Origin of the sequence: Paraburkholderia terricola (assembly GCF_003330825.1) — a bacterium.
In the GTDB taxonomy this organism is placed as follows: domain Bacteria; phylum Pseudomonadota; class Gammaproteobacteria; order Burkholderiales; family Burkholderiaceae; genus Paraburkholderia; species Paraburkholderia terricola.
Window position 1 is genome coordinate 2114124 of record NZ_CP024941.1, and the last position, 230686, is coordinate 2344809.

At 64.0% G+C, this 230686-nt stretch carries 196 protein-coding genes and 4 pseudogenes (2 of these 200 only partly in view); 75 read left to right on the forward strand and 125 right to left on the reverse strand.

Features of this window, described 5'->3' with window-relative positions; translation table 11 throughout:
* The 3 genes from CUJ90_RS32345 to CUJ90_RS09490 all read left to right on the forward strand — a co-directional run.
* A protein-coding gene (locus CUJ90_RS32345) for a hypothetical protein (protein WP_143031968.1) crosses the window boundary here: on the forward strand, positions 1-225 show its 3' portion. Its footprint begins 48 nt before the window's first position; the window shows 225 of its 273 coding nt (coding positions 49-273); its start codon lies off the left edge, out of view; its stop codon occupies positions 223-225.
* The gene (locus CUJ90_RS09485; RefSeq protein WP_114162534.1) at positions 191-1273 is read left to right on the forward strand and encodes a glycosyltransferase family 2 protein; all 1083 of its coding nucleotides are present in this window, start codon (positions 191-193) and stop codon (positions 1271-1273) included. Before CUJ90_RS32345 ends, CUJ90_RS09485 begins: the two co-directional genes overlap by 35 nt.
* 198 nt (positions 1274-1471) lie before the next feature.
* Complete coding sequence (locus CUJ90_RS09490; RefSeq protein ID WP_073431080.1) at positions 1472-1693, forward strand: hypothetical protein; 222 nt, start codon at positions 1472-1474, stop codon at positions 1691-1693.
* A 123-nt stretch (positions 1694-1816) separates the two neighbouring features.
* Here CUJ90_RS09490 and CUJ90_RS09495 read toward each other — a convergent pair whose 3' ends face one another.
* The 12 genes from CUJ90_RS09495 to corA all read right to left on the reverse strand — a co-directional run bounded on the left by CUJ90_RS09495 (position 1817) and on the right by corA (position 20319).
* Positions 1817-3121 carry an MFS family transporter gene (locus CUJ90_RS09495; protein ID WP_114162535.1) on the reverse strand — a complete coding sequence of 435 codons (1305 nt, stop codon included), beginning with the start codon at positions 3119-3121 and terminating at the stop codon, positions 1817-1819.
* 340 nt (positions 3122-3461) lie between these two features.
* On the reverse strand, positions 3462-5174 hold the full coding sequence (locus tag CUJ90_RS09500) for a SpoVR family protein (RefSeq protein ID WP_073431078.1): 1713 nt from the start codon (positions 5172-5174) through the stop codon (positions 3462-3464).
* Positions 5171-6442, reverse strand: coding sequence for a YeaH/YhbH family protein (locus CUJ90_RS09505; RefSeq protein WP_073431077.1), 1272 nt, complete (start codon positions 6440-6442; stop codon positions 5171-5173). Before CUJ90_RS09505 ends, CUJ90_RS09500 begins: the two co-directional genes overlap by 4 nt.
* A 275-nt stretch (positions 6443-6717) precedes the next feature.
* The gene (locus CUJ90_RS09510) at positions 6718-8640 is read right to left on the reverse strand and encodes a PrkA family serine protein kinase (protein WP_073431076.1); all 1923 of its coding nucleotides are present in this window, start codon (positions 8638-8640) and stop codon (positions 6718-6720) included.
* A gap of 887 nt (positions 8641-9527) precedes the next feature.
* Positions 9528-10289 (reverse strand): hydratase, encoded by a 762-nt coding sequence (locus CUJ90_RS09520; protein WP_073431074.1) that lies wholly within the window; start codon positions 10287-10289, stop codon positions 9528-9530.
* Positions 10290-10632: 343 nt separating this feature from the next.
* Positions 10633-12405, reverse strand: coding sequence for a methyl-accepting chemotaxis protein (locus tag CUJ90_RS09525; protein ID WP_114162536.1), 1773 nt, complete (start codon positions 12403-12405; stop codon positions 10633-10635).
* 388 nt (positions 12406-12793) lie between these two features.
* Positions 12794-13723, reverse strand: a complete 930-nt coding sequence (rbsK, locus tag CUJ90_RS09530) for a ribokinase (protein WP_114162537.1) — start codon at positions 13721-13723, stop codon at positions 12794-12796.
* Positions 13724-13774: 51 nt separating this feature from the next.
* Complete coding sequence (locus CUJ90_RS09535; protein WP_073431071.1) at positions 13775-14815, reverse strand: LacI family DNA-binding transcriptional regulator; 1041 nt, start codon at positions 14813-14815, stop codon at positions 13775-13777.
* 169 nt (positions 14816-14984) lie between these two features.
* Entirely contained in the window at positions 14985-16046 is a 1062-nt protein-coding gene (locus CUJ90_RS09540; RefSeq protein ID WP_073431070.1) for an ABC transporter permease, read from the reverse strand.
* The gene (locus tag CUJ90_RS09545; protein WP_114162538.1) at positions 16043-17641 is read right to left on the reverse strand and encodes a sugar ABC transporter ATP-binding protein; all 1599 of its coding nucleotides are present in this window, start codon (positions 17639-17641) and stop codon (positions 16043-16045) included. Before CUJ90_RS09545 ends, CUJ90_RS09540 begins: the two co-directional genes overlap by 4 nt.
* Before the next feature lie 362 nt (positions 17642-18003).
* The gene (locus CUJ90_RS09550) at positions 18004-18966 is read right to left on the reverse strand and encodes a sugar ABC transporter substrate-binding protein (protein ID WP_073431068.1); all 963 of its coding nucleotides are present in this window, start codon (positions 18964-18966) and stop codon (positions 18004-18006) included.
* 375 nt (positions 18967-19341) lie between these two features.
* Entirely contained in the window at positions 19342-20319 is a 978-nt protein-coding gene (gene corA, locus CUJ90_RS09555) for a magnesium/cobalt transporter CorA (RefSeq protein ID WP_073431067.1), read from the reverse strand.
* A gap of 345 nt (positions 20320-20664) precedes the next feature.
* Here corA and cydX point away from each other — a divergent pair, with 345 nt between their 5' ends.
* Both cydX and CUJ90_RS09565 read left to right on the forward strand, forming a co-directional pair.
* On the forward strand, positions 20665-20811 hold the full coding sequence (gene cydX, locus CUJ90_RS09560) for a cytochrome bd-I oxidase subunit CydX (protein WP_114162539.1): 147 nt from the start codon (positions 20665-20667) through the stop codon (positions 20809-20811).
* Positions 20808-21425, forward strand: a complete 618-nt coding sequence (locus CUJ90_RS09565; RefSeq protein WP_114162540.1) for a P-loop nucleotide/nucleoside kinase family protein — start codon at positions 20808-20810, stop codon at positions 21423-21425. The genes cydX and CUJ90_RS09565 overlap by 4 nt, the downstream gene beginning before the upstream one ends.
* Positions 21426-21661: 236 nt before the next feature.
* On the opposite strand, the gene CUJ90_RS09570 is transcribed toward CUJ90_RS09565, so the two are convergent.
* From CUJ90_RS09570 to CUJ90_RS09590, 4 genes are all read right to left on the reverse strand, one after another.
* Positions 21662-22759, reverse strand: a complete 1098-nt coding sequence (locus tag CUJ90_RS09570; protein ID WP_114162541.1) for a saccharopine dehydrogenase family protein — start codon at positions 22757-22759, stop codon at positions 21662-21664.
* Between the two features lie 225 nt (positions 22760-22984).
* Entirely contained in the window at positions 22985-23443 is a 459-nt protein-coding gene (locus tag CUJ90_RS09575; protein ID WP_073431062.1) for an Lrp/AsnC family transcriptional regulator, read from the reverse strand.
* A 241-nt stretch (positions 23444-23684) separates the two neighbouring features.
* Positions 23685-24266, reverse strand: coding sequence for a hypothetical protein (locus tag CUJ90_RS33190; protein ID WP_244219897.1), 582 nt, complete (start codon positions 24264-24266; stop codon positions 23685-23687).
* Between the two features lie 267 nt (positions 24267-24533).
* Positions 24534-25418, reverse strand: coding sequence for a LysR substrate-binding domain-containing protein (locus CUJ90_RS09590; protein ID WP_114162542.1), 885 nt, complete (start codon positions 25416-25418; stop codon positions 24534-24536).
* Between the two features lie 192 nt (positions 25419-25610).
* On the opposite strand from CUJ90_RS09590, the gene CUJ90_RS09595 reads away from it, so the two are divergent.
* Together CUJ90_RS09595 and CUJ90_RS09600 are read left to right on the forward strand one after the other, a co-directional pair.
* The gene (locus CUJ90_RS09595) at positions 25611-26138 is read left to right on the forward strand and encodes a Spy/CpxP family protein refolding chaperone (protein ID WP_114162543.1); all 528 of its coding nucleotides are present in this window, start codon (positions 25611-25613) and stop codon (positions 26136-26138) included.
* A 164-nt stretch (positions 26139-26302) separates the two neighbouring features.
* Positions 26303-26740, forward strand: coding sequence for a PGDYG domain-containing protein (locus tag CUJ90_RS09600; RefSeq protein ID WP_073431056.1), 438 nt, complete (start codon positions 26303-26305; stop codon positions 26738-26740).
* A 19-nt stretch (positions 26741-26759) separates the two neighbouring features.
* Here the strand turns inward: CUJ90_RS09600 and CUJ90_RS09605 are convergent, their stop codons facing one another.
* The 3 genes from CUJ90_RS09605 to CUJ90_RS33725 form a co-directional block, all read right to left on the reverse strand.
* Positions 26760-27125, reverse strand: a complete 366-nt coding sequence (locus tag CUJ90_RS09605) for a DUF3022 domain-containing protein (protein ID WP_114162544.1) — start codon at positions 27123-27125, stop codon at positions 26760-26762.
* 76 nt (positions 27126-27201) lie between these two features.
* Positions 27202-28011 (reverse strand): YhfC family intramembrane metalloprotease, encoded by an 810-nt coding sequence (locus tag CUJ90_RS09610; protein ID WP_114162545.1) that lies wholly within the window; start codon positions 28009-28011, stop codon positions 27202-27204.
* Between the two features lie 137 nt (positions 28012-28148).
* Entirely contained in the window at positions 28149-28427 is a 279-nt protein-coding gene (locus CUJ90_RS33725; RefSeq protein WP_422879700.1) for a substrate-binding domain-containing protein, read from the reverse strand.
* On the opposite strand from CUJ90_RS33725, the pseudogene CUJ90_RS33730 reads away from it, so the two are divergent.
* Positions 28426-28482 (forward strand): annotated as a pseudogene (locus CUJ90_RS33730) (hypothetical protein); the annotation flags it as partial. The gene CUJ90_RS33725 and the pseudogene CUJ90_RS33730 sit on opposite strands and share 2 nt — an antisense overlap.
* A 416-nt stretch (positions 28483-28898) precedes the next feature.
* On the opposite strand, the pseudogene CUJ90_RS33735 reads toward CUJ90_RS33730, so the two are convergent.
* The 6 genes and pseudogenes from CUJ90_RS33735 to CUJ90_RS09640 all read right to left on the reverse strand — a co-directional run.
* Positions 28899-29423 (reverse strand): annotated as a pseudogene (locus CUJ90_RS33735) (LacI family DNA-binding transcriptional regulator); the annotation flags it as partial.
* 11 nt (positions 29424-29434) lie between these two features.
* On the reverse strand, positions 29435-30400 hold the full coding sequence (locus tag CUJ90_RS09620) for a 2-hydroxyacid dehydrogenase (RefSeq protein WP_114162547.1): 966 nt from the start codon (positions 30398-30400) through the stop codon (positions 29435-29437).
* Positions 30401-30404: 4 nt separating this feature from the next.
* Positions 30405-31688 (reverse strand): MFS transporter, encoded by a 1284-nt coding sequence (locus CUJ90_RS09625; RefSeq protein WP_114162548.1) that lies wholly within the window; start codon positions 31686-31688, stop codon positions 30405-30407.
* A gap of 88 nt (positions 31689-31776) precedes the next feature.
* A complete protein-coding gene (locus CUJ90_RS09630; RefSeq protein WP_114162549.1) occupies positions 31777-32775 on the reverse strand; it encodes a sugar kinase in 999 nt (332 codons plus the stop codon).
* Positions 32776-33374: 599 nt separating this feature from the next.
* Positions 33375-34148 carry a sugar phosphate isomerase/epimerase family protein gene (locus CUJ90_RS09635; protein WP_114163508.1) on the reverse strand — a complete coding sequence of 258 codons (774 nt, stop codon included), beginning with the start codon at positions 34146-34148 and terminating at the stop codon, positions 33375-33377.
* A gap of 322 nt (positions 34149-34470) precedes the next feature.
* Positions 34471-35373 (reverse strand): LysR family transcriptional regulator, encoded by a 903-nt coding sequence (locus CUJ90_RS09640; RefSeq protein ID WP_114162550.1) that lies wholly within the window; start codon positions 35371-35373, stop codon positions 34471-34473.
* Positions 35374-35489: 116 nt separating this feature from the next.
* Between CUJ90_RS09640 and CUJ90_RS09645 the strand changes: the two genes are divergently transcribed.
* The 5 genes from CUJ90_RS09645 (at position 35490) to CUJ90_RS09665 (ending at position 41256) form a co-directional block, all read left to right on the forward strand.
* On the forward strand, positions 35490-36569 hold the full coding sequence (locus tag CUJ90_RS09645) for a YeiH family protein (RefSeq protein WP_114162551.1): 1080 nt from the start codon (positions 35490-35492) through the stop codon (positions 36567-36569).
* Between the two features lie 144 nt (positions 36570-36713).
* Positions 36714-37451 (forward strand): glutathione S-transferase, encoded by a 738-nt coding sequence (locus tag CUJ90_RS09650; protein WP_114162552.1) that lies wholly within the window; start codon positions 36714-36716, stop codon positions 37449-37451.
* Between the two features lie 112 nt (positions 37452-37563).
* The gene (locus tag CUJ90_RS09655; protein WP_114162553.1) at positions 37564-39297 is read left to right on the forward strand and encodes a ClcB-like voltage-gated chloride channel protein; all 1734 of its coding nucleotides are present in this window, start codon (positions 37564-37566) and stop codon (positions 39295-39297) included.
* Positions 39298-39424: 127 nt separating this feature from the next.
* Positions 39425-40771, forward strand: coding sequence for a C45 family autoproteolytic acyltransferase/hydrolase (locus tag CUJ90_RS09660; protein ID WP_073431046.1), 1347 nt, complete (start codon positions 39425-39427; stop codon positions 40769-40771).
* A gap of 230 nt (positions 40772-41001) precedes the next feature.
* Positions 41002-41256: a hypothetical protein gene (locus tag CUJ90_RS09665; protein WP_073431045.1), complete on the forward strand. Its 255-nt coding sequence runs from the start codon at positions 41002-41004 to the stop codon at positions 41254-41256.
* A gap of 37 nt (positions 41257-41293) precedes the next feature.
* Here CUJ90_RS09665 and CUJ90_RS32350 read toward each other — a convergent pair whose 3' ends face one another.
* Positions 41294-41509, reverse strand: a complete 216-nt coding sequence (locus CUJ90_RS32350) for a hypothetical protein (RefSeq protein ID WP_152035341.1) — start codon at positions 41507-41509, stop codon at positions 41294-41296.
* Here CUJ90_RS32350 and CUJ90_RS09670 point away from each other — a divergent pair.
* The gene (locus CUJ90_RS09670; protein WP_073431044.1) at positions 41508-41738 is read left to right on the forward strand and encodes a DUF2795 domain-containing protein; all 231 of its coding nucleotides are present in this window, start codon (positions 41508-41510) and stop codon (positions 41736-41738) included. The genes CUJ90_RS32350 and CUJ90_RS09670 overlap by 2 nt on opposite strands.
* 374 nt (positions 41739-42112) lie before the next feature.
* Here CUJ90_RS09670 and CUJ90_RS09675 read toward each other — a convergent pair whose 3' ends face one another.
* Positions 42113-43171 (reverse strand): LysR family transcriptional regulator, encoded by a 1059-nt coding sequence (locus tag CUJ90_RS09675; protein ID WP_114162554.1) that lies wholly within the window; start codon positions 43169-43171, stop codon positions 42113-42115.
* A 256-nt stretch (positions 43172-43427) separates the two neighbouring features.
* Between CUJ90_RS09675 and CUJ90_RS09680 the strand changes: the two genes are divergently transcribed.
* Positions 43428-43640, forward strand: a complete 213-nt coding sequence (locus CUJ90_RS09680) for a hypothetical protein (protein WP_073431042.1) — start codon at positions 43428-43430, stop codon at positions 43638-43640.
* Between the two features lie 53 nt (positions 43641-43693).
* Here the strand turns inward: CUJ90_RS09680 and CUJ90_RS09685 are convergent, their stop codons facing one another.
* Positions 43694-44311 carry a TetR/AcrR family transcriptional regulator gene (locus CUJ90_RS09685; protein WP_073431041.1) on the reverse strand — a complete coding sequence of 206 codons (618 nt, stop codon included), beginning with the start codon at positions 44309-44311 and terminating at the stop codon, positions 43694-43696.
* Between the two features lie 220 nt (positions 44312-44531).
* On the opposite strand from CUJ90_RS09685, the gene CUJ90_RS09690 reads away from it, so the two are divergent.
* From CUJ90_RS09690 to CUJ90_RS09700, 3 genes are read left to right on the forward strand one after another with little or no spacing between them, the layout of a single operon-like run.
* Positions 44532-45686 carry an efflux RND transporter periplasmic adaptor subunit gene (locus tag CUJ90_RS09690; protein WP_114162555.1) on the forward strand — a complete coding sequence of 385 codons (1155 nt, stop codon included), beginning with the start codon at positions 44532-44534 and terminating at the stop codon, positions 45684-45686.
* Complete coding sequence (locus CUJ90_RS09695) at positions 45683-48811, forward strand: efflux RND transporter permease subunit (protein ID WP_114162556.1); 3129 nt, start codon at positions 45683-45685, stop codon at positions 48809-48811. Before CUJ90_RS09690 ends, CUJ90_RS09695 begins: the two co-directional genes overlap by 4 nt.
* Positions 48812-48813: 2 nt before the next feature.
* Complete coding sequence (locus tag CUJ90_RS09700; RefSeq protein ID WP_114162557.1) at positions 48814-50328, forward strand: efflux transporter outer membrane subunit; 1515 nt, start codon at positions 48814-48816, stop codon at positions 50326-50328.
* Here the strand turns inward: CUJ90_RS09700 and CUJ90_RS09705 are convergent.
* Both CUJ90_RS09705 and CUJ90_RS09710 read right to left on the reverse strand, forming a co-directional pair.
* Positions 50322-51200 carry a lipid A biosynthesis lauroyl acyltransferase gene (locus CUJ90_RS09705; RefSeq protein WP_114162558.1) on the reverse strand — a complete coding sequence of 293 codons (879 nt, stop codon included), beginning with the start codon at positions 51198-51200 and terminating at the stop codon, positions 50322-50324. The two genes, CUJ90_RS09700 and CUJ90_RS09705, sit on opposite strands and share 7 nt — an antisense overlap.
* Before the next feature lie 417 nt (positions 51201-51617).
* Positions 51618-54119: a penicillin-binding protein 1A gene (locus CUJ90_RS09710; RefSeq protein WP_114162559.1), complete on the reverse strand. Its 2502-nt coding sequence runs from the start codon at positions 54117-54119 to the stop codon at positions 51618-51620.
* Between the two features lie 518 nt (positions 54120-54637).
* Here CUJ90_RS09710 and CUJ90_RS09715 point away from each other — a divergent pair.
* From CUJ90_RS09715 to CUJ90_RS09725, 3 genes are all read left to right on the forward strand, one after another.
* Positions 54638-55276, forward strand: coding sequence for a hypothetical protein (locus CUJ90_RS09715; protein ID WP_114162560.1), 639 nt, complete (start codon positions 54638-54640; stop codon positions 55274-55276).
* A 440-nt stretch (positions 55277-55716) separates the two neighbouring features.
* The gene (locus tag CUJ90_RS09720) at positions 55717-56397 is read left to right on the forward strand and encodes a PspA/IM30 family protein (protein ID WP_073431034.1); all 681 of its coding nucleotides are present in this window, start codon (positions 55717-55719) and stop codon (positions 56395-56397) included.
* Positions 56398-56462: 65 nt separating this feature from the next.
* Positions 56463-57656 carry a tetratricopeptide repeat protein gene (locus CUJ90_RS09725; RefSeq protein ID WP_114162561.1) on the forward strand — a complete coding sequence of 398 codons (1194 nt, stop codon included), beginning with the start codon at positions 56463-56465 and terminating at the stop codon, positions 57654-57656.
* A gap of 84 nt (positions 57657-57740) precedes the next feature.
* Here the strand turns inward: CUJ90_RS09725 and CUJ90_RS09730 are convergent, their stop codons facing one another.
* The gene (locus tag CUJ90_RS09730) at positions 57741-58406 is read right to left on the reverse strand and encodes a TetR family transcriptional regulator (RefSeq protein WP_114162562.1); all 666 of its coding nucleotides are present in this window, start codon (positions 58404-58406) and stop codon (positions 57741-57743) included.
* A gap of 144 nt (positions 58407-58550) precedes the next feature.
* Here CUJ90_RS09730 and CUJ90_RS09735 point away from each other — a divergent pair, with 144 nt between their 5' ends.
* Together CUJ90_RS09735 and CUJ90_RS09740 are read left to right on the forward strand one after the other, a co-directional pair.
* On the forward strand, positions 58551-60041 hold the full coding sequence (locus CUJ90_RS09735; protein ID WP_114162563.1) for a flavin-containing monooxygenase: 1491 nt from the start codon (positions 58551-58553) through the stop codon (positions 60039-60041).
* A 477-nt stretch (positions 60042-60518) separates the two neighbouring features.
* The gene (locus tag CUJ90_RS09740) at positions 60519-61922 is read left to right on the forward strand and encodes a methyl-accepting chemotaxis protein (protein ID WP_114163509.1); all 1404 of its coding nucleotides are present in this window, start codon (positions 60519-60521) and stop codon (positions 61920-61922) included.
* A 180-nt stretch (positions 61923-62102) separates the two neighbouring features.
* Here CUJ90_RS09740 and CUJ90_RS09745 read toward each other — a convergent pair whose 3' ends face one another.
* Positions 62103-63233 carry an IS481 family transposase gene (locus CUJ90_RS09745; protein WP_114161853.1) on the reverse strand — a complete coding sequence of 377 codons (1131 nt, stop codon included), beginning with the start codon at positions 63231-63233 and terminating at the stop codon, positions 62103-62105.
* 983 nt (positions 63234-64216) lie between these two features.
* Here CUJ90_RS09745 and CUJ90_RS09750 point away from each other — a divergent pair.
* The gene (locus CUJ90_RS09750; protein WP_114161999.1) at positions 64217-65413 is read left to right on the forward strand and encodes an IS4 family transposase; all 1197 of its coding nucleotides are present in this window, start codon (positions 64217-64219) and stop codon (positions 65411-65413) included.
* 128 nt (positions 65414-65541) lie between these two features.
* On the opposite strand, the gene CUJ90_RS09755 is transcribed toward CUJ90_RS09750, so the two are convergent.
* The 4 genes from CUJ90_RS09755 to CUJ90_RS09770 form a co-directional block, all read right to left on the reverse strand.
* A complete protein-coding gene (locus tag CUJ90_RS09755) occupies positions 65542-66357 on the reverse strand; it encodes an ABC transporter permease subunit (protein WP_114162564.1) in 816 nt (271 codons plus the stop codon).
* Positions 66357-67286 carry an ABC transporter permease subunit gene (locus CUJ90_RS09760; protein ID WP_073428100.1) on the reverse strand — a complete coding sequence of 310 codons (930 nt, stop codon included), beginning with the start codon at positions 67284-67286 and terminating at the stop codon, positions 66357-66359. Before CUJ90_RS09760 ends, CUJ90_RS09755 begins: the two co-directional genes overlap by 1 nt.
* Positions 67283-68449, reverse strand: coding sequence for an ABC transporter ATP-binding protein (locus tag CUJ90_RS09765; protein WP_167449651.1), 1167 nt, complete (start codon positions 68447-68449; stop codon positions 67283-67285). The genes CUJ90_RS09760 and CUJ90_RS09765 overlap by 4 nt, the downstream gene beginning before the upstream one ends.
* 92 nt (positions 68450-68541) lie before the next feature.
* Positions 68542-69642 (reverse strand): polyamine ABC transporter substrate-binding protein, encoded by a 1101-nt coding sequence (locus tag CUJ90_RS09770; protein ID WP_114162565.1) that lies wholly within the window; start codon positions 69640-69642, stop codon positions 68542-68544.
* 681 nt (positions 69643-70323) lie between these two features.
* Between CUJ90_RS09770 and CUJ90_RS09775 the strand changes: the two genes are divergently transcribed.
* The 3 genes from CUJ90_RS09775 to CUJ90_RS09785 all read left to right on the forward strand — a co-directional run bounded on the left by CUJ90_RS09775 (position 70324) and on the right by CUJ90_RS09785 (position 73873).
* Positions 70324-71628, forward strand: a complete 1305-nt coding sequence (locus CUJ90_RS09775; RefSeq protein ID WP_114162566.1) for an Nramp family divalent metal transporter — start codon at positions 70324-70326, stop codon at positions 71626-71628.
* A 599-nt stretch (positions 71629-72227) separates the two neighbouring features.
* Complete coding sequence (locus CUJ90_RS09780) at positions 72228-73598, forward strand: phospholipase A (RefSeq protein WP_114162567.1); 1371 nt, start codon at positions 72228-72230, stop codon at positions 73596-73598.
* Positions 73599-73669: 71 nt separating this feature from the next.
* Positions 73670-73873: a DUF1289 domain-containing protein gene (locus CUJ90_RS09785; RefSeq protein WP_073428095.1), complete on the forward strand. Its 204-nt coding sequence runs from the start codon at positions 73670-73672 to the stop codon at positions 73871-73873.
* Positions 73874-73901: 28 nt separating this feature from the next.
* On the opposite strand, the gene CUJ90_RS09790 is transcribed toward CUJ90_RS09785, so the two are convergent.
* The 4 genes from CUJ90_RS09790 to CUJ90_RS09805 form a co-directional block, all read right to left on the reverse strand.
* Complete coding sequence (locus CUJ90_RS09790) at positions 73902-74570, reverse strand: OmpW/AlkL family protein (protein ID WP_114162568.1); 669 nt, start codon at positions 74568-74570, stop codon at positions 73902-73904.
* 70 nt (positions 74571-74640) lie between these two features.
* Positions 74641-75831 (reverse strand): NAD(P)H-dependent flavin oxidoreductase, encoded by a 1191-nt coding sequence (locus tag CUJ90_RS09795; RefSeq protein ID WP_114162569.1) that lies wholly within the window; start codon positions 75829-75831, stop codon positions 74641-74643.
* A gap of 128 nt (positions 75832-75959) precedes the next feature.
* Positions 75960-77384, reverse strand: a complete 1425-nt coding sequence (locus CUJ90_RS09800) for an aldehyde dehydrogenase family protein (protein WP_114162570.1) — start codon at positions 77382-77384, stop codon at positions 75960-75962.
* Between the two features lie 152 nt (positions 77385-77536).
* Positions 77537-79129, reverse strand: a complete 1593-nt coding sequence (locus CUJ90_RS09805; protein WP_073428091.1) for an ABC-F family ATPase — start codon at positions 79127-79129, stop codon at positions 77537-77539.
* A 290-nt stretch (positions 79130-79419) separates the two neighbouring features.
* Here CUJ90_RS09805 and CUJ90_RS09810 point away from each other — a divergent pair, with 290 nt between their 5' ends.
* Positions 79420-79626, forward strand: coding sequence for a dodecin (locus tag CUJ90_RS09810; RefSeq protein ID WP_073428090.1), 207 nt, complete (start codon positions 79420-79422; stop codon positions 79624-79626).
* A 147-nt stretch (positions 79627-79773) separates the two neighbouring features.
* Here CUJ90_RS09810 and CUJ90_RS09815 read toward each other — a convergent pair whose 3' ends face one another.
* The 4 genes from CUJ90_RS09815 to CUJ90_RS09830 all read right to left on the reverse strand — a co-directional run bounded on the left by CUJ90_RS09815 (position 79774) and on the right by CUJ90_RS09830 (position 84709).
* Entirely contained in the window at positions 79774-80880 is a 1107-nt protein-coding gene (locus tag CUJ90_RS09815; RefSeq protein ID WP_073428089.1) for a BMP family ABC transporter substrate-binding protein, read from the reverse strand.
* 68 nt (positions 80881-80948) lie between these two features.
* Positions 80949-81878: an ABC transporter permease gene (locus tag CUJ90_RS09820; RefSeq protein WP_114162571.1), complete on the reverse strand. Its 930-nt coding sequence runs from the start codon at positions 81876-81878 to the stop codon at positions 80949-80951.
* Positions 81879-81956: 78 nt separating this feature from the next.
* Positions 81957-83063 (reverse strand): ABC transporter permease, encoded by a 1107-nt coding sequence (locus CUJ90_RS09825; protein ID WP_114162572.1) that lies wholly within the window; start codon positions 83061-83063, stop codon positions 81957-81959.
* Positions 83064-83107: 44 nt separating this feature from the next.
* On the reverse strand, positions 83108-84709 hold the full coding sequence (locus CUJ90_RS09830; protein WP_114162573.1) for an ABC transporter ATP-binding protein: 1602 nt from the start codon (positions 84707-84709) through the stop codon (positions 83108-83110).
* A gap of 250 nt (positions 84710-84959) precedes the next feature.
* Here CUJ90_RS09830 and CUJ90_RS09835 point away from each other — a divergent pair, with 250 nt between their 5' ends.
* Positions 84960-85892, forward strand: a complete 933-nt coding sequence (locus tag CUJ90_RS09835) for a LysR substrate-binding domain-containing protein (RefSeq protein ID WP_073428085.1) — start codon at positions 84960-84962, stop codon at positions 85890-85892.
* A gap of 71 nt (positions 85893-85963) precedes the next feature.
* Here the strand turns inward: CUJ90_RS09835 and CUJ90_RS09840 are convergent, their stop codons facing one another.
* The gene (locus tag CUJ90_RS09840) at positions 85964-87352 is read right to left on the reverse strand and encodes an 8-oxoguanine deaminase (protein WP_114163511.1); all 1389 of its coding nucleotides are present in this window, start codon (positions 87350-87352) and stop codon (positions 85964-85966) included.
* 537 nt (positions 87353-87889) lie between these two features.
* On the opposite strand from CUJ90_RS09840, the gene uraH reads away from it, so the two are divergent.
* From uraH to CUJ90_RS09860, 4 genes are all read left to right on the forward strand, one after another.
* On the forward strand, positions 87890-88243 hold the full coding sequence (uraH, locus tag CUJ90_RS09845) for a hydroxyisourate hydrolase (RefSeq protein ID WP_114162574.1): 354 nt from the start codon (positions 87890-87892) through the stop codon (positions 88241-88243).
* A gap of 199 nt (positions 88244-88442) precedes the next feature.
* Entirely contained in the window at positions 88443-89636 is a 1194-nt protein-coding gene (locus tag CUJ90_RS09850; protein ID WP_114162575.1) for a urate hydroxylase PuuD, read from the forward strand.
* Positions 89637-89881: 245 nt separating this feature from the next.
* Positions 89882-90148 carry a helix-turn-helix domain-containing protein gene (locus CUJ90_RS09855; protein WP_073428123.1) on the forward strand — a complete coding sequence of 89 codons (267 nt, stop codon included), beginning with the start codon at positions 89882-89884 and terminating at the stop codon, positions 90146-90148.
* Positions 90145-91500 (forward strand): type II toxin-antitoxin system HipA family toxin, encoded by a 1356-nt coding sequence (locus CUJ90_RS09860; protein ID WP_114162576.1) that lies wholly within the window; start codon positions 90145-90147, stop codon positions 91498-91500. Before CUJ90_RS09855 ends, CUJ90_RS09860 begins: the two co-directional genes overlap by 4 nt.
* A 112-nt stretch (positions 91501-91612) precedes the next feature.
* On the opposite strand, the gene CUJ90_RS09865 is transcribed toward CUJ90_RS09860, so the two are convergent.
* From CUJ90_RS09865 to CUJ90_RS09910, 10 genes are all read right to left on the reverse strand, one after another.
* Positions 91613-92125 carry an ureidoglycolate lyase gene (locus CUJ90_RS09865; RefSeq protein WP_073428122.1) on the reverse strand — a complete coding sequence of 171 codons (513 nt, stop codon included), beginning with the start codon at positions 92123-92125 and terminating at the stop codon, positions 91613-91615.
* Positions 92125-93135 (reverse strand): allantoicase, encoded by a 1011-nt coding sequence (gene alc, locus CUJ90_RS09870; protein WP_114162577.1) that lies wholly within the window; start codon positions 93133-93135, stop codon positions 92125-92127. The genes CUJ90_RS09865 and alc overlap by 1 nt, the downstream gene beginning before the upstream one ends.
* A 73-nt stretch (positions 93136-93208) precedes the next feature.
* Positions 93209-93730 carry a 2-oxo-4-hydroxy-4-carboxy-5-ureidoimidazoline decarboxylase gene (uraD, locus tag CUJ90_RS09875; protein WP_114162578.1) on the reverse strand — a complete coding sequence of 174 codons (522 nt, stop codon included), beginning with the start codon at positions 93728-93730 and terminating at the stop codon, positions 93209-93211.
* Positions 93727-94677 (reverse strand): allantoinase PuuE, encoded by a 951-nt coding sequence (puuE, locus tag CUJ90_RS09880; protein ID WP_114162579.1) that lies wholly within the window; start codon positions 94675-94677, stop codon positions 93727-93729. Before puuE ends, uraD begins: the two co-directional genes overlap by 4 nt.
* Positions 94678-94884: 207 nt before the next feature.
* A complete protein-coding gene (locus CUJ90_RS09885) occupies positions 94885-95751 on the reverse strand; it encodes an aspartate/glutamate racemase family protein (RefSeq protein WP_114162580.1) in 867 nt (288 codons plus the stop codon).
* A gap of 27 nt (positions 95752-95778) precedes the next feature.
* Positions 95779-97269 carry an NCS1 family nucleobase:cation symporter-1 gene (locus CUJ90_RS09890; RefSeq protein ID WP_073428076.1) on the reverse strand — a complete coding sequence of 497 codons (1491 nt, stop codon included), beginning with the start codon at positions 97267-97269 and terminating at the stop codon, positions 95779-95781.
* A gap of 314 nt (positions 97270-97583) precedes the next feature.
* The gene (locus CUJ90_RS09895) at positions 97584-98324 is read right to left on the reverse strand and encodes a GntR family transcriptional regulator (RefSeq protein WP_114162581.1); all 741 of its coding nucleotides are present in this window, start codon (positions 98322-98324) and stop codon (positions 97584-97586) included.
* Positions 98325-98566: 242 nt separating this feature from the next.
* Positions 98567-99493, reverse strand: a complete 927-nt coding sequence (ldcA, locus tag CUJ90_RS09900; protein ID WP_114162582.1) for a muramoyltetrapeptide carboxypeptidase — start codon at positions 99491-99493, stop codon at positions 98567-98569.
* A gap of 36 nt (positions 99494-99529) precedes the next feature.
* Positions 99530-100270, reverse strand: coding sequence for a tRNA adenosine(34) deaminase TadA (gene tadA, locus CUJ90_RS09905; RefSeq protein ID WP_114162583.1), 741 nt, complete (start codon positions 100268-100270; stop codon positions 99530-99532).
* Positions 100267-100668: a DnaJ family domain-containing protein gene (locus CUJ90_RS09910; RefSeq protein ID WP_083083787.1), complete on the reverse strand. Its 402-nt coding sequence runs from the start codon at positions 100666-100668 to the stop codon at positions 100267-100269. The genes tadA and CUJ90_RS09910 overlap by 4 nt, the downstream gene beginning before the upstream one ends.
* A 207-nt stretch (positions 100669-100875) precedes the next feature.
* Here CUJ90_RS09910 and CUJ90_RS32355 point away from each other — a divergent pair, with 207 nt between their 5' ends.
* The gene (locus tag CUJ90_RS32355) at positions 100876-101124 is read left to right on the forward strand and encodes a hypothetical protein (protein WP_152035342.1); all 249 of its coding nucleotides are present in this window, start codon (positions 100876-100878) and stop codon (positions 101122-101124) included.
* Between the two features lie 153 nt (positions 101125-101277).
* Here the strand turns inward: CUJ90_RS32355 and CUJ90_RS09915 are convergent, their stop codons facing one another.
* Positions 101278-101880, reverse strand: coding sequence for a 2'-5' RNA ligase family protein (locus CUJ90_RS09915; RefSeq protein WP_114162584.1), 603 nt, complete (start codon positions 101878-101880; stop codon positions 101278-101280).
* A gap of 518 nt (positions 101881-102398) precedes the next feature.
* Between CUJ90_RS09915 and sapR the strand changes: the two genes are divergently transcribed.
* The 7 genes from sapR (at position 102399) to CUJ90_RS09950 (ending at position 109368) form a co-directional block, all read left to right on the forward strand.
* Entirely contained in the window at positions 102399-103346 is a 948-nt protein-coding gene (gene sapR, locus CUJ90_RS09920; RefSeq protein WP_114162585.1) for a sap1 transcriptional regulator SapR, read from the forward strand.
* Between the two features lie 17 nt (positions 103347-103363).
* On the forward strand, positions 103364-103927 hold the full coding sequence (gene ddpX / locus CUJ90_RS09925) for a D-alanyl-D-alanine dipeptidase (RefSeq protein ID WP_114162586.1): 564 nt from the start codon (positions 103364-103366) through the stop codon (positions 103925-103927).
* Positions 103928-103988: 61 nt separating this feature from the next.
* Positions 103989-105593 (forward strand): ABC transporter substrate-binding protein, encoded by a 1605-nt coding sequence (locus tag CUJ90_RS09930; protein ID WP_114162587.1) that lies wholly within the window; start codon positions 103989-103991, stop codon positions 105591-105593.
* 62 nt (positions 105594-105655) lie between these two features.
* Positions 105656-106735: an ABC transporter permease gene (locus CUJ90_RS09935; RefSeq protein WP_114162588.1), complete on the forward strand. Its 1080-nt coding sequence runs from the start codon at positions 105656-105658 to the stop codon at positions 106733-106735.
* A 58-nt stretch (positions 106736-106793) separates the two neighbouring features.
* A complete protein-coding gene (gene nikC / locus CUJ90_RS09940; RefSeq protein WP_073428121.1) occupies positions 106794-107708 on the forward strand; it encodes a nickel transporter permease in 915 nt (304 codons plus the stop codon).
* A gap of 2 nt (positions 107709-107710) precedes the next feature.
* Entirely contained in the window at positions 107711-108589 is an 879-nt protein-coding gene (locus tag CUJ90_RS09945; RefSeq protein WP_114162589.1) for an ABC transporter ATP-binding protein, read from the forward strand.
* On the forward strand, positions 108586-109368 hold the full coding sequence (locus CUJ90_RS09950) for an ABC transporter ATP-binding protein (protein WP_114162590.1): 783 nt from the start codon (positions 108586-108588) through the stop codon (positions 109366-109368). The genes CUJ90_RS09945 and CUJ90_RS09950 overlap by 4 nt, the downstream gene beginning before the upstream one ends.
* 55 nt (positions 109369-109423) lie before the next feature.
* Here CUJ90_RS09950 and CUJ90_RS09955 read toward each other — a convergent pair whose 3' ends face one another.
* From CUJ90_RS09955 to CUJ90_RS10010, 12 genes are all read right to left on the reverse strand, one after another.
* On the reverse strand, positions 109424-110224 hold the full coding sequence (locus CUJ90_RS09955; protein WP_208645212.1) for a DUF2182 domain-containing protein: 801 nt from the start codon (positions 110222-110224) through the stop codon (positions 109424-109426).
* The gene (locus tag CUJ90_RS09960) at positions 110217-110819 is read right to left on the reverse strand and encodes a DUF1326 domain-containing protein (RefSeq protein ID WP_073428063.1); all 603 of its coding nucleotides are present in this window, start codon (positions 110817-110819) and stop codon (positions 110217-110219) included. The genes CUJ90_RS09955 and CUJ90_RS09960 overlap by 8 nt, the downstream gene beginning before the upstream one ends.
* 308 nt (positions 110820-111127) lie before the next feature.
* Entirely contained in the window at positions 111128-111439 is a 312-nt protein-coding gene (locus CUJ90_RS09965) for a hypothetical protein (protein ID WP_114162591.1), read from the reverse strand.
* Positions 111436-111804: a hypothetical protein gene (locus CUJ90_RS09970; protein ID WP_244219898.1), complete on the reverse strand. Its 369-nt coding sequence runs from the start codon at positions 111802-111804 to the stop codon at positions 111436-111438. The genes CUJ90_RS09965 and CUJ90_RS09970 overlap by 4 nt, the downstream gene beginning before the upstream one ends.
* On the reverse strand, positions 111801-113021 hold the full coding sequence (locus CUJ90_RS09975; protein WP_114162593.1) for an NRAMP family divalent metal transporter: 1221 nt from the start codon (positions 113019-113021) through the stop codon (positions 111801-111803). The genes CUJ90_RS09970 and CUJ90_RS09975 overlap by 4 nt, the downstream gene beginning before the upstream one ends.
* 99 nt (positions 113022-113120) lie before the next feature.
* A complete protein-coding gene (locus tag CUJ90_RS09980) occupies positions 113121-114398 on the reverse strand; it encodes an NAD(P)/FAD-dependent oxidoreductase (protein ID WP_114162594.1) in 1278 nt (425 codons plus the stop codon).
* 98 nt (positions 114399-114496) lie between these two features.
* Complete coding sequence (locus CUJ90_RS09985; protein WP_114162595.1) at positions 114497-116068, reverse strand: ABC transporter substrate-binding protein; 1572 nt, start codon at positions 116066-116068, stop codon at positions 114497-114499.
* 201 nt (positions 116069-116269) lie between these two features.
* Positions 116270-118285 carry a hydantoinase B/oxoprolinase family protein gene (locus CUJ90_RS09990; protein ID WP_114162596.1) on the reverse strand — a complete coding sequence of 672 codons (2016 nt, stop codon included), beginning with the start codon at positions 118283-118285 and terminating at the stop codon, positions 116270-116272.
* Positions 118286-118308: 23 nt separating this feature from the next.
* Positions 118309-120348 (reverse strand): hydantoinase/oxoprolinase family protein, encoded by a 2040-nt coding sequence (locus tag CUJ90_RS09995; protein WP_114162597.1) that lies wholly within the window; start codon positions 120346-120348, stop codon positions 118309-118311.
* 43 nt (positions 120349-120391) lie between these two features.
* Positions 120392-121720, reverse strand: coding sequence for an NAD(P)/FAD-dependent oxidoreductase (locus CUJ90_RS10000; RefSeq protein ID WP_277998127.1), 1329 nt, complete (start codon positions 121718-121720; stop codon positions 120392-120394).
* A gap of 113 nt (positions 121721-121833) precedes the next feature.
* Positions 121834-123237: an aminotransferase gene (locus CUJ90_RS10005; protein WP_422879701.1), complete on the reverse strand. Its 1404-nt coding sequence runs from the start codon at positions 123235-123237 to the stop codon at positions 121834-121836.
* A gap of 29 nt (positions 123238-123266) precedes the next feature.
* Positions 123267-124151, reverse strand: coding sequence for an aldo/keto reductase (locus CUJ90_RS10010; RefSeq protein ID WP_114162599.1), 885 nt, complete (start codon positions 124149-124151; stop codon positions 123267-123269).
* Positions 124152-124312: 161 nt separating this feature from the next.
* Here CUJ90_RS10010 and CUJ90_RS10015 point away from each other — a divergent pair, with 161 nt between their 5' ends.
* On the forward strand, positions 124313-125044 hold the full coding sequence (locus CUJ90_RS10015; protein ID WP_114162600.1) for an IclR family transcriptional regulator: 732 nt from the start codon (positions 124313-124315) through the stop codon (positions 125042-125044).
* Positions 125045-125113: 69 nt separating this feature from the next.
* On the opposite strand, the gene scpA is transcribed toward CUJ90_RS10015, so the two are convergent.
* The 10 genes from scpA to CUJ90_RS10065 all read right to left on the reverse strand — a co-directional run bounded on the left by scpA (position 125114) and on the right by CUJ90_RS10065 (position 135103).
* The gene (gene scpA / locus CUJ90_RS10020) at positions 125114-127213 is read right to left on the reverse strand and encodes a methylmalonyl-CoA mutase (RefSeq protein ID WP_114162601.1); all 2100 of its coding nucleotides are present in this window, start codon (positions 127211-127213) and stop codon (positions 125114-125116) included.
* Complete coding sequence (locus CUJ90_RS10025) at positions 127210-128034, reverse strand: Pnap_2097 family protein (RefSeq protein ID WP_114162602.1); 825 nt, start codon at positions 128032-128034, stop codon at positions 127210-127212. The genes scpA and CUJ90_RS10025 overlap by 4 nt, the downstream gene beginning before the upstream one ends.
* A gap of 14 nt (positions 128035-128048) precedes the next feature.
* A complete protein-coding gene (locus CUJ90_RS10030) occupies positions 128049-129353 on the reverse strand; it encodes an MSMEG_0569 family flavin-dependent oxidoreductase (protein ID WP_114162603.1) in 1305 nt (434 codons plus the stop codon).
* A 76-nt stretch (positions 129354-129429) separates the two neighbouring features.
* Complete coding sequence (locus tag CUJ90_RS10035) at positions 129430-129714, reverse strand: MSMEG_0570 family nitrogen starvation response protein (protein WP_073428049.1); 285 nt, start codon at positions 129712-129714, stop codon at positions 129430-129432.
* 25 nt (positions 129715-129739) lie between these two features.
* Positions 129740-130909 (reverse strand): MSMEG_0565 family glycosyltransferase, encoded by a 1170-nt coding sequence (locus tag CUJ90_RS10040; RefSeq protein ID WP_114162604.1) that lies wholly within the window; start codon positions 130907-130909, stop codon positions 129740-129742.
* Positions 130906-131892: a sll0787 family AIR synthase-like protein gene (locus CUJ90_RS10045; RefSeq protein WP_114162605.1), complete on the reverse strand. Its 987-nt coding sequence runs from the start codon at positions 131890-131892 to the stop codon at positions 130906-130908. The genes CUJ90_RS10040 and CUJ90_RS10045 overlap by 4 nt, the downstream gene beginning before the upstream one ends.
* On the reverse strand, positions 131889-132452 hold the full coding sequence (locus tag CUJ90_RS10050; protein ID WP_073428046.1) for an MSMEG_0567/Sll0786 family nitrogen starvation N-acetyltransferase: 564 nt from the start codon (positions 132450-132452) through the stop codon (positions 131889-131891). Before CUJ90_RS10050 ends, CUJ90_RS10045 begins: the two co-directional genes overlap by 4 nt.
* 2 nt (positions 132453-132454) lie before the next feature.
* Complete coding sequence (locus CUJ90_RS10055) at positions 132455-133582, reverse strand: MSMEG_0568 family radical SAM protein (RefSeq protein WP_073428118.1); 1128 nt, start codon at positions 133580-133582, stop codon at positions 132455-132457.
* The gene (locus tag CUJ90_RS10060; RefSeq protein WP_114163514.1) at positions 133563-134600 is read right to left on the reverse strand and encodes a Nit6803 family nitrilase; all 1038 of its coding nucleotides are present in this window, start codon (positions 134598-134600) and stop codon (positions 133563-133565) included. Before CUJ90_RS10060 ends, CUJ90_RS10055 begins: the two co-directional genes overlap by 20 nt.
* Positions 134601-134620: 20 nt before the next feature.
* Entirely contained in the window at positions 134621-135103 is a 483-nt protein-coding gene (locus CUJ90_RS10065; RefSeq protein ID WP_073428045.1) for an MSMEG_0572/Sll0783 family nitrogen starvation response protein, read from the reverse strand.
* 385 nt (positions 135104-135488) lie between these two features.
* Here CUJ90_RS10065 and CUJ90_RS10070 point away from each other — a divergent pair, with 385 nt between their 5' ends.
* The gene (locus CUJ90_RS10070; RefSeq protein ID WP_114162606.1) at positions 135489-136880 is read left to right on the forward strand and encodes an aminotransferase-like domain-containing protein; all 1392 of its coding nucleotides are present in this window, start codon (positions 135489-135491) and stop codon (positions 136878-136880) included.
* A gap of 70 nt (positions 136881-136950) precedes the next feature.
* Here CUJ90_RS10070 and benD read toward each other — a convergent pair whose 3' ends face one another.
* The 5 genes from benD to catA all read right to left on the reverse strand — a co-directional run bounded on the left by benD (position 136951) and on the right by catA (position 141682).
* The gene (gene benD / locus CUJ90_RS10075) at positions 136951-137727 is read right to left on the reverse strand and encodes a benzoate diol dehydrogenase BenD (RefSeq protein WP_114162607.1); all 777 of its coding nucleotides are present in this window, start codon (positions 137725-137727) and stop codon (positions 136951-136953) included.
* Positions 137724-138746 (reverse strand): benzoate 1,2-dioxygenase electron transfer component BenC, encoded by a 1023-nt coding sequence (benC, locus tag CUJ90_RS10080; RefSeq protein ID WP_114162608.1) that lies wholly within the window; start codon positions 138744-138746, stop codon positions 137724-137726. The genes benD and benC overlap by 4 nt, the downstream gene beginning before the upstream one ends.
* Before the next feature lie 43 nt (positions 138747-138789).
* Complete coding sequence (gene benB, locus CUJ90_RS10085) at positions 138790-139278, reverse strand: benzoate 1,2-dioxygenase small subunit (protein WP_114162609.1); 489 nt, start codon at positions 139276-139278, stop codon at positions 138790-138792.
* Positions 139275-140633, reverse strand: a complete 1359-nt coding sequence (locus tag CUJ90_RS10090; protein WP_114162610.1) for a Rieske 2Fe-2S domain-containing protein — start codon at positions 140631-140633, stop codon at positions 139275-139277. Before CUJ90_RS10090 ends, benB begins: the two co-directional genes overlap by 4 nt.
* Positions 140634-140746: 113 nt before the next feature.
* Entirely contained in the window at positions 140747-141682 is a 936-nt protein-coding gene (gene catA, locus CUJ90_RS10095; RefSeq protein WP_114162611.1) for a catechol 1,2-dioxygenase, read from the reverse strand.
* Positions 141683-141857: 175 nt separating this feature from the next.
* Here catA and CUJ90_RS10100 point away from each other — a divergent pair, with 175 nt between their 5' ends.
* The 4 genes from CUJ90_RS10100 (at position 141858) to CUJ90_RS32630 (ending at position 144596) form a co-directional block, all read left to right on the forward strand.
* Positions 141858-142781: a LysR family transcriptional regulator gene (locus tag CUJ90_RS10100; protein WP_114162612.1), complete on the forward strand. Its 924-nt coding sequence runs from the start codon at positions 141858-141860 to the stop codon at positions 142779-142781.
* A gap of 105 nt (positions 142782-142886) precedes the next feature.
* The gene (locus CUJ90_RS10105; RefSeq protein WP_114162613.1) at positions 142887-144014 is read left to right on the forward strand and encodes a muconate/chloromuconate family cycloisomerase; all 1128 of its coding nucleotides are present in this window, start codon (positions 142887-142889) and stop codon (positions 144012-144014) included.
* A gap of 87 nt (positions 144015-144101) precedes the next feature.
* Positions 144102-144380 (forward strand): muconolactone Delta-isomerase, encoded by a 279-nt coding sequence (gene catC, locus CUJ90_RS10110; protein ID WP_114162614.1) that lies wholly within the window; start codon positions 144102-144104, stop codon positions 144378-144380.
* Positions 144381-144401: 21 nt separating this feature from the next.
* A complete protein-coding gene (locus CUJ90_RS32630; protein WP_161553688.1) occupies positions 144402-144596 on the forward strand; it encodes a hypothetical protein in 195 nt (64 codons plus the stop codon).
* 103 nt (positions 144597-144699) lie between these two features.
* On the opposite strand, the gene CUJ90_RS10120 is transcribed toward CUJ90_RS32630, so the two are convergent.
* Positions 144700-145317, reverse strand: a complete 618-nt coding sequence (locus tag CUJ90_RS10120; RefSeq protein ID WP_083083813.1) for a TetR/AcrR family transcriptional regulator — start codon at positions 145315-145317, stop codon at positions 144700-144702.
* 199 nt (positions 145318-145516) lie between these two features.
* The gene (locus tag CUJ90_RS10125) at positions 145517-146977 is read right to left on the reverse strand and encodes an efflux transporter outer membrane subunit (RefSeq protein ID WP_114162615.1); all 1461 of its coding nucleotides are present in this window, start codon (positions 146975-146977) and stop codon (positions 145517-145519) included.
* 94 nt (positions 146978-147071) lie between these two features.
* Here CUJ90_RS10125 and CUJ90_RS10130 point away from each other — a divergent pair, with 94 nt between their 5' ends.
* From CUJ90_RS10130 to CUJ90_RS10140, 3 genes are all read left to right on the forward strand, one after another.
* Positions 147072-147689 (forward strand): TetR/AcrR family transcriptional regulator, encoded by a 618-nt coding sequence (locus CUJ90_RS10130; protein WP_073428033.1) that lies wholly within the window; start codon positions 147072-147074, stop codon positions 147687-147689.
* An 82-nt stretch (positions 147690-147771) separates the two neighbouring features.
* The gene (locus CUJ90_RS10135) at positions 147772-148887 is read left to right on the forward strand and encodes an efflux RND transporter periplasmic adaptor subunit (protein WP_114162616.1); all 1116 of its coding nucleotides are present in this window, start codon (positions 147772-147774) and stop codon (positions 148885-148887) included.
* Positions 148884-152021 (forward strand): efflux RND transporter permease subunit, encoded by a 3138-nt coding sequence (locus CUJ90_RS10140; protein ID WP_114162617.1) that lies wholly within the window; start codon positions 148884-148886, stop codon positions 152019-152021. The genes CUJ90_RS10135 and CUJ90_RS10140 overlap by 4 nt, the downstream gene beginning before the upstream one ends.
* A 53-nt stretch (positions 152022-152074) precedes the next feature.
* Here the strand turns inward: CUJ90_RS10140 and CUJ90_RS10145 are convergent, their stop codons facing one another.
* Complete coding sequence (locus CUJ90_RS10145; protein WP_083083817.1) at positions 152075-153004, reverse strand: LysR family transcriptional regulator; 930 nt, start codon at positions 153002-153004, stop codon at positions 152075-152077.
* 213 nt (positions 153005-153217) lie between these two features.
* Between CUJ90_RS10145 and CUJ90_RS10150 the strand changes: the two genes are divergently transcribed.
* The 6 genes from CUJ90_RS10150 to CUJ90_RS10180 all read left to right on the forward strand — a co-directional run bounded on the left by CUJ90_RS10150 (position 153218) and on the right by CUJ90_RS10180 (position 162017).
* On the forward strand, positions 153218-154627 hold the full coding sequence (locus CUJ90_RS10150; RefSeq protein WP_083083818.1) for an MFS transporter: 1410 nt from the start codon (positions 153218-153220) through the stop codon (positions 154625-154627).
* Positions 154624-155154, forward strand: a complete 531-nt coding sequence (locus tag CUJ90_RS10155; RefSeq protein ID WP_073428028.1) for a GAF domain-containing protein — start codon at positions 154624-154626, stop codon at positions 155152-155154. Before CUJ90_RS10150 ends, CUJ90_RS10155 begins: the two co-directional genes overlap by 4 nt.
* A gap of 12 nt (positions 155155-155166) precedes the next feature.
* Positions 155167-156987 carry a CocE/NonD family hydrolase gene (locus tag CUJ90_RS10160; RefSeq protein WP_114162618.1) on the forward strand — a complete coding sequence of 607 codons (1821 nt, stop codon included), beginning with the start codon at positions 155167-155169 and terminating at the stop codon, positions 156985-156987.
* A 942-nt stretch (positions 156988-157929) separates the two neighbouring features.
* Positions 157930-158598, forward strand: a complete 669-nt coding sequence (locus tag CUJ90_RS10170; RefSeq protein ID WP_114162619.1) for a hypothetical protein — start codon at positions 157930-157932, stop codon at positions 158596-158598.
* Complete coding sequence (locus CUJ90_RS10175) at positions 158599-159612, forward strand: AAA family ATPase (RefSeq protein WP_114162620.1); 1014 nt, start codon at positions 158599-158601, stop codon at positions 159610-159612.
* A 29-nt stretch (positions 159613-159641) separates the two neighbouring features.
* Positions 159642-162017 (forward strand): hypothetical protein, encoded by a 2376-nt coding sequence (locus CUJ90_RS10180; protein ID WP_152035343.1) that lies wholly within the window; start codon positions 159642-159644, stop codon positions 162015-162017.
* Between the two features lie 400 nt (positions 162018-162417).
* Here CUJ90_RS10180 and CUJ90_RS10185 read toward each other — a convergent pair whose 3' ends face one another.
* The 7 genes from CUJ90_RS10185 to CUJ90_RS10215 form a co-directional block, all read right to left on the reverse strand.
* Complete coding sequence (locus CUJ90_RS10185) at positions 162418-163293, reverse strand: LysR family transcriptional regulator (protein ID WP_114162622.1); 876 nt, start codon at positions 163291-163293, stop codon at positions 162418-162420.
* A gap of 122 nt (positions 163294-163415) precedes the next feature.
* Positions 163416-163787 carry a hypothetical protein gene (locus tag CUJ90_RS10190; protein ID WP_114162623.1) on the reverse strand — a complete coding sequence of 124 codons (372 nt, stop codon included), beginning with the start codon at positions 163785-163787 and terminating at the stop codon, positions 163416-163418.
* Between the two features lie 18 nt (positions 163788-163805).
* Entirely contained in the window at positions 163806-164888 is a 1083-nt protein-coding gene (locus CUJ90_RS10195; protein ID WP_114162624.1) for a substrate-binding domain-containing protein, read from the reverse strand.
* Positions 164889-164933: 45 nt separating this feature from the next.
* Positions 164934-166376 carry an LLM class flavin-dependent oxidoreductase gene (locus CUJ90_RS10200; protein WP_167449652.1) on the reverse strand — a complete coding sequence of 481 codons (1443 nt, stop codon included), beginning with the start codon at positions 166374-166376 and terminating at the stop codon, positions 164934-164936.
* Between the two features lie 78 nt (positions 166377-166454).
* Entirely contained in the window at positions 166455-167693 is a 1239-nt protein-coding gene (locus CUJ90_RS10205) for an SfnB family sulfur acquisition oxidoreductase (RefSeq protein WP_114162625.1), read from the reverse strand.
* A 145-nt stretch (positions 167694-167838) separates the two neighbouring features.
* Complete coding sequence (locus CUJ90_RS10210; RefSeq protein ID WP_114162626.1) at positions 167839-168903, reverse strand: ABC transporter permease; 1065 nt, start codon at positions 168901-168903, stop codon at positions 167839-167841.
* Positions 168900-170423: a sugar ABC transporter ATP-binding protein gene (locus CUJ90_RS10215; protein WP_114162627.1), complete on the reverse strand. Its 1524-nt coding sequence runs from the start codon at positions 170421-170423 to the stop codon at positions 168900-168902. Before CUJ90_RS10215 ends, CUJ90_RS10210 begins: the two co-directional genes overlap by 4 nt.
* Before the next feature lie 349 nt (positions 170424-170772).
* Here CUJ90_RS10215 and CUJ90_RS10220 point away from each other — a divergent pair, with 349 nt between their 5' ends.
* Genes CUJ90_RS10220 through CUJ90_RS10230 form a run of 3 tightly spaced genes read left to right on the forward strand, consistent with a single transcriptional unit; the run spans position 170773 to position 173471 of the window.
* Positions 170773-171813, forward strand: coding sequence for an aliphatic sulfonate ABC transporter substrate-binding protein (locus tag CUJ90_RS10220; RefSeq protein WP_114162628.1), 1041 nt, complete (start codon positions 170773-170775; stop codon positions 171811-171813).
* Positions 171814-171819: 6 nt separating this feature from the next.
* Positions 171820-172710 carry an ABC transporter permease gene (locus CUJ90_RS10225; RefSeq protein WP_114162629.1) on the forward strand — a complete coding sequence of 297 codons (891 nt, stop codon included), beginning with the start codon at positions 171820-171822 and terminating at the stop codon, positions 172708-172710.
* A complete protein-coding gene (locus CUJ90_RS10230; protein WP_114163515.1) occupies positions 172710-173471 on the forward strand; it encodes an ABC transporter ATP-binding protein in 762 nt (253 codons plus the stop codon). The genes CUJ90_RS10225 and CUJ90_RS10230 overlap by 1 nt, the downstream gene beginning before the upstream one ends.
* Before the next feature lie 206 nt (positions 173472-173677).
* Here the strand turns inward: CUJ90_RS10230 and CUJ90_RS10235 are convergent, their stop codons facing one another.
* From CUJ90_RS10235 to CUJ90_RS10270, 8 genes are all read right to left on the reverse strand, one after another.
* Positions 173678-175336, reverse strand: coding sequence for an ABC transporter substrate-binding protein (locus tag CUJ90_RS10235; RefSeq protein WP_114162630.1), 1659 nt, complete (start codon positions 175334-175336; stop codon positions 173678-173680).
* Positions 175337-175346: 10 nt separating this feature from the next.
* A complete protein-coding gene (locus CUJ90_RS10240) occupies positions 175347-176279 on the reverse strand; it encodes an ABC transporter substrate-binding protein (protein WP_114162631.1) in 933 nt (310 codons plus the stop codon).
* 21 nt (positions 176280-176300) lie between these two features.
* Positions 176301-178124, reverse strand: coding sequence for an amino acid ABC transporter permease/ATP-binding protein (locus tag CUJ90_RS33595; protein WP_114162632.1), 1824 nt, complete (start codon positions 178122-178124; stop codon positions 176301-176303).
* A 62-nt stretch (positions 178125-178186) separates the two neighbouring features.
* On the reverse strand, positions 178187-179506 hold the full coding sequence (locus CUJ90_RS10250; RefSeq protein ID WP_114163516.1) for an LLM class flavin-dependent oxidoreductase: 1320 nt from the start codon (positions 179504-179506) through the stop codon (positions 178187-178189).
* Positions 179507-179582: 76 nt separating this feature from the next.
* The gene (locus CUJ90_RS10255) at positions 179583-180524 is read right to left on the reverse strand and encodes an ABC transporter substrate-binding protein (RefSeq protein ID WP_114163517.1); all 942 of its coding nucleotides are present in this window, start codon (positions 180522-180524) and stop codon (positions 179583-179585) included.
* A gap of 31 nt (positions 180525-180555) precedes the next feature.
* Positions 180556-181107 (reverse strand): GNAT family N-acetyltransferase, encoded by a 552-nt coding sequence (locus CUJ90_RS10260; protein WP_073428017.1) that lies wholly within the window; start codon positions 181105-181107, stop codon positions 180556-180558.
* A 183-nt stretch (positions 181108-181290) separates the two neighbouring features.
* On the reverse strand, positions 181291-182319 hold the full coding sequence (locus tag CUJ90_RS10265) for a succinylglutamate desuccinylase/aspartoacylase family protein (RefSeq protein WP_114162633.1): 1029 nt from the start codon (positions 182317-182319) through the stop codon (positions 181291-181293).
* A 10-nt stretch (positions 182320-182329) separates the two neighbouring features.
* Positions 182330-183646 carry an NtaA/DmoA family FMN-dependent monooxygenase gene (locus tag CUJ90_RS10270; RefSeq protein WP_244219901.1) on the reverse strand — a complete coding sequence of 439 codons (1317 nt, stop codon included), beginning with the start codon at positions 183644-183646 and terminating at the stop codon, positions 182330-182332.
* A 315-nt stretch (positions 183647-183961) separates the two neighbouring features.
* Between CUJ90_RS10270 and CUJ90_RS10275 the strand changes: the two genes are divergently transcribed.
* From CUJ90_RS10275 to CUJ90_RS10300, 6 genes are all read left to right on the forward strand, one after another.
* On the forward strand, positions 183962-185026 hold the full coding sequence (locus CUJ90_RS10275) for an LLM class flavin-dependent oxidoreductase (RefSeq protein WP_114162634.1): 1065 nt from the start codon (positions 183962-183964) through the stop codon (positions 185024-185026).
* 21 nt (positions 185027-185047) lie between these two features.
* Positions 185048-185620: a GNAT family N-acetyltransferase gene (locus CUJ90_RS10280; protein WP_073428013.1), complete on the forward strand. Its 573-nt coding sequence runs from the start codon at positions 185048-185050 to the stop codon at positions 185618-185620.
* Positions 185621-185682: 62 nt separating this feature from the next.
* Positions 185683-187332 carry an ABC transporter substrate-binding protein gene (locus tag CUJ90_RS10285; RefSeq protein WP_084561371.1) on the forward strand — a complete coding sequence of 550 codons (1650 nt, stop codon included), beginning with the start codon at positions 185683-185685 and terminating at the stop codon, positions 187330-187332.
* Between the two features lie 38 nt (positions 187333-187370).
* Complete coding sequence (locus CUJ90_RS10290) at positions 187371-188411, forward strand: ABC transporter permease (protein ID WP_084561370.1); 1041 nt, start codon at positions 187371-187373, stop codon at positions 188409-188411.
* A gap of 74 nt (positions 188412-188485) precedes the next feature.
* Positions 188486-189292 (forward strand): ABC transporter permease, encoded by an 807-nt coding sequence (locus tag CUJ90_RS10295; RefSeq protein ID WP_244219902.1) that lies wholly within the window; start codon positions 188486-188488, stop codon positions 189290-189292.
* Positions 189289-191034 carry a dipeptide ABC transporter ATP-binding protein gene (locus CUJ90_RS10300; protein WP_114162635.1) on the forward strand — a complete coding sequence of 582 codons (1746 nt, stop codon included), beginning with the start codon at positions 189289-189291 and terminating at the stop codon, positions 191032-191034. Before CUJ90_RS10295 ends, CUJ90_RS10300 begins: the two co-directional genes overlap by 4 nt.
* Before the next feature lie 68 nt (positions 191035-191102).
* On the opposite strand, the gene CUJ90_RS10305 is transcribed toward CUJ90_RS10300, so the two are convergent.
* From CUJ90_RS10305 to CUJ90_RS10320, 4 genes and pseudogenes are all read right to left on the reverse strand, one after another.
* Positions 191103-192293, reverse strand: a complete 1191-nt coding sequence (locus CUJ90_RS10305; protein ID WP_073428011.1) for a porin — start codon at positions 192291-192293, stop codon at positions 191103-191105.
* A gap of 358 nt (positions 192294-192651) precedes the next feature.
* Positions 192652-192763: pseudogene (locus CUJ90_RS33210) on the reverse strand (LysR family transcriptional regulator); the annotation flags it as partial.
* 6 nt (positions 192764-192769) lie between these two features.
* Entirely contained in the window at positions 192770-193942 is a 1173-nt protein-coding gene (locus CUJ90_RS10315) for an MFS transporter (protein ID WP_114162636.1), read from the reverse strand.
* Positions 193939-195132: a serine hydrolase domain-containing protein gene (locus CUJ90_RS10320; RefSeq protein ID WP_114162637.1), complete on the reverse strand. Its 1194-nt coding sequence runs from the start codon at positions 195130-195132 to the stop codon at positions 193939-193941. The genes CUJ90_RS10315 and CUJ90_RS10320 overlap by 4 nt, the downstream gene beginning before the upstream one ends.
* Before the next feature lie 116 nt (positions 195133-195248).
* Between CUJ90_RS10320 and CUJ90_RS10325 the strand changes: the two genes are divergently transcribed.
* A complete protein-coding gene (locus tag CUJ90_RS10325) occupies positions 195249-196151 on the forward strand; it encodes a LysR family transcriptional regulator (protein WP_073428008.1) in 903 nt (300 codons plus the stop codon).
* A 53-nt stretch (positions 196152-196204) separates the two neighbouring features.
* Here the strand turns inward: CUJ90_RS10325 and CUJ90_RS10330 are convergent.
* Both CUJ90_RS10330 and CUJ90_RS10335 read right to left on the reverse strand, forming a co-directional pair.
* Positions 196205-196578: pseudogene (locus tag CUJ90_RS10330) on the reverse strand (FAD-dependent oxidoreductase); the annotation flags it as partial.
* Positions 196579-196618: 40 nt separating this feature from the next.
* The gene (locus CUJ90_RS10335) at positions 196619-197155 is read right to left on the reverse strand and encodes a carboxymuconolactone decarboxylase family protein (RefSeq protein WP_114162638.1); all 537 of its coding nucleotides are present in this window, start codon (positions 197153-197155) and stop codon (positions 196619-196621) included.
* Between the two features lie 130 nt (positions 197156-197285).
* On the opposite strand from CUJ90_RS10335, the gene CUJ90_RS10340 reads away from it, so the two are divergent.
* The 5 genes from CUJ90_RS10340 (at position 197286) to CUJ90_RS10360 (ending at position 206101) form a co-directional block, all read left to right on the forward strand.
* Positions 197286-198266, forward strand: a complete 981-nt coding sequence (locus tag CUJ90_RS10340; protein WP_167449653.1) for a cupin domain-containing protein — start codon at positions 197286-197288, stop codon at positions 198264-198266.
* Positions 198267-198391: 125 nt separating this feature from the next.
* On the forward strand, positions 198392-199936 hold the full coding sequence (locus CUJ90_RS10345; RefSeq protein ID WP_244219903.1) for a hypothetical protein: 1545 nt from the start codon (positions 198392-198394) through the stop codon (positions 199934-199936).
* Positions 199933-200664, forward strand: a complete 732-nt coding sequence (locus CUJ90_RS10350) for a hypothetical protein (protein ID WP_083083839.1) — start codon at positions 199933-199935, stop codon at positions 200662-200664. Before CUJ90_RS10345 ends, CUJ90_RS10350 begins: the two co-directional genes overlap by 4 nt.
* A 2-nt stretch (positions 200665-200666) precedes the next feature.
* Positions 200667-205064: a coiled-coil domain-containing protein gene (locus CUJ90_RS10355; RefSeq protein ID WP_114162639.1), complete on the forward strand. Its 4398-nt coding sequence runs from the start codon at positions 200667-200669 to the stop codon at positions 205062-205064.
* A complete protein-coding gene (locus CUJ90_RS10360) occupies positions 205061-206101 on the forward strand; it encodes a Wadjet anti-phage system protein JetD domain-containing protein (RefSeq protein ID WP_083083841.1) in 1041 nt (346 codons plus the stop codon). The genes CUJ90_RS10355 and CUJ90_RS10360 overlap by 4 nt, the downstream gene beginning before the upstream one ends.
* A 497-nt stretch (positions 206102-206598) precedes the next feature.
* On the opposite strand, the gene CUJ90_RS10365 is transcribed toward CUJ90_RS10360, so the two are convergent.
* Positions 206599-207774, reverse strand: coding sequence for an alpha/beta fold hydrolase (locus tag CUJ90_RS10365; RefSeq protein WP_277998128.1), 1176 nt, complete (start codon positions 207772-207774; stop codon positions 206599-206601).
* 238 nt (positions 207775-208012) lie between these two features.
* Between CUJ90_RS10365 and CUJ90_RS10370 the strand changes: the two genes are divergently transcribed.
* Positions 208013-208303 carry a hypothetical protein gene (locus tag CUJ90_RS10370; RefSeq protein WP_114162640.1) on the forward strand — a complete coding sequence of 97 codons (291 nt, stop codon included), beginning with the start codon at positions 208013-208015 and terminating at the stop codon, positions 208301-208303.
* Positions 208304-208816: 513 nt separating this feature from the next.
* Here the strand turns inward: CUJ90_RS10370 and CUJ90_RS10375 are convergent.
* The 4 genes from CUJ90_RS10375 to guaB form a co-directional block, all read right to left on the reverse strand.
* The gene (locus tag CUJ90_RS10375; RefSeq protein ID WP_083084313.1) at positions 208817-210220 is read right to left on the reverse strand and encodes a GGDEF domain-containing protein; all 1404 of its coding nucleotides are present in this window, start codon (positions 210218-210220) and stop codon (positions 208817-208819) included.
* Positions 210221-210716: 496 nt separating this feature from the next.
* Positions 210717-212300, reverse strand: coding sequence for a glutamine-hydrolyzing GMP synthase (guaA, locus tag CUJ90_RS10380; protein ID WP_073428004.1), 1584 nt, complete (start codon positions 212298-212300; stop codon positions 210717-210719).
* 198 nt (positions 212301-212498) lie between these two features.
* A complete protein-coding gene (locus tag CUJ90_RS10385) occupies positions 212499-213266 on the reverse strand; it encodes a hypothetical protein (protein WP_114162641.1) in 768 nt (255 codons plus the stop codon).
* A 6-nt stretch (positions 213267-213272) separates the two neighbouring features.
* Positions 213273-214733 carry an IMP dehydrogenase gene (guaB, locus tag CUJ90_RS10390; RefSeq protein WP_073428002.1) on the reverse strand — a complete coding sequence of 487 codons (1461 nt, stop codon included), beginning with the start codon at positions 214731-214733 and terminating at the stop codon, positions 213273-213275.
* Between the two features lie 259 nt (positions 214734-214992).
* On the opposite strand from guaB, the gene CUJ90_RS10395 reads away from it, so the two are divergent.
* Entirely contained in the window at positions 214993-215994 is a 1002-nt protein-coding gene (locus CUJ90_RS10395) for a DMT family transporter (protein WP_114162642.1), read from the forward strand.
* Positions 215995-216024: 30 nt separating this feature from the next.
* Here CUJ90_RS10395 and CUJ90_RS10400 read toward each other — a convergent pair whose 3' ends face one another.
* A complete protein-coding gene (locus CUJ90_RS10400) occupies positions 216025-216357 on the reverse strand; it encodes an RnfH family protein (RefSeq protein WP_114162643.1) in 333 nt (110 codons plus the stop codon).
* Positions 216354-216791: a type II toxin-antitoxin system RatA family toxin gene (locus tag CUJ90_RS10405; RefSeq protein ID WP_073427999.1), complete on the reverse strand. Its 438-nt coding sequence runs from the start codon at positions 216789-216791 to the stop codon at positions 216354-216356. Before CUJ90_RS10405 ends, CUJ90_RS10400 begins: the two co-directional genes overlap by 4 nt.
* Positions 216792-216891: 100 nt before the next feature.
* On the opposite strand from CUJ90_RS10405, the gene smpB reads away from it, so the two are divergent.
* Positions 216892-217338 carry an SsrA-binding protein SmpB gene (gene smpB, locus CUJ90_RS10410; protein WP_073427998.1) on the forward strand — a complete coding sequence of 149 codons (447 nt, stop codon included), beginning with the start codon at positions 216892-216894 and terminating at the stop codon, positions 217336-217338.
* A gap of 120 nt (positions 217339-217458) precedes the next feature.
* Here smpB and CUJ90_RS10415 read toward each other — a convergent pair whose 3' ends face one another.
* The 3 genes from CUJ90_RS10415 to ppsA all read right to left on the reverse strand — a co-directional run bounded on the left by CUJ90_RS10415 (position 217459) and on the right by ppsA (position 221476).
* A complete protein-coding gene (locus CUJ90_RS10415) occupies positions 217459-218391 on the reverse strand; it encodes an SPFH domain-containing protein (RefSeq protein WP_073427997.1) in 933 nt (310 codons plus the stop codon).
* A gap of 47 nt (positions 218392-218438) precedes the next feature.
* On the reverse strand, positions 218439-218900 hold the full coding sequence (locus CUJ90_RS10420; protein ID WP_083083846.1) for an NfeD family protein: 462 nt from the start codon (positions 218898-218900) through the stop codon (positions 218439-218441).
* A gap of 170 nt (positions 218901-219070) precedes the next feature.
* Positions 219071-221476 (reverse strand): phosphoenolpyruvate synthase, encoded by a 2406-nt coding sequence (gene ppsA, locus CUJ90_RS10425; protein ID WP_114162644.1) that lies wholly within the window; start codon positions 221474-221476, stop codon positions 219071-219073.
* A gap of 527 nt (positions 221477-222003) precedes the next feature.
* Here ppsA and ppsR point away from each other — a divergent pair.
* Positions 222004-222819: a posphoenolpyruvate synthetase regulatory kinase/phosphorylase PpsR gene (ppsR, locus tag CUJ90_RS10430; protein ID WP_073427994.1), complete on the forward strand. Its 816-nt coding sequence runs from the start codon at positions 222004-222006 to the stop codon at positions 222817-222819.
* A gap of 45 nt (positions 222820-222864) precedes the next feature.
* Here ppsR and CUJ90_RS10435 read toward each other — a convergent pair whose 3' ends face one another.
* The 8 genes from CUJ90_RS10435 to bamA all read right to left on the reverse strand — a co-directional run.
* Complete coding sequence (locus CUJ90_RS10435) at positions 222865-223650, reverse strand: TrmH family RNA methyltransferase (protein ID WP_114162645.1); 786 nt, start codon at positions 223648-223650, stop codon at positions 222865-222867.
* A gap of 68 nt (positions 223651-223718) precedes the next feature.
* Entirely contained in the window at positions 223719-224480 is a 762-nt protein-coding gene (gene rnhB, locus CUJ90_RS10440) for a ribonuclease HII (protein ID WP_083083848.1), read from the reverse strand.
* Positions 224477-225646, reverse strand: a complete 1170-nt coding sequence (gene lpxB, locus CUJ90_RS10445; RefSeq protein ID WP_114162646.1) for a lipid-A-disaccharide synthase — start codon at positions 225644-225646, stop codon at positions 224477-224479. Before lpxB ends, rnhB begins: the two co-directional genes overlap by 4 nt.
* Positions 225647-225649: 3 nt before the next feature.
* Positions 225650-226438, reverse strand: coding sequence for an acyl-ACP--UDP-N-acetylglucosamine O-acyltransferase (lpxA, locus tag CUJ90_RS10450; RefSeq protein WP_073427990.1), 789 nt, complete (start codon positions 226436-226438; stop codon positions 225650-225652).
* 98 nt (positions 226439-226536) lie between these two features.
* Entirely contained in the window at positions 226537-227001 is a 465-nt protein-coding gene (gene fabZ, locus CUJ90_RS10455) for a 3-hydroxyacyl-ACP dehydratase FabZ (protein WP_114162647.1), read from the reverse strand.
* Between the two features lie 184 nt (positions 227002-227185).
* Positions 227186-228298 (reverse strand): UDP-3-O-(3-hydroxymyristoyl)glucosamine N-acyltransferase, encoded by a 1113-nt coding sequence (lpxD, locus tag CUJ90_RS10460; RefSeq protein WP_114162648.1) that lies wholly within the window; start codon positions 228296-228298, stop codon positions 227186-227188.
* 196 nt (positions 228299-228494) lie between these two features.
* A complete protein-coding gene (locus CUJ90_RS10465) occupies positions 228495-229016 on the reverse strand; it encodes an OmpH/Skp family outer membrane protein (protein WP_176035760.1) in 522 nt (173 codons plus the stop codon).
* Between the two features lie 75 nt (positions 229017-229091).
* Positions 229092-230686 carry the 3' portion of an outer membrane protein assembly factor BamA gene (bamA, locus tag CUJ90_RS10470; RefSeq protein ID WP_073427986.1) on the reverse strand. Its footprint extends 718 nt past the window's final position, so 1595 of the gene's 2313 nt are visible here — the last part of the coding sequence; its start codon lies beyond the right edge, outside the window; its stop codon occupies positions 229092-229094.

Genomic DNA, 230686 nt, shown 5'->3' on the forward strand with positions numbered 1-230686 from the left:
GCGGCTTTGCTGCGTTTCAGCGACGAAGCCGCACAAATTTTTCTTTTGAAACCCTTTCAGAAGCCGGACAATTTTTTCCTATTTATTACCGATTATTTTTTTGACGTGATGAACTATTTTTCTGCTTGCAGCGATGTGTGCGTCAAGCAAACCGGCTGCCGCCCCTCAACTGATAACAAAGGCGACGCCCATGTCCATCCCTTCAACCTCCTTCAAGGGCCCTAAAGTTTCGATTTGCCTGCCCACCTGCGAGCGTCCCGAACTGCTCGTGCAGTGTATCGATTCGTGTCTTGCGCAGACCTACGGCAATCTGGAGATTCTGATCGGCGACGATTCGAGGAACGCGCAGACGCAGCAGATGATCGCCGCGCGCTATGGGAAGGAACCGCGCGTGCGCTACACGCTCAATCAGCCGCCGCTCGGCCAGGCGCGCAATGTGGCGAGCCTGTTCGAGCGCGCGAGCGGCGACAAGATCGCGCTGATTCACGACGACGACCTGCTCACCACGGACGGCATCGAGAAACTGGTGTCGCTGTGGAAGCGCCATCCGCGACTGGACGCGGCATTCGGCGATCAGTACGAGGCCGATCACACCGGCTCGATCGACTTGCGGGCCAGCACGCGCCTGAACACCGCGTTTCGACGGACGAAAGAAGCCGAAGGGCTGCAGCCGCTGCCCGGCCGAACCGGTCTGATCCAGATGTTCCCCAACAACGGCTGGATGGCCGACGCCAAACTCGTCAAACGGATCGGCTACAAGGAAGAATACGCGGTGTGCTGCGATTTCGTGTTCGGCACCGAACTCTGTCTCGCGGCGCGTGAGGTGTTTTATCTGCACGATTACGTGTCGGTGTATCGCAAGACGGCAACCTCGATCTCGCACCGCACGCGCGGCACCACGGCCGCCGCGGCGGTGAGCGCCTATGCGTTCGTCAAGGCGTTGAAGCTGCCGCCGCAACTGGAGCCGTCGCGCAAGCTCAGCTTGCGCCGTCTCGCGCCCATCGTCGTCTCGGTCCATGCGAAGAATCGGCTGGCGCCCGGCGGCTTGAAGATCGCGCTCTCCCATCTGTCCGCGTACAGGTATGGGCTCAGTATCCGGCTTTACTACCATCTGCTGATGCTCTCGCGCGCGGCGCTGCGCATACGGCCGCAGGCCGCCGCCGCGGCCACCGTCGCGGCGGTGGCCGCGGTGCCCGGTGTGGCCGCCGGGCAGGCCGCGGCGGTGACGGAGCTCGTCAAGGAACTCGCCGCGGAGCAATCGGAGCCGGTGTGACGCTTCATGGCGCGTGTGCGTATGCGTCTGCATGAGCGGCGGGTTGATTTCATCATTTGCGGAAGCTGGCTAGCGCGTGCGATATGCGCGTTTTCTGCTAAGCATCCGCTGCTTAGCAAACGCGTATTTGTTGCTTGGTCCGGCGCGCCATGCTGATTACGATGAAGTCGAACATCATCCGCCTCAAGGTGAGCCGCCATGTCCGACAGTGCCTGTTTCAAGCCCCGCGTGATCGAACCGGTCGTCGATAATCAGCCCGAGGGACTCGGGCTCGCGGTGGAGTTGTGGCTCGCCCATCCGGTCGACGGCATCGCCGGGCGCGCGGTGCAGATTCACTTGCGCAGCGGCGCGAAGATGGCGCAGGCCGAGGCGCTGCGCGATCTGCTGCATGCGTTCGGCACGGACATCGTGGTGGCTTGAAGCGCGTCCCTGCCCGGCTGCCGCATCGCGCGTTGCGGGCTTCGATAAAAAACGGCGGCCGGGTTGCCCCTGACCGCCGTTGTCAATCAGCGCTCAACCGCGCTGTCCGGGCGTCTTGCACGCTCACGGCTCGTGACGCAAATACCCTTCTTTCGACGGATCGCGCATGCGCAGCGCGACGAGGCCGGCGATCGCGCACAGCGCGGTGACGTACCAGTAGAACATCGACTCGTTGCCCACCGACTTCAGCCACAGCGCGACGTATTCCGCCGAGCCGCCGAAGATCGCGTTGGCCACCGCATACGACAAGCCCACGCCGAGCGCGCGCACTTCCGGCGGGAACATCTCCGCCTTGATCAGACCGCTGATCGACGTGTAGAAGCTGACGATCGCCAGCGCCAGCACGACCAGGCCGAAGGCCGCATACGGGCTCGTCACGTCTTTCAGCGCGTGCAGCAGCGGCACCGTGCCGATGGTCGCGAAGAAGCCGAAGAACAGCATCGAACGGCGCCGGCCGATACGGTCCGACAACGCGCCGAACGCCGGCTGCATGATCATGTAGACGAACAGCGCCGCGGTCATCACGTTGCTGGCCGTCTTGGCGTGCATGCCGGCCGTGTTGACCAGGTACTTCTGCATGTAAGTCGTGAACGTGTAGAAGATCAGCGAGCCGCCCGCCGTGAAGCCGAGCACCGTCATGAACGCGACCCGGTGGATCCACAGGCCGCGCAGCGTGCCGGCTTCCTTGCGTTGACGCGTCGCGGCGCTGGTGGTTTCGTCGAGCGATTTACGCAGGTACAGCGCGACCAACGCCGCCAACGCGCCGATCACGAACGGCACGCGCCAGCCCCACGCCTTCAGTTCCTCGGTGGAGAGCGTCTGTTGCAGGATCACCAGCACCAGCAGCGCGCACAACTGGCCGCCGATCAGCGTGACGTACTGGAACGACGCGAAGAAACCGCGCCGGCCCTTGAGCGCGACTTCACTCATGTAGGTTGCGCTGGTGCCGTATTCGCCGCCCACCGACAAGCCCTGGAACAGCCGCGCGACCAGCAGCAGCGCCGGCGCGAGCGCGCCGATCTGCGCATAGGTGGGCAGCACCGCGATGACGAGCGAGCCGCCGCACATCATGAAGACCGACACCATCATCGCCATGCGGCGGCCGTGCTTGTCGGCGAGTCGGCCGAAGAACCAGCCGCCGATCGGACGCATCAGAAAGCCCGCGGCGAACACGCCGGCCGTATTGAGCAACTGGGTGGTGGTGTTGCCGCTCGGGAAGAACGCGGGCGCGAAATACAGCGCGCAAAACGAATACACGTAAAAGTCGAACCACTCGACGAGATTGCCCGATGAAGCGCCAACAATCGCGAAGATACGGCGTCGTGTGTCGTGAGCCGAGGCCACGGTTTGGTCGGTTAGGTCGGTCATGCTTGTGTCTTTCCTTGTCTTTTGAACGGAGGTCGCGGTCTTGCTGCCGCCTTCACAACGCGCGCTGTGGCATAGCGTGGGTGCCGCGGTGGCACCGGAGCGTCACGGCCGGCACGCGTGCGCGAATTTTACAGAATCGCAAGACAAAGATGGGAGGTTTATGCGCGGGCCGTCAGGGTCGAGACGGCGAGCGAGCCGCCAACCCCTTACGGCGCGAAAGGTTCCAGCGAGAAAAAGCCCCTCTGGGCCTTCACGGACCCAGAGGGGCTTTTTTGACGAGTCAGACGGCTCATCCGGCCGGCGCTTTATGGGCGCACCAAGCGACGCACCAAGCGCCGCATCAAGCCCTCACCGCCGGCGGCACATAGCGGCACTCATAGCGCTTGCGCACCGTGCCGTTTTCATCGACGCTTTCCAGGTACACGTCGAACTGCCACAAGCGCGCCATGTGCTTGAGCACCTCGTCGCTATCCGACGACAGATGCCGGTTGTCGCTCATGAAATGCCGCAGCGTCAGGCTCCGGTCGCCACGCGTATTCACCGCCCACACCTGAATGTTCGGCTCGCGATGATGCATGTCGTACTGCCGCGACAACGCCTGACGCACGTACTGATAGCCGCTTTCGTCATGAATCGCGGAGACTTCGAGCGCGTCGCGCATGTCGTCGTCGAGCACGGAGAAGAGGCGCATTTCGCGGATCAGATGCGGCGACAGATACTGCGCGACGAAACTCTCGTCCTTGAAGTTGCGCATCGCGTAGTGCATGGCGGGCAGCCACGGACTGCCGGCGAGTTCCGGGAACCACTTGCGGTCCTCGTCGGTTGGCGCCTCGCAGATCCGGCGAATGTCGCTCATCATCGAAAAACCGAGCGCATACGGATTGATGCCGCTGTAGTAAGGCTTCGTGACCGGCGGCTGATAGACCACGTTGCTGTGCGAATGGAGAAACTCCATCATGAAGCCGTCTTCCAGCTTGCCCTGGTTGTACATCGTGTTGAGCAGCGTGTAGTGCCAGAACGTCGCCCAGCCTTCGTTCATCACCTGGGTTTGCCGCTGCGGATAGAAATACTGGCCGACCTTGCGCACGATGCGGATCACTTCCCGCTCCCACGGCTCGAGCAGCGGCGCATTCTTCTCCGCGAAATACAGCAGGTTTTCCTGCGGCTCCGGCGGATAGCGCTCCTCGATTTCCTCGGGCAACGGCGTGTGCCGGGTCGGCAAGGTGCGCCAGAGTTCGTTCACCTGCGATTGCAGATACGCCTCGCGCTCGCGGCGCGCGGCGAATTCCTTTTCGAGCGAGAGCTTCTGCGGACGCTTGTAACGGTCCACGCCATAATTCATCAACGCATGGCAGGAATCGAGCAGTTCTTCCACCCGGTCGAGCCCGAAACGCTCCTCGCACTCCGCGATGTAGTTCTTCGCGTAGACGAGGTAATCGATGATCGCGTGCGCGTCCGTCCAGAGCCGGAACAGGTAGTTGCCCTTGAAGAACGAGTTGTGCCCGTAAGCCGCGTGCGCGATGACGAGCGCCTGCATCGTCATCGTGTTCTCTTCCATCAGATACGCGATGCAGGGATTCGAATTGATGACGATCTCGTACGCGAGCCCCATCTGCCCGCGACGGTAGCTTTTTTCGGTGGAGAGAAAGTGTTTGCCGAACGACCAGTGACGGTAGTTCACCGGCATGCCGACGGACGCGTAGGCGTCCATCATCTGTTCGGCGCTGATGAGTTCGAGCTGGATCGGATAGACGTCGAGTTCATATTGCTCGGCGACGCGGGCAATATGCGAGTCGTACTCTTCGATCAATTCGAAGGTCCAATCGGACGGGCACGGCAGAGGCCTTCTATCGGCTACGTTCATACGGACTTCCCTTTGCCCCTCAGTGGGCGTTCCGGTGTGTCCCCGTGCTGCAGCGGTGTCGACTGCTCCGGTGGCGGCGCCTGCCTGATCCGCCCCACCCTCGGCATGCCCCGACTGACGCTGCGGCACGCCTTTTCCACGCTCCGGCTGATAGCCGCGCGCTTCGTTATGCAAATGCTTGGTCGTCATGAGGACGCCACCTGCTTTTCAAACAACTCACGAAAGACCGGATAAATGTCCGCCGCGGTTTCGACCTTCTTCATCGCCATGTGCGGCTGGCTCAGGGCCAGTTGCGCATATTCGAGCCACAGGTTCTGCTCTTCGGGCGTCACCTGAATATACGCAAAATAGCGCACCTTCTCCAGGATGTCATCCGCGAGTATCTTGCGGCACTTCGGCGAGTCGTCGGTCCAGTTGTCGCCGTCCGACGCCTGCGCGCCGTAAATGTTCCATTCGGTGGGCGAATAACGCTCCTCCATCACCTTCTGCATCAGCTCCAGTGCGCTCGACACCACCGTGCCGCCGCTTTCGGTCGAATGGAAGAAGGTGTCTTCGTCGACTTCCTCGGCGCGCGTATGGTGGCGGATGAACACGACCTCGATGCGCTCGTAATTACGCTTGAGGAACAGATACAGCAGGATGAAAAAGCGCTTGGCGAGATCCTTGCGCTGCTCGTCCATGGAACCCGACACATCCATCAGACAAAACATCACGGCCTGGCTGGACGGCGTGGGCTGCTTCACCCGGTTCACATAGCGCAGATCGAACGGGTCGATAAACGGAATGCGCCAGATGCGTCCCTTCAGGTGGTGAATTTCTTCCTCGAGCAGCTTGATCTCGTCGCGGCGGTCGTCGGGGTCGGCCTTCATGACCTCCAGTTGCCGCTCCATCTCGTGCAACTGATTGACGAGCGGCGCACCGAGCGCGATGCGGCGGCCCAGTGCGCTGCGCAGCGAGCGGACGACGTCGATGTTGTTCGGCGTGCCTTCGGCGGCCCAGCCCGCGCGGATGCTTTTCCACGTGGGCACGGCCATCAGATGGGTTTTGACGAGACGCGGCAGTTCGAGGTCGTCGAAGAAGTACTGCATGAATTCTTCGCGGCTCAGTTCGAACACGAAGTCGTCTTGACCCTCGCCTTCGTTGCTGGCCTGATTGCCCCCGCCACCGCCGCCGCCCCCTTGCGGGCGCTGGATCTTGTCGCCGCGGATGTAGTCGGAATTGCCCGGATGCACCATTTCCCGCTTGCCGCCGGGGCCATGCCGGAACGACGGCTCCGCGATGTCCTTGCGGGGAATCGTGATGCTCTGGGTGTTCTGGATGTCCTTGATGCTCCGGTCGCGAACCGCTTCCGAGACGGCGCGACGAATGTAGTTCTTAACGCGACGCAAAAAGCGTTCGCGATTGGCGATGCTTTTGTTCTTGCCTGCTAACCTGCGGTCGATGATTTGATGAAGCACACCGCTCTCCCGTGTCGATCGGAGTTAGCGCTTTAGCGCTTACTCCGATCCCATACACTCGTACGTCGATCGGAGTTAGCGCTTTAGCGCTTACTCCGATCCCATACACTCGTATGTCGATCGGAGTTGGCGCTTCAGCGCTCACCCGGACCCCATGCAACTGTACTAACTTCGGGCGAGGCGCAAGCCGCATGCGCAGCACAGCTATGTCCATGCGGCTCGCGCCTCGCAAGGTGCCCGCGCGGCGGAACCGCGCGGGCGGCACGCAATGCGCATCATGACGACTTGCGCACGCGCAGATACCAGTCACACAGCAAGCGCACCTGCTTCGGCGTATAGCCCTTCGTCACCATGCGATTCACGAAGTCTTCGTGCTTGCGTTGTTCCTCCGCCGAGCCCTTGGCGTTGAACGAGATCACCGGCAACAGTTCCTCCGTGTTCGAGAACATCTTCTTTTCGATCACGACGCGCAGCTTCTCGTAGCTGATCCACGCGGGATTCTTGCCCGCATTGGCAGCACGCGCGCGCAGCACGAAGTTCACGATCTCGTTGCGGAAGTCCTTCGGGTTGCTGATGCCCGCGGGTTTCTCGATCTTCTCCAGTTCGGCGTTCAGCGCCGCACGGTCGAAACTCTCGCCGGTGTCGTGGTCGCGGAACTCCTGATCCTGAATCCAGAAGTCGGCGTACGTCACGTAGCGATCGAAAATATTCTGACCATACTCGGAATACGACTCCAGATACGCGGTCTGAATCTCCTTGCCGATGAATTCGGCGTAGCGCGAGGCCAGCACGTCTTTAATGAACGACAGATACTTCTGCTCGGTTTCCGGCGGGAATTGCTCGCGCTCGATCTGCTGTTCGAGCACGTACATCAAATGCACCGGATTCGCCGCGACTTCGGTGGAATCGAAGTTGAACACCCGCGACAGGATCTTGAACGCGAAGCGGGTCGACACGCCGGTCATCCCTTCGTCCACGCCCGCGAAATCGCGGTACTCCTGATACGACTTGGCCTTCGGATCGGTATCCTTCAGATTCTCGCCGTCGTAGACCTGCATCTTCGAGAAGAGGCTGGAATTCTCCGGCTCCTGCAAACGCGTGAGCACCGACATCTGCGCCATCATCTTCAACGTGCCGGGCGCGCATACCGCACTCGCCAGCGACGAGTTGCGCAGCAGCTTCTCGTAGATCTTCACTTCCTCGCTGTAGCGCAGGCAGTACGGCACCTTCACCACGAAGATCCGGTCGAGCAGTGCTTCGTTGTTGCGGTTGTTGCGGAACGCCTTCCATTCGGACTCGTTCGAGTGGGCCAGGATCACGCCGTCGAAAGGAATCGCGCCGAAGCCTTCCGTGCCCTTGAAGTTGCCTTCCTGGGTCGCGGTGAGCAGCGGATGCAACACCTTGATCGGCGCCTTGAACATTTCGACGAATTCGAGCAGGCCCTGATTCGCGAGACACAGGCCGCCCGAGTAGCTGTATGCGTCGGCGTCGTCTTGCGCGTACTGTTCGAGCTTGCGGATGTCGACCTTGCCGACCAGCGACGAGATGTCCTGATTGTTCTCGTCACCCGGCTCGGTCTTGGCGATGCCGATCTGGCGAAGGATCGACGGATAGCGGCGCACCACGCGGAACTTGCGGATGTCGCCGTTATATTCGTGCAGGCGCTTGACCGCCCACGGGCTCAGAATGCTTTTGAGGTAGCGGCGTGGAATGCCATATTGCTCTTCGAGGATCGGACCGTCCTCGTCGTAATCGAACAGGCCGAGCGGCGACTCGTTGACCGGCGAGCCCTTGATCGCATAGAACGGCACGCGTTCCATGAGCTGCTTCAAACGCTCCGCGATCGACGATTTGCCGCCGCCGACCGGGCCCAGCAGATAGAGAATCTGTTTCTTTTCCTCGAGACCCTGGGCCGAATGCCGGAAGTACGCGACCACCTGCTCGATCACCTCTTCCATCCCGTAGAACTCACGGAACGCTGGGTATACCTTGATCACCTTGTTCGCGAAGATGCGCGACAGGCGCGGATCGTTGCGAGTATCGATCTGTTCCGGTTCCCCGATTGCCGTCAACATGCGTTCGCCAGCCGTGGCGTACGCGGCGGGATTGTCTTTGCAGAGCGCGAGATACTCCTCGAGCGAGAGTTCATCCTCTCGCGTTTTCTCGAAGCGGGTCGCGAAACTGCTGTAGATATCCATGCTACCTCCTCGCCGAAGTCTAGACCGATGTCGTGCGCGGCGCGCTATTCGGAAACGACATCGCTCGAATTCATCCTAAACCCTTTTAAATTTTTTTTCACGAACTACGTTGCGAAAATCGCGCCGTACCCGGCTACCGATATTCATCACTTGGAAACGGTGTATCGACAACCTACAATCTTGCGCGCAGGCCGCAGCAATCGCGAACCGCCGCTGTCGTGACAGCGCTGCCGCCATCTCGCCGCGACACACTCTGTTGCACCGCTGGCCCATGTCACGGCCATGCCCCCATTACACAGGTCACAGGTCGTATCGTTCATCGAACAAACCGGCTGCTGCACCGGACGATCTGTCCGCTCGCACCCGCATCGTCGTGAAAGCACGCACGTCCTACGCGTTTTTCGTGCCCGGCCATTCTCTTCATCAACGCGCGGCGCGGGCATCGGGTCTACACGAAAAAGCGCCTGTTACATGTTCGTGGCGTTGCGCGCATGGCGTGCCTTGCATCGGTGCGCCTTCAAGCGGTTCGTCAAGGCGCGAGCGGTTTTGTTCCGCGTCGTCCGCACCGACGCGAGGTGAATCGCACAGAGCCGCCCACTGATGCTTCAGCCCTCGTAGTAACCGCGTCCGCGATATGGTTAGCCGCCCGTATAACTGGATGACGGCGCAGCGGCAGTCCGCTTCAATAGGTGTATACGCAAGACGCGCGCAAGACGCACACAAGACGGCGGCAAGTCGCACCTTGGAGACGCCGTAAATGTAAAACGGCCACCCCGTGGGCAGCCGTTTGCATGAAGCTTCGTAATGAGCCGTTACAAGACAGTCGTGACAAGCGGGTTGTCACAAGCGCGCTGTAACCCGCGCTGTAACCGGCGGGTGTCGCATGCTCAGGTCAGATCGACCTCGACTTCGCCAAGGCCGTCGATATGGCCGCGCACGATGCCGGGCTTGTCCACATTGTGAGCGTCGACATAGGAACCCGTGGTGAGCGTCCAATCCGGTTCGATGGTGATGCCCATCGCCGCGCAATGGTTGACGAACCACACCAGCAGTTCGCGCGGGTCGCCCGCCGGATTGCCGGTCACTTCCGGCACGAGCGAGCGGCCGTTGAGACTCAGTTCGAGTTCGGGCGACACGAAATCGAAGCCGCGCGCGAGACCCGCGTAAGCCACCGGATGACCGGTGATCAGCGCGCCGTTGTTCTGCGCGTCGGCCAGTTGCGCGAGCGGCGCGACGTTCGGCCATTCGGCAAAGCGGCTATCGACGATTTCGATGGCCGGCAGCACGACGCCGACCTTCGCCAGCACCTCGTCGCGCGCATAGGCCCGCCCGCGCGGCTCGATCGCCTCGGCGAAGCGAAAGGCGATCTCCAGTTCCACCAGCACGCGGAAGAAACCGGCATGCGCGACCCGCGCCGGCGAGGGCAGCACCAGCGACGCCGGAATCGGCGCGCCCGCGGCGGCCCCGCCCGGCGCCTTGGCGCCGATCTTCCACGCACCGGTCGCATCACCGAGGCCCGCGATGACCGCCTGCTGGATCGCGTAGGCGGTGGCCGCGTCGGGCGGCAGGCTGTCGGGCGCGGGCACGTCGATCGGATGATGCTGCCGGCGTGCTTCGACGAGGCGGAGCGCGAGGTCGTGTGGCGTCATGTCGGTCCTTTATGGCTGGCGCGTTGAGCGGTTGGTTGCCGCGTGCCGGTTGGCGTGGACAGGCGTTACAGCGATTAAAGGCAGCGGGCTCGCACGCTTCAGGCAGACGATCCGCGCTGGCCGCGCAGCCGCGAGGAGCAGCAGCCGCGCCCGTCAATGTACCGGATCATGGCGCCCGCCAGGGCGTGAAGTGCGCCGTCGGCCCTACTTAATGCGCAAGCCATGAAAAAAGACCGCCGATGCCTGCGCGATCGCGGTCTTTTCGGGCGATGCGGTCATCCGCCGGGACGCGTTTCGAGTCGTCCCGGCGCCGCGAACGGATGCTCCGACAGAGGGCAAGGGATTAGAAAGTCTCCCAGTCCTGGTCGCCGCCGGCGCTGACGGGCGCCGCGGCTTTGGCCGGCGCTCTCGCGGGCGCTGCTGCGGGCGCCCTCGCAGGTGCCCTCGTGGCGGCGCTTGCGGCCGGAGCCTGCGGCGCGGGCCGCGCCGTGACGTGAGACATCTTGCGGGCCGCGACCGGACGCGCCGGCTTGGCCGCACTTCTCGCCGCCGCGCTCAGGGGCGCCTGGCCGCTTTCGTCCAACTGGAACACCGCGACCGCGGCGCGCAGCTTGCCCGCCTGGTCTTCGAGCGAAGACGCCGCCGCGGCCGCTTCCTCGACCAGCGCGGCATTTTGCTGCGTGACCTCGTCCATCTGCGTGACGGCGCGCGCCACCTGGTCGATGCCGCTGCTCTGCTCTTCCGAGGCCGCCGCGATCTCGCCCATGATGTCGGTCACGCGCTGCACCGCGCCGATGATTTCCGTCATCGTGCGGCCGGCCTGGTCGACCAGCGCCGAGCCGGACTGCACCCGCTCGACCGAAGTGTCGATCAGTTCCTTGATTTCCTTGGCCGCCGCCGACGAGCGCTGCGCGAGGCTGCGCACCTCGCCCGCCACGACCGCGAAACCGCGCCCGTCCTCGCCGGCCCGCGCCGCTTCCACGGCCGCGTTCAGGGCCAGGATGTTGGTCTGGAACGCAATGCCTTCGATGATCGAAATGATGTCCGCGATCTTCGCCGAACTCTGATTGATGTCGCCCATCGTGCCGACCACCTGCCCGACCACCGTGCTGCCGCGATTGGCGATCTCCGACGCATTGGCCGCGAGCGAGCTCGCCTGGCGGGCGTTGTCGGCGTTCTGCTTGACGGTGCCGGTCAGCTCTTCCATGCTCGACGCGGTTTCCTGCAACGCGGACGCCTGCTCCTCGGTGCGCGACGAGAGGTCGAGATTGCCGGCCGCGATCTGACGCGTGGCCGTCGCGATGGACTCGCTGCCGCTGCGCACCGTGCGCACCGTTTCGGTGAGACTGCGCTGCATCTTCGCGATCCCTTCGAGCAGCCGGCCCATTTCATCGCGCGACGTGACGACGACCGGGCGGCGCAGATCGCCGGCGGCGATCGCGTCGAAGTGACCGAGGGCTTCGTCGAGCGGACGGGCGATCGCGCGGCTCAGCACGAGATACGACAAGGCCGCGGCCAGCACGCCGACCAGCAGCGCGCCGGCGCTCACCAGCCGAAACAGGTCGAATTGGCTCTGCGCGGAGTCGTAACCCGCCTTCGCCGATTCGAACTGGAATTTGCGCAAGGCCTCGTCGGCGTTGGCGAGTTCGTTGTACGCCACCTGCAGACGCTTGGCGCTGTCGATCAGCTTGCTCTGATCGCTTGCCGCGACGATCGCGGCAAAGGCGTCCGCCTGCTGATGCAGCGCGTCGCGCTTGCCGACGACGACCTGTGCGAGACGGTCTTCCTCGGCGTCGCGCGGCAGGTCCATGTACTTTTTCCACCACGTGTCGGAGGTGGTGCGCATCAGGCGCGCGCGCTCGAGCGTGGGCGCCGATTCCGGCGTGCCGATCATGAACGCGGCGCGGTCGAGCGCCAGCCGTTCGCGCGCCGCGTACAGCTCCGCATTGCCGATGTCGACCGCGCTCGGCATGGCGTTGGTGAACGTGTCCTTATAGGCGTCGTTCGAACGGCTCATGCCGAACAGACCGAACACGCCGATGGCCACCAGCAGCGCGGCAAGGAATGCCATCGTCAGGCCAATGCGCGCCTTGATCGTGATGCCTTTGTTCAACATGCTTGTTCCTGTGCTTAGCAAATAAGAGAGCGCGTACGCGTGGGGCGTCTGCGTCGAGGCGTCCCTTTTTGGGTGCGGCGCTCTAAGTTTGTTTACGGCACGGAAAACGCATACTTGAAGTATTTATATGGTGTGAAGAAAGACGTTGTAACAAATTCGGCTCAACTTCAACGGCCCGGCAAGCGACGGCGCCGCGCGGATTACACGGCGTTTCGGGCAATGACGGGGTGTGAAAAAGGGGCGCTGAACGAACGCGCCACGGAATGAGCCGGGTTCTGGCGTGAGCCGAGCAGACGAGCCTGATGTGAAGGTCGAGCCCGGGCACCACGGCAGACGCTTTTGCGCGCCGCGCATCGTTGGCCTCGATGCGCGGCGGGCTCGCGGCCAATCAGGCCGAAGCGTCCAGTTCGGCGCGAGTGGGAATCGACGGCTGCGCGCCGGCGCGCGTCACCGAGAGCGCCGCCGCGCGCTGCGCGAAGCGGATCGCCGCATCGACGCTCGCGCCTTGCGCGAGTTGCGCCGCGAAGCCGCCGATGAAGGTATCGCCCGCCGCGGTCGTATCGACGGCTGCCACCCGCGGCGCGTCGTACAGCGTCGCGGCCCCGCCGTCGAGCGTCGCGTGCACGCCGCGCGGACCGAGCGTGACCAGCACGTTGCGCGCGCCGGCCGCGCGCAGCGCGGCGGCGGCCCGCGCCGCGTCCTCGGGCGAGGCGACCGGCAGACCGGTCAGCGTGGCGGCCTCGAGTTCGTTCGGGATCAGGTAGTCGATCAGCGGCAGCCAGTCGGCCGGCAACGGACCGGTGGCGGGCGCCGGATTCAGAATCACCGTCTTGCCCAGCCGCCGCGCCGCGGCAAGCGCCGCGCGCACGGTCGCGGGCGGTGTTTCGAGCTGGCAGATCACCACGTCGGCGGCGGCCAGCACGGCCTCGTGGCGGGCAATCGTTTCAGGCGTGACTTCGCCGTTGCTGCCCGCGACGATCACGATCGCGTTCTGGCTCGCATCGTCGACGACGATCAGCGCCACGCCGGTCGCCTGCGTCCCGGTTTCCAGCGCCGCGCAGTCGATGCCTTCCGCTTCGAGTCCGGCGCGCAGTTGCGCGCCATTGGCGTCCGCGCCGACGCAACCCAGCATCGACACCCGCGCGCCCAGCCGGGCGGCCGCGACCGCCTGGTTGCCGCCCTTGCCACCCGCCACCTGCGCGAACGTGCGGCCCGCGAGCGTCTCGCCGGGATGCGGCAGACGCGGCGCGCGCGCCACCAGATCCATGTTCAGACTACCGACCACCGTCACGCGTGAGCGCGTTTGCTGACTTGCCACTCCCTTCTCCCATAGTGCGGCGAGCTTTCGTGCGCTTCGCCGCCGTTGCGCTCATGCCGCCAGATTGCGTTTGCCCGCGCCCGCCCAGGTCGCGGTGGATTCGCGCACGATCAGCCGCGGCGACACGACGCGCCGGCGGCCGGATGCGCGCGCGGTGCCCGACGGGGTCCCGGCGATGCGTTCGATCAGCGTTTGCGCGGCCATGTCGCCGAGCGCGCGCACCGATTGCCCGACCGTCGACAGCGACGGGTAGGTGAAGCGTCCCAGTTCGATGTCGTCGAAACCGATGATCGAGCAATCGCGCGGCACGCTGATGTTGCGTTCCGCCGCCGCGCGCAGCGCGCCGATGCCCATCATGTCGTTGCCGGCGAAAATCGCCGACGGCTTCACCGTGTCGAACAGTTGCGCCGCCGCGCGATGGCCGCCCATGCCGGAAAAGTCGCTTTCGACGATCGCATCCGGCGGAATCTCGATGCCGCGCTCGGTCATCGCGCGGATGAAGCCGTGTACCCGCATCGCGCTCACCGCGGTCTCGACCGGCCCGGTAATGCAGCCGATCCGCACATGCCCCAGTTCGAGCAGATGGCGGGTGGCGAGATAGCCGCCCTTCTCATGGTCGATCTGCACCAGGTCCGCGTTCAGCCCCTCGATGTTGCGGTCGACGATCACGAGCGGCTCGCGCGCGTCGGCGAGCGCTTGCGCGAGCACCGCGTCGTCGCCGGCGGAGGCCACGATCAGCCCGTCGATGCGCTTTTCCTGCAACACGCGCAGATAGTTGCGCTGCTTGGCCGGGTCGTCGTCGGAATTGCAGAAGAACACGCAGTAGCCGTTGCGCGAGCAGCCGTCCTCGATGCCGCGCGCCAGTTCGGCGAAATACGGGTTCGTGCTGTTCGGCACCACCAGGCCGATCGTCGCCGTCGCCCGCGCCTTGAGCGAGCGGGCCACCGCCGACGGCACGTAGTGAAGCTGACGGATCGCGTGCTCGACCTTCGCGCGCACGTCGGCGGACACGGGCCGCGAGTTGTTCACCACGTGCGATACCGTCGTGAACGACACGCCTGCCACGGCCGCTACATCCTTGATCGTCGCCATAACTGTTGCTCTCCTGCCTGTTTTTTCCGCCGGTCGCGCCATCTGGCGACCCACCGGACGTCTTCATCGAAGACAGACCAAACCCATGAATTCTTACGCTTTACCGCTAACGACACCGTGACTGCTCATGCCGCGTCAATCTGCCGGGCCGCTGCGCGCCGCGAGCGGCTCAGGCGCGCTTGCGGCGGCTGCGATAGGTGTCGAGCACCACCGCCACCACGATCACCGCGCCGGTGATCATCCGCTTGGTCGGCTCGTTCGCGCCGATCTGCGCGAGGCCGGCCGCCAGCACCGAAATGATCAACACGCCAAAAAACGTACTGATGACCGAGCCGCGCCCGCCCATCAGGCTGGTGCCGCCGATCACCACCGCCGCGATCACCTGGAGTTCCACGCCGGCGCCCGCGTTCGGATCGGCCGCTTCCAGACGCGAAATCTGGAACAGCGCGGCCAGGCCCGCGAGCGCGCCCATCAACGCGAACACGATGACCTTGTACGGCCGCGGATCGACTCCGGCGAGCCGCACCGCTTCCTCGTTGGTGCCGATGCCGACCAGATAACGGCCGAATACCGTGCGCGTGAGCACCAGTTGCGCGATCACCATCACGGCCACCGCGATCAGGAACGCCGGCGAGATGCCGAAGGCGATCGGGTTCGACAGAAAATCGAAGGCGTCGCCGATATAGGCGGTGCGCGAATTCGTCATCTGATAGGCCATGCCGCGCGCCGCTTCCAGCACGCCGAGCGAGACGATGAACGACGGAATCCGCCAGCCCACCGTCACCGAACCGGTGATCGTGCCGGTCAGCGCCGCCGCCGCGACGCCTAGCAGCGCCGACGGCAACGGCCCCCAGCCCCACTTCAGCGCGGCCACGCTCACCACCGACCCGCCCAGCGCCAGCACCGAGCCCACCGACAGATCGATCCCGGCGATGATCAGCACGAAGGTCATGCCCACCGACATCACCACCAGATCCGGAATCTGGTTGGCGATCGTGCTGAATGTGTCGTAGGTGAGAAAGTGCGAACTGAGCAGCGAGAACAGCACGATCATCGCCAGCAGCGCGCCGGCCAGACCCAGGTAATTCGAAAAGCCGAGGCGCGTGCCCGCCGGCTTGCCGCTCGCGAGCGGCGCGGACGGGTCGGCCGGCGGCATGGCGTTGTTCGTGCTGTTCGCGTTGGCCGCGCCCTGCTTGCCATTCGGTGCTTCACGCAACGATTGATCGGTCATGACAGACTCCCTGCTTCGTTGGTGTCGGGGACGGCGTGGAGCAACGCTTCGCGGCTGCGGTAGCCGGCGAACGCCGCGGCCAGCAACGCATCCTGCGACCAGCCGTCGCGTTCGAACACACCCGTCATGCTTCCCGCGGACATCACGCCGATCCGGTCGCAGATCAGCATCAGCTCGCGCAGGTCGCTCGACACCACGACGAGCGCGCGCCCTTCCCGAGCCAGCGCGCCCATCAAGCCATAAATATCGAACTTCGCGCCGACGTCGATGCCGCGCGTGGGTTCGTCGAATAACAGCACGCGGCAATCGCGCGCGAGCCAGCGGCCGATCACGACCTTCTGCTGGTTGCCGCCCGACAGTTCGCCGACGATCTGCCCCGGCCCCGAACTGCGAATCCGCATGGCGTCGATCTGCTTTTGCGCGAGCGCGTTCTCACGCCGCGCGTCGACGATGCCATGCCGCGCCACGCTGCCGATATTGCCGAGCGACACGTTGGCCGCGATCGGCTGCGGCAGCAAAAGGCCTTCGCCTTTGCGGTCCTCGGTGATCAGCGCGATGCCGGCGCGCACCGCGTCCGTGGGCGAGGCGATGTGCACGGGCGTGGGCGGCGCGCCCGGTTTCGACGCCAGCGCGACCGTGCCGCCGTCCTTCTGATCGGCGCCGTAAATCAGCCGCATCAGTTCGGTGCGGCCCGCGCCGATCAGCCCGCTAATGCCGAAAATCTCGCCCGCGCGCACCTCGAACGAGACCTCGCGCACCACCTTGCCGCGCGTGAGCTTGTCCACCTTCAGAAGCGGCGCGCCGATATCGCGCACGCCCAGATCGATCCGCTCGCCGAGTTCACGGCCCACCATCCACGTGACGATGTCGTCGCTCGTCAGGTTGGCCATCGCGTCGACATGCACCAGCCGGCCGTCGCGCAGCACCGCGACCCGCTCGGCGACGCGCGCGAGTTCCTCCAGCCGATGCGAGATGTAGACCAGCGCGACGCCGCGCGCCTTCAGGCAGTCGATCTGCTCGAACAGCAGATCGACTTCGCGCGCGGTCAGCATCGCGGTGGGTTCGTCGAGAATCAGCACGCGGCAGTCGTCGATCAGATTGCGGGCGATCTCCACCATCTGCTGATGGCCGATGCCGAGTTCGCCGACGAGCGTATCGGGATCGATCGCGTCGAGGCCGACTTGCGCCATGGCATGGCGCGCGTCCTCGCGCAGCTTGCGGCGGTCGATCCAGCCGAAGCGGAACGCGCCCGCCTGCGGCAAGCGGTTGAGGAACAGGTTTTCGGCCACCGACAGCGTCGGCAGCAGATTGAGTTCCTGCATCACCATGCGCACGCCGAGCGCTTCGGCTTCGGTGCGGCTCGCCGGCGCATACGGCTCGCCGCCGAGGCGCATCGCGCCGGTGGTCGGGTCGACGAGCCCGCCGATGATCTTGGACAGCGTACTCTTGCCCGCGCCGTTCTCGCCGGTCAGCGCCAATACCTCGCCGGCGCGCAACGACAGCGAAACGTCGGCGAGCACCGGTTCGGCATAGGTCTTGCCGATGCCGCTAACGGACAGTACGGCAGGCACGGCGTCGTGGTCGGTTGAATCCATCGCGATCCTGGTTCGGGGCGGCCGGCGCGGTCTCATGCGATTCACTCGAATGAGGCCGCGGCCGATCGCCACGTGTCATGCCGGCCCAATGCGCGGAATGCGCAGGCGCTCACGGCCACGCACCCTCCCGCCGCGCGGCCACCGTCATGACGCTTACCTCTGGCATTAACGGCGGCGCGGCAGGTTTCTTGAGCGTTTATTGAATTGCCGCGGGTTCGTGTCTCGCCCGCATGCATAGGGCATGCGACGGCGTGAGCGCGAACCCCGGAGCCGGGCTCGTTGCGGTGCTTATTGCTGTGCTTATTGCGGTGCTTACTGCGGTGCTTATTGCTGTGCTTATCGCGGTGTTTTCCCGGCGACGCTTACTTCGTCACCAGGTCGCACGGCGTTTCCACCACGCCGGACAACTGCGACTGCTTCTTGTGCTCGGCGATCGCCTTCAACGCCGTATCGATGCCGAACACGGCCTGCTTGGCGGCGTATTGATCGGCGGTGGCGAGCACGCGGCCGTCCTTCAGCATCGGCTTGATCGCGCCGATGTTGTCGTAGCCGACCACCATCACCTTGCCCTGCTTGCCCGCCGCGCGCACCGCCGAGACCGCGCCGATCGCCATGTTGTCGTTGCCGGCGAGCAGCGCCTTCAGGTTCGGGTACTCGTTGAGCATGGCCGAGGCCACCGCATTGCCCTTGTCGATTTCCCATTCGCCCGATTGCACCGAGACGACCTTCGCGCCGACGCTCTGCATCGCGTCCTTGAAACCGGCGGTGCGCTGCTGCGCGTTGGTGGTGGTCGACACGCCTTCGAGAATCCCGACCTCGTCGCCCGCCTTCAGCTTTTTGGCCAGATAGTCGCCGACCTTCTGCGCGCCCTTGCGGTTGTCCGGTCCGACGAACGGCACGTTCAGATCCTTTGACTTGAGCACGTCCGGGTCGAGCCGGTTGTCGATGTTCACGACGATGATGCCCGCGTCGACCGCCTTCTTGACGACCGGCACCAGCGCCTTCGAATCGGCCGGCGCGAGCACGATCGCGTCGACCTTGGACACGATCATCTGCTCGACGATGCGAATCTGGTTCGCCGTATCGGTCTCGTCCTTGATGCCGTTGGTGATCAGGTCGAACTGGCCGGGATTGTGTTTCTGGTAATCCTTCGCACCGTTTTCCATGGTGAGGAAGAACTCGTTGGCGAGCGACTTCATCACCAGCGCCACCTTCGGCTTATGAGCGGGCGCGGTTTGCGCGTAAGCGGCGGAAAACGGCAGCGCGGCGGTAGCGGTGGCGAGAACGGCGGCCGCCAGCAGGCGGCGGCGAATGCGATGGCTCATGCATATCTCCAAGGTTTGTCGGACTCGCGGGCGAGCCGTATTTTTAGTGACGCGCAAACGTTTGCGGGGCCTATTCTCAGCGCAGCCTGGTCGCATTGTCAACGATTCGCGGTGTTGCAGTGCACCGGGGCGCAGAATATGCGGCGGTGCGTGGCGGTCGATCGATTCGACCCGGCGCGTGTGTCGAGCGCGCCGGCAGGCGGCGTGTTGGCAAGGGTCCTCGCGGGGTGCGTACGTGGCTGAATTGCCGCCGGCTGCAAGGTCAGCGGCCAACGGGCCGCCTATGCTGGACTTTTATTGCGCGCGGTGCAAGCGTGAACATGCGCGGCGTCCCGGATGACCCGCGCGTTGCACAGCGGCGCGCTGGACGCCGGATCAGAGCCAGCCGGCTTTGCGGAAACGCCAGTACAGCACGAAATCGACCGTCGCCATGACGGTTAGACAGATGGGATAGCCGTACCGGTAGTGCAATTCGGGCAGATTCTGGAAGTTCATTCCGTAGATGCCGGCGATCATGGTCGGCACCGCGAACAGCGCCGCGAACGAGCCGAGCCGCTTGGTCACCTCGCTCTCCGCGAGCGAAATCATGCCGAGATTGACCTGCACGGCCGTGACGATCATTTCGCGCCGGCCGTCGATGGTGCGCACGATCCGTTCGAGGTGGTCGTAGACATCGCGGAAGTACGCCTGCATGCCTTCGCAAACACTGGGAATACGCCCGCCCGTCAGCTTGCTGATGGCTTCCTGAAGCGGCGCGATATGGTGCTGCAACGTGACGAGGCGCCGCTTCAGCGAGTACAGATCCTGGATGATCGCGCGCGATGCCGCCGAATTGTTGCGATCGAAAATGCGGTCTTCCAGTTGCTCGATCTCGGCGTTCATCGCCTGGACGATCGGGAAATAGCGATCGACGATGTCGTCGACGAGCGCGTACAGCACGAACGCCGAGCCCTTCTTGAGCAGCTTCGGCTCGCGCTCGCAGCGCGCGCGCACGTTCTGAAAGCCGGCGCGCGTGCCGCGGCGCACCGAGAGCACGTAGTTGCGCCCCACGAACACGTCGACCTCGCCGATCACCAGCTCGCCGTCTTCGTCCATTTCGACCGTGTGCATCACCGCGAACAGCGACTCGCCGTACTCCTCGATCTTGGGGAGCTGATGGCCCTTCTGCGCATCCTCGATCGCGAGCTCGTGCAGGCCGAACTCGTGTTTCATCACGGCCAGCTCGCCCGGCCCGGGGTCTTTCAGCGCGACCCAGACGAAGCACTCGGGCCGCGCCACGTAGTCGCTGATGCTATCGATGTCGATGTCAGCCAGCTTCCGGCCGTCCTGATAGGCGGCGCAATTGATCAGCATGTTGGATTACCTTGAAAACGAAACCGGCAGGCGCCGCGGCGCGGTGTAAGCCGAACGTCGGATTCGCATGAACGAATGCGATAGCCGTCATGTTAACGGGCTAACGGGGCGCCGCATCGACCTCATGTATCGAATTGTTATACCCCGGGCGCGATGAATGCGCGCCCCTTGCGTGACGCCGTGTTCTTCTTCATGATCGCTGCAAAGCCCGGTGCCGTGGACGCGAGCGTCACGGCTTCGCCCGCCGCGAACATGATTTGCCCGCACTTCCGCTTCGCTGCACCGGCCATGCGCGACACTCGCCGCCCGCCTCGCCGGATAGACATAACGACCAAGGAGACTGCAATGTGGTACTTCACCTGGATTCTCGGCATCGGCGTGGCATTGGGCTTCGGCATTATCAACGTCATGTGGCTGGAAGCCAACGGCAAGTTCGCGCGCGACCCGCAATCCGCCGGCAGCGCGTCCGGCACCGCCGAGGACACGCCTTGACCCGTCTGGTTTTTTTCTGCGGTCACGCGGGCACCGGCAAGACCACGCTTGCGAAGAAGCTGATCGGTCCGCTGATGAAGGCCACCGCATCGCCCTTCTGCCTGCTCGACAAGGACACGCTCTACGGCAGCTATAGTGCGGCCGCCATGGGCATGCTCACAGGCGATCCGAACGATCGCGACAGTCCGCTGTTTCTGGAGCATCTGCGCGAACCCGAGTATCGCGGCCTGCTCGATACCGCCCGCGACAATCTCGCGCTCGGCATCAGTGCGCTGGTGGTCGGGCCGTTGTCGCGCGAGGTGCGCGAACGGCGCCTGTTCGATCGCGCCTGGCTGGGGGTCGATGCGAACGTCGCGCTGCGGGTCGTATGGGTCCATACGTCGGAAGAGACCGCGCATCAGCGTATCGTCGCGCGCGGCAATCCGAACGACGCCTACAAGCTCGCGCACTGGGACGAGTACCGGCAGCGCCGCTTCGTGCCGAGCGGCGACCTTTGCGAGGACCTGTTGATGTTCGACAATACCGCGCCCGCCGCGGCGGATTACGAGGCGCTGCTGGCGCGGATCGTCGGTGAGCCGCTTGCGGTGTCGGGGATGCCGCCGGTGCCTGTGTAGCGCGGGCCCTGGTCGTAGTGACGGTGTGGATGCGGGTGTCGCGCCGGGCTTGCGCCCGACTTGTTTCCCTACTCGTCCGATATAAAAAACGCCCCGCATGGCGGGGCGTTCGAGTGGTCCTCTGCGGGACCTTTCTGCTTGCTCGTGGCGGACGGTTCGACAACAACCGCGTCGACAACCACGTCGCCGCCCAATCGCACGGCCCCTAGCATCGAGCCTTTCGCAACCGCGCCGCCTTACACCGTCGCCATCGCATCCAGCGAGCGGCCTTCATACAACTGGCCGAAGCGGTTCGCGAGGAACTCGCGCAGCGATACCTGCTCCTGGCGCACAAAGCCGCTTTGCGGCAGCTTCTTCTCGCGAAACAGATCGAGCACCGCGCACATCGCGCCGGCCGTGGTGATCTGAATCGCGCTCATCGGCACGCCGCACACCGTCTTCGCGAAGATCTTGCGCGTGAACACCTCCTGCACCAGTTGACCGTCGCGCATGCCGCTCACGGTGATGAACACCAGCACCACGTCCTGCGCGGTGGCCGGCACCGAACGGCGCAGGATGGTCTTGAGCGTGTCGCGGTCGCTCGACAAACGCAGGTCTTCCAGCAGGAACTGCATCAGGTTGCGGTGGCCCGGATAGCGCACCGACTTGTAGTCGAGCGATTCGACGCGGCCCGACAACGTCTCACACAGCGTGCCCAGGCCGCCGGAGGTGTTGAAGGCTTCGTATTCGGTGCCGTCGAGCGAGAAATGCTCGAGGCCTTCGAGCGGCTGCACCCATTGCGTGCGGCTGTCGCGGATCGCTTCGCACGGCTGGCAGTATTCGTTGATCAGACCGTCGACGCTCCACGTCAGGTTGTACTTCAGCGCATTGGTCGGAAATTCCGGCAGCGCGCCCACGCGCATCTTGACGTCGCGGATTTCCGTGAAGCGGTTCGCCAGTTCATGCGCGGCGATGCCGATGAAGCCCGGCGCGAGACCGCATTGCGGCATGAAGGCGTGCTCGGCGCCGTCGGCGATCGCGCGGATCGCGTGGGTGGCGCGCACGTCCTCGGTCAGGTCGAAGTAATGCACGCCCGCGCCCTTGGCCGCCGAGGCCACGTTCACGGCCAGGTAATAAGGCAGCGCGTTGACGAGCGCATCGAAGCCTTGCATCGCGGCGCGCAGCGCGGCGGCATCGGCGGAATCGACGCGGCGGGTCGGAATGCCCTGGGCGGAAAGCTTGTCGAGCGCGTGCTGGTCGCGGTCGAACGCGACGACATCGTAGTCGCCGGTGTCGCGCAACAGGTGGGCAATGGTGTGACCGATCAAACCTGCGCCAACGATGGCTACTTTCATGCGCTTCTCCAATTTTTTGTGTGCGCTGTCTCAAGCGTGGAAGTGCGCTGCGCGCTACGCGCCGCGCCCGGCGGGCCGAACCCTTGAGACACAGTTTAGGGAGAATCAAAAACAGTTCATACACGCAAAATGCTGCGTTATGACCATAGACTTCGACGTTATGACGACACGGCCAGTCTAAATGTCGAAAACGTATAAAAATGGCGTAAGCGGCGCGCGCTGCGCTCACACCATGCCGCGGTCGATCTTGCGCGCGAGAATGATCGAGGTCGTGGTCCGCACGACGCCTTCCAGCCCGCCGATCTGATCGAGCAGATCGTTGAGGCGATCGGGCGAATCCGCGCGCAGCCACGCGACGTAATCGAACTCGCCGCTCACCGCGCACAGCAACTGCACCTCCGGCATCTTGCCGAGCCGCTTCTGCACCGCCGGCCCGTGCCGCGGCGCGATGATGATGCCGACGTACGCATAGATGCTCGAGTCGAGCACGTCCTGGCCGAGCCGCACGCTATAGCCCGCGATCACGTTGCTGCGTTCGAGCCGCGCGATGCGCGCGATCACGGTGGTGCGTGCCACGCCCAGTTGGCGCGCGAGATTGGCGACGCTCTCGCGCGCATTGGCTTGCAGCAGCGCAACGAGGTTGCGGTCGAGGTCGTCGAGTTGATCGAGGCGCGGAGGTCTCATCGGGAAGAAGGAAGTGGTTGATCGGTGGCCGGATGGATTATCGCGCGTCTTCAATCGCGAGAGGGGCGATGCGGTGACCCGGCACACCTGGTCCCCCGACAGAATTCATACGTCAAGGCCGGTGGTGCGTTTCCGCTGATCTTTGGTCTTACGCCCCACCGCCCCCACCTCAGTCTGGAAAGAAGCAGGCCGGAAGCAAGCGCCATTTCCATAGCCCAGCCCCGCGCGGGGCTTTTTCATGTCAGCCGTTGGCAACCAGTGAGTCCACGAGATCGCGCCCCTCGCGATAGGCCGCATCGAGCGCCTCTGCTTCGGTCGCAAAGACGTCGCCGAGTTCATAAAACTGCTTGCGTTGCCCGGCATGACGCAGATCAGCGCCTGGTCGGCATACATACCCGTTGTAATGGTAGGGGGTGTTTGGCGTCGGGGGCCCGTATGCAAGGATCGGCAGCACCCAGATTTCAAATCCCTTGTAGTCGATTTTTTCCCACATAGACACCTCGAACGTTAGTGTCGCGGTACCGCCGCGCGCGGTTCTTTTCTTCGTATGGCTGCGGCTTTCTGAGTCTAGATCGACTAGATCGTCGACATACGCGAAGGCGGCCGCGTTTATTTGTGGTTGATCTTTGCCAAGCGCTCCATACACTTTACGCATGTCATCGCGTAAAGGAAATGTCATGAAGCCGATCAGGTTGCGCGTGCCGCGGGAGGAAGCAGGGAACCTCCCGGACGATCTCACCGCATGGGCGAGCACCAGTGGAGTCGATCCAGGTCTCACGATATTCAACGAACCGGGGAAGACCACGAACACCAGCTCGACCACGCTGTATCTCGTCCATGTGAACGAAAGCTTCTTCGATCAGTTTCCGGAGTGGCGCATGTACATTGAGCAGTAGCGTGGCAGCGCTTGCGGAGCGCGTTGGATGTAAGCCTCGCAGCTTGGCATGTGCGACGCGTTGGCTCGAACTTGACCGGTGGGCGTTTGCGGTAAACATCGCTGGAGTTCCGATGGTCATGCGCGAATATTACGAAGCGGAATCGTCTGTTGCGTCTGCGACTTCAAAAACGCACTCGCGTGCAGCGCTTTCGCTCACGCGCCGAACCGCTCGATCACGAAATCGATGAAGCTGGTGAGCTTGGGCGTGGCGCGGCGATCGCGCGGATAAAGCAGATGAACCGGCGCGCCTTCAGGCAGATAGTCCTCGAGCACCGACACCAGTTCGCCGCTGGCGATCTCCTTGGCGAGCAACGCCTCCGGCTGCAACACGAGGCCGAAGCCGCGCAACGCGGCAACCTTGAGCGCCTGGCCGTTGTTGGCGCGAAACCGGCCCGCACGCAGCGGCTTGTCGCCGGCGGTTTCGCCGTCTAGCCGCCACGTTCCTTCGCGGCCCCAATGCAGAAAACCGAGGCATTCGTGATGCGCGAGATCGGCCGGCGTGCGCGGCGTGCCGGCGCGCGCCAGATACGCGGGCGACGCGCACGCGCGCATCCGGTAGGGCTTCAACGGTCGCGCGACGAAGCTCGAATCCGGCAGATGACCGATCCGCACCGACGCGTCGAAGCCCTCTTCCACCAGGTCGATCACACGGTTCGACAGATCGAGTTCGAGCGTGACGTCCGGCCACGCGCTCAGATAGTCGGTCATGGCGGGCGCGAAAACCTCGGCGCCGTAAGTGAGCGGCACCGTCACCTTGAGCACGCCGCGCGGCGCGGCCGCCATCGCCTCGGCGAGCGACTCGGCCGCCTTCACGTCGGCGAGAATCCGCCGGCATTGCTCGTAATACTGCCGGCCTATCTCCGTCAGACTTTGCCGGCGCGTGGTGCGCGTGAGCAGCCGCGTCGCCAATCGGGTTTCGAGCGAACGGATGTGCTTGCCCACCATCGCCGACGAAATGTCGAAGCGCTCGGCCGCCGCAGTCAAGCTGCCCGCCTCGACCACGGCGACGAAAATCTCCATGCTGACGAATTTATCCACCCGCTATTTCCTGTTCGTTTCGGTTGTAAGCGTTTGTCGCGCACGAGCCGCATTGTAGGGATATCGTGATACTAATAGCGCCGACGGCGAACCAGGCAGCCGGTCGCCATGCGTCGCCACGGCTCACGCATGCATGGCGGGCCGCTCGCCCTGTACGCCTTGTCCCAATTCGAATAGACATCAGGAGTTTCGATGAAAAAAACACTGGTACTGCTGGCCTCCGCCGTCGCGATGAGCGGCGCATTCGCCCAGGCTTCCGCGCCGGTTCCGGCTTCCCCCGCGGCGAGCGCCGCCGCTTCCTCGCCCGCCGCCAAGGCCGGACACGAGCGCAACGTCGAGGACCGCATCGCCTACCTGCACTCGCAATTGAAGATCACGGCGGCGCAGGAGCCGCAGTGGAACGCCTTCGCCGACGTGATGCGCGGCAACGGCCAGACGATGGGCCAACTGTTCCAGCAGCGCAAGGCGGCCACCAACGTGACGGCGGTCGACGACATGAAGCAATATGCCGCGATCTCGCAAGCGCACGCGGACGGCATGAAGAAGCTGGTCGACGCATTCGACCCGCTGTACAACAGCCTCTCGCCGGAACAGAAGAAGCTGGCCGACGTGACGTTCCATCAGCCGGGCGGCGTCGAGGGTGGTCGGCGTCATCATGGCAAGGGCAAGGTCGGCAAGGTCGCGCCGGCGCCCGCGAGCGACGCGGCGGTCAAGCCGTAAGACTTTGATCGCGCGCAGCGCGGCGTTTGCGCGCTGCGCCGCGATTCATTCACGCCGCCGTCAGCGGCAAAAGAAGCGGGTCTCGAGACGCATCTGGCATGATGCGGGCATGCGCGGCGCCACGTCACGGCGCCGCGGTCAACATCTCTCCACCCATTCGCTTCATGACCGAACTCAAAAACCTCGACCTCAGTCAAGATGCCAACGCTCGCCGTGTCGTCAAGAACGAAACGGTGAGCGTCGAATTCGCCGCCGCCGAAGGCCAATTGATGAGCCTCGAAGGCCCGAACCGCTATGCTCGCGGCGACGCGCTGATCACCGGATCGACCGGCGACCGCTGGGTCGTCTCGCGCGAGCGCTTCGATGCCAAATACCTCCCTGCCGACGCCGCCGTCTCGCATGGCCAACCGGGCCCGTACCGCAACCGCCCCGCCGTCGTCCTCGCCAAACAGATGAACGAAGCGTTCTCGCTCGCCCGCTCGGCGGACGGCGGCGACGTGCTGCACGGCGCGGCCGGCGACTGGATCATGCAGTACGCGCCGGGCGACTACGGCGTCGTCCAGGCCGCGCGCTTCGCGAAGGTCTATCGGCTCGCGGATTGATTCGCTTCAGGCAAAACTGTCAGGCAAACTCGTCGCCCAGATCGACGGTGACGTCGCGCGGCACCGCCTCGCCGTTCGCATACTGCTCTTCGAGCGAGCCGATGCTCGCTTCGACATACGCGCGCAGCACCGCGAAACTGCGGCCGCGCAGCCGCGCCGGCAACGCGCGATAACGCGCCCACGCGGCCGGCGCGATCACCACGCTCATCACGATGCGGCGCGCGGCCGCGCCGAAACGCATCGCCACCCAGTGAATCGCCAGCGTCGGCGTGCCGTCCTCAGCCGCGCGCTGGATGAACTGCGTCTGCTCGGGGAACAGATCGCTGATGACGCGCGCCAATTCCTCGAACTCGGAATTCGCGCAGTCGTATTGGTAAGCTTCCATGAGATGTGCCGAAAGTGGTCTGGAGAGTCCGCGGATATCGCCAAGATGGGCCGACGGTTCAACGCGCCGGCATGGCTCATGCGGGCACCGGCGCACGCCGGAACGTCCTGAACAACAGACCCGCGACGAGCAGCGCCGCGAGCGCATAAATACCGTCCACCGCCGCGAGCGGCACGAGCTGCGCCTGGAACAGCGCGGCGGGCACGTCAACCAGCGCGTGCAGCACGATGGCGAGCGGCAGGATGCCGCGCCAGCCCGCCCGCAAGCCGCGCCACATCAGCACCGACAAGCCGATCTGGAACACCAGCGCGGCCACGCGTTCGAGCGCGAAGATGCCGGCCGTCTGCGGCGTCAGGCTTGCGAGAATCACGTGGATGCGCATCAACGAATCGGCCGGCAGGTTGCTTAGATAGCCGTCCAGTTCGCCACGGTTTTCGAGCACCGCGAACAGAATCCATTGAATCTGCACCAGCACGCCGACGAGCCACGCTTCGGCGCCGCCGTGGCCGAGGCCGTAGGTGAGCGCGGTGCCGTCGCCGGCGGCCGCCGTGGAGGCCGGCTTCGCCGCGGCGCGCTTAAGCAGCAGGCGCATGCCGATGAAGCGTCCCACCTCCTCGCAGATTCCGGCAACGAGCGCGGCGTACACCACGAAGGCGAGCGGATTCGACAGGAAAGTGGCCGTCGCCTCGTTCCGATGCAGCACGTAATCGTTCAGCGCGCGCTCGATCACCATCGCGAAGAGCGCGAACACGGCGATGCCGATGATCGCATCGCGCGGCTTGAGCGCGAGCGGCCGGCGCAGACGACGGTAGATCAGGAACGGTAAAGCGGCGACCAGCAGCGTCGCGACGGCGAGGCTCGACAGGGTAAGCGGTGCAACAACCATGAGTTTCCTTGCGATGACCGGCGCGCACCCGCTGCGCGCCGCAGCCCGAATGATCGCAGATCAGCGCGAAGTCAGCGCGGAGTCAGCGGGAAGTCAGCGGGAAGTCAGCGGGAAGTCAGTGGGAAATCAGCAGGAAATCAGCGCAAGGTCGAGGCGCGGACGATCAATTCGCCCTGCAAAAGGCAGTCGCGCGCACTGGTTTGAACGCCTTCGATGCGCTCGTGCAGGAACTCGACCGCGCGGTAGCCGATCTCGTAGGTGGGCTGGCGGATGGTCGTGACGCCGGTCAATTCGGCCCAATCGGGGTCGTCGATGCAGAGGAGCGCGACGCGTGATTGCCAGGCGGCGCCGTAACGCGCCTTCAGGTGCAATGCGAGGCAGAGCGCGACCGGCGCGTTCGCGGCGAACAGGGCGATGCGTGCGGCGTTGGTTGGGGCGTTGGTTGGGGCGTTGGTTGGGGCGTTGGTTGGGGCGTTGGTTGGGGCGTTGGTTGGGGCGTTGGTTGGGGCGTTGGTTGGGGCGTTGGTCGAGGCATTGCTTGCATCGCCAGCCGCATCGATCGCGCGGTCGAGTTCGGCGAGGCCGCGTTGCACCGCGGCGCTGTCGGCAAGATCGAGCACCAGCGTATGCCCGCGCACGCGACCATTGGCGCCTGCACGACTTACTCCGCTTACTCCGCTTACTCCGCTTACTCCACTTACTCCCGACGCCCCCCAACCGCCCTCCCCTCGACCACCCACCGCACTCGCACTCCACTCCCCCTGCGCGCGCATCACCTCGCGAAACGCCGCCTCGCGCAACTGCCGCGAACTGACCTGCTCGAACGGCTGCACGACGAACCAGATCTCGTCGAAGCCGTTATCCAGCAGATGCCGCGTGCCGAGTTCGGCCGCCGCCCGGTTGTCCAGGCCGACCATATCGGCGACGAGCCCTTCCACCGAACGGTCCACCAGCACCGCCGGAATCCCGCCGCCGCCCACCGGCCGCAGCGTTTCCTCGCGCACGCCGAGCGCGTTGACGATCACGCCTTCCACCCGATAGGTGGTGAGCAGTTGCAGATAGCGCCGCTCCATCTCCACTTCGTTCGCCGCGTGGCAGATCAGCGGCATCAGGCCGAGTGCGTGACAGGCCGCTTCCGCGCCTTGCAGCACCTCGACGGTGTACGGATTGGTCAGGTCGGCGAGCAGCATGCCGATCAACCGGTTGCGGCCACGCTTGAGCCCACGCGCCATCTGGTTCGGCTGATAGTCGAGCCGTTCGATCGCCGCCTCGATGCGCGCGCGCAACTCGGGCGACAACGCGCTCATCTCGCCGTTCAGATAGCGCGAGATGCTGGTCTTGCCGGTGCCGGCTTCGCGCGCGACGTCGGTGATCGTCGCGCGGCGCGGCGTGGCGGGCGGCATCGGGTTCATTGGCGCATGGCTCACCGACGCAAGACTCCGCGATTGACGATGTTGGCGGTGAGCGTGCCGTCGAGCGCAGCGACCAGGTTTTCCGCCGCGTTGCGCGCCATCGCGTGACGCGTCTCGTGAGTCGCCGAGCCGATGTGCGGCAACGCGACCACGTTCGGCATCGTCAGCAAAGGCGAATCGGCCGGCAGCGGTTCGGTCTCGAACACGTCGAGACCCGCGCCGTGAATCGTGGCGTTGCGCAGCGCCTCGATCAGCGCGTTTTCGTCGACGGTCGCGCCGCGCGAAGCGTTGATCAGAATCGCGCTGCGCTTCATCGACCCGAGTTCGGCCGCGCCGATCAGGTGCTTCGTCTCGGGCGTCAAGGGCACTTGCAGGCAGACGAAATCGGCGCTGGCAAGCAGCTCCGCCAACTCGACGCGCCGCGCGCCGTACGCCTGTTCCGCCTGCGGATTCGCGCTGCGGTTCGTGTACAGCACCTTCATGCCGAAGCCGAGCGCCGCGCGCCGCGCGACCGCGCCGCCGATGCGCCCCAGCCCGACGATGCCGAGCGTCTTGCCCTGCACGTCCACGCCGAAATGCGCCGGCCCGATGCTTTGCCGCCACTGCCCGGCCTTGACCCAGTTCGCGAGTTCGACCACCCGGCGCGCCGACGCCAGAATCAGCGAGAACACGGTGTCGGCGGTCGATTCGGTCAGCACGTCCGGCGTGTGCGCGAGCACGATGCCGCGCCGCGTGAGATCGGCGACATCGAACTGGTCGAAGCCCACCGAGATGGTCGACAAGGCCTTCAGCCGGCTCGCGCCTTCGAGCATCGCCGGCGTGATCCTCACGCTGGCGCCGATGCCGCCGTCCGCGTCGCACAACGCGGCAACCAGCGCGTCGTGCCGCGCGGGATCGACCTGCACGACTTGCGCATGCTGTTGCAGATAGGCGAGCACGTCCTCGGGCAACGATTTCCAGGCGACGATCTTCTTCATCAGCTTATTTTCCTTGCAACGGTGTGGCGAGCGTGGGGGCCTTGCTGAGCGGCTGCGGCTTGACGGCCAGCGTCAGGATCACCGCGGCGATCAACGCCACGCTCATGAACGCATACGATGCCGCGGGCGAGCCGGTCGCGCCGTTCAGATAGCCGACCACGTACGAGCCGACGAACGAACCCAGCGCGCCCATGCTGTTGATCAGCGCCATCGCGCCGCCCGCGACGTTCTTCGGCAGCAGTTCCGGCACGATCGCGAAGAACGGGCCGTAAGGCGCGTACATCGCGGCGCCGGCGATCACCAGCAGCGCGTACGACAGCCAGAAGTGCGTGGAGCCGATCGCATACGACGCCGCGAAGGCCACCGCGCCGATCAGCAAAAACGGCCACACGAACACCTTGCGGCGGTTGAGTTTATCGGATGCCCACGAAGCCGCAAGCATCGCGATCGTCGCGGCCAGATACGGCAGCGCGGACAGCCAGCCGGTTTCCACCATGCCGAGCGTCGAGCCGTTCTTCAGGATCGACGGCAGCCACAGCACGAAACCGTACACGCCGATGCTCCAGCAGAAATATTGCGCGCACAGCTTGATCACCGCCGGCGAGCGGAACGCCTCGCCGTAATTGCGCACGGGTTTGATCGCGGCCTGCTCGGCGCGCAGCGTTTCGGCGAGATCGGCCTTCTGTTGCGCCGTGAGCCACGAGACCTGCTGCGGCTTGTCCTGCACGATGAACCACCAGCACACGGCCCATAGAATCGCCGGCACGCCTTCGGCGACGAACATGTGACGCCAGCCGAATGAATGCACCAGATAGCCGGACACCACCGACATCCACAGCACCGTGACCGGATTGCCGAGAATCAGGAAGGTGTTGGCGCGCGAGCGCTCGCGCTTCGTGAACCAGTTGCTGATGAAGATCAGCATCGCCGGCATCACGGCGGCTTCGACCACGCCGAGCATGAAGCGGATCACCATCAGCGAGGGAATGTTGCTGACCATGCCGGTCAGCGCCGCGCAGCCGCCCCACAAAATGAGGCTCCAGAACACGAGCTTCTTGACGCTGCGGCGTTCCGCGTAGATCGCGCCCGGAATCTGGAAGAAGAAATAGCCGAGGAAGAACAGCGCGCCGATCAGCGACGACAGTCCCTTGCTGATGCCCAGGTCCTGGTTGATGCCGGCGGCGGCGGCGAAACCGTAGTTCGCGCGGTCGAGATAAGCGAGGCTGTAGGTGATGAAAACGATCGGCATGATCGTCCACCAACGGCGGATCGCAAGCGATGAAGTCATGGGTGTCTCCTTTGACGGCTTTCCGAAACAATGATGAACGGTTGTCATGCGGCGCCGTGCGGGCGCTCTTGTTGTTATCGAACGGCGTTCACGCGGCGTTGGCGATGCGCGGTGCGGCAGTGAGTTCGAGCGTATCGAGTTCGAGCGCGTCGAGTTCGGCGCGCGTCGGCAGACCCTCGGAATCGCCGATCACCTGGATCGCCAGCGCGCCGATGCGATTGCCGCGCGCCACCGCTTGCGGCAGCGGCTTGCCTTCGAGCAACGCGCTGATCACGCCGACCGCGAAGCCGTCGCCCGCGCCGACCGTGTCCACCACGTTCGCGACGGGTTCACAGGCGATCACGGCGGCATCGTCGGCGCTGCGGAAATACGCGCCTTGCGCGCCGAGCTTGACGATCACGGCGCGCGCGCCGCGGTCGAGATAGAACTTCGCGATGTCCTCGGGCTGCGTGTAGCCGGTCAGGATCTCGCCCTCGCCGATGCCGGGCAGCACCCAGTCGGCCAGGGCCGCGAGCGCGTTCAAGCCTTCGACCATCGCCGCGCGCGAGGGCCACAGCGTCGGACGCAGGTTCGGGTCGAAGGAAATCGTCTTGCCGGCCGCACGCATTTCATGCGCCAGATGGAAGGCGAGTTCGCGCGAACTCGCGGAGATCGCCGGGGCCACGCCCGTCAGATGCAGATGACGGGCGGAGAGTACGTATTGCGCCGCGTAGTCGTCCAGCGACAGGTGGCTCGCCGCCGATCCCTTGCGGAAGTATTCGATCGCGGGATCGCTGCCGTCGTCGGCTTTCGACTTCAGCTGGAAGCCGGTGGGGTAGCGCTCGTCGGTGGTGACGCGGCGTTGGTCGATGCCTTCCTTCGTCAGCGTGTCGCGCACGTACTGGCCGAATGAATCGTGGCCGACGCGGCTCATCCAGCCGACCCTGAAGCCGAGCCGGGCAAGACCGATCGCCACGTTCAGATCGGCGCCCGCGACGCGCTTGGTGAACCGTCCGACGCCCGCGAGCGGGCCGGTTTCGGCGGCCACGAACATGGCCATTGCTTCGCCGTAGGTGATGACGTCGAGTGCTGCGCCTGGGTTGCTCATGCTTCGCTCCTGCGGGTCCTTTGGGTGGTGGGTCGGGGTGGTGCCGGTTTACGGGTTGCGTGTCCTGGTGCGCTTTTTTGCGTGGCCTCTTTGCGTGGCCTCTTTGCGTGGGCCTCTTTGCGTGGGCCTCTTTGCGTGTGCTTCTTTGCGTGTGCTTCTTTGCGTGTGCTTCTTTACGGCGTTGCTTCTTTACGGCGTGTGCTTCTTTACGGCGTTGCTTCTTTACGGCGTGTGCTTCTTTACGGCGTGTGCTTCTTTACGGCGTGTGCTTCTTTACGGCGTGTGCTTCTTTACGGCGTGTGCTTCTTTACGGCGTGTGCTTCTTTACGGCGTGTGCTTCTTTACGGCGTGTGCTTCTTTACGGCGTTTGCTTCTTTACGGCGTTTGCTTCTTTACGGCGTTTGCTTCTTTACGGCGTTTGCTTCTTTACGGCGTTTGCTTCTTTACGGCGTTTGCTTCTTTACGGCGTTTGCCTCTTCACGGCGTGCGCTTCCCCGCACGCGCCTCTTTGACTCCGCTAACACTGCTCACGCCTCGCCGCCTACTTTCCGCCGCGCGTCTTTTTACCTACCGCTGCTCTCTCAGGTCCTGCCTGCCGCTTACGCGGCGGCCAGCCATGCGACGTAGTGCGCCGCGTCCGTATCGATACGGCTCGCATCGAACGGAAATTCGATGCCGCGCGGCACGTGGCGCGGCAGGTTGTCGAGCACCGCGGCGAACTGCGCGTCGCCGGCGGCCGGAGCGGCGGGAAAGCGCCGCGCGCCTTCGCCCACCGCCGTCTTGCAATGGATGTATTCGACGTGCGCCGCGAGCGGCCCGGCCGCGTCGAGCGGCGCGACACCGCGCCATGCCCAGTTGCCGATGTCGAAGGTCATGCCCAGCACGTCCGCATGCCCTTCACGCGCCAACGCGTCGAACAGCCCGACGAATTGCGCGAGCGATCCGCCTTCGGCCAATTGCCCGTTTTCGACGACGAGCCGCACATCCGCACAACGCATATGCTCGGCGATCACCGCGGCATTGGCCTCGGCGGCGAAACCGCCGAGTTGCAACTTGACGAAGCGCGCGCCGAGCGCAATCGCTTCTTCGACGGAGACGCGCAGCGCGTCGGCGTTCAGCTTGCCGTCCGTCGTGTAAAGCGAAGCCGGCGTCGAGTAGACCGACCACAGGCCCAGCTCGGCAATCCGCTTGCCGAGCGCGCGCAACGCGGGCGGCGCCGCGTCGGCCTCGTCGGAAAACAGTTCGCGGCGCACCTCGAAGCCGGCCGCGCCGGCTCGCCCCGTCGCCTCGGCCCATTTCAGATGGCCGCCCGCGCGGACCGCCTCCATGCCGAAAGCGCTTGCCACGATCACCACGTCAACTGCTTCTGTCATGTCGAATCCGCTCGAATTTTGCGTCGTATCAGCGTTTGGAACCGGTTCCAACACCGTTTCGAAAAAAAGCGCCGAGGCGCTTGGACGACCGAATAGTGCGCCGTGGCCGGGGTGACGCACCATAGAGGAAATCCCCAGGGGAAGCGTGGCATGGCAAGTGTGTCGAGCGTGTCTGCTGGCGGCGAGGATGCCCGGAGCCGCCCGCCGGGATCCCACGGTCCGCAGCCTTGGCGCCGGCAACCGGTCCGCCAGTTTCGCGCTGATTCGCGTCACATCGCGCGTCACATCGCGCTTCACATCGCGCGTCACATTGCACGCCACTTCACGCGCCATCCGCGAGACACAGGGCGAGAAACTGTTCGACCACCCGCGACGGCGCGCTCGCATGCGGCACGAGGATCGACAGCCGCCGCGTCAGCGGCTCCGGGCTTAGCGAGAACAGACGCAACGCGCCGTTCTCATGGCGCATCGACATGGCCGAGACAAAGCCGATGCCCATGCCGGCCCGCACCGCCTCCTTCACGCCCTCGACGCCGGCGATTTCCAGGGCGACTCGCATCGGCACGCCCGCGCGCGCGAACGCCCGCTCGACGACCTGCCGCACGCCCGATCCGGCCTCGCGCAAAACCAGCGGATGCGCGCCGAAATCCGCCAGTTCCGCCCGCCTGCTTTCGAGACCCGCGCCGCCCGCCTGCGCCAACGGATGCGAGCGCGGCATGATCGCGACGATCTCATCCTCACGCCAGGCGTGCACCGCGGTGTCGGGCGGCAGATCCGCGCCGACCGGCCCCTCGACCAACGCGATGTCCACCGAGCCGAGCGCGCCGACGATCTCCGTGGTATTGCCGTCCGCGGTATGCAGCGTGACGTCCGGATGGCGGCGATGGAAGTCGGCGATCAGATACGGCAGCAGATAACTCGCCGGCGTGGTGCTCGCGCCGATCCGCAACGTGCCTTGCTCCAGGCCGCGCAAGGCGTCGCGGTACGCGTGCGCTTGCCGCCAGGTATCGCGCAGCCGCGCGGCATAGCTCGCCAGTTGCTCGCCGGCGGGCGTAAGGCGCACCCCGCGGCCGTCGCGCTGGTAAAGCGGTTCGCCGAATTCGTCCTGCAACTGCCGCAATTGCCCGGACACCGCCGGCTGCGACAAATGCAATGCGACAGCCGCGCGACTGATGTTGCGATGCTCGGCGACGACGGCGAAAGTTATAAGCTGGTCGGGGGTCATGAGGATACAAATATCGATTTAGCCGATACTTTACATCCCAAATCACGATTTTTCATATCGTTATATTCAATTTAGGATTAGGGCCATTGAATCAGCCAGCCAATAAGGACTGCGCCATGACCACTGCCCATCTCACCGCTGCAACCACACCGGCCGGATCGTCCACTCGCGGCCTGCTCAACGGCATTCTTTTCGTCGCGCTTTTCGCGGCTGCCGTGACCCACATCGCGTCGATTCCGGCCATCGCCGGATTGGGGCTGAGCCCGCTGATCGTCGGCATCGTGGCGGGCGCCGTTTACGGCAACGCGCTGCGCGACGGCATGCCGGAAAGCTGGGCGGCCGGCATCAACTTTTCGGCGCGCAAGCTTCTGCGCATCGCGGTGGCGTTCTTCGGGCTGCGCGTGAGTCTGCAGGAAATCGCTCAGGTCGGCTTGCCGGGGCTCGCGGAATCGGTGCTGATCGTCGTGAGCACGCTCGTGCTCGGCACGTGGGCCGGCATGAAAATCATGAAACTCGACCGCGACACGGCGTTGCTGACGGCCGCGGGCAGCGCGATCTGCGGCGCGGCCGCCGTGCTCGCCTTCGAGTCGACGCTGCAATCGAAGCCGCACAAGAGCGCGATGGCGGTGGGCAGCGTCGTGCTGTTCGGCACGCTTTCGATGTTCCTCTATCCGGCGCTGTTCAAGGCGGGCTGGCTGCATCTGGACACGGTCGGCGCGGGGCTTTTCTTCGGCGGCACGATTCACGAGGTGGCGCAAGTGGTCGGCGCGGCCAGCAACGTGAGCCCGGAAGCGACGCACATCGCCACCATCGTCAAGATGACTCGCGTGATGCTGCTGGTGCCGGTGCTGCTGATGGTCGGCATGTGGGTGAACCGCACGGCGCGCGGCCCGGCGGCGCACGACGGCAAGCACCATGCCCCGCGCAAGCTGGCGATTCCGTGGTTCGCGCTCGGCTTTCTCGCCTTCGTCGTGATCAACTCGCTGCATGTGCTGCCGGAAACCGCGACCAGCGCGCTCAACACGCTCGACACCTTCGCACTGACGATGGCCATGACCGCGCTCGGCATCGAGACGCGCATCTCGCAGATCCGTCAGGCCGGCCCGCGCGCGCTGACCACCGGTTTCATCCTGTACGTGTGGCTGACCTTGGGCGGACTCGGAATCACATGGACTGTCCAGCACCTGCTCGGCTAAGCCGCCCTCGCCTTCGAACCCACCCCGCCGCGCGCGGGGTTTCGCGCATTCTGGAGAACATCCGGCGCGCTCGCACGGCATACTGGTTGCTCACGTTACCTACTCATGCAACCCGTTCACCGCAACCCGAATGAGGATCGATCGATGAGCCTGGAACTTTACTATTGGGACGGCCTGCAAGGCCGCGGCGAATTCGTGCGGCTCGCGCTGGAAGAAGCCGGCGCCGACTACGTGGAAGTGGCGCGCGGCGAGCCCGCCGAGGGCCTCGGCACGAGCGCGATGATGGCCGTCATGAAGAGCAGGGACGAACCGTATCCGCCCTTCGCGCCGCCGTTTCTGAAGGACGGCGATCTGGTGATTTCGCAGACCGCCAACATCCTGTTCTACCTGGGCCCGCGGCTCAACCTCGCGCCTTCGGTGGAGAGCCTGCGCTACGTCGCCAACGGCCTGCAACTGACGATCGCCGACGTGGTCACCGAGGCGCACGACACGCATCATCCGCTCGCCAGCGCGCTCTATTACGAGGATCAGAAAGACGCGGCCAAGGCGCGCGCGCACGACTTCATCGACAACCGCATTCCGAAGTTCATGAATTATTTCGAGCGCGTGCTGAAGCAGAATCCGGCCGGCGACACCTTCATGGTGGGCGATGCGCTCACCTACGTCGACCTGTCGATGTTCCAGTTGATCGACGGTCTGCTATACGCGTTTCCGCGCGCGCTCAAGCGTTTCGGCGAACACTATCCGCGGCTCGCCGCGCTGCACGACGCCGTGATCGAGCGGCCGAACATCGCCGCGTATCTGCAGTCGGAACGGCGCATCGAGCATAACGAAGCGTGCATCTTCCGGCACTATCCCGAACTCGACAAGGCGGCGGCTTGACCCGCGCCGCTCTTCCCCGCTCACCCGCCGCCGCGCGCCCGCTTTCGAGAGCGGGCGCGCTGCTGTTGCCGTGCGCGTTTTTCCACTCCCTCTCACGCCCTGTCCCGCCGACGTGCTTTCGTTCCTGCTGAAGCTGCGCACCCGCGCCCAAAATCTCTTCCGTCTCTCGGAAGCCCATACGATGCTGGTCTGGTCGGTGGTGGTCGGCGTCGCCGGCGCCTTCGCGACGATCGCTTTTCGCGAGGGCATCGCGCTGCTGCAATTCGCGGTGGCCGGCAAGTCCGGCAGTTTCGTCGAAATGGCGCGCAGCCTGCCGTGGACGGTGCGGATCTGGCTGCCCGCCGCAGGCGGTCTGATCGCCGGTTTCTTTCTGCTGATCGCGCAGCGTCACGCGGACAAATGCAACCACATCGACTACATGGAAGCGGTCGCGATCGGCGACGGCGTGGTGCCGGTGAAGCTGAGCCTGTGGCGCAGCGTGTCGTCGCTGTTCACGATTTCGAGCGGCGGCTCGATCGGCCGCGAAGGACCGATGGTGCAACTGGCGGCGCTCGCCGCATCGCTGATCGGACGCTGGGTGCATTTCGACCCGGCGCGGCTGCGTCTGCTGGTGGCCTGCGGCGCGGCGGCGGGGATCACGTCCGCGTATAACGCGCCGATCGCCGGCGCGTTTTTCGTCACCGAGATCGTGCTCGGCTCGATCGCGATGGAAAGCTTCGGGCCCGTGGTGGTCGCCGCCGTGGTCGCCAACATCACGATGCGCGAATTCGCCGGCTACAAGCCGCCGTACGAGATGCCGGTGTTTCCGCCGGTGACGGGCGTCGAGGTGATGCTGTTCGTCGCGCTCGGCGTGCTGTGCGGCGCGGCCGCGCCGCAGTTTCTGCGGCTGCTCGACGCGTCGAAGGCGGGCTTTCGCAAGCTGCCCTTGCCGCTGCCCGCGCGGCTCGCGCTCGGCGGCCTGGTGGTCGGCATTCTGTCGGTGTGGACGCCCGAGGTCTGGGGCAACGGCTACAGCGTGGTCAACTCGATCCTGCATTCGTCGTGGACGTGGGGCGCACTCGTCGTCGTGCTGCTGTTCAAGCTGATCGCGACGGCGGCCACCGCCGGCTCGGGCGCGATCGGCGGGGTCTTCACGCCGACGCTTTTCGTCGGCGCGGTGGTCGGCTCGCTGTTCGGCCAGGGCATGCACGCGCTGTGGCCGCACGGCACGTCGGCGCCGTTCGCCTACGCGATGGTCGGCATGGGCGCGTTTCTGGCGGGCGCGACCCAGGCGCCGCTGATGGCGATCCTGATGATCTTCGAGATGACGCTCAGCTATCAGGTGGTGTTGCCGCTGATGCTGTCATGCGTGGTCGCGTATTTCGTGTCGCGCGCGATCGGCAAGACCTCGATGTACGAAATCACGCTGCGCCGCAATCAGCAGGAACAGGAACGCATCCGCCTGCGCGCCACGCAGATGCGTGAGCTGATCCGCCCGGCCGAAACCGTCGTGCCGCCGAACGCGACCGTGCACGACATGACGCGCGTGTTCCTCGAATATCCGGTGAAGTATCTGTACGTCGCCAATGAGTCGGGGGCGTTTCTCGGCGTGGTCGCGTTGAAGGACATCACCTCGGATCTGCTCGACAAGCGCGATACCTCCACCAAGACGGCCGCGGATTATCTGCAACCGCATTTCGACGTGCTCACGCCCGACATGCCGCTCGGCGTCGCGTTGCAGCACTTCCTCGCGTTCCAGGGCGAACGGCTGCCGGTGATCGAAAGCGCCGCGCATCCGACGCTCGCGGGCGTGGTCTACAAGACCTCGCTGCTCGACGCTTATTTCCGCATGAATCCGGCTCGCTAGGCAGGCGCCCGCCGTGCAAAGCCCGGCGGATTCCCTACAATAAGAAAGACGCCGCGCCGAAATGCGAGCCGCGCGCGTGACGCCACGACGGGCGCATCGAGACGCCCGACCTTCGATCGGAGCGAAGATGAGCGAACCGTCCCTCGATGCCGTGCGCCGCGACCAGGCGGGCTGGATTTTCCTGCATATCGAAGGCGAGCCCTACGACCGCGGCGAGCAGCACGGCCAGTTGCTCGCCGCCGAAATCCGCAACGCGATCCACACCGCCCGCTATCTCGCGAAGTGGGACACCGGCGAAGACTTCGACACCTTCGTCGACGCGGCGACCTCGCAGTTCGCCAACCAGCTCGACACCGAATTCAGCGACGAAATCCAGGGCATCGCCGACGGCGCGCAGTTGCCGTTCGCCGAAGTGCTGGCGTGGAATGGCTATATGGATCTGCTGCAAAGCTGGTGGCCGACGCACGCGGCGCAGCGGGAGCCGCGCCTTGGCCTCAAGCCGTGGCGCGGACGGCGCGGCCACCACTGCAGCGCGTTCATCGCGACCGGCAAGGCCACCCGCGACGGCCGCATCGTGATGGCGCACAACTCATGGGACCGCTATGCCGCGGGCGACGCGTTCAATGTGGTGTTCGACATCGTGCCGGATCGAGGCAACCGCATTCTGATGCAGGGCTTGCCCGGCTGCATCTCCAGCCTCACCGATTTCTGGATCACCGCCGCCGGGCTGATGGTGACCGAAACCACCATCTCCAACTTCGTCGGCTACAACGCGGCGGGCGCGCCGGAGTTCTATCGCTCGCGGCGCGCATCGCAGTACGCGAACAGCATCGGCGAATGGTGCGAGATGTTCGCGGTCGCCAACAACGGCGGCTACGCGAATAGCTGGTTGCTCGGCGACGTCAAGACCGGCGAGATCGCGCGCTACGAACTGGGGCTGCACTATTCCGGTTTCGAGAGCACGAAGGACGGCTTCTACAGCGGCTATAACACCGCCACCGATCTGAAGATCCGCAATCAGGAATGTCTCGGGGAAGGCGAGGACTATACCGACGTACGCAAGAACGGCGCGCGGCGGCTGCGCTTCATGCAACTCGAGGACATGCATCGCGGCAAGATCGACGTCGAGCTGGCCAAGCAAATGATCGCCGACCATCACGACGTCTATCTCGACCGCAACGACAACCCCTGCTCGCGCACCATCTGCGGGCATCTGGAACTGGACGACGCGCGCTTCGGCGGCAGCGATCACGGACCGTTCAATCCGTGGGGCGCCAACGACGGCAAGGTCGCCGACAGCGAAATGGCGCGCGAGATGGCGTTCAGCGCGCGCTGGGGGCATCCCTGCGGGCGGCCGTTCGACGCCCAGGCGTTCATGAAACGGCATCCGCAATGGAACTGGCTGAACGGCTATATGCGCGACCGGCCGTCGTGGCCGTGGACGCGATTCGAGGTATTGCGTGAGGGAAACTGAACGCGGAACGACCGTCCGCGACAGCCCGGTCCCTTCCTGCCATCATCCGCGCTACGCGACGGCGTTTTTATTGGCGTTCGGGGCGCGTTGCGGAATTTGACCAACTAAGATGGTAAGTACGCGTGGCCGCGAATCGCGGCGTCGCGTGCGGCTGGCGCCCTCCTTTCGACGCGGGGACGGCACAGCGCTTGCTGACTCGTTAGCGCCGCATGAGCTTAGGAGGTCGGGTGATGAAAACCTCGACGCTGTTGATCATGGTGACGCTGTCAGCCTCGTGTTTCGCCGCGCCGGTGCATACCGCGACGGACACCAGCAACGCCGGCATCCTTGCCGAACGCGCCAATGCGGCACCTGTCGCGCCGCCGGCGCCGGATGTCGCCGCCACGGACGACAATCGTCCGGACCGATGGAAACACATCGCCTTGCCCAGGTCACGGCACCTCGGGCGCGGCTTCATCGGACGAAACGAGCGTTTGCAGACTTGATAGGGCTGGTCTGGTTGGCCGAGTTCGGTTCGCGCGTTCAGTCGGCGCTTTCGTTCGGCGCTTTCGTTCGGCCCTGAACCGGTGCGCGCCGACGAGCGCAGGTTCGCGCGACAATGGAGTCCGATGGCGTGATCAAGATGGCTCGGCGAATCGCGGTGACGTCTGAAGAATCGGCGGCCGGACTTGTCCATTGCTTAGCGGCGGCATCATTCCCGTCCAGCAGCACGGCAACAACAACCAGGAGCGCTTGCATGACCGCATCGGCTATTCCCGGCGAATCGATCGATCTTCAGATCGCCGATCTTTTGAGCGAAGTCCAGTTTCCGACCAATAAGGACGCGCTGGTCGACGCCGCGCGCGAAGCCGGCGCGAGCAACGAGGTGCTGTCGATGCTCGACGGCATGCCGGAACAGGATTACGTCGACATTGCGTCGGTCACGCGGCTCCTCGGCAGCAACTACGGACCAGGGCTCGCCGGATAAGCGACGTTGGGCGGGAGCGGCTGCGGGCGCTGACGGCACGGCGCTTGGAGGGGCTTGTATGGCTGCAAGCGCGGTGACTAGCAGCACCGGACTGACCGGCACGGCTAAACGCGCGTTGGCGCACGGCGCACGGCGGACCGGCACGGCCGTAAGCGCTCTGACGAGCGGCTACCGGACTGACTGGCACAGCTAAACGCGCACTGGCGAACGACGCCCGGCGGACCGGCACGGCCGTAAGCGCTCTGACGAGCGGCTACCCGACTGACCGGCACAGCTAAACGCGCACTGACGAACGACGCCCGGCGGACCGCACGGCTAACGCGCCGACGAGCCGCGCCGACTCACACCAACGCCCCGCCATCCCCCCGCCCCCATCAAACCGTCGACGGCGCCGCCACGCCTCGCGCGCGCGAAGCCTTGAGCAACGGCCGCGGCCGCGCCTCTTCTCCCCGCAACGCAGACGCCGGCAGGCCGTCGTCATAATCCGGCGAACCCGCAACCGCACGCCGCGGCGCCAGCATCCGCGAACCGCGCGTGTGCTGCCCTTCCTGCTGGAAATGCTCGACGAGGTGATCGATGAAGGTCCGCACCTTCGCCGGCAAGTGAAAGCGGCTCGGATACGCAATCGCGATTTCGACCGGCGGCAGACGATACTCGCCCAGCAGCGGCACGAGCCGCCCGGACGCCAGATCCCGGCCGATCAGATAGCTCGGCAGAATCGCCACGCCCATGCCCAGCAGCGCGAACTGCCGCAGCATCTCCGTATTGTTCGCGGCGATCGCGTTGGTGGGCCGCACGCGGATTTCGCCGTCCGGCCCGCTGAACACGCGCTCGTCGCCGCCCTGCTCCTGCGGCCGGCTCAAACAGGGATGTTCCAGCAGATGCTCCGGGCGCGTGGGCGTGCCGTGCCGCGCCAGATAGGCCGGCGTCGCGCAGACCGTCATGTGGCCCGTGGTCAGCCGCCGCGTGACGATGCTCGCGCTGCGCATGGGCCGCGCGACCAGAATGCCGACGTCGAAACCCTCTTCGACCAGATCGACGTGACGATCCGCGAGCGTGACGTCCGGCACCACGTCGGGATAGCGCGCCGCGTAGGACTGGACCACCGGCGCGAGACTATGCAGCCCGAACACCACCGGCGCGACGATGCGCAAGGTGCCGACCGGTTCGTGATTGCGCGCCACCACCATCTGCTCGACGCCGTCGAGGTCGTCGAGAATGGAACGCACGCGCTCCAGATAAGCCGCGCCGGACTCGGTCAGCGCGAGCCGCCGCGTGGTGCGATTGATCAGGCGCGTGGCGAGACGCGCTTCCAGGTCGGCGACATGACGGGTGACGACGGCGGTGGAAAGCTCCAGCGCGCCGGCCGCGCGGACGAAACTGCCCAGGTCGGCGACCTTGACGAACACGCGCATCGATTGCAGTTGATTCATGGGACGACTCCTGCCTCGGTAACGCCGGGCCGGCGCGACGCTGCCGCCTCTATCGACCCGTGCGGCAAGGCGCGCGCGGGTTTGCCCAACGAATCGATTGTATCGATCGAGCCTGTCCCAACCCTGACCCGTACATGACAATCCGGTCAGATTTCCGACGCGCTTGCAGCCGCGCTGCGAGGCTCGTCGCGAACCTTGAGATAGGTATAAACCCTTAGATGCTGGTAACATAGCGCCCGAAAGGAAACTAACCGCTATGCCACATCGTTTTCAGCTTTTCGAAAAAATCGCGTTTTCGCTGGTCTGCTGGTCCGCCGCGGCCTGTTCGGCCTTCATCGCCTATGAGCGCTGCCCGGACATCCGGGTCGTCCTGCACGCGAGCAAGGAAGTGCTGCGCTACAGCGGTGAGTATTCGTTCATTTGCGCCACGCCGGTCGCGGACGCTTGCGCGCAATTGCCGACCAACTGATCCGCCTGATCCGCCCGGATTCGTCGCTCATCCCACCACGCGGGCCGCGCGGATCACGCGTCGCGCCCGAACACCACGCGCGCGAAAAATTGCGCCAGCACCGTCTCGGCCATCTCCGCCGACACGTTTTGCGGATCGACCGTGTAGAAGAACTGCACGCCGTCGCATAAGCCCATCAAGCCCACCGCCAACCCCTCCGCGGGCAGCAGGAGCGGCGTACCCACGCGTGCCGAAAACTCGCGGATGTACGCGCCCAGTTGTTCGAGCTTCTCGTGCATGAACGCGTTGAAGCGCAGCCGGAAGCGGCCGTCGCGCACGGCCAGCAGCTTGGCCTCCACCCACAGCAGGAAGCACTTGTTCTCGCGATGCAGATTGCTGTAGTAGCGCAGCACGCGCGCTTCCATTTCCTCGCGCGAGGCCGAGTTTTCGAAGATCGCCTGCAAGCCGGCCTGCATCGTCTCGTGATCGCGCCGCAGTAGTTCGAGAAACAATTCGCTCTTGCTGCGGAAGTTCGAATAGAACGCACCGCGCGTATAGCCCGCTGCCGCCGCAATGTCCTCGACGCTTGCCGCGACGAAGCCTTTCTTCATGAAAATCGCCTGCGCAGCGTCGAGCAGACGCTGACGCGTCTGGTCCTTGCTCTGTTCCCGTGTGAGTCGTTGCCGTTTCATGAGCGCAAGTCTAGCACCGAAAAGAATTTAAATTCATCCTCGCATTCAAATACAGGTGTGTATTAGAATGCGATTCACCATTCGAAGTCCGATGCGCATGCTGTCTGCATAAAACGACCTGCGTGTCCCCGCTGGCGGGCCCCCTGCGGCTTGCCGTGTTCGTTCGCCGTCACCAGTTGGGGTAATTGTGAAGCGTCCCGGTCCTCCCGCATCGTCAGCGATGCGCCAGCAGTCACAGCGGCTTGCCCGTTCCGCGCGTTTGCGCCGCGCAACCTTCGCGCTTGCGCTCACCGGCCTGGTCACGCTGGCCGCGTGCTCGAAAAAAGAAGCGGCCGCGCCCGTGCCGCGCCCGGTGGTCGCCGTGGCCGTGCATGCCGACGGCAAGGCCGCGCCGGCGGCGTCGTTGCCCGGCGAAGTGCAGGCGCGCTATTCGACGCCGCTGTCGTTTCGCGTCGGCGGGAAGATCATCGAGCGGCGCGTGCGCCTCGGCGACGTGGTCAAGACCGGCCAGATCGTCGCCCGGCTCGATCCGGCGGACGCGCAAAAGAGCGCGGCCAGCGCACAGGCGCAGCTCACCGCCGCGCAGCACGCTTTCACGTACGCGAAGCAGCAGCTCGAGCGCGACCAGGCGCAGGCGAAAGAAAACCTGATCGCGCCCGCGCAGCTCGAACAGACCACCAATGCCTACGCGTCCGCCGCCGCGCAGCGCGACCAGGCGGCGCAGCAGGCGGCGTTGTCGAAAGACCAGCTGCAGTACACCGCGCTCGTCGCCGATCACGCCGGCGTCATCACCGCCGAACAGGCCGACACCGGCCAGAACGTGTCCGCGGGTCAGGCCGTCTACAACCTCGCGTGGAGCGGCGACGTCGACGTGGTGTGCGACGTGCCGGAAAGCGCGCTGGCCGCGCTGGCGGTCGGGCAAACCGCCAGGGTCACGCTGGCCGCGCTGCCGGGACGCAGCTTCACCGCGCGGGTGCGCGAACTGTCGCCCGCCGCCGATCCGCAAAGCCGCACTTATCGCGCGAGGCTCACGCTCGAGAACCCCGGCGCCGACGTGCGCCTCGGCATGACCGCCGATATCGCGATCTCCACCTCGCCGGCGAACAGCGCGGCGAATCAAGGCAGTTCCTTCGTCGTGCCGGCTACCGCGCTGTTCCACGACGGCGCCGAACCCGCGGTATGGGTCGTGCGAGCCGCGGACAACGCATTGGAACTGCGCCGCGTCACCGTCACGCGCTACAACGAGCGCACCATCGTGATCGGCGGCGGGCTCAAGGAAGGCGAACGTGTCGTGCTGCAAGGCGTGCATACGGTGAGCGCCGGCGAGAAAGTCCGGCCGATCGCGCCGCTGCATCCCGAGGACTTCGCTTCATGAGCACCACGCAAGAAGAAGGACGCTTCAATCTGTCCGCATGGGCGCTGCGCCACCAGGCGCTGGTGGTCTTCCTGATCGCGCTCTCCACCGCGTTCGGCATCCTCGCCTACACCCGGCTCGCGCAATCCGAAGACCCGCCCTTCACGTTCCGCGTGATGGTGATCCGCACCTTCTGGCCGGGCGCCACCGCGCGCCAGGTGCAGGAGCAGGTGACCGACCGCATCGGCCGCAAGTTGCAGGAAACGCCCGCGATCGATTTCGTGCGCAGCTACTCGCGCCCCGGCGAATCGCTGACGTTCTTTTCGATGAAAGACTCGGCGCCGGTCAAGGACGTGCCCGAAACCTGGTATCAGGTGCGCAAGAAGGTGGGCGATATCGCGGCGACCTTGCCGCAAGGCATTCAAGGGCCGTTTTTCAACGACGAATTCGGCGACGTCTACACCAACATCTACACGCTCGAGGGCGACGGCTTTTCCGCCGCGCAACTGCACGATTACGCGGACCAGTTGCGCACCGTGCTGCTGCGCGTGCCGGGTGTCGCCAAGGTCGATTATTTCGGCGACCCGGATCAGCACATCTACATCGAAATCGCCAACACGCAACTCACGCGTCTCGGCATTTCGCCGCAGCAGCTAGGCCAGGCGATCAACGCGCAGAACAGCGTCTCGCAAGCCGGCACGCTGACCACCGCCGACGACCGCGTGTTCGTGCGCCCCACCGGCCAGTTCAAGGACGTCGCCGCGCTCGCCGACACGCTGATCCGCATCAACAACCGCTCGTTCCGTCTCGGCGACATCGCCACGATCAAGCGCGGCTACGACGATCCCGTCGCCACGCAAATGCGTTCCGGCGGCAAGGCCGTGCTCGGCATCGGCGTGACGATGCAGCCGGGCGGCGACGTGATTCGCCTCGGCAAGGCGCTCGACCAGGAAACGGTCCGGCTGCGCCAGCACCTGCCTGCCGGCTTGCAACTGGCCGAAGTGTCGAGCATGCCGGAGGCGGTCGCGCGCTCCGTCGACGACTTTCTCGAAGCGGTGGCCGAGGCGATCGCGATCGTGCTGGTGGTGAGCCTCATTTCATTGGGCGTGCGCACCGGCATGGTGGTCGTGATCTCGATACCGGTGGTGCTCGCCGTCACCGCGCTGTGCATGTACCTGTTCGACATCGGCCTGCACAAGGTCTCGCTCGGCACGCTGGTGCTGGCGCTGGGCCTGCTCGTGGACGACGCGATCATCGCGGTCGAAATGATGGCGGTGAAGCTCGAACAAGGCTGGAACCGCACGCGCGCGGCGGCTTACGCGTACACCAGCACCGCGTTTCCGATGCTCACCGGCACGCTTGTCACGGTGGCCGGCTTTCTGCCGATCGCATTGGCCAAGTCGAGCACCGGCGAATATACGCGCTCGATTTTCGAGGTGTCGGCGATCGCGCTGATCGCATCGTGGCTCGCGGCGGTCGTGCTGATTCCGCTGCTCGGCTATCACCTGCTGCCCGAGCGCAAGCGCCACGAACACGAAGCGGACGATCACGAGCACGACATCTACGACACGCGCTTCTATACGCGGCTGCGCGGCTGGGTCGGCTGGTGCATCGAGCGGCGCTTCATCGTGCTGACGATCACCGTCGTGCTGTTCATCGTCGCGATGGCGGGCTTCACGCTCGTGCCGCAGCAGTTCTTCCCGAGTTCGGACCGTTCCGAGTTGCTGGTGGACGTGCGCTTGCCCGAGGGCGCGTCGTTCGATGCGACGCTGCGCCAGGCCGAGCGGCTCGAAAAAACGCTCGCGGGCCGGCCGGAAATCGACCATACGGTGAACTTCGTCGGCAGCGGCGCGCCGCGTTTCTATCTGCCGCTCGATCAGCAATTGCAGCAGCCGAACTTCGCGCAGTTCGTGATCACCGCGAAGTCGGTGAAGGATCGCGAGAAGCTCGCGCAGTGGCTCGAACCCGAATTGCGCGACAAATTCCCCGCGATCCGCACGCGCCTGTCGCGGCTCGAGAACGGGCCGCCGGTCGGCTATCCGGTGCAGTTCCGCGTGAGCGGCGACGACATCGCCACGGTGCGCTCGATCGCCGAGCGCGTCGCCGCGACGCTGCGCGCCAATCCCGGCACGCGCGGCGTGCAGTTCGACTGGGACGAACCCGCCGAGCGCTCGGTGCGCTTCGAGGTCGATCAGAAGAAAGCGCGCGAACTCGGCGTGAGCTCGGAGGACATCTCCAGCTTCCTCGCGATGACGCTTTCCGGCTACACGGTCACGCAGTACCGTGAACGCGACAAGCTGATCAGCGTCGATCTGCGCGCACCGAAAGCCGAACGCGTCGATCCCGCGCCACTCGTCACGCTGGCGATGCCGACGCCGAACGGCCCCGTGCCGCTCGGCACGCTCGGCCATCTGCGCAACGATCTCGAATACGGCGTGATCTGGGAACGCGACCGTCAACCGACGATCACCGTGCAGTCCGACGTCGGACCTGGCGCGCAAGGCATCGACGTCACGAACGCCGTCAACAAGGCGCTCGGCCCGATTCGCGCGACGCTGCCGGTCGGCTACCGGATCGAGGTGGGCGGCTCGGTGGAGGAAAGCGCCAAGGGCCAGACGTCGATCAACGCGCAGATGCCGATCATGATCATCGCCGTGCTCACGTTGCTGATGATCCAGTTGCAGAGTTTCTCGCGCGTGCTGATGGTGGTGCTGACCGCGCCGCTCGGTCTGATCGGCGTCGTGTTGACGCTGCTGCTGTTCGGCCAGCCGTTCGGTTTCGTCGCGACGCTCGGCGTGATCGCCATGTTCGGCATCATCATGCGCAACTCGGTGATCCTGGTCGATCAGATCGAGCAGGACATCGCCGCGGGGCATAAGCGCTTCGATGCGATCGTCGGGGCGACGGTACGGCGTTTCCGGCCGATCACGCTGACCGCGGCCGCCGCCGTGCTCGCGCTGATTCCGCTGTTGCGCTCGAACTTCTTCGGTCCGATGGCCACCGCGCTGATGGGCGGCATCACCAGCGCGACCGTCCTTACGCTGTTCTATCTGCCCGCGCTGTACGCCGCCTGGTTCCGAGTGCGCGGCGACGAACGCGAGCCGCAGGCGCCGTCCGCGTCCGGTTCGGCGCATACGGGGAATTGATCATGGCAACTTTCGCAATCTCCCGATACCCGCGCATCGCCGCGCTCGCGGGCGCCGCATGCGCGCTCGCCGCCTGCTCGTTCGGACCGAGCGGCGAGCCGCCCGCGATGCCGCAACCGGCGCATTACGGCGCGCAGGCGCAGCCGACGCAAACGGCGTCCGCGCAAGGCGTCACGCAACAGTTCGTGGTCGGCGCGAAGCCGGTGCCCGAATGGTGGAAGCTGTATCGCTCGGATGCGCTGAACGCGCTGGTCGACGAGGGCTTGCGCAACAGCCCCACGCTCGCCGCCACCGACAAGAGCCTCGCCGCGGCGCGCGAGCAACTGCGCGCGCAGATCGGCAGTTCGATGCTGCCGACCATCGACGCGGGCGGCCAGGTGACCCGCAATCGCGCGCTGGCGATCCCCGAGATCGGCTCGAACACGTTTCTGTACAACATCTTCGTCGGGCAATTGCAGGCGCACTACACGCTCGATCTGTTCGGCGCCGCGCGACTCGCCGACACCGCGCTCGCCGCTCGCGTGAACGTGCAGGCGTACCAGTTCGATGCGGCGCGCCGGGCGCTCGCCGCCAACATCGTCAGCGCCGCGATCACCAGCGCCGCGCTGCGCGCGCAGATCGACACGACCGAACGGCTCGTCACGCTCGCCAACGATCAGGCACGCGATACGCAGCGCCGCTACGTGCTGGGCGCCGTGTCCCACGCGGACCAGTTGAGCGCGCAACAGAGCGCGGCGAGTTTGTCCGCGAGCTTGCCGGGCCTCAAGCAGCAATGGCTGACCACGCGCCATGCGTTGGCGGTGCTGCTCGGCCGCACGCCGGATGCCGCGCCGGACGATCTCGATCTCGCGCAACTGAGCGTGCCCGAACAGGTGCCGGTGGTGGTGCCGTCAGAGTTGTTGCGCACTCGGCCCGACATCCAGGCCGCCGACGCCGCCTTGAAGGCCGCGGCTGCCGAGGTCGGCGTGGCGACGGCGCAGATGTTCCCGAGCATTTCGCTGAGCGCGTCGATGGGACAAGGCGGGTTTAGCTGGCCGGTGGCGCTGTCCGGCGCGGGAGCGATATGGAGCATCGGCGCGTCGCTGTCGCAGCCGCTGTTCCACGGCGGCGCATTGTTTGCGCAGCGCCGCGCCGCGATGGATACCTATGACGCGACGGTCTCGCAATACAAGCAGACCGTGCTGGCCGCGTTCCAGAACGTCGCCGATACGCTCGCCGCGCTCGAGCACGACGCGCAGGCGCTGGAGGCGGCCAATAGCGCCGCGCGTTCGGCCCAGGGCGTGTTCGAGGAGACGTCGGGGCGCTATCGGCTGGGCGCGGTGCCGGTCGCGTCGACACGTTCGAGCGAGCAGCCGTTTCGTAACGCGCAACTCGATGAGATCCGCTACACGAGCGCGCGTTTGACGGATACGGCGGCCTTGTTTCAGGCGATGGGAAATCCGCCGGTCGAGGGCGGAACGGGGACTGCCGCGGCTGCGGCGCCGAATGCCGGCACAGCCACCCGCAACGCTCAGTAAACCCCCGCCTCCCCCGCCGGCCGATTCTTGAATCGCTTATGCACCCAATAATATTGGGCAGGAATCCGCCGGACCTGCGTCTCGAGAAATTCGGTGATCCGCCGTGCGTCGAGTGCGACGTCGTCCGACGGAAAATCGCTTAGCGCATCGAAAATCGTCAGCTTGTAGCCGCGATAGTCCGGCAACACCTCCGTCACGAACGGCACCACGCGCGCATTGCTCGCGCGCGCCATCCGCGAGACGGACGTCAGCGTGCAAGCCGGCACGCCGAAAAACGGCACGAACACGGAGTCGCGCAAACCGAAATCCATGTCGGCCGCCAGCATCACCGGCTTGCCCTCGCGCAACACGCGCAACGCCCGCCGCACGCTATCGCTGCGCGGAATCATCTCCGTGCCGAAGCGGGCGCGCTGGCGCTTCGCCATGGCGTCGAGCAGCAGGTTCGACATCGGCGTGTACAGCGACGCAACCGGATGCCGCGTCGAATACATCATGCAACCCGCTTCGATGCCGACGAAATGGAAGCCGACGAAGATCGTCGGGTGCGCCTGCATATCGGAGAGATCGATCGCGCTTTCCACTTCGACAAGACGCGCGAGCGCGCGCGCATTGCCGAACCATTGCGGCCCGCGCTCGACATAGCTGCGGATCACATGGCAGAAGTGCGCGCGCGCAAGACGTTCGCGCGCCTCGTCGCTCATGTCGGGAAAACATAATTTCAGATTGGTATGCACGACGCGCCGGCGTGTGCTCGGAATCCGGTACAGCAACGCGCCGATACCGGTGCCGATCCGCGCGACGACGCCGTAGGGCAGAAAGGCAAAGGCGCGCAGCAGACCTGTCATCAGACCGATGAGGATTCGACTTTTCACTAGGCGGAGACCCGGTGGATGCTGGATGGCAAACAAGCCGGCCGCAGCAACCTGCTTGTGCTAACGGACGGAGCGGCATGCGCCGCGCGTCAAAACCGGGTCTCGCGCGGCGCGTTCTGAAGATGGACGTCTCGTTCGCGGCGAGACGCAGCGGTGTTGGCGGCCGAAACCGGGCAGGAATCGGCCCAGGAATCGGGCCAGGAATCGGGCGTCCCGATGGGACCCAATGGAAGCACCGCAGGCGTGATTAAAACACACCGCGCAGTGCGGGCACAAAAGCCGCTCGCCGCGCCATCATCGAGGCGCGGGAAAAGCGTTGGCGAAGGGCGGCATTTTCGCAAACGCCCACCCGTTTTCCGACCAGCCCACGCGCGGGGCGGTGCGGGACCGTGCGGCCCGCGCACGCCCGCCACGACCTCAAGGTTTGTTCGTCTCGAACAGATCCATGATCTGCTTCTTCTCGTTCGACGAGACGCTCGGCGGCGGCACCGCCGGCGGCGTCATGCCGGCCGGTCCCACGCCGCCCAGCGCATCGCTCACGCCGGCGGTCGGATTCGCCGAATCGAGGCCGATGCTGGCGACGAAGCCGTTGCCCGGCGTCATATCCGCATAGAACAGCTCACCGTCGACGGTGGTCACGCCGGGCGGCTGCGGCGGCTCGGCTTGCGGCACGCCCCGCAGCGCGCGCTGCATGTACTCGACCCAGATCGGCAGCGCGAGTTGCGCGCCGAATTCGCGGCTGCCGAGCGTCTTCGGCTGGTCGTAACCCATCCACGCCACCGCCACCAGCGATTGCTGATACCCGGCGAACCAGCCGTCCTTGGCGTCGTTGGTCGTGCCCGTCTTGCCCTGCAAGTCCGAACGATGCAGCGCGTTGGTGCCCGCGCCGGTGCCGGCGGTGGCCACCGAATGCAGCAGGCTGTTCATGATGTACGCGTTGCGCGGTTCCAGCGTGCGCGGCGCGTCACGGCCGGCGGTCAGCGGCTGCGCTTTCGAAAGCGGCTCGCCGCGCGCATCGGTCACCTCGTTGATCAGATACGGATTGATCCGGTAGCCGCCGTTCGCGAACACCGAGTACGCGCCCGCCGACTGCAACGGCGTGACGAGGCCCGCGCCGAGCGCCATCGGCAAATACGGCGGCGTCTTGTCGGCGTCGAAACCGAAACGCTGCGTGACGAAGTCTTGCGCGTACTTCGTGCCGATGAACGACAGGATGCGGATCGACACGAGGTTCTTCGACTTCTGCAACGCGAGGCGCAAGGGCATCGGGCCGTCCGGCTGATCGTCGTCCTTCGGCTCCCACGCGTCGCCGCCCGGCGTGCTCGACGGGAAGTACAACGGCGCGTCGTTGATGATCGTGGCCGGTCCCAGCCCCTTGTCGAGCGCCGCCGAATAGATGAACGGCTTGAAGCTCGAACCCGGCTGACGCCACGCCTGCGTGACGTGATTGAACTTGTTCTTGTTGAAGTCGAAGCCGCCCACCAGCGCGCGAATCGCGCCGTCCTGCGGCGTGAGCGAGACCAGCGCGCCTTCCACTTGCGGAAGCTGCGTGATCTGCCAGTTGCCTTTGTCGTCGGCAAGCACGCGCACGATCGAGCCCGGCTTGATCTTCGTGGCCGCGGCCGCGCGCGCGCTCAGCGCGCCGGCTGCGAAGCGCAGACCGTCGCCGCTGATCGTCACCTGGGTGCCGTCCACCAGTTGCGCCTTCACCTGCTTCGGACCCGCGTCCGTCACCACAGCGGCGATGAGCTCGCCGTTGTCGGGGTGATCGGTGAGCGCGTCGTCGATCGTCTGGTCGCGGTCGTCGCCGGGCGCGGGCAGTTGCACGAAGCCTTCGGGTCCGCGATAGCCGTGGCGCCGCTCGTAATCCATCACGCCCTTGCGCACCGCGCGGTAAGCGGCGTCCTGATCGGCGGAATCGATCGTGGTGGTGACGTTCAGGCCGCGCGTATAGGTTTCGTCCTTGTACTGCGCGTACATCATCTGCCGGACCATTTCGGCGATGTACTCGGCGTGCACGCTGTATTCGTTGCCGGGGTTGCGGGTGCGAAGCTCTTCCTTCACGGCCTGGTCGTACTGCTCCCGGCTGATGTACCGCAGTTCGAGCATGCGCCGCAGAATGTATTCCTGACGGATCTTCGCGCGCTTCGGATTGACCACCGGGTTGTACGCGGACGGCGCCTTCGGCAAGCCGGCCAGCATCGCCGCCTCGGCGAGTGTGATGTCTTTCAGATCCTTGCCGAAGTACACGCGCGCGGCCGCCGCGAAACCGTAGGCGCGCTCGCCCAGATAAATCTGGTTCATGTACAGCTCGAGAATCTGATCCTTCGTGAGCGCGCGCTCGATCTTGTAGGCGAGCAGCATTTCGTAAATCTTGCGCGTGTAGGTCTTTTCGCTCGACAGGAAGAAGTTGCGCGCCACCTGCATGGTGATCGTGCTCGCGCCTTGCGAGGCGCCGCCATGCGCGAGGTCGGCGAAACCGGCGCGCAGAATGCCGAGGAAGTCGACGCCGCCGTGCTCGTAGAAGCGATAGTCCTCGATCGCGAGCACCGCCTTCTTCATCTGGTCGGGAATATCCTGGAAGCGCACGAGGCTGCGCCGTTCCTCGCCGAATTCGCCGATCAGCACGTGGTCCGCGGTATAGACGCGCAGCGGCACTTTCGGACGATAGTCGGTCAGCACGTCGAGCGACGGCAGTTGCGGGCCCATCACCACCAGCGCATAGCCGACGATCAACGCGCCCACCACGGCGACGGTCGCGGCCAGACTCGCGAACCAGATCGCGATCGTCGCGCCGACGGAACGGCGGCCCGCCTCGGCGTCGCGCGAGGCGGCGTTGCGTCCTGGAGTGCGATGGTAGGAATCCCGGTCTTCACCAGCCGGAGAGTGGGAGGAATGCGGTCGTTTGATGATTGGCATGACTGGAATAGTGGACGCATGACTGCGCGCCTGACTGCACGCGCTCCTGGCGCATGCATGGATCGTGATCGAGCGACGTGGCTAAAGGCGCATCAATGAGCACAGAGGCGCATCGAGGCCCGAACCCGGCGCGAACCGCCGCGCGGCCTGATACCCCCGGTCGGCCACACGGCGCGCCTGGGACAGTGTCCGGCGCAACGTAACAGCGCATTTTAAAGAAAGCAAGCGGAGTCGAAGCCAGTTTTTTTGTAAGAATTCCCGTCGCGTGACGAGGCGTCTGTAGATTACGGCATTCATACAAATGCCTTGCGTGCCGTGTCGAAGTTATCAACAGAAAATGTTGAAAGGCCTGTGGACAAGCCCGCCCGAAACGCTACAAGCCGTTGATGTCATGGGATTTTCATGTCGCGCCCGTTACGCGTCGGTGCAACTCGTCATATGATGGACCCGGCGCATGCGAACGGCTTATGCCGAATGCACGTCTGTGCCGACCATGCCAACAAGTATGCGAGCCGACCATGAACAAGCCCAGCGAACGCATCGTCGTATTCGTCACTACCGCACAGAAACGCGCGATCAGCGCCACCGCCGCCGAACTCGGCATCAGCGTGAGCGAACTGATGCGGCGCGCGGTACTGAGCTTCGGCGCGACCAGCGAGCAGGTGAAAGCGGCCAGCATCGTCGACCGGCTCAATGCGCCACGCGCGCCGGACGCGCTCGACGCCGCGTTGCAGCGCGTCGCGCACGGCACGCGGCAAGCACGCGCGGCGCTGCCGGCGGCCTTGCAAACGCATGGCGACAGCGAAGCGGGCGCCTCGGCGGAAAACACGGCGGCAAAGCAAACAGGTGCCGCGTCGGCTCGCGATCCGTTGGCGGACAGCCCGTCGGCGGCGGAGCCCACACCGTTGTTGCCGGCGGACGTTTCCGCCGCGCTCGCCGCCGGCGTCGACGAGGAAGCCGCGGCAACCGCCGAAGCGGTGGCGCGTGTCGCCGCGGCAAAAGCGGCGTCCGCGAAACGCTCCGCAACGCCGCAAACGCCGCAGACCGACCCGCAAGCACAGGCCCGCAGCGTGCTCAAGCGTCCACGCATCGACGGCGCTCAGAACGAGGACGATCCACTGAGCGACCCGAGTACGGAAGGCGGACGCTTCGCGTGACGCATAGGCGCGATGCAATCGGCAACGCCTGTTGCGCGAACATCCCGCCCCACGCATGACGACTCGCTATGGACGCCTTGGCGCCACACGTGATGCCCAGGCGAAACCTTCGCGACACCTCGACGACACGTTACCGACACACTTCGCGCGCAAGGTTTGCGCGCCCCTCTCATCGCACCCTTTAAGTCCGTTTTAAGAGACCCCGTGGTGTAATATCCGCGAGCGGCTGGATGACCGGCCGCGCGTTTTAGCGCTGCCCCGGTTCACACGTTCGATCGCTCGATCGAACAATTTACGGCGCCGCTATTGCAATCGGCAAGCGCGCCCCGACCTCCGGTCGGAACGCTGCGCAGCTTCACGCGCGGCGGCGTAAAGTAGCAGAGGCAAGCCGTTGAGCGCGCGGAATTATTCGGCGCTGACATCATTCTTTGGAGGTTTTCATGTCGCTTTTTGACAGCATTTCGCGCACGCTCAAAGGTCTTCTGAACGACGCGGCCGATTCCGTGCAAGACCCGTCGCGCGACTCGCGCCAGATCGTGCGCGAGCTCGACGAGAGCATCGCCAAAGCCGAGAACTCGTTGATCGAGATTCAGGCGCAAGTGGCCACGCAGCAAAGCAAGCGCGACGTTGCCGGCGACAAGGCGAAGAAGTACGAAGACGGCGCGAAGCGCGCGCTGCAATCCGGCGACGAAGCGCTCGCCCGCGAAGCGCTCGGCGCGCAAGCCACGGCCGAAGCCGAACGCGATGCGCTGGCGAAGGAACTGGCCACGCTGGAGCCGTCGGTCGAGCAGTTGAAGAGCCAGATCGACGACATGCGCACCCGCCGTAACGATCTGAACGCGCGCTCGAACATTCTCCAGGCCAAGCAGCAGATCGCTCAGGCCAAGGACGTGGCGGCCACCGCGCTGGGCGGCATCGGCGGCAAGAATCTTTCCGAGGATTTTCAGAAGCTGGAAGACAAGGTCGCGTTGTCGAACGCGCGTTCCGACGCTCGCCTGAATTCGGCCGACGTGAAAAGCGGCAAGGCGCTCGACGACAAGCTCGCCGATCTGAACCGCGGTCCGTCCGTCGAGGACCGCCTCGAAGCGTTGAAGAAGCAGTTGAACACGCCGGCCCAGTAATTGCGTCGGCACTACCGTGTCGAGGTAGTCGTCAAGGAGACGGGCGCATCGCGCCCGGTCCGTCAATGAAAAAATTTCTCGCAACCGCGTTCGCCTCATTGCTGTTCGTGTCGGCCGCGGCGTTTGCCGTGCCGACGGTTCAGCAGATCGAATCCGCCATGGCGCAAGGCAACTGGCAGCAAGCCGATGCCGGCTTGAGCGAAGTGCTGCAGGCGCATCCGAACAATGCCCGCGCGCATTATCTCTACAGCCAGGTGCTCGATCGCGAAGGCCGTCATGCCGACGCGCTCGCCCAGGTTCAGCAGGCAAAAACGCTCGATCCGCAAATCCGCTTTACCGACCCGAGCCGCTTCGCGCAAACCGAAGCGCGCATTCGCAAGAATGCCGAGCGTGCCGGCGGCAACACCACCAGCCGCGCGGCGAACCCGTTCGTGCAGCAGAATGCGCCGGCCGTGCAGCAGCAGCCGGCGATGATCCCGCAAGCGCCGCAACAGCATGGTCCGGGCATCGGCATGTGGATCGGCATCGCCCTGCTGATCGGCGCAATCGCGCTGGTGCTGCGCTGGACGCTGCGGCGCGCCCGCAAACAGGACGACACGCGCGCCGACGACGATCGTCGCGTGCAACTCAAGCGCGCCACGGAAATGCTCAACACCGTGCGCTCGCTCAAGCTCGACGTGAAGCTTTCCACGGTGCAAGGTCACGAGGCGCTCGAGAAGGAAGTCGAAGCGACCGAGGATCAACTGCGCGGCCTGGTCGAAACGCTGTCGAACAGCAAGAACCCGGTGCCGCCGTATCAGCTCGACGAACTCGAGCAGCGCATCGGCAGCATGCGCGCGCGTGCCGACGGCCGGCCCGATCCGTATGCCGCATCGGCATCGGCCCCGGCCGCGCAGCAGTCGCCGTATGCGCAGGAAGCCGAACGCTTCGGCAATCCCCCGCAAGCGCCGTATCCGCAGCAAGGACCGTATCAGCAACAGCCGCCGGTCGTCGTGCAGCAAGGCGGCGGTTTCGGCGGCGGCATGGGCGGTCTGCTGACCGGCGTGCTGCTTGGCGAAGCGCTGAACTCCGGGCGTGAGCGCGTGGTGGAACGCGAGGTGGTCGTCGACGACGAAGCGCGCCGGCGCGGCAACGACGGCGGCAATGGCGGCGGCCTCGATTTCGGCCAGGGGTCGAACGACTGGAACGATAACAGCGGCGGCGGCGTCGATCTGGGCAGCAACGACGATTCCGGCGGGTGGAACGACAACAACACCTAAGCATCGGCCATGCGGCCGTCGCGCCGACCAGGCGTTCATGAAAAACAGGCTCCTTCGCGGAGCCTGTTTTTTTGCGTGAGGTTTTTATCCGCGCATCGGCGCCGCCGCCCTGCCCGGCTCCTGCGCGAGCAGCACCGACCCCGCGAACAGCCTGACAATGAAACGCTCCGCATACGCGATCAGCGCTTGCTGGCGCGCCGCATTCGCGTCGAGGTATTCCGCCGACAGGTGAAACAGTTGCAGCACGATCTGCGTGCAGACTTCGTCGACAGTCTCGCGCGCGAGCGTCGGCATCCATTCCAGTTGCACGACGTCGTCCGCCATTTCCGCCGACACGTCGTGAAGGTTCGCGCGCACCGCTTCACGTAACACCGGCGACGTGCCGTGGTACTCCGCCAGCGCGCTCACGAAGGCCGCGCGGTTTTCCAGCGCGAACGCAAAGAACGCCGCGCATGCGCGGCGCGGCACGCTATGGGCGTCGTCGTGCGCGGCGAGCCAGCGTTCGCGCCGCAGCATGGGCCGCAAGCGGCGACTCACGGATTCGACCGCCTCGCGCGCCAGCTCGTCGAGCGTGTCGAAATGGCGATAGAACGTGTTGGGATTGAGCCCGGCCTCACGCGCCAGTTCGCGCAAGCCCAGACTCGCGAAGCTGCGGCCGCCCGCGGTCAGACGCAAGGCCGCGTCGATCAGCTTGCGCTTGCCGGCAGGCAGTTCATGGTTGGCGGACATCGCTTCAGGCGCGGATTTCATGAGCGTTCAATCAAAGGGCACGGCGCGCGTTAATACGCCGTACTCTAAACGATCTTGACGCGAAGTGTACAGTTGTCTACCCTGCGCGGTATGTCGAAGTAGACAGATGTAGACGCCTGAATTTCGCCTCGCCGGAGACCCGCCTTGACACCTGTTTCATCCGCCTCGCCGGCTTCGCCGCGCATTGCCATTGTCGGAAGCGGCTTTGCGGGCATCGGCATGGCGATCCGTTTGCTGAAGATGGGCATCACGTCGTTCACGATCTACGAGGCCGCGAGCGACATCGGCGGCACCTGGCGCGACAACACCTATCCCGGCGCGGCCTGCGATGTGCCGTCGCATCTGTATTCGTTTTCGTTCGAGCCGAATCCGGCGTGGTCGCATGCGTTCGGCGACCAGGCGGAAATTCTCGCGTACCTGAAGCATTGCGTGCGCAAGTACGGCGTCGCGCATTACGTGCGCTGCAATGCGCGAGTGGCCGCGGCGCGCTTCGATGAAGTGCGTCGGACCTGGCAAGTCGAGATCGACGCGAACGGCGCGCTCGAAAGCATCGAGGCCGATGTGGTGATCGCCGCGAGCGGCCCGCTGTCGCGCCCCGCCCTGCCGCACATCGCCGGACTCGAACGCTTCGAAGGCAAGCTGTTTCATTCGGCGCGCTGGGACCACGCGTATCCGCTCGAAGGCAAACGCGTCGCGGTGATCGGCACCGGCGCGAGCGCGATTCAGTTCGTGCCGCAAATTCAGCCGCGAGTCGCACGGCTCGAATTGTTCCAACGCACCGCGCCGTGGGTCATGCCGAAGCCCAACAAGCCGATCAGTCCGCTCGCGCAGTGGCTGTTCCGGCATCTGCCGTTCACGCAGCGCTTCGTGCGCGGCGCGATTTACTGGCAACTCGAATCGCGCGCGGTCGCCTTCGTGGTCAATCCAAAGTTGATGAAGCTGCCGATGAAATTCGGCCTGAGCTATCTGGAACGACGCGTGAAGGACCCGGCGTTGCGCGCCAGGCTGACGCCGAACTACCGGCTCGGCTGCAAGCGCGTGCTGCTGTCGAGCGATTACTATCGCGCCGTTATTCAGCCGAATGTCGATGTGGTGACGACCGGCATCCGCGAAATCGTCGCGGACGGCATCGTCACGCATGACGGCACGCATCATCGCGCCGATGCGATCATTTGCGGCACCGGCTTTCAGGTCAACGATGTGGGTGCGCCGTTCGACGTCATCGGCATCGAGGGCGCCGACCTCGGCGCGATGTGGCTGCGCGACGGTCCCGAGGCTTACCTCGGCACCAGCATCGCGAACTTCCCGAACTTCTTCATGATCGTCGGCCCGAATACGGGGCTCGGCCATAACTCGATGATCTACATGATCGAGTCGCAAGTGCAATACATCGCCGATTGCCTGCGCGTGCTGCGCCGGCGCAAAGCCCGCACGATGAATTTGCGCCCTGACGTGCAGCGCGATTTCAATGCGCGCCTGCAACGGGAGATGCAGCACTCCGTGTGGGCCAGCGGCTGCCATAGCTGGTATCAGACGAAAACCGGCAAGGTCACCGCGGTGTGGCCGGGGTTCACGTTCAGCTTTCGCAAGCGCACGCGGCGCGTGCGGACGCGCGATTATCGTTTTGCGCCTTGAATGTTGCGCCTGCTAGTTGCTAGTTGCGATGCTGTCGGCCGCTGATAGCTGATCGGCCGCGCGCGTCCGCCTGCTCCACTCTTTGTTGCCGAGTCCGCTTAAATCGTTTGTTCGCGCGCATGACCGCGCGAGATCTCGCACGTCCCTCGCCTGCGTTAGCCCGCCCGCTCAACCGCCCCCGAGCAGGCGCAGCAGCGCCCAGAGAAACTGGCAGAGCATCACGATCAACTGCCAGAGATGATAGAGCTGTTGCCAGCCCGACACGCGCGCGAAGGACTCGATCATGTTCGCCTGCGAAGAAAGGGAGGGAAAGAATGCGTTGCGGGCGGTTCCGCTTGAGCGCACATGATAGCGACTGCGGGATAGGCCGTATCAAGTCTTCCGAAAGCGGGCCGTAAACGCACTGAGAAGGCGCTGCATCCGCGCTGGGTGCGCACGCCAATCGACTGCGCCAACCGCGCCATCAAGGAGACGTACATGACGCGCTTCAGCTTTCGCCGGGCCGCCCGTTCGCAATCGGTCGTCGGCGATATTGCCGCGCAAGCCGGCAAACTGGGCATTGAAATCTGCGACGTATCGGGGCACGTCGAGGAAGTGGCCGCGCGCGTGCAGCACCAGGCGCAGGTGTGCCGCGCGCTGCGCGAGTCCGCTGCGCAGACGCTCGCGGGCAACCATCGCATCGCCGCGGCCGCGCGCGAAATGCGCAACGTATCCACCGAAGCCGCCACCGGCGTGCAGGAGTCGCAGCAGACGCTGGAGGCGTCGCTGGCCGATATCCACGGGCTGGTTGAAGGCGTGACGGTGATCGAAAGCCAGATCGGCGCGCTGCGCAGCGCTCTCGCGCATGTGAGCCGCGTCTCCGAGGAGATTTCTCTGATCGCGCGCCAAACTCATCTGCTGGCGCTGAACGCCGCGATCGAAGCTGCGCGCGCGGGCGAGTCCGGCAAGAGTTTCGCGGTGGTGGCCGCCGAGGTGAAGAACCTGTCGGCGAAAACCGCGCAGGCAACCGGTCAGATCGAGACGACGCTGGCGCAACTCACGCAGCAGACCGAGCAGTTGATCAGCGAAGGTTCGGTGAACACCGCGCGGGCGCACCGGGTGCGCGAAGGCACGCGCAAGATCGGCGAGGTCGTGCACGCGACGGGCGACGCCATCGCGCATCTCAACAACGAAGCCGGACAGATTGCCGCGTTGACCGGCGAGATCGAAACTCAATGCGACGGACTCGAGGCGCAGGTACTCGAAATGGCGAGCGGCGTCGAGGATTCGAGCGAGAACTTCGTGCAGGCGAAGGACCGGCTGGGCAATCTGCTCGGCGTGTCGGAAACGTTGATCGAACTGACCGCCGCAACGGGCGTCGAGACCGCGGATACGCGTTTCATCGAAGCGGTGCAGCAGGCGGCGGCGAAGGTGAGCAAGGTGTTCGAAGCGGCTGTCGCGCGCGGCGAGATATCGATCGAGGATCTGTTCGATCAGCATTACGTGCCCATTGCGGGGAGTAATCCGGCTCAGGTCATGACGCGGTTTACCGCGTTTACCGACCGGGTTTTGCCGGCTATTCAGGAGCCCTTGCTCGAACTGGACCCGCGTGTTGCGTTTTGTGCCGCTATCGACGTGCGTGGTTATCTGCCGACTCACAACCTGAAATTTTCACAGCCGCAGCGCGACGATGTGGTCTGGAATATGGCGAACTGCCGGAACCGGCGCATGTTCAATGACCGCACTGGTCTTGCTGCTGGGTCGCATACCAAGAAGTTTCTGTTGCAGACTTATCGGCGCGATATGGGGGGCGGGGAGTTTGTTTTGATGAAGGATGCTTCCGCGCCCGTTTTTGTGGATGGGCGGCATTGGGGTGGGGTTCGGGTTGGGTATCGGGTTTGAGGTTTTTTTTTGCCTTTGCGGCGGTTGGTTGGGTTGCTTGTGGTGGTGGGCTTTCCTTGCTTTGTTAGTGGTCTATTGGCGTTGCCCCTGTGCGGGGCGGCACCTACTTTTCTTTGCCGGCCGTGTACAGACCGGAGACATGGTTGACGAACGTGCGAGGACATCGTTGACACTTTATGGTCAGCGGTTTTCGCTCCTCAGGTCAAGGGTGAGGATGCGGTGATGGGCAAACCAGAATTCAAATACGCCGTCTTCGCCGTCCTTTGCGCGTGCTGCAACCGGCAGCCGGTAAAGTGCTTTCGAGACCTTCAGGCGCCGTCCTTCAAAGCGTAGCTCGCCATTTGCCTTGACCCGCAGCACCACGTCATCCGGGCCGTACTCCGGCTCGCGCAGGACCGATGGAAACGCCCGCGGGCTCGGCTGGTAACGGCTCATCGGAGTGTCCATGCCGATCGCCTCATGCGGGCGCTCGCAGTTATAGATGGTGCGCCAGCGGTCCAGTTCGCGTTGCACGTGCTGCTGGGTGGCGAAGCTCCGTTCGTTCAGCACTTCGGCCTTCAGCGTGCGGTGAAACCGCTCGTCCTTGCCGTTGGTCTGCGGATGGTAAGGCCGGCTGTAGCTGATGCGGATCCCCAGCCGGATCAGCCAGACGGCCAGTTCGGTGAGCTGCCCCGGGCTGCCCGGTGAACCCCATGGCGAACCGTTATCGGTGTTGATGCGCAACGGCAGGCCGTAGTGGCCGAATGCCTCGCGCAGGCCCGCCTGCACCGTGGCCGTATCGGTTGGCCCACAGGCGCGCAGCAGGATGCTGAAGCGCGAATGGTCGTCGAGCACCGTCAGGGGGCTACAACGCCCCTGCTCGAGGGTATCGAAGTGTCCCTTGAAGTCCATCTGCCAGAGGACGTTGGGCTGCTCGTGCTCAAAGCGCTTCCAGGGTTCACTCATCGCTGAACCGGCCGGCAGGATCAGATTGTGCCGGTGCAGGATGGCTGTCACGGTGCTGGGCTGCGGCACCGCTTCAAAGCCCAGATCCCGCAGGCGCCGGCTGATCTTGCGGCCGCCCCAGCGCGGGTGTGCCTGACGCAGGCGCACCACCTCCTGCTCCATCTCAACGGTGGTCTTTGAGGGACTGCTGGCAGGGCGCCGCGACTGATCCGCCAGCGCGTCCTCGCCACGTCTGAGCCATTTGTAGCCGGTCTGCCGGCTGATGTTAAAGCGCTCGCACAGTTCGGTGACCGTGAGCGTGCGCTGACTGGCCAGATGAACAAATTCCTGTCTGAGGCTCATGGTGTCTCTTGCGTTCCAGGGCATGGTCGGGACCGGGCGTTTTCGTACCCGGAAGTGTCAACCATGTCCTCGCACACCTGTCAGCTATGTCTCCGGTCTGTACACCGGCCGCAAAGAAAAGTAGGCAAAAGAAAGCGGCTCACACCGCTAATTCTTAAGTGGGTTCCCTGGCTTGGAGGGGATCGTGGTGCATCTGGAATCCGTGCTCTCGCGCATTCCGCGCTGGTGACACAGCAGTCATTCTTCCGGCGGCGCTGCGCGCGCCGTCGCAGTGCTTCATTTGAACCGCGGGTAGGTTTCGCGGGAGCCGTACTTTTTCAAACCGTCTGCGCTGCATGCCAGCCGTCGCTTTACGGAACGGGCGAGTTGCTCCGTTCCTCGGTGCGCCATCAGATTACTGGCACCGTCGCGGTGCTTCATGGGAATGGTCCGCTGCGATGGACGCTCGTTGCTGCGCAAAGCCCATTTCGGTAACAACGCGACATTCCCATTTGCGTGCATCGATGCGACCGGCCGTTGGTCATATTTCGCGTAAGTGACCAAGCCGTCATTAGCTCCCCGCACTGCGTGCGTCGAGAATGGGTCTGCCCCGGAAAACAATGGAAATTCTCCCGCCGTGGGAGCCGTCGGCTTCGCCTGGCCCACACGCCGAAACGGAGGGAAGAAGCACCGCGACGGCGCGCGCAGCGCCGCCGGAAAAATGACTGCTGTGTCACCAGTGCGGAATGCGCGAGAGCACCGATTCCAGATGCACCACTGCCCCCTCCAAGCCAGGAGACCCACTTAAGAATTAGCGGTGTGAGCCGCTTTCTTTTGCCTACTTTTCTTTGCGGCCGGCAAAGAAAAGTAGGTGCCGCCCCGCACAGCAATGCTCTCAACTTAAGCCTCAAAGAGCTTGTAAACGAGGCATTGCCCCTGTAAACTTCATCGCATAACTCACTGATAAATCAACGATATGAACTCAAATACCAGCGTCCTCGCGGCTTCTGGCTGAGTTCTCCGATTTCCTGCTCGATCCGGCGCTCGCCGATCGCGTGCGTCGTTCTCCCACTGCCTTTACCCGCAATCGCACACTGACCTTGCCGCGCATGGCCGCGCTGATGATGTCCGGCATGTGCGCCAGTGTGCAGGCCGAACTTGACGCGCTATTCGGCGCACTGGGAAGCAGCGGCGGGCGCACCCGCGCTGTCAGCGCACAGGCCTTCAGCAAGGCGCGACGGGGAGTGTCTGCCGAACTGTTCGAACTGGCCCGCGCCCGCCTGATCTCGCTGGCCCAACCCCATATCGATTCGATGCGCTGGCACGGCCTGAGGCTGGTCGCCGCTGACGGTAGCCGCCTGCGTGTGGGCACGCGTCGCGGCCATGAACTGCGCGCCGATCACTACGCGTTTGCGCTGTTCCTGCCGGGTTCCGAACTGACCCTGCACGCTGCACTTCATCCCGCCGACGGCGGCGAGCGGCAGATGCTGTTCGAAGCCCTCGATGTACTGCAACCGCATACCGACCTGCTGCTGCTCGATCGCGGCTATATCGGCAACGCGATGGTGGCGGCGCTCGCACAGCGCGAAATCCCGTTCTGCATGCGCGTCGATGCGCGTAACTGGAAATGCGTCAGCGCCTTTACCCGCAGCGGTAAAGCCGAGCATGTGGTGACACTGGAAGCGCCCAGCGAACCGGATGCCCGCGCCTATGAACTGGCGCGTACGCCCACGACTGTGCGCCTGATCCGCGACGTCACGCCGGGCGGTCGCGTGCGTGTGCTGATGACCTCGCTGCTCGATGGCGGGCGTTATCCGGCGGCATCGTTCGGCGCGCTCTATCACCAGCGCTGGCGGGTCGAGGAAGCATTCAAACGACTCAAGCACCGGCTGCGGCTGGAAGCCGTCACAGGCCTCGATTACCTGGCGTTACAGCAGGACTTCGGCGCAAAAATCCTCGCCGACAACCTGTGCACACTGCTCAGCGATCTCGATGCGCCGCACGACGACAGACATGCCAGCCGTCCTAACCGGGTGTATGCACTGGGCGCACTCAAGCCCATCCTCGGCGCGTGTCTTCTGCGCATCCAGCGCTGTCTGGACGGCCTCGCCGGTGTGCTGGAAATGATCCACCAGACCCGATGCCGGATACAGCCCTCACGCTCCTATCCAAGACCACCCAGAAAAGCCAAGCCCCACTTCCATCTCGCGTACAAACTCGCTTGATGCAGCGGGGCTTAAGTTGAGAGCATTGCCCCGCACAGGGGCAACGCCAATAGACCACTAACAAAGCAAGGAAAGCCCACCACCACAAGCAACCCAACCAACCGCCGAAAAAGGCAAAAAAAAACCGGCTACCCCACTACAACCCTCTTCCTCTCCGCCCGCTGCATAAAATAATTAACCGCCACAACCCCAACAGTAACCACAGCAATAAACAAAGTAGCCAGCGCATTCATCTCAGGATTCAACCCCAGCCGAACGCGAGAAAAAACCACCAGCGGCAGCGTAGTCGACCCAGGCCCGGACAGGAATGCCGACAAAACCAGATCATCGATCGATAAGGTAAACGACAACAACCACCCCGAAACAAGCGCCTGCGAAATCAGCGGCAACGTAATGGAGAAAAACACCCGCAGCGGCGTCGCCCCGAGATCCAGCGCGGCCTCTTCGAGAGAAGGATGCAACTCCCTCACACGCGACTGCACGATGATCGCCACATACGAAATGCACAGCATCACATGCCCGATCCAGATCGTGAAGATGCCACGCCCCGCCGGCCACCCGAACCACTTCGCCATTTCGATGAACAGCAGCAGCAGCGAAATCCCCTGAATCACCTCGGGAATCACCAGCGGCGCATTGATCATCCCCGTGTACAGCGTAAAACCGCGGAACCGTCCCATTCGCGCCAGCACGAAGCCCGCCCACGTGCCGATGATCACCGACGCAAACGCCGTCAGCAGCGCCACCCGCAACGACAGCCACGCCGCCGCGATCAGTTCTTCATCCTGCAGCAACGCCGCATACCAGCGCGTGGAAAAGCGCGTCCAGACCGTCACGAGTTGCGATTCGTTGAACGAATACACGATCAGACTCACGATCGGCACATACAGAAACAGAAAGCCCAGCCCCAACGCAATGAACTGCAAAACCCGGTTTGGCTTCATCAGCGCCTTTCCTCCATCGCCTTCGCCTGCGCGTACTGGAAAAACGCCATCGGCACCAATAACAGCAACACCATCGCGCACGTCACCGCGGAGGCCATCGGCCAATCGGCATTGTCGAAGAACTCATTCCACATCACGCGGCCGATCATCAGCGTATTCGCGCCGCCGAGCAATTCGGGAATCACGTACTCACCCACCGCCGGAATGAACACCAGCAGACAACCGGCGATGATGCCGTTCTTCGACAGCGGCAAGGTGATCTGCCAGAACGCTTTCCACGGCCTCGCGCCGAGGTCGTAAGCGGCTTCCAGCAAGGTCATGTCCATCTTCACCAGATGCGCGTACAGCGGCATGACGAGAAACGGCAGGTAGGAATACACCATGCCGATATACACCGCGGTATTCGTGTGATACAGCTCGATCGGCGTATGAATCACGCCGATCGACATCAGGAAGTTATTCAGCAAGCCGTTGTTCTTCAGAATGCCGATCCACGCATACACGCGAATCAGAAACGACGTCCAGAACGGCAGCATCACGGCCATCATCAGCAGATTCCGGCTCGCCGGATTCGAGCGCGCGATGTAATACGCCATCGGATAGCCGATCAGCAAACACAGCACCGTCGAAATCGCGGCGACCACCACCGAATTCACATAGGTCGCGAAATAGAGGCTGTCGGTGAGCAGAAACGCGTAATGCGAGAAGTCGAGCGTGATGCGAAGCGCGCCTTCCGCGAAGTTCGTCAACTCCGTGTAGGGCGGAATGCCAAGCTGCAAATCGGCGAAGCTGATCTTCACGACCAGCAGGAACGGCACGAGGAAAAACAGCAGCAGCCAGATGAACGGGCCGGCCACCACCGCGGTGCGGCCGGTCAGATTGAAGCGGCGCACCGGCCAGCTTGCGAAGGCATTGAGCGAGCGCTTCATGACGTCAGCACCACGCCGGCCGATGCGCTCCAGCGCACATACACTTCGTCGCCCCAGGTAGGCGGATCGATTTCCGTCAACGCAAGGCTCGTCACGTTCGCGATCACCGTTTTGCCGGCTTCGAGCTTCACGTGATACAGCGAATAGCCGCCCATGTAAGCGATATTCGTGACGACGCCCTTGCCCCAGTTGTACGCGCCCTCGGGCGGCTTGCGCGTGAGCGCGATGCGCTCGGGCCGCACCGAGATCGTCACCGGCATGCCGAGCGGACCGGTGATGCCGTGATTCACGTACAGCCGGCACGACAGGTCGGGCGTTTCGATGAACACGTGATCGGGCTCGTCCTCGACGGTATGGCCGTCGAACAGATTGGTCGAGCCGATGAACTCCGCCGAAAAACGGCTGTTCGGATACTCGTACACCTCATGCGGCGTGCCGAGCTGCACGATCTCGCCTTCGCTCATCACGGCGAGGCGGCTCGCCATCGTCATCGCCTCTTCCTGATCGTGCGTGACCATGATGCAGGTCACGCCCACCTTGTCGAGAATGTTGACCAGTTCGATCTGCGTGCGCTGACGGATCTGCTTGTCGAGCGCGGACATCGGCTCGTCGAGCAGCAGCAGCTTCGGCCGCTTGACGAGCGATCGCGCGAGCGCCACGCGCTGCTGTTGACCGCCGGAAAGCTGATGCGGCTTGCGCTTCGCGAAGCGGCTCATCTGCACGAGATCGAGCGCGGCCTGCACGCGATCCTTGAGCTCCGCCTTCGGCACGCCTTCCTGCTTCAGACCGAAGGCGACGTTCGTCTCCACGGTCATGTGCGGAAACAGCGCGTACGACTGGAACATCATGTTGACCGGCCGACGGTACGGCGGCAATTGCGCGAGATCCTCGCCGTCGATCAGGATCTTGCCCGAGGTCACGCTTTCGAGGCCGGCCAGCATCCGCAGCAAGGTCGACTTGCCGCACCCGGAACTGCCGAGCAGCGCGAACAGCTCGCCCTTCTTCACCGACAGGTTGACCCCCTTGACCGCCACGGTCTCGCCGAACTTCTTCACGACATCGACGATCTGGACGAAGTTATCGGCTGCGTCGCCCGTAGCCGCGTTAAGGCCCGGCGACGGCGCGGCCGACCCTGCCAGCGCGCCCGACTGGTCACTACTCATCACAATGCTTTACTCCGGCGTTTGACGAACAAAGCCCCCGGTGAACACCGAGGGCTTCATGATGATGCTTACCCGTTCATGGAAGCCGCGGGTCAGCGGCCGGACTTGAATTCAGTCCACAGCCGCGTTTGCAGCCGCTGGACTTCCGGCGGCAGCGGCTTCAGCAGGAACAGCGTCTTGATGACGTCGGGCGGCGGATACACGGCCGGGTCGCTCGCCACGTCCTTGTCCACGTACTTGCGCGCCTCGAGGTTCGCGCTCGGGTAGTAGACGGCGTTGGTGATCGCGGCGTGAACCTGCGGCGTTTCGATGTAGTTGATCCACTCGTGCGCGGCTTCCTTGTTCTTCGCATCCTTGGGAATCGCCATCACGTCGAACCACACCGGGGCGCCGCCCTTCGGAATGTAGTACTCGATCTTGTAGGCCTTCTTCGCTTCGGCCGCGCGGTGCTTCGCGATCACCACGTCGCCCGACCAGCCGTATGCGAAGCAGACGTCGCCGCCGACCAGGTCGTTGATGTAGCCCGACGAGTTGAACTGCGTGATGTACGGACGGATCTTCTTCAACATCGCGAGCGCGGCGCGGTAGTCGGCCGGGTTCGTGCTCATCGGATCCTTGCCGATGTAGTGCAGCGCGGCGGCGAACATCTGGTCCGGCGCGTCGAGCACGGACACGCCGCAGGCCTTCAGCTTCGAGATGTTTTCCGGCTTGAAGAGCACGTCCCAGTTATCGAGCGGCACGTTCTTGCCGAGAATCTGCTGGACCTTGGTGACGTTGTAGCCGAGGCCGGTCGTGCCGTAAGCCCAGGGCACCGTGTACTTGTTGCCCGGATCGGCGCCGGCGACGAGCGCCATCAGCGAGGGGTCGAGGTACTTGAGGTTCGGCAGCTTCGATTTGTCGAGCGGTGAAAAGATGCCCGCGGCGATCTGCTTGCCGGCGTAATTGCTGGTCGGCACGACGATGTCGTAGCCGGAATTGCCGGTGAGGAGCTTGGCTTGCAGCGTGTCGTCGCTGTCGTAGTTGTCGTATTTGACCTGAACGCCGCTCTGCTTGGTGAAGTTCGGAATGGTGTCCTTGGCAATGTAATCGGACCAGTTATACACGTTCAGCTGCGTATCCTTCGCAACGGCCGTCAACCACGGCGCCGCGCACACGACCAGCGCCGCCACTTGCCCCACTACCCGTCTTTTCATTCCGTTCTCCGATCGTGGCCGGCGCGAGCCGACCGTCGCCACCCATGCCGCGGCACAGCGCACACGGCTCCCCTGAAAAATCCGAAAACTACCATCAATTATTGCGCGGTCCAAAAAAAATGCCCGCCTGTCGCGCAAACGGTACAGCGTAAGCCGCGCGCTGGAAAATTGCGCGCAATTTTAGCGGGTTATCGGCGCGTGTCCACCCGAAAAAAAGATCGACGGCGGCGGCGCGGCCTTCTCTTGCTTCGGTCGCGGCCTTCTCTTGCTTCGGTCGCGGCGTTCGGGGCTTGCGTCGCGCTCGTTGGAAGCGGCGGCGGAGAGACGGGTTGTGCGCCGTTTGCGCGTCGGTTGGTGCCCTGTTGCTGCGTCGGTTTGTGCGCCGTGGTGCGTCGGTTGGTGCGCCGTTCCCGCGTCGGTTCGTGCCCCGTTCCTACATCGTTCCAGCGTCGGTTCGTGCGTCGATTCCCGCGCCGTTTGTGCATCTTTATGCGAACCGGCTAGCGTCTCGGCAAGCGCGAGCCGCCTCGCGTTCGTCGGCGCACAATAGCGGCCAGAGATCCGAACGACAACGCGCCGGCAATCCCGCGGCCGCGCCGGACCTCTCGCCGCCCCCGCGTGCCCGACCCGCCGCGGGCACGTGGCTTGCGAAGCCATGCAGTCTTTACGCTCAGGGCATCGATGAACACCAATCCATTCGCGTTGCGCCCCAATCGCCGCCCTCGTCTGCCGGATGGCGGGCCGGCACGTCCGGCGCATTGGTTTTCGTTCGTCGGCGCGGGCGCGCTGATCGCGGTCGGCTATGTCGATCCGGGCAACTGGGCGACCGCGCTCGGCGCCGGTGCGGGCTACGGCTATCGGCTGCTCGGCATGGTGCTGCTGTCGAGCCTGATGGCGATGCTGCTGCAATGGCTGTCGTCGCGCCTCGGCGTCGTGACCGGGCGCGATCTCGCGCAGGTCTGCCGCGAGCGGACCGGCCGGCGCGGCACGCTGTTCCTGTGGCTGACGAGCGAGGTCGCGATCATCGCGTGCGACGTCGCGGAGGTGGTCGGCAGCGCCGTCGCGTTGCAATTGCTGCTGGGCGTCTCGCTGACGGTCGGGATGCTGATGTCGGCGGTCTGCACGTTCGCGCTCCTCGCACTCCAGCAGAAAGGCGGCCGCAAGCTCGAAGCGGTGATCGCGACGCTGATCGGTTTCGTCGGCCTGTGTTTCGTGGTGGAACTGGCGCTGGCCGATCCCGACTGGCACGCCGCGCTGGCCGGCACGGTGCCGAGCGCCGAGTTGCTGCGCAATGCGGGCATGGTGTGGCTGGCGGCGGGCATCGTCGGCGCGACGGTGATGCCGCACAACCTCTATCTGCACTCCGCGCTCGTCAAGCAGCACGCACCGGGCGGCAGCGACGCCGAGATCAAGGCCGCGTTGCACGTCGTCAATATCGATACCTTCGCTTCCCTTTCGTTTGCCTTCGTGATCAACGCCGCGCTGCTGATCGTGTCGGCTGCGGTGTTCCATGCGAACGGCCATCGCGACATCACCGATCTCGCCGACGCCCACCGGCTGATCGCGCCGCTGGTCGGCACGCCCTGGGCCAGCATCCTGTTCGCGGCGGCGCTGCTCGCGTGCGGCTTGAGCGCGACCGTCACCGGCACCTTGGCCGGTCAGGCGGTGATGGAAGGCTTTTTGCGCATCCGCCTGCCGCGCTGGAAGCGCGCGCTGCTCACCCGCGCGCTGGCGATCGGACCGGCGCTCTTCGCGGTCGCGCTGTTCGGCCAGCACGGGTCGAATCAATTGCTGGTGGCAAGCCAGGTGGTGCTGAGCCTGCAGTTGCCGCTCGCGGTGGTGCCGCTGATCCGCTACACGTCGAACGCCGGGCTGATGGGCGACTGGCGCGTGCGCGGCGTGCCGCTCGTGCTGGCGTGGCTGTGCGCCACGCTGATCCTCGTGATCAACGGCACGCTGCTGTGGCAGTTGGCGTTCGGAGAATGAAGCGGGTTGATGGTGTGGGTGATGAAGCTTGGCTGGAAAGCTTGGCTTTGAAGCAGGGCTGTGAAGCAGGCTATGAAGCCGGGCCATGAAGTCGGCTGTGAAGCAGGCTATGAAGCCGGGCCATGAAGTCGGCTGTGAAGTCGGCTGTGAAGTCGGCTGTGAAGTCGGGCTGTGAAGTCGGGTTGCGAAGCCCGGCCATGAAGCCGGCTAAGAAGTCGCGCTATGAAGTCGGGTTGTGAAGCCAAGCTACGAAGCCGCGCTATGAAACCGGCCTCTGAAGCCGCGCTACGAAGCCACGCCCCAAGGCTCGACCATCAGCCAACCCACGCGACCTTTTCGCGCCCCCGGCTCCGGATGAAGTAAATTGGCGAGCATCGCCTGAGTATTTCGCCATAATCGGCGACGCCGCCCTCGGCCCGCGCCCCGCCGGCCAGGGCCTCAAGCTCGCGGCAGCGGCCGCGCATCGCGCCGCTGCCTTTTTGTGCCACGTTCGCGCCCTCGCGCTTCCGCGCGTGCGTTCCGGCGTGCCGGTGCCCTGTCGCGATTCGACACCCGCCGCGCCGTTTCGCCCGCTGCCCTTGCTCCCTGGACGACAGCCCATGCGTTTCGCCGTTTCGCTCAATCGCCTCGCCCGTCTCAAGTCACCTCGAACTCGCCGTGCCAGCGCGCGCACGTCAAGCCGCACATCAAGCCGCACGTCACCCTTCGCGCCGCTGTTTCCGTTCCTCGCCATCGTCGTCATTGCCGCAACCGCGGTCACGCCGCGCGAGGCCCGGGCGACCGTCGCCATGCTGCAGCCGGCGCGCGTGGCCGCCGCCAACGAACCGTTGCAGATCACGCTGCTCTATTCCGCCGACGACGCCAAACCCCTCACCGTCACCGTGCCGCCGACGATCCGCGTGAGACTGAACGGCGCCGAACGATCGCCGCAACCGCTCGACTTGCAGCGCGAAGCGGGCGTGCCCGACACGCTGCGCCTGAGGCCCGGCCAGTTCCGCAAGGTCCGCTTCTCCGCGCCGTGGCCCGAGTGGGCGCGCGGCGAAGTGCGGATCGATCCGGTCGGCTTCGACGCCTCGCCGGCGCTCGTCGCAATCAACCGCGGGCCGCAACAGATCGCGATCGCCCAGGCCGAACGCACGGAAAGCCAGGCGAGCACCCCGGCGCAAGCCGCGGCCACCGCGGCGGCGGTCGACGGCCCGACCGGCGACGCGATGTCGCCGCCCGGCGACTCGCTCGCCACGCCCGGACGCGGCGTGCTCGCCCACGTCTCCTATTACGACCCGATGTACATCGCCGCCGGCCACAACGGCGATACGAACGCGCGGCTGCAATTCAGCTTCAAATACCGCCTCATGATGCCGGACGATCTGCGCTCGAAAGCCTTTCTCGACAACGTCTATTTCGCCTATACGCAGACCTCGATCTGGAACCTGTCCGCCGACTCGCGGCCGTTTCGCGATACGACTTATAGTCCGCAATTCTTCTACTACGTGCCGGACACGGGCTGGCGCAGTTCGTGGTTCACGCGCATGGGGTTCGCCGCGGGGCTGAGCCACGAATCGAACGGCAAAGGCGGCGCGGACTCGCGCAGCATCAACATGCCTTTTATCCGGCCGACGTGGGAATTCGGCGATCTGACGGGCAATCATCTGAGCGTCTCGCCGAAAATCTATTACTACCTCGGCAAGAGCAGCAACCCCGACATCGCCGACTATCGCGGCTACGTCGACCTGTTGGTCAAATACGGCAGCCCGGACGGCTGGCAACTCGCGACCACCCTGCGCAAGGGCACCAGGCACTGGTACGGCAGCATCGACACGCAATTCACCTATCCGCTCGCCAAACTGCTGGGCAGCGCGTGGGGCGGCTATCTGTGGGTCGGCTATTTCAACGGTTATGGCGAGGATCTGCTGGATTACAACAACCGCCAGCACTGGATGGCGCGCATCGGCTACAGCATCGCGCGCTGAAAGCGGGGCAAGGGGCGCGCGCCGCATCGTTTAACATAGCGGAACTTCGCTTCTTCGCCCCAAGGTTTCCGATGGCTTCGAATCTCCATGACCTACCCGACAGCCCCTGCATCGGCGTCTGCTCCACGCTCTTCGACGAGGTGTGCAAAGGCTGCGGCCGCACCGCCACCGAGGTCTCCAACTGGGTGTTTCTGAGCGACGAGGAAAAGCGCGCGGTGTGGGTGCGGATCGAGCAGGACGGCACCGCCATGCGCTTTCAGAACGACAAGCTGTAGTCCCTCTCCCTCTTCCTCGCGGCGGCGCTCAGAACCGCATGCCGACACCCAACCCCACGATCACCGGATCGATGCTCAAGCGGCCAAGCGACTGACCGCCGAGCGACGCATCCGTATGCATCCAGATCTTCTTGATGTCCGCATTGACGAACAGCGACCTGGTCACCTGCACGTCCACGCCCGCCTGCAACGCGGGGCCGAAGCTGTGATTGGTGACCGAGATCGGCTGGCCGCCCACGTTCGCGCCATTGTTATAGAACAGCGTGTAGTTGATGCCCGCGCCGACATAGGGGCGAATGCGCCCGGCATGGTTGAAGTGATATTGCAGCAGCAGCGTGGGCGGCAACACGTTCACGCCGCCGAGATTGCCGAGGCTCGACGTCAGTTGATGGCGCGACGTGGCGAGAATCAGCTCGACGCCGAGATAGTCGCGGATCATGTAAGTCAGATCCAGTTCCGGCACGATCGCGTTGTTCACGCCCACGTTGAGCGCCGACAGCGATTGCATGGTGTCCACGTTCGGCATGATGCTGATCGCGCGCAAACGCACCAGCACGTCGCCGGCGTGAATGCCGCTGATCGGATCGTCGCCCGCGGCCTGCGCCTGCGGCGCGAGAAGGCCCGCGCATAACAGGCTCGCCGCGACGGCGGCGGCCTTGATCCTCAGCCCGAGAACGTTTCTGTACGAGTGCTTCATGTGATTCCCCTCTTGTTGGTGTGGATATGGGGATTGTCGAAGCTCTCGTCAGGCCCTACGTTGACCGGTATCAACCCAGGAAAAACGCCCAGCGCCCTGCGACCGACGGTCGCGTTGCGCCGGTCAGCAGCAGTTCGATCAGATCGTGCACGCTGCGAATGGCCGAGCCGAACGGCAAAGCCTCGCGGCCGCGGAAGAACAGGCCGTTGGCGACGTCGCCGCGCAATGCCGCGGCGAGCCGCGTGTCGATGCAGAAGTGGCCGAACTTCTCGATACCGTCGCGCCAGCCGCACACGCTCAGGCATTCGAGCGCGGTCGGACAGGCATGTTTGAGCGCGCCGACCTTCTCGCGGATCTTCGTTTCCTGGCGCAGATAGCGCACCAGCCACGGCGTCTTCACGGCACGCGCGGGCAGCCCCGTCACGCTGACGAATTCGACGATGTCCTCGGGCGCGGCTTCGGCCAGCACGCGCTTGAAGTTCGGATGCGCGTCGCCTTCCTCTGTGACGGCGAACGGCGTGCCGAGTTGCACGCCGTTCGCCCCGGCGTCGAGCAGTTCGCGCACCGCTTCATGACTATTGATGCCGCCCGCGACGATCAGCGGTACGTCGTCACGCTTCAGGCCGAGCGAGGTAAAGACCGTCTCGAGTTCCTCGAGAACGCGCGCGAAGTCGAAGCGTCGATCGTGCATGTCGGCAAGATGGGTGACGCCGAGATGGCCGCCTGCGTGCGCCGGATGTTCGATCACCACGGCGTCGGGCAAGCGGCCTTTTTTCATCCACTTCTTCAGCACGAGCGCGACGCCACGGCTATCCGAGAGAATCGGAATCAGCGCGATGTCGTGGCCCTGGGTCATATCCGGCAAATCGAGCGGCAGACCCGCGCCCATGACGATCGCGTGCGCGCCGCTCTCGCACGCGACGCGCACGTAGTCCGCTTGCGCGCTGACTGCCTTCATCACGTTCACGGCGATCATGCCGCGGCCTTCGCTGAGTGCCTTCGCGGCATGAATCTCGCGGGCCAGCGCGGTCAGATTCGCCTGCTCCAGAGTCGCTCGGTCCGGCGACTGAGCGCAGCGTTCGAGCAAGTCGGGATGGTGATGGCGCAAGTCGATGCTGGCGATGGTGCCGAGCGCGCCCTCGCGGGCAACGCTGCCGGCAAGGCGATGGGCGGAGATACCGACGCCCATGCCGCCCTGCACGATAGGCAGTAACGAGCGGCCGCGGATGACGAGCGGTGGAAAGGAATGAGAAGTGAGCATGGCGCCCCGAGCGGTGACTATCGAAACGCAGATAATCGACCGCCGGGTGCGGCTTGCGTTGCGCTGGATCAACGAGCCTGTTCGCGACTTCAGCGCTTGTGATGCCTAGTTGACGCCGGTCATGCGGATCACAGCTTGAATTGCATGGATTTGAACTCGAGGTATTCGTCGAGTCCATAGACGCCGTTCTCGCGCCCAAACCCCGACTGCTTGAAACCGCCGAACGGCGCGGCCATATTCCACGCTCCGCCGTTGATGTCGACCTGGCCTGTGCGAATGCGCCGCGCGACGCCGGCCGCGCGCTCGTCGCTGCCGGCCCATACCGCGCCGCCGAGTCCATAGGGTGAATCATTGGCGATTCGCACGGCTTCTTCCTCGTCCTTGTACGTGAGGATCGAGAGCACCGGGCCGAAGATTTCCTCTTGCGCGATCGTCGCCTTCGGATGCACGCGGCCGAATACCGTCGGCTTCACGAAAAAGCCTCTGGATAAACCATCCGGCAGACCCGTCCCGCCGGTCACGAGTTCAGCGCCCTCCTCGACGCCCTTCGCGATGTATTGCTGCACACGCGACTGCTGGAGCGCCGAAGCCAACGGTCCGAGCCGGGTCGTCTCGTTGCGCGGATCGCCGGCCACGTACGCCTCGGCGGCCTGCTTCGCGAGCGCGCGCGCTTCGTCGTAGCGCGCCTCGGGCACCAGCATGCGCGTGTGGGCGGAGCAGGTTTGCCCGGAGTTCAGGAAGCATGCGTCGACGGTGCCCTTCACCGCTGCCGCGAAATTCGCATCGTCGAGGATGACCGAGGCCGATTTGCCGCCGAGTTCGAGCGCAACGCGCTTGACCGTCGCCGACGCCAGCTCGGACACCCGCTTGCCGGCGCGCGTCGAACCGGTGAACGACACCATGTCGACCGACGGATGGCTCGCGAGCACCTCGCCCACCACCGGTCCGTAACCGCTCACCAGATTGAACACGCCGGCCGGCAAGCCGGCTTCGTGGATCGCCTCGGCGAGCACGAACGCATTCAACGGCGCGACCTCCGACGGCTTGAGCACCACCGTACAGCCCGCGGCGAGCGCCGCGGCGACCTTCAGCGTGATCTGGTTGAGCGGATAGTTCCACGGCGTGATCGCCGCCACCACGCCGACCGGCTCGCGCACCACCAGCGAATTGCCGACGCGCTCCTCGAACTGGAACTCCGCTGCGAGCTTCGCGTAGGCACCCCAGTTGTAGATCGGGCTACCCACCTGAATCGCGCGCGCGAGTTTCAACGGCATGCCGACTTCGCCGGCGATCAGCGCGGCCAGTTCGTCGGTGCGCGCCTTCAGGTTCGCTGCGATCTTGCGCAGATAGTCGCCGCGTTCGGCGGGCGGCGTCGCGGCCCAGGCGTCGAAGGCGACGCGCGCGGCGGCAATCGCGTTTTCCGCATCGGCTTCGATGCCTTCCGGGATGCGGCCCATGACCTCCTCGGTGCCCGAGTCGATCACGTCGATCGTGCCGGTGCCGCACGGCGCGATCCATTTGCCGTCGATATAGAGCTTGTCGTAGGTCTTCATGATGGTCCGTCCGTGGCTCGGGATTGGTCTTTCCATTCTAGTCAGCGCCACGATGCCTGACTGTGCGCAATCTTCGGGCCATGAAAAAAGCCCGCTTCGAGGAAGCGGGCCTGGCTGTGTCACATGACGCCTGGGCGAGAGGCTTGAAAACCTTACTGCACGCCCTGGCTCAACAGGAAATCTTCATAGTTGCCGCCAAAGTCGTTCAGCGTGCCGTTGGTCTTCACTTCGATGATGCGATTCGCCAGTCCGCTCACGAACTCCCGGTCGTGGGAGACGAAAATCAGCGTGCCTTCGAACTTGTCGAGCGCGATTTGCAGCGATTCGATCGACTCCATGTCCATGTGGTTGGTCGGCTCGTCCATCAGCAGCACGTTGTGGCGGCCCAGCATCAGCTTGCCCCAGATCATGCGGCCCTTCTCGCCGCCCGACAGCACCTTCACCGACTTGCGGATATCGTCCGCATTGAACAGCAGCCGGCCGAGCGTGCCGCGCACCATCTGCTCGTCGTCGCCTTCCTTGCGGTATGTGTCGATCCAGTCCATCAGCGTGACGTCGTCGGGAAATTCCTCGTAGGTATCCTGCGGCATGTAGCCGACGTTCGCGTTCTCGGCCCACTTCACGGTGCCGTGGTCGAGTTGCAGCTTGCCGAGCAACGCGCGCAGCAGCGTGGTCTTGCCGGCGCCGTTCTCGCCGATGATCGCGATCCGCTCGCCCGGCTGCACGCTGATGCTGAAGTCGTTGAAGATGGTGCGCTCGTACTTCTTCGTGATGCGCTCGGCGACCACCGCGATGTTGTGCAGCTTCTTCTCGTACTCGAAGCGGATGAACGGGTTCTGCCGCGACGACGGCTTGAATTCCTCGATCTTGATCTTGTCGATCATCTTCAGACGGCTGGTGGCCTGGCGCGCCTTCGACTTGTTGGCCGAGAAGCGGCGCACGAAGTCCTGCAGATCGGCCACGCGTTCCTTCGCCTTCGCGTTGGCGTTCTGCTGACGCTCGCGCGCCTGCGTGCTCGCCAGCATGTAGTCGTCGTAATTGCCCGGATAGACCTTCAGCGTGCCGTAATCCATGTCCGCCATGTGCGTGCAGACCTGGTTCAGGAAGTGGCGATCGTGCGAGATGATGATCATCGTCGAGTTGTACTGGTTCAGCACGTCTTCCAGCCAACGGATCGAGTTGATGTCCAGGTTGTTGGTCGGCTCGTCGAGCAGCAGCACGTCCGGCTTCGAGAACAGCGCCTGCGCGAGCAGCACGCGCAGTTTCCAGCCCGGCGCCACGTTGCTCATCGGGCCGTTGTGGTCTTCGATCGCGATGCCGATGCCGAGCAGCAGCTCACCCGCGCGCGCCTCGGCCGTATAGCCGTCGTACTCGGCGAACTTCGCTTCGAGTTCGGCGGCGTGCATGTAGTCGTCGTCGGTGGCGTCGGGGTTCGCGTAGATCGCGTCGCGCTCGGTCATCGCGGCCCACATTTCGGTGTGGCCCATCATCACGACGTCGAGCACGCGCACGTCTTCATAAGCGAACTGGTCCTGGCGCAATTTACCGAGGCGCACGTTCGGCTCGAGCATCACGTTGCCCGAGCTCGGCTCCAGATCGCCACCGAGAATCTTCATGAAGGTGGATTTACCGCAGCCGTTCGCACCGATCAGGCCATAGCGGTTCCCTTCCCCGAATTTGACCGAGATGTTCTCGAAGAGGGGCTTTGGCCCGAATTGCATGGTGATATTGGCGGTAGACAGCACGGCGCGTCCCTTTGAATGTGATATCGGCGAAAAACCGCATATTTTAGCAGGTTATCGCGAATTTAACCTGCGCGCGCGGCCTGCGGCCGGGCCTCAGCGCCGCGCGGCGCGGGCCGCGCGTCCACGAAGGCGTGGCGAATGGCCCGCCTGGCCTCGCGTTCGCCACCCGCCCCATTTATCGGGTACGCGACGTGCGACAACGCTCGTTCGAACGGCGAACGGTGCCGGCGGCGCGCGCGATCCGTTGCCTATACTTTTTGGACACCCACGAAGAGGAAAGGAGGAAGTTCATGTCAGACCACGTCTACAAGCAGATCGAACTCACGGGTTCGTCGACCAAATCGATCGACGACGCCATCAGCACCGCGATCGCCAGAGCGTCGAAAACCTTGCGCAACCTGCACTGGTTCGAAGTCACGGAAACGCGGGGCCAGATCGAGGACGACAAAGTCGCTTACTGGCAGGTGACCATCAAGGTCGGCTTGCGTATCGAGTAACGCGGCGTTGCGCCTACCCGCAACGCAAAACTCGAAGCGCCGAAACGAAAAAAGCTGCGTCCGCATTGGACGCAGCTCCTTGCACAGCGTGCTAAAAGCGCTTGCCCGCCGATCACCACGCGCGTCGGTCGCGAGCCCCTGGCTTATTTATTTCGGCAGCGAGCCGTCCACGCCTTCCACATACCAGTTCAGACGTTGCAGTTCGGGATCGGTCAGCGTCTTGCCGGCCGGCACCTTCACCGCGCCCGCCTGATCCTTGATCGGGCCCGCGAACACGTCCCACTTGCCGCCCGCCAGTTCGTCGCGCTTCGCGGCGACCTTCTTCTGCGCGTCGGCCGGCAGCGCCGACGTGTTCAGGTCTTCGAGATCCACGGCCTTGTGCGGAATCCCCCACCACACCGGATCGTTCTTCCACTTGCCGTCCAGCACCTGCTGGATCGCCGCGTTGTAATACACGCCCCAGTGCGCGACCACCGAACCGAGGTGCGCGTCGGGCCCGAACTTCTTCATGTTCGAATCCCAGCCGAACGCGTGCACGTGCTTGGCCGATGCGGTCGCGAGCGTGGCGCTCGAATCGGTGTTTTGCAGCAGCACGTCGGCGCCCTGGCCGATCAGCGTTTCAGCGGCCTGCTTCTCCTTGCCCGGATCGAACCAGCTATTGATCCAGATGACCTTGGTATGCACCTTCGGATTCACCGAGCGCGCGCCGAGCGTGTACGCGTTGATGTTGCGGATCACCTCGGGAATCGGCACCGAGGCGACGAAGCCGAGCGTGTTGGTCTTCGTCACGTAGCCCGCGGCGACGCCGGCCAGATACGCGCCCTGATACATGCGCACGTCGTAGGTGCCGAAGTTCGGCGCCTTCTTGTAGCCGGTTGCGTGCAGGAACACGGTGTCGGGAAAATCTTTCGCGACTTTCAGTTCGAAATCCTGGTAGCCGAAGCTCGAACCGATGATGATCTTGTTGCCCTTGTTCGCCAGATCGCGGAACACGCGCTCGGAGTCGGCCGATTCGGGCACGTTCTCGATGCGGGTGATCTTGACCTTGCCGCCGAACTTCGCTTCGGCTTCCTTCGAGCCCTGATCGTGCGCGAAGGTCCAGCCGGCATCGCCCGGATTGCCCAGGTAGACGAACGCGACGCCCGGCGCCTCCGCGGCCTGCGCGCTTTGCGCGAGCGGCGCGCTCAACGCCGCCCCCAGCGCCAGCGACGCCGCGCCCCCTGCGAAAGCGGTCAGCAGATTGCTTCTCTTCATGTTTTCTCCTGTCGTGTCTGTCGAATGTGAGTGTGTCGAATCAATGAAACGTGCGCCTCGCTGCGCAATCAGCCCGCCGAGAAAAACGGCCTGCCGAGCGATGCTGGCGCATTCAGGCGAATGGTGTTCGGGTTGCGCGAAATCAGCACCAGCACGACGACCGTCGCGACGTACGGCAGCATCGCGAGGAATTGCGTCGGCACGGGCACGCCGATCGCCTGCGCGTAAAACTGCAGGCCCGTCACGGCGCCGAACAGCAGCGCGCCGATCAGCAGACGACCCGGCCGCCACGTCGCGAACACCACCAGCGCGAGCGCGATCCAGCCGCGGCCCGAGGTGAGCTGTTCCTGCCACAAATGCAGATTGACGATCGAGTAATAGCCGCCCGCGAGTCCTGCCATGCCGCCGCCGAAGGCCACCGCGCCGTAGCGCACGCCGACCACCGGAAAGCCGACCGAATGCGCGACTTGCGGCGATTCGCCGACCGAGCGCAACACGAGGCCCGCGCGCGTGCGATAGAGGAACCAGCCGATCACGGCGAACATCAGGAACGCGAGATAGTCGAGCGGCGTGAGGCTGAAGAACGCGGGACCGATGACCGGAATCTTCGAGAGGCCGGGAATGGTCCATGTTCCGATCGTCTCGCGCACGGCGGCCGACGTGTACGGCTTGCCGACATAGGCGGACAGGCCGATGCCGAAGATCGTCAGCGACAAGCCGGTGGCGACCTGGTTGGCAAGCATCGTGAGCGTGAGGAACGCGAACAGCAGCGACATCGCGAGACCCGCGCCGATCGCGGCGAGCACGCCGAGCCACGGGTTGCCGGTGATCGCGGTGACCGCGTAGCCGGTCACCGCGCCCATCAGCATCATGCCTTCGACACCGAGGTTCAGAACGCCCGACTTCTCGGCGACGAGTTCGCCCGCGCCCGCGAACATCAGCGGAATCGCGGCGGTGACGGCGCTCGAGGTGAGCGCGCTGGCTTGTTGAATATCCATGAGATCCGGCGTGAAAAATCAGTGAGCCAATGAGTCAGCCGATCAGCGAGCCAATCGGCGAATGAGCGAGTGAGCCGATCAGTGAACCTGCGGCGCCAGCGAACGGCGGCGCACGCGGTAGTTCACGAACAGGTCGGCGCCCAGCAGGCAGAACAGCAGAAGCCCCTGGAACACGCCGGAGAGCGCCTGCGGCAACTGCATCGAGGTCTGCACCGCTTCGCCGCCGAGGTACAGCAGCGCCATCAGCAGGCTCGCGAGCACGATGCCGAGCGGATGCAGCCGTCCGACGAACACGACGATGATCGCGGTGAAGCCATAGCCCGGCGACCACGTGGCCTGCAACTGGCCGATCGGGCCGGAAATCTCGCCCATGCCGGCGAGGCCCGCGAGGCCGCCGCTGATGAGCAGCGACGTCCAGATGGTTTTCTTGTCGGAGAAACCGGCGTAGCGCGCGGCGAGCGGCGCGAGACCGCCGACGTTCATCCGGTAGCCCGCGAAGCTCTTGCGCATGAACAACCACACGAGCGGAATCGCGATCAGCGTGACGAACAGCGACGCGTTCAGACGCGTGCCGCGCAGCCATTTCCAGTGCCAGTCGCCGGAAAAAGTCGGATACAGCGCGTCGTCGCTGAACATTTCGGAGAGCGGGAAATTCATGCCTTGCGGATCGCGCCACGGGCCGCTCACCAGATAGATCAGCAGTTGCGTCGCCACATACGTGAGCATCAGGCTGACCAGAATCTCGTTGGTGTTGAAGCGGCTTTTCAGCAGCGCGGGAATCGCGGCCCACGCCATGCCGCCGAGCACGCCGGCCGCCATCATGGTCGGCAGAATCCACCAGCCGGTGGCCTGATCGAAATAGATCGCGACGCCGCTCGCGGCGATGCCGCCCAGCAGCATCTGCCCTTCCGCGCCGATGTTCCAGACGTTGGCGCGATAGCCGATCGCGAGGCCGAGGCCGATCAGGCACAGCGGCGACGCTTTCAGCAGCAGTTCGGACCAGCCGTTCACGCTGGCAAGCGGCTCGATGAAAAACGCGTGCATTGCCTGCAGCGGATCACGGCCGACGAGGCCGAAGATCAGAAAGCCGATCGCGAGCGTGAGCAACGCGGCGATCAGCGGCACGGCAAGCTGCATCGCGCGCGAGGGCGTGGTGCGCGCTTCGAGTCGATACGGAAGAATCATGGGTAGCGTGTCGTTATGTTGGGTTCTGGCCGTGCCGATTCGCTTCAGGCGTGCGCCGGCTGTTCCGCCGAAGGCGCCGCGCCCTCGCGGTCGCCGAACAGGCCCGCCATCCAGCGGCCGATTTCCTCGGCGTTGGTCGCGCCGGTGGCGCGCACCGGCGAGAGCTTGCCGCGCGCGAGCACCGCGATCCGGTCGCAGATGTCGAACAGTTCCTCCAGTTCCTCGGAGATCACCAGGATCGCCACGCCGCGCGCCGACAAATCCAGCAACTGCTGACGAATGAACGCCGCCGCGCCGACGTCCACGCCCCAGGTCGGCTGCGCGACCACCAGCACCTTGGGAAACTGCAATATCTCGCGGCCCATGATGTATTTCTGCAGATTGCCGCCGGAGAGACTTTGCGCCAACGCTTCCGAGCCGCCGCAGCGCACGTCGAAGGCTTGGATGCAGCGCCTCGCGAACGCGCGCATCGCGCCCGCCTTGATCCAGCCGGAGTTCACCATCTGCTGCCGATGCGCGGTGAGCAGCGCGTTCTCCGACAGCGTCATCGCCGGCACCGCGCCGCGGCCCAGCCGCTCTTCCGGCACGAAGCCGAAGCCGAGCGCGCGCCGCGCGCCCGCGCCGAGCCGCCCCGCCGCCTTGCCGCAAATCGTGACCGCATCGGCGCGCACACCGCGCTTTTCGCCCGAGAGCGCCGACAGCAATTCGGCCTGCCCGTTGCCCGATACGCCCGCGATGCCGAAAATCTCGCCGGCGTGCACGCCGAACGACACGTTATCGAGCGAGGTGCCGAACGGATCGTCGCTCGTCACCGACAACCGCTGCACGTCGAGCAGCACCGCGCCCGGCTTGTGTTCACGACGCGTGTAATCCGGCAGCGAATGACCGACCATCAACTGCGCGAGCGACGCATGCGTTTCCTCTTTCGGCTTCACGTGACCGGTCACGCGGCCGCCGCGCATCACGGTGGCGGTGTCGCACAGTTCCTGGATCTCGTCGAGCTTATGGCTGATGTAGAGAATGCTGCAGCCTTCGGCGGCGAGCCGCCGCAGCGTCTCGAACAGCTTGCGCACCGCTTGCGGCGTGAGTACCGAAGTCGGTTCGTCCATGATCAGCAGGCGCGGGTTCTGCAACAGACAGCGCACGATCTCCACGCGTTGCCGCTCGCCCACCGTCAGGCTATGCACGTGACGCTGCGGGTCGATGTCGAGGCCGTAATCGGCGGAGACTTCGCGAATACGCTTGGACAGCGTCTTCAGGTCGAAGGGCTCGTCGAGCGCAAGCGCGATGTTTTCGCCGACCGTGAGCGTCTCGAACAGCGAAAAGTGCTGGAACACCATGCCGATGCCGAGCTTGCGCGCGGCCGCCGGGCTCGCGATCTCGACCGCCTCGCCTTCCCAGCGGATCTCGCCGGCGTCGGGCCGCACCGCGCCGTAGATGATCTTCATCAGCGTGCTCTTGCCGGCGCCGTTTTCGCCGAGCACGGCATGGATTTCACCCGGCGCGACGATCAACGTGACGTCGTCGTTGGCGCGCACGGCCGGGTACTGTTTGGTGATGCCCTCGAGCACCAGCCGGGGCGCCGCCTGTTCCGGCGTCGTTGCCGGCTGCGCGGCGGCGCCGTCGCTATAAGAAGAGTCGCTCATGTGTTTCCGTAGTACGTCGGTGACTGCCGGTTACAACGCGTCCGCCCGCCTTGCCGGCAGACGATCCGTCACCACAACCGGATGACGATACCTAATTCGACCCACTCAGTCGAGCCTTCAAAATTCCCGCAAACCCGCGCCACTGCTTGCTTTGCGGGTATGCCACCCTTGACGCGGTTTTTCGTCCATATTAAAACGCATATACCCACACGCCCATTCGATCAGCCAGAACATATATTTCGGAGAAGTCATGAGCCAGCAACGCGAGGCGATCGATACCTATCTACTACGCGTCTTGCACACCCTCTTGATGGAGCGCAGCGTGACGCGCGCCGCCGTCAAGCTGAATCAATCGCAACCCGCCATCAGCGCCGCGCTGCGCCGTTTGCGCGACATCACCGGCGACCCGCTGCTGGTGCGCGGCAAATCCGGCATGGTGCCGACCGAATACGGCCTGCGCCTGCTCGAACCGGTGCAGAACGCGCTGCGCGAAATCGAGCGCATCAAGTTCCAGCAGCACAACTTCGATCCGGCGACCTCGATCCGCTGCTATCGCATCGGCTGCCCGGACTACCTGAACGTGCTGTTCGTGCCGACAGTGGTCGAACGCTTTCGCCAGGCCGCGCCGAACGCGACGCTCGAATTCCATTCGCTCGGCCCCGCCTTCGACTATGAACTCGCGCTCGAAGACGGCAAGCTCGACATCGTGGTCGGCAACTGGCCCGAGCCGCCGGAGCAATTGCATCTGTCGAATCTGTTCGTCGATCAGATCGTCTGCCTGATGAGCAACGCGCATCCGTTCGCCAAACGCGGCGGGCTCACGCTCGACCAGTACCTCAATGCACCGCATCTCGCGCCGACTCCGTATTCGGTGGGCCAGCGCGGCGCGATCGACGTGCACCTCGCGCGTGAGCGCCTGAAGCGTCACGTGGTCGTCACGTTGCCGTACTTCAACCTGGCGCCGTATGTGCTCATCAAGTCCGATCTGATCTTCACGACAACGCGTCTCTTTGCCGACTACTACGCGAAGTTCCTGCCGCTCACCGTGGTGCCCGCCCCGCTCGATTTCCCGCCGATGCAGTACTACCAGTTGTGGCACGAACGCGTGCACTACTCCGACGAAGTACGCTGGCTGCGCGGTCTGGTCGCCGAGGCGACCCGGACGTTGATCGACAAGCCCTGAAACCCTGGCGCTCCGTTATCGGCATCCAGGCTGCATGCATGCCGATAACATCGCTTGCCGTTCTTGCGGTTTTACGCCGCTGCTTCGTAAAGCGTCCGCGCCAACCGGTTGTGCCGCTCGATGACCGGTCCGAGTTCCAGCGTCGTCAACCGTCCGTCCTTCACGACTACCCTGCCCCCGATCACGCTGTAGCTCACCTGCGACGGCGCGCAGAACACCAGCGCCGCGACCGGGTCGTGCAACGCGCCCGCGAAGAGCGGCTGACGCAGATCGAACGACACGAAGTCCGCCGCCATGCCCGGCGCCAAGGCGCCGATGTCGTCGCGACCGAGCACCTGCGCGCCGCCGAGCGTCGCGATTTCCAGGGCTTCGCGCGCGGTCATCGCATCCGGGCCGAAACCGACTCGCTGCAACAGCAGCGCCTGACGCACTTCCGCGATCATCTGCGCGCCGTCGTTCGATGCCGAACCGTCGACGCCCAATCCCACCGGCACGCCCGCAAGACGCATCCGCTTGACCGGCGCGATGCCCGACGCGAGCCGCATGTTCGAGCACGGACAGTGCGCGACGCCCGTGCCGGTGCGCGCGAACAGTTCGATGCCGGCTTCGTCGAGTTGCACGCAGTGCGCGTGCCAAACGTCATGGCCGATCCAGCCGAGGTCTTCCGCATATTCGGCCGGCGTCATGCCGAACTTCTCGCGGCTGTACGCGACATCGTTGACGTTTTCCGCGAGATGCGTGTGCAGCGACACGCCGTATTGCCTTGCCATGACCGCCGATTCGCGCATCAGATCGCGGCTCACCGAAAACGGCGAGCATGGCGCGACCACGATACGCAGCATCGCGTAACGCCCTTCGTCGTGATACGTCTCGATCAGTCGCTGCGTGTCCCGCAAGATGTCCGCTTCACGTTCCACCACCGAATCCGGCGGCAAGCCGCCGTCTTTGCGGCCCACGCTCATGCTGCCGCGGGCCGCGTGAAAACGCATGCCGATCCGGCGCGCGGCCGCGATGCTGTCGTCGAGCCGGCTGCCGTTCGGGTAGATATACAAGTGATCGCTCGAGGTCGTGCAGCCGGAGAGCAACAGCTCGGCCATCGCGGTCAACGTCGAGACTTCGATCATTTCCGGCGTGAGGTTTGCCCACACCTTGTAGAGACTCGTCAGCCAGCCGAACAGCTCGGCGTTCTGCGCGGCGGGCAGCGCGCGCGTCAGGCTCTGATACATGTGGTGATGCGTGTTGACGAGCCCCGGAATCACCAGTTGACCGCGCATGTCCAGCACCTCGTCGGCGCTTGGCGGCAACTCCGCCGTCGGGCCGACCGCGACGATGCGGTTGTCCTCGATATACAGGCCGCCGTCGCGCAGTTCGCGCCTCGCGCCGTCCATCGTGACCAGTACGTCCGCGTGCTTCACCAGCATCGTTCTTTTCGGCTCGTTGACCGCTTGCTCCATCGTCATTCGTTTCTCCGCTTCATGCTTGCCGTGCAAAGCCGTTCGAACGCGATGCGACGGCACGCTCGCCGTGCCGCCGCGTTCCGTCGAACGCCGTTGGCCCGGTTACCCAGCGTGTTTGCGCCGTCTTCGGGTGGCGCCGCGCGTGAGTCGGGTTAGGCTAAGGTTCGACTCGCGTTTGCTGCGGCGCACAGCCGTAACCTTCGACGGCCAAAATAACGCTGACAACTCGCGCCGGTGCGATACCCAACTTCAGGCCGGCGATATAGTGGGTCTTTTTTGGCCCCGCTACGATCGAATCCACTGCACGGGTCGAACGAAACGGCTCGTGGCGGCTTTCAGCGGAGTGTCCGTCATGCGCCAGCTATTATCTTTCCTATCTCGCGCGCACCGACACGAACAAGCTTTTTACAATGGATGCCACGGCGCTCGCTTCATTTCGCCGACGGGTATGTAGCCACTGACGTGGAGCCTCGATCCGCCGCAACCGTATCTGGATCGGGCCGCCGCCGAAACCTCGCATTCACATAAGGAAAATTGCGAATGGGAAAGCTCACTACCCATGTGCTCGACACCGCGAACGGCCGTCCCGGCGCGGGCATCAAGGTCGAACTCTTCGCGCTCTCGGGCGACACGCGCCGCGCGCTCAAATCCACTCTCACCAATAGCGACGGCCGCTGCGATCAGCCGCTGCTCGAAGGCGACGCACTCGTCGCGGGCGAATACGAACTCGTATTCGGCGCCGGCGATTACTTCGCGTCGATCGGCACGAAGGTGCCGGAGCCGCGTTTCGTCGACCGTGTGGTGCTGCGCTTCGGCGTGGCCGACCCCGCCGCGCACTATCACGTGCCGCTGCTGGTGTCGCCGTGGTCGTACAGCACGTATCGAGGCAGTTGAGGAAACACGTCATGGGGACGTGCGATCCGCGTGCCCAGAACAACGGCGCCGTGCGAACTGAGCGCACCGCGTCTTTCACCCCGCATTCCGCGCGATCACGCGTTGCATGCCGATTACCCGCGCTCGGCGGGTCCCTGAAAAGGCAATCAAGGCACTCGCGTCGTCGCGCGATAAAACGAATCAGAAGTGGAGGAGTTTCATGGAAGGCTTTATCACCGACTGGCTGAATCTGGCGATTCGCTGGTTCCACGTCGTCGCCGCGATCGCATGGATCGGCGAGTCATTCTATTTCGTCGCGCTCGACAACAGCCTCAAACCGCCGCAGGACCCGAACCAGCGCAAACGCGGCGTGTTCGGCGAACTGTGGCACGTGCACGGCGGCGGCTTCTACAACATGCAGAAGTACACCGTCGCGCCGCCGGAAATGCCGGAAGATCTGCACTGGTCGAAGTGGCCCTCGTACACCACGTGGCTGTCGGGCTTTGCACTCTTTACCGTGCTGTATCTGTTCTCGCCCACGACTTATCTGATCGACAAGAACGTGCTCGACATGGGTCCGGTGGTCGCGGTGGCCTCGGCGCTCGGCTTTCTCGCCGCGGGCTGGATCGTCTACGACTCGCTGTGCCGCATTCTCGGCAACCGGGATACGGTGCTCGGCATCTGCGTCGGCGCTTATGTGCTGATCGCGACGTGGCTCGCGTGCCATATCTTCGCGGGCCGCGCGGCTTACCTCATCATGGGCGCGATGCTGGCGACGATCATGTCGGCCAATGTGTTCTTCGTGATCATTCCGGGCCAGCGCAAGATGGTCGACGCGATGCTCAAGGGCGATACGCCGAATCCGGTCTACGGCAAGCGCGGCAAGCAGCGCTCGGTGCACAACACGTATTTCACGCTGCCGGTGGTGTTCGCGATGCTGTCGAATCACTACGCGATGACCTACACGCATCCGTACAACTGGGCGGTGCTCGTCATCATCATGCTGGCCGGCGCGCTGATCCGCCAGTTCTTCGTGATGCGTCACCGCGGCCAGGTGCTGTGGTATCTGCCGATAGTCGGCGTCGTGCTGATGTTCGGCGCGCTGTTCTGGACCATGCCCAAGCCGATGGTGCCGCAAGCGCAGGCCGCGAACGCGCCGGCGGTCAAGGTGGCCGACATTGCGCCGGTGCTGCAACAGCGCTGCGCCGCCTGCCATTCGGCGCATCCGACGATGATGGGCAGCGCGCCGGCCGGCGTGCTGCTCGATACGCCGGATGAAATCTCGCAGAACGCGCAGCGGATTTATCAGCAGGCGGTGACGTTGAAAGCGATGCCGCTCGGCAACGTCACGCACATGACCGACGACGAGCGCATGAAGATCGCCGCGTGGTTCGAAGGCGGTGCGGTGAAGTAGTCGAATGGCCGGGCGGGAGGCCCGGTTTCGGTGAGGTATGAGGCGGGTTTTTCGCGCGAGCGGGGAACCCATTTTTGTTTTGGGATTTGCGCAGCGACATTGCGTATAAATGTAGCCTTTGGGACACAAAAATCGAATTTCTCCGCTGGTTTGTAGCCCTTGAGATACAAATTCTCGACCACGATTTGTCGCTCACGGGCTACAATAAAGATGAAATGATGAAAATTGAGGCCTTGGGGCTACAAATGACCAATCTCGCTGACGTCTCCGATATGCTGCGCGCCATACGGCGCGAAACCAGGCTCTCGCAAGAAGAACTGGCGCGCCGGGCCGGTGTTGCTCGCACTACGGTCGCACGCATGGAAACGCTCGCTAAAAACGACATGAGCGTGTCCGTCCTCGTACGCCTGCTCGAAGCGGCGGGCTACGATCTCAAGGTCGTGGCGCATGGGCACGCACGCACGCTCGAAGACATCCTCGCCGAGCAACGCATGCCGGATCAGAATTCATGAGGCTCGACGTCCAGGTGCTGGGCAAGAACGTCGCCACGCTGTTTCGCGAGCGTGACGACTATGTCCTCAAATACAACCGCGACGCGACGGCCGCCGACTTCGTCAGCCTGACCATGCCGGTGCGTGAAGAAGCGTGGCGCTGGCCGCGCGACCTGCATCCGTTTTTCCGGCAGAACCTGCCGGAAGGTTATCTGCTGAACCTGATTCGCGAACAATTCGGGCCCTTGCTCGACGGCACCGATCTCTCGCTACTGGCCGTGGTGGGCGCGATGGGGATCGGACGCGTCACCGTCACACCCGAGGGCATGCCGCCAGGCACCGACCTGCAAGCGCTGGACGTGCGGGATATTCTGCACGGCGACAACACGGCCGAGCATTTCGCCGCATTGGTGCGCGACTACGCGCGCGCCGCCATTTCCGGCGCGGTGCCGAAGTTCATCGCGCCGCAAGCCCAGGCCCCCGGCACCTCCACGCCAATGCCGGTGACACTGGGCAAACCGACGATTCGCACGAGCCGCCATATCGTCAAAGGCTCCGACGACAACACGCCGTTTCTCGGCTTCAACGAGTTCCATTCGATGCGCGTACTCGAACGGCTCGGTGTGGCGCCGGTCGCGCGTACGCAGATGTCGGACGATGGCCGGGCGCTGATCGTCGAACGTTTCGACGTGGATGCGCACGGATTGCCGGCGTATGGTGTCGAGGACCTGTGCGGCCTGTTGGGCTTACCGCCGCATGAGAAATACAACTCCACCAGCGAAAAGATGCTCAATGCCGCGAAGGCCTATCTGCTCGATCGCGACAGCATGCGGCAGCAACTCGAACGGCTCGGCTGGCATCTGCTGACCAACTATGTCGTGCGCAACGCCGACTGTCATACGAAGAACATCGCGCTGCTCTACACGTCGGTGGACGACGTCACGTTCACGCCCGTCTACGACATCGTCACGACTCAGGCTTATCCGCGTTTCGCCGCCAACCCGCCGGGGCTTCCGATCGACGGCCGCAAAAGCTGGGCGGCCGGCAAAACACTGGAGCGTTTTTTCAACACCCGCATGGGGATTCCGCCGCGGCAATATGCGCAGATGGTCGAAGCATTGTGCGATTCGGCCGTCGCAGTCGGTCACGAGTTGATCGAAGCGGCACGCAACGAGCCGCCATGGCGCAACGTCGCCAAGCAGATGCTGCACGCATGGGACGACGGGATGACCTCATTGCGATCACCGAAAAAAAGCCTTCAGTTCAAGGGACTCAAACCGGCGATCGAAGCCGCCGGCTTTTCCGCACCTGAGCCGGCGGAACGCGCGCGTGAAGTAATCGGGCGCTCACCGCTACTCGCCAAGCGTGGCTGAACACGCCGATCCCATCCATCGCCTGCGCTCACAAAAGCGAAAGCCCACGGCCTGCGCCGTGGGCTTTCGCATCAGCATCGACAACCCGCTCACTGCGCCGAAGCAATGCGCTTCAAACAGTCACCGCGCTCAACGCATCCTCGGTGAGCCACAGCGATTCCGCCAGATCCTGCTCATTCAGATTGAGCCCCTCGCCGCCGCGATCCACGACGATGAAGTCGCTCACCTCGCCCAGCGCGATCAGCGGATGATGCCAAACGCCCTTCGCATAATTGACGCCCTGCCAGCCGCTCGTCACGAATGCGCGAATCCGCTGCGCGTCGAGTTCACCCGCCGGCGCCACCACCACGAGATACGGCTTGTCGTTCAGCGGCACGAACGCCTGGCTGCCTAGCGGATGACGCTCCAGCATCGTCACCTCGAACGGCAACGTGCGCGGCTGTCCGCGAAACAGGTTCACCAGCGTGCGGCCGTTCTCGTCGGTGACGTCCACTTTCGCGAGATCGTGATAGCGGATCGTCGTGCCGAGATTGATCGGAATCTGCTTCGCGCCTTCGAGTTCGATGACGTCGCCGAATGCGGCGAACGCTTCCTTGGTCAACGGTTCGATCGCCAGCGTTTTCATCATGCGAGCGTGCCCCACAGACGCAGACGCGACACGCCGCCATCCGGAATGATGTTAAAGCGCACGTGCGTGACAGGACCGAGCGCGGCGATTTCGCTTTCGAAGTCATGCTGCTTGTCCATCTCCAGCTTCTGTTCGCCCAGCAGCACCGGCCAGAACATCGCTTGCGTGACGAGCGAGCTGTCCGTGCCGCCCGTCACGTACGCGGCCTGAATCGAGCAGCGGTCGGGGTAATTGCCCTTGAAGTGGGCCGTATCCACTTCGATTTTCCTGATCACGCCCGGCTGCGCCAGCGCGACGATCGCCCAGTCGTTGCCCGGTTCGCGGCGGCGGCGCGTTTCCCAGCCGTCGCCCATGTTCACGCCACGGCCCGGCATCAGAATCGTCGAGGCCGCGCCGAAGTGCTGGTTGTTCGCCGCGACCAGATACGCGCCGTTTTCCATCGCGGCCAGATCGAACTGCTCGGTGCGGCTCGCGCCCGCCCAGTCGACTTGCGGCTGACCGTACACGCGCAGACGCGCGATGCCGCCGTCCGGATAGATGTTCACGCGCAAATGCGTGTACGCATTCGCGTCGCTGACTTCGTGATAGTGATGGCTGTTGCCTTGCAAGGTGGTGGACGGAACGATTTCGGTCCATTGTGTCGACTGGTTCGGCACGCCGTCGGTCACGCGCGCGGCTTCCACGGAAGCCGCAGGCGGAAAGTTGCCCGTGAAGTGGCTGGTATCGAGGTCGAGCCCCTTGATCACGCCAGCGCGTGCGAGCTTCACGATGCACCAGTCGTAGCCGGTGGCGCGCTTGCGGCGCGTTTCCCAACCGTCCATCCACTTGCCGTGGTCGTCGTACTTGCCCGGAATGAAGACGGCCGGCTCGGGATTCAGCATGCGTTCCTTCGGTGCGAAGAATTCGTCGCTGGCCTCGAGCGCCTGCGCGCCCAGACGCGGGTCCGCCAGGTTCACATAGCGGCGCGTGAATTCCGGTGCGTTAGGGTCGAGAATCGGGAGTGCCATCTTTATCTTCCTTGGTGTTGGTTGATGCCGGGAAAACGTTTCGGTTCGAGGATCGCGACGCGCGCTTAACGATCTACGCGTCGATCAGATCGTCGAGCCGCAAACGTGCGATGCGGTAGATCTGATCGAGGCTCGCGCGCAGTTCGTCGGCGCGGCTGTTGTTCACGCGTGCCTCGAAGTTCGCGATGATGCCGTGGCGGTCATAGCCGCGCACCGCGAGAATGAACGGAAAACCGAACTTCACGCGATACGCGCGATTGAGCGCGACCAGCTTGTCGAATTCCTCCTGGGTGCATTGAGCGAGCCCCGCGCCGCTTTGTTCGCGCGTCGACTCGGCCGTCAGTTCGCCGCGCACCGCCGCTTTCCCCGCGAGTTCCGGGTGAGCGTTGATCAACGCGAGCTGCTTCTCCTCGCCGGCCGTTTCGACGATGTGGGACATCTTGCGATGCATTTCGTCGATGCTGCTGAACGGCCGCTGCCGCGCGGCGATTTCCGCGACCCACGGCGAGTGCTCGAAAATGCCCGACAGCGCCGCGACGAACGCGTCGGCTGGAATGCGGTTGAGTTGCGCCAGGGTGTAGTGCATCGCCTTCATGCCGCCGCTCCGCGGCCGCCCGGTTGATAAGGATGATGGTCGCGCCAGTGCCGCGCGATGTCGACGCGCCGCGTCACCCAGACGCGATCGTGCTGTTCGAGATGATCGAGAAAACGTTGCAGCGCGCGAAAGCGCCCTGGGCGGCCGAGCAGGCGGCAGTGCATGCCGATCGACAGCATCTTCGGCGCTTCGTCGCCTTCTTCGTACAGCACGTCGAATGCGTCACGCAGATACGTGAAGAAATGGTCCGCGGTGTTGAAGCCTTGCGGGCTGGCGAAGCGCATGTCGTTGGTGTCGAGCGTATACGGCACGATCAGTTGCGGCACCTTCGCGCCGCCCGTTACGTCGACCTCCATCCAGAACGGCAGATCGTCGCCGTAGTAATCGGAGTCGTACAGGAAGCCGCCGTATTCCGCCACCAGACGATGCGTGTTGGGACTGTCGCGCCCGGTGTACCAGCCGAGCGGCCGCTCGCCGGTCGCGCGCTCGATCGCTTGCATGCCGAGACGCATATGCTCGGCCTCCTTCTCCGGCGACATGTCCTGATAGTGAATCCAGCGATAACCGTGGCAGGCGATCTCGTGACCGAGTTCGACGAAGGCGCGCGCCACTTCGGGATTGCGTTCGATCGCCATGCCGACGCCGAACACCGTGAGAGGCAAGCCGCGCTTTTCGAATTCGCGCAGGATGCGCCACACGCCGGCGCGCGAGCCGTATTCGTAGATCGACTCCATGCTCATGTGACGAGCCGGAAAAGACGCCGCGCCGACGATCTCCGACAGGAACTGCTCCGAGCCCGGATCGCCGTGCAGCACGCAGTTTTCACCGCCCTCTTCGTAGTTCAGGACGAATTGCACCGCGACGCGCGCTTGCCCCGGCCAGTTCGCCTGCACCGGGTGGCGGCCGTAGCCGATCAGATCGCGTGGGTAGTTCGGGTCGAGTGGCATGGTTTGACGGATGCGTGGTGACGGTACATGAAAGTCGCGCTGGATTATCGCGTGAGCCAGCGTGCGGCGAGCAGGCGGCTGACGCTGGCGCGGCGCGCAAATACCGCTGGAAAACAGCGGCAAAAGCATTTCGCGCACCCGCGACGAGTGGAACCAGTGTAGCGAAAACGCTCCGACGCGCCCATACAGCCCGGCAGATAGTGCGTGTCAGACTGAATGTATGTGCTCGCCCGGTTCGCCCGTGTTTACCCGCAGCAAACCGGCGGTCTCCGCACTCTCTTGCGCATCGACCAGAGAGACCCCGGCAGGACCGCGCGCCGGTTGCGCATTCACGTCGTCCCCGCTGGGGCTGAACGACGCCAGCGCGCCGTCGTAGCGCTTGGCCAGCGGCCGCGCATAGTCGCCGCGCTTGGCTGTCGACAGACGCAGCGCGATCAGCGCTTCGGTCCATTTGACCGCGGCCGTCACGCCCTCGATCACCGGCGCACCCAACGCATCCTCGATTTCCGCGCACAGTTCGGCCATGCCCGCGCAACCGAGCACGATCGCGTCGGACCCGTCTTCCGCAAGCGCGCGCCGGCATTCGTCGAGGATGATGCGGCGCGCCGCCGAGCCAGGCTTGTCGAGATCGAGCACGGCCACGTCGGTCGCGCGCACGTTGCGGCAAAAACGCTTCATGCCGTAGCGTTCGGCGAGATGCCACGCCATGCCGCAGGTGCGCGCAAGGGTGGTCACGACGGAAAAACCCGGCGCCAGCACGCTTGCCGCGTGCATCGCCGCCTCGGCGATGCCGATCACCGGACCGCGCGCCAACTCGCGCGCCGCGTACAAGCCGGGGTCGCCGAAGCACGCGATCACGTAACCGTCGCAGCCCTCGCGCTCGCCGGCCATGACCTCGGCGAGCAAGCCGGGCGTGGCGAGCGCCTCGTCGTAATAGCCTTCGATCGACGGCGGCCCCATCGTCGGATTCACGGCGATCACTTCGGTGCCGGGCGCCGCGACGTCACGCGCGCAGCGGCCCATTGCATCCGTCATGCGTTGGGTCGTGTTCGGGTTGATCAGTTTGATGCGCATAGCGACTCCTGTTGCGTCTGCACGCACTCAGCGTGCGAGCAAGCGATAGAACAGCGCGCCCAACCCCGCGCCGATGAACCACGAAAAATTCGCCATGCCGTCGAGCGCCGGCACCATCACGCAGATCACGGCGATGAGCGCGGCGGGCAGCAACGCGGCCACCGCCCGGTAGTTGACGCCGTTGCGATACCAGTACGAGCCCGTGGGCGCCACGGTGTACAGATCGTCGAGCACGATCTTCTGACGCTTCACGAGATAGTAGTCGACGATCAAGACGCCGTATAACGGGCCGATGAAGCTGCCGAGCACGTCGAGCGTGTAATGAATCACGGCCGGGTTGTTGAAGAGATTCCACGGCGTGATGAAGATCGACGCCACCGCCGCGAGCATGCCGCCCGCGCGCCAGCTAATCAGACGCGGCGCGACGTTCGAGAAGTCGAAAGCCGGCGAGACGAAATTGGCGACGATGTTGATGCCGATGGTAGCAATGGTGAACGTCAAGGCGCCGAGAATCACCGCGGTCGGATAGTCGATGCGGCCCACCGTTTCGACGGGGTCCGTGATCAGTTCGCCGAACACCGGCAGCGTGGCCGCGGTCGTGATCACCGTCACCAGCGAGAAGGCGAGAAAGTTGACCGGCAGTCCCCAGAAGTTGCCGCGCTGCACGCTGCGAAAGCTCTTGCCGTAGCGGGAAAAGTCGCCGAAATTGAGCATCGGTCCGGAGAAGTACGAGACCACCAGCGAGGTCGCCGTGATCATCACCGGCACCACTTGCAGGCCGTGATATTTGACGCCGCCGAGATTGATGCCGATGTTGCGCCAACCCGCGCGATACACCATGTAGCCCGCGAGAATGAACATCACCACGTAGACGGCGGGACCGGCGAAGTCGATGAACTTCTTGATGGTCTCCATGCCATGCCAGAACACCAGCGCCTGCAAGACCCACAGCAGCATGAAGCCGGCCCAGCCGAGCGTCGAAAGACCCATGAAGCCATGATGATGAACGTCGGCGTAAGGCAGCAATTGCGGCACGAACTTGAGCACCACGATCACCAGCGCGCTCGAAGCCAGATAGGTCTGAATGCCGTACCACGCTACCGCGATCAGGCCGCGAATCACCGCCGGAATATTCGCGCCGAGCACGCCGAAGGTCGCGCGGCACGCCACCGGATAAGGCACGCCGTTCGCCTGGCTCGGCCTGGCGATCAGGTTGCACAGCACGTTGACGATCGTGATGCCGATCAGCAACGCGATCAGCACCTGCCAGCTCGTCAGGCCGAGCGCGAACAGACTGCCCGCGAACACATAACCGCCGACGCTGTGCACGTCCGACATCCAGAACGCGAAGATGTTGTACGCGCCCCAGGTTTGATGACGCAACGGCGCGAGGTCTTCGTTATACAGCCGCTCGCTGTAGCCGGCCGGCATCGACGAATCGTCGGGCGCGCCGGCGTCTTCGTAAGCGGGGATTGGGGGAATTGCGGGACTTCCGGGCGCTGCGCTGAACTGAGCCATGACTCCTCCTTGAGATAGGGACCATCGATAGCGAATCGAAGGACATTGCATCGGCCATGCCAGTCGCGCCCTGCTCGGGCGCTATCCAGGCAGCCGTGCCGCGGGTGTCTCCGTACTGATGCACTTGTGCTTATCGCAGCGCCTCGGACCGCGGATTCCCGGCGATGCTTCGTTGCTCGAAAGCCGCTACCCGCTCGCGGCGCACGCGTGCGCAAGCCGGCAGCACGCGCATCGAGCCGCCTTGCAACACTGGTGTGGTTCAGTTCAATTCAGTGCGGCGCGCACCAGCAAAGCGCGCACGCCGACCGCTCGCCTCAGCCTCGCTCCGACTTCACTTTGGCTTCGTTCCTGGACGCGCCGTCGAGCGCGCCGAACACTTCATGCAGATCCGCCGCGCCGCGCGCGGGGCGCTCCAGCATCTTCAACTCGACGCTTTGCAGATGGCGCGCCATCAGCGCCGCCGCCTCCTTGGCATCGCCGGCGTCGAGCGCGGCGAGAATCGCTGCGTGGTCCTCGAACGAGCATGGGCTGCGTCCGAGCGACTCGTACAGCGCGGAAATCAGCGTGGAGCGCGCCACCAGTCCGTTCAGGCAGTCGCACAGCACGGTATTGCCGGTGAGCCCGGCCAGCTCGGTGTGAAATTCGCCCGACAGACGAATCCACGCCGGAAAATCACGCGTTTCGAACGCCTTGCGTTCGCGGCCGATCATGCCGCCGATGTTCTTCAAGCGCCGCACGCCGTGGCCGCTGCAAATCTTTTCCACCACGGCCAGTTCGATGATGCGGCGCATTTCGAACACCTCATGCACTTCCTGCAACGACGGACTCGCGACGAACGCACCGCGATTCGGTTCGAGATCGACGAGACGATCGGCGGCCAGTTGCGCGAGCGCTTGCCGGATCGGACCGCGCTTCACGCCGAAGACTTCGCATAACTGGGCTTCGGTCAGCTTGGCGCCGGGCGCAAGCCGATGCTCGAGGATCGCGGCGCGAATGCGCTCGGCGATGACTTCGGGCTTCGAATGACTCGCGGCGGCGGAATCTGTGTCGGACATGATGTGCGTCTCGGTATGTTGGTCATCATAGGATGGACATAAAGATTGTCAACAATTTTTATCTTGAATAGGGACAATCCGGAAGGTCGGGACGAGCGACAGGCCGGCGGCGCGCCACGCTTGGCCCGCGCTGCTTTGAGTAGGCGTTTAATTGAGCGAGGGAATGGCCGTCTATTGACGGCCAGTTTTGTCAACAATATCGCGGGCTTTCGCAAACGCATGCCGCCCGAATCCGCCGACTGTCACGCCAGGTGCGGATAACCCGACAGCGTCAGCTTGAATCCGTGCGCGTTTGCGACGAGATGCGCATCCGCGCCCACCGGCAGCGTCAGCATGTTGGGAACATGCCCGAATTGCAGGCCGGTCACGACCGGCACCCCGGTCACCGACCTCACCTGCTCGATCATGGCGTGCAGATCGTAGCCGTTGTCGTACTCGTAGGATTTGCCGCCGGAGAAGTCGCCCAGCACGAGCGCCTGCTGCCGCGCGAGGATGCCGGACAAATGCAGCTGATAAATCATCCGCTCGACGCGGAACGGCTGCTCGTTGATGTCCTCGAGAAACAGGATGCCGCCCTGCACGGGCGGCATATAGGGCGTGCCGATCAGCGAGGCGAGCACGGCGAGATTGCCGCCCCACAGCGTGCCCGACACGTCGACCGCCTGCGCTTGCGGCGCGTTGCTCGTCACCGTCATGGTCGGCCTGGTCAACGCCGACCAGAAGTGCCGCATGGTGAATTCGCTGGGATCTTCGGCGCCGAAATCGCTCATCAGCATCGGCCCGGCGAAAGTCTTCACGCCGGCGCGCGCCAGCAACGCGAGCTGGATCGCGGTGAAGTCGCTATGCCCGACCAGCGCGACCGGTCGGCCGCTCAGCCGCCGTTGCAAGCCGTCGTAGTCGAGGCCGTGCAGGATGCGCACCGCGCCGTAGCCGCCACGCACGGTGAGCACGATGTCGGGCAATTTGCGCGCGGGATCGGCGAGGCGGTTCAGCTCGGCCGCGCGTTCGCCGTCGGTGCCGGCAAAGCGCTGGTAGCAGCGCTGTGTCGCCTCGACGCCCAGAACCCGATGCCCCTGCGCATGGAAGCGCTGCAACGCGCGATGCACCACTTCAGGATCGTTCGGATAACCGGACGGGGCGATCAATTCGATGGTGCGATGAACGGTCATTGGCAAGACCTGTTGGACGTTGATGTTTAGAGCGGTTTAGAGCGGCTCGGCCGGGTCGGAAGCGCTGCTGGCTTCGGCGCTGCCTTCGCTACGTGCCGCGGCGCGGGCTGCCCGGCTTGCGCGGCGCCGCTCGGCAAAGAACGATTTGAGCGCCGCGCCGCATTCGTCCTCGAGCACGCCGCCGATCACCGTGGTGTGATGGTTCAGTTGCGGATTCGCGAATGCATCGACGACGCTGCCGCACGCTCCCGTTTTCGGATCGCGCGCCCCGAATACGACGCGCGCGATGCGCGCGTGCATGATCGCGCCGGCGCACATCAGACACGGTTCGAGCGTGACGTAAAGTTCGCAGCCCGGCAGGCGGTAGTTTTCGACGGTTTGCGCGGCTGCGCGCAGCGCGGCCATTTCGGCATGCGCCGACGGGTCGTGCCCGCTGATCGGATGGTTGAAGCCTTTGCCGATGACCTCGTCGCCTCGCACGAGCACCGCGCCGACCGGCACCTCACCGGCTGCGCGCGCTTCTTCGGCGGCGGCTTGGGCGAGCGCCATGAAGCGGCGGTCGCGCTCTGAGACTGGTGCGGATGTCACGTCGAGCGCGGCGACCGGGTTTGACGTGCCGGCTGCGGCGGCCGGCTCGGGATTGGGGTTGGCGGCGTTGGCGGGTTCGCCCGGTCCGACGAATGCGGACTCAGCCTGGGGAGCCGACGAATTCGGCGCGCCGTCGGATTCGGCGGAAGCGGAACCCGGCGCGGCCGAGCGGACAAACGGCTCGTTCACTGCGAACCCGCGTCAGCGGTATCGGGCTCGCCGGCGCGCTGCGACAGTCGTTCGGCAATGCGGCGGCAATATTCGCGCGGCAGAACCAGCGGGCCGCCGCGCAGCGATTCAAGCGCCATGTCGAGCGCCAGCATGCGCGCCTGGAGACGGCAACGGGTGACCCGGTCGCTCACGGCGTTCAGTTCCGCTTGCAGATCGCGCAACGCGCGCAGCTGTTCGACAGCCGGCGGCACGAAGCCCGCGTTCTTCAAGATCCGGTTGGCGACGCGCACTTCCTCGGGCACCAGTGCATCGTCTTCGAGAGGCAGCGGCGCGCCCGCGCCCGGCAAATCGTCGAACTCGCCGCGCGCGGCTGCGGCGGCAATACGCTGTTCGACTAACGCATCAAGCAATTTCATCGGCAATCCACTACGTTGCGGCCCACGCATTCTATCAGGGAGCGCACGGGCGGTTTCGCCTGTTCGACCGGAGAAATCCGCTGGACTTTCGGACTTCGCGTAGATGAGTGGCGGCACGCGTGAACTAGGCTGCGGGGTTCGCCGCCGCGCCGCTTTTCTTGCGTCAACCGGCGCGGTTCTCACTACCGCTTACCCCTGATAAGAGTCATGTACGCCATGCAATCTGGAACGTTCGAGCTACCCGCCAGCAATACCCTTAGCGCTTCCGCTGAAAGCCCGCGCCCCGCCGCATTCGCTGTCGGCCTCGGCAAGCCGGCTTTCCGGTCATGCCTGCGTGCGATGCTCGTGGCGGCGACGATGTCGGTCGCGCTGTCCGGCTGTGGCGTGTTCTGCGGCGGCGCGGGCGGAAGCGGCGGCGGCTTTGCCGGCGGTTGTGCAACCGGCGTGCGGTTCTAGCCGGGTGCGGTTCTAGGCGGGTGCGGTTCTAGGCGGGTCCGGTTCTAGCCGGGTCCGATTCTAGCCGGATGCGCCGCCGGCCAACCTCGTCAGACGGGCAGGCCGGCGCGCCGCGAAGTGGGCGTGAAGTGGGCGCGAAGTCGCCGCGCGCCATTACTCCGCGCCTTTCAACGACCAGCGCGCCAGCGCGATATGCCGCGTGCGTCCAAGCAAACTGTGTATCAACGCGAACTCGCGCACGTTCCAGCAGACCGGCTCGATCGGGCGCGCCGCGCCCCAGGGCATGCCGTAAGCCAGCGTGACATGCGGCGTATAAGGCGCGGCCGGTGAATGCGCGCGGCCGCCGAAACCGATGTTTTGCAACGCCTCCGCGAGCGCGTCGTGAAGCGCATGAAGCCCGACGACGCCCTCGCTTCCTACCAGCACCAACGGCCCCGGCCGCGGCTTCGACGCAAAGCTCGTTACCGCGTCGAATTCGACCGTGAACGGCTCCATGCTGATCGACGCGGCTGCCCGCATCGCCGCGTCGACGAGTGCTGGCGGCAAACCACCCGCGAAATTCCCCAAGTGCTGCAAGGTGACGTGCAAGCGGCCAGCCCCTAGCGGCTTGCTTCTCGCGCGCGTCTGTCCGCAAAGCTGCTGCGCGAGTTCGGAAATGCCGGCCGCCGTGCTCGTGTCGGGAAAGACGGCGAAGAAAAGCCCGTCCGTCGGCGGAGGCGGCGCCTCGAGCCCGGGCAGCCAGAGTTGTTCAGGCATGGTGCTCCTGACTGGATGAAGCGGGCATGAGGATGGATCTCCATTGAGTGCGCGAGCATGGCCGCGCGTGGTTGATTCGGCTGAGCCGATTGCGCGAGGTTCGACCAACACTGTACATACAGACAGTAGTAGCGGCAATGGGGACAGTGGAAAGCTGTCGTGTCGGCGGTTCGCGAGGATGAACATGAACCGCGGTCGGTCGGCAAAGCAGGCCTGGGCTTGCGGCGGCATGCGGCCTCGAACTGTCCCGAGCCGACAATGACGATCTATCCCGCCCGGACGCGCGCGCAGTGCGCATCGACGGTCCGCCTCGACGCGGACCAAGCGAGGCACCGTTCCCGTGAGCCACTCATACCGCGAAGGCGGCGAGCACGACTACGCCGCGCGTTCCGTCGCCAAAACCTATCGATCCCCGCACTCCGATTATTTTTCCAGACTGGCGCTCGGTTTATTGGTTTTGTTAGATGCATGTCGTCGCTCCAAAAAATGACAGCCAACTAACAAGAAGCAAGCGCCCTATGCCGCCCACTTTCGCGCAAACCGTCGAAGCACGCTTCGCCGAACTCACGCCGACCGCAAAGCGCATCGCCAGCTATCTGCTCGCGAATCTCGACCGGCTCGGCCTCGAGACCGCCGATCAGATCGCGCAGCAAGCCGGCACGAGCGGCATTTCAGTGGGTCGCTTCCTGCGCAGCGTCGGCTACCGCAATCTCGACGATTTGAAGCGCGAACTGCGCGGCACGCACCGGGACCGTCCGTGGATGATCACCGACCGGCTCGACGCGTTTCGCCGCGCATCGGGTGAACACGGCGAAGCCGCGCACGCGCGGCAGGCGCCGCAAACCGGCAGCGCCTTGACGGCCAGCGCCACGGCCAGCCCGACCGCCAGCCCCACACCCAGCCCCGCCCTCGCCCACTCGCTCGACCTCGAGATCGGCGCGATCCAGCACGTCTACCAGCTCGCGCAATCGCCGACCTTCGCGCGCGTCGCCGAGCGCATTTCCAGCGCGGATGCCGTCTACATTCTGGGCATTCAATCGACCCGCGGCATCAGCAACGCGTTTTACAGCTACCTCGAATATATTCGCCCGCGGGTCTTCTATTCCGACGGCATGTCCGGCTCGTACGTCGATTCGCTGAACTCGGAATTCGCGTCGCCGTATCTGATCGTCACCGACACGCGCGCCTACTCGATGATCGCGCGCCGCTATTGCGAGGCCGCCACGCGCCGCGGCCTGCCCTTCGCGCTCGTCACCGACATCTATTGTCCGTGGGCCAGGGATTTCGCCGCCGATCTGCTGCAGGTGAAAACCGACGTGGGCCAGTTCTGGGACTCGCTCGCGCCGCTCACGTGCCTGTTCAATCTGCTCATCACCGCCATCGTCGAACGGCTCGGGCCGACGCTGGACGAACGCGTCGCGCGCAACCGCGAACTGCAAGGCGAACTCAACCAGTTCGATCTTTGAACCTTCATTCACCGCTCATGACCGACCACCGACTCATCGAGATCACGCCCGCGACGCATGGGGTCGACATCGACCTCGTATACGCGACGCACCGCAATCTCACCGGCAAGCCGATCTACCGAGCCGCGCACTGCCTGCTGCTGGAACCGGCCGAAGCCGCATTGCGGCGCGCGGTGCAACTCGCGCGCCACATCGGGACGACGCTGCGCATTTTCGACGCCTACCGTCCGCCGCAAGCGCAACAGGTGCTGTGGGACTTCCTGCCGGACCCGACCTATATCGCCGACCTCGGCCGCGGCTCGAACCATAGCCGCGGCACGGCGCTCGATCTGACGCTGGTCGATGCGAACGGCGAGGCGCTCGACATGGGCACCGGCTTCGACGCGATGACCGTCGAATCCGAGCACTTCCACGCCGGTTTGCCGGAGCCCATCCAGCGCAATCGCATGCTGTTGCTCGGCGTGATGCATGCCGCGGGCTTCATGCACATCAAGAGCGAATGGTGGCACTACGAGTTGCCGGGCTCGCTGGCCTTGCCGCTGATCGACAACAGCGAAAGCGGCCCATTGCGCCTGATGTAGTCACATCGTATTTGCAGGTCCGCATCTTTCTTGCCGTTTAACCATTCCTCACGGAGCGAGTATGAAACTGGTTTTGCGCAATGCGCTGGCGGTGGCCGCCGTCGCGTCGGCTTTGGCGCTGTCGGTGGCGGGCGGTGCCGCCCAGGCGGCGACGCCGAAGGACATGTTCGTCATGGCGACGCTGCTCGACGAATTCACCACGCTCGATCCGGGCGAAATCTACGAACTCGTGCCGGAAGAATACGTGGCGAATACGTATGACCGGCTGGTGCGAGTCGATTTGCGCGATCCGTCGAAGTTCAACGGCGACGTCGCGCAATCGTGGACGGTCAGCCCCGACGGCCTCACCGTCACCTTCAAGATTCGCCCGGGCCTCAAGTTCCACTCGGGCAATCCGCTCACCGCCGACGACGTCGCGTGGTCGATCCAGCGCGCGGTGCTGCTCGACAAGGGACCGGCGGCCGTGCTGCAAGGCATCGGCCTCGCGAAAGACAACGTGCTGCAACGCGTGAAAAAGGTGGACGACAGCACCGTCAGCGTGACGACCGATCAGAAATACGCGCCAACTTTCGTGCTCAACGTGCTGGGCTCCTGGCCCGCCTCGGTGCTCGACCAGAAGCTCCTGGTGTCGCATCAGAAAGGCAACGACTTCGGCAACGACTGGCTGCGCACCAACGAGGCGGGTTCCGGCGCGTACAAGCTGGTCAAATGGACCGCGAACGACAGTATCGTGCTGCAACGCTTCGACGGCTACCGGGTGCCGCTCGCGATGAAACGCATCGTGTTGCGCCATGTGTCCGAAGCGGCGAGCCAGCGTCTGCTGCTCGAAAACGGCGACGTCGACGTGGCGCGCGACCTGAGCCCCGACGACCTCGCGACGCTCGCCAAAAGCGGCAAGGCGCGCGTGACGGCGGTGCCGCAAGCGACGCTGATGTACCTCGGCCTGAACGTGAAGAACCCGAACCTCGCGAAGCCCGAGGTACAGGAAGCCATGAAATGGCTGATCGACTACAACGGCATCCAGAATCACGTGGTCAGATCCACTTACAAGGTGCACGAAACCTTCTTGCCGGAAGGCTTCCTCGGCGCGCTGACTGCGAACCCGTACCAGCAGAACGTCGCGAAGGCGCGGGCCCTGCTCGCGAAAGCCGGGCTCGCCAACGGCTTCACCGTAAAGATGGACGTGCGTAACGACTATCCCTACAACGAGATCGCGCAGGCCGTGCAGGCGAATCTCGCGCAAGGCAACATCAAGGTCGAGATCATTCCGGGCGACAACAAGCAGACCCTCGCGAAATATCGCGCCCGTCAGCACGATATCTACATCGGCGAATGGTCCGCGGACTATATCGACCCGCACAGCAACGCCCAGGGCTTCACGTGGAATCCCGACAATGGCGACGGCTCCAGCTACAAGATGCTCGCGTGGCGCAACGCGTGGGACATTCCGCAACTGACGAAAGAGACCAACGCCGCACTGGCCGAACCGTCGAGCGCGAAACGCCCGCAACTGTACCAGGCGATGCAGAAGGAAGTGCTGGCGCAATCGCCCTTCGTCATCATGTTCGAGAAGGTCGCGCAGGTGGCGTACCGTCCGGGCGTGAGCGGTCTCGAAGTCGGCCCGATCAACGACCTCGTGTCGTATCGCGATCTGAAGAAGCAGTAAGCGCGACAGCCTGAAGCGCGGCTTCGCGGCATTCGCCGCCGCGCTTCGGGCAAGGAAAAATCATGTCCACTCCGATTACACCCGTTGGCGCATTCGACCGCGTGCGCGCGCTCGCCGCCGATCGCGGCAGCGTGCGCTGGACCTTGCGCCTGCTGCGCTGGGCGCTCACGCTGCTGATCACGTTTGCCGGCCTGCTCGCGGTGACCTTCGTGATCGGCCGCAAGGTGCCGATCGATCCGGTGCTGGCGGTGCTGGGCGACCGCGCCTCCGCGCAAGCGTATGCCGCGATGCGCGTCGAACTCGGCCTCGACAAGCCGCTCGCCGTGCAATTCCTGATCTACGTGCGCGACGTGCTGCACGGCAATCTCGGCATGTCGCTGCTGACGGCGAATCCAGTGATCGACGACATCAAGCGCGTCTTTCCCGCCACCCTCGAACTCGCCACGCTCTCGACGCTACTCGGCGTGCTGGTCGGCGTGCCGCTCGGCGTGATCGCCGCGGTTCGCCATAACCGCTGGATCGATCACGTCGCGCGTTTCGTCGGCCTGATCGGCAGTTCGGTGCCGGTGTTCTGGCTCGGTCTGATGGGCCTGCTGCTGTTTTACGCGAAGCTGCATTGGGTGTCCGGGCCCGGCCGCATCGACCCGGTTTTCGACGGCATGGTCGACACGCACACCGGCAGCCTGCTGATCGACGCGCTGATCGCCGGCGAATGGGACGTGTTCTTCAACGCCGTGTCGCATATCGCGCTGCCCGCCGCGATTCTCGGTTATTACTCGGTCGCCTACCTGAGCCGCATGACGCGCTCGTTCATGCTCGATCAGCTAAGCCAGGAATACATCACGACGGCGCGCGCGAAAGGTTTGCCGGAGCGCCGCGTGATCTGGCGTCATGCGTTCGGCAATATCGCCGTGCCGCTCCTCACCGTGATCGCGCTCGCCTACAGCTATCTGCTCGAAGGCTCGGTGCTCACCGAAATCGTATTCGCGTGGCCGGGCATCGGTTCCTATCTGACGGGCGCCTTGCTCAACGCCGACATGAACGCCGTGCTCGGCAGCACGCTCGTGATCGGCATCACTTTCATCGCCCTCAACCTGCTGACCGACGCGCTTTACCGTGTGTTCGATCCGCGTGCCCGCTGAGATTCAGGAGAGTCACGCCGTGCTTCCTTCCACCGACGATTCAACGCAGGACTGGCCGATGAACGCCCCGCCCCGACGCTGGAAAGCCTGGCTGCTGAGCGACACGCCAGGCTCGCGCAAACAGGCCGCGCTCGGGCTCGCGTACCGGCGCTGGCGGCGTTTCGCCGGCAATCCGCTGTCGGTGTTCGGCCTCGCGATCCTGACGCTGCTGATCGTCGTCGCGGCGCTGGGACCGCTGCTCGCGCCGCACGATCCGCTGCAACAGGTGCTGGCCGACCGTCTGCTGCCGCCGGGTTCCGCATCGCATTGGCTCGGCACCGATCAACTCGGCCGCGATATTCTCTCGCGCCTGATCGACGGCTCGCGTCTCACGCTGTCGATCGCCATTCTCGTGGTCGTGATCGTCGTGCCGGTCGGCCTGGCGGTGGGCACCACGGCGGGCTTCTTCGGCGGCTGGATCGATAACGTGCTGATGCGCGTCACCGACATCGCCCTCGCCTTTCCGAAGATCGTGCTGGCGCTCGCCTTCGCCGCCGCGCTCGGCCCCGGCGTCATCAATGCGGTGATCGCGATTTCGATTACCGCGTGGCCCGCCTATGCGCGGCTCGCGCGCGCCGAAACGCTGCGCATCGTGCAGGCGGATTTCATGCACGTCGCGCGTTTGCAGGGCGCCTCGCGCCCGCGCCTGCTGCTGCGCTACGTGGTGCCGCTGTGCTCGTCGTCGGTGATCGTGCGCGCGACGCTCGACATGGCCGGCATCATCCTGACGGTCGCCGGCCTCGGCTTTCTCGGGCTGGGCGCGCAGCCGCCCAGCCCGGAATGGGGCTTCATGGTGGCGTCGGGGCGCAACGTGCTGCTCGACGCCTGGTGGGTCGCGACGATTCCCGGCTTCGCCATTCTGCTCGTGAGCCTGTCGTTCAATCTGCTCGGCGACGGCTTGCGCGACGTGTTCGACCCGCGCCACGGAGGATGAAAATGAACGCCGATTCCAAGCGGGCTCTGTGCGAAATCGACGATCTGCGCGTCGGTTTTCGCGGCCACGACGGCAGCCTGACCGAAGCCGTGCGCGGCCTTTCGCTCACCGTCAATAAAGGCGAACGGCTCGGCATCGTCGGCGAATCGGGTTCGGGCAAATCGCTGACCGGGCGCGCGTTGCTCGGCTTGCTGCCGGCCGCCGCGCAATGCACGGCGAAAACGCTGCGCTTCGACGGCCGGGATCTGCTCGCCATGCCGCCGCGCAAACGTCGCCGCCTGTGCGGCCAGCAGATGGGCATGATCCTGCAGGACCCGAAATATTCGCTCAATCCGGTCATGACCGTGGCGCAGCAGATGCGCGAGGCGTTCGCGCTGCACGATCCCAAACTGGGCCGCAAGGCGATGCGCGAGAAGATCGTCGCCGCGCTCGCCGCCGTGCATATCCGCAACCCCGAACGGGTCGCGGATGCGTACCCGCACGAACTGTCCGGCGGCATGGGCCAACGCGTGATGATCGCGATGATGGTTTCCTCGGGACCGCGATTGCTCGTCGCCGACGAACCCACGAGTGCGCTCGACGTGCTGGTCTCCGTGCAGGTGCTCGGCATTCTCGATGAAATGATCGCGAAGCACGACACCGGCCTGATCCTGATCAGCCACGACTTGCCGCTGGTGATGTCGTTCTGCGACCGCGTCGTGGTGATGTATGCGGGACGCGTGGTCGAAACCTGCGCGGCGCGCGATCTGGCGCAGGCGCAACATCCGTATACGCGCGGCCTGCTGGCCGCCAACCCGCCCCTTATCGACCCGCCGGACGAATTGCCCGTGCTCGCGCGCGATCCGGCATGGCTCACGCAATCCACCGGAGCGCCGGCATGATCGACGTTCAGCAGGCGCAAATCCGCTTCAAGACGAAAACCGGTTATTTCGACGCCGTGAAGGACGCCAGCTTTCAGGTCGGCGAGGGCGAGGTATTCGGCCTTGTCGGTGAATCCGGCTCCGGCAAGTCGACCGTCTTGCGGGCGCTGTCGGGACTCACGCCGCTGGCCGGCGGCCGCATGCGGGTCGGCCGGCATGTCTTGGGCGAGAAGATCGACCGCTCGTTCCGGCGCGACGTGCAAATGGTGTTTCAGGACCCGTACGCGTCGCTGCACCCGCGCTTCACCGTCGATCAGACGCTGCGCGAGCCGCTGGCGATCAACGGCATCGACCGTCAGGAAGAACGGATCGCGCAAGCCTTGCTCGAAGTCGGACTCGGGCCCGCGTTCCGCTTTCGTTATCCGCATCAGCTTTCGGGCGGCCAGCGTCAGCGCGTGGCGATCGCGCGTGCGCTGATCGTCGAACCGCGCGTGCTGCTGCTCGACGAACCGACCTCCGCGCTCGACGTTTCCGTGCAGGCGGAAATTCTCAATCTGCTGCGGCGTCTGCATCGTGAACGCAGGCCGACCATGGTGCTGGTCAGCCACAACCTCGCGGTGGTCGGCTTTCTCTGTCAACGCGTCGCGGTGATGCGCAACGGCGAGATCGTCGAGGAGCGCGCGATCGAGCAGATTCGCGCGCAGCAGGTCGAGCACGACTACACGCGCAGCTTGTTGCTCGCCACTGATGGGTATCGGCGCCAGGCGGTTGAAGTCATCGGCGTGGATGCGGCTTGGTAGGTTCGCGGTTTGGGGGCATGAGGAGACCGTTCACCCGGCTGCTAGTGTCGCGACCTCACCCTGTCGTTGCAACCGCGACGCCCCAGCCAACCAGCAGCAAGCCCTCCGCAAACGGAAGCCATCGCGCTTGCGGCAGCATTTTTTCGAGCATCACGTAGATCGACAAAGCGGCAACCCAGAGCACGTTCATGACGCCGAACACGAAGAGCAACGCCATCAGTGCGCCGCAACAGCCGACGCAATACGCCCCATGACGGAACCCCATGATCCAGGCGCCGACGCTGCCGTCGCGCCATTCGTTCAGAAGAAAACCGAGCGGCGAAGCACACTTGCTAAGGCACGCGTGCTTTAAGGGTGTGAGTTGGAAGACGCCGGCAACGATCAGCAACGCGCCCGCAAGCAGCGGGGTTGCGCTCACCATCATCGGTGTAACGAGACGGGCTTCCAGCAGGCCCCACTGCGCGAGCGTCGCCAACAGGCTGAAGCCGGACCACACGGCCAGGTAGCCGAGAACAAATACGCTCGTGTGCGCATACGGCAGTCGTTGCGCACGCCGCTGACGGCTCAGGAACGCGAAACTCAAAACCATCGGCACGATCGACGGGAGCATCATGGCCGCCATCATGATGGCCCACATCGCCAGCACCAGCAGCAGATCGATGACGCCCCAGTCCATCATGCGCGGCATGATGAGCATGGCGGCACCCGCGTCCATGTGCTCCATGCCCCAGCTCATGTTGAGCAGGTAGATCCACGCGAGCGTCGCGGCGGCGGCGAGTCCCGACAGCACGATCACGCGGTCGCGCACCGGGAGCCGTCGCGTCGCGAAGCCACTGTCGAAACCTCGCTCAGCCATGGTAGGCGAACGGAGAATAGAAGCCGTTCCGATCCGAGATCTCTCTGGAAAAACCGTGGTCGGTGAAGCGAAAGCGCGTCGACTTCCCGATCACCGCCGCAAATCCGGGGACTGGGGTCAGCGGGTGATTGCTGATGGTGACGTCGCCTCCGTCCTGCCCGGACAGCGCTTCGATTTCCATGTCCGCGATATCGGGTATGCGAAGGCTGCGACGTTTTCCGTCGAGTTGATAGTCGATCGCGACCGGTTTGACGCCCATGACTTCGCCGATCATCGGGCCCAGCGCGGAAAGCGGCCCGCCCGCTTGACCGGAGAAGATCTGACCCAACGCCTCTTGCTGCTTCGGCGTCCCGCGTTCGTCGAGATAAAGCGCCACCCGCCACTTGTTTTGCAGCATGTGACCCGGCGCATACGCAAAGAGCGCGATGTTGAGTCCGTCCAGTGTCACGCCGGCGAACTCGCCTTGATCGACGTGCCAACCGATCAGCGCCGCGCAGTCTCCATCCGACGGCGGGCCGAGACAAACGCAACTGCACGGGGCGTAGCAGTTGCAGCTCTCGAAATACGTACCGGCAACCTTCCAGCTCTCGGCCATGGCGCTCACCTCCGTCGTTGGGATACGGGTACAGGGCGTTCGCGTTTACGGAATTCGGGCATGGCGCGTTTGCGCCCGTCAGTGGCGATTGCGGACGCCGAACCCGGCGAGCGAATCCATTCAAGTCTAGGTCAAAATGGCCGCGGGGCGTTCGCTTTTGCGATGGGTAGCTCGTTCTTTCGCGATGGTGACGAAGCAACAACCGGGCGCGCTCACGCGTTCGGATCGCTCGGACCGCTCACGCTGCTGTTCGGCGTCCGGGCCGACGCCCGCCGCCTCACGACAGAGCCGGCACACGCCGTCTCGCTTCACGAAAAGCGGTCCAACTCGGTTTCGTCACACAACAGCCGCGGATGCCGCGGGTCCGCGATGTCGATCTGGTGCCACGCGATCCGATGACCTCGCGAGCGGCGCCTGTGCCGCATCGCTTCACGCAGCAGCCGCGGCAGCAGCCCCACGGCGAGGCGCTCGAGCAGCGCATCCGAACCCATGTGAAATTCGCTGATCACCCATGCGTCCGCGTCACGTATGACGTGAATCGATTCGACATGTCCGAGCCGCCTGCCGTCTCGCGACAGCACGCGCCGGCCGAGCAGAAGATCGACGTTGACCCGCGTCATTGCAGCCACCTGGGAAGGCGCTCGATGACGTGCTCGCGCAGCCAGCGCTGCCAATCGTCGATGGGCGTGTCGTCCATGTCGATGTCGACCTCGATGTCGACATCCATGAGGCGGATACGGCTCCACGCAATCCGGTACGGCTCGGCATGGCGTGCGCCGCCGATCCTCGCGGCGAGCCGCGCGACCCAGCGCGCGGTGCGCTCGCCGACGCGCCGCGCGATCGCCATCGAGCCGATCTCGATCGCCATCACTTCCGGCGGCCGGCCGGGGCGCAGTTCCGCGACGATGCCGTCGACCCGGCCCATCCTGACGGAGTGGCGGTCCACCACCTGCTTGTCGAGCACGTCCCGCACGATGTCCATCATGCGCCTCCCAATACCTGTAACGGCAGCGCGACGATCGCCAGCACGAAGGCCAGCACGATGATCGCGACGACCACCGTATTGGAAATCACGCCGTTGCCGTGGCGTCCCACGTAGCGCTCGTCGTTCATCAGCACCAGAAACGGCACGACGGTGAGCGGCAGGCTTACCGCTGTGAGCGCCATCGAGAACACGGTCAGTTTGAGCGGGTCGACACCCGCGGCGATCGGGATCGCACTGATCGCGAGCGCGCATGTGTAGACGAGGCAGAACCCTGGATCGTCGCGGGGCTTGCGGTTTTCGCCCCAGTTCCAGCCGAAGCCCTGCGCAACTAAATACGCCTGCTCCAGCGCGATCTGCAAGATGGCGCCGAAGCACGCGAACGCGAGCGACGCGACGAACAGCACGAAGCCCCAGAAGCCGAAGACCGCGACCAGCAGCAGCGGCAGTTGGTGGTAGTCGTCGACGCGCGTGACGCCGTGGGCGGGAAACACATACGCCGCGGCAACCAGCACGGCCACCGAAATACAGCCGCCGAATGCCATGCCCAACGTGGCGATTGCGCGGTTCGCGCCGAGATAGCCTGAGTCCCAGTGATCTTCGACCGCGCCGGACGAATAGAACAGGAACAGCGACGGCGTGATCGACGCGCCGAGGATGCTGACGACGATGAACCAGTAGTTCGCCGGATCATGATGCGGCACGCTGGGCAGCACGCCTGCCGCCACCTGATGCCAGTCCGGTTTGAGCGTGACCGCCGCGGCGACGAAGCTCAACGTGACGAGGCCGAGCAGCGACACGCCTTTTTCGATCAGCCCGAAGGTGCCTCGCCACAGCGTGAACCACGCCAGCAGCGCGACGGGCAGCGCCCACCACGGGTGCTTCAGCCCGGTGGCCATCTCGAGCGCAACACTGACGCCACCGATTTCCGCCGACAGCACCAGCGTGTTCACGATCAGCACCGCGACGAACGGCAACAGGAAGAACTTGATGCCGAAGCGGTCGCGAATGCCCGCGGCGATCGTATGCTGGCTCACCGCGGCAAAGCGGCCCGCCATCTCGGTCAGAAAGATGATGCACAGCGTGCCGACGACAATCGGCCAGACCAGTTGCAAGCGAAACGCGGCCCCGCCCTGCGCCGCGGTCGACAGCGATCCCATCTCCAGAAAACCGCCCACGCTGGTGACGACGCCGAGGCAGATTTCGAATATTTTTTTCATCCCGTCCGGCTCCGTCTGAAGACACCCGTGCCTTAGCATCGTTCGTTCCTGCTCGCCCCGAGCGTCGATGCAAGGTGGTATCTTCCCGCGCATTTCACGTCAATGCAGCACGTCCTGGATCCGGTAGTACGCACCGACGAGCGGCAGCATCCAGCGGCGTGCGGCATGGGCCGGCACCGGCGGCCAGGGCAGCGCGCGCCACGGGTTCGCAGCGGGCGAACCGGACATCACGTCCGCCATCACCCGCCCCATATGCGTGGACATCTGCACGCCGTGCCCGCTGTAGCCCATCGAGTAGTAGAGCCCTTCGTGCTGTCCGGCGCGCGGCAGCCGGTCGACGGTCATGTCGACGAGACCGCCCCAGCAATAGTCGACCCGCGTTGCGGCCAGTTCCGGAAAGTACTTCGCCAGGTTGGCCTGCAGCACGCGGCCGCTTTTCGCATCCGAGCGCGGGTCCGACATCGCGAATCGGGCCCGCCCGCCCCACAGCAGCCGGTTATCCGGCGTCACACGAAAGTAGTTGCCGATGTTCAGCGAGGTCACATAGTTGCGCCGCCGAGGAAAGAGCGCGTCCAGTTGCCCCGTGGAAAGCGGCTCTGTCACCACGATGAAACTGCCGACGGGCGCCATCCGTTGCTGGAACCATTGCAGCGGTCCTTGCCGCGACGGTCCTGTCGCCACCAGCACCTTGTCGGCCAGAATCACGCCGCGCGCGGATGTGACCTCGAAGCGGCCGCCGTCGATGCGCTTCATTTGCGTCACGGCGGCATGCTGGAATATGCGGGCCCCATGACGCGCCGCGGCCTGGGCGAGCCCCACGCCGAACTTGCCCATGTGCATCTGCGCGCCATTGCGTTGCAGCAGTCCGCCATGGAAACTTTCTGAACCGACTTCGCTGCGCATGCGTGCCGGCTCGATCAGTTCGATATCCTGGTCGACTTCACGATGCAACACTTCATAGCTCCGCGCGAGCTTCTCGAAGTGCTTCGGCTTCGCCGCGAGTTTGAGCTTGCCGCAACGCACGAAATCGCAATCGATCCGATGCTGCGTCACGATCGATTCCACCGTTCGCACCGCGCTTTCGTACGCGCGATAAAACGCGCGAGCCTGGTCGAGCCCGACGCTCCCCGCGAGCGACGCAAAGTCCTGCGCCACGCCGGTGTTGCACTGCCCGCCGTTTCGCCCCGATGCCTGGCCCGCGATCCGCCCCGCCTCGAGCACGGTGACCGACACGCCGCGCGTGGCAAGTTCGAGCGCGGCCGACAGGCCCGTCAAGCCGCCTCCGATCACGACCACATCACTGCGCCCCTCCACGGGACCGTCGGCGCCGTCCTTGAATTCGGGAGCCGTATCCAGCCAGTACGAATCTAGCTTCATTGAATTTTCGATTGAATGCCACGACGCGGACCGCCTCGCCAGCGAGGCCTTCGCAGCGAGCCGGTCACCGGAACGATCAGCAACCTGAACGGCCTACTTCAAGCCGACCACCACGCATATTCGGCGAACGAAAAGCCCATCATCGCGCCGGTCGGAATCGAGCCAAGCCCCTTGAGGCGCTTGTCGTTCGCATCGAGCAGACTGATGAACGACGGGATGCCGATGCCGCCCTCGTCCGTCACGAGCGCCTGCATTTCGCCGTACATCTGCTTGCGCTTCGCGTCGTCGGTCTCGGCGCGCGCGCTCACGAGCAGTTGATCGAACTTCGGATCCTTCCACGCCGACTCGTTCCACGGCGCGTCGGATTTGAAGAACTGCGTGAACAGCACGTCCGCGCTCGGCCGCGGATTGATGCTGCCGAAGCCGAGCGGGTGCTTCATCCAGTGATTCGACCAGTAGCCGTCGGCGGGAACGCGGTTCACGCTCAGGTTCACGCCGATCTTCGCGGCCGTTTGCTGGATCAGTTGCGCCATTTCGACGGAGCCGTTCGCGTCCGTGGTCGCGTAGATCGGCGGCAACGTGGTTCCGACCGCGCCGGCCTTCTGCATGTAGAACTTCGCCTTGTCGAGGTCGAACTTGCGTTGCGGCAACGAAGCATTGAAGTACCGATGACCCGGCGGAATCGGCTGGTCGTTGCCGATCACCGCATAGCCGAGAAAGACTGTGGAGCGGATCTGCTCGCGATCGAACAGGTACTTCATGCCCTTCACGAAATCAGGGTTGCCCGTGAACGTGTTGTCGCGGCGCATGATCAGGTCGGTGTAAAGCCCCGACCGCGTCTCCTTCATTTCGTATCCCGGCGTCGCGGCGATACGGCGTGTCGAGCGCGGGTCGACCGAGTTGATCAGGTGAACGTCGCCGGCGAGCAGCGCGCTCACACGCGCCGCGTTGTCGCTGATGCTGATCAGCTCGATCTGATCCAGATACGGCTGCCCCGGTTTCCAGTAGTTGTCGTTGCGCACGCCGATCGTGCCCGCGCCCGGCTTGAAGCTTTTCAGCTTGTAGGGACCGGTGCCGATCGCCTGGTTGAAGTTGCTCGTGCCGTCCTTGACGATCACCAGTTGCGGGGTCGCGAGAATCACCGGCAAGTCGGCGTTCGGCACCTGCAGCGTCAACGTCACTTCGTTGGGTCCACTTGCGGTCACGCTCGTGAACTGATCGGCGAGCGTCTTCACGCGCGAGGCCGTTTGCGGGTCCTTGTGACGCGTCAGCGAATAGACCACGTCGGCCGGCGCGAGCGGCTTGCCGTCGTGAAAGGTCACGCCCTGGCGCAGCTTGATGATCCACGTTTTCGCATCGGTGCTGGAGACCGATTCAGCGAGATTCATGCGCGGCGTCAGGCTTTCGTCAAGCTGCGTGAGGCCGCTGTAAAACATGAAGAAGCGGATGTAGTCGCCGCCGGTCGAGCCCGCTGCCGGATCGAGCGTATCCGATACGGAACCCGCGTCATAGGCGACACGAATGCTGCCGCCCTTCTTCGGAACCTCGGCGGCGAGCGCGCCGGGCGCGGCCGTGAGGAGTCCGCCGCCGGCGGCCATCATGCCGGTTCCAGCCAACATGCGCATCATGTCGCGGCGGCTGATGCCGCGGCTATTCGTTTCGTCGTTCATGTTCAGGGCTCCGCGGATGTAAATGAATCAGGCAACGTTCTCTTGTGAAGTCTCGTCAGCAGCATCGTATGCCGGCACAAAACCCGTAAAGCGCCGACAAAAAAAGGCAGACGGCATAAACAAACTGTTTCGGCGCCGCCAACGCGGCACTTTGCATGGTCGCCGGTTTCGCGCCGACGACCTGCCATGAACCGGGTGCTGTCAGGCGCTCGCCGGCGCCTTGGTGTCGAGCAACTGCGGATAGCGTCGCAGCACTTCGTCATACAGTTGCGCGATCACTTGCGGCCCCGGCGCCAGGGTGCCGGCCGTCTCTCTCGCGTCGAGCGCATCGAAGATCTTGTCCTTGAGGAAGTGCCGCCATACGACCGGCGCGCGCGCGAGAATGCCGGTCAGAACGTCGTAGCGTTCGCGGGTCCATTTCGCTTCATACGCGTCGCGCTGCGCGCCATGGTCGAAGTGACATGCCGGCCGCTGCCGCGCCGCGCTTCGCGCCGCCTCGCGCAGACGCGCGGTCGCCTCCGCGTCGACGGCGCCCTCGATCAGCACCACGCCATACAGATCGCGCGCCTGAGCGACGGACAGATAGCCGCGCCGCACGTCCTCGAACACCTTCCCTGTATCCCGTTCGTAAGGATGACCATAGCCGCCGCCGCCGCACCCTTCGAGACGGATTACGTCGCCGGGACCGCACATCACGAGGTCGGTCACGCCGAGGTCTTCCTCGCTGTCAGTCCCTGGGTTACGGGTGAAGCGCGATACGGCGCCGGCCTTGCCGCCCAACACACCCCACGAGGCAAAGCGCGAACGGTCGCGATTGCGCGCCGTCACGAGCGTGCCCGGCGAGAAGACACGAAACTCCATCACGGTCCCGAGGCCGCCGCGATACTTGCCGGCGCCGGCGCTGCCCGGCACCACGCCATAGCGCGTGATGCGGATCGGCACTTCCGCTTCGTTGATCTCGACCGGCGTGTTGCGCAGGAACGCGACATTCGCGCCTGACGCGTCGGAGCCGTCGGCGCACGCCATGCCGCCCGCGCCGCCGCCCACCGGTCCAATCGACGCGATCACCGTGCGGCCGTTGCGGTCGACCGTCTTCACGTTCAGGATCGACATGCCGCCGGCCGGACAGGCCGGCAAGCGGTCCGGGCACACCATCGAGAATGCGCCGAACGTGACGTATTGCGCGACCTTCGCGGTCAGACTGCGCATGCCGACCGCGGCCGGCGGCACGCAGTTCATGATCGTGCCTTCGGGCATGATGCAGCGCGCCACTTTCAGCATGCCGGCATTGAGCAGCAAATCGGGATTCAGCGAATACAGCACGTAGTTCAGCCCGACGAGCGCGAGCACATGGCGCTCCTTGCCGCCCGTCGGCATGTTCAGCGACGAATTCAACTGCGGATCGCTGCCCGTGAAATCGAACACGAGCGAACCGTCCTTCACCGTCAGCGTCAGCGCGACGCGCAGCGGCTTGCCGTTGACCGAATCCTCGTCGGCGTATTCGGCGAAGAAGTACTCGCCGTCCGACATGCCGCGCACGATCGTGCGCGCCTGCTCCTCCGAATAGTCGAGCAGCGCGTCCATGCCGGCCCGAAACTGCTCGATGCCGAAGCGCTCGATGATTTCCAGCACACGCCGCTCGCCGGTCATGAGCATGGCGATCTGCGCCTTCAGGTCGCCGCGATTCTGCTCGGGCGCGCGCACATTGATCGCCATGTGTTCGAGCAATGCTTCGTCGAGCACGCCCGCGCGGACGATCTTGGTCGGCGCGAAACGAATGCCTTCCTGATAAATCTCGGTGAGCGTGCGCGACAGCGACGCCGGCACCGCGCCGCCCATATCGGTGTTGTGAATGTGCCCGCCGACATGGCAGACGATCTCGCCGCCGAAGAACACCGGTTTCCACATCATCACGTCGGGCGTGTGGGTGGCGACGTAGCCGCTATACGCGTCGTTCGTCATGCAGATGTCGCCCGGCTCGTAGTGATCGATCATGTCGATCACCGCGCCGAAATCGAGCCCCGGATACCAGGTCGCGCCGAGCGTTTTCGGCGATGCGAAAGTCAGGCCGCGCGTGTTCATCAGCGTGCAGGAGAAGTCTTCGGTTTCCTTCACGAACGCCGAATGCGCGGTGCGCACGAGCGTGTACGCCATGCTTTCGGCGGCCGCGACGCAATAGTTCGCGAAGATCTGAAGAACGGATTTATCGAATGTCATCGTGCGTTTCCAGGGTCGGCCAATCAGACCGCTTCGAGAAAAAGGTTGCCATATTCGTCCACGCGTGCGTCGAAACCGGGCAGCACGCAGGTCGTGGTGTCGTCCTGCGCGACGATCGCCGGCCCGGTGAACCGGTGTCCCGCGAGCAGCGCGGCGCGCCGGTAAAGCGGCACGCGGCGCCAGGCGCCGTCCAGATAGACGTCGATCTCCGATTCCACGCGCGGCGCGCCCTCGCCCATCGCGATCCGCGGCAGTTCGGGTTTCGGCGTGGGCGCGGTGATGACGAGCCGCAGCGCCACCACCTGAATCGGCGACTTCTCGTCGCTGTGCCCGAAAAGGCGCGCATGTTCGCGATGAAATGCCTGCGCGATCGCTTCGAGATCGCCGCCGGTGAGCGCTTCCATCGCGAGCGGCGTGTCGATTTCGAACGATTGCCCGCGATAGCGCATATCGGCCGATACGACGATCTCGGCGGCGGCGTCGGTGCCCGCCTCGCGAATCACCCATGCGCGGGCGTCGGCTTCGAGGTGGGCGAGGTCCTCTCTCAGCAAGGCGAGCGATGCACGGTCGAGCGGATAGTAGGTGGCTCGAACAAAATCGTTCTTCGTATCGGCGATCAGGCCGCCGAGCGCGCTCAACACGCCGGGCGTGGTCGGCACCAGCAGGTTGCGCACATTCAAGGCGCGCGCGAGAAAGCAGCCGAGCATCGGCCCCGCGCCGCCGAACGGCATCAGCGCGAAAGTGCGCGGGTCGATCCCGAAGCGCGAGCTGAGCCGGCTCACGCCCGCGTACATGCCCGAGATCGAAACCTCGATGATGGCCGCCGCGGTCTGATGGATATCGAGTCCCAGACGCCGCGCGAGCGGCTCGATTGCGCGCCGCGACGCGTGCGCATCCACCTTCACCGCGTTGTAGCCGAGCGCGGCGTTGCCGAGCACGCCGATGACGGCGAACGCGTCGGTGATGGTGGGGCGCGTGCCGCCGCGTCCGTAGCAAACCGGTCCTGGGCTCGACCCCGCGCTTTCGGGGCCGACCTTCAACACGCCGAATTCGTCGACCCAGGCAATCGAGCCGCCGCCGTCGCCGACCGACGACACGGACACCGACGGAATATGAATCTGGAATTCGCCGATGTATTCGCCGGTTGCGTACTGCGGTTTGCCGTCCACGATCAGCGCGATATCCGCGGTCGTTCCGCCGATGTCGAGACTCATGCAATCCTTCACGTTGCAGAGCCTGGCGAGATACGCCGCGCCGATCACACCCGACGCGGTGCCGGACAGGATCATCTGCACGCAGTTCTGTTTGCCGTGCTCGGCGCTCATCACGCCGCCATTCGATTTCGTGACCTTGAGGTCCGCCGCGACACCGCTTTCCGTCAGCGCCGCCTGCAACTGCGTCAAGTAGTTCGACACGCGCGGCTGCACATAGCCGCCGATGGTCGCCGTCACCGTTCGCTCGTATTCGCGGATGATCGGCCACACTTCGTGCGAGCACGACACGAAGAAGCCCGGCAGCGCAGCCCCGATAATCGCCTTGACCCGCTGTTCGTGCGCCGGGTTGCGGTATGAGTGAAGCAGCGACACGATCACGCCCTCGCAGCCCGCCGCCTGCATGCCGCGCACGGCGGCGAGCACGCTGGGTTCGTCGATGGGCGTTTCCTCCACGCCGTCCGCGCCGAGACGTCCTATCACGCCGAATACACGGTCGCGCGGAATGAGCGGCGCCGGGCGGCTCGACATCAGATGGTACATATCGGGGATCTTCAAACGCGCGATGTCGAGCACGTCCTCGAAGTGGCGCGTGGTGATGAGCCCCAGCTTCAGCCCGCGCCGCTGCACCACCGCGTTCACGCCGACCGTCGTGCCATGCGTGAAATACGTCACCTCGTGCGGCTCGATGCCGTAGCGCTCGCGCAGTCCCTCGACGCCCGCGAGCACTTCGCTGCCTGGGCTGTCGGGACGTGAAAACACCTTTAGCGTGCGAATGGTTCGCGTGGCTTCGTCCAGCACCGCGAAATCGGTGAACGACCCACCGATATCGACTCCGATTCTCAAACCCATTGTCGTGTTCCTGCCTGTGTGAAGTGATGTGCGCCGCTGCCGCTCAAGCGCGTTGCCTGCGTTTGTCGATGACGTCGCGAATCTGGTAGTAGCTGCCGAGCGCGGGCATGAACCACGGCTTGCCGCCATAGAACGGATGCGTGAGCATCGGCGTGCCGTAGGCGCTGGTTTCGGGTGCTTGTCCTTCGGCGATCAGGCGCGCGACCTTGTAGCCGAGATACGTCATCATCACCACGCCGCTGCCGTTGCAGCCGAGCGCGTAGTAGACGCCATCGGCGGTGCGGCCCAGATGCGGGAGGAAGTCGAGCGTGAGCGCCACCGTGCCGCCCCAGCTATACGCCACCTTGACGCCGGCCATCTGCGGAAAGCGCTCGACCATCTGCGCATGCAGGATCGCAGCCGACTGGCGGCGATCGAGGTTGTAAAAGCGCGCCCGGCCACCGAACAGCAGGCGCGTGCCGTCCGGCGAATAGCGGTAGTAGTTGACGACGCGGCGCGTCTCCGAGATGCCGCGACGCTTCGGTATCAGCGAGGCGCGCAAGTCGGCCGGCAATGCCTCGGTGGCGATCTGATGCGATACGACCGGCACCACGCGACGCTGCAGATCGGGCGTCGACGAACCTGTGTAGCCGTTCGTGCAGATCACCACGTGCCGGCTGGCGAGCGCGCCGCGCGGCGTCTCGACCCGGTATTGCGCGCCGACTCGCGCGATGCTGCCGACCGGGGCGCGGCTGCATACCGTGATGCCCGCGCCGCGCGCCGCGGCGAGCAGACCGGCGAACATCATCGACGGATGAAGCTGGCCCGCCCGTTCGAGCAGAACGCCGCCGGCATAGATGTCGCTCGCCAGTTCGCCGCGCAGTTCGTCGCGTGAAAGCAGCCGCGCCCCGGCGCGCGCATACGTGTTCAGATTGACGATGCGCTTGCGCCACGCGGCCAGATGCGCGTCGGTCCACATCGCGTTGATGCGCCCGGCCTTCACGTAGCTGCATTCGATCGCGTTGTCGCGCAGGATGCTTTCGAACACCTCGTAAGACGCCGACGCTTCGCTCAACAGGGTGCGCTGACGCTCCTCCGATACCGAACCATCCAGCTTTTCTCCCGACGGCGCCTTGCCGACATTCACGCCTCCCGACACCTGTCCGCCGCTGAGCGTGCTCGCGCCGATGCCCGGCACATCCGCTTCGAGCACGGCCACGCGCAAGCCCTGCTTCGCCAGTTCGAGCGCGCACGACAAGCCCGCATAGCCGGCGCCGACAATCGCGACGTCCACCTCGCGGGGCACCTCCGACATCAGTTCATCATGCGGACGCCAGTCTTGCCACCAATACGGCGTGTCGGTGAAATCAAGGGAAAAAACGTCGTTGCGCATGGACACGGTCGAGTCCCTGGTTGGATTGAATAGCCCCGCTCGCCGGACTCAGCGAGGGCGTGAAAAAACCAGCGGCTTCCGCGAGCCTTCGGTCGCGGTCTCGGGCCTCGCTGTCATGGCGCCGATAATGCGTCGCTCATGTCGTGGAGCGCATGGCGTGCGATAGCAACGATCTCGTCGATGTCGGCGCGCGTGGCGATGAGCGGCGGCGCAAAGCCGACAATGTCGTTCGTGCCCAGCGCGCGCACGATCAAACCGCGCGCGAGCGCCGCCTGCGCCACCCGTTGGCTCGCCTTCGCCGCCGCTGGAAAGGGTCGTCGTTCAGTCTTGCCGGCCATCAGTTCGAGCGCGGCGAGCATGCCCACGCCCCTCACGTTGCCGACGAACGGATGCGCGTCGAACGCCTCATGCAGACGCGCCTGAAAATAGGCGCCGACCTCCGCCGCATTGCTCACCAACTGCTCGCGCTCGATGATGTCGAGGTTCGTCAATGCCGCCGCCGCGCACACCGGGTGGCCGGAGTAGGTCCAGCCGTGATTCATCGCGCCCTGCTCGCGCGAGCCGCGCTCGATCACATCCCACACGCGCTCGCTGACGATCACGCCGGACAGCGGCAGATACCCGCTCGTCAGTCCTTTCGCCACCGACATGAGATCCGGCGCGAGGCCGTAGTGCTCGCTGCCCGTGCGCGAACCGAGGCGGCCGAAACCGCACACCACTTCATCGACCGCGAAGAGAATGTCGTGACGCTCGAGCACCGCCTGAATCGCGGGCCAATAACCCGACGGCGGCGGCACGATGCCGCCCGAGCCCATCACCGGCTCGCCGAAAAACGCGGCGATCGTGTCGGCGCCCTCGCGGGCGATCAGTTGCTCCAGGTGCTCGACGCAATCCGCGACGAACTCCGCCTCGCTCGCGCCGGGGCGTGCGTCGCGATAGAAGTCGGGGCTCGCCGTGTGCAGCACCTGCGGCATGGGCAGATCGAAACCGGCGTGAAACTTCGGCTGCCCGGTCAGGCTGCCGGTCGCGATGCCCGAGCCGTGATAACTGCGCTGCCGCGCGATGATCTTTTTCTTGCGCGGCCTTCCCAGCACGTTGTTGTAGTACCAGGCGAGCTTCACCTGCGTCTCGTTGGCGTCCGAGCCCGACATGCCGTAGAACACCTTCTTCATGCCGGGCGGCGCCCACTCTTCGATCAGACGCCGCGACAGTTCGACAGCGGGGTCGTTCGAGAAGCCCGCATACGTGTGATAGAACGACAGCCGGCGCGTCTGGGCGGCGATCGCGTCGGCCATTTCCTCGCGTCCATAGCCGATGTTCACGCAGTAAAGCCCCGCGAACGCGTCGATGTACGAGCGCCCCGCGTGATCTTCTATGCGGATGCCCTGTGCGCGCGTCATCAACCGCGCATCCAGTTCGCCCGACGCATGGTCCGACGCGTGCGTGCCGGGATGCATCAGATGCCGCCGGTCGGTTTCGAGCGTGAGTTCCCCGCGCCTGTGCATGGTTGCATTCATGTCGATGGGGATGTCGGTGTCGACGAAGTTCATGTTTTGTCCGCCGCTGAGGAATTGGCCGCAGCGTCCCACCGCGGATGCCACGCCGGCTGGCTCACGCGACCGTCGGCGCGAGCCAGCGCGCCGATGCGCGCCATCGAGCTCGCATCGAGTTCGAAATCGGATACCGCAAGGTTTTCGCCGATGCGCACCGGGTTCGACGACTTGGGAATCGCCGCCACGCCGGGCTGCTGCACGAGCCAGCGCAAGATGATCTGGGCCGGCTTGCGTCCGTGTTCGCGTGCGATCTCCGCGATGACCGGATCGGCAAGCAGCTTGCCGCTGCCGAGCGGCGTGTGCGCGATCAGCGCCATGCCATGCCGGCGGCACGCATCGAGCACCAGGGTCTGGTCGAGATACGGGTGGTATTCGCACTGATTGGCGGCCAACGGCACCGAGGCGAGCGCGACTGCGCGATCGAGCAACGCCACCGGAAAATTCGATACGCCGATATGCCGCGTCAAGCCGCTGCGCTGCGCTTCGCACAGCGCGCCGATGGTCTCTTCCAGCGGCACTTCAGGGTTGGGCCAATGCACCAGCAGCAGATCGACGTGATCGAGCCCGAGCCGCGCGACGCTTGCCTCGGCGGCACGCCTGAAATCCGCGGCGCGCAATTCGGTGTGCCACACCTTGGTCGTGACGAACACCTCGTCGCGCGGCAGACCGCTCGCGGCGAGCGCCTGGCCGACCGCCTGCTCGTTCTCGTAGCGCGCCGCCGTGTCGATATGCCGATAGCCCGCTTCGAGCGCCGCGCGCACCGCTTGCACGCCTTCCTCATGCGTGGACCGCCAGGTGCCGAGGCCGATTGCGGGTATGCGCGCGCCATGGGCCTGGATAACCGGCGAGGCGCCGAGCGGCTGAAAAGAGAGTCCCATTGCCGTAATCGTTCTCCAATGCTTTCCAACTCGATGAGGGTGTGCCACAATACGGCACGTCGTTCCACAAACAGTGAACGAAAAGTAACACGCGCTTTTTTGCGTTGCAAGCGCAGCGTGGGCGAGCGCTCGCCCGTCGCCGTCCTTCATCGGAGACCTGCATGAAAAGTTTGTTGAAGAGCCTCGAGATCCTCGAGGCTGTGTCGAAGAACCAGCCGGTCAGCGTGGGCGTGCTGGCACGTCAGCTCGATATGCCGAAGTCGAGCGTGCAGCGCGTGCTGTTGACGTTCCACGAGGCGGGCTGGCTTCGTCAGTCGAGCGGCGATCTGACGCGCTGGGAAGTGGGACCGCGAATTCTCGGCGTGCGGCCCGCCGCGCTGCGCGGCGGCGCGCTGTATGCGGCCGCGCGTGAGCCGATGCGCGAGTTGCGCGACCTGACCAACGAAACGGTTCATCTGTCGGTGCCGGACAGCACCAACTCGATGGTCCTGATCGACCGTGCGGACTGTACGCAAACGGTGCGCACGTTCAGCCCGATCGGCGATCCGAGCCCGTTCCACGCCACCGCCACGGGGTTGGCGGTACTGGCGTACATGAAGGAAGCCGAGGTCGACGAAATCCTGAGCCGCGACCTGCCGAAGTTCAGTGAAACAACGCCATGCGATCCCGCCGAAATACGGCTGGAACTCGAGCGCATCCGGCAACGCGGCTATTCGGTGAATCTCTCGCAGTACCGTCCCGCGGTGTGCGCAATCGGCGCGCCGATCATCGATTCAGACGGCGCGCCGGCGGCGAGCATCTGCATCTCGATGCCGGAATCGCGCTATGACCCGGCACGTCTTGAAGAATGGGGCAAGGCGGTGGCGAAGGCCGCGGCTGCGATTGGCGTGTAGCAATCCGGTAGCGGTGTGGCGACGCGCGATTCACGGCGCGTCATGCCGTCGCCGCTTCCCGTCAGAACTTCAGCACGCCACGAGCCGCACCAGGCGCAGCACGATTTCGTGCATGCGCGTGCCGGGCAGGAAAAATTCGGCGACACCCAGCGCTTTCAGCACCCCCGCGCTTTCCGCCTGAACATTCCCGCCGAGCACGACGGGTATCGCGGCATGCCGCGCGCGCAATTCACGCATCAATTGCGACGTCAACTCGACATGTGCGCCCGCGAGCGATGACACGCCGATCATGTCGATCTCGTTCGCCAGCGCGCGCCGCGCAACTTCCGCGGGCGAGATGAAGAGTTCGTTGGACACGACCTCGAAGCCCGCATCGATCAACGCGGCAGCCACCGCTTGCGCGCCGCGATCGTGGCCGTCCTGTCCGAGCTTCGTGATCATCACGCGGGGCTTGCGCCCCAGCGTCGATGTCAATTCATCGACCTGTTCGCAGGCGGCTTTCCACCTTGCATCCGACGAAAGCGTTTCCTCGTAGATGCCGGCGCTCGCATGCAAACCGATCGTATGACGCGGCCACACGGCTTCGAGCGCGCGCGTGCATTCGCCGACTGTCGCGCGCGCACGCATGCAGCGGATCGTCAACGCGAGCAGGTTGTCCGTGCCCGCGCGCGCGGCCGTTTCGAGCGCGTCCAACGCACGCGCCACATGCTGCGCATCGCGCCGCAGCTTGACCTCCGCGATGCGACGGAGCTGGTGGCCGCGCACTTTTTTTCCGTCCAGTTCGAAACATGCGGGCGCTTCGTCAGCGTCGCCATGAACGAACGCGTTGACGCCCACCACGACGCGTTGCCCGCTATCGATTTCGGCCTGCAGCGTCACGGCCGATTCGTGGATGCGTTGGCGAATCCATCCCGAGCGAATCGCTTGCACGATGCCGCCGCGCGCGTCGATCTCGCCGATCAGCGAACGCACGCGCGCCGCGATGTCGGCCGTCAACGCTTCCATCATGTACGAACCGGCCCACGGATCGACGACGTCGCACAGTCCCATTTCGTGCTGAAGCATAAGTTGTGTGTCGCGAGCGAGGCGCGACGACGATGCCGACGGCAAGGCCAGCGCTTCGTCAAAGGCGTTCGTATGCAGCGACTGCGTGCCGCCGAAGACGGCCGCCAGCGCTTCGACGGTGGTGCGCACGATGTTGTTCGACGGCTTCTGCGCGGTCAGCGACCAGCCGGACGTCTGGCAATGCATCCGCAGGGCGCGCGCCTTGTCGGAAGCCGCGCCGCACTGCGTCGCGAGTTCCGACCAGACGAGACGCGCCGCGCGCAGCTTCGCAACCTCGACATAGAAGTCCGTGCCGACGCCGAAGAAGAAGCTCATGCGCTCGCAGGCGTCGTCGGCATTCATGCCTCGCGCGCCAAGCGTTTCGATGTAGGTGCGCGCATGGGCCATCGTCAGCGCCAGTTCGAGCACGGGATCGGCGCCGGCCTCCTGAAAGTGATAGCCGGACACCGATAGCGCGTTGAAGCGCGGAGCATGTCGCGCGAGATAATCGACCACGTCGGCGGCGATTCGCAACGACGGTTCAGGCGCGAAGATGCAGGTGTTGCGCACGATGAACTCTTTGAGAATGTCGTTCTGAATCGTGCCGGTCAGTTGCGCCGCGGCCACGCCGCGCTCCTCGGCCGCGACGATGAAGGCGGCCAGCACCGGCAGCACCGCCCCGTTCATCGTCATCGATACCGAGGTTCGGTCGAGTGGAATGCCCGCGAAAAGACGCGCCATGTCTTCGACCGTATCGATCGCGACCCCAGACAGCCCGACCTCGGCGCTCGTGCGCGGATCGTCCGAATCATAGCCGCGCTGGGTCGGCAGATCGAACGCGACGGACAAGCCCTGTGCCCCTTCCGCCAGCGCGGTGCGAAACGCGAGGTTCGAATCGGCCGCTTCGGCGTAGCCCGCGTATTGCCGGATCGTCCACGGCTTCGCCGTGTACATCGACGCGTATGGACCGCGCACGAACGGCGCGGCGCCAGGCATGCTGTTCAGATGCGCGACGCCAGCGAGGTCGGAGGCGGTATAAAGCGTCTTCAGCGGCACGGCGCGGCGCCGGGGCCTGGGCCGGGACTGCAAGCGCAGCGGCGCCTCGCGTTTGACGGCGGACCTCATCGCTGTCTCCAGCGTTTTTCCGTGACGACGTCGGCAATCTTCAGGTTGTCGCTGCCGCGTCGCACTTCGCTCCAATGCACGATGCCCTGCCCGCTTTCGCGTTCGCCGACCACATGCACGTTCAACGCATCACCGATGTTGACGTTGCCATAAAAGTGCAGCGACCGGCTCGCGATCACGGGCGGCTCCGCAAACCGGTGCCGTTGCCATTCGGCGCGATCGACAAACGACTGGAAGCTCGCAAAGTAGAGAAAGTCCGCGCCATTGAAGTCGTTGTTCGGACAGGGAAGAAAGCGGGCGGCCTCGTGCACGCCAGGCGCGAGCCCTTCGCATGAGGCCCGGTCTCCTGCCCTCAGGCGCTTGCCCGTTTGCGTCATGGCCAGCGCTTCGTCGGGCGCCGGACTGATCGCCCCCGCCAGCGCGGCAAGCGTTGCACGCGCGACCGAACGATTGTTGCGCGCTTCGGCGCGCGTGACGAACGTCGACGACATCGACACCTCCGCGATCGACGCATCGTCACGCACGATGCGGTGTGTGCTGAAGTGCCGGACCGGGCCGGTTCTGCATAACGCGCTGTGAATGTCGAACTCGTCGTTCTCGCGCACGGCATCGAAACCGTGCGCCCGCAGGCGGATCGCGGTGAAGGCGGCATACGAGCGGCCGCCGTTGTCGTCGCTGAAATCCGGCGTGGCTCGCCCTGTGTGCACGGCCAGCGCCTCCCAATGACGATGCCCGCATTCCTTCAGCAGCCAGTTCTCCGACAGGCCGGTGAAGCTCAATTGCGGCATGCCCGCGCGATAGCGTCCCGTCGTGTTCTGCATGGGGCTTCGGTCGCTCAGGCCGCGAGACTATCGGTTGCCGGATCGGACGCATCGAGCGACGCGCGAATGGCGTCGACGACATAAGCCGCGTCGCGCGCGACGCCCGAGAAGCGCCCCGACCCCCACGTATGCAGCCACGGCAAGCCGATGAAATACAGCCCCGCTTGCGGCGTGATGCCCCGCGTGTGCGCCGGATAGCCGCGTCCATTGAACACGGGCGCATCGATCCAGCTGAAGTCCGGCGTGAAGCCGATGCACCAGATGATCGACGTGATGCCGCTCGCCGCCAGATCGAGCGAGGTGCGCTCGCCGTCCGGCCGCCATACCGGCTCATAGGCCGCTTCGCGCGGCGCGTCGATGCCGTGCCGGTCGATGAACGTATCGATGCTCGCGTTGATGCGGTTGTAGGTATCGTCCGCGCTGTCCAGGTTCTCGATCAGGTTCGGTGCGAACTGCAGGCGGCCGTCGCGCAGATCCTCGAGCCGGCCGTACAGCTCCATGCCTTCCAGCGCGAAACGCCGCAGATCGATGTCGCGTCCGCCGTCGCGGCCGGTCACGTAGTGGTTCGTGTTGTCCCGCACGCCTTCACGCAGCGGATGCTGCTCGACGGGCATGTCGTAGTAGTGCATGTCGGCGAGCCAGTCGACCACGTCGCGTCCGCGATAGAAACGCGCGCAGCGCGGCGCCTCGCCGACCGCGAGGTAGACCTTGCGCCCGGCCAGATGCAGATCCTCGGCGATCTGCGCACCCGATTGCCCCGAGCCGACGACGAGCACCGCGCCGTCCGGCATGACCTCGGGATTGCGATAGTGCGAAGACTGCATCTGCACGATCCCGGCGGGCAGGCGCTCGGCCATGCGCGGCACGATCGGCGTGTGATAGCCGCCCGACGCCACGACGACGTGATCCGCGGTGAACTCGCCATTCGAGGTCGACACGTTGTAGCATCCATCGGCGTCGCGCTTCACGCGTTTGACCTCGGTGTGCTCGAGCACCGGCGCGTCGACCATCGCGATGAAGCCGTCCAGATACGCGATGATCTGATCCTTCTTCATGAAGCCATGCGGATCGTCGCCGCGATACGGGTAGCCGGGCAGCGCGCATTGCCAGTTCGGCGTGACGAGACAGAATGCGTCCCAGCGTTGCGAACGCCAGGTGTGCGTGACCGAATGCTTTTCGAGCACGAGATGATCGATGCCGGCTTCTTTCAGGTAGTAGCTGATGGACAGGCCCGCCTGGCCGCCACCCGCGACGATGACCGGGTAGTGACGATTCGCATGGGCCGCCTGAGGGCCAGGGCTAACGGTTGTGTTCGACATGGTTCTTTCCTGCTTTTCGTATGAATGTTCCGGCGCGCGGCCATTGCTTCGTCAATGGGCGCGCCGCATTCAGGTTTCACAAAAGTTCGACGACCTTCACGACCGCCAGCGGGTCCGACGAAAAAGCCTCGGCCTGCTGCTCGATCTGCGCGAGCTGATCCATCGCGGCCGAACAGGCGAAGCCGTATTTCTCGCGCACGCGCTCGGAGCCGATCTGCAAAGCCTCGCGCGAGCGTTCGACAAACTCGCTCAATGCATAGCTCTCGCCCGCGGCAAGGAACTCGCCGACCACCGTCGACGGCGAATAGCAGTTGGCCTCGGTGCCATCGGGCCACTGGACCCTGAAGTGCATGACTGGCATGACATATCCTCGATGAGTGAAGGGTTCAGACGGGAGCGGGTTGCAGTTGCCGCCGGTACAACGCGATGTGACGGCGGGCGCTCGCGGTCCAGCTGAAGCGCTGCAACAACTCAGGGACCGCGTGGGCGAAATCGATGCCGCCGCGCGCATCGAGCGAACGGCACAACGCGCCGGCGATGCTGCGCGCGTCGTCAGGCTGCGCCCAGCAGCAGACGCGTTCATCGAGGTACTCGATGAACGGCGCGATGCGCGAGACGACAACCGGCGCGCCCGACGCGAGCGCTTCCAGCACGACCAGCCCGAAACCCTCGCGCAACGACACCATCGAGACGACATCCGCGCGGCGCAGGAGCGCGGGCATGACCTCGTCGTCGAGCGGGCCGGTGACGACGATCGGACAGCCCGCGCCAAGCGCAAGATTCAGCGCCGCCGCGCGTTCGAAAAACCGCCGGCCATAGGCGTCGTGATCCAGAAGACTCGCGCCGCCCGCCACGACGAGTTGCGCATCGGCATGCGTCTGCCTGAGCAACGCGAACGCTTCGAGCAGTTGCAGTGTGTTCTTGCGTTCCTCGATGCCGCCGACCGCCAGCACGACGGGCGCGCCGACCATGCCGAATCTTGCGAGCAAGGCCGTGTCGGTGGCGTCACGTTTTGCCGTTAAGCGCGTTAAATCGACGCCGTTCGTCACGGTCACCGCGTTCACGCCGAAGGCGCGCTGCATCCGGCGCGTCCACGCATCGCTGACGCAATAAACGGCGTCAGCATCGGCATACGCGCGCCGCTGCCATTCGGCGAGGCGCGGCACGGCGAAGTCGTCGAGATGGTGGACCGTTCGCACGAACCCGCGTATCGCGCCGTCATGCCGAAGTTCGGCGAGCGCGTTGCCGCTGATGCTGTCCTGCGCGTGGAGAACGTCGAAGCTCGCCGGATCGCTGGCCAGCAACGCGGCCTTCAACGCATCGATACGCGTCCGCACCATCGATACCGTGTCGCTCGCGTTGCCAGCGACCCGAGCGAGCACGATCCGGCACGGCGACGCCCGGAACATCGCGGCCCCGCCCACCGACGGCGCGAAGATCGTCACGCGATGCCCCGCGTCATGCAATGCGCGCGCAAGTTCGAGCGTGTGCACGACGCCGCCGCGCGGGTTCACCGAGTGCGTGAAGAGCGCGATTCGAAGGGGACGTGTCTTCATGCGCACGCTCCCGAAGGCGCGCCGATGAACGGCCCGTCGCCGAAATTCCAGAGCAGCGCCGCGTCGCCGCGCTGAGTGAGCACCACTTCGCGCGATGCGTCGACTTCGCCGATCACCGCGCACGCCAGATCGCGTGCAACGAAGCGCGCGAGCACTTCGTCGACGTGTTCCGCGCGCACCGACAGCACGAAGCCGAAGCTCGGAAACGCGCTGAGCCAGCGCTCGAAGTCGACGCCCGGCGATCGTGGAATCGCGTCGAGATCGATTCGCGCGCCCATCGCCGAACATTCGAGCAGCATCAACGACGTGCCCAGCACGCCGGCCATGCTGATGTCCTTCGCGGCATCGCACAGGCCGCTTTCCGCGAGCGCGGGCAGCAGCTCGAGATCGTCGCGCAAGCGCTGCGACGGCGCGCCGACCGAGGCGTTCCAGAACGGGTACGGGTCTTCGAAGCGGCCTCGCAGATCGACGGCCATCACGAGCCGATCGCCTGCGCGCGCCTTGAAGCTCGACAGCAACGCGCGCGCCCGGCCCACGATCGACACCGCGAGTTGCGGCTGCGCGCTGCGCGTATTGCTATGCCCGCCCACCACCGGCACGCCGTAGGCAAGCGACGCCGCCGCCATGCCGGCCAGCACTTCTTCGGCCGCGCCGAGGCCGTCGCTCCACAGCGCATCGACGACGGCAAGCGGCCGGCCGCCCATCGCATACACGTCGCTGATGTTGACCATCACGCTGCTGTAGCCCGCGAACCACGGCATGGCTTCGACGAAATCGCTCACCAGCCCTTCGATCGCGAAGAGCAGGTAGCCGTCGCCGTCACGGATCGCCGCGCAGTCGTCGCCGAGCGCGACCGCCTGCGCGAGATCGCGCACGCCGTGCGGCAGGCGCTGCGCCAACGACGCGACGACGCCCGCAATATCGGTCTTATGCCGGAAGCCGCGGCTTGCCCTTAGCCGTTCAACGAGCGAAGCGATGCTCATGAGCGGCCCCGCGACGACGTGACGAGCCCGCTCTCCGGCGTAAAGCACGGCGGATAGTGCGCGAGGTCCGCTTCCATCAGACGATGCGCACGGCCGAACAGCATCTCCTCGCCCACCGATTGCCAATGCAGACGCCGGAACAACGGCACATTCTGGCTTTGCACATGCGCAAGAAAAGTCTCGCAACCGAGCGCGTGCGCGCTGCTCACGGCGAGCCGGATCAGCGTCGAGCCGAGCTTGCCGTGCGAGCGGAACGCCGCATGCACCGCGAGCCGCGAGCCCAGCCACACATGCGGCTCGGTCTCGTGAATCCGTACGGTGCCGACGACCTGCTCCGGCACGCCCGCGATGCAACTCAGCGCGACCAGCAGCTTCGCGCGAGCGTCGATTTCATCGCGGTCGTCGCCGGCGAAGATGCCCTGCTCCACGCAAAACACCGCGCGCCGCAGCACATAAGCCTCGTTGCTTTCCCACGGCAGCGTCGCCCATTTCACGCGGTACTCCGCAGGCGTGAACGCAAGCGGCAAGGCGTCCAGTTCATCGACGGCTTCGCAGAACATGGCTACTCCTCGTACGATGCCAGCGACGAACATGCGCCGCATTTGCCGCAGCCCGCCTTGATGTCGGCGGAACGCATCCGCGCGTCGCGCAGCATCGCACCGAGCGGAACCAGCACCGACTTCATGAACGCCGGCGTCGGCGCGGGATGGTCTTCGAGCGGCGTGCCGCTGATCGGCACGAACGGCACGACGAACGGATAGACGCCGAGCGCAATCAGTTCACGCGAGATCGACAGGATCGCGTCGGCGGTGTCGCCCAGTCCGGCGAGAATGTACGTGCTCACCTGCCCGCTGCCGAACACCGCGACGGCCGCCTTGAACGCCTCCCTATAACGCGACACGGGCACGCTCGCCTTGCCGGGCATCACGCGTTCGCGCACGGCGGGCGTCACCACTTCCAGATGCATGCCGAGCGTATCGATGCCGCTCGCTTTCATCCGCTCGAACCAGCGGTCGTCGTCGGGCGGCTCGCATTGCGCCTGGATCGGCAGATCGACAGCGGCCTTGATCGCGAACGCGCTTTCGCAGAGGATCCGCGCGCCGCGATCGCTCGTCGGCGGCGTGCCCGTCGTCAGCACCATGTGCTTGACGCCGTCGAGCAGCACGGCCGCGCGCGCGACTTCGGCGAGTTGTTCAGGCGTCTTGCGCGCAATCGTGCGGCCCGCCGCGAGCGACTGGCCGATTGCGCAGAACTTGCAGGTCTTGCGGCGGCTTTCGTAACGGATGCAGGTTTGCAGCACGGTCGTCGCGAGCACGTCGGTGCCGTGCAGCGTGGCGATGTGCGAGTACGGCACGCCGTCCAGCGTTTGCAAGCGCGTGAAGCGCGGCGCCTTCGGAAAGCTGATGTCCGCGATCGGTATCGTGCCGCGCAGCAGCGCGCTCGCGCCCGCTTCATCCGGCGCACTGGCGACGAACGGCGAGTTCCACGCCGAACTCGTATGCACCGGCACCATGATCGTCACGCCGTCGACGGTGACCGCCTTGTGATCCGACGGCCCCGCGCCGCCGCGCCGGCTCGCGACGCCCGCGTTCGGATCGACCAGACGCAAACCCGCGGACTGCAACTCGGTGCGCAGTTGCGTCATCTGCCGGTGCCGTTCGGTTCCCACTTCACTCGACCGCCGGCTCATGGCCGGCGGATTCGCGCTGGTATTCATCCTGACCTCCACTCGTGGTATCGAAAGCGGCGTCGGCGCTGAATCGCTCGAACGCCGTGTTCATCGGCGCGACCGGGGTCGCGGGACGATCGTTGATCGCAAGGCTCAACAACTCGGGCCGCGCGTAATGGCCGACCGAGTCCATCATCCGTTTGCGCTTCGTGATGAGCGACATGTCGAGATCGGCGACCACCATCCCTTCGCCTTCGCGCAAGGGCTCGGCGAGATGCTGTCCTTCCGGCGACACGATCGCGGTATGACAGCCGCCGCGCAGCGCCTTTTGCAGCTTTGGATCGCTCGTCACCGAATCGATCTGCGCCTCGCTCAGCCAGCCCGTCGAGTTGACGACGAAGCAGCCCGATTCGAGCGCGTGATGACGAATCGTGACTTCGATCTGCTCGGCGAAGATCGGCCCGACGAGCGAACCGGGGAACTGGCTGCAATGGATCTCTTCGTGCTGCGTCATCAACGCATAGCGCGCGAGCGGGTTGTAGTGCTCCCAGCAGGCGAGCGCGCCGACGCGTGCTATACCCGTATGCGCGACCTTCAGTCCCGCCGCGTCCCCCTGGCCCCAGATCATCCGCTCGTGAAAAGTCGGCGTGAGCTTGCGGCGTTTGAGCACGAGGCGACCGTCGACGTCGAACACGAGTTGCGTGTTGTACAGGCTGCCGTGATCGCGCTCGTTCACGCCGAGCACCACCACCATCGCGTGACGGCGCGCCCGTTCGGCTACCGCCTGCGTGACGGGCCCCGGCACGACGACGGCCTGTTCATACAGCCGCATGTGATCGGCGCCCGACGCGACGGGCGGAAGCACGAACGAAAAGTACGGGTAGTACGGCACGAACGTCTCGGGAAAGACGATCAGCTGTACGCCTTTGGACGCGGCTTCGTCGATCGCGGCGCACACCTTGTCGAGCGTGCCGCCGGGACGATCGAACTCCGGCGCGATCTGCACCGCGGCCGCTCGGATGATTCGCTGGTCGGACATGATCGGCACCCGGCCCGCGCTCAAACGGTCCACGTGTGGATGATCAGCGCGTTCTCCTTGCGATGGAGAAGCTGGATATCGAGCACGTCGAGCGGACTGACCGGACGGATGCCTTCGATCAGCGACGCTTCGCCATGACCGTACAGCGCCTGCAATGCGAAGCGGCAGGCGTACACCTTGCCGCCCTCTTCCATGAACTTCACGAGCTGCTTGTTGAAGTTCAGATGACCCGGAAAGGCTTCGTCGCCGAGCGTCGGAAAGCCGCGTTGCAGACCGAGCGTGACGCCCGGCCCGTACAGCAGCACCGACGTATCGAAGCCCTTGCGTTGCAGGCGCGTGGCCTGCAACAGATTGACGAAACCGATCGAGCCTTCGAACGCGACGGTGTGAAACGTCACCAGCGCCTTTTCGCCGGGTTCGGCTTTGACGTCGGGGAACACCTTCTCTTCGTAATCGACCAGAAAATCGCCTTTCTGATGCAGAGGTTTATTGACGGCGGGCATATCACTCTCCAATAAGTCGCGTAATTGATCGTATTTGCCCGCCGGAAAATGGCCGGCTGGCGAATTCAATAACGCAATGGATATGCCAATATCCGGCCCGAAACGTGCAATCAACTTCCAATCATTCAAAGAGCGATTGTTCGAGCGACCCGAAAAAAATTTCGCATGCCTTGTTCGACGGGACTTTGCGCCGAATCGCGCAAGGCGGCCGCGCACCCTGTCAGCGCAGCGCAAGACCTGTTCATGCGTGCGCATGGTGCGGCAAACCCCGAAAGCGTGCATTCATCCAATCAATGCGATCAACTCTCAGGTTGAATGAAAAATGATTTATTTCTATTGCGAACCGCGTGCTACTTTCGAGCGACGCCAATAAGGAATGTTTAGCATGGACAGCCTCACGCATCACTGGCTCAAGCGATTAACCGAAAGCCGCAAACCGGCTTATCTGGTGATTCCTGATCTGATCGAGGAAGATCTCGCGAGCGGGCGTCTGCGTCCGCGTGACCGTCTGCCGGGTCTGCGCGATCTGGCGGCCGCGCTGCAACTGAACTACACGACCGTCGCGCGCGCCTATGCCGAAGCGCGCAAGCGCGGCCTGCTCGACGCGCGCGCCGGCAGCGGCACCTTCGTGCGCGGCCGAACCCAAACGTTGCCGCTCGCGGGCGGCAGCAGTGTCGAGATGTCGATGAACATGCCGCCCGAACCGCCCGAGCTCGCAGCGCGTCTGCGCGAGTCGGCAGCGAGTCTGTTCGCGCACGCCGATCCGTACCGCCTGCTGCGCTATCAGGATTTCGGCGGCACGCCCGACGATCGCGCGGCGGGCCGCGCCTGGCTGAAAGAGCGTCTGCCCGACTGCACGGACGATACCGTGCTCGTCTGCCCCGGCATTCATAGCGCGCTCGTTGCGCTCGTCTCGCAACTCGCGCGCCGCGGCGAGACGATCTGCCTCGACACGCTCGCGTATCCCGGCATCAAGGCGATCGCGTCGCAACTCGGCGTGCGCCTGCAACCGCTGCCGCGCGATGACGAAGGGCCACTGCCTCATGCATTCGAAGCGCTGTGCAAGAGCGAAAAACCCGGCGCGTTCTATTGCAATCCGACGCTGCAGAATCCGAGCACGCTCACGTTGCCGGGTCAACGCCGCGAAGCGCTCGCCGACGTCGCGTTGCGCTATAGCGTGCCCATCATCGAAGACGACGCCTACGGCTGGCTGCCGGCGAAAAAGCCCATCGCGCTTGCCGCGCTCGCGCCCGAGTTGACCTATCACGTCACCGGCTTTTCGAAGACGCTCGGCGCCGGTTTGCGCGTCGCCTATCTGCGCGCGCCGACCGCGCGGCAAACGCAACGCATTGCCGGCGCGTTACGCGCGACGACGGTCATGCCCAGTCCATTCACGGCGATGCTGGCGACGCAATGGGTCAACGACGGCACCGCGCACGAGATGCTCGACGCGATTCGCGTGGAGGCCAATGCGCGCCAGGCGATCGCCGCACAGGAACTCGCTGAATTGCGCTACGACGCGCATGTCGACGGCTTTCACCTGTGGCTGCCCATTCCGGCGCAATGCAACTGGAGCGCACCCGAGCTGGCGTTGCAACTGCGCAATCAGGGCGTCGGCGTGGTGGCGGGCGCCGCGTTCTCGACGGACGGCAATCCGCCCAACGCTATCCGCGTGTGCCTCGGCGGGCCGCAAGATCGCGACGATTGCCGCGACGCGTTGCAACGCGTCGCGGAGACGCTGAACGACCCGCATCATCTGCATATGCCGATGATGTAGGCGGTCATGTCGATCTTCGGCGCACACGGCACTACCGTGGGACGTTAAGCGCAGGGCGTGTCCGCAAGCGCTAGCCGTTGTCGCCTCCGGCGACTGGCAACACGGTCCCGGTGATGTAGCCCGCCTCGTCCGAAGCGAGGAACAGAATCGGCGCGGCCTGCTCCTCGATGCTCCCATAGCGTTTGAAGAAGGTCGATTCGATGACCTGCCTGACCGCTTCGCTCATCCAGATCCTCTCCTGCTCGCTATCGCCGGCCGTGTTGCGCGGGACGCGTCGCGGAGGCGCATCGGTCCCGCCCGGCGCGGTCGCAACCACGCGGATGTTGTGCTCCGCGTATTCCATCGCGAGCGACTGCGTAATCGCGTTGACGCCGCCCTTGGCCGCCGAATACGGTACGCGGCGGATACCCCGCGTCGCATTCGATGAGACATTGACGATCGTCCCGCCGCCACGCGCGAGCAGATGCGGCAACACGGCATGGCAGGCGTACAACGTCGGCATCAGGGAGCGGCGGATTTCCGCGTCGATCTGCGCCGGTTCGAACTCGGCGAACGGACGCATGCGAATCGCGCCGCCCACACCGTTGACCAGAATATCGATGCCGCCAAACTTGCGCACTGCAAAGGCCATCGCCGATGCCGCGCCGTCGTACGTCTCGAGGTCGGCAACGAAGCCGGCCGTGTCCGCGCCGCTCGCTTCGGCGGCGACCTCGGAGACGAAGTCGGCGCGGTCGACGAACAGCACCTTGCCGCCTTCGGCCGCGGCGCGAAGCGCGACCGCGCGACCGATGCCCTGTGCGGCGCCGGTGACCACCATCACCTTGCCGGCAAACCGTTGCGTGCTCATGCCGCCCTCGGTGCCGCGTTAGGCGTGAACTTCTCGTAGTGGAAGCTGTTGGGCTTCACGCCGTTGGCGTCGAAATGCTGACGCACCGCATCGACCATCGGCGGCGGCCCGCACAGGTACACGTCCACGTCGCCATCGTTGACGGCCTCCGCCGGCATGTGCTGCGTGACCCAACCCTTGCGGGGATGGGTCGAATCCGTGTCGGCCACGACGGTGCTGTAAGTGAAGTTCGGCAGCTTCGCCACGTACCCGTCGATTGCCTCGACCTGCACGAGATCGAGGTCTCGCGTCACGCCGTAAATCAGATGGACTTTTTGCTGCGACTTCGCACGGGCCAGCACTTCGAGCATCGACAGGAACGGTGCCAGCCCGGTGCCGCCCGCGAGGAACAGCAATGGCCGCTCCACAGCGCGCAGATAGAAGCTGCCGAGCGGTCCGGTCAGTTCCACCTTGTTGCCGGCTTGCGCGGATTCGAGCCAGGTGCTCATCACGCCACCCGAAATTTTCTTGATCAGAAAACTGACTTTCGATTCGCCCGGCGCCGACGAAAAAGAATATGAACGGTGCTGACCGCTGCCAGGAACGTCGATGTTGACGTACTGGCCCGGCAGGAACACCGGCGCGGTCGCCTCCACATCGAGTTCGAGCACGATGGCCGCGTCGTTGTGCGCTTCGACCTTCGATACGGTCGCGGCGAACCTGCCTTGCCCGGTCTTGCATGCGACGGAAGACGCCGGCACCGCAATGACACAATCGCTTTCCGGCACCATCTGGCACGTGAGTACGAGACCGCCTTCCTTCTCGTCTTCGGTCAGCGCATCTTCGATGTAATCGTCGCCCAGGTCGTAGCGTCCGCTCTCGGCTCGGCACTTGCAGGTGCCGCACACGCCATCGGAGCAATCCATCGGCAGGTTGATCTTTGCGCGAAAGGCGGCATCGAGTACCTTTTCGCCCGCCTTGCATGTCACGAAGCGGGTCACGCCGTCTTCGAAATTCAGTGCAATGTTGTAGCTGGACATCTTGCCTCCTGGTCTTCTCTTCTCATTTCCGCAGGGTTTGCGCTCAAACGTGATAGACGTCGAGTACCTGGCGGATGTAGTCGTCCTTAAGCACAATTCGCTTGCGGGAAATCAACAGTTCATCGCCGACCTTTCGCAGCGTGACGAACATCGTGCCGAAGAACTGGTCGGTGGTTTTGTAACGGTGGCTGAGCGTGTTGAAGTTGTAGCGCACGTCCACTTCGTTCTCGCGCTCGGCCAGCACTTCCACGTTGATGACGTTGTGACTGGTTCGCGGTTCAGGCATCGACGCGCCGCTGCGTTCGGTCTTGATACGGAACACCCGGTCTTCCAGGCCGCCACGGTTCGGGTAATACATCAGCGAAATCTGACTCTCGTGGTCGTCGGTAAGCTGGTCGTCGTCGTCCCACGCCGGCATCCAGTAGGTGACGTCCCCGGTATAACAGGCAAGCCAGTCGTCCCATCGACGGTCGTCGAGCAGGCGCGCTTCGCGGAACAGCGCGGCGCAAATCGTCTGGTAATCGAAGCTCATGCCAGGGCCTCCCCGTGTTCCTTTTTGAGTGCGTCGCTCATCACGCGCACCCAGTATTCGTGCTGACACACGAACAGGCCTTCGTCCTCGCTTCGCTCGCCCGAGATCAGCGGCTTCATGCCCATGCTTTTCGCGTTGGCGTCGGGACCTTCGACCCACAACGGCGCCCCGCGCGAAAGGTCGTTCCACAACGCAGTAGTGCCGGCATAGCCAGCCTGGCAGGCGCGAAACTCTTCGAGGTCGTCCGCGGTGCCCATGCCCGAGACGTTGAAGAAGTCTTCGTACTGGCGAATGCGGGTCGCCCGCTCGGCTGCGCTCTCGCCCTTCGGCGCGAAACAGAAGATGCTGACTTCGGTCTTGTCCACGCTGATCGGACGTACCACGCGAATCTGGGTGCTGAACTGGTCCATCAGGAACACGTTCGGATACAGGCAAAGATTCCGTGTCTGATTGACGATGAAGTCCGCCTTCACGTCGCCAACGCGTGCCTTGATTTCGTCGCGGTATCGATGGACCGGTCGCACTTCCGGGTTCATCGTCCTGGTCCACAGCAGGATGTGGCCGTGGTCGAACCCGTACACGCCGGCTATCGACTTGCTCCAGCCATTCGCGTCCACGGCCTTGGTGCCGTCGGCCTTGCGCCGGTCCATCGTCGCAGCGTAGTTCCAGTGCACGGTGCTGACGTGGTAGCCGTCGCAGCCGTTCTCCATCTGCATCTTCCAGTTGCCGTCGTAGACGTAGGATGAATTGCCGCGCAACACTTCCAGACCGTCCGGGGCCTGGTCAACGATCTGGTCGATGACGACCCTGGTCTCGCCGAGGTAGTTCTCCAGTGGAATCGCGTCCGCGTCGAGGCTGCCGAACAGAAAGCCGCGATAGCTCTGGAAGCGTGCGACTTTCTTCAGGTCGTGCGAGCCGTGGGTATTGAATTGAACCGGGTACTCGGTGGTCTTCACGTCTTTCACTTTCAGCAGCTTGCCGGTGTTGGCGAAGCTCCAGCCGTGGAACGGACACGTGAAGGTGCCTTTGTTGCCGTGCTTTTTACGGCACAGCATCGCGCCCTTGTGCGCGCAGGCGTTGATGACCGCGTGCAGTTCGCCGCTTTTGTCGCGCGTGATCACGACAGGCTGGCGGCCAATCCAGGTGGTGTAGTAGTCGTTGTTGTCGGGGATCTGGCTTTCATGGGCGAGATAGACCCAGTTGCTCTCGAAGATGTGCTTCATCTCAAGCTCGAACAAATCGGCGTTCGTGAAGATGTCGCGGCGGCAACGGAATACACCGTTTTGCCTGTCGTCCTGAACGGCGGTGTGCAGCAGTTCATCCAGTTGCCTGGCTTTGTCGATAATGGCGGACATGTGTGCTCTCCCTACGCGTGCTCCAGGTCGTGGAGCACGCGCATCGGTGTCGAAGGATTCTTGCGGAGCATTGAGCGGCAGCAGCGGTACGACGTAGCAGCCGCGTTGTGCGCTTACGCCGTGGCGGACGCACGCAGGCGATTGACAAGCTGGTTATCCTTGCCCTGCACTCGCGGAGTCAACGCGATGTTGAACTCGATTTCCCTGTACGCGTCGGCCTTCATGCCCAGCGCCGTGCCGCCGGTCTTTTCCACCACATGCGGAATCAGATCCTCGCGGGTGGCGTAGGCGAAGTCGTCCCAAATCAGCGGGTCGCCCTCGATGTTGATTTGAGTCGTCAGCTTGCGGTACTTGTCCGTGGTGACGAAGAAGTGCACGTGCGCCGGACGGTTGCCATGACGAGCCAGCGCATTCAACAGTTGCTGGGTCGCGCCATGCGGCGGGCAACCATAGCCGACCGGCATGAGCGTGCGGAATTCGTACTTGCCGTCGACACCCGTGCTGACCGCACCGCGCAGATTGAACTCGCTCTGCGCGCCGGTCGGGTCGAAGTGCGAATAGAAGCCTTTTGAATTGGCGTGCCAGCATTCGACCACCGCTCCCGCGACGGGCTTGCCGTCCGGGCCGGTGACGGTGCCGCGGATAACCAGCGGGCCCGCATCCTGATCCGGGTCGATGTCGATCTTCGAGATGCCGTCGCGCACAGGCGCACCGGCGACATACAGCGGACCTTCAATAGTACGCGGCGTGCCGCCGATGATTTCAGCCGCCTTATCCTCCGCGTCCATGCGAATGTCGAGATATTTTTCCAGACCGAGGCCAGCAGCAAGCAGCGCCGCTTCGCCGTCCTGGCCGAGCTTGTTGAAGTAGTGGACGCCGGCCCAGATTTCATCGGGCGTCATGTCGAGGTCGTCAATGGCCCTGAACAGGTCGCCCAGCAGGCGCTCGACAATCTGCTTTGCACGCGCATTGCCGTCCTGACTTCCGAGGTTGGCGGCGGCCTTCAGCAGGTCCTGCACTTCCTTCGTATCGAATACCTTGACGCTCATGTCTGCTCCTGAATCCCTATTTTCTGGTCGGGGTAAACCCCTTGTTCGGCGCCTGCTCGAATATGCCTGAGAGGTATAATCGGCGCTGAAACCGGGTGTAAATGCAGAATAGTGGACGTTGGAATGCCCAGTCCAACACTGATTTAGTATCGGTCTATATCCGTGAGGTATTGAAATGGAACTGCGGCATCTTCGCTATTTCGTCGCCGTGGCCGAGGAACGCAATTTCACGCGCGCGGCACAGCGGCTGAACATGGCCCAACCGCCTTTGAGCCGTCAGATCCAGCAGCTCGAAGAGATTCTCGAAGTGCAGCTATTCCAGCGCGACTCGCGTCCGCTGAAGCTCACCGAGACCGGCAAGTTCTTCTACGCTCATGCCGTGCAGTTGCTGGCCCAAACGTCCGAACTCGAATCGATGACGCGGCGCGTGGGCAACATCGAGCGCAGCCTCTCCGTCGGTTTCGTGGGTTCGACGTTGTACGGAATGCTGCCAAAAATCATCCGGCGCTTCCGCGATGAGAACACGACAGTCGAACTCAGCCTCCATGAGATGTCGACGATGGATCAGATCCGAGCGCTGAAGGACGGTCGGATCGACGTCGGGTTCGGCCGTATCCGGCACGAGGACGCACACATCCGCCGGGTGATTCTGCGCGAGGAGAAGATGATCGTTGCCCTACCCGAGGGGCACTCGCTGTCGCTAGCCAAGCCCGTCCTTGCGCTCGGCGACCTGGTCAACGAGACCTTGATTATTTTCCCCAAGGCCCCGCGCCCCAGTTATGCGGACCAGGTGCTCTCGGCATTCGAGGACCGCGGCCTCAAGCCTCGGCGGATATATGAAGTACGAGAGTTGCAGATCGCGCTGGGCCTCGTGGCAGCGGGGGAAGGAATTTCTGTCGTTCCGAGTAGCGTGTACGGTTTGAAGCGGGACGATGTGAGCTACAAGGAACTCGACGACCCGACGCTGGTTTCGCCGATCATCATGAGCATGCGTGCGCTCGACGAGTCGCGGGACATTCGGGAAATGCTTGAACTCATCTATCGGCTGTACGAGGAGGAGCAGATCGCCCACGCACCTCGCAACGATCCTGAGCGGTGATATTCGCCATACCCAGTGGGTATGGCACTAGACGTCAACGGTGTTGGACATCGGGTAATTGGGCACGCAATACTTCAGCAAGCCCTCCACTCCAACATTCCAGGTATGAACGCTCAAATCACCTCCGTCGAAGCGATTGTGGTTGATCTTCCAACCATTCGCGCGCATCAGCTAGCCATGGCGACGATGCAGCAACAAACCCTGGTGATCGTCCGTCTGCGCTCGAGCGACGGCATCGAGGGTCTTGGCGAAGCCACGACGATCGGCGGTCTGTCGTACGGCGACGAGAGTCCCGAAGGCATCAAGCTGACCATCGATACTTATCTCGCACCTGCAATCGTTGGCCAAGACGCGACCAACATCAACAGCGCCATGCTCAAGCTGAACAAGATTGCGCGCGGAAACCGGTTTGCCAAGTGCGCCATTGAAACGGCTTTGCTGGACGCTCAGGGCAAGCGCCTGGGCGTGCCGGTTTCAACGCTTCTTGGCGGCGCGGTCCGCAAGACGCTTCCGGTCCTGTGGACGCTCGCAAGCGGCGATACCCAATGCGACATCGATGAAGCGGAAACGCTGCTTGCGGAACGTCGCCACCATACTTTCAAGCTGAAGATCGGCCGGCGCAGCGTTCGTGATGACGTCGCGCACGTATCGAGAATCAAGGCCGCGCTCGGCGACCGTGCCAAGGTCACCGTCGACGTGAATCAGGCCTGGAACGAGGTTGACGCGGCGCTGGGAATCGAAGCGCTTGAAGCCGCCGGCATCGACCTCATCGAGCAACCCACGCCGCGAGAGCAACGCGCAGCGCTCGCGAGACTCGCATCGCGTTTCATCGTGCCCATCATGGCCGACGAAGCAGTAACCGGCCCGGAGGACGCCCTCGAACTCGTGCGCGGTGGATGTGCGGACGTGTTTGCATTGAAGATCGCGAAGTCCGGTGGAATTTACGGAATGATGCGTACCGCAGCCATTGCGGATGCCGCTGGCGTGTCGCTGTACGGCGGCACGATGCTCGAGGGCAGCATTGGCTCGATAGCTTCGGCGCACGGATTCAGCGCTCTTGCGCAGCTTGCGTGGGGTACTGAATTGTTCGGACCGCTGCTGTTGAAAGACGACATCGTTACTGCGCGACCGCAATATCGGGACTTCGATCTTCACATGCCAGAGGGTCCCGGCCTCGGCCTCCACATCGATGAAGACAAGCTCGCCTTCTACCGTCGCGACAAAGGAATCTGAGCACGCGCCGTTCAACTTGGAAGCCATTACTCCGACCGTCTCTTGTCAGTCCGGCTGACTGGAACGTCGCATTTCAGGAAGGGAATCATGCTTTACCTCGTCAGGATGGACGTACATCTGCCGCACGACATGCCCGCGGCTCAGGCCGATGAAATCAAGGCTCGTGAGAAGGCTTACTCGCAAGAACTGCAACGGCAAGGAAAGTGGCGGCAACTGCATCGCGTGGTGGGTGAGTATGCGAACTACAGCGTCTTCGATGTTGAATCACATGACGAACTTCACGCCATCCTTTCGGGTCTGCCGCTGTTTCCGTATATGACGATGAAGGTGACTGCGCTTGCTCATCATCCGTCGTCTATTTGTTGATACGCTGCGGTGCTGGAACTCATGTCGATGCAACATGATTTCGAACTCCGGGCCTACGAAGTCCGGCATGTTCAAAAACGCTTCATGGGTGAATCCACCTTCATTTCTCGAAAGCACGGCATCAAGCGTTTAAAAAAGCTCTCTTCCCCTCGTACCGCTCTGCACGAAGGCATTCTGGTTCTAAAAGAACGTGCAGAAGGTTCTCCAGGCCACTAACTTCTTCCGATACGCGCTGGAACCGCTTTGCTACGCCTGCGGGTCAAGGCGGGGCTCGATATAAGCAATTCCCGCACACCCAAAAAGTCCGCGATGATTATTTCTATTGCGGTTTCAAACCGAAGATTTCTGCAAAGACATTGCACAGCACCGCTTCGGCCGAAGCGGTCGGCAGTTCGTTGGGCATGGTCATGTTGAAGTAGAGGATGCCGTCCATCAACGCGATGGCGGCGAGCGCGTAGTCGGTGCAAGGACCTGGCGATTGCATATTGACGCGTTTGCGCACATGTTCGATGAAGGACGCGACCATATCGCGCTTTTCCAGGCACAGGGCGTTCATGCGTTGCCGGAATTTCGCGTCACGCATGGCGTGCAGACGCGCCTCTGCCCAGATGATGTAGTTGCCCTCGTCACGATAACGCTGTGCGTATAACAAGGTGAGCTGCTTTTGCAGCCCGTCGCTGCGCGGGTCTGCATCCAGCAGCTTGCGCAAGTTTTCCTGCACGTTCTGATGATCGCGCCGGAGCAGTTCGAGGAACAGGTCGTTCTTGCTGTCGAAGTTCGAATAGAACGCGCCGCGGGTGTAGCCGGCGTGGGCGGCGATGTCCTCCACGCTGGTCGCAGCGAGCCCTTTCCCTGCAATGCGCAGGGCCGCTGCGTCGAGCAGGCGCGAGCGAGTCTGTTCGCGGGCTTCATCCCGGCTTAATCGTTGACGTGGCATGCGGCAAGGTATCGAGTCATTGCGTTATCAGCGGTGCGGCGCGCGGCGCGGACGGAACGATGCGTTCCGTCGCGCGACGGCAAGCAACAGCAGGCACCTTTCGACAGACGGGCGAAACAGAGCCCCCGGCAACGGCCATCGAATCACGGAGACGGCGAAATCTCATGCCCTCTCCTGGCGCTACAGGCGCGTACGGTTACTACCTGATTGCGACTGCTTCCAGGTCGCCGGCTTGCCAACCTCCCCCGAGTGCCTTGAAGGCAGCGACCGCTGCACGTGCTGATTCGGTTTGCGCCTGCGCGCGCTCATCCGACGCACGGAGCAGGTTTTCGTCGGCCTGCAGGACTTCGATCAGACTGACGACACCTTTTTGATAGGCTGCAAACGAGGCCGCTCGCGCGCGGCCGAGCGAGTCCACTCCCTGGGTGAGCACGGCAGCCTGTTCCTCGCGCTTGACCAGGGCCGAGAAGGCGTTCTCCACGTCCTCGGTTGCATGTAGTGCAGCGAGCCGATACGCAGCCAGCATCTCGGCCTCCTGGCCCTTGGCCTGATCGATCTGCGCATTGATCCGGCCGAAGTCGAACAGACGCCAGCGCAGCCCCAGCACGCCGGCCGCCTGGTTGGCGCCGCTTGAAAACAGATTGCCGCTGGCCACTGATGTCGCGCTGCCGATCAGCCCACTGAGCGAGAGCTTGGGGTAGTATTCGGCGATGGCGACACCAATGCGCGCATTCGATGCGGCGAGGCGCCGCTCAGCCACGATCAGGTCGGGCCGGCGCCTGAGCAGTTCACCTGGCGATCCGGTGGCCGCCATCCGCGGGGCGGCCGGGATGTCGCCAGCTCCGACCAGCTCTGCGCGATGCGTGCCGGGCTGCGCACCCAGCATCACGTCCAATGCGTTCATCGCCGCGTCCAGGCCCGTCTCGAGGACGGGGACGGAGGCCCGGACCTGGGCAAGCGCTCCCTCGGCTTGCCTCACCTGAAGCTCGGCCGCCAGGCCCTTGCCATACAGAAGGTTGATCGTCGAGAGCAGATCCTGCTGGGTCCGCACCTGCCGCCGGGCAACGTCCAGACGGGCTTGCAAGCCACGGATGCTGATGTAGGTGTCGGCGGTCTGTGCCGCCACGGCCAGGCGCGTGGCCGCTGCGCCCGCTTCCGAAGCCTGGTACTCGCCGAGCGCCGCTTCCCGTCCACGACGCAGCCCTCCGAACACATCCAGTTCCCAGCTCGCGCCAAGATTGGCTTCGTAAGCGTTGCCGTAGCGGTCGAAGCCCGGCGTCGAGTTCAAGACCCGCCCCAGCGGCGTTTCAACGGATTGATAGGCTCGGGCGGCCTGGCCGCTGAGATTGCCGGAAGGCAGCAACGCGGCATTCGCCGCCCCGAGTCCCGCACGCGCTTGCGCGACGCGAGCGGATGCCTGCACGAGGTCGAGATTCTGCTCCAGCGCCAGCGCGACGAATCGTGTCAGTTGCGGATCGCTGAACCCCGTCCACCATGTCACGAGATCGGCGGTGGCCGTCGCCTGCCGCTGCTCGACCGCGGCCTGTCCCAGGAATCGCTCGGGCATGGGTACGTTTGGGCGGGTGTAATCCGGACCGACGGCGCAACCTGCCGAGAGGCTGGCGACGATGAGCATGGCAAGGATGCGTTTTGGCAGCATGGGTTTCTTCCGGCGAGGAGAACAAGTGATTGTGACTATAATACACATTAGTCACTTGTTGTCGATTCCTGAGAGCGGCGGTAAGCTGCGAACCATGAAAAGTGCAATCACCTATCCCGTTTCCGCCCGCGGCCCCGCCGACCACGACGTGCGCGATCAGATCGTGGCGGCGGCCACCGAGCACTTCAGCCGCTTTGGCTACGAGAAGACAACCGTCTCCGACCTTGCCAAGGCCATCGGCTTTTCGAAGGCGTACATCTACAAGTTCTTCGAGTCCAAGCAGGCGATTGGCGAAATGATCTGCGCGAACTGTCTGCGCGAGATCGAAAGCGAGGTCAAAGCGGCCGTTGACGAGGCCGACCGGCCACCGGAGAAGCTGCGGCGCATGTTCAAGTCGATCGTGGAGGCCAGCCTTCGCCTGTTCTCGCAGGACCGCAAGCTTTACGAAATTGCCGCGTCGGCAGCCACGGAGCACTGGCAGGCGACGCTCGCCTATGAAGAGCGCATCCAGAAGCTGCTTCAGGACATCCTGAAGGAAGGCCGGCAGAGCGGGGACTTCGAGCGCAAGACGCCGCTCGACGAGACCGCGATGGCAATCTACCTGGTCATGCGCCCCTACCTCAACCCGCTCATCCTGCAACACAGCTTCGATTACACGGTGGAGGCGCCGGCGCAGTTGGCAAGCCTGGTGCTCCGCAGCCTGTCACCCTGAAGCAAAGCTTTTGGTGACTGTTGACTATATTAGTCACTAGAACCATAATGAAAGCTGTCATCACTTCGTCGATGGGACTTTCATGCTCTCGCGTCGCCTCGCCACCTGCACCGTCGTGTGTTCCTTGCCATTTGCGCTAGTCGCTTGCGGCGCAAAAGCACCCTCCGATCCGCGCACCGAGGCGCCGATGGTGCGTGTCGCCATTGTCCAGAGCGCGACCCCAGCGTCGCGTTCGTTCACGGGAACCGTAGCTGCCCGGGTGCAGAGCGACCTCGGGTTTCGCGTCTCCGGCAAGGTGCTCGAGCGGCTCGTGGATACAGGGCAAGCCGTCAAGCGCGGCCAGCCGCTCATGCGCATCGACCCCGCCGATCTGAAGCTCGCTGCGCTGGCGCAGCAGGAGGCGGTTGCGGCCGCGCGAGCGCGAGCCCAGCAGACGGCGGAGGATGAAGCCCGCTATCGCGACCTGCGCGGCACCGGCGCGATCTCGGCTTCGGCCTACGACCAGGTCAAGGCGGCGGCGGACGCGGCCAAAGCCCAGCTCAGCGCAGCCGCGGCCCAGGCCGACGTCGCCCGGAATGCGAGCCGCTATGCGGAGCTCGTAGCCGATGGCGATGGCGTCGTCATGGAAACGCTGGTCGAGCCCGGCCAGGTCGTCAACGCGGGGCAGATCGTGGTGCGCCTCGCCCATGCCGGGCGCCGTGAGGCCGTTATCCAGTTGCCCGAAACCCTGCGCCCCGCGGCCGGTTCGATCGCGCAAGCCACGCTGTTCGGCAAGGAAGGCGTCAGCGTTCCGGCCACGCTGCGGCAGCTCTCGGATGTGGCGGATCGCCTGACCCGCACGTTCGAGGCGCGATATGTGCTGGACGGAGAGCTCGCCAACGCACCGTTGGGCACTACGGTCACGATCCGGATTCCGGATGGACATGCCTCCGCGCAAGGCGGCTTGCAGGTGCCGATCGGCGCCCTGTCCGACGCGGGCAAGGGACCGGGGGTGTGGGTCATCAACGGCGAGCCGGCAAAGGTTGGCTGGCGGCCGGTTGCGATCCAGCATCTCGACGACGATGGCGCACGCGTCGCCGGCCAGCTCAGCCAGGGCGACCGGGTCGTCGCGCTCGGCGCGCATCTGCTGCGCGACGGCGAGCAGGTCCGGGTGGCAGGCGATGCCGCCGCCGCTACGACCGAGGGAGCCCGTCCGTGAGCGAAGGCCGTTTCAACCTGTCGGCGCTCGCCGTACGCGAGCGCTCCATCACCCTGTTCCTCATCTGCCTGATCTCGCTCGCGGGGCTCGTCTCGTTCTTCAAGCTCGGCCGGGCGGAAGATCCCGCCTTCACGGTCAAGGTGATGACCATCATCACCGCCTGGCCTGGGGCCACCGCGCAGGAAATGCAGGATCAGGTCGCCGAAAAGATCGAAAAGCGCATGCAGGAACTGCGCTGGTATGAACGGACGGAAACCTACACGAGACCTGGCCTCGCCTTCACGACCTTGACGTTGCTCGACAGTACACCGCCTTCGGAAGTGCAGGAGCAGTTCTATCAGGCCCGCAAGAAGGTCGGCGACGAGGCGGCCAATCTTCCGCCTGGCGTCATCGGGCCGATGGTCAATGACGAATACGCGGACGTCACTTTTGCGCTGTTTGCGCTCAAGGCCAAGGGCGAACCGCAGCGCCTGCTGGTACGCGACGCCGAGACGCTGCGCCAGCGGTTGCTGCACGTGCCCGGCGTGAAGAAGGTGAACATCATTGGCGAGCAGGCGGAGCGGATCTATGTCGAGTTTTCGCATGACCGTCTCGCAACGCTGGGCGTCAGCCCGCAGGACGTATTTGCCGCGCTCAACGGTCAGAATGTGCTGACGCCGGCCGGCTCCATGGAGACCAGGGGCCCTGAGGTACTGGTTCGCGTGGACGGCGCCTTCGACGAAATGCAGAAGATCCGCGACACGCCGGTGGTGGCGCAGGGTCGCACGCTGAAGCTGTCGGACATTGCCACCGTCGAGCGGGGCTATGAAGATCCGGCGACGTTCATGATCCGTAACGGCGGGGAACCCGCGCTGCTGCTGGGCATTGTCATGCGCGACGGCTGGAACGGGCTTGATCTCGGCAAGGCGCTCGACAGCGAGGTCGGGGCGATCAACGCCGAACTGCCGCTGGGCATGGGCCTGACCAAGGTCACGGACCAGGCGGTCAACATCAGCTCGGCGGTCGATGAGTTCATGGTCAAGTTCTTCGCCGCCCTGCTGGTGGTCATGCTGGTCAGCTTCGTGAGCATGGGCTGGCGCGTGGGCCTCGTGGTCGCCGCGGCCGTGCCGCTGACACTGGCGGTGGTCTTCGTGGTGATGGCCGCGACCGGAAAGAACTTCGACCGCATCACCCTGGGGTCGTTGATCCTGGCGCTGGGCCTGCTGGTGGACGACGCCATCATCGCCATCGAAATGATGGTGATAAAGATGGAAGAGGGTTACAGCCGACTCGCTGCCTCCGCCTACGCCTGGAGCCATACCGCTGCACCCATGCTGTCGGGCACGCTGGTCACGGCGGTCGGCTTCATGCCCAATGGCTTCGCCCGATCCACCGCCGGCGAATACACCAGCAACATGTTCTGGATCGTCGGCATCGCACTGATCGCGTCGTGGGTGGTCGCGGTGGTTTTCACGCCGTACCTGGGCGTCAAGATGCTGCCCGACTTCAAGAAGGTCAAAGGCGGGCACGGCGCGATCTACGACACGCCGCGCTATAACCGCTTCCGTCGACTGCTGAGGGGCGTCATCGGGCGCAAATGGCTGGTCGCCGGTTCGGTGGTGGCGCTCTTTGTCGCCGCCATACTCGGTATGTCGGTGGTCAAGAAGCAGTTCTTCCCGATCTCCGACCGTCCCGAAGTACTGGTCGAGGTGCAGATGCCCTATGGCACGTCCATCGCCCAAACCAGCGCCGCCACGGCGAAGGTGGAAGCCTGGCTGGCCGGACAGAAGGAGGCCCGGATCGTCACCGCCTACGTCGGCCAGGGCGCGCCGCGCTTCTATCTGGCGATGGGACCGGAACTGCCCGATCCGTCGTTTGCAAAGATCGTGGTGCGCACGGACAGCCAGGATGAGCGCGACGCATTGAAGCAGCGACTACGCCAGGCGATCGCCGACGGTCTCGCGTCCGAGGCGCGCGTACGCGTCACACAACTCGTATTCGGCCCGTATTCGCCGTTCCCGGTCGCCTATCGGGTCACGGGTCCGGACCCGGACAAGCTACGCGGTATCGCGGCCAAGGTTCAACAGGTGCTGGAGGCCAGTCCGATGATGCGGACGGTCAACGCCGACTGGGGCACGCGCACGCCCACGCTGCACTTCACCTTGCAGCAGGACCGGTTGCAGGCGGTGGGACTGAGCTCCAGCGCGGTCGCGCAACAACTGCAATTCCTTCTGACCGGCGCCCCCGTCACGACCGTGCGCGAGGACATCCGAACGGTGCAGGTCATGGCGCGTTCGGCCGGCGACGTCCGTCTCGATCCGGCCAGGATCGGCGACTTTACGCTGGCTGGCGCCAACGGCCAGCGCATCCCGCTGTCACAGGTCGGCAAGGTCGAGGTCCGCATGGAGGAGCCGATCATGCGCCGGCGCGACCGGATGCCGACGATCACCGTGCGGGGCGATATCGCCGATGGCTTGCAGCCGCCGGATGTGTCGACGGCGCTCACGAAGCAGCTTCAGCCGATCATGGACAAGCTGCCGGGCGGCTACCGCATCGAGGAGGCGGGTTCCATCGAGGAATCGGGCAAGGCGACGGTCGCCATGCTGCCGCTCTTCCCCATCATGCTGGCGATCACTCTGCTTATCATCATCTTCCAGGTGCGCTCGATTTCCGCGATGGTCATGGTGTTCCTGACCAGTCCATTGGGACTGATCGGCGTGGTGCCCACCCTGATTCTTTTCCGGCAACCCTTCGGCATCAATGCGCTGGTCGGCCTCATTGCGCTATCGGGAATCCTGATGCGCAACACGTTGATACTGATCGGCCAGATCCACCAGAACGAACAGGCGGGCCTGGGTCCGTTCGACGCACTCGTTGAAGCAACCGTGCAGCGTGCCAGGCCGGTGATCCTGACCGCGCTGGCGGCGATCCTGGCATTCATCCCGCTGACCCATTCCGTGTTCTGGGGAACCCTCGCTTACACGCTGATCGGCGGCACTTTCGCAGGCACGATTCTGACCCTCGTGTTCCTGCCGGCCATGTATTCCATCTGGTTCAAGATCAGGCCCGGCAATACAGCCGGTCGGAAAGAACGGCAGGATCAGGCACAGCCTGCGGAACAGATGCTGGAGGACCCGGCCGCCGCTTCGAGATAAGAACCGCTCATGCCATGCATGCTGTGGGACAGGCAGGAGTCGACGATTTTCTGCTAGATGAACTCGAAGTCGGACGCCGGCACTCCAATTTCGGGCAGACGGTCCCTTGCTGTCCGCACTACCGCTTCGGCCAGCCGACGGACGGCGAACGAGCGACTTTTCCCGACCGGATAAAGAAATCCATAATCAAGCGGAATCTTCACCGAAAGTCGCTTCATCGCGAGGCCGCTCGCTCCACTCGAAAGCGCGACGAACGGGTCGGCCAGAGCGACGCCGAGACCTTGCGCCGCTAGTTCGCAGGCAATGAGTCCGTTGGTCGCCTCGAAGCGGATGTCGGGCTTCCTCTTTTCCTCGCGAAACATCCGGTCCAGACTCTGGCGCAACAACGACCTGGAATGCGTCGCCACCAGTGCCGTGTCGTACAGATGCTTTGGCTGAATGACCTTCAGCCTGGTCAGGGGATGCGTCGCGGCCATGACCACGACCACGGATGTCCGCAAAAATGGTTCGGACTCGACCGCCGGGCTGTCCAGGGGAAGTATCCCAACGCCAATGTCGAACTGCTCCTGCGTAATCCACGTTTCGATATCGAGCCGCACGCGAGACGCAACCTCGGCTGTCAGGTTCGGTATCTCCCGCGCCACCGACGACAACGCTGGCGCGACCAACGCTTTTGTCACGTGCGGGGCCGTGAGGATGCGCACGTGGTCAGAAGAACCGGAGCGAATCTGCTCCGCCGAGCGACTGAGCGACTGCAGTTCGCCCATGACCCGGTCCACTTCCTTGTAGAACCGCCATCCCTCCGGTGTTGCGCGCAGCCTTTTTCCGGAGCGGCTGAAAAGCGCGAAGCCGAGCGATTCCTCGAGCGACGTCAGCAGCCTGCCCACCTGGGGCTGCGTTCGACCCAGCCGGTCTGCAGCCAGCGTCACCGACCCGCACTCGATGAACGCCCTGAAGGCTTCCAGTTCCTTCACGTTGAGCACGCGGCTCTCCTTAAACTATTTTCGCATGACCACAATTGTTTTTCGCATTTGACGCATATTAGCCGACCTCGTTTAATGACATCAAGCGCGCAGGGACCAGTGCCGTGCGACACGTCGGAAGCTCTTTCTTCCTGGAGAAGGCCGGGTTTCCGCTTTGGAATTTCTTTCGGACCCGGCGCACCCGGAGATTCGAGCAGTACCTGGAGATGAGGCATGTCCAACGTCGCAGCGCGACTCGAGCGTTTACCATTCTGCGGCTTTCACAAAAAGCTGCTTTTCATGGGAGGACTCGGCTATACCTTTGATGCGATGGACTCGTCATCAATGGCGTTCGTTCTTCCTGCCATTAGCAAGGCATGGTCGCTATCGTCCTTCCAGACCGGGCTGATTGCCAGCAGTACGTACACGGGCTTCTTCTTCGGCGCGCTGCTGGCGGGGCTGTGTGGTGACCTGCTCGGCAGACGGTTTGTGATGATGACCGCGCTCGTCATCTTCTGCGTTGCGTCGCTAATAAGTTCGCAGGTGGACCACTGGCAGGCGTTCTACGCGATCCGGATTTTTGCGGGCTTCGGTGCTGGCGCCGAAAGCGCTATCGTTGCGCCGTTTCTTTCCGAATTCGTCGCCCGCAAGTATCGCGGCGCGTTCACCGGGGCGCTCGCCGGATTTTTTGCCATTGGATATGTCATTTCGGCAATTCTGGGCAACCTGATAATCCCTCACATGGAGAATGGCTGGCGCGTGGTCGTTGTCATTACCTCGCTGCCTATCTTCATTCTGCTGTGGTGGCGCCGCGCGCTTCCCGAATCGCCCCGGTGGCTCGAGAGCCGCGGTCGGCTCCAGGAAGCGAACGCCACTCTCGACAGGATTGAGGCGCAGGTGCTGAAAGAGGGGCGCTCGTTCGAGCCGGTGCCCGAATCCATCCTCAAGCCGGCAGCCCCCACGGTCCAGGCATCGTTCTTTGGCAACCTCGCAGCAATCTGGTCCAGGAAGCTTCGGCGCACGACCGCAATGTCGTGGACGATGTGGTTTGCCATCGCCTTCAGTTACTACGCTTTCTTCACCTGGATTCCCAGCCTGCTGGTCCAGCACGGCATGACGATTACCAGAAGCTTCGGATTCTCGCTGCTGATGTATATCGCCCAGATTCCAGGCTACCTGTCGGCCGCATATCTCAACGAACGCTTTGGCAGACAGGCCACGATTGCGGGGTACATGGTCCTCGGCGGCGTCTCTGCCGTTGGGATGGCATTTGCCAACGCCCCCTGGCAGATTGCCTGCGCGGGTATCTGTCTATCGTTCTTTATGAACGGCACGTTCGGCGGTATCTATGCCTACACGCCGGAGATTTTCCCGACCTATCTTCGGGCAACCGGCGTGGGTACGTCATCGTCTTTCGGGCGCATTGGCGCCATCATCTCACCCATCATGGTCGGGATGATGTATCCGGTACTCGGATTCGCTGGCGTGTTCGGTGTCACGACCTGCGTACTGCTCGTTGGAGCGCTAACCGTGCTGGTGTTCGGTGTTCCAACGCGAGGCCTGGCACTTGAAGAAATCTCCCACGGGGATGGCACTCCGGCACCGGGCGGGTCGCTCGCAGACGTGCGCCGAGGCGACGCATGACGCCGGAAAAACTACTCGCGGAACTGGCGGGTATTGCGTCGGCTCACGCATGCGTCGAACAACCGCGCGCCACCCTGCAAGCGCTTGACAGCGCGGTGAACAGCCTCGTTGGCCGGAAGCTTCTGACAGTCCTGACAGTCAACGAACGACGCGGCACGGTCACGCGGGCATTCAGCAATATGGGCGACAGATATCCGGTCGGAGGGCACAAGTCCATCGCGCAGGCGCCTCGACTGCGTGCCGTCCTTGGCACCGGTGAGCCGTTCGTTGGCAGGTCGAGGAACGACATTCTCGCGAACTATCCCGACGCGGACACCATCTTCGCCGCTGGGTGCGGAAGCATCCTGAATTTCCCGGTACGTTGGCGGCAACAGGTCGTAGCGACCGTGAACCTTCTCCATGACGAAGGATTCTACGACGACCATCACGTCGACCTGGTCCGTTGCCTGGCTCATGCCGCTCTTCCGGCGTTGCTGCTTGACACACCCAACTGTCCGGACAACGTCAATAACACTCGTACCTTCTAACAGGAAACCGACATGTCTGACCGCGACGACAAGGGCACAGCATGGGTGGTGCCGCCGAGCCAGTATCTGGCGTCACGCCCTGAGATATTCGACCTTCCGGCTGCGCCGCTGTCGCAATACATCACGATGCGTGACGGCTGCCGGCTGGCAGCGGACATCTATGTGCCACAAGGCGAACACGCTGCAGAACGATTCCCCGCCCTCCTTATCTTTACGCCTTACTACCGGCGATTCGCGACTCATGGCGATGTCGCGGAAGCTGCGCCCGCCGCAGCCCGATACCGTGACTTCTTTGTTCCGCGAGGCTATGTCGTGGTCGTGGTCGACGTCCGTGGCACAGGCGCCAGTTTTGGTACGCGCGATGCCCTGCGCTCCCCAACTGAGCGGGATGACTACAGAGAGGTCGCGGAATGGGCGATTGGACAGCAGTGGTCCGATGGGGTGCTCGGCTCGACTGGCATCTCGTACGTCGGCGCTGCTGCCTGTTTCCTGGCAAGTACCGGTCATCCGGCCGTGAAGGCGATTGCGCCGCTATTCGCTGTGTCCGACATCTATAGTGAGCAGCTCTATCCAGGTGGTCTGCTCTCGAAGGTCTGGACCGGCGCCTATGACCGCCTGATGCTTGCCATGGACCACGACCGGCGCGACCTGCTTGGCGCATTTTCGTACTACGCAGACCCCAGCCTGCGAGGGCCACATCCCGTGGACGTGGATATTGACCGGTCCCTGCTCGCTGCGGCGATTGGCGAGCATTCGAACAATTTCAGTCTGCACGATGCGGCGGCTGAATTTACGTTCCGCGACGAGGGAATGCTGCACGACCCATTATTCAATCTTGCCGTGTGCAGCCCGTATCACTACCTCGACCAGGTGCCGCAGGATGTTCCCATCTACTCGGTATCGGGATGGTTCGATGGCGCCGGATACAGCAATGGAGCGATTACCCGGTTTCTGACCAGACACAACCCGCGTGACAGGCTTCTGCTTGGAGCATGGGACCACGGTGCCCGGACGAACGTCTCCCCGTGGCGTGAGGAGGCCGCGCCTCAATACAACCTGCTGGCCGAATTGCTTCGCTTCTTCGATGAACATCTCGCCGGCAGGGATACGGGTCTCAGCCGGGAAGCGCCTGTGCACTACTTCAACATCCACGCAGAGAAGTGGGAAAGCGCTCCAACCTGGCCGCCAACTGAACACACAATCACGCTTTTCCCGACCGCGGGCAGACTTCTCACCAGCGCGCCGGCCGAAGAGAGCGTCGACACGTATCAGGTCGACTTCTCGACAACTACGGGCGCAAACACCCGCTACGAGCGCCTGGGCGCGGCGGGAATTGTTGACTACTACCCGGACTGGAGTGAGCACTGCTCCCGGATGTTGAACTACGATACCGCAGTGCTCGACGAGCCCCTTTCCATAATTGGGCACGCCGTAGCGAAGCTGAGAATGGCTATCAATGAAGGCGATGCGTCCATATTCGTGTATCTCTCCGAGGTCGCCGGGGACGGTTCGGTTTACTACATCACCGAAGGCATGCTGAGAGCGATTCACAGAAAGGTCGCTCCTGCGCCAGCGAATTACCTCACGACGTGGCCGTTCCGGACGCATCACCGTCGGGACTCCGCGCCTGTCGAAAAGAACGTGGTCGACGACTACGTCGTGCCGTTACTGCCTGTTGCGTGGACACTGGCGAAAGGTAGTCGTTTGCGCGTCTCCGTGGCGGGAGCTGACGCCGGCCATTTCGTGCAGACGCCGTACGGCCGGCCACCTCGATTCAGACTCATCACAGGCTCGGGCGGAACGTCAATCGAGGTTTCGACAAAGGCAGAGTGACTGTCCAAGATTTCGTCCGCCCCCCGCAATTCATTGCGGTAGTTGACCCTTACATCCGCGGGTATAACACCAAGAGGATCAAGGTCTCGCCTGACTCACTCGGCCAGCTCGAATACCGGGAGAGTCTCGGAATTGCGGCACAAAATCAGTTCAGGATTTTTGCCGCACCCCATCAATCGCCGCGCCCGGTGTCGGGATACGCCACAAGACTCCATATCGATAGGACAAGGATGGCGATTGGCGAAATATTCGAGAAACACAGCCGTTTGACAGGCTTGTTCACGATCTCGCCGGTTTCTGGAGCGACCCGGTGCACCCGCATTACGTTTGTTGCGATGTCCACTCACCCACGATCGTATGCGTCATGATGGATCCTCCGGCTGAGTAGGCCAATGGTCACCGATTTCTATTCGGTAGCCATCGCTGGCCACCGATGTACCGCTGACGCTGCATGTAGCGATGGTGGGGGCGTTCATATCATTCACTTTGCTCTTGGGATGTGGCCTTTAAGCGCGGCCGGCGATGGTGGTCAAGGAATATTGCGGGCGATGTATGCCGACGGCATCGGGTGGCAGGCGGCCAACTGCGGTCATTCGCCCATGGACCAATGCCGACGTTCGAGCGTCCCTTCTACCTAAACAATGGTCATTTGTGGGCTGCCTGCAGGCGTTGCCTCGTCAGCTATCTTGGCCGTTCGTAACAGAGGGTCTGTCGTGAAGAGGGTCCGCTATGCCATCCAACTTGCTTATATCGAAGGGGCACAAGGCGCGAAAAGCGCCCGATCCAGCGAAAGCCCAATGCCTCGTCGATCACCCCAATCGATCCGCCAGAGGAACTTCTTGGCCCGGTGCTAAACTCAAAAACATTGACCATCGCATATTCGCCGTCCGGCCGAACCGCAACGGTCGTGCCGACTGAGTGAAATAGCAACGATGAACAAAAATGAACTTTTCACTGCTGGAAATGACGGGTTGGTGCCGCATCGGCGATGCTGCCCGGCAGGCTGTCGATTCACTTCGCGGGTATGCCTATCAGGTAACGGCAGCGGCACTCGCTTGGCTCGACCTCGTTGAAGGTGGCCGGCTCTATCTGGAAGTAGCGGAAGATTACGCGGTCGTCGTCCACCAAGCGATCGAAGCCGTACAGGTCAAAGATACGGAAGCCTCGGGGACTGTCACGCTCAATACCGGTAGCGTTCGGGACGCGGTTTCGGATTTCGTGTCGTTGACAGCCGGCAATCCTAATGTGGATGTGCAGCTTCGGTATTTCACGACTTCTGAGATTGGGACGGAAAGAGCGGTAGACGAGCGTCCGGGTGGGATGGCCGGTCTTGCGTATTGGCGCAATGCGGCCACCGGTGCTGATGTTGGGCCGCTTCGCTCGATATTGGAAAGCGACAAGTTCTCGGCGGCGCTCCAGAAATTCGTGAAGGACCGGGAGGACGAGGCTCTTCGCAGCGATATGCTCCGCAAAATCCATTGGGATTGTGGCAAGCCCGACCTCGCTTCGCTTCGCAAGGAATTCGAGCTAAGGCTGGTTGTGGTCGGACGCGATGTCTTCGGCCTTGCTGCGCCCGAGGCGACGCGCATTGCGGACGTGCTGATCTACTGAGTGCTTGAGAAAAGCATTGCCAAAAATTCGACCGACCGCGTCCTAACGCGAGCAGACCTTTATCTCGCCGTCGACCAAGCTACTCGGATTTTTGTTCCCCGAGCAATGGCCGACATGCTGGCTTTGATTTCGTCCGGCCTAACAACTTCTGCATTGGCAGGCCTTGGCGCAAGTCTACCTGTCGCCGTCGCGGAGCCAGGTTGGCTCGTCGCCGGCAACGCGTTACCGCTGGCCAGGGACATGGTGCCGCGCACGGCAATCGAGGCTGACATTGCCGACCGGCTGCGTCGGCTCGGTACTAGCATTGTCACTGGTGCGAGCGGTCTCGGTAAGTCCTCGGTGGCACGCGCGGTTGCGAGAAAGTTGGCAAATGAGTTCGTAATAGTCGATTTTCGAAACAGCGACTCCGAGGAAACGCGTAGCCGCCTCGATGCAATGGTCTCGCGAATCGGCGGTCTCACCTCGTCGATTGTCATCTTCGAAGATCTGAATTATTTTAACGACCCACTTGTCGCGCCGTCGATGGCGCGGGTCTTGGAGGCGCTGCGCCGGCGCGATCGCGCAGCGATCGTCACGTGCTATCTTCCACCCACGGCGAGAGCGCTCTCAACCGCTGGCCTCAATGTGGGCTGCAGAGTCGAGTGTCGGTATTTCACAGAAGGTGAAGCAGCGGAACTGGTGACGGTTCACGGTGGCGATCCTAAGGTTTGGGGGCGCCTTTCTTATGTCACCGGAGCTTTCGGGCATCCGCAATTGGTGCATGCATTCATTTCGGGAATGGCCGCGCGCGGTTGGCCCCGCAGCGAGGTCATGGACATCGTCGGCGCTGGACTTTCAACCGGAGATATCGACGCGGAACGGGAAGCAGCGCGGCGCACGCTTGTTTCTGTGCTTCCCGAGAACACGCGCAATTTGCTCTATCGCCTTAGTTTGACCATCGGCCGTTTTGATCGAGCAATGGCACTGACCGTTGCCAACGCACCGCCCCCCTCGCACGCGCCGGTGAATGCATAGATGCTCTGATCGGGCCATGGTTGGAAACGGTGGGCCGCGACAGCTATCGTGTTTCTCCGCTGGCGGCTCGGTCCGGCCAAGGGATGATGTCGTCCGCCGAGCAAGCCAGTATCCATAGTGCGATCGCAACGCAGTTCATGGCGAGCGGCACGATCAACGGCGATGACGTCGATGTCATCATACTGCACGCGATGCTTGGCAAGAACGAGCGAGTCTTGTTCGTGCTCGCCCACAGCATTTTGATGTCGGACGAACGCACCATTGGGCTTCTCGCTGATAACCTCACGACGTTCAAGCTACTTCGTACCGACACGCCGATCTATCCGGACAATCTTCGTGTATCGGGAATGCTGCGGATCGCGCAATTCAAGATTCTGGTCGCAGCGGAGGAGACCGACAAGATCGCGGAATGCGTACATGCCTTGTTTAGCGAGACGGAGCAACAGCCGGATGGCGAAATGCGTCACGCCTTCCGCGCGATGTCCTTCGCGGTTGTTCTTGGCACGATGGGCATCGCCAATTATCTCGACAACTGGCTTGACCTTCTCCAGCAATTTCAAGCGATCACGGAAGCAGATGAATTTCTGAGCGGTCTTCAGAACAATTTTGAAGCAAAAGGTCAGCAATCTTCAAACCTGTTTGGACTGCTCTTTGCCATCGGCAGCGCAAGCCCGTCTACCGTCGCGAAACTTGAAAGTGTGATCAACCAGTTGGACGAGGTTGAGCCAGCCCGACGCACCCTTTATCTCAACGCCATTGGCGAAGTCGCGCCCGATTACTCCGTGTTTATTAATAGTGCCTGGACTGTGGAGTGCCGGCACGACGCTTTGAATGCTACCGACGCGGCCGAGTGCTATCGCCGTATGGCGATCAAGACCGTCCCTTGGGCCGCACGGCCGATTACGATCCAGTGCTGGGTCGCGCAATCTGTCATGCTCGACGAATATGCCAACGATCGCGAAGGTGCGTTGAAGGTGCTGGACGAAGCCGTCGAAGCATTCGGCGATGATGTCTTGCTATCCCGCGCTCGCGCTAAGGTCTACTGGCGCGCACAAGATCACGAACGGGCCTTAGCAATCTTGCGTGACATCGCAGACGAGGTTGGCCGTGACAATCATGTCGAACGCGCTTTCGCTCTGCGAGAAGCGGCGATCAGCGCCGCGAAGTGCAGCGAGTGGGCGCAAGCGGAAAAGTGGTTCTTGGAAAGTAAGGAAGCTGCAGCACAGTGTCAACTTCCCGACATGACAGTCATGTCAGTCGGTCTTGGCGCAGATGCCGCCGTGGCCGCTCTTCAAATCGAACAGATCAAGCGTGCACTAACCGGCTTGCGTGACGCGCTGACAGCGCTTGTGGGTATTGACCCTGCTTCGTCGCTTCGCGCCGCGTATTGTCACCACGTGGTTCGCCACACGGTGCTGTGGGCGCAGGCGCGCATTGACAGAAATAAGGTCAAGATCGACGGAGAGCCTATTGCGATCGCGCCAGGCTGTTGCAGCAACCATGAACCGCAAAAGGCTGTCACCGAGCGCCCGCTCGGTCCGCTTGACCTTGCTTGGTACATGCTTGCCGGATGCGAAGTGACGAGCGGCGAGAACGCGGGCATAGCCGACAATTTATATAATCGACTCACGGGTGGTCCGATCCCCGTAATGGAAGTCGATCTTCGCGCGAGGAGCGTGACGCGCGACATCACGGATTTGAACGCGGTTGGTTTTGCACGCCACCTGTGGAGTTACGTTGAGGCGATTGCGCATCTGTCCCAGCAGGCACAACGGATGAGGGCAACATTCGATATTCTAGAGCCGGCGCGAGGAGCCATTCCGCCGGTGCCTCGTACTGACCTTTCCGCTCCTCTTGTTTCCGCCATCACCAGTGATGCCGTGTTTGCATATCTCATTGCCGCTGCTTGCAAGCATTCGGCAGAGGTACTTTCGGACCTTGGTGCGACGCTAAAGGCTGAGTTCGGCGGCGATGTCGCTGGCGCCGCACTTGCTCGCGCGAATACGACGCTCCAATTGCCGGCGGCATCGTCATTCGAAGATGCTTTGATCGATTCCGTCAGATCGTTTAGGAGCGACGCGCATCCGACACCACAGGCTTACGGCTTGGCGGTAATACGATTTGTGCTGCAAGCGAGCCGATCAAACTTTAAGAGTTACCTCATTGCGGTCATTGCCTCATGGCAACGCAAAGCGTGGAAACGGATCGTCGGATCGGAGACGTTCAGGCTGTCACGGCCTCAGACGACGGTGCCTGCAATTGAGGCCGCTCTGGCCATAGCTGATGACGACGAGCGCTTCCTCTGCATTCTTTGTCCTACCGTTGCGAGTGCTATCGGGGTGACGTTGTCGCCGGAAATACATGCAGAGTTCGCTAAGCTTGCAGCGATCCCTTCAGTTGCATAACACTCGTCATCGAAACAGCAGTCATCACACGCCTTTCAGTCGCCTGCGTTTGCTCATTTCGGATCGAACGTACTGAACCGACGCTTCGTTGGAGCGCTCAACGGTTCCCATATACGGACCTTTTAAGGATCATCGATGAGTCGAATATCGCCGTCCCCAACGTTTCAACACTCGTAACTGGATCGCTGCTCACACGGTGTCTATCCGTTTCGGCCAACTACCTGCAGGACAAGTCAGAAGAAGGAACAGCCGCTGCAGCTCGCAAGCGGACATTCAAGGCGCGGGAAGACGACTGGCAGTTGTGGGTCGGCTAGCGGCTGTCACATCATACCGTCACCAGCGGCCGCGCCATGACAATCCTCGCGAATTCAGAAACAACCGTGGACGCCACAAAGAAGAATCAAACGCCTTTCAGCGCGGCGCGCACAAACGGGACGAACCGTGACGTAACAGGATTGTTTTGCGCATCCGCCCACACAAGCCCTACGCGCCATTTCGCGTGTCTTCCGCGAAGCGGTAGGACTGTAGCGTCCCGAAGCAGATGTTGCGCACGCGAGGGAACGAACGCGACGCCAACGCCAGCAGCGACAGATGCCAGGACAGACTGCACATCATCAGCCTGTTGCGTCACGTTCGGCACAAAACCCTGTTCGCGGCACCAGGCGTCGACCTGAGCCGCGAGTCCGGGCCCACGCGCACGCCGCAAGGCCAGGAAACCCATTTCATTCAGCTTGCCAAAGTCGGACGGAAGACGCACGCGCTCAAGGCCTGGGGGTAACGCCAGCGCCAATGTCTCGTCGATTACGCGAAGAGACGAGAGCCCTTCGACCGAGGGCATCCGCATAAAGCCCACATCCAGCTTCCCCGCCAAAAGGCGTCGGGTTTGCTCAGCGGAAGACAGGTCGCTCAACGCGACGGCAATGCCCGGATACTGCTGACGGAAGTCGGCAATGATCTGCGGCGCGATCATCAGCACGGACAGGCAAATGCCGATCCGCAAATGCCCGCGTCTGCCGCTGCCTGCCTCTCGCGCACGCGCGAGAATCTCGTCCGCGTCGCAGACGAGCGCTTGCGCATCGGGCAGGAAAATTTCCCCGAACCGCGTTAGCTCCGCGCCATGCCGCCCCCTTTCGAACAGTTTTGCGCCCAGGCTCGCCTCCAGCGCGCCAACCTGTTTGCTCAACGCCGGCTGACTCATATGCAGAGCCTCCGCCGCGCGTCCAAAATGACGCAACTCGACGACCGACAAAAACGTTCTCAGCAGTTTGAGTTCCATTCCGTATCGTTATCGTATCGATCAAATCATTCATTTTACTAATCGATGATCGAATCGTTCAATACGGGATTAAATCTTTCCACATGCAATGACTCATGGCCTCGACAAACCGTAAGTGTCATCTACATCGGCTGCCCCGCACAGATGTCCCAGTTGACGACCGCGCCGGCAATCCCGATCCTACGCAGGATCTTCTGGTGAGTCGGGAGCGCCGCCCTCATCGCCCTCGTTTCGCCGGCGTATTCTCGGCAGACGATGGCCACGTTCAGGCGGGCGCTATCGCCGTGAGCTTCGCCGTCGTCTCTCGCAAACGATGGCCGCGCTGAACCAGGCCGTTCCCCGAGGCCGCGATTCATGATGGCCTTCTTTTGGACACGGTGTTCATCGTGAAGGCGCTGAGGACGATCGAGTTTCTTCTTCGACACATTGGTTTCGCGGCCACGCGAGCATTGCGTGAAGGCGGTGTTGATTCCGTGCTCGATGCGATGTGCCAACGCCCAGGTCCGCGATGCTCAGTCGGCCGCCGGGATCCATGCAGCGGTGGCCGCGTCGCTGGCGCGGAATGCCGGAAACTTCTGGCCGAGTTCGGCGATCGTCCTGATGTTGTTCTTCAGCAGATCGTCGCGCGTGATCAACGCCGGCTTGACGACGATCCGGTGCTCGGGCTCCTGCCCCGCCAGCAACAGCGCGGCGGCGCGCACCGACACCGCGCCGACCACCGCCGGGTTGGTCGCCGCGGTCGCGACCCATGCGCTGTTCGGCGCGCGAATCGCCTCGATGTCGGACGTCGAAATGTCGGCGCTGTAGATGCGCAACTTCGACGCGAGGTTCGCCTCGTCCGCGGCGAGCTTCGCGCCGCGCGCGAATTCGTCGTAAGGCGCGAACACCACGCGAATCTCGGGATGCGCGCGATAAGCGGCCGCGGCCTGATTGGCGACGGACTGCGCAATCGGATTGTCGACCGTGCCCCAGCGCGCCTTTTCCTGAACCTTCGGATGCGCGGCCTTGAAGTCGCGCCACACCGCATCGCGCCGGTCGAGCGGCGCAAAACCGGCGACATACACATAGCCGGCCGAGAACGCGTCGCCGTTGTCTTTCACCGCCTGGTCGAGCAGCAGCGCGGCGAGGTCGTGATCGCTCTGCTCGATCTGGGGCACCTTCGGATTGCCGAGGTCGACGTCGAACGCGACGACCTTGATGCCCTTGTCGAGCGCACGTTGCACGACGTCCTTCAGCGATTCGGGCAAGCCGTGATTGACGATGATCGCCGACACGCCGAGGCTGATCGCCTGCTGGATCTGCTCGCGTTGCTCCGCCGCGTCCTGGCGGCCTTCGTAGATGCGCAGATCGATGCCGAGCGCCTTCGCCTGCTTCTGCGCGCCGGCCTCGTAGGCCTGGAAGAAATCGCCGGTGGACAGATAGTTGACGAGCGCGACTTTCATGCCGCCCTTGTCGAACGGCGCCGGCGCGCCCTTGAGCGGCGCGGCGTGCGCGGCGGCGCCTGCCAGCATCGTGGCGACGGCGGCGGTGGCGACGACGGCAAGCACGCGCGCCTTCAGGCTCGTCTCGAACTTGCGACGCGGAAATGATTTCATCAGCGATCTCCAGACCGGAAAGGACAGCGTTGTGATGGATAGGTTTTATCCGGCATGTGCCGGTGTGTGGGCCGGCGCATCGGCCTGCCCATTGGCACTCGCCTGATTCAGCGCTTGATTCAGCGCCTGAGTCCGATAAGCCGCGCCCGGATGCGGCTCGGCGAGCCGCGGACCGCGCCCGTGCAGCTTCTCGCGTAACGAGCCCGTCGCGTAGTCGGTTTTATAAACGCCGCGCCGTTGCAGTTCGGGCACGACGAGGTCGACGAAATCACTGAAGCTCTCGTGCGTCAGCGCATACGCGAGGTTGAAGCCGTCGACGTCGGTTTCCTCGACCCACGACTGCAACTCGTCGGCGATCTCCTCCGGGCTGCCGACCGACAGCGGCCCCAGGCCGCCAATACCGCCCCACTTCGCGATCTCGCGCACGGTCCACACGCGCGTCGGATCGGCGCTCGACAGCGCCTCCACCGCCGATTGCACCGCATTACTCTCGACATAGCGCAGCGGCTCGTCGAGGTCGTATTTCGACAGGTCGATGCCGGTCCATCCCGACATCAGCGCGAGCGCGCCCTCGTCGCTCGTATAGCGGCGATAGTCGGCGTGCTTCGCGTGCGCCTCGGCCGACGTGTTGCCGGTAATGACCGTGTGCAGATTGAAGATCAGCACGTCGTGCGGATCGCGTCCGAACGACTTCACGCGCGCGCGGATATCGGCGACGAAATGCTTCAGGATCGTGCGCGACGGCGCGGCGATAAAAATGCACTCGGCGTGCTGCGCGGCAAAATCCTTGCCGCGCTTCGAGGCCCCCGCCTGGTACAACACCGGCGTGCGCTGCGGCGACGGCTCGCAGAGGTGAATGCCCGGCACGTCGAAATAGGGGCCGCGGTGGTTGATCGGGTGGACTCTGGACGGCTCGGTGAACACGCGCCGCCCGGCGTCGCGCACCACCGCATCGTCTTCCCACGACGCTTCCCAGAGCTTGTAGCAAACCTCGAGATATTCCTCGGCGAGCGAATAGCGCTCGTCGTGATTCACCTGGGCGGGCAAGCCGACATTGCGCGCCGCGCTATCCAGATACGACGTGACGATGTTCCAGCCAACCCGGCCGTTGGTCAGATGATCGAGCGTCGACATGCGCCGCGCGAACGGATACGGATGTTCGTACGACAGCGAGCAGGTCAGGCCGAAGCCGAGATGCTCGGTCACGTTCGCCATCGCCGACACCAGCAGAATCGGATCGTTGACGGGCACCTGCGCGGCCTGGCGGATCGCGGCCTCGCCGTTGCCGTTGAAGACGTCGTAAATACCCAGCACGTCGGCGATGAACAGGCCGTCGAACTTGCCGCGCTCGAGCAGCTTCGCGAGGTCGGTCCAGTAGTCGATCTGCTTGTAACGCCACGATGCATCGCGTGGATGCGCCCATAAGCCCGGCGACTGATGCCCCACGCAGTTCATGTCGAAAGCGTTCAGGCGGATTTCTCTAGCCATGTTCGGATTCAGTGGAAGATGACGACGGCGCGCCGGCACAGCCGGCCGCGAGCGATAGTGCGAAGCACGGTCATCCCGTCAATTCCACGGATGCCGCACCGGTTTGACGCCGTTCAGATAGTAGTTGCCGACCAGGTGATATTTCCAGCGCACCGGATCGTGCAGCGTATGCACGCGCGCGTTGCGCCAGTGGCGATCGAGGTTGTGCTCGGCGAGCGTCGACTGCGTGCCGGCAAGCTCGAACAGCTTTTCGCCCGCGAGCAGCGCGATTTCCGTGGTCAGCACCTTCGCTTCGCCGACCGCGACCGACGCGCGCGCGACGTCGTCTTCGGTCGTTTCAGGCTTTGCCGCGCTCGCGTCGAGCACGCGCGCCGCCCGTTCGAGCAGCGCTTCGGCCGCATGCAACTGGATATGCAGATGACCGATTTCGCGCACCGTCAACGGATCGTCGCTCGCGCGTTCGACCCCGCTGTCGATCCAGGGCCGCGAGCGCGCGCGCACGAACGTCAGCGTGTCGGCGAGCGCGGCCTGGGCGATGCCCGCATCGATCGCGGCCTGGATGATCTGCGAGATCGGCCCGTTGAGCGTCGGAAAATCGGTCACGCGATGCGCGGGCAACACGTGCGATGCCGGCACGCGCACGTGGTCGAGCGTCACCGTGCCGCTGGCGGTCGTGCGTTGGCCGAAGCCCGACCAGTCGTCGATCACGCTCAGCCCCGGCGTGCCCTTCGGAATATAGGCGAGCCAGCCCTTGCGCTCGGCGTCGAGTCCGAGCACCGGTACGAAGTCGGCGAACAGCGCGCCGGTCGAATAGAACTTCGTGCCGTGCACCACGTAGTTTTCGCCGTCGCGCGTCACGCTCGTCTTCAGATCCAGCACGTTCTTCGTGCCCTTCTCCGAAAAGCCGTTGCCGAAGCGTTTGCCGCCCAGCACCTGCGCGAAGAAATACTGCTTCTGGGCTTCGCTGCCGGTCAGCGCGACCACGTCGACGAGACCGAAGTGGTTTTGCGGCAACTGTCCGAGCGACGGATCCGCTGCTGCAATGATCCTGATCACCTCGGTCAGCGTGACGAAGGACACGCCCGCGCCGCCGTATGCCTTCGGCACGGTGATCGCCCACAGGCCCGACTGCGAGAACCATTCGATTTCCTCGTGCGGCAGACGGCGCTCCGCATCGCGCCCGGCGGCGCCTTTCGCGAGACGTGCCGCTACTTCGTGGGCCACGGCGAGCGCTTCGGCGTCGTCGGCAATCACATGCGCCGCGGACCGGTTTGCATCGAACGTTTTCGAGGAAACCGCTTCGTCAACTTCTGCCATGGGAGTCTCCGTTTGCATGACCGTTCGCTCAATCTATCAGCGGCCATCACGCGCGCAAACTGAACGATTCCGCAATCGATATTCCTTGGCGGATGCAAAGGGTTTGCGCGCAGCGCATGCGCGGCCGTGGCCGCTCCCGCGCGGCTTACGCGCGCGAGTCCGCGCGCCGCCCGACACTGAACGTGAATGCCAGCGCGAGCACCAGCAGCACACCCTTGATGAAATCCTGCATGTAGTAAGGCGCGTTGAGCATCGTCAGCCCGTTGAGCAACACGCCGACGAACACCGCGCCCACCACCGTGCCGAACACGTTGGGCCGCTTCGCGCCCCATACCGCGTAACCCATCAGCGCCGCCGCCACCGCGTCGAGCAGCAGCGAGTGACCGGCGCTGACATCGCCACGCCCGACCCGCGCGGCGATCAGCACGCCGCCCAGCGACGCGATCGCGCCCGACGCCACGTAGGCCGCGATCCGGTAACGCGCGCTCGGCGCGCCCGCGAGTCGCGCGGCCGTCTCGTTGCCGCCGATCGCATAGATCACGCGTCCCCAGCGGGTCGTTTCCATCACGATGCACGCGAGCACGGTCAGCACCGCGAGCACCAGCACGGGCAACGGCACCACGTCGAACAGACGCAGGCGGCCGAGCGCCAGAAACGCGTCGGGGAACATCCCGCTCGCCTCGGTGCCGTCGGGCAAGATCGTGCCGGTGGCAAGAGAGCGCCCGCCGGTCGGAATCAATTGCAGCCCGGCGAGCAGGAACAGCGTGCCGAGCGTCGCCAGTTGATCCGGCACGCGCAGCCGCGTGATCAGGAGGCCGTTGAACAGGCCGGCCGCCACGCCGAGCACGAGACACGCGGCGACCGCTTCCAGCATCCCGCCATGCCAAACGATCAGCACGTAGCTCGCCGCCATCTGCGCCGACGCGGCCACGCTGCCGACCGAAAGATCGAAGCCGCCCGCGGCCAGCGTGATCGTCACGCCGATCCCGAGCAGCGCAACGATCGATACCGCCTGGAGGATGCTGAACAGGTTGTCGATGTTCAGGAACGCGGGTTCTTTCGTCGCGAACACGGCGATCAGGATCGCAAGCACCAGCAGGATGCCGGTGCGCTCCAGATGGTCGCGCAAGCCACGTAGGCCGCGCAGCGCGGGACGCGCACGGCGGTTGCCGGCCGCATCGCGCACAACGGAAGGGGTGACGGATTTCATCGATCGGAAAGAGCACTCAGGTCGTGGGTGGGATGGTGATCGAGCGTCGCGCGATCGAAGCGGACCACGCGATCGGCGATCTCGAAGGCCTCTTCGAGATCGCTGACGAACACGATCGTCGCGCGCTGTGGCGCATGGCGCCGCAACGTATCGGCGATGTCGGCGCGCGCGCCCGCATCGACGCCCTGAAACGGTTCGTCGAGCAGCAGCAGCCGCGCGGGTTCGACGTGCCAGCGAGCCAGCACGACCTTCTGCTGATTGCCGCCCGATAACCGCGTCAGGCGATCGTCGGGGCCGGTGCAGCGAATCCCGAAACTGGCGATCGCCTGCGTGGCGACTTCGCGTTCCGTCGCCCGTTTCACCGCGCCGCGCCGGAACCAGCGCGACAGGAACGGAAAGGTGAGCGTGCCCGCGATCGACGCGAACGGCACGCTGTCGGGAAACAGCGAGGACCGCCAACGGTCTTCGCCGGCGAGGAACACGCCCGCGCGAATCGCCGCGGCTGGCGAACGCGGACGCCACGGCTGTCCGTCGAGCAGCATGCGGCCGCCGCTCGCGCGCGTCGCGCCGAAGATCGCGCTCGCGAGCCGCGACTTGCCGCCGCCGACCGGACCCGCGATCGCGACGATCTCGCCGCGTCGCACGTCGAGGTCGAACGGCACGCTGTGCGGCGTCAACTGGAAATCGCGCAGGCTGAACGACGGTTCGAGCGGCAGCGTGCCGGCCGTCCGCCGATTGCGCGCATCCGGCAACGGGCGCCCGATCATCGTTTCGACGGCGGCGTCGAAATCGATCGGCGGATGAAGGTCGGCAACCAGGCGTCCATCGCGCACCACCGCGACCCGGTCTGCAATGCGCCGCAAATCGCCGATGCGATGCGAGACCAGCAGAATCGCGACGCCCTCCTCCCGCAACGGTTCGAGCTGCGCGAACAGCCGCTCGGCTTCGGCGGCGGACAGGCTCGCGGTGGGTTCGTCGAGAATCAGCAGCCTGGGGCGCGAGGCGAGCGCCCGGGCCAGCGTCACGCGTTGCTGATTCGCGAGCGACAGCGAACCCAGCGGCGCCGCCAGGTCGACCCGCAGACCGACGCGTTCCGCGAGCGGTCGGGCCGCCGCGCGCCGCGCGGCAGGCGGCACGCGCCACGGCGAACCCGGACCGCACAGGCGCTCGAGCAGCAGGTTGTCGGCGATCGACAGCGCGGGCACGACCGCATCGGCGATCGACTGGTGCACCGTCGCGACGCCGAGTTGCTTCGCGGCCTGCGCGGACGCGGGGCGGTACGGTTTGCCATCGAGCGTCAACGCGCCGCTGTCGGGTGAATAAATGCCGCTCAGGATCTTCACGAGCGTCGACTTGCCCGCTCCGTTGGCGCCCATCAACGCGACGACCTCGCCCGGATGAATCGACAGATCGAGGTTCGACAGCGCGAGCGTCGCGCCGAAGCGTTTCGTCACGGCCGTGGCGCTTAACAGCGGTGCGCGCGAAGCGCTGCCTGCCGGCTGCGCCGCGACGCCGGCAATCCGTTGGTGCGTTGCGTTTTCCGTGGCGCTCTCCTGAACGATGCGATCGACTAGCCTGTAATCACAGCAGCCTTCAAGCGAACCATGCTAGCGGCGATTCGAGCGCGGCAGAAACGATCATTTGTGATTTGAATATGGCGCCGGGCTTAGTCTCTGCCGACATATCGATACCAGAATTGATTGATGGTCCAGGATCGCCTGGCGTTCGACAATGGAAAGATTCACCAGACGCAGATGATTGCCGCTATTGCGGCCGCCGTGCTTTGGTTGTGAGCTTTTATTGGTTCGCTTGCGCCTGTGCATTGATTACATTGACCGGTCACAACGATACGGTTTCAAGGACCATTCAATGACAGTCTCCCGGGGTGCATTCGTACAGAAGCCGCGCCGTCTGCTGGCCGGACTGGCCGCTTCTCTCGCGTCTGCCGCGGTCGCTATAGCCGCTATTGCCGCCCTCGCGCCTGTTGCAGCGCAGGCTGCGCCGCCGGCCGAACTCAGACTCGACTATGCGTACTATTCGCCCGAGAGCCTCGTCATCAAGCGCAATGGCTGGCTCGAACAGGAACTCGCGCCCGATCATACGCAAGTCAAATGGGTGTTGAGTCTCGGCAGCAATCGCGCGCTCGAATATCTGAACAGCGGCGCCATCGACATCGGTTCGACCGCGGGCCTCGCCGCCGTGCTCGCCAAGGCGAACGGCAATCCGATTCGTGCCGTGTATATCTTTTCGCGGCCCGAATGGACGGCGCTCGTGGTGCGCAAGGATTCCTCGATCAGGACGCTTGCCGATCTGAAAGGCAAAAAAATCGCCGCAACCAAGGGCACCGATCCCTTCCTCTTCACGTTGCGTGCGCTGCACACTGCAGGCCTCTCGCGCGACGACGTCGAGATCGTCAACCTGCAACACCCGGACGGACGCGTCGCGCTGGCGAACGGTCAGGTGGACGCATGGGCGGGTCTCGATCCGCATATGGCGGCCGCGCAGATCGACGACGGCGCCCGCCTGCTTTACCGCAACGTGGACTTCAACACGTGGGGGTTTCTGAATGCGCGGCAAGACTTTATCAACGCGCATCCGGATACGCTGGCTCACGTGCTGAAGGCATACGAGAAAGCACGCCTGTGGATCGCCGCCCATCCGGACGAAGCGGCAAAAATCGTCGCGGAGGATTCGAAGCTGTCGCTGCCGGTTGCCCGACTGCAACTGAGCCGCAACGATTTCAGTCAACCTCAGCCCGGCGAACGGCAACTGGCTGCGCTGAAAGCCGCCGCGCCGCTCCTCGTGCGCGAGCAATTGGTCAAACCCGGCACCGATCTGAACGCCGTGATCGATGCGTTGATCGACGTAAAGGCAGCACAACCGGTCATCGCGACGAGCAGCGGCAAGTAACGACACATGAGCCGCACAGTCCGTCAGATCAGCATAGCCGCCGACGATTCGCTCGCGCTCCCCAACCGCGGCTCGGTCGAACCCGTTCGCCGCGCGCTCGCGCGCCCGCGCGATCCGCTCAGGCCTTGGCGCATCGCCGGCCTCGCCTTGCCATTCGGGTTCCTTGCCGTTGTCGAAGTGCTGGTTCGCCTGTCGGTTCTGCCGGAGCATCTGGTGCCGGCGCCGAGCGCTATCGCGCAGACACTGTGGGAGCTCGGCGGCGTCCGCCTCGGTCGTCATATCGGGGCAAGCTGCGTTCGCGTCCTGGCAGGCTTCGGCCTCGGCGCCGCACTCGCGTTGTTGCTCGGCGCGGCGATGGGTTTGAGCCGACGTCTCGACGCGTTGCTCGATCCGGCGTTTCAGGCACTGCGCGCGATTCCGTCGCTGGCGTGGGTGCCCATTCTCCTGCTGTGGATGGGGATCGACGAGGCGCCGAAAATCACGCTGATCGCGATCGGCGCGTTTTTTCCGGTGCAATTGAGCGTCGTGGCGGGGATTCGCGACGTCGACAGAAAACTGATCGAACTCGGTGAAGTCAATCGATTGGACCAGCGTGCGCTTTTCACACGCATCCTGTTGCCCGCCTCGCTCCCCCAGATCTTCACCGGACTGCGCACGGGCTTGAGCCTTGCGTGGATGTTCATGGTGGCGGCGGAACTGATCGCGGCCACCCGCGGACTCGGCTACCTACTCAGCGATGGGCGCGAGACCGGGCGCCCCGACCTCGTGTTCGGCGCGATCCTGCTGCTCGCGTTGCTGGGCAAGCTCAGCGACAGTGTTCTTAAGGCGATCGAGGCGCATACGCTGTCGTGGCGCGACACGGCAACCGATCAACGTTCTTCGCGGAGCGCGCGCTGATGCAGCCGAACGCACCAACTCTGCTCGAAGTCCGCGCAGTCAGCAAGGGCTACGACGGGCGCACCGTGCTCGAACGCGTGACGTTCGCGATCGGACGCGGCGAAATTGTGAGCCTCGTGGGGCCGAGCGGCTGCGGCAAGAGCACCCTGCTGCGCGCGATCGCGGGTCTGGACCGCGACTTCGATGGCGAGACCCTGCTCGACGGCGTGCCGCAACGCGGACCATCGGCGCGGGTTGGCGTGATTTTCCAGGAGCCTCGCCTGTTGCCATGGCTGAACGTCGGCCACAATGTCGCGTTTTCCGCCCGACCGCAACGAGGCACCGATCCGCGCGTGGCGGAATTGCTCGGCGAGGTAGGTCTCGCCGGACTCGAGGACACGTTGCCCAAGCAGCTCTCCGGCGGCATGGCGCAGCGCGTCGCACTGGCACGCGGCCTGTTCCCACGGCCCGACCTGCTGCTGCTCGACGAACCGTTCAGCGCCGTCGATGCGATCACCCGGACACGGCTGCAGGATCTATTGTTATCGCTCACGCGGGCGCACGGCACCGCGGCGCTGCTCGTCACGCACGATCTCGACGAAGCGCTGTATTTGTCGGATCGCGTGCTGTTGCTCGCGCCATCCGGCAGGAACGGCGCGGGCTGTCTCGGGCGAGACGTCGAGATTGCCGCACCCCGGCCGCGCGATCGGCGCGACGCATCGCTAGCCCGCGTGCGGGACGAATTGCTGAGCGGTATCGGCGCGGCGCTGCCCGCTGCCTGAGCCGCCAGTCATCGCTGCGCGAAGGTTAAGACCTGCTGCCCGGTATCGCAGGAAGGCTCGAACGTGATGAACCGCGCCGACGTCCAGACCTTGCTGTCATCCCGCTGCCGCCGCCCGAACAGATACACCGGCAGGAAGCCAAACGGGGCCGGCCCATGTCGAATCACTGTTCGGATCGCGGATCGGGCATGCCGACATATCGACCCTCACTCCAACGACACGCCTTCGAAGCGATGACTGCCGAGCGGCGAAAACGCGAGCCCCTTGACACGTTTCGACACCGGCAGAGAGACGATGGAATGCGCGATCGGCGTATACGGCACCTGCTGCTTGAAGATGACCTGCGCCTGCTGATAGAGCGCCGTCCGCTCGTCGACGTGCGCCGCCGCGCGCGCCTTGTCGATCAACGCGTTGAACGCCGGATCGCACCATTTCGACACGTTGCTGCCGTGTACCGCATCGCACCCGAGCAAGGTGCCAAGCCAGTTGTCGGGGTCGCCGTTGTCGCCCGACCAGCCGTACAGCATCGCGTCGTGTTCGCCGCCCTGCTTCGCGCGGCGGTTATATTCGCCCCACTCGTAACTCACGATCTTCGCGCGCACGCCGATCTTCGCCCAGTCCTGCTGGATCAGTTGCGCCATCAATTGCGCATTGGGATTGTACGGACGCTGCACCGGCATCGCCCACAGCGAAATCTCGAAACCGTTGGGAAAGCCCGCCTGCGCAAGCAGCGCCTTGGCTTTTGCGGGATCGTACGGCGCGTCCTTCAACTGCTTGTTGTACGACCATTGGGCAGGCGGCATCGGATTCGACGCAATGGTCGCATTGCCCGAAAAGACCGACTGAATGATCGCGGGTTTGTCGATGGCCATATCGAGTGCGCGGCGCACTTCCACACGGTTGAGCGGCGCATGTTGCGTGTTATAGGCGACGAAGCCCACATTGAAGCCGACGCCCGAAACGGCGGTAAGCGCGGCGTTTCGCTTCAGAACCTCGAGATCGGCGGGACGTGGAAATACCGACACCTGGCATTCGCCGCTCGCGAGCTTCTGGATACGTACCGCCGGATCAGGCGTGATCGCAAAGATCAGATGCGCGAGCTTGACGTCGTCCGGACGCCAGTAGCCGGGATTGGCGTCGTAGCGGATCAGCGCGTCCTTCTGGTACGAGCGGAACACGAAGGGCCCCGTTCCCACCGGCAATTGATTGATGTCCGCCTCGCGATGCGCCGCGCCCAGCTTCTCCGCATATTCGGCTGACAGAATCGACGCGAAGCTCATCGCAAGATTGCGCACGAAGATCACATCCGGCTCCTTGAGCCGGAAGCGCACCGTGAGAGCATCGACCTTCTCGATGCTCTCGATGTTCCTGTCGAAACCCAGATCGCTGAAATACGGAAAACTGGCCGGGTAGGCCTTGCGGAACGGATCATCGGCATGCAGCATGCGGTTGAACGTAAACAGCACGTCGTCGGCGTTGAAGTCGCGGGTCGGGCGAAACCATGCGGTCGTATGGAACTTCACGCCGCCGCGCAGATGAAACGTGTACGTGCGCTGATCCGCGGAAATGTCCCAACTCGTCGCCAGGGCGGGTTCGAGATCGAGCGTGCCGCGCCGGAACTGCACCAGTTCGTTATAGACCGTATTGGTGCTCGCGTCGAAATCGGTGCTGGTCGTATGCTGGCCCGGATCGAACCCGGCGGGGCTGCCTTCGGAGCAGAACACGAGCGTGCCTGTCGGCGCCGCGTGGACGGGCGCGCCGTTCATCAGCAGCGCGCCGATCAGCACCACTGGGACGCCGAGACGCGAGACACGCAACATGGCGCGCCGCAGCGGCGCGCCGGAAAGAATGGAACGGAAGGTCATTGGCGTTGAGTCAGAATTTTGGCAGGCCCGGCGGGTTGCTCTCGGAACGGTTCAGCGCCTCGGCCTGAATCCCCCAGCGCGCGAGCGAGCGCGCGTAAGTACCGTTGGCGATCACACCGTTGGTCGCGAGTGTCAGCCCGTCGACGAGTCCGCTGCCCTTGCGTGTTGCAATCGCAACGTCCGCTCTCGCGGGCCAGCCCGCATTCACGGTTCCCACCTGGCGAATCGCGCCGCTTCGCGCGGCGTCGTACGCAAGCGGCGCATTGGGATTGAACTCGACGTCCGCTCGACCGGAAAGCAGCGCAACGCGGCTCGCCGCGTCGTCGTCGAAATACTGAAGCTCGACGGGCTTGAGACCTTTCGCGACGTTCTGCCGGTTCCATTCGAGGATGATCTTTTCCTGAATCGTCCCCGAGCCGGTGATCACGCGCAGGCCCGCGATGTCTTTCGGCTCCGCGATGCCGCGTATCGGGCTGGCGGTTCGCACGTAGAAACCATGCAAGCCCTGACGGTAGGTGGTGAAGTCGAACTTCTCCTTGCGTTGTTCCGTGACGCCGACGTTCGAGATGACCGCGTCGTATTTCCCCGACGTCAAACCCAATGGCCAGTCGACCCATGCAATCGGCACGATGTCGAGCCTGAGCCCCAGCGCGTCGGCGATCAGTTGCGCGTAGTCCGCATCCGACCCGACGACGGTTCGCGCATCCGTCGCATAGGTCGCGGTGGGCGGGCCGTGCGGCGAGATGGCGACTGTAAAGAACCCTTCCCTCACAAACCGGTAGCGATTCGCGAGCGCCGCGATCGCCTGCTCGTTTTTGCCTGTACGTAGACGTCCCGGTTGTTGCGGACTGAGGTCGATGCCGGTCGGCGCGGCATGAGCGCCGCCGATCGTCGCCAACCCCGCCGCGATGCCCGTCATAACGAATGTTCGCCTGTTGATCATCGTGTCGCGAAGAAGGAGTGGTCAGAGCACACGCGACAAAAATTCGCGCGTGCGGGAATGTTGCGGTTCGTTCAGCACGCTCGCCGGCGGACCGACTTCGATTACCCGGCCGCGATCCATGAACACGATGGTGTCGGCCACCTCCCGCGCAAAGCCGATCTCATGCGTGACGATCACCATCGTGGTCCCGGAGCGCGCCAGCTCCTCGATGACGTCGAGCACTTCGTTCACCAGTTCGGGATCGAGAGCGGATGTCGGCTCGTCGAACAGCAGCACCTTTGGCCTCAACGCCAATGCGCGAGCAATCGCGACCCGTTGCTGCTGGCCGCCCGACAATTGCCGCGGCCACGCGTGCGCCTTATCCGCCAGCCCGACGCGCGCGAGCAAACCCTGGGCGAGCCGCTCCGCTTCCTTGCGCGGCAGGCGGCCAAGCGCGACAGGCGCCTCGACGAGGTTGTCCAGCACGCTCAGATGCGGGAAGAGATTGAAGTTCTGAAAAACCATGCCGACGTCCCCGCGACGCCGCAGCACGTCCCTCTCCTTCAGTTCGTGGAGCGTCATGCCTTCACGGCGATATCCGATCAGTTCGCCGTCGATATCGATGAAGCCGTCGTCGACGCGTTCGAGATGATTGATCGTGCGCAGCAACGTCGACTTGCCGGAGCCCGATTGACCGAGGATCACCGTCACGCTGCCGGGACGCATGGTGAGCGAAACGTTGTCGAGCACTTTCAGTGTGCCGAAGCTCTTGGAGACGTTGTGGATGACGACCTCGCCGCCTGCGCGCTGATCGATCCACTGATTCGCATCGCCGGCGATCTTCGAATCAATCGGCGCGACGGCAGGCCGCGACTCGCCGGACAACGCGGTTCCGTGCCGGCGCGGCCGCCGACGCAAAACAAACCCTGCAAGCGCCTTGATTAGATCGTCGAGGGGGGACGACGTTGTGCCGCGCGTGGCCCCGCGCGAGAAATAGCGTTCGACATACACCTGAATCGCCGAGAGCACCGTGAGGATGATCAGATACCACACGGTCGCCACCATCAGCAGCGGGATGACTTCGAGATTGCGCCGATAGATGATCTGCACCGTGTAAAACAGTTCGGGCATGGCGAGCACATAGACCATTGCCGAACCCTTCGTCAGTGAGATGAGATCGTTGAACGCGGTCGGTACGATGGCCCGCATGGCCTGCGGCAGCACGATGCGTCTCGCCTGGCGAAGCCGCGGCAACCCCAGCGCCGCAGCCGCTTCTAGCTGCCCCTGATCGACGGACAGAATCCCGCCGCGAATCACTTCCGCCGAAAAAGCGGCGTGATTGAGCGTCAGGCCGAGAACGGCCGCGCAGAAAGGACTGATGACCTCGATGGTCGGCCAGTGCGCGAACGCGATGCCGGTAAAGGGAATGCCGATGCTGATGGTCTCGTACAGATAGCCGAGGTTGTTCAGAATAAGCAGCAGCACGATGAGCGGAATCGAGCGGAACAACCACACGAAGACCCACGCGCTGCCTGCCAGAAGCGGAGAACGCGAGACTCTTGCCAGCGCGATGAGCATGCCGAGCGCGAAGCCGATCGACGCACCCAGCGCCGTGAGCAGCAGTGTTCGCCCAAGTCCCGAGAGCACCGGTTCCGACAGAAACCATTCGGCAAAAACGCCCCAGCCCCAGCGCGGATTACCCAGCACGGAGTCGAGCACGAGCGCGATCAGGATCGCCGCGACGGCCGCGCCGGCAGTGCGCGCGCGATGCTTCGCGGGCACGACGTGATATCGGTTGCGGTCCCGTTGCAATTCTCCTTGCACGGAACCCGGCGCCTGTACGGCGACTTTAGCGGCTTCGTTCATCGTTCGTACCGTGTTCGTTCTGGTGCCCGTTTGGTGCCCGTCTGGTGCGCGCTCGTGTCCGTTTATACAGTCTCGGTCAGCGTGTAGCGGCTTTCCTTGCGCGGCAAGCCAAGATGGTCGCGCAGCGTCGCGCCCGCGAGCGTCGTCTCGTAACGGCCGCGCCGCTGCAGTTCGGGTATCACGTAACGGACGAAATCGTCGAGGCCCTGCGCCTGCACCGCGAAGCCGAGAATGAATCCGTCGGCGGCGTCCGCTTCTATCCAGCGAATGAGCTCATCGGCCACGTGTTCGGCCGTTCCCAGGAAATGCGTCTTCGGCGTCGCCACTTCGAGCGCGACTTCGCGCAAGGTTTGTCCCTGGTTGCGCGCATTGGCCTTGATGCGGTCGGTCGTCGAGCGGAAGCTGTTTCTGCCGATATCGCCGAGTTCGGGGAACGGGGCATCGAGCGGGTACTGCGCAAAGTCGTGATGGTCGAAGAAGCGGCCCAGATAGGCGAGCGCTTCATCGATATTGAGCAGATCGCGAATCGCCCGGTACTTCGCTTCGGCTTCTTCATGCGTCGCGCCGACGATCGGACCGATGCCGGGGAAGATCTTCACGTGGTCGCGGCTGCGCCCCTGCGCCGCGGCGCTGTCCTTGACGCGCTGCGCGAAGAGCCGCGTCTCCTCGACCGAGACCGAATGCGTGAACACCGCATCGGCATACTTGCCCGCCAAGGCGATGCCCGCATCCGACGAGCCGGCCTGGAAGATCACCGGCTGCCCTTGCGGTGAACGCTGGATATTGAGCGGCCCCGCTACCTGAAAAAATTTTCCCTCATGATTCAGCGCGTGCAACTTGTCGCGATCGAAAAACACGCCGCGCTCGCGGTCACGCACGAATGCATCGTCATCCCAACTGTCCCACAGCCCTTGTGTCACGCTCAGGTATTCGTCCGCGATTTCATAGCGCAACGCGTGTTCCGGATGCGATCCGCCGTAGTTCCTGGCGGTGCCTTCGAGCGGCGTCGTGACGACGTTCCAGCCGGCGCGGCCGCCGCTGATCAGATCGAGCGAGGCGAACTGCCGTGCGACCGTGAACGGATCGCTATACGACGTTGAAACCGTACCCGCGAGACCGATCTTCGACGTGACCGTGGCGAGTGCCGACAGGATCGAAAGAGGCTCGAAGCGGTTCAGGAAGTGCGGGATCGATTTCTCGTTGATGTAGAGACCGTCCGCGACGAATGCGAACGCAATGCCGTGGGCTTCCGCTTTTTGCGCCGTCCCGATCATGAAATCCAGATTGACGCTGGCATCCGCGGGACCGGCGGGATGCTTCCACGCGTTCATGTGGCTGCCGGCGCCTTGCAGCATGATGCCGAATGGGATGTGCTTGCTCATGATGTCGTTCGCCACACAGAAGAAAAAGATCGAAGCGGGTGATGCGTTCGCGCTCGCAAGAGGATCGCCCCGCGCGTCACGACTTCGGCAAACCCGGCGGATTGGTCGCCGCCTTCCCGATTGCCTCGGACTCGAGATGCCAGCGCGCGAGCACCGAACGATACTGTCCGTTCTGGATGAGATCGTTCAGCGCGATGGTGAGCGGATCGGCAAGACCGCTGCCCTTGCGGGACGTCACCGCGACCTCCGCCGTGCGCGGCCAGCCGCCGCTCAACGTGCCGACCTGGCGCGTCTTGCCTTGCCTCGCCGCGTCGTAGGCAAGCACCGCGTTGACGCTGAAAATCGCGTCCGCCCGTCCCGACTGCAACGCGACGGACTTCACCGCATCGTCGTCGTAGTACTGCACGGAAACCGGCTTGAGTCCGTGCGCGACGTTCTGCCGGTCCCACTCCAGCAGAATCTTTTCCTGGTTGGTCCCGGCGTCGGTGATGATCCGCAGACCGGCAACGTCCTTCGGCTCCGCGATTTGCCTGATCGGACTGTCGGTTTTCAGATAGAAGCCGATTTGATCCTGCCGGTAGGTCGAGAAGTCGAACTTCGCCTTGCGCTCTTCCGTTACCGTGACATTGGAAATCACCACGTCGACCTTGCCCGATACAAGGGCCAGCGGCCAGTCCGGCCACGAGAGAATCACGACGTCGAGATGCTTGCCGAGACTGTCCGCAATCAGTTGCGCGAGGTCCGGGTCGAATCCGACTACCGTCCTCGCGTCGCTCGCGTAGGTGCTGATCGGCGGATGACCAACGACGATGCCCACCGTCAACGCATTCTTCGCGACGAAACCGAAGTTCGAAGGTATGGCCTTGATGGCGGCCGGGTCTCGCGTGCCGCGAATCCGGTTCTGTTGCGCCGGGCTCAGATCGAAGCCCGGCGCGGCGGCGAGGGCTGGAGCGATGCCGGCCGTCATGCCGGCCATGCTCGCCAATAGAAGCGTTGCAAGATGCGCGCGCAATCTCATCGTCATTTTCTCTATGGGAAAGCAGGTCGGTTTATCGGGTCGCGAGGTGGACTTCTTTCGCGCGAAGATCGTCGAGGGTATCGATGCGGCCCGGAGCGAGCAGATCCTTGCCGTAGCGCAGATGAACATGCACCTCAGGCGGCAAGGACGTGTCGAACAGGCTGGCATAGCCGGTATTCGTGTACAACGCCCACGCTTCGGGCTGCCGGAAGCCGGTGGTCAGATAAACGCGGGTGTAACCCTGAGCGAGCGCACGCTGTTCGAGTTCTTGCACGACGCGGCGCGCGAGACCCTGGCGGCGCACATCGTCGCGCGTCCAGACACGCTTGAGTTCCGCGGTGCGCGCGTCGTAGCGCTTGAACGCGCCACCACCGATCGCCGCGCCGTCCCGCAGCAGCAGAATGAATGCGCCCTCCGGCGGCGCAAACGCCTCGGCCGGATAACGCGCGATTTCCTGCGCGGCCGACTCGCCGTTATCCTTGTGAAACGACGCGTAGCGCGTGGCGTACTCGCGCTGTAAAGCGCTCAGCAAAGGCGCGGCGAGCGGATCGAGCGGAGTGGTATCGACAACGCTAAGGCTCATGACGATCGACCGGACGTGCCGGCTTGTCTTCGGGAGCTCACACGATAGCGCGCCGTCGTTCGACGGCTAAACAAGCAATTGGTATATGAATATGGTGCCGCTGCGGCGAATGTTTTTTGATGTCCGTTCGATTGCCCGCGCAGCGCTTTCCGTTACCGGCGCATCGTATCCGTCAATAGAACATCATCGCCGCGCGGGCGCCGCGGAGAACGACGCGTCGTCCTCGGCAAGATGAAACAGACAATCGCCTCTTCGGACCAGCGCGGGCACGCGTTTGCAGACCACTTCTCCGTCGCTGTCGAAATGGCGAATCACAGGCTCGCGCCATGGCGTATCGGGGAAATGGATTCGCGCAGCGGGTTGCCCATGACTCACTCGTTCGCCGAGTTCGACAAGCGGCTCGTAAACGCCGCTGTCGTAGGCATAAACGTAGTGCCGCGCACCGGCGACGCGTCTGAAACGCGTACTCGCCGGCGGCGATTCCGGCACGAGCGGTCCATGCAGCAGACCGACATGGCCGAGGAAATGCAGCAGCCCCTGGCGCGCCTCGCGAATCAGCGTGGGGTCGACCGTTCCCGCACCGCCCAGTTCGGTCGTGATCGATACCGCGCCTCGACGGCGCGCCGCTGCCGCCGCATGCACCGAATTCTCGCGATGAATGAATGCGTTCGGCAAGCCGAATGCATTCAGTAAATCGATCAGCCGCGCTTTCTCGGCTTCGTCGCGCGGCTCGATCGCGAGCAGGTTGCCGCCGTGATAGAGCAGTGAACTTCCGCCCGAATGGAGATCGATCAGATAGTCGGCGCGCGCCAGCAGTTCGTGCTCGATGTAATGCGCGATGATTTGCGTGGGAGAGCCTCGCGGGTCGCCGGGAAACGCGCGGTTGAGGTTGCCGTCGTCGATCGGGGAGGTCCGTAGACCCTGTTCCACCGCGGGCGCATTGGCGGCCGGCAACACGATGATTTGACCTGTTACATGCGCGGGATCGATCTCGCGCGTGAGTTGCGCGGCGAGAATCTGCCCTTCGAATTCGTCGCCATGATTGCCGGCCATCACGAGCACGACAGGCCCGCTTCCATTTCGGATCGAAACAACCGGTATGGGCAGCCAGCCGTATGCGGAACGATGCACCGAGTGCGGAAGACGGAGATAACCGGTGTGCCGGCCCGGCACGTCGAAATCGATTTCGCTGACGATCGGATTCAGGTGCATATGAAACCTCCTATGGCAGTGCGGGCAACTCGAGGTTGGAGCGAAAGTCGCCACCTGGGTAATCCGCGTCGAGCAGATCGCGCTTGCGCAGTTCCGGCAACAGGCCGTTCAGAAGCAGATCTTCCTGGTCCGGTTGCCCGAGTCCGTGCAGCGAAACGACGTCCACGAGGCCGGCGCGGTAACGTTCCTCTATGGCATCCGCGAGGCGCTCCGGTGTGCCGGCCACGAACCAGTGTCCCGTTTCCTGTGCCTCTATGATCAGTTCTCGCAGCGTCATGCCTTGCAGCGCATATCGGCGGAAGATCTCCACGCGGCCGCGCCGGCGATTGACGTTCCCCACATCTGGAAGTACCTCGGCCGGCAGCGGCCGATCGAGAGGAAAATCGCTCAGATCGAGTCCACCTCCGAGCATGTCGGAGAGTTTCAGGCGCCCCTGGTGGAAGTCGATGCGCTCATGCTTCTCGCGCAAGCGCCGTGCGACGTCCGCATCCGATTCACCGATCACCGAGTGAAACGAGTTCATGATCAACGGTCCGCCGTCCACGCGTCCCAGTTCGATTGCCTCGCGACGCAATGCGGTGACGAACGCCTCCGCGTCGGTCAGCGTGGGTTGCGATGTATAGACGACCTCGGCATAACGCGCGCCGAGCGTGACGCCCTGCTTCGACTGGCCGGCCTGAAACAGCACAGGACGGCGCTGCGGCGGTGGCGGAACATTGAGCGGCCCTTGCACCTGGAAATGCTGGCCGCGATAGTCGATACGCTTTAGCTTGCGAGGATCGACGGCAACCGCGCCGCTCGCGGTGCGCCGCGCCGCCGTCGTATCGTTGGCATCGAACAGCGCGTTCACGACCTCGATGAATTCGGTGGCGCGCGCATAACGCCTTGCGGGATCGGGTAATCCGGAATCGCCGAAGTTCTCTTCGCCGACAGAAGACGTCACCGCATTCCACGCGGCACGCCCGCCACTCAGATGATCCAATGTACCGATCATGCGCGCGATGTTGTAGGGATGATGGTACGTGGTCGAGACGGTCGCGACCAGCCCGATGTCCGAGGTCACCTGACTCAAACCCGCCAGCGCCACGATCGGCTCCTGGCTGCCCGTTCCACCCGATAATCCTTCGGCATCGGCCTGGAGAAGATCGGCGGTGAAGAGGCCCGTGATCTTCGCGGCCTCTGCCTTGCGAGCCAGATCGGCCGCACGTTTCGCGCCGCGCCGCCGCTCGGCGTCTTCGTTCGCGAACAACACGCTGCCCGCGCCGACGAGCGTCTTCAGTTTTCTCCGTTTCGCAGCGCACATCAGCCGCACCTCACTGCGTGACAAGGCATCGTCCCGTTGCCTGCGCCGCTCATTGTTTCGCACTGTCCGCGAACAAGCGAGTTCATTCGATCATGCATGCGATTGTCTTCCAAAGCCGATGAGAGTGACCCGCGTTATCAGGCGCGGCTTTCGAGTGTATCGATATTGGCTTCACTAAACATCGGTCGGCGTGGCCGCATTGAACCAATCTTTTTGCCTTTGCTTATTCTTCTTGATTGTTTGACCGTGCCGTTCACGGAGAAATACCATCGCCATACTAATCAGATCGGCTCACCAGGCCGCGCGAGCCCGACCCATGTCGCACTTCCAGAACTTCCAATGACCGCCTACGCTTTGAGCCTGCTGGACAAGAGCCCTATCGCACGAGGCGAGACAGCGACCCAGGCACTGACGCGCACGATCGACCTCGCGCGCCATGCGGAGGCGTGGGGATACCGGCGCTATTGGCTGGCCGAGCATCACAACACGAGTCAACTCGCCTGCCCTTCCCCTGAAATCCTGATCGCTCATATCCTTGCACGCACAAGTCGCATACGTGTCGGTTCGGGCGGCGTGATGCTGCAGCATTACAGTCCGTACAAGGTCGCGGAGAATTTCAATCTGCTGGCCTCGCTCGCTCCCGGCCGCGTCGATCTCGGCATCGGCAAGGCGCCCGGCGGGTTGCCGCTCTCGACGCGCGCGCTGCAATCCGCGCACGACCCCGCGCGCAAACCGGACTTCGCGGCGCTCGCATTCGAGCTGAACGGCCATCTCGTCGATCACCCCGCCGGGAATCCTGAACACAGTGCCGCGGACGGCGAGGAGCAGTTCGGTTCCGTTCTGCGAGCCACGCCGCTGCCGCCGTCGCCTGCGCGCCCTTTCCTGCTCGGAGCGAGCATCGAAAGCGCGGCGCTCGCGGCCCGGCTTGGCTGGGACTTCGTGTACGCGGCGCACATCAACGGCGCGCCGGACGAGATCGAGCGCGCTTTCGGGCGCTATCGCGCGGCATCGAACGGACGCAAGCCATTGCTGGCCATCTCCGTCATCGCAGCGCAAAGCGCTAACGAAGCAGCGCGGCTCGCATCGGACACACGGCGCTTTCGCGTGCAAGTCGGCGATCAACAGCCGGTAACGGTGGGCAGCATCGCCCAGGCCGAAGAGTTCGTTCGCCAGGCAGGCGGCGGTGCCCATCGCATCGACGAACGCGAGACGCACATCGTGCATGGCACATCCGACGCCGTCCATGACACGCTCGGCGAACTGCAAGACCGCTATGGCGTGGATGAATTCATCATCGACAACCCGGTGACGGACGCCACGCAACGTTTCGCCTCGGTGCGTTTGCTGGCGCGCGGGCCCCTGCACGGCGAAACGCCGCACGCCGCCGAAGCGGCGCGTGGCTGAAACGATTCCAGCGACTCAGCGATGAAAGACACAGTCCGCGTTGCCACTGCCGACGATGCACCGGCACTTTATCGTCTGCTTCAACAGTCGTATGCGCCGCTCGCGCAGCAGGGCATTCACTTCACGATTACTCGCACGCCGTTCGAACAGGTCCGCGAAAAGGTTCTGCGCGAATCGACATTCGTGCTCGAACGCACGCATTCGCCGCATGCGGAAACAGAGATCGTCGCCACGCTGACGGTGCGATTTCCCTGGCTGTCTCAGGACGAGCAGGCGCCGCCGTATCCCTTCATCCACTGGTTTGCCGTTTCCGAACGCTATAAGCGCCAGCGCGCGGGCAGCGCATTGCTGGATCACGTCGAAACCGCGTTCCTGCGCGCGCAGATCAAGGCGCCCGCCGTCTATCTCGCGACGGCGGTCGGGCATCCCTGGCTGCGCAACGTCTACGAGCGCCGCGGCTATGAGCCCTTTCGCCACTCCATCAACGCGCTGGGTACGCCGCTCGTGTGGCTACGCAAGATTCTGATCGCGGATATTTATCGCGATCTGCCCGAGGCGAGACGCCCCTCTCGCGACGAGCTCACCACATCCTGATTCCGTGCGCCGCGCGGCGCGGATCTCACTCCACGATTGAACATTCCTGAAGGCATTAATCGATGAATCTCTCATGGCGGGCGTCTGGATTCAACCATCGCGTTTCGCTGCGCCAAGCCGCCCTCGCGGTTGTGTTTGCATTCGCGGCACAGCACGCATTGAGCGCGCAAAGTGCGCCTGTCGCCGGCGGCACGCTCAATTGGGGCGTGGAGACCGAACCTCGCACGCTCAATCCGCAGCTCAACGGACAGGACAAGGTCGAACTGCTGCTGCGCAACGCATACGAGAACCTGCTTGCCCGCAACGCGGACGGCAGTTTCGTGCCGTGGCTCGCAACCGCATACAAGGTATCGGCGGACGGCAAGACCTATACCTTTACGTTGCGCGAAGGCGTGAAGTTCTCCGACGGCGCGACATTCGACGCCGCCGCTGTCGCCCGCAATTTCCTGAATGCGCGCGAGCCGGCCTACTCGGGAGGCAGCAGCCTCGCCACGCTGATTTCGCACGTCGCGGCCGTGACCACGCCGGACAGCCGCACGGTCGAGATCACACTGAAGGAACCGTACTCGCCGTTCCTCACGTTCGCGGCTCGCTTGCCGCTGCTATCGCCCGCTTCGTTCGACCGCCCCAATCTCAAGGCCGGCGGCATCGGCATAGCGGGCACAGGTCCCTTCATCCTGCACAAATACGATAAGGGCCAGGAGATCGAGTTCGTCAAGAATCCCGACTACAGGTGGGCTCCCGCGAATACCGGCCATCAAGGCGCGGCGTATCTGGATCGCGTCGTATATCGCTTCCTGCCCGAATCGTCGGTTCGCACAGGCGCGTTGCTTTCGGGACAGGTCGACGTGATCGAAGGCGTGTCGGGCAACGACGCCGGGTTGATCCGCAAGAATCCGGATTTCAGCTACCGGCAGGCACTCAACACGGGCACGCCCTATTCGCTGTTTCTCAACGTGACGTATGGTCCGACGCAGGACCCCAAGGTGCGTCGCGCGCTGCTCGAAGGTCTCGATGTCGGCGGCATTATCCAGTCGATCTATCGCGGGCAGCGCACCCGCGCGTGGGGCATCGTGTCGCCGATCGACCCGCTGTACGACAGGCGGATCGAACAGGCCTACGGCAACAACCCGACGCTCGCGAATTCGCTGCTGGACGGGGCCGGCTGGAGCACGCGCGACAGCGCCGGCTTCAGGACCAGGCATGCGCAGCGCCTGACCATCGACGTGATCCAGGCGCAAGCCACCGTGCGCGATCAGCGCGACGTGCTGTTGCAGGCGCTACAGGCCCAGGCGCGCCAGCGTCTGGGCGTCGACCTGAAGATCAACTATGTCGACGACGGCACTTACACCGACGTCCGCAAGAGCGGCAAGTTCGGCGCCATCGCGAACTCCAACACGCCGCCGGACGGCATCGACATCGAAGGCCACTATCTTCCTGTCGACCGCGGCGGTGCGCTGAACTACAGCCGCAGTCCGGCACCCGAACTGAGCCGGTGGCTGCAAGCCGCCGCCGGCACGCAAAACACCGCGGAACGCAAGAAGGCCTACGGCGAGCTGCAGCAGTTCGCGATCAAGGAACAGGCGCTCGCCGTGCCGCTCTACGAACCCGAGGACCAGATCGCGGCGGCAACCTACGTGCAGGGCATCCGCTTTCGCCCGTTCGCGCAGATGCCGGAGAACCCGTACGACATCTGGCTCACGCGCCATTGAACGCGACCTCCGCGCCGCTCGACGCCAGGTAATCCGACATGAATCCGCCACGCATACTGCCCGAGCTCGCCGCCGAGCGAACGTCGCACCCCGCCCTCGCCGCGCCGAAACACGGGCTGCGCCGCGTAGCGCGCGGCTTGCGGGCGTTGCCGCGCTCGCCGGGGCTCACGCGCATCGCGACTGGACTGCTGGTGCTGTGGGCAGCCGTGTCGCTGTCGTTCGCCGCCATACAACTGGCGCCCGGCGACATCGTCAGTCTCCTGATCGGCGAACAGGTCAGCACGCCGGCAATCGAAGCGGCGATCCGTCAGGAATGGGGACTCGACGAACCGCTTTACCTTCAGTATCTGCACTACCTGTGGCGCGTCCTGCACGGGAATTTCGGCCGCTCGTACATCCTCAACACGGACGTCGCCGCGCTCGTGTCGAGCCAACTATGGCCGACGCTCAAGCTCACCGGCTGCGCGCTCGTCGTGACGATAGTCTTCGCCGTCGGGCTTGCCGTGCTGACGGCGGGCCGGCGCTGGGGCGGCCGGCTGGCGTCGGGCATCGAACTCGTGCTGGCATCGACGCCGTCGTTCTGGCTCGGCATCGTGCTGCTGTTCATCTTCAGCTTCACGCTGCGGCTCTTTCCCGTTGCCGGAGACCGGGGCTTCGCGTCGCTGGTTTTGCCCGCCGTTTCGCTCGGTCTCGCGCAGGGAGCGGTCGTCGGCCAGGTGCTGCGTCATGGGCTCACCCGGGCGCTCGACGAACCCTTCGCGCTGACCGTGCGCTCGTGGGGCGTGAGCGGCAGCGCACTGCGCTTTCGTCACGCGTTGCGCCATGCCGCGCTACCCGCGGTGACGCTCGCCGGCTGGCTCTTCGGCGGGCTGCTGAGCGGCGCCGTCATCACCGAGCAGGTCTTCGGCCGTCCCGGCCTCGGCAAGATCACCGTGGATGCGGTGCTCGCGAAGGATATGCCGGTCATTCTCGCGATCGCCATTTTTTCCGCACTGATCTACGTCGTGCTGAGCACGGTCGTCGATCTGCTCTACCTGCTGATCGACCCGCGCCTGCGTGAGCGGCGCACGCGCCATTGAGGAAAGCCGCCGTGTCGACCGAATCCGTTTCATACCTTCCGTCCCTCGCGATCAGTCGTGCCTCGAGCTGGGCGTTGCGCCATTCGCCCCTCGTGCTTGCCGCGAGCTATCTGCTGTTGTGCGCGCTCGCCACGCTCGAGCCGTCGTGGCTCGCGCGCGCCGATCCGCTCGCGGCCGATCCGCTCGCCGCGCAACTCGGCAGCAGCGGCGAACACTGGCTGGGCACCGATCAGCTTGGACGCGACATTTTCTCGAGAGTCATTCACGGCGCGCGTTACTCGCTGAGCATCAGCGCCGCGGCCATCGTCATTGCGGCGCTGTTCGGCACCGTCGCGGGCCTGATCGCGGGTCTCGCGCGCGGCTGGCTCGACGAACTGATCACCCGCCTGCTCGACGTCGTCTCGTCGTTCCCGGACCTGCTGCTCGCCTTGATGCTCATTTCGTTCACCGGACCCGGCACGTTCAACCTCATCGTCGCGCTCGGCGTCGCGTCGATTCCGCGCTTCGCGCGTGTCGTACGCAGCCAGACCTTCGTGGTGATGGAGTCCGGCTATGTCGAACAGGCGCGCACCTTCGGCCTGACATTCCCGGTGCTGGTCTGGCGCCACGTCCTCCCGCATGCCGTCGCCCAGGTGCCGATTCTCGCCACCGCCGGACTCGGCGGCGCGATCATCGGCACGGCCGGTCTGAGCTTTCTCGGCATGGGCCCGCAGCCGCCCACGGCCGAATGGGGCTTGATGCTCGCCGAAGGCCGCAACTATCTCTACAACGCCTGGTGGATTGCCGTATGGCCGGGTATCGCCATCACGCTGACGGTCATGTCGGTGAGCGCGCTCGGCCGCTACTGGCAGGCCCGCTTCGAAGGACGGGAGTATTCATGAAACCCGCTTTCGAGCCGGGCATCGCGGCGGCGTCGCACGATGCGCCCATCGTGCGGGTCAGGAACCTCACTATCGGATTTCGCACGCGCAGCGAAGTCAAAACCGTCGTGTCCCATCTCGATCTGACGATACGGGCCGGCGAATGCGTCGCGCTGGTCGGCGAATCGGGCTCGGGCAAGTCCGTTACCGCGCGTGCCCTGATCGGCCTGAACGGCGCGCGCGCCGAACTGAGCGCGGAGCGCTTCGACATCGCGAGCCGCGACGCGCGCCGCCTGAGCGAGCGCGAATGGCGCCGCATCCGCGGCCGCGAGATCGGCTATGTGCTGCAGGACGCGCTGATCTCGCTGGACCCGCTTTGCCGGGTTCGAAGCCTGCTCGCCGAAGCGCTCGGCGCGCAGACCAAACTGCGGCGCAGTGAAATCGACGCGCGCAGCATCGAGATCCTGCAATCGGTGGGTATTCCCGACGCCGCGCGCCGTTTGACGCACTATCCGCATCAGCTTTCCGGCGGACTGCGCCAGCGCGTGCTGATCGGCACGGCCATCGCCGGACGCCCGGCGCTGCTGATTGCGGACGAGCCCACGACCGCGCTCGACATGACGGTTCAAAAGCAGATTCTCGAACTGCTGCATCAGCGCCGTGCAGCGGGCGACGCACTGCTGCTGATCAGCCATGATCTGGCGCTCGTCGGCCAGTTGGCCGATCGCGTGCTGGTGATGAAAGCGGGTCGCGTGGTGGAGGAAGGCCCCGCGCATGAGGTGCTTGCCGCGCCCAATCATCCCTATACGCGCCTGTTGCTGCAAGCCGTGCCCACTGTGGAATCGCGCGGTTATCGTCTCGCAGCGGCGGAGCCGGCGCGCGACGACGGCACCTTGCCGCGCGTACTCAGCCGCATACCGTTGCCTGAAAAACACATCGACGCGCGCTCGCACGTGCTGTCGGTCGAATCGGTTTCGAAGCGGTACGGCTCGCGTGCCGACGCTCCGCTCGCGGTGGATGACGTATCGTTCACGCTGGCGAAAGGCGAGACGCTCGGCATCGTCGGCGAATCGGGGTCCGGCAAGACGACCGTGGCGAAGATCGTCCTCGGCCTGGTGGCGCCCGACATCGGCCGGGTGCTGCTCGACGGCGAGCCGTGGAGCGCGGTGCCGGAAGCGAGGCGCAGGAGCCGACGTCCCGGTCTTCAGCTCATCGCGCAGGACCCGTACAGTTCGTTCGATCCGCGCTACACGGTCGGCCAGATCATCGCCGAGAGCCTCGATGCCGCCAACGTTCGCGGCGCCGAACGGCGCCGGCGGGTATTACAGGCACTCGACGAGGTGAAGCTCGGCGCCGCCTGCATCGACCGTTACCCGCGCGAGCTGTCTGGCGGACAGCGTCAACGCGTCGCGATCGCGCGTGCGTTCGCTCCGAATCCGGCGCTGCTCGTCGCCGACGAGCCCGTCAGCGCGCTCGATGTCTCGATCCAGGCGCAGGTGCTCGATCTGCTCGCCGAACTCCAGGCCGAGCACGGAACCTCGATGCTGTTCATCTCGCACGATCTGGCCGTCGTCCATCATGTGTCCGACCGCATCATCGTGATGAAGAGCGGTCGGGTCGTGGAGAGCGGCCCCGTCGCAACGGTGTTCTCCGCGCCTGCGCACCCTTATACCCGCACGTTGCTGGACGCGTTGCCCGAGTTGCCGGAATTCGATGCGTGCTATCGCCGCTATGGATCAGGCGAGCGTGACGAGCAGCGCTAACGTGCCGTATCTCTCTCTTGAACACCGCGACGGCAGACTCATTGGCGTCATGCCGTCGCGGCTTCCCGTCAGAACTTCACGCGCAAGCCCGACAACACCGCGACCTGACGGTTCGTCGACGAGGCGGTGCCGGCATCGGCAATCGCCGCGATCGTGCGGTAGCCCGAGCCGACCCGCGTCGACGCGTCGCCGACCGCAAGCTGATACACGCCGGACAGATACACGTCGGTGCGCTTCGACAGTGCATAGTCGACACCCAGCGTGAACTGATGCCAGCGCGGCTTCAGATTCGCGCCATTGGTTCCCGGCAGGTTGGTCGCGCGGCCGTCCGTATAGGTGTAGACGCCGATCAGCGTCAGCGCGGGCGTGAACAGGTAGCGCGCATTCAGATCGTAGTTGTTGAACTTGCGCGACGAGCCGTCGTTGTAGTCGAGCTGCGTATGGCTCCATGCGAAACCGACCGTTGCGCGGCCGAATGCGTAGTTGGTGCCCGCCACGGCGATCTGCTGGCGCAGCACGCCGCCGTTCAGTCCGTAGAAAAACGCGCCGCTGTAGTCGTCGCCGGTGGTGGTCGATGCGCCGCCGACCGCACCACTCGTGTTCGACGTCGTATCCGGATGATTCAGCACCACGTAGCCGCCGCCGATCGACAACGGTCCGTTCACGTAGTTCGCCGAGATGCCCCACGCGCGGTTGTTGCCGAAGCCTGTTCCGCTGCCGCCGTTCGCCTGGTTGCTGAACGCATACAGGCCGTCCACCGTGAATCCGGCAATCGTGTCGCTGCGGAACTTGACTGCGTTATTGACGCGGAAAGTCTGGTTCAGGTTGTCGTTATCGCCGACGTGTGTCGACGGCGACCAGAAACCGGAGCCCGCGTATTGCGCCGCGAGATCAGCGAGCGGTTCATACTGGCGTCCGAACGTCAGCGTGCCGATGCCCGTTTTCTGGACGCCGACAAATGCCTGCCGTCCGAACTCACGACCGCCCTGGCCCAGCGTGCCGTCGTTGGGACGGAAACCGCCCTCGATGGTGAAGACGGCTTTCCATCCGTCGCCCAGGTCCTCGCTGCCTTTGAGACCCCATCGGCTGCCGCTCAACTTGCCGCTCGTCTGCTGGAAGTTGCTCGCGCCCTTCTGGTTGTTCGTATAGGTAATGCCCGCATCCACGAGCCCGTACAACGTGACCGAGCTTTGCGCCTGAGCGGCGAGTGGTGCAATTGCAAACAGGCCTGCGGCGCTGGCGAGAGCGACTCGTTTCATCGTTACCCCTTGTTGTCGTGTTAAACGTCATCGATTGAAAGGGGTCCAATTTTAGGTTGACGAAAGACGGGGTAGAAACATCGAAATCGGGTTTGCTACGGATTGCTCCGCGCATTTGAAATTCGGCGAGGGCTGGAAATGCATTTCCTCGGCGGCGGTAGTTCGACTTGTATGTGAGTGCGGAGCAGCGGACGACACGTGGCGTATAAGGCGGAATTTCCCCGCATACTCGCAAAAGGTGTCTTACCCAATACCAGTCTTTCGGCGTCTGGCGGCACGCTTGACGAGAACATCGAAGCGCCACCCTGGCCATCTTCGCATCGCACAGAAGCCCGCGCCGGGTGCGAATCGTCACTGCCTTGATCGCTCGCGACAGCGGCGACTGCTCGATGTGCAGCCGTTCAGCGGAGCTGAGCGAAGTGGAGTTCTTCAGCCACGACAAGGAAGCAACGAAGGTCGCGCAGTTCCATCCGATTTCATCCCACCGACACGGGAAAGCCGTGATGTCTGGCAGACCACGCCACCAGAAGTGTCGCCAGCAACAACATTAGCAGCGCAGGAGAGAAAGCCCCCACACCGAGACGATCCAGCAGCACGCCACCAACGATGCCCCCACCGGCAATCGCCGTGTTCCAGGCAGTGACCAGCATGGACTGCGCGACATCAGCAGCATCGCCCGCCGTCTTGGCAAGTGCGGTCTGAAACAAGGTCGCAGCGCCGCCGAAAGCCAGTCCCCAGGCACCCACTGCCGCATAGACGGCGATGGGCTCGGTGCCTGCCATGCCCAGCACCAACGCCGAAAGTCCGAACAAGACCGTGCTCGCCAGCGTCAGTGCGCGCAGGTACTGGTCGATCAGCACGCCGATGATCCAGACACCCAGCAGCGATGTGATGCCGAAAACCAGCAGCACCAGATCCGTGCGGTCCACCATGCCGGCCATCACCAGAAACGGGGCGATGTAGGTGTAGAGGATGTTGTGTGCGAGGACGAAGGCCAGCACCACGAACAACACCGGGCGAATACCCGGCAGGGTGAACACATGCCGCAACGAAAGGCGTTTGCCCACGGCCTGCCCCGCGAAGTCCGGTACTTTCAGGCGCACCCAGACCATCAGCATCAGCGCCAGCAGGCTCACGATGCCAAAGCACATGCGCCACCCCATCAGATCGCCAAGGAAGGTGCCGGCAGGCACGCCCAGCGAAAGCGCCAGCGGCGTGCCCACCATGGCGATCGCGATGGCGCGGCCTTGCTGGTGCTCGGGCACCATGCGCGCGGCATAGCCGGCCAGCAGCGCCCACAACAAACCCGCCGAGACGCCCGCCAGGAAGCGCGCCACCATGGTCAGCGCATAGCTGGTGGAAAGCGTCGTCACTGTGTTGGCGATGGCGAAGCCGGCAATGGCGGCCAGCAGCAACGGCCGGCGACGCATCCCTTGTGTGGCGGCGATCAGCGGAATCGCGGCCACCAGGGAGCCGATGGCATAGATGGTGACGGTCTGGCCGACCCATGCCTCGGAGACGGCCAGTCCCCGCGCCATCTGGGGCAGCAAGCCGGCCGGCAGCGCTTCGGTCAGGATGGTGATGAAAGCCGCCATGGCAAGCGCCAGCAGCGATGCGAGAGGCATGCGGTCCTGAGTTGCCGAAGTCATCGCGCACCCTCCAAGGCACCGTAGACCGCATCGCGCAGATCGGTGACGAAACGACCCGACATGCCTTCGTACAACGTGTTGGTCAAGGCGACGACGCTGAGTCCCCGCACCCGATCCACGAACCAGGCATGGCCGTAGGCACCGCCCCAACGCCAAGTGCCTTCCGACTCGGGCGAAGCTGCCAACGCCTGGTCGCGCAAGACCGAGAACCCCAGCCCGAAGCCGAAGCCCGGCGCATTGGGCAGTTCCTGACCGCCCGTCTGATCGCGCGCCATCTCCGCGATCAATTCGTTGGGCAGGAGCGCACCGCAACCCTGGCGCAAGGCTTCCAGCAGGCGCAGGAAGTCTTCGGCTGTTCCCGCCATGCCCGCGCCACCCGAAGGAAATGCCTGCGGATCGAAGATGCGCGCAGGGCTGTAGGGGATGCCGACCGCCCCCTCGAAGGGCGAAACGATTTCGCCTTCCGCCAGCGGGTGCGGCTGAGGCGTGTCATTCACATAGGCGGTCGCCACGCGCTGCGCATCCAGCGCGACAAAGCCGGTATCCGCCATGCCCAGCGGGCCGGTCACGAGCTGGCGCACGGCTGCGTCCAGTGGCTCGCCATGCACCTGCTCGATCAAGGCGCCCAGCACGTCGGTTGCCAGCGAATAGCCCCAGGCCGTGCCCGGTTCGTACAGCAGCGGCACGGTGGCGATGCGGCGCAGGTTCTCTCCCAGACTGATACCGGACGCATCCATGCCATCCGACACGCCGGCCCGCGCATAAGGGCCGTCCGCATCAGCCTCGAAGAAGCGGTAGTCCAGCCCCGCCGTGTGGCTGAGCAATTGCCGGGTAGTGATCCGCGCAGGTCGGCCATCGGCCAGCCGTGGCCGGAACTCGGGCAACCAGCGGTCGATGCCGTCATCCAGATTGAGTCGACCTTGCGCCACCAGCACCAGCGCCGCCGTCGAGACGATCGGCTTGTTCACCGACGCCAGACGGAAGACCGCATCCACGGTCATCGTCCGACGGCTCTCGCGGTCGGCCCAGCCGGCGGCCTGGCGGTGAATCAGTTCGCCGTCGCGGGCTACCAGTACCACGGCACCGACCAGGCGCCGCCCGTCCAGTGCCTGTTGAACCGCGGCCTGAATCCGGGTGGACAGAGACGCGGGCGGGACGCCTGTGCGCAGCGGAAATGCGGCAATCGTCACGGGGACTTCCTTTCATCAATGAACATTCCCGTCACGATAGAAGGTCTTCGATTAAAGAAAAACTGGAGTACAGTTCCTTTCTTACCGGAACTATTTGTCCGCAATGGAGGTACGAGGTGGACAGCCTGAACGGCTTCGTGGTGTTCGTGCAGGTCGCCGAGACACGCAGCTTTGTCGCGGCCGGTCGGCTGCTGGGCGTATCGGCATCCGCCATCGGCAAGAGCGTGGCGCGGCTGGAAGAAAAGCTCGGCGTGCGCCTGTTCCACCGCAGCACGCGCAGCGTCACGCTGACAGCCGAGGGCACGCTGTTTTTGGAGCGCAGCCGCCGCATCCTTGCTGAAATCGAGGCGGCGGAACTGGAGCTGTCGCAGGCCACGGCTTTGCCGCGCGGTCGCTTGCGGGTCAGCTTGCCCCTGGTCAGTTCGCTGGTGCTGCCCGTGCTCGGCGAGTTCATGCGCGAGTACCCGGCCATCGAGCTGGACCTGGACTTCACCGACCGGCTGGTCGATGTGATCGAGGAAGGTTTCGACGCCGTGGTCAGAACCGGCGACCCGACGGACTCGCGCTTGTCCGCGCGCAGGCTGGGCGCCTTTCGTTCGATGCTGGTCGCCTCGCCCGACTACCTGGCGCGGCGAGGTACGCCCAAAGTGCCTGCGGATCTGCTGGAGCACACCTGCTTGCACTACCGCTTTCCCAACAGCGGCAAGCTGGAAACATGGGCGTTGCGCCGTGCTGCCGGCGAACCCGAGTTGCCATTGCCGACCTCGATGATCTGCAACAACATCGAGACGCGCGTGTGCTTTGCACTACAAGGCTTGGGGATCGCCTATCTGCCGGAATTCTCGATCAAGGAGCCGCTGGCGGATGGACGGTTGCGCACCGTTCTGGTCGATCACGTGGAACGCACCGGCGTCTTCCACGTGCTCTGGCCCGCCAGCAAGCATCCCTCTCCGAAAGTCCGGGCCTTGGTCGATTTCCTGTGTGCTCGGGTATTTCCGTCCGCCCGGCTGTATCCGTAGTCGCCCCGCGAGGCGTCCGACGTCTGAGCGTCCCGAAAGAACCAGGCGCCGGCTTGCAGCAGCCGGTCGTCGATGAAGCGTACGTGGCCAATCAGCCGGTCCGCTTCCGGCAACGCGTGGACACCGTCCACGACGAAGCCGACGAAGCGGTCGCGCTCGCTGCGCACGCGATCCATGGCCGCCTGGCCGTCTACCCGCACCCCTCGACGCGGACGCCAAATGCGTCGGCGTGGCTCGCGGCATGCGCGGCTTCCGCCGCCGCGATCAGCAGCTTCGACGGCATGCACCCCACTCTTGCACACGTCGTGCCGTATTCACCGCCTTCGATGATCACGGCCGTGCGGCCTTCGGCTTTGGCGCTGCGGTAGGCCGACAGCCCGGCCGTGCCTGCGCCGATAACGGCGACGTCCGTACGAATGGTGCGCATAGCGATCTCTCCTGTCGAGGCTGTGTGCGGGAACTACGGGTTAGTTGACTGCCGGGAAGTCGAGCGTCGTGTCGTTCACGCGATTCACGAGATTCGTGAACGTAATCGACGCGATGGCGAGGTTGATTTCGATGATCTGGCGGTCGGTGTAACCCGCCGCGCGCACCGCATCGATGACTGCTTCGGGCACCGTGCCGCGCGTACCGACCAGCGTACGCACATACGTCACCAGCGCGTCCCGCTTCGCGTCGCCCGTTGCAACGCCGGCACGCACCTGCTTCATGTCATCGCCCGACAGCCCGGCGAGCTTGCCCATCAACGTATGCGCGGCGACACAGTAGTCACAGCCCACGTGTTCGCTGACGGCCAGCTTGATCACTTCGATGTCCGCCTTGCCAAGCGTGCTGGCAGCCACCGCTGCGTCGAACGCGAGCGCCGCGCCGAGCGCTTCGGGGCTGTGCGTGCCGACGGTCGCGTACGCATTGGGTACCTTGCCGACGGCCTTCTTGATCTTCGCGAACACTTCAGCGGCCGCGCCGGTTGCTTCTTCAGGGCGAATGGTGGTCAGACGGGACATGATCGACTCCTTCCTTCAGGGTTGAGGGTTGAACTGCTTAGCCATGTCGTATGGCATGGGAGTCAGTGTAGGGATCTGCGGCGAGTTCTTTAATGCCATACTTCCGCAACTTCATGCTCAAACGTCTCATATGGAACTGCTGGACCGACTGCTCTCGCTGATGCCGGTCACCGGACGGCTGGATGTGCGGTGCCACTTCGGCTCGCCGTGGCGCATCGACCATCCCGAGTCGAACGAGTGGGAATTCCCCTATCACGTGCTGTTGCGCGGCGAGGCTGTCGTCGAAAGCGACACAGGAGAGAACAGCGAACCGGCGCTTCGCATGAAAGCCGGCGATATCGTGCTGTTTCCCTCCGGCAGCGCTCACAGCTTGCACGACGGCAGCGGCAAGCCCCCCCGGGCGGCACGCGAGCGGCACAAGGACGGATTGACCATTGCCACGAACGGCAACGCACGCGGAGGCGCCGATGTGTTGTGCGGGCGCTTCGTGCTGCCGGCCGTGCCGCAGCAACTGATGCGCGACCATCTGCCGGGACGTTTGCTGGTGAGCAGCGTGAGCGAGGGCGACGGACAGGCGCGCGACGCCGCGTTTGCAGCAACGCGGCTTGCCCGACTCATTGAATTGATGCGCGAGGAAGCGTTCGAGCAACGCCCGGGCAGCGCGACGGTCGTGAATCAGCTTTCGGGCGCGCTGTTTGCGCTGACCCTGCGCTGCGCTTCCGATACCGATCAAGCGCCGCGCGGCCTGCTTGCGCTTGCGCAGCGTCAGCGCCTGCAACCGGCTCTCGCCGCCATGTTCGACGAACCCGGGAAGCCGTGGACTTTGCCGAAGCTGGCTGAACTCTGTCACATGTCGCGCGCCACGTTCGCACGCCACTTCGAAGAAGCCATCAACCGCTCGGCGAGCGACGTGCTCACCGAAATTCGCATGGCGCTGGCTGGGCGCAAACTGGCGCAAACGGGGATGTCTGTCGCCGAGATTGGCGAAGCGGTGGGATATCAATCGGAAGCCGCGTTTCAGCGGGTGTTCAAACGGCAGGTAGGCATGACGCCAGCGAAGTGGCGCGCCCGTTCCTCGAAAACCCGAGCATTCGACGATGGTTTCGTTTGAGGAGCCGCCATTGCGATGGGCGAAGGCGCCTCACCCCGCCGTGTCGCCCGCGGCATCGAAAGTAGTCGTGTCTTCTTTTTGTTCGGTACACTTATTAGACTATTAGATGTTCTCAGGAGGAAAATGTGCCGCACGAGGAGGCGCCATCGTTGCACTCGGAACAGGACTTTGCCTCGCGCAAGATAGTCCCGGCGGAGCCTCGGCCGCAGGCATCCTCCGAGGGCAGCGTGCCATTGGACGGCGGCTGCGCAGACCTGCTTGACCTATCGCGTCAGCAGCGCAACCTGCTACTCCTGCGCCCCATCTTCCAACTCGAGCGCTACAAGACGATGCTTGGTGACGAAGGCGGGACGGACAGGACACTGTTCGACGGCATCGACACCCACTACCTTGCGTTGTCCGCCCTTGACCTGATGATGGAAGCGACGACAGTCTCCAGCGGTAGCACCTCGATCGAGGTTGTGATTCACCTAGGGTACGTCGCCGGTCGCATGAAGCCTGGCCTCACGTCGTCTCAAGCGCGCCGCATCGCGGAAGTGGTCCTCGACACGCTCGACAACAAGGCCAACAACCATAGGGAGTTCACAGCGGAGTTCTTCGACGCATCTACAGGCACGACCAGGTCGGCCCGATACAGACTGGTCCGCTTCGAACCAGATGCTGACGACGTCTACCGCTACCGTCCCACCGCCGAAGGCTACCTCGTCTACCTGGGGATGCTCGACCTCGCGCCGGAGGACTCGCAAGAACTGATGGAGAAGATGCTCGACCTGCTCGTGCGCCGCGGCCGGTTCGAAGCAGCGGTCGAGATTGCCCGGCGAGCCCGGAAGTACTCCATCGAGTACCGCCAGCTGATTCGTGACCGGCTTTATCAAGCCTATCGAGCGCCAGGCAGCGTCAACTGGAGCCGCGACATGGCCGGGCGGCTCGACGAGGCGCGGACGCATGTTCGTCAGCGCCAGGCAGAAGACGCCCGAATGGAGGAAGCCGTTGGCGAGGCCCTGCTTGGCGCCGATGAGCCGAGGACGCGCGAGAGCCTCGTACAGCTGAAGGAGACGATTCGTAGCGCCAGCCTCATCCGACTACAGCTTGTCACTGATATCAACGTAGCGCCCGAGCGTTTCATCGAGGCGCAGCGCGCGGTCTTCCGTGCACGCAAGCCCACCGGTCTCCCAAACCTTGAGCCGCAACTCCTTCCCCAGCTCGTCAACCTTCCGACCCGAGTACTTTCGGCAGAGGCGGACGTCTTCATCAGTGCGCTATACCCGCCGGTGTGGCCGAGGGTGTACGACCTGAACGCGGTGTTCGCCCTGCTATTAGAGCGGCGTGGGGAAGATGCGGAGGTCGAGACCGACCCAGGCTCGATTGAGAAGCTCGAACCCCTGCCCGACCAGTTTTCGAAGGAACTCGTACAGCGCGCCAACGACTGGCTGGCCGGCAAGTTCTCCACCGGCCAACGGCTGCGCATCGACCAGTTGCTGGATGCCGCCGAGGACGAAGGCCTGGACCGGACGATGCGGCGGTGCCTCGTTCTCATCCTGTTCCGCTCGTTCGCTCGGTCTGACAGCGAGTTCCGGAACGTGAGCGCCGAACTCACGGGAGACACCTTCCATCTCGACATCGCTCAGGGCAGCGCGCTCGATTTCGTTCCCCAAGGAGAGTCAGAATGAATGCAGAACCTACCGTGCGCAACGCCGCGCGACTGACCTACAAGGCGCTGCACACGACGTTGTCACCCATCAATGACTCGGAGTACCGCGAACTGCTTGCCCTGTGCAGGGCCGACCCGGCATTCAGACGATACGTCGAGGATGTCGCGGCCGGCATGGAACTGCAGATTCTCGACTTGAGCGAGCAGCGAGGGCTCATCGTAGTTCCGGCCTCCAAGGACAGCCGCTTCGCAGTGCGTCTCACGGATATCCGCAGCGGCATGACTCCGGACCAGAAGGCCGCGCTCGTACTTGCGCACATCGCCATCTCCGCGGTCTTCTTCCCAACGACCGATGGGCTGGACGACGACAACTACTCCCCGCCTCCGGCGTCGGTGGCCACCTGCCGCGACACGCTCTACGCACTGGCGTGGCGTCTGAAGGAGACATCTGACATCCCGCCGGACGTGCCACCTGAGCTCGCTCCTGGCTGGGAGGCGATTTCAGCACTGCCAGTAGCCATCCCGTCCGGTCAGCGAGCGTCGCACGCCTCGGTCGTCGGCGTCGTCAAGATTGCGCTGAACCAGATGGCGCAGAGCGGCCTTGTTCGGCTTGACCGCGACGCGGAAGACGAGACGGCTGCGACCTACACGCCCACCTTCCGGCTGCGTGTGCAGCTGCGAGAACTCGCGTTGCGGCGGCTCTACGAGATGGCGCAGCTGGCTACGACCGAGCGCAAGGCAGCGTGACCATGCAGAAGATTTCCCGCATCCATCTAGGCAACTGTGGCTACCGCACCGCATGGTACGAAGGGATGACCTTTGAGCTAACCGACCCCGACAGCGGCCAACCCATCGACACGCTCATCAACCTGGAGAATGGCGGCGGCAAGACCACGCTCATCGGGCTTGTGTTCTCGTGCTTCGAGACAGCTCAAGAAAGGTTTCTCAAGCACATTCAGAGCAAGCACAACACGTTCTCCCAGTACTTCACTCACGATGGCGCGCCTGGTTTCGTCATCGTCGAATGGCTCATGCCCTCCAGAACGGCAGGAGGCAAGCCCTACCGTCTGGTGACCGGTCAGGCGGTCGCGGTAAGGTCGCACACCGAGCCGCCGGAAGTCGACCGCATGTTCTTCTCATTCGAGGAGCACGCCGACCTTGGCCTGGTGGACATCCCCGCCCCTGGTCTGGCGCAACCCACGCCGTCGTCCATGCAGGAGTTTTCTCGCTGGCTACACGCGCAGCAGAAAAAGTACCCGGGTGACGTTTTCATCTGCCACAACCGCCAAGCGGAATGGCAGCGGCATCTGAAAGACGAGCGTCTCATTGACCTGGACATGCTGCGTATGCAGGTCAACTTCTCGGCCCAGGAAGGCGGTTTCGACACGGGCTTCCTCGACTTCAAGACGGAAGGCGAGTTTCTGCGCAAGTTCCTGCACCTGACCAGCGACACAACGAAGGCCGACGAGGCGCGCAAGCTGGTAGTTGCGGTATGCGAGAAGCATCGCCGCAAGCCTCAGTTCCAGAAGCGTCGTGACGAGCTGACCAAGTTCCGAGCGTCGCTGAACGCTTTCGCCGAGGCTGCGCATCTGTACCTTGAGACGCTTGCCGCGCAGCGCTCGATGCTGATTCGGGGCGCGCAGATGGTCCTGGCTCTGCAGGCCCGGGCCGTCTCCTTGTGCCTTGACCACGACCGCGAAGTGGAGTTTGAGCGGACCCAGCGAGGACTGGCCTCGGTTGCACTCGGGGACTCAACGTCGTGCATAAGGGAGCAGGCGACGCTCGCCTGGGCCTGGCACCAGAAGCGCAGCGCACTGGCGAAGGCGCGCAAGGAGGCGGCCGATGGCCAGGTGAAGCACCTGGAGCGGGACGAACGGTTCATTCGAGCCGCGCGGCTGCAAAAGGATATCGTCGGCGTCGACGAAGAGCTTAAGGAACTTGACGCGCTGGCCGAAGCCGAGCGCTCGAATCTCGAACCGACGAAGGATCACGTCGAGATTCAAGGGGCGCTGCTGCGCCGAGCGCTGTTCAACGAAGAGCAGCGACTGAAGGTAGCGCTCCAGGTGCTCGATGAGCGAGCTACCGCGCGGGAGGAAGAACGAACGGCCCTTCGCAAGCAACGAACTCAAGCCGAAGCTGACGAGCTCTGCCAGGTAGGGGAGCGTTCGAAGCTTCAAGCGGCCGAGGAGTCCTACACGCGACGTAGGCAAGCGCTCGAAGTGGATAGGACCTTTCTCGAACCCGACGAGACAACCGCGAAGGCGCTTGAACGACTGAATATCGAAGCTGCAACCGCGGCTTCCGAGCGCGACCTGCATCGAGCATCGCAGCAACGCTGCGCCAGGGAGGCGCGAGAGCATCGACAGGCCGCCGCGGCGGAGAACGTCCGCGCAGCCGGGTTGGCCAGCAAGGCACGGGCACTCGGCGAGTTCATCGCACGGGGGGAAGCCGAGATCGAGCGCCTGGCACAGTTACCTGCTCTTCTGAATGCCGTCGAATCCGACCGCGTCGACCCGTTGTCCGCAGCCTTGCCCGCCCGGCTGCGCGAGGTCGTCTCGGAGTCGGCAAGACAAACGTCTCTGGGAGACGTTCGCCTAGCGGAGCTGCGCGCCACCAAGCAGGCTATTGATGAGACCGGGGTTGCAGGCTACAGCATCGACGTTGCACTCGTCGTCGAGACACTTTTACAGGCAGGCGTACGCTCCGCCAAAGCCTATAACGAGTACATCTCACGCGCCCTGCCGGATGCGTCCGAGGCGCGGGCGCTCGTCGCCGGCGACCCCGCCCGCTTCCTCGGCGTCTCCGTGGCGTCCACGGAACTTGATAAGGCCAAGGCCGTCTCCTGGGAGGCGCGCCGGCCTACGCGTCCTGTGGTGGTATCAGCGGCGACCCTTGAGCCCGCAGAGCAACTGGCGCAGCGTGTGGTGGTCCCGGCTGCGGATGATTCGGCCTTTAACGTCGAGGCTGCCGCCAAGCTAGGCCTGAACCTCGAACTCCGCGTCGCCGACGAAGATAAACGGCGGTCCGCGTATCGGGAGCGCCACGACCAAACGCTGAAGGCAGTTCACGAACTGGATACCTATGTGAAGGAATTCGGTGACGGAAAACTCGGACAGGCGCGAGCCGACAAGGTAGCGCTCGAGGAAGACGTTGCCACGGCGACAGCACGCGCGGAGTCCCTCGAATCGCTGGGGCTGGAGCTGGATGAGGCGGCTCAAGGGTTGGATCTGCGAGTCCAGGCAGCCGAAGCGAGACGCCAGGCTGCACTGCTGTCTTCCGCAGCGGTCGGCACGTTTCATAGCGAACACGAAGCCGGCCACGCGGAGCGCGTCCGTCGACTGGCGGACTTAGCGCAAGGTATCACCACGGCACAGGAGAGAAAGTCCGCAGCCGACGAGGGCCTTGAGAGGCTGCAGGGCGAGCACGACCACGGCCAGGGCTTGCGTGTGAGCACTGACCATGAACTCAAGCTCGCGGGCGAAGAGCGAGCGAGCGTTGCCCACTACGACAGGGACTATCCAGCTCACGAACAGCTGCTGCAGAACCCACGGCCGTTGGACACGCTGCGTCGCATCTACCGCGATGCAGAAGCGGCCTACCTGGCCGAGGAAAAGGAACGATTGGGACTCCTGGCGCACAAGCTGGACGATGCGCGCAAACGCCGGGGGGACAAAGCCAGGGAGTTCACCCGTGAGTTCAAGGGTGTTCAAATGGCGGACCTCCGGCCTTTCCTGGACGTGGACCATGAAGAAGCGCTGGCGAGCATCGCAACTGCGCTAGAGGAGGCCAAACCAGAGCAGGTGAACGCCGCTTCGAATCTGCAGGTCGTGAACGGCGAATCGAAGAAGTGGTTCGATTTGAACAAAACGAACCTCGGCCCCGCTATACCCGCTCACGAGGCTTTGGACCTGGATGCCCTAGCCGCGCTCATGGCGGAAGCGGAGAACCGCGTGACCGCGGCGCTGGAACGGATGCGTGCGGCCAACGAAGCCGCGAACCAGGCGGCGGAACGCGCCAGTCGGAAGCACGCGGCAGCGGAGGCCGACGGAAAGCTTGAGGCGCTCCTGCGCAGCAGCGTGGGATTCGAAGACAAGCCCGACCCAATTCTCATCGCAGCGGAAATCGGCGCCCAGGTGGGAATGGCCCTTGAGGTGCCGGACCCCAACAGCCTGGTTCTCGAAGCCGACGCTAGCAACCGGGTCAACGCGCTGTTAAAGGACTATACGGGGAAGAACCAAAGCGTCGGCAAACTGCAGAGCAAGGCCCGCACTGCCTTCGACCTCGTCAAGGCAACGGCGTCGGAGCCGTCGTTCAGCGAGGTCGACCCCGATGTCGCGCAGCAGATGGTCGCCAACGAGTTCGGTGCCGCGTGTACGGACGCAAAGCGGCTCCTCGAACATCTGGACGACCGCATCGCGACGACCGAGGCAACGCTGCGGTCGATGCAAGCTGACTTCGATACCTGCGTCGAGGAGGTGCTCGCCGTCGTCCGCTCAGCCATTACGACGCTCAATCGCGCGACGAGCAAGGACAAGTCAGTGCCGGTGGGCGCCCCATACGTCGGCGGCAAGCAAGTTCTGAAGATGCGAGCAAACTTCGGCTCGGTGCCAGTCGAGACGCGACGCCAGACTCTTAGCGTCTACCTCGACACGTTGGTTGATACAAACGTGTTTCCTCCACGCGGCACAGACCTCATCGCCGACGCTGTGGCGCGCGTTTATGGGCGTCCGCTGGGACTGCAAGTCCTGAAAATGTCCATCGAAGAGACAGAACAGTACGTACCGGTTGAGCGGGTCTCGAACTCCGGCGGCGAAGGCGTCGTCATGGCGATGTTCCTGTACCTGGTCATCAATCAGTTGCGCGCCGAGAACCATGCGCAGGTACATCGCATCGCCGGTGGGCCGCTGATCCTCGACAACCCGTTCGCGAAGGCCACCAGCCCCAGCATGTGGCGCGCCCAACGGTTGCTGGCCGAGGCCATGAACGTCCAGTTGATATTCGCCACGGCGCTTCAGGACTTCAACGCGCTCGGCGAGTTCCAGCGGTTCATCCGCCTGCGCCGCGCCGGACAGAACAGCAAAACGAGACGCTGGCACCTCGAGTTCGCGAACCTGAAGCTCAACAACGTACCCGAGGAGTTGGTTTGAGCGAGTTCCTTGAAGCGCTGCTGTCATCGCCGCGCAAGCGTGTCCCACTCGACGAGCTGCGCCGGCACTACTTCTCGCTGTACCCAGACGTCCAGAACAGCCCGGAGCGTGGTGTGCTGCTGCTGAGGGCGCTGAAGGAGCTGGAAGCTGACGGCGCCATCTCGCTGCCGGCTACCGGAAGTTGGGAACAGACCGGCTCGCCCGCTCTTCCACTTTGGGTCACGTTGAAGAGCTCACCTCACTCCAAGGCTTCTGTGAACCATGCCGACGTGACCTGGGCGCCGCAGCTGGGGTTCTGGCCGGAGTTAAGGCCATCGCAGTTGTCAGCGCTACGGCCCATCAATGACTTCCTGCTCCGACGCCGAGGGCATTTCTCCCCGGTTCCAATCAAGGAGCGCTCCTTGGAAATCTTCGGCGACGAGAAGCGGCTCGACAACATGTGCGCCGGGGACTTCCTTTTTAGCGGGCGGCTTCCACTCTCCGTCATCGGTTGCTTCCGGGTGCCCCAGCCGCTACCGTATCGCAAGATTGACACGCCGGGCAAGCCCGTACTCGTTGTCGAAAACCACAACACGTATTGGAGCTTCGCGGAATGGAACGAGACCACGCGACGATACACGGCGGTCATCTATGGCGGGGGCGAAAATTTCAGGCTTACCGGGCGAGCGTTGCGCCAAGCGATGCATGAAACAGAAGCTTCTTCAGCGGAGTACTTCGGCGACCTGGACCCGAAGGGCTTGGCAATTCCCTTGGATTTCAACCGTTCCATCGAGCCAGGCGATCCGACCGTTTCTGCGGCGCTCCCGTTGTACCGCTGGTTGCTTGCGAACGGGGTGCGGCGTGAAAAGCCCGAATGTGCAACCTATGTAGCAGGACTGGCGGCTGCCTGGCTCGGCGCCGAACTGGCTGCAGAACTAGAAGCAGTGTGGTCTGCGGGGATGTGGCTGCCTCAGGAGGCGCTGGGCACCGAGCAACTCCATGCTGGGGCCATTGGCGTCAAGGTTTCATCCACCGGCGGCTTGGACGGCCAGGAGTAAAAGCGCATGGCTTTAACACATGCAGGACGGCACGAGCGACGTTGTCGCTCGCCTGCGATCGGATCGATGCTTGCCTCAAACTCATCATGGCGATCACGCAAACCTGTCCGCATTTTTGTGGGCGAGTCGGTTCAATAAACAACCGCTGTATATCGTCTAACCTGGTCGAACTTCAACGTCGAGGGCTTTGGTCTCTGCAGGCCGGCGTTCGCCCTACGAAGCAGCCGGCGCCGCGCTGTATAAGCTGATTTTTCCAGCTGATCTCCGTCGCTGCCACAGCTACGCCACGCCTCACCGCGCAACCGCTACGAGGAGCCGGCAAGGTCGACCAACACCTGGTCCTGCGATGAACCAGGCAGCGCAATCATTGCGGAGCCTCGCGTGGGTCTTTTCACTGTCTTCACGGGTCCGAATGGAGTGCTTCGACTACAGCCAGAAAACGCGGTGGTGTCGAAACGCCATTGTCTCGGTCCTGCTTTGCCTAGGCGGATAGCAGTTCAAGGCGCGTTCAGGAAATTCACTACAGCCTGGTTCAACGGGCCTGCGCATTCCTCCGGCAACCAATGGCCGCAATCGGGAAGCACTTTGCCGGTGACATGGTCCGCATAGCGGCTGACCGTCTGGTTCTCGTATTCGCCCATTCCACCGTTTCCGCCGCCGCCAATCGCCAGCATCGGAATCTCTATTTTCTGCCTGGAGAGCCGCTTGTTATCGAGTACGTCCTGATTCAGCACGCGGAAGTACTCGAACGCGGCATGCAAACTCTGCGGTTTCGCATATGACTTGCCGTACAGGTCCAGAAGCTGCGGCGTGAACACCGCCTTGTTGGCGGCATGCACCTTGACGAAGTACTCCAGGAAAAAGCGTTCCTTGCCGGTGATCAGCGTTTCCGCAAGCTGGCCATCGGCATCAAAGAAACTGAAGTGCCAGACCGGCGATTCACCTTTGGACGTAAAGGCGGGGAAACGATAGATGCTGTCATCGGGAATTGGAGCCTCCATGTAGACGGCACGCCGAATGTTGTCCTGATGCCGAACCAGCATGGGATACGTATTCCAGATGCCGATGTCGTGCGCCACCAGATCGAACTTCCGGCCACCGCTGAATTTCTCCGCCAATTGATAAAGCAACGGAGCAACGTCGGTGGCGCGATACGAGGCCGGAACGCCGGACTGCCCCAAGCCCGGCAAATCGACCGCCACCACGGTGTGGTCCTTCGCAAGCACCGGCATCAACTGATGCCACTCGTACCACGACTGGCCGAAACCATGCACCAGATACACCAGTGGCCCGCTGCCGCCTTTGACGTAGTGCAGGCGAACGCCATCGACCGTCTGATAGTCGCTGGCAAATCCCGCCGGAATGGGGAATTCGTCCGCAGCGAACGTCGGCGCCGAGAGCAAAGCCGCCGCCGAGAAGACAACGGTTGAAAATAATTTCTTTAACACGAGATGTTTCTCCAGTTGCGTGATGAAAACGAGTTCGGGACCTACAAAACAGCAACGATCTTCGCGAACGATGACTTCCGGCATACCGATGCCCTTGCGCAAGCGCATCGGGGAACGACTTGTCGAAGAATGGACGGCATCCCCCGCCGGCCGTCGCCTGGCGATGGTTGGCGAGGGAAAATCTTCGATGGGTAATTGCGGACTGCCGCCGTGTTTGCTGGACACGTAGCAAACGGACACGCCAGGCGCAGATCGCCGTCTACACGTCGACCCGTTCGATCTCGCGCCCACCCGGCAATCCGGGGCAGCACTGGAATCGCGGGCGCATCGTTTGACGGACTGGATCAGACAGCATGTGCCGTCACCGTGGAACGAAGCGTAAGAGCGGCCGTCTTGCGGCGGTAGCCCTGCGAGGGAACCCACGGTGTTGTCCCTGCGACAACAGTCAATGGCAGAAGGACGGATGCTCTTCGTGGTCGACAAGAGCCTGTGGGAAGGGACCGCACCCGCATCGCGCCGTCGTGGAACTGCGCGACCCGCCGGACGGATCGGTTTCAAGGCGAAGCTGCTGTGCGTCGAACACCGATGTGTCAAGGACGATGGCTTCGAAGCCGCCGTGCCGGATCTCATCAAGGACGAGTATTGCCCGAAGTCAGCTGGACCGGAATCTGGGATGCTCAAAGGCTCGATCACAGCCGCTGTTTCGGGTCACGGCTCGGTTGGAGCAGGCGCTGGCGTCGGTTACCGCTGGTAAGTCATTGGCTGTATCCCGCTGCTGGGAAAGAAGTGCGACAGCAGCGGGAGAAGCGGCGGGAGAATGACATCACCACCGGGAGGAACCCGTCACAAGCTATGCTGTACAGCCGCCGCAGGCGTTCTGCAGGTGACGCCAACCTGGTCCGTACTGAGCCGTTCAACGTCACTTTGCCAGGTCTTTGCGAAGCGGTAGCAGCCCATATCTGACGGGCCTTGCGCCTACCATTCGTCCCTGAGCTATCGCCGGTGCCGTAGCGCACAAAAACCCGTCATGGCATCTCAGCCGACTGTTCGCAGTCCCCGGCCCGCGGGACCATCCGGCGATAACCGGCCAGGAGCGCTCGTCGACTCCCGCTTTCATCCGGACGGTCGAACGTCGGCTGCGCGCGGACACCGGCCCTTCAGGCGCGAACTATCTCAGCTGCAGCTATTCTGAGCCGATAACTGCGCTGATTACGGGCTTGGCCGCCGTCGATTGCAAGCTGCTACAGCGATGGATAGCCAACCGCTGCTATCGTGCCACCACGCGGTTGCGGCCAGCGTGCTTGGCCTGATAGAGTCGCTCGTCGGCGACTCGCAAGAGAGTGTCGATGGTGTCGCCGTCGCGGCCGAACTCGGAGATGCCAACACTGACGGTAACGGCGACGGCCCGGCCCGTTCCAGTATGGAACTCCTCGGTAGCCACGGCACCCCGGACGCGCTCCGCGATCGAACGTGCCACGTCTAGCGCGGCTCTGGGCAGCAGCACCATAAACTCTTCGCCACCGACACGCGCCACGCCGTCATAGGGGCGAATGGCCTTCAGGCATTTCTGCACGAATCGCTGCAACACCTCGTCCCCCACCTGATGGCCGTAGTTGTCGTTGATCAATTTGAAGTGGTCGAGATCCAGCGCCAGCAGTGAGAACGGCGCACCGCCTCGCCTGGCTCGTGCGATTTCCGCCTCTACCTGTTGAATAAACTCGCGCCGGTTCGCGGCACCCGTCAGCGGATCGGTCGCGGCGAGTTGCTCGAGCTTGTGATTGGTGCGTTGGAGCTCCTGCAGCGCGTTTTCCGTGCGTGCCATCGCCTCGGCGAGGCGAGCCATCAGTTCTTCCTGGGTGTAGATCGTCGAAAAGGCCCGCGTTGTGCGAAACGCCTGAACGACGCCGTAACTCAGCAGGAAAAATCCAGCGGCGAAGATCGCGTGCGCGAGCCACCACATGTGATTCCAGGGCTTGCCGAGAATGAACGCGAGCGACGCAAGCGCGAAGGAGGTGATCGAGATGCCGTAGATCACCATTAGCGGCGAGCGAATGCGACGCAGCATCAGCGCCATGACGTTCAGTGTCGAGAAGACGAGCGCCCCGCCCTCCATCGAGAGCCGCACGGCGAGGCTGCCCGCAATGGGCGAGGTCGCAATGAGTCCGACGAGCAGGTCGATCAGGACGAACACGGCGACCCACGCCAGCCACGGGCGCGGCTTTGAGCGCCGCTCGACCGCGTCCGGCGGGCGGTGGTACGAGAGAAGCCCGATCAGCAGCAGCACCGACATCACCAGGCGCGATGCCGGTCCGTAGAGCAGGAATAGCCAGATATGATGGTGAGCCATGCCGGTGAACGCGCCGTGTAGCGCATAGACCAGCACGAAGCCCAGAAAGCCTAACGTCAGCCACCGCAACAGTGGTTCACCCGACGACAGATAACAACGCCATGTCACATAGGTGACAAACAGCCCCTCGAGCGTCGCCGCTGCGATCGCGATTTCGTGGAACGCGTGGCTTTCGAACTTCAGGCCCGGGTCTTGAAAGAACGCCAGATAAGCGATCAGGAAGGCCGGAACGAGCGCAAAACCAATGACGAGCAAACCCGAGTAGACCTTGGTCACGGTCCCGATGATGCGGGGCGGCTCTTCGAATGAGAAAGTCGTACTCATGTGCCCGTCTCCGGCAATATTGCTGTGGTTTTTCGCATCGCCGAGCGATTGACGCGTGAACGGCCGCGCCGGACACGGCACCATGCGGTCGTACAGAGACACGCACACCGCGCAGCGGATTACCCTCAGGCAATTGCAAGTATATGCGTCAGGTTACATCTGACAAGACGTCCAATGATGCAACCCGATAATCCGGATTTTGATGGCTCGCCTAATAGCAAGACGACAAGGAGTATGGCGGCAGTTGCCAGCGAGGAGCCGTTCGAAGCGCATCGCTGACCGTCTCTTTATGGCCGGCGCCCGGGTGACGGTCGCCAGCCGCCACGGCTTGCGCGACCTGCTTTCAACGCATCGCGTCCTGAGCAACTCTCCATGCGCCGTGCATGGATGTCTCTGTTGTTGCGATGCGGTGGGCGATGACGACCCAGTTGGTGCGATGGGTGTGCCGACGCGGGCTCACCGCTGCGCATGGCGATAGTCCTAGAAGGACGTCAATTCACTCCCACTCAATCGTCGCCGGCGGCTTCCCCGAAATGTCATAAACAACCCGGTTGATCCCGCGCACTTCATTGATGATCCGGTTCGACACATGCCCCAGCAGCTCATGCGGCAGATGCGCCCAATGCGCGGTCATGAAATCGAGCGTTTGCACCGCGCGCAGCGCCACCACGTACTCATAAGTCCGCCCGTCGCCCATCACACCGACACTCTTCACCGGCAGAAACACCGCGAACGCCTGGCTCGTCAGGTCGTACCAGGACTTGCCGGTTTCCTTGTCGATGAAAGTCCGCAGCGTCTCGATGAAAATCGCGTCCGCGCGACGCAACAGGTCCGCGAAATCGCGCTTCACTTCGCCGAGAATCCGCACACCCAGACCCGGGCCCGGGAACGGATGGCGATATACCATCGCGGGCGGCAAACCGAGCTTCACGCCGAGTTCGCGCACTTCGTCCTTGAACAGTTCGCGCAGCGGCTCCAGCAGCTTCAGATTCAGCGTCTCAGGCAGGCCGCCCACGTTGTGGTGGCTCTTGATGGTTTGCGTCGCCTTCTTGCCCTTGCCGGCCGATTCGATCACGTCCGGATAGATCGTGCCTTGCGCCAGCCACTTCGCGTCGGTGAGCCTGCCGGCCTCGGCCTGGAACACCTCGACGAACTCCGCGCCGATGATCTTGCGCTTCGCTTCCGGATCGCTCACGCCGGCGAGCTTCCTCAGAAACACATCGCTGGCGTCCACGTGAATCACCTTCACGCCGAGGTGATCGGCGAACGTCGCCATCACCTGCTCGGCTTCGTTCAGGCGCAACAGGCCGTGATCGACGAACACGCAGGTCAGTTGGTCGCCGATCGCGCGATGCAGCAGCGCCGCCGCCACCGACGAATCCACGCCGCCCGACAGCCCCAGGATCACGTGTTCGTTGCCGACCTGCTCGCGAATCTTCGCGACGGCTTCGTCGATGTAATGGCCCATTTCCCAATCGGGCCTGGCGCCGCAAATCCGCAGCACGAAGCGCTCGAGCATCGCGCGGCCCTGCACGGTGTGCGTGACTTCCGGATGCCACTGTAGACCGTAGAAATGGCGCTTTTCGTCGGCCATCGCCGCGATTGGGCACGATTCCGTCGACGCCATCAGCGCGAAGCCCGGCGGCATTTCCAGTACCTTGTCGCCGTGGCTCATCCACACCTTCAGCATGCCGTGACCTTCCGGCGTGGTGAAGTCGCTGATGCCCTCGAGCAGGCTCGTATGGTTGCGCGCGCGCACTTCGGCATAACCGAACTCGCGCAGGTGGCCGATGTCGACCTTGCCGCCCAGTTGCTCGGCCATTGCCTGCATGCCGTAGCAGATGCCGAGCACCGGCACGCCGAGTTCGAACACCGCTTGCGGCACGCGCGGCGTGTCCGTTTCGGTGACCGAGCTCGGGCCGCCGGACAGGATCACGCCCTTCGGCGCGAAATCGCGAATGAACGACGCGTCGACGTCGTACGGATGAATTTCCGAGTACACGTTGGCTTCGCGAACGCGACGTGCAATCAGTTGGGTGACTTGCGAACCGAAGTCGAGAATCAGGATCTTGTCATGCATGGCAGCGGACGGAGTCAAAAGTGAACGGATACGGAATGCCGCGCACGAGGCGCGGCGTTGAATTCAAAGCGGTCCACGTGGGAACGGTCGAGCATGAAACATAACGATGAAGCGCGCTGGCGTGGCCGGCCGCAGGCAGGGGCTTGCGGCACGCGCGAACGAATCCGGTAGCTTCGAAGGACGGGGCGGTCCGGCGCCTCAGCCATGAAACGGCGGGCGGGGCGCACCCGGCGCGTCGGCGGCGGCGTTGCGGGCCTCGTCGCGTGCGCTCGTAGCCTCGGAACTGGCCGCCCTCGCTGCATGTTCAGCGCGTACAGCACGCTCGGCCGCAGGCCTACCCGGTTCGTCGACCGCCGGATCGACCGGCGCACCCGTAGCCGGACTCACCGGCCGCGTAGCCGGCATGACCGGCTCGATCACCGGCTCCGCACGGTAGACCGGAAAGCCCGCCGTGACGGGAGCGGCCCCGCTCCCGGGTTCGCGTTTGTAGGCGGCGTCTTTCGCGGCATCTTTCGCCGCTTGGCGCTCGGCGCGCTCGGCAGCGGCGGCTTCAGCCAGCCGCGCCTTTTCACGCCGCCGCACCGCGCTCGATAAACGCACGCCGCCCAAGCCGATCACCACCAGCACCACACCCGTCAGCACCGCTACGATCTGCCCGAAACCGGTCAGCGACGGCGTATGCAAACCGAGCAACCAGACCAGCATCAGCACGCCGGTCAACCAGTTCACGTGCCCGACGACTCTCGCGACACTGGAAGTGAGCGCCCCGTCGATCGACGCGTGCAAGGCCAGCCAGCCGAGCCCGATCAGCGCCACGCCAAACCCCTGGCCGACCAGAGCCGGCTGGGTTTGCACCAGAAGCAGCGCGTTGTACAACGAAGTCCAGGGCGTCAGCACGAACAGCAGGCCGAACGCAAGCAACAGCAACGCATCGAGGATGAGTACAGCACGCAGCAATGGCTTCATTGGCGTTTAGTCCACGTGATAGTTGGGCGCTTCCTTGGTGATCTGCACGTCGTGCACATGCGACTCGCGCAAGCCCGCGCCCGTGATCTGCACGAACTCGGCCTTCTCGTTCATCTCCGCGATGGTGCGGCAACCGCAGTAGCCCATGCTGGCGCGCACGCCGCCGATCAACTGGAACAGGATCGCGTTGACCGAACCCTTGTAGGCGACGCGGCCCTCGATACCTTCCGGCACCAGCTTGTCGATGTTCGCGGAGTTGTCCTGGAAGTAGCGGTCCGCCGCGCCGTCCTTCATCGCGCCGACCGAGCCCATGCCGCGGTAGGACTTGTACTGGCGGCCCTGGAACAGGAAGACGTCGCCCGGCGCTTCTTCGGTGCCGGCGAACATGCTGCCCATCATCACCGCGTTCGCGCCCGCTGCCAGCGCCTTGCTGACGTCGCCCGAGAAGCGCACGCCGCCGTCGGCGATGACCGGCACGCCGGTGCCCTTCAGCGCTTCCGACACGTTGGCGATCGCCGTGACCTGCGGCACGCCCACGCCCGCCACGATGCGTGTCGTACAGATCGAACCGGGGCCGATACCGACCTTCACGCCGTCGGCGCCGTATTCGACCAGCGCCCTGGCCGCCGCCGCGGTGGCGATGTTGCCGCCGATCACCTCGACGTGCGGGAAGTTCTGCTTGACCCACTTGACGCGCTCGAGCACGCCCTTGCTGTGGCCGTGCGCCGTATCGACGACGATCACGTCGACACCCGCCTGCGCCAGCAGCGCGATGCGCTCCTCGTTGTCTTCGCCCACGCCGACCGCCGCGCCCGCGCGCAGCTTGCCGTGTTCGTCCTTACAGGCGTCCGGGTGTTCGGTTTGCTTGGTGATGTCCTTCACCGTCATCAGGCCGCGCAGTTCGAACGCTTCGTTGATGACCAGCACGCGCTCGAGGCGGTGGCTGTGCATCAGCGCCTTGGCTTCGGCGAGCGGCGTGCCTTCCTTGACGGTGACGAGGCGCTCGCGCGGCGTCATGATGCTGCGCACCGGTTCGTCCAGACGCTCCTCGAAGCGCAAGTCGCGGTTCGTGACGATACCGACCAGTTGCGCGCCCTCGACCACCGGGAAACCCGAAATGCCATGCTGGCGCGACAGCGCGATCACGTCGCGCACTTTCATCTGCGGCGGCACCGTGATCGGATCACGCACGACGCCCGATTCGAAGCGCTTGACCTTGGCGACTTCACGCGCCTGCTCGGCCGGCGTGAGATTCTTGTGGATGATGCCCACGCCACCCATTTGCGCCATCGCGATCGCAAGGCGTGCTTCGGTGACCGTGTCCATGGCGGCGGACACGAGCGGCATATTCAGGGAAATATTGCGGGTCAGCCGGGTCTTGAGGCTGGTGTCGCGCGGCAGAACATCGGAGTAGGCCGGGACGAGGAGCACGTCATCGAACGTGAGTGCTGTTTGGATCAGACGCATGGCAAATCCTATAGGCGCAAAAGCGAATTATACGCGATACCTCCCGGTTTTCACTGCACGAACAGCAGCTTAGCGAGTTTCCGCCGATTTTTTTCGTGACTTTGGGCGCGGCGATTTCGCCTCGCTGTTCGGCTCGGGTTCGATCGGGTTTCGTTTGCGCGTTCGGGCGCATCGGCGCCGAATGCAGAATCGAACAAGACGCCCCGCCGCCACCGGGCTATTCTGCCGACCATTCGAGTCTTTCCGGCAGGGGTAGTCGATGCAGCGCGGTGTGGCATATGGAGTGATGGCTGGAGCCTTATGGGGCATGGTGTTTCTGGTGCCGCGCGTGCTGCCCGACTTTTCGCCGCTGCTGCTCTCTGCCGGCCGCTACACGATGTACGGCCTCGTCTCGCTGGCCGCCGCGCTGCCGATGATGCGCTCGCTCGTCAAGCGTCTCACTCGCGAGGATCTGGGCGCGCTCGTCAAGCTCGCAGTGGTCGGCAACCTGCTCTACTACCTGCTGCTGACAGCGGCCGTCCATCTGATCGGCATCGCGCCGGCGTCGCTGATCGTCGGCGTGCTGCCCGTCACGGTCACGCTGCTCGGCCGGCGCGATCGCGGCGCGGTGCCGCTCGCCCGCCTCGCATGGCCGCTCGCGATGGTGATGGCGGGCATCGCCTGCATCAATGTCGACGTGTTCACGGTCGCGGACGGCACGCCGGCGAGCGTCGCCACCAGGCTCATCGGACTCGCCTGCGCAGTCGGCGCGCTGGGATGCTGGACGTGGTTCGCGGTCGAAAACACCCGCTACCTGCAGCGTCAGACGCATTTCAGCGGCAACGAATGGTCGGTGCTGTGGGGCGTGGTGACGGGTGCGCTCGGCGCGGCGCTGTGGCTCGTGATCGGCGTGCTGCCGTCGGACGGCCCGCAAGGCGAACTCGCGGACGGCCGCTGGCATACCTTCTGGATGCTGAATCTCGGGCTTGCCGTCGGCGCGTCGTGGCTCGGCAACGGGCTGTGGAACGCAGCGTCGAAACGGCTGCCGCTAACGCTCTCGGGTCAGATGATCGTGTTCGAGACGCTGTTCGCGCTGCTCTACGCGTTCATTTACGATCAGCGCCTGCCGCGTCCGCTGGAAATCGCGGCGATTTTGCTGCTGGTGGCGGGGGTCTGCTGGTCGGTGCGCCAGCATGCGGATGATGATTCGTCCGGGGCGGCGTCGCTTGGGGACAAGGCGCGGGACAAGGCGCGGGACGAGGCAAGGATCGCGGCGCCTTGAGGCGGGGCGCGGCAGGCGCCGCGGACCGGTCTAACGCGAATCCTTGTTCTGCCAGCGGCGGCCCTCGATCGAGCCCGCCTTGCGCGTCTTTTCGACGCGCCGTTGACGCGACACCTTCGGATCCACCAGCAGCGGCCGGTAAATCTCGACGCGATCGTGGTCGGCAAGCACCGTATCGAGCGGCTTGAGTTTGCCGAACACGCCGACTTTCTGCGTGTCGAGATCGATGCGCGGGTAGCGTTGCAGGATGCCGCTCGCCTCGATCGCCTGCCGCAGCGTCGCGCCCTGCGGCAAATCAACCGCGATCAGCGTCTGCTCAGTGGCGCTCGCGTAGCAGACTTCGATCGACAGCCGCGCGCTCATGCCTTACCGTAGCGCTGGTCGGCGCGCTTCACGAACGATTCGACGAAGGTATTGGCGATGTGGTTGAACACCGGTCCGATGATCTTCTCGAGAATGATGTTGGTGAATTCGTAGTGCAGCGCGAATTCGATCTTGCAGGCGTCGGCGCGCAACGGCGTGAAGCGCCAGAAACCGGTGAATTTGCGAAACGGGCCGTCCGCGAATTCCATATCGATGCGGGTGGGCCGCTCCATGCTGTTACGCGTGGCGAAATGCTGCTTGATGCCCTTGAAGTTGATATCGATCTTCGCCTCCATGCCGGTTTCGTCCTGGCGACGGATTTCGACGCCTCCGCACCAGGGCAGGAAGTTGGGGTAATCGGCGACGTCGGTAACGAGGTCGAACATCTGTTCCGCCGAATGGCGGATCAACACGGTTTTCTGGACATCTGCCATAAATTGAACAGCACGTGGCAAGGGTGGACAAGCGCCGCGGGCTTTCCTTGCCCCGCTTTGCTAAAATCGTGATTTTAAACGAGTTGGGCACTTTCCATTCATGAGCATCATCGACAACAGAAAAGCCTTCTACGACTACTCGGTCGAAGAACGCTATGAAGCAGGGCTCGTGCTCGAAGGATGGGAGGTCAAGGCGCTACGCGCCGGGCGCGGCCAGATCAAGGAGGGTTATGTCGTTATCCGCAATAACGAACTGTTCCTGATCGGCACGCACATCAGCCCGCTGCCCGAAGCCTCGACCCACATCCACCCGGACCCCGTACGCACGCGCAAGCTGCTTCTGCACAGCGAGGAGATCAGCAAGCTGATCGGCAAGGTCGAGCAGCGCGGCTACACGCTCGTGCCGCTGAACTTCCACTACAAGGGCGGCCGCGTCAAATGCGAAATCGGTCTCGCCAAGGGTAAGAAGCAGCACGACAAACGCGAAACCGAGAAGAAACGCGATTGGGAGCGCGAGAAGGCGCGCCTGATGCGCTCGCCGAGCTGATCCAGGCTTGACGACGGGCGCCACAAGCAGGCGCTCAATGAAAAATGGCCCGCACACCGCGCGGGCCATTCTTTTTTCTGCGGACCAAGCCGTGCACTGACAGGCTCACCCGCGACGAACTCACCGCACGTCGGTCGCGCCCTTGCCTTTGTTCACGATGGTCAGCGCCGAGGCGATCATCGAACTCATATCCGACATATTGCCCGGCACGATCAGCGTCGTGCCCTGCTTCGCCAGGTTCGCGAACGCGTTCACGTATTGTTCCGCCACCTTGAGGTTCACCGCCTCCATCCCGCCATTCGACTGGATTGCCGCCGCGATCTTCTGAATCGCCTGCGAATTGGCTTCGGCCACCGCCAGGATCGCCGCTGCCTGGCCTTGCGCCTGGTTGATCGCGGCCTGCCGTTCGCCTTCGGACTTCTGGATCGACGCTTCACGGCCGCCGGAGGCGATGTTGATCTGCTCCTGCTTGCGCCCTTCGGACGCCGCGATCAGCGCGCGCTTCTCACGCTCGGCGGTGATCTGCGCCTGCATCGCGTGAAGAATCTCCTTGGGCGGCGTGAGGTCCTTGATTTCATAGCGCAACACCTTGACGCCCCAGTTCGCCGCGGCCTGATCCAGCGACGACACGATGCTGTGGTTGATGAAGTCGCGCTCCTCGAACGTCTTGTCGAGCTCCAGCTTGCCGATCACGGAGCGCAGCGTGGTCTGCGACAACTGCGTGATCGCGAACACGAAGTTGCTCGACCCGTACGAGGCCTTCATCGGATCGGTAACCTGAAAATACAGCACGCCGTCCACCTGCAACTGCGTGTTGTCACGCGTGATGCAGACCTGGCTCGGCACTTCGAGCGGAATCTCCTTGAGGATGTGCTTGTACGCGATCCGGTCGACGAAGGGAAACGCGAAGCTCAAGCCCGGCGTCAACGTGCGGTGATAGCGGCCGAGCCGCTCCAGCACCCACGCATGCTGTTGCGGCACGATCTTGATGGTCTGCGCCGCCAGCACGATCACGATGACTAAAAACACCGCCCCGATGATGGTCGAATCCATTAATGCCCTCCGGTTCTTGTTCGAATCGTTGTGTGAATTGCAAACGTTCAGGTCGCCGTCGCCTTTTGCTTGCGCCTCGCATGCGGGCTCGCCACGACGATCAGACAACTGCCGCGCAGCTCCGTGATCTCGTAGACCTGCGCGTCTTCCGGCTCGCCCGCGGCCAGTTCGACGTCCCATGCCGCGCCGCGATAATCGACGCGCGCCCGGCGCTCGTGCCACGCCGGCACGCTCAGCGTCTGACCGATGTCCAGATTGACGTCCGGGTTCTTCGACGCCTCCTTGCGCGTTCTGCGGCCAAAACCGGAGCGCCGGAGCAACAGCACCGCGGCGAGCGCCACGCCGGCCGCCAGCGCGAACTGCGCGTCGGCGGCGGCGCCCATGAGGTGCGCGACGGCAGCCGCCACGAAGCCCAACGCGATCATTAGCAGATAGAACGTGCCGCTGATCAGTTCCAGCACGACAAGCACACCCGCCCCGACCCACCAGAACCATCCCGCTGGCGCCACGTCGACCTCCACAAAGCAAAACACCCCGGATCTACCGGGGTGTTTATAGCACGAAGCGGGTGCATTTTACCGAGCGGTGCAACAAGCTTTAACAGGCGCCTGACACGCGCTCGGCTGGGCACACCGCTCGCCATGCATGCCGCCTGAAAACGGCATGCATGGCGCGCGCTTTACTTCTTCGACGACTTCGCCAGTTGCTGCCACGTCTCGATGATCGTGTCCGGGTTCAGCGAGATCGACTTGATGCCCTCATCGGTCAGCCATTGCGCGAAGTCCGGATGATCCGACGGGCCCTGGCCGCAAATACCGACGTATTTGTCGAGGCGCAGGCAGGTGTCAATCGCGCGCTTGAGCATGAACTTGACCGCCGGATCGCGTTCGTCGAAATCGACCGCCAGCAGTTCCATGCCGGAGTCGCGGTCGAGGCCGAGCGTGAGCTGCGTGAGGTCGTTCGAACCGATCGAGAAACCGTCGAAGAATTGCAGGAATTCGTCGGCGAGAATCGCGTTCGACGGCACTTCGCACATCATGATCAGGCGCAAGCCGTTTTCGCCGCGCTTGAGGCCGTACTTCGCGAGCAGCCCCACCACGCGTTCCGCCTGCTTCAGCGTGCGCACGAACGGCACCATGATCTCGACATTGTCGAGGCCCATTTCTTCACGCACCTTCTTCAGCGCGATGCATTCCATCTGGAACGCTTCGGCGAAGTCGTCGGCGATGTAGCGCGACGCGCCGCGGAAGCCCAGCATCGGGTTTTCTTCGTCCGGCTCGTAGCGCGAACCGCCGATCAGCTTCTTGTACTCGTTCGACTTGAAGTCCGACAGACGCACGATGACGGGCTTCGGATAGAACGCCGCGGCAATCGTCGCGATGCCCTCGGTCAGCTTGTCGACGTAGAACGCGCGCGGCGATGCATGACCGCGCGCCACGCTTTCGACAGCCTTCTTCAAGTCCTGATCGATGTTCGGATACTCGAGAATCGCCTTCGGATGAACGCCGATGTTGTTGTTGATGATGAACTCGAGCCGCGCGAGCCCCACGCCGGCGTTCGGCAGTTGCGAGAAGTCGAAGGCCAGTTGCGGATTGCCGACGTTCATCATGATCTTCACCGGGATCGGCGGCAGTTCGCCGCGCTGCACTTCGGTGATTTCGGTTTCCAGCAGGCCGTCGTAGATCTTGCCTTCGTCGCCTTCCGAGCACGACACGGTGACGAGCGCGCCTTCCTTCAGCACGTCGGTGGCGTCGCCGCAGCCGACCACGGCCGGCACGCCCAGCTCACGCGCGATGATGGCCGCGTGGCAGGTCCGCCCGCCACGATTCGTGACGATCGCGGATGCGCGCTTCATCACCGGCTCCCAGTTCGGGTCGGTCATGTCGGCGACCAGCACGTCGCCCGGCTGCACGCGGTCCATTTCCGACGGATCGTGAATCACGCGCACCGGACCCGCGCCGATCTTCTGGCCGATCGCGCGGCCGGTTGCCAGCACGTTCGATTGACCCTTCAGCTTGAAGCGCTGCTCGGCCTTGCCCGTGGCCTGGCTCTTCACCGTTTCCGGACGCGCCTGCAGAATGAAGATCTTGCCGTCGCGGCCGTCCTTGCCCCACTCGATGTCCATCGGACGCTGGTAGTGCTTTTCGATGATGACAGCGTACTTCGCGAGTTCGATGACGTCTTCGTCGGTGATCGAGAAGCGGTTGCGCTGCTCGTGCGGCACGTCCACGGTCTTCACGCGGCCTTCTTCGCCGGCCTTCGTGAATTCCATCTTGATCAGCTTCGAGCCGATCGAGCGGCGGATGATCGGGTACTTGCCTTGGGCGAGCGTGGTCTTGTAGACGTAGAACTCGTCCGGATTGACCGCGCCCTGCACCACCGTTTCGCCCAGACCGTAGCTCGACGTGATGAAGACGGCGTCCTTGAAGCCCGATTCCGTATCCAGCGTGAACATCACGCCCGCTGCGCCGACGTCCGAGCGCACCATGCGCTGCACGCCCGCCGACAACGCGACTTCGGCGTGAGTAAAACCCTTGTGGACGCGATAGGAGATAGCGCGGTCGTTATATAGCGACGCGAACACGTGCTTCATGCGATCGAGCACGTCGTCGATGCCGACCACGTTGAGGTAGCTTTCCTGCTGACCCGCGAACGATGCGTCCGGCAAGTCTTCAGCCGTGGCCGACGAACGCACGGCGAACGAGAGCTCTTCGGGCGAGCTGTTTTGCAGGGTGTCGAAACCCGCGCGGATATCAGCCTCGAGCCGCGGCTGCAGCGGCGCGTCGACGATCCATTGACGGATCTCCTTGCCCGCTTCGGCGAGTGCCTTCACGTCGTCGACGTCGAGCGTTTCGAGACGTTTGGCGATGCGTTCGGTCAGATTGTTGTGATGCAGGAAGTCACGGAAAGCCAGCGCCGTGGTGGCAAAACCGGTCGGCACACGCACGCCGGCTTCAGCGAGCTGACTGATCATCTCGCCAAGCGACGCGTTCTTGCCGCCGACGATTTCCACATCGGTCATCCGCAACTGCTCGAACGGAACTACATACGCCTTGTCCTTTGCGACGGTAACTGCGTTAGTCATACAAGCCCCTAAGTGTGAAAGAAATTCACGGCTGTGCAAGTGGGCTTGAACGCGAGACGCTCATTGGAAGCGTGACCTCGCGTCTTGCACAACCTGTTGGAGAAGCAATCGCTGCAAGTTGCCGAGGGGCGCTCGAAACACCAGATGCACGACGTAGAAGACGATTGGACGAATTTACCGATCGATCCGCCCTATTCGGCGCAGGTTACGGCCGAAAGCAAGGCGTTGACCGGCTATTCGCGGTAAGTTAGGCGCCAATCGCCTGCGATTGCTTATCCAACAGGTTGCCGCTATTCTACCGTGCCGACTCTCAAAATGTGACAGTCGGCCGAGAATTGCGCCTCGAACCGCGTCCTGGACCGGCCGGCGGGCTTTGCGAGGCCCCGTTGCCATCCGGGAGCGATTGCGGTGCCCACGGCGCGCTGCATCGACGCCGCTGCAGTTTCCGGTCAGCCACCGTGCAGCGAACTCAACGCAGCGATGTTTCCTTCGAGCGCTCATTTCCGCTCACGTTCCCAGCCCCACTGATGCCGCCCACCGTATTCATCGTCTCCGACGGTACCGGGATCACTGCCGAAACTTTCGCGCATTCGATCCTCTCCCAGTTCGACCAGAAATTCCGCCTGGTTCGCGTGCCTTTCGTCGACTCGACGGAAAAGGCATATGCCACGCTCGAAAAGATCAACGAAGCAATCCAGCAGGACGGCCGCCGTCCGATCGTCTTCACGACGCTGGTGGACAGCGCGTCGAATCAGATCGTCAAAGGCTCGAACGCGCTCGTGCTCGACATGTTCCAGACCTTCGTGGAACCGCTCGAACAGGAACTGGAGCTGAAGTCGAGTCACGCGATGGGTCGCGGCCACCAGAACGCGGACACCGAGGAATACAAGAATCGCATCGAAGCGATCAATTTCTCGCTCGCCCACGACGACGGTCAATCGAATCGCAATCTCGCCGACGCCGACGTGATCCTGGTCGGCGTATCGCGCAGCGGCAAGACGCCGACGAGCCTCTATCTCGCCATGCAGTACGGCGTGAAAGCGGCGAATTATCCGTTGATTCCCGAGGATTTCGAGCGCGGCAAGCTGCCTACGCCGCTATTGGCGCATCGGCAGAAGATGTTTGGTTTGTCGATCGATCCGCAGCGGCTCTCGGAGATTCGCAACGAGCGCCGGCCGGGCAGCAAGTACGCCGCGCCGGAAAACTGCCGTTACGAGATCAATGAAGCGGAAGCGATGATGCGGCGCGAAGGCATCAAGTGGTTGTCGTCGACGCATAAGTCGATCGAGGAGATCGCGACCACGATCCTGCAGGAGATCAAGCTCGAGCGATCGGCTTATTGATCGCTCGGTTGCGCCTGAAATGCGCGCGGCGCCGGGATTCCCGGCTCACGCGCGGCCGCGCTGCTGCCGGCACTGTTCGAACACGCAGACCGCCGCCGCGGCCGCCACATTCAGCGACTCCATGCCGCCCGGCTGCGGAATCGTCACCCGCAACGAGACCGCGTCGCGCCATGCCTGCGAGACGCCCGCCCCCTCGTTGCCGAACACCCAGGCAAGCGGTCCGCTCAGATCGCAGTCGTAGATCGCCTCGGCGCCGTGCGAATCCGTGATCACGACGGGTATCGCAAGACGCTCGATCAGCGCTTGCGCTTCCACGTCTTCGTGAATCTGCAACAGGAAATGCGCGCCCATGCCCGAGCGCAGTACTTTCGACGACCACGCGTACGCCGTGCCTGGCGCACAAAATACCTGTTGAATGCCGGCGGCCGCCGCGCTGCGCAGAATCGAGCCGACGTTGCCGGCGTCCTGCACGCTGTCGAGCACGAGGCAGGTTTGCGCGACATTTTCCGGCAAAGGCGTATCGAGCTTCTCGACCAGCAGCAGAATGCCGACGCCGTGCACGACATTCGACAGTTGCCCGAACAACGCATCCGGCAGCGTGACAAGGCGATGCTCGTCGACGCGCGACACGATCGCCTGCGCTTCGTCATGGCGCAGCGCGCCATCCGTGACGATGCACAGTTCCGGCTGCCCGGCGACGTCGAGATAGGCGCTTGCGAGATGAAACCCTTCGAGCAGCGCGTGGCCGCCGCGACGCTGCTGATGCGTCGAACCGGCCAGTGCTTTCAGGCGCTTGTAGAGCGGATTGTCCCGCGAGGTGATGGCTTTCACAGGCAGCGAAGACAGTAAGGATGAGCGATTAGCGGGCGACGTGCTGGCCACGCCCACGAGTTGGTCGATTACGCGCCGCTGCGTTCGCCGAAAGCGTCGTCGTCGAGCAGGGCATCATCGTCGAGCATGGCGGGCAGGATGACGTCGCCCGCCGGCAGCGGCACACCCGTGCCGAAGCGCAGATGCGCTTCGCGCACCGGCGCGAACGAGCGCCGGTGATGCTCGCACGGCCCATGCTCGCGCAGCGCCGCGAGATGCTGCGGCGTGCTGTAGCCGACATGGGCGTTGAAGCCGTAGACCGGATACGTTTGGTGCAATTCGAGCAGCATCCGGTCGCGCGTGACCTTGGCAAGAATCGACGCCGCCGAAATGCATTTGACGAGCGCGTCGCCGCCGATCACCGCTTCGCTGCGAATGCTCAGCGTCGGACAGCGATTGCCGTCGATCTTGACGAGCGTCGGCGCGACCGACAGGCCCTCCACGGCGCGCTTCATCGCCAGCATGGTGGCGTGCAGAATGTTCAGCGTATCGATTTCCTCGACCGTTGCCGAAGCGATGCAGTAAGCGAGCGCCCGATCGACGATCTTGTCGTACAGTTCCTCGCGCTTTTTGGCGGTGAGGGCCTTGGAATCGTCGAGGCCGCGGATCATCGGTTTGGACGGGTCGAAAATCACCGCCGCCGCGACGACCGGACCGGCTAGAGGTCCACGCCCTGCTTCGTCGACGCCGCAGACGATGTCGTCCGGCGTCTCGAAGTTCAGGCCGACCTGCTCCGCCGCCGCGCCTGCAACGGTCGCAGCCTTGCGGCGCGGTGCGCGTGATTGGGTCACGGCCGCCCCTTGCGCTGTTCGATGACGCTCGCCACGACTTCCGCCGCACGCTGCGCCGTGTTCTGCTTCAGCACGTGATGCATCTCCGTGAAGATTTCCGTCAGCGCGCGCCGGTTGGACTCGTCGCGCAACTGTTTCAACGTGGCTTCGGCAAGCGCTTGCGGCGTGGCGAAGTGCTGAAGAATTTCCGGGACCACGAAACGCCCCGCCAGAATGTTCGGCAACCCGACATACGGCAGATAGCCCTGGCGGCGCATGATCTGGCCGGTCAGCCAGGGCACCTTGTACGAGATCACCATCGGTTTCTTCAGCAACGCCGCTTCGAGCGTCACTGTGCCGCTTTTCACGAGGATCGCGTCAGCCGCCGTCATTGCGAGCTGCGCCTGGCCGTCGGTGATCGTGAGCGCGAGACCGGGGTGCGCATCCACCAGTGGCCGCAGCATCTCGCGCAGTGCCGGTGTGGCCGCCGGCATCACGAAGCGCAGGCCCGGTTCCTGGTGCTGCATCATTTCCATCGCGGCGAAGAAGGTCGGGCCGATCAGATCGATTTCCGAGCGACGGCTGCCTGGCAGCACCGCAATGATCGGCCCGCTTTCCGCAAGACCCAGCGTGCGGCGCGCGCCGAGTGTATCGGGTTCGAGCGGGATTTCGTCGGCGAGCGGATGGCCCACGTACGATGCCGCGACGCCCGCCTTCTCCAGCAGCGCCGTTTCGAACGGAAACACGCACAGCATGTGATCGACCGCTTTGGCGATCTTCCTGATGCGGCCGCCCCGCCACGCCCAGATCGACGGGCAGACGAAGTGGACGGTCGGAATGCCCGCCTCGCGCAACGGATGCTCGAGGCCGAAATTGAAATCGGGCGCATCCACGCCGACGAACACCGCCGGCGGCTCGGCCAGCAGCTGGCGCTTCAGTTCGTTGCGGACGGCGAGAATGCCGGGAATATGCCGCAGCGCTTCGACATAGCCGCGCACGCTGAGTTTTTCCATCGGCCAGTGGGCGTCGAAACCCGTGGCGATCATGCGCGGTCCGCCGATCCCATAGTACTGGGTGGCGGCCGGCAGACGGCTCGCGAGGCCGTCGAGCAGCGAGGCCGCCAGCAGGTCGCCGGATGGCTCGCCCGCCACCATCGCGACGCGCAGCGGATTCGGTTGCAATGCCATCGGTTAGCGGATGATGCCGCGTTGCGACGCTTCGACGAACGCGAGCAGCGTTTGCACCGGCGCGTCGCCATCGCCACCCGCGGACGCGAGTTCGCGCAACTGCACCTTCGCCTCTTCCAGCGACAGGCCGTTCTTGTACAGCACGCGGTACGCCGTGCGCAGCGCGGAAATCGCATCCGGCGAGAAGCCGCGGCGACGCAAGCCCTCGACGTTGATGCCGTGCGGCTCAGCCTTGTTGCCGGCGGCGATCACGAACGGCGGAATGTCTTGCACCAGCGCCGAGGCGCCGCCCAGCATCGAATGCTCGCCGATTCGGACGAACTGATGTACGCCCGACATGCCGCCGACGATCGCGTGGTCGCCAATGGTGACGTGGCCCGCCATCTGCGCGTTGCTCGACAGAATGACGTTGCTGCCGACGTGGCAATCGTGGCCGATGTGCACGTAGGCCATGATCCAGTTGTCGTCGCCAAGCGTGGTGACGCCCGCGTCCTGCACCGTGCCGGTGTGGATCGTGGTGAACTCGCGGATCGTGTTGCGGTTGCCGATGACGAGCCGGGTCGGCTCGTCCTTGTACTTCATGTCTTGCGGACGGCCGCCGACCGAGGCGTAGTGACCGATCCGGTTGTCCTCGCCGAGCGTGGTGTGACCTTCGATCACGCTATGCGAACCGACCGTGGTCCGGGCGCCGATCGTCACATGTGCGCCGATCACGGCATACGGTCCGATTTCGACGGATTCGTCGAGTTGCGCGCCCGGTTCGACGATCGCAGTGGGATGAATCCTGCTCATGCGTCCTCGCTTCTGATTCTGTTGCGTTGTCTGGATGGGCCCGGCCGGAAGCGGCGAGGCTGACAGCCGCGCCAGCCGTTCACCGCCGGGACGCCGACTCAGGCGTCTTTATCCGTATGCCGCACCGCGCACATCAGGTCGGCTTCCGCCGCCACGGCGCCATCCACTTCGGCGCGCGCCTTGAACTTCCAGATGCCGCGCATATGGCGCTCGAACGTGCAGTTCAGGATCAACTGGTCGCCCGGTTCCACCACGCGCTTGAAGCGTGCATTGTCGATACCGACGAATAGATACAGTGTGTTCGCCGGATCGCTCGGTTCTTCCGAAAACGTCAGCAGCGCTGCCGTTTGCGCGAGCGCCTCGAGTATCAGCACGCCCGGCATCACCGGACGCGTGGGGAAATGCCCCTGAAAATACGGCTCATTGATCGACACGTTCTTCAACGCTTTGATGCTCCTGTGCGGCTCGAGTTCGAGCACCCGGTCGACCAGCAGGAACGGGTAACGATGCGGCAGCAGCGTGAGAATCTTGTGGATGTCGAGATTGATTTTTTCGGTGCTCATGGTGTTTCTGCTCACGCATTGACTGCGCGATGATGACTGCGGATGCTGGTGCAGGTGGGTTAGTAACGCATGCTGCCGGCGCTTGCCGTGACCCGGCGGCCATGCCACCCGGTCACGGCAACCGACGTTGCTTCCTGATGCTCGCCCGCTATTTTACGCGGTGCCGGCGGCTGCCTCTGATATCTCAGGCTTTCTCGCTCGCGGAATTGCCGGGCTCATTGCCCGCCGCGCTGTCCAGCTTATCAGCGGCGGCGTTTTCGAGTGCCTTGATGCGGTCGCGAAGTTTGTCGATATTGCGCAGCAAAGCCGCGCTCCGGTTCCAGTCCGCATGGTTCACAGCCGGGAACGCGCTGGTGTACACACCGGGCTTCAACAAGGACTTCGACACGCCCGACTTCGCCGTGACGACCACGTGATCGGCCAGCGTGACATGTCCGGCAATTCCGACCGCGCCGCCGATCATGCAATGACGGCCGATGGTGGTGCTGCCGGCGATCCCCGCGCAGCCGGCGATCACGGTGTAGGCGCCAACCTTGCAGTTGTGGCCGATCTGGACGAGGTTGTCGATCTTCACGCATTCCTCGATGATCGTGTCGGCCATTGCGCCACGGTCGATCGTGGTGTTCGCACCGATTTCGACGTCTGCCGCGATCGAGACGCCGCCGACCTGCGGAATTTTCACCCAGCTGCCGGTACGCGCATCGCCTTCACCGACAAAATCCGGCGCGAAGCCGAAACCGTCCGAGCCGATTACCGCGCCCGCGTGCACGATCACGCGCTCGCCGAGCGTGCAGCCGTGGTACACCGAGACATTCGGATACAGGTGCGAGCCCGCACCGATCCTGGTGCCGCGTCCGATCGCGACGTTGGCGTCCAGCCGCACGTGTTCGCCGATCACCGCGCCTGCTTCCACGGTGACATGCGGACCGATCACCGCGCTCGCGGCGATCTGCGCCGACGGATCGATCGTGGCACTGGGATGCACGCCCGGCACCGCCTTCGGCGAGGCGAGATCGATGAAGGTTTGCGCGACGCGCGCGAAGTAAGCGTACGGATTCGGTGTGACGATGAAGTTACGAGCGTCGCGGGAGGCGAGCTTCGCGAGGTCGTCGGCGTTGATCAACACCGCGCCCGCACGGGTCGTCTCGACCTGCGACAGGTACTTCGGATTGGCGAGGAACGCCAGCTGGTCCGGGCCTGCCTGGTCGAGCGGCGCCAGACTGCCGACGCGCTGCGAACCATCTCCGACTACTTCACCGCCGAACCGTTGGACGATGTCCTCGAGCGTAAATGCCATGCCTACTCTGTCTCCTGTGTCGGTTGGAGTTAGCGCTTTAGCGCTTACTCCAACCCCATGCAACATGCGCGTCGGTTGGAGTTAGCGCTTTAGCGCTTCAGCGCTTACTCCAATCCCATGCAACATCCTTGCTGCAGTTCGTTGCAACCTGTCTGTTTCGCGAGCCGGCCACGCGCCGGTGGCCGGGTGACCGCCTTCAGTTGCCCGAGGCCGCCAATGCCTTCAGCACCTGATCGGTGATGTCGATGCGCGGACTCACGTACACCGCTTCCTGAACGATCAGGTCGTAATGTTGCTGTTCGGCGATCTGCTTGATCACCTTGTTCGCCCGGTCGAGCACCGCAGCCAGTTCCTCGTTGCGGCGTTGGTTCAGGTCCTCGCGAAACTCGCGTTGCTTGCGCTGGAAGTCCGTGTCCAATTGCGACAGGTCGCGCTGCTTCTGCGCGCGATCGGCCGGCGACATCGACGCGCCGTTCTTGTCGAGCGAATCGGACATCGACTTGAGTTTTTGCGCCATGTCGGCAAGATCCTTGTCACGCTTGGCGAACTCGGCCTCGAGCTTGATCTGCGCGGTCTTGGCGGCAGCGGATTCACGCAGGATCCGGTCGGAATTCACTGCGGCGATCCTGGCTTCCTGCGCGTGCGCTACCCCGACGCCCAGCGTCATTGCCAGCGCCAGCGCGCATGCCACACGTTTCGAAAACATACCGGTTAGCAAAGTCATCCTCTCGATACTGTAGTTTGGCCGGCAGCCCGTCACCCGATCGCGGGCCACCGAGCGCCGGCCGCCGGATCAGAATGCCGTTCCGATCTGGAACTGGAACTTCTGATACTGGTCGCCGGTGTGCTTCGTGAGCGGGAAGCCCAGGCTCAGCTTGAGCGGGCCGATCGGCGAGATCCACGCGAGACCGACACCATAGCCGTAGCGCAGACCGTTCGCGCCATTCGACGTCGCAGCGGTGCTTGCGTCGGCCCACACGTTGCCTGCATCGAGGAACGTGAAGACGCGCAACGTGCGGTCGTAGCCGGTGCCCGGCAGCGGGAAAGTCAACTCGATGTTCCCCACCAGCAGCTTGGAGCCGCCGATCGGATCGCCCGTCGATGCGTCGCGCGGACCGAGCGAGCTCGGCTCGTAGCCTCGAACCGAACCGATACCGCCGGCGTAGTAGTTCTTGAAGATCGGATAAGGCTTGCCGCCCATGCCTTTACCATAGCCGCCCTGGAAGTTGAAGCCCAGCACGAAGCCGCGCGCAAACGAGTAATAGTACTGCGCGTTGATGTCGGCCTTGTAGTATTGCGTGCCGCCGATCGGCGTACCGTATTCGGCATTCGCCTGCGTGAAATAACCGCGGCTCGGCACGAGCGCGCTGTCACGGGCGTCGCGCGACCAGCCGACCGTGATCGGCACGTTGTTCGACACACGGCCAAAGTCCTTGACGTATTCCTTGTAGGACGCCGGCGTGTTCGAGTCCACGTCCAACTGGTTCTGTTCGAGGCCGGCACCGAAGTACACCGTGTCGACTTCGGAGAACGGGATGCCGAACTTCAGGTCGCCGCCGATCGTGACGATCTTGAAGCTCGAATCCGTGGAGTAGTACAGCGGCTGATACGTACGATAGTAGACGTCGGTAATGCGCTTGATGCCGTCCACCGTGAAGTACGGGTCGACCTGCGTGACCGTCAACGTACGGTACGTCTTTGCGGTGTTGACGTTCACCGCGAGACTCGTGCCCGAACCGAACACGTTGTCTTGCGACACGCCCGCCGAGAGCACGACCTTGTCGGTCGACGAAAAGCCCGCGCCCAGCGTGATTGCGCCGGTCGGCTTTTCGGCCACCTTGACGTCCACGTCGACCTGGTCCGGCGTGCCTTCGACCGGAATCGTGGTCACGTCGACATCGGTGAAGTAGCCCAGACGGTTGATCCGGTCCTTCGACAGCGCGAGACGATTGGAGTCGAACCACGAGCTTTCGAGTTGGCGCATTTCACGGCGCACCACTTCATCTCGCGTACGCGTGTTGCCGACCACGTTGATGCGGCGCACGTATACGCGGCGGCTCGGGTCCACCTGCAGCGTCAGGTCGACCTTGTGGTTGGTCTGATCGATCTGCGGCTGCGCATTGACGGTGGCGAACGCATAGCCGTATTCGCCGAGCTTGTCGACGATGGCCTTGGTGCTGGCTTGCAACTTCTCGGCCGAGAAGCGCTCACCCGGTTTGATCTTGATGAGCTTGTTCAGCTCGGCCTCGCGGTCGAGCAGATTGCCGGCCAGCTTGATGTTCGAAATCGTGTACGGCTCGCCTTCGTGCAGCGTGACCGTCAGATACATGTCCTTCTTGTCCGGCGTGATCGACACCTGGGTCGACTCGATGTTGAACTCGAGGTAGC

Excerpts from the sequence above, each read along its gene's own strand:
- CUJ90_RS09485 (WP_114162534.1), top strand. The coding sequence starts at position 191 with ATGTCCATCCCTTCAACCTCCTTCAAGGGCCCTAAAGTTTCGATTTGC.
- CUJ90_RS09490 (WP_073431080.1), top strand. The coding sequence starts at position 1,472 with ATGTCCGACAGTGCCTGTTTCAAGCCCCGCGTGATCGAACCGGTCGTC.
- CUJ90_RS09495 (WP_114162535.1), bottom strand. The coding sequence starts at position 3,121 with ATGACCGACCTAACCGACCAAACCGTGGCCTCGGCTCACGACACACGA.
- CUJ90_RS09500 (WP_073431078.1), bottom strand. The coding sequence starts at position 5,174 with ATGACGACCAAGCATTTGCATAACGAAGCGCGCGGCTATCAGCCGGAG.
- CUJ90_RS09510 (WP_073431076.1), bottom strand. The coding sequence starts at position 8,640 with ATGGATATCTACAGCAGTTTCGCGACCCGCTTCGAGAAAACGCGAGAG.
- CUJ90_RS09520 (WP_073431074.1), bottom strand. The coding sequence starts at position 10,289 with ATGACGCCACACGACCTCGCGCTCCGCCTCGTCGAAGCACGCCGGCAG.
- CUJ90_RS09525 (WP_114162536.1), bottom strand. The coding sequence starts at position 12,405 with ATGTTGAACAAAGGCATCACGATCAAGGCGCGCATTGGCCTGACGATG.
- CUJ90_RS09535 (WP_073431071.1), bottom strand. The coding sequence starts at position 14,815 with ATGGCGACGATCAAGGATGTAGCGGCCGTGGCAGGCGTGTCGTTCACG.
- CUJ90_RS09540 (WP_073431070.1), bottom strand. The coding sequence starts at position 16,046 with ATGACCGATCAATCGTTGCGTGAAGCACCGAATGGCAAGCAGGGCGCG.
- CUJ90_RS09545 (WP_114162538.1), bottom strand. The coding sequence starts at position 17,641 with ATGGATTCAACCGACCACGACGCCGTGCCTGCCGTACTGTCCGTTAGC.
- CUJ90_RS09550 (WP_073431068.1), bottom strand. The coding sequence starts at position 18,966 with ATGAGCCATCGCATTCGCCGCCGCCTGCTGGCGGCCGCCGTTCTCGCC.
- corA (WP_073431067.1), bottom strand. The coding sequence starts at position 20,319 with ATGCTGATCAATTGCGCCGCCTATCAGGACGGCCGGAAGCTGGCTGAC.
- cydX (WP_114162539.1), top strand. The coding sequence starts at position 20,665 with ATGTGGTACTTCACCTGGATTCTCGGCATCGGCGTGGCATTGGGCTTC.
- CUJ90_RS09570 (WP_114162541.1), bottom strand. The coding sequence starts at position 22,759 with ATGAAAGTAGCCATCGTTGGCGCAGGTTTGATCGGTCACACCATTGCC.
- CUJ90_RS09575 (WP_073431062.1), bottom strand. The coding sequence starts at position 23,443 with ATGAGACCTCCGCGCCTCGATCAACTCGACGACCTCGACCGCAACCTC.
- CUJ90_RS09595 (WP_114162543.1), top strand. The coding sequence starts at position 25,611 with ATGAAAAAAACACTGGTACTGCTGGCCTCCGCCGTCGCGATGAGCGGC.
- CUJ90_RS09600 (WP_073431056.1), top strand. The coding sequence starts at position 26,303 with ATGACCGAACTCAAAAACCTCGACCTCAGTCAAGATGCCAACGCTCGC.
- CUJ90_RS09605 (WP_114162544.1), bottom strand. The coding sequence starts at position 27,125 with ATGGAAGCTTACCAATACGACTGCGCGAATTCCGAGTTCGAGGAATTG.
- CUJ90_RS09610 (WP_114162545.1), bottom strand. The coding sequence starts at position 28,011 with ATGGTTGTTGCACCGCTTACCCTGTCGAGCCTCGCCGTCGCGACGCTG.
- CUJ90_RS09620 (WP_114162547.1), bottom strand. The coding sequence starts at position 30,400 with ATGAAGAAGATCGTCGCCTGGAAATCGTTGCCCGAGGACGTGCTCGCC.
- CUJ90_RS09625 (WP_114162548.1), bottom strand. The coding sequence starts at position 31,688 with ATGACTTCATCGCTTGCGATCCGCCGTTGGTGGACGATCATGCCGATC.
- CUJ90_RS09630 (WP_114162549.1), bottom strand. The coding sequence starts at position 32,775 with ATGAGCAACCCAGGCGCAGCACTCGACGTCATCACCTACGGCGAAGCA.
- CUJ90_RS09635 (WP_114163508.1), bottom strand. The coding sequence starts at position 34,148 with ATGACAGAAGCAGTTGACGTGGTGATCGTGGCAAGCGCTTTCGGCATG.
- CUJ90_RS09640 (WP_114162550.1), bottom strand. The coding sequence starts at position 35,373 with ATGACCCCCGACCAGCTTATAACTTTCGCCGTCGTCGCCGAGCATCGC.
- CUJ90_RS09645 (WP_114162551.1), top strand. The coding sequence starts at position 35,490 with ATGACCACTGCCCATCTCACCGCTGCAACCACACCGGCCGGATCGTCC.
- CUJ90_RS09650 (WP_114162552.1), top strand. The coding sequence starts at position 36,714 with ATGAGCCTGGAACTTTACTATTGGGACGGCCTGCAAGGCCGCGGCGAA.
- CUJ90_RS09660 (WP_073431046.1), top strand. The coding sequence starts at position 39,425 with ATGAGCGAACCGTCCCTCGATGCCGTGCGCCGCGACCAGGCGGGCTGG.
- CUJ90_RS09665 (WP_073431045.1), top strand. The coding sequence starts at position 41,002 with ATGAAAACCTCGACGCTGTTGATCATGGTGACGCTGTCAGCCTCGTGT.
- CUJ90_RS09670 (WP_073431044.1), top strand. The coding sequence starts at position 41,508 with ATGACCGCATCGGCTATTCCCGGCGAATCGATCGATCTTCAGATCGCC.
- CUJ90_RS32350 (WP_152035341.1), bottom strand. The coding sequence starts at position 41,509 with ATGCAAGCGCTCCTGGTTGTTGTTGCCGTGCTGCTGGACGGGAATGAT.
- CUJ90_RS09675 (WP_114162554.1), bottom strand. The coding sequence starts at position 43,171 with ATGAATCAACTGCAATCGATGCGCGTGTTCGTCAAGGTCGCCGACCTG.
- CUJ90_RS09680 (WP_073431042.1), top strand. The coding sequence starts at position 43,428 with ATGCCACATCGTTTTCAGCTTTTCGAAAAAATCGCGTTTTCGCTGGTC.
- CUJ90_RS09685 (WP_073431041.1), bottom strand. The coding sequence starts at position 44,311 with ATGAAACGGCAACGACTCACACGGGAACAGAGCAAGGACCAGACGCGT.
- CUJ90_RS09690 (WP_114162555.1), top strand. The coding sequence starts at position 44,532 with ATGCGCCAGCAGTCACAGCGGCTTGCCCGTTCCGCGCGTTTGCGCCGC.
- CUJ90_RS09695 (WP_114162556.1), top strand. The coding sequence starts at position 45,683 with ATGAGCACCACGCAAGAAGAAGGACGCTTCAATCTGTCCGCATGGGCG.
- CUJ90_RS09700 (WP_114162557.1), top strand. The coding sequence starts at position 48,814 with ATGGCAACTTTCGCAATCTCCCGATACCCGCGCATCGCCGCGCTCGCG.
- CUJ90_RS09710 (WP_114162559.1), bottom strand. The coding sequence starts at position 54,119 with ATGCCAATCATCAAACGACCGCATTCCTCCCACTCTCCGGCTGGTGAA.
- CUJ90_RS09715 (WP_114162560.1), top strand. The coding sequence starts at position 54,638 with ATGAACAAGCCCAGCGAACGCATCGTCGTATTCGTCACTACCGCACAG.
- CUJ90_RS09720 (WP_073431034.1), top strand. The coding sequence starts at position 55,717 with ATGTCGCTTTTTGACAGCATTTCGCGCACGCTCAAAGGTCTTCTGAAC.
- CUJ90_RS09725 (WP_114162561.1), top strand. The coding sequence starts at position 56,463 with ATGAAAAAATTTCTCGCAACCGCGTTCGCCTCATTGCTGTTCGTGTCG.
- CUJ90_RS09730 (WP_114162562.1), bottom strand. The coding sequence starts at position 58,406 with ATGAAATCCGCGCCTGAAGCGATGTCCGCCAACCATGAACTGCCTGCC.
- CUJ90_RS09740 (WP_114163509.1), top strand. The coding sequence starts at position 60,519 with ATGACGCGCTTCAGCTTTCGCCGGGCCGCCCGTTCGCAATCGGTCGTC.
- CUJ90_RS09745 (WP_114161853.1), bottom strand. The coding sequence starts at position 63,233 with ATGCCCTGGAACGCAAGAGACACCATGAGCCTCAGACAGGAATTTGTT.
- CUJ90_RS09755 (WP_114162564.1), bottom strand. The coding sequence starts at position 66,357 with ATGAAGCCAAACCGGGTTTTGCAGTTCATTGCGTTGGGGCTGGGCTTT.
- CUJ90_RS09760 (WP_073428100.1), bottom strand. The coding sequence starts at position 67,286 with ATGAAGCGCTCGCTCAATGCCTTCGCAAGCTGGCCGGTGCGCCGCTTC.
- CUJ90_RS09765 (WP_167449651.1), bottom strand. The coding sequence starts at position 68,449 with ATGAGTAGTGACCAGTCGGGCGCGCTGGCAGGGTCGGCCGCGCCGTCG.
- CUJ90_RS09770 (WP_114162565.1), bottom strand. The coding sequence starts at position 69,642 with ATGAAAAGACGGGTAGTGGGGCAAGTGGCGGCGCTGGTCGTGTGCGCG.
- CUJ90_RS09775 (WP_114162566.1), top strand. The coding sequence starts at position 70,324 with ATGAACACCAATCCATTCGCGTTGCGCCCCAATCGCCGCCCTCGTCTG.
- CUJ90_RS09780 (WP_114162567.1), top strand. The coding sequence starts at position 72,228 with ATGCGTTTCGCCGTTTCGCTCAATCGCCTCGCCCGTCTCAAGTCACCT.
- CUJ90_RS09785 (WP_073428095.1), top strand. The coding sequence starts at position 73,670 with ATGGCTTCGAATCTCCATGACCTACCCGACAGCCCCTGCATCGGCGTC.
- CUJ90_RS09790 (WP_114162568.1), bottom strand. The coding sequence starts at position 74,570 with ATGAAGCACTCGTACAGAAACGTTCTCGGGCTGAGGATCAAGGCCGCC.
- CUJ90_RS09795 (WP_114162569.1), bottom strand. The coding sequence starts at position 75,831 with ATGCTCACTTCTCATTCCTTTCCACCGCTCGTCATCCGCGGCCGCTCG.
- CUJ90_RS09800 (WP_114162570.1), bottom strand. The coding sequence starts at position 77,384 with ATGAAGACCTACGACAAGCTCTATATCGACGGCAAATGGATCGCGCCG.
- CUJ90_RS09810 (WP_073428090.1), top strand. The coding sequence starts at position 79,420 with ATGTCAGACCACGTCTACAAGCAGATCGAACTCACGGGTTCGTCGACC.
- CUJ90_RS09815 (WP_073428089.1), bottom strand. The coding sequence starts at position 80,880 with ATGAAGAGAAGCAATCTGCTGACCGCTTTCGCAGGGGGCGCGGCGTCG.
- CUJ90_RS09820 (WP_114162571.1), bottom strand. The coding sequence starts at position 81,878 with ATGGATATTCAACAAGCCAGCGCGCTCACCTCGAGCGCCGTCACCGCC.
- CUJ90_RS09825 (WP_114162572.1), bottom strand. The coding sequence starts at position 83,063 with ATGATTCTTCCGTATCGACTCGAAGCGCGCACCACGCCCTCGCGCGCG.
- CUJ90_RS09830 (WP_114162573.1), bottom strand. The coding sequence starts at position 84,709 with ATGAGCGACTCTTCTTATAGCGACGGCGCCGCCGCGCAGCCGGCAACG.
- CUJ90_RS09835 (WP_073428085.1), top strand. The coding sequence starts at position 84,960 with ATGAGCCAGCAACGCGAGGCGATCGATACCTATCTACTACGCGTCTTG.
- CUJ90_RS09840 (WP_114163511.1), bottom strand. The coding sequence starts at position 87,352 with ATGACGATGGAGCAAGCGGTCAACGAGCCGAAAAGAACGATGCTGGTG.
- uraH (WP_114162574.1), top strand. The coding sequence starts at position 87,890 with ATGGGAAAGCTCACTACCCATGTGCTCGACACCGCGAACGGCCGTCCC.
- CUJ90_RS09850 (WP_114162575.1), top strand. The coding sequence starts at position 88,443 with ATGGAAGGCTTTATCACCGACTGGCTGAATCTGGCGATTCGCTGGTTC.
- CUJ90_RS09855 (WP_073428123.1), top strand. The coding sequence starts at position 89,882 with ATGACCAATCTCGCTGACGTCTCCGATATGCTGCGCGCCATACGGCGC.
- CUJ90_RS09860 (WP_114162576.1), top strand. The coding sequence starts at position 90,145 with ATGAGGCTCGACGTCCAGGTGCTGGGCAAGAACGTCGCCACGCTGTTT.
- CUJ90_RS09865 (WP_073428122.1), bottom strand. The coding sequence starts at position 92,125 with ATGAAAACGCTGGCGATCGAACCGTTGACCAAGGAAGCGTTCGCCGCA.
- alc (WP_114162577.1), bottom strand. The coding sequence starts at position 93,135 with ATGGCACTCCCGATTCTCGACCCTAACGCACCGGAATTCACGCGCCGC.
- uraD (WP_114162578.1), bottom strand. The coding sequence starts at position 93,730 with ATGAAGGCGATGCACTACACCCTGGCGCAACTCAACCGCATTCCAGCC.
- puuE (WP_114162579.1), bottom strand. The coding sequence starts at position 94,677 with ATGCCACTCGACCCGAACTACCCACGCGATCTGATCGGCTACGGCCGC.
- CUJ90_RS09885 (WP_114162580.1), bottom strand. The coding sequence starts at position 95,751 with ATGCGCATCAAACTGATCAACCCGAACACGACCCAACGCATGACGGAT.
- CUJ90_RS09890 (WP_073428076.1), bottom strand. The coding sequence starts at position 97,269 with ATGGCTCAGTTCAGCGCAGCGCCCGGAAGTCCCGCAATTCCCCCAATC.
- CUJ90_RS09895 (WP_114162581.1), bottom strand. The coding sequence starts at position 98,324 with ATGTCCGACACAGATTCCGCCGCCGCGAGTCATTCGAAGCCCGAAGTC.
- ldcA (WP_114162582.1), bottom strand. The coding sequence starts at position 99,493 with ATGACCGTTCATCGCACCATCGAATTGATCGCCCCGTCCGGTTATCCG.
- CUJ90_RS09910 (WP_083083787.1), bottom strand. The coding sequence starts at position 100,668 with ATGAAATTGCTTGATGCGTTAGTCGAACAGCGTATTGCCGCCGCAGCC.
- CUJ90_RS32355 (WP_152035342.1), top strand. The coding sequence starts at position 100,876 with ATGTACGCCATGCAATCTGGAACGTTCGAGCTACCCGCCAGCAATACC.
- CUJ90_RS09915 (WP_114162584.1), bottom strand. The coding sequence starts at position 101,880 with ATGCCTGAACAACTCTGGCTGCCCGGGCTCGAGGCGCCGCCTCCGCCG.
- sapR (WP_114162585.1), top strand. The coding sequence starts at position 102,399 with ATGCCGCCCACTTTCGCGCAAACCGTCGAAGCACGCTTCGCCGAACTC.
- ddpX (WP_114162586.1), top strand. The coding sequence starts at position 103,364 with ATGACCGACCACCGACTCATCGAGATCACGCCCGCGACGCATGGGGTC.
- CUJ90_RS09930 (WP_114162587.1), top strand. The coding sequence starts at position 103,989 with ATGAAACTGGTTTTGCGCAATGCGCTGGCGGTGGCCGCCGTCGCGTCG.
- CUJ90_RS09935 (WP_114162588.1), top strand. The coding sequence starts at position 105,656 with ATGTCCACTCCGATTACACCCGTTGGCGCATTCGACCGCGTGCGCGCG.
- nikC (WP_073428121.1), top strand. The coding sequence starts at position 106,794 with ATGAACGCCCCGCCCCGACGCTGGAAAGCCTGGCTGCTGAGCGACACG.
- CUJ90_RS09945 (WP_114162589.1), top strand. The coding sequence starts at position 107,711 with ATGAACGCCGATTCCAAGCGGGCTCTGTGCGAAATCGACGATCTGCGC.
- CUJ90_RS09950 (WP_114162590.1), top strand. The coding sequence starts at position 108,586 with ATGATCGACGTTCAGCAGGCGCAAATCCGCTTCAAGACGAAAACCGGT.
- CUJ90_RS09955 (WP_208645212.1), bottom strand. The coding sequence starts at position 110,224 with ATGGCTGAGCGAGGTTTCGACAGTGGCTTCGCGACGCGACGGCTCCCG.
- CUJ90_RS09960 (WP_073428063.1), bottom strand. The coding sequence starts at position 110,819 with ATGGCCGAGAGCTGGAAGGTTGCCGGTACGTATTTCGAGAGCTGCAAC.
- CUJ90_RS09965 (WP_114162591.1), bottom strand. The coding sequence starts at position 111,439 with ATGACGCGGGTCAACGTCGATCTTCTGCTCGGCCGGCGCGTGCTGTCG.
- CUJ90_RS09970 (WP_244219898.1), bottom strand. The coding sequence starts at position 111,804 with ATGATGGACATCGTGCGGGACGTGCTCGACAAGCAGGTGGTGGACCGC.
- CUJ90_RS09975 (WP_114162593.1), bottom strand. The coding sequence starts at position 113,021 with ATGAAAAAAATATTCGAAATCTGCCTCGGCGTCGTCACCAGCGTGGGC.
- CUJ90_RS09980 (WP_114162594.1), bottom strand. The coding sequence starts at position 114,398 with ATGAAGCTAGATTCGTACTGGCTGGATACGGCTCCCGAATTCAAGGAC.
- CUJ90_RS09985 (WP_114162595.1), bottom strand. The coding sequence starts at position 116,068 with ATGAACGACGAAACGAATAGCCGCGGCATCAGCCGCCGCGACATGATG.
- CUJ90_RS09990 (WP_114162596.1), bottom strand. The coding sequence starts at position 118,285 with ATGACATTCGATAAATCCGTTCTTCAGATCTTCGCGAACTATTGCGTC.
- CUJ90_RS09995 (WP_114162597.1), bottom strand. The coding sequence starts at position 120,348 with ATGGGTTTGAGAATCGGAGTCGATATCGGTGGGTCGTTCACCGATTTC.
- CUJ90_RS10000 (WP_277998127.1), bottom strand. The coding sequence starts at position 121,720 with ATGCGCAACGACGTTTTTTCCCTTGATTTCACCGACACGCCGTATTGG.
- CUJ90_RS10005 (WP_422879701.1), bottom strand. The coding sequence starts at position 123,237 with ATGAATGCAACCATGCACAGGCGCGGGGAACTCACGCTCGAAACCGAC.
- CUJ90_RS10010 (WP_114162599.1), bottom strand. The coding sequence starts at position 124,151 with ATGGGACTCTCTTTTCAGCCGCTCGGCGCCTCGCCGGTTATCCAGGCC.
- CUJ90_RS10015 (WP_114162600.1), top strand. The coding sequence starts at position 124,313 with ATGAAAAGTTTGTTGAAGAGCCTCGAGATCCTCGAGGCTGTGTCGAAG.
- scpA (WP_114162601.1), bottom strand. The coding sequence starts at position 127,213 with ATGAGGTCCGCCGTCAAACGCGAGGCGCCGCTGCGCTTGCAGTCCCGG.
- CUJ90_RS10025 (WP_114162602.1), bottom strand. The coding sequence starts at position 128,034 with ATGCAGAACACGACGGGACGCTATCGCGCGGGCATGCCGCAATTGAGC.
- CUJ90_RS10030 (WP_114162603.1), bottom strand. The coding sequence starts at position 129,353 with ATGTCGAACACAACCGTTAGCCCTGGCCCTCAGGCGGCCCATGCGAAT.
- CUJ90_RS10035 (WP_073428049.1), bottom strand. The coding sequence starts at position 129,714 with ATGCCAGTCATGCACTTCAGGGTCCAGTGGCCCGATGGCACCGAGGCC.
- CUJ90_RS10040 (WP_114162604.1), bottom strand. The coding sequence starts at position 130,909 with ATGAAGACACGTCCCCTTCGAATCGCGCTCTTCACGCACTCGGTGAAC.
- CUJ90_RS10045 (WP_114162605.1), bottom strand. The coding sequence starts at position 131,892 with ATGAGCATCGCTTCGCTCGTTGAACGGCTAAGGGCAAGCCGCGGCTTC.
- CUJ90_RS10050 (WP_073428046.1), bottom strand. The coding sequence starts at position 132,452 with ATGTTCTGCGAAGCCGTCGATGAACTGGACGCCTTGCCGCTTGCGTTC.
- CUJ90_RS10055 (WP_073428118.1), bottom strand. The coding sequence starts at position 133,582 with ATGAGCCGGCGGTCGAGTGAAGTGGGAACCGAACGGCACCGGCAGATG.
- CUJ90_RS10060 (WP_114163514.1), bottom strand. The coding sequence starts at position 134,600 with ATGTCCGACCAGCGAATCATCCGAGCGGCCGCGGTGCAGATCGCGCCG.
- CUJ90_RS10065 (WP_073428045.1), bottom strand. The coding sequence starts at position 135,103 with ATGCCCGCCGTCAATAAACCTCTGCATCAGAAAGGCGATTTTCTGGTC.
- CUJ90_RS10070 (WP_114162606.1), top strand. The coding sequence starts at position 135,489 with ATGGACAGCCTCACGCATCACTGGCTCAAGCGATTAACCGAAAGCCGC.
- benD (WP_114162607.1), bottom strand. The coding sequence starts at position 137,727 with ATGAGCACGCAACGGTTTGCCGGCAAGGTGATGGTGGTCACCGGCGCC.
- benC (WP_114162608.1), bottom strand. The coding sequence starts at position 138,746 with ATGTCCAGCTACAACATTGCACTGAATTTCGAAGACGGCGTGACCCGC.
- benB (WP_114162609.1), bottom strand. The coding sequence starts at position 139,278 with ATGAGCTTCGATTACCAGACGATTTGCGCCGCGCTGTTCCGCGAAGCG.
- CUJ90_RS10090 (WP_114162610.1), bottom strand. The coding sequence starts at position 140,633 with ATGTCCGCCATTATCGACAAAGCCAGGCAACTGGATGAACTGCTGCAC.
- catA (WP_114162611.1), bottom strand. The coding sequence starts at position 141,682 with ATGAGCGTCAAGGTATTCGATACGAAGGAAGTGCAGGACCTGCTGAAG.
- CUJ90_RS10100 (WP_114162612.1), top strand. The coding sequence starts at position 141,858 with ATGGAACTGCGGCATCTTCGCTATTTCGTCGCCGTGGCCGAGGAACGC.
- CUJ90_RS10105 (WP_114162613.1), top strand. The coding sequence starts at position 142,887 with ATGAACGCTCAAATCACCTCCGTCGAAGCGATTGTGGTTGATCTTCCA.
- catC (WP_114162614.1), top strand. The coding sequence starts at position 144,102 with ATGCTTTACCTCGTCAGGATGGACGTACATCTGCCGCACGACATGCCC.
- CUJ90_RS32630 (WP_161553688.1), top strand. The coding sequence starts at position 144,402 with ATGTCGATGCAACATGATTTCGAACTCCGGGCCTACGAAGTCCGGCAT.
- CUJ90_RS10120 (WP_083083813.1), bottom strand. The coding sequence starts at position 145,317 with ATGCCACGTCAACGATTAAGCCGGGATGAAGCCCGCGAACAGACTCGC.
- CUJ90_RS10125 (WP_114162615.1), bottom strand. The coding sequence starts at position 146,977 with ATGCTGCCAAAACGCATCCTTGCCATGCTCATCGTCGCCAGCCTCTCG.
- CUJ90_RS10130 (WP_073428033.1), top strand. The coding sequence starts at position 147,072 with ATGAAAAGTGCAATCACCTATCCCGTTTCCGCCCGCGGCCCCGCCGAC.
- CUJ90_RS10135 (WP_114162616.1), top strand. The coding sequence starts at position 147,772 with ATGCTCTCGCGTCGCCTCGCCACCTGCACCGTCGTGTGTTCCTTGCCA.
- CUJ90_RS10150 (WP_083083818.1), top strand. The coding sequence starts at position 153,218 with ATGTCCAACGTCGCAGCGCGACTCGAGCGTTTACCATTCTGCGGCTTT.
- CUJ90_RS10155 (WP_073428028.1), top strand. The coding sequence starts at position 154,624 with ATGACGCCGGAAAAACTACTCGCGGAACTGGCGGGTATTGCGTCGGCT.
- CUJ90_RS10160 (WP_114162618.1), top strand. The coding sequence starts at position 155,167 with ATGTCTGACCGCGACGACAAGGGCACAGCATGGGTGGTGCCGCCGAGC.
- CUJ90_RS10170 (WP_114162619.1), top strand. The coding sequence starts at position 157,930 with ATGAACTTTTCACTGCTGGAAATGACGGGTTGGTGCCGCATCGGCGAT.
- CUJ90_RS10185 (WP_114162622.1), bottom strand. The coding sequence starts at position 163,293 with ATGGAACTCAAACTGCTGAGAACGTTTTTGTCGGTCGTCGAGTTGCGT.
- CUJ90_RS10195 (WP_114162624.1), bottom strand. The coding sequence starts at position 164,888 with ATGAAATCATTTCCGCGTCGCAAGTTCGAGACGAGCCTGAAGGCGCGC.
- CUJ90_RS10200 (WP_167449652.1), bottom strand. The coding sequence starts at position 166,376 with ATGGCTAGAGAAATCCGCCTGAACGCTTTCGACATGAACTGCGTGGGG.
- CUJ90_RS10205 (WP_114162625.1), bottom strand. The coding sequence starts at position 167,693 with ATGGCAGAAGTTGACGAAGCGGTTTCCTCGAAAACGTTCGATGCAAAC.
- CUJ90_RS10210 (WP_114162626.1), bottom strand. The coding sequence starts at position 168,903 with ATGAAATCCGTCACCCCTTCCGTTGTGCGCGATGCGGCCGGCAACCGC.
- CUJ90_RS10220 (WP_114162628.1), top strand. The coding sequence starts at position 170,773 with ATGACAGTCTCCCGGGGTGCATTCGTACAGAAGCCGCGCCGTCTGCTG.
- CUJ90_RS10225 (WP_114162629.1), top strand. The coding sequence starts at position 171,820 with ATGAGCCGCACAGTCCGTCAGATCAGCATAGCCGCCGACGATTCGCTC.
- CUJ90_RS10230 (WP_114163515.1), top strand. The coding sequence starts at position 172,710 with ATGCAGCCGAACGCACCAACTCTGCTCGAAGTCCGCGCAGTCAGCAAG.
- CUJ90_RS10235 (WP_114162630.1), bottom strand. The coding sequence starts at position 175,336 with ATGACCTTCCGTTCCATTCTTTCCGGCGCGCCGCTGCGGCGCGCCATG.
- CUJ90_RS10240 (WP_114162631.1), bottom strand. The coding sequence starts at position 176,279 with ATGATCAACAGGCGAACATTCGTTATGACGGGCATCGCGGCGGGGTTG.
- CUJ90_RS33595 (WP_114162632.1), bottom strand. The coding sequence starts at position 178,124 with ATGAACGAAGCCGCTAAAGTCGCCGTACAGGCGCCGGGTTCCGTGCAA.
- CUJ90_RS10250 (WP_114163516.1), bottom strand. The coding sequence starts at position 179,506 with ATGAGCAAGCACATCCCATTCGGCATCATGCTGCAAGGCGCCGGCAGC.
- CUJ90_RS10255 (WP_114163517.1), bottom strand. The coding sequence starts at position 180,524 with ATGAGATTGCGCGCGCATCTTGCAACGCTTCTATTGGCGAGCATGGCC.
- CUJ90_RS10260 (WP_073428017.1), bottom strand. The coding sequence starts at position 181,107 with ATGAGCCTTAGCGTTGTCGATACCACTCCGCTCGATCCGCTCGCCGCG.
- CUJ90_RS10265 (WP_114162633.1), bottom strand. The coding sequence starts at position 182,319 with ATGCACCTGAATCCGATCGTCAGCGAAATCGATTTCGACGTGCCGGGC.
- CUJ90_RS10275 (WP_114162634.1), top strand. The coding sequence starts at position 183,962 with ATGACCGCCTACGCTTTGAGCCTGCTGGACAAGAGCCCTATCGCACGA.
- CUJ90_RS10280 (WP_073428013.1), top strand. The coding sequence starts at position 185,048 with ATGAAAGACACAGTCCGCGTTGCCACTGCCGACGATGCACCGGCACTT.
- CUJ90_RS10285 (WP_084561371.1), top strand. The coding sequence starts at position 185,683 with ATGAATCTCTCATGGCGGGCGTCTGGATTCAACCATCGCGTTTCGCTG.
- CUJ90_RS10290 (WP_084561370.1), top strand. The coding sequence starts at position 187,371 with ATGAATCCGCCACGCATACTGCCCGAGCTCGCCGCCGAGCGAACGTCG.
- CUJ90_RS10300 (WP_114162635.1), top strand. The coding sequence starts at position 189,289 with ATGAAACCCGCTTTCGAGCCGGGCATCGCGGCGGCGTCGCACGATGCG.
- CUJ90_RS10305 (WP_073428011.1), bottom strand. The coding sequence starts at position 192,293 with ATGAAACGAGTCGCTCTCGCCAGCGCCGCAGGCCTGTTTGCAATTGCA.
- CUJ90_RS10315 (WP_114162636.1), bottom strand. The coding sequence starts at position 193,942 with ATGACTTCGGCAACTCAGGACCGCATGCCTCTCGCATCGCTGCTGGCG.
- CUJ90_RS10335 (WP_114162638.1), bottom strand. The coding sequence starts at position 197,155 with ATGTCCCGTCTGACCACCATTCGCCCTGAAGAAGCAACCGGCGCGGCC.
- CUJ90_RS10340 (WP_167449653.1), top strand. The coding sequence starts at position 197,286 with ATGGAACTGCTGGACCGACTGCTCTCGCTGATGCCGGTCACCGGACGG.
- CUJ90_RS10350 (WP_083083839.1), top strand. The coding sequence starts at position 199,933 with ATGAATGCAGAACCTACCGTGCGCAACGCCGCGCGACTGACCTACAAG.
- CUJ90_RS10355 (WP_114162639.1), top strand. The coding sequence starts at position 200,667 with ATGCAGAAGATTTCCCGCATCCATCTAGGCAACTGTGGCTACCGCACC.
- CUJ90_RS10370 (WP_114162640.1), top strand. The coding sequence starts at position 208,013 with ATGCTCTTCGTGGTCGACAAGAGCCTGTGGGAAGGGACCGCACCCGCA.
- CUJ90_RS10375 (WP_083084313.1), bottom strand. The coding sequence starts at position 210,220 with ATGAGTACGACTTTCTCATTCGAAGAGCCGCCCCGCATCATCGGGACC.
- guaA (WP_073428004.1), bottom strand. The coding sequence starts at position 212,300 with ATGCATGACAAGATCCTGATTCTCGACTTCGGTTCGCAAGTCACCCAA.
- CUJ90_RS10385 (WP_114162641.1), bottom strand. The coding sequence starts at position 213,266 with ATGAAGCCATTGCTGCGTGCTGTACTCATCCTCGATGCGTTGCTGTTG.
- guaB (WP_073428002.1), bottom strand. The coding sequence starts at position 214,733 with ATGCGTCTGATCCAAACAGCACTCACGTTCGATGACGTGCTCCTCGTC.
- CUJ90_RS10395 (WP_114162642.1), top strand. The coding sequence starts at position 214,993 with ATGCAGCGCGGTGTGGCATATGGAGTGATGGCTGGAGCCTTATGGGGC.
- CUJ90_RS10400 (WP_114162643.1), bottom strand. The coding sequence starts at position 216,357 with ATGAGCGCGCGGCTGTCGATCGAAGTCTGCTACGCGAGCGCCACTGAG.
- CUJ90_RS10405 (WP_073427999.1), bottom strand. The coding sequence starts at position 216,791 with ATGGCAGATGTCCAGAAAACCGTGTTGATCCGCCATTCGGCGGAACAG.
- smpB (WP_073427998.1), top strand. The coding sequence starts at position 216,892 with ATGAGCATCATCGACAACAGAAAAGCCTTCTACGACTACTCGGTCGAA.
- CUJ90_RS10415 (WP_073427997.1), bottom strand. The coding sequence starts at position 218,391 with ATGGATTCGACCATCATCGGGGCGGTGTTTTTAGTCATCGTGATCGTG.
- ppsA (WP_114162644.1), bottom strand. The coding sequence starts at position 221,476 with ATGACTAACGCAGTTACCGTCGCAAAGGACAAGGCGTATGTAGTTCCG.
- ppsR (WP_073427994.1), top strand. The coding sequence starts at position 222,004 with ATGCCGCCCACCGTATTCATCGTCTCCGACGGTACCGGGATCACTGCC.
- lpxB (WP_114162646.1), bottom strand. The coding sequence starts at position 225,646 with ATGGCATTGCAACCGAATCCGCTGCGCGTCGCGATGGTGGCGGGCGAG.
- lpxA (WP_073427990.1), bottom strand. The coding sequence starts at position 226,438 with ATGAGCAGGATTCATCCCACTGCGATCGTCGAACCGGGCGCGCAACTC.
- fabZ (WP_114162647.1), bottom strand. The coding sequence starts at position 227,001 with ATGAGCACCGAAAAAATCAATCTCGACATCCACAAGATTCTCACGCTG.
- lpxD (WP_114162648.1), bottom strand. The coding sequence starts at position 228,298 with ATGGCATTTACGCTCGAGGACATCGTCCAACGGTTCGGCGGTGAAGTA.